Origin of the sequence: Acidovorax sp. Root70, from assembly GCF_001428225.1 — a bacterium.
In the GTDB taxonomy this organism is placed as follows: domain Bacteria; phylum Pseudomonadota; class Gammaproteobacteria; order Burkholderiales; family Burkholderiaceae_C; genus Acidovorax.
Genome location: NZ_LMHQ01000023.1, coordinates 56,225 through 281,519 on the forward strand (window position 1 = coordinate 56,225; position 225,295 = coordinate 281,519).

Consider the following 225,295-nt stretch of genomic DNA (forward strand, 5'->3'; position numbering starts at 1 on the left):
GATGGCGGTGGGCGTGGTCACCGTGCTGTTCTCGCGCGAGCCTGCGCCGGTGGCGCTGCCGCCGGCCAAGAACGCTGCCGAGTGGATTCAGGGCGCGCTGGTGGCCCCGTTTGCCGACTTTCTGCGCCGCTACGGCTGGCACGCGGCGCTGATCCTGGCGCTGATTGCCGTGTACCGCATCAGCGACGTGGTGATGGGCATCATGGCCAACCCGTTCTACGTGGACATGGGTTTCACCAAGGATGAAGTGGCCGCCGTGACCAAGATCTACGGCGTGATCATGACGCTGGCAGGCGCCTTCGTGGGCGGCGTGTTGTCCATGCGGTTTGGCGTGATGCGCATCCTGATGCTGGGCGCCATCCTGAGCGCCGCCAGCAACCTGCTGTTCGCCTGGCTGGCGGGCCACGGGCACGACGTGACGGCGCTGATTGCCGTGGTGTCTGCCGACAACCTGGCCAGCGGCATCGCCTCGGCCGCGTTCATCGCCTACCTGTCGAGCCTGACCAACGTGAGCTATTCGGCCACGCAGTACGCGCTGTTCAGCTCGATGATGTTGCTGCTGCCGAAGTTTGTGGCGGGCTTCTCGGGCGACTACGTGGATGCGTTTGGCTACGCCCAGTTCTTCACCTCCACGGCGCTGCTGGGGCTGCCGGTACTGGTACTGGTGTGGCTGGCGTCACGCATCCAGAAGGACGGAGGCGCCTGATGCATTTGCCTCGAATGCTATTGAATTAGCAGCAAACATTGAAGCCTTTCGCCACCCGGTTTACCGGAACTTTACGGGGGCTTCAACACGGGGAGACGGCTCGGTCGGACCATGGGGGCAGTTTTCGAGAGCCTGTTCACAGTCTCTCAGCCCACTACTACACTGCCCCCATGAGTTCCCAACTGCTGATGATCGAAGACGACGCCCGCCTCGCGCAGATGGTGGGCGAGTACCTGGGCCAGTCGGGCCTGCAGGTCACGCACCGTGCCGACGGCAAAAGCGGCCTGGCGCAGCTGCAAGGCCCCGATGCCGGGCCACTGCCCGATCTGGTGATCCTGGACCTGATGCTGCCCGACATGGATGGGCTGGAAGTGTGCCGCCGCATCCGTTCGCTGCAGGGCAACGCGGCACAGGTGCCAGTGCTCATGCTCACCGCCAAGGGCGACCCCATGGACCGCATCATCGGGCTGGAGCTGGGCGCCGACGACTACCTGCCCAAGCCTTTTGAGCCCCGCGAGCTGCTGGCCCGCATCCGCGCCATCCTGCGCCGGCGCACAGATGGCGGAGGCGCCGCAGCCGCCACCCAGGTGCTGCGCTTTGGCACGCTCGAGATTGACCGCGACGCGCGCACCGTGACCGTTGCCGGGCAGGCGGCGGACCTCACCTCGTACCAGTTCGACCTGCTGGTGGCGCTGGCCGAGCGCGCGGGCCGGGTGCTCACCCGCGACCAGATCATGGAAGCCGTGCGCGGCCGCGAGCTGGAGGCGTTTGACCGCTCCATCGACGTGCACATGGGCCGCATTCGCGCGGCCATCGAAGCCGACGCCAAGAACCCGCGCCGCATCCTCACGGTGCGTGGTGTCGGGTATGTGTTTGCCAAGCAGCAAGATTGATCGCTGACGCAGGCCCCCGCTGCCTGCGCTGACGCCCCACGCATGTCCCTGTCCAACCCCTTCTCCCGCCGCCTCTATCTGCGCATCTGGCTCGCCGTGGTCGGCGGCATGGCCGTTCTGACACTCACCGTGGGCTGGGCCTGGCGCATGGCCGAGGAGCAAAAGGCCCAGACCAACCAACCGTTTGTGCCGCCCTCGCGCGAGATGGCGGTGCGCGACCCTGGGGGCAACCTGGTGCTGCGCGGCATGGCCACGCGCCAGCCATCCGATCCGGGCGAGGTGGTGGAATTCCACATCGAGGCGGAAAACGGCCAGATCTTCACCCTGCAGATGGCCCCCCGCCAGCCCCGCATGGGCCGCAACGGCGGGCGGCCCGGTGGCCCGGGCCAGGACGAGGCTGCTTTCTGGACCCGGCCGCCCTTCGGCTTCCTGTGGCTGCTGGGCATCGTGGGCCTGGCGGTGGCGGTGGGCGTGTACCCCATCATCCGCCGCCTTACGCAGCGGCTGGAGGCCTTGCAGCGCAGCGTGAAGAAGTTTGGAGAGGGTGACCTGTCGGTGCGCGTGCCCGAGCAAGGCCAGGACGAGGTCGCCGACCTGGCGCGGCAATTCAACGCAGCGGCCGAGCGTGTGGAAACCCTGGTCAAGTCGCACAAGTCGCTGCTGGCCAATGCCTCGCACGAGCTGCGCTCGCCCCTGACCCGCATCCGCATGGGGCTGGAGTTGATGGGCGGCCAGCAGCCCTCGCCCGCTTTCCGCGAAGAGATCCTGCGCAACATCGCCGAGCTGGACCAGCTGGTGGACGAGATCCTGCTGGCCAGTCGTCTGGATGCACGCGAAGCCGACGTGGGCACGGTGGAACTGGTGGACCTGATTGGCCTGGCTGCCGAGGAATGTGCGCGAGTGGACGCCGACCTGGACGTGAGCGCCAGCCCTGATTCGCTGGAAGTTCGCGGCGTGGCCAAGCTGCTGCGCCGGGCCATCCGCAACCTGTTGGAAAATGCGCGCCGCTACAGCACGGGCGAGATCACCGTGGTGGTGCACCGCCGTCAGGGCCGCGCCGAGGTGCATGTGTGCGACCACGGCCCGGGCGTGCCGCCCAGCCAGCGCGAGCGCATCTTCGAGCCCTTCTACCGCCTGCCGGGCGCGAGCGAACGTGCGGGTGGCGTGGGGCTGGGGCTGGCGCTGGTGCGATCGATTGCCGGGCGCCATAACGGCACCGTGCACTGCCAAGACCGCTCCGATGGCGACAGCGGCGCATGTTTTGTGCTGGCGCTGCCGCTGGCACCGTCCACGCACTGATCGAGACGGGAACCGGCGTGCGAATCAGCGCGCCGCCGGGCGAGGGGCCAGGGGCCAGCGCCAGGCCATGGCGGCAAACAGCACCGCCCCTACCCCTAGCGCTGCGGCGGCCACGGCCAGCCCGTAGACAAAGCCTTGGCCCTGGGTGGCCGCGTGGTGCAGCATCCACGCCACCATGGGTGGGCCCACGATCTGGCCAATGCCGTAAGCAGCCGTGAGCAGCCCCGGAAAACTGTCACCCGCCGCAGGCCACACCCGCCGCGCCTCCTGCAGCGCATAGAAGGTGATGGCGGTGAACGGCAAGCCCAGCAGCAGGCTGCCCAGCGCAAACCCCGCAGGCCCCGGCCACACCAGACTGAGCGCAATGGCCCCGGCCTGCACCACGTAGGCCGCCATCAGCAGCCAGCGCCGGTCCCACGCGGCCGGGGTGCGGGTGGACAACGCTGCGCCCAACGCCACCCCGGCACCAAACAGCGGCCAGAACAGGTCAGGCCAGGGCGACCCGGCGGGCAAGGCAGCGCGCGCAATCACGGGCAAAAAGGTGGCGGTGACGATGTAGCCCAGCCCCGCAAGCCCATAGGCCAGCGCGAGCCCTGTGCGCGCCCAGAATCCGTGGCCGGGGGTGGAGCCGTCCACCACAGGCCCGGCGGCTGCGGCCGACGCCGGCATGGCCACCCCCTGCAGCACGGGCCAGATGGCGGCGCACAGCCCCACACTCAGCAGCCCAAACACCGCCCAGCCCGCTGCGGCGGGCCACTGCAGCGCCACCATTGCACTGGCCGACAGCCCCGTGAGCACGATGCCCAGCCCAGGGCCGCAAAAGATCAGGCCGCCCAATGCGGCCTGGCCCAGAGCCACCAGCCGCACCATGCACCACACCGAGACATTCAAGAACACCAGCGCACTGGCGACCCCAGCCGCAAACCGCAGTGCGGGCCAGGTGCCCGGCAGCGGCAGCGCCATGCCCAGCGTGAGCAGCACCGTGGCCGCCAGTCCCCAGCGCGCCAGCCGCGCTGCATGCCACCGCTGCCGCGCACGGGGCGCCACCCACGGCAGCGCCATGCAGGCCAGCGCTCCGATGAGATAGCCCAGGTAGTTGGCCGTGGCCAGCCAGCTGCCGCCCGCCAGCGTGACCACGCCGTCGTGCAGCATCATGGGCAGCAGCGGCGTGAAGGCAAACCGCCCGATGCCCATGGCCACGGCCAGCGCCGCCATGCCCGCCAGCGCCACGGCCAGCGGGCGTTCGGACAGGGGTGGGGCGGTGGGAGATTCCAGGGTATCGGGCTTGCGCATATGATTCTTTTTTGAGATATATTTTCTTTAAATCATCTCACAAAGAGAACAATCATGGACCTCACTGCTCTGGAGATCTTCCGCGCCGTAGCGCAGGAAGGCAGCGTGACCCGTGCCGCTGAGCGGCTGGGACGGGTGCAGTCCAACGTGACCACGCGCGTGCAGCAACTGGAGGAGCAGCTGGGCGCGACGCTGTTCCTGCGCGAGGGCAAGCGCATGGTGCCAACGCCTGCGGGCGAATCGCTGCGCGGCTATGCCGACCGCCTGCTGGCGCTGGCCGAAGAAGCACGCCAGTCCGTGCACCCCGGCGAGCCCGGTGGCCGGCTGCGTCTGGGCGCCATGGAAAGCACAGCCGCAGCGCGCCTGCCCCAGCCGCTGGCGCAGCTGCATGCGCAGTGGCCGGGGCTGGTGCTGGAGCTGTCCACCGCCCCCTCGCGCCAGTTGGTGGAGCAGGTGCTGGCCCACACCATCGACTGCGCACTGGTGGCCTGGCCGCCACCCGGCGTGGATGCCGATGCTCCGGTGGAGCGCACGCCCGTGTTTACCGAAACCCTGATGCTGGCGCTGCCCGCCAACCATCCTCCAGTGGCCGCACCGGCCGACCTGCAATTGGACACCCTGGCCGCCTTTGGCGGCGGCTGCACCTACCGCCGCATGGGCGAAGCTTTCATGCAGCAAAAAAGCGGCACACCGCCCCAGGTGCTGGAATTGGCGTCCTACCACGCCATCCTGGCCTGCGTGGCCGCCGGTCGCTGTGCCGGCGTGGTGCCCCAGGCCGTGATCGACCTCATGCGCGAGCCGCCCGCGCTGCGTCTGGTGCCCCTGGCCACCTGCGACACGGTGCTGGTGCACCGGCGCGGCTACCAGTCGCCCGCGCTGGACGCGCTGCGCGCCGCGCTGACCGCAGGCAAAGCGCCCCGTCCCGCTACATCGACCTGACCCCTTTCCCACAGATCGCACAAGGAGCCCGCCATGCCCGCCTTCACCACCCACCTGGGCCTTGCGTTGCCCATCATCCAGGGCCCGATGACCGGGTCGGACACGCCCGCGCTGGCCGCAGCCGTCTCCGAGGCTGGCGGCTTGGGCATGCTGGGCTGCGGCATGCGCTCGCCCGCCGCCATGGCCGAGGCCGCCGCCGAAGTGCGCCGCCGCACCCACCGGCCCTTCGGCATGAACCTGTTTGTGCAGGCCACGCCCACACCCGACGACGCCACGGTGCAAGCTGCGCTGCAGCGGCTGGCGCCGTTCTATGCCGAGTTCGGCCTCGTGCCCGAGCGGCCCGCGCAGTGGTGCGAGGACTTTGCCGCGCAGTTCGACGCCCTGGTGGCCGCACGCCCCGCGGTGGCCAGCTTCACCTTCGGCATCCTCACGGCGGCGCAGGTGGCCAGGCTGCAGGCCGTAGGCAGTTACGTGATCGGTACTGCCACCACGCTGGCCGAGGCGCAGGCCTGGGCCGCCGTGGGCGCGGATGCCGTGTGCGCCTCTGGCATGGAAGCCGGGGGGCACCGGGGCACCTTCCTCACCCCCACGCAGCCCGGCGCCACCGGGGCAGCGCCGTCATTGGCCGACTTTGCGGCCAGCATGGTGGGCACGCTGCCGCTGGTGGCGCAGTGCGTGCAGGCGCTGTCCATCCCGGTGATTGCTGCGGGCGGCATCATGGACGGGCGTGGCATTGCGGGCGCCCTGGCACTGGGCGCCCAGGCGGTGCAGATGGGCACGGCATTCCTCACCTGCCCCGAGTCGGCCATTGGCACCGCTTACCGCGAGGCCCTGACACGCGCCCAGGCCACCGACACGCGCACCACCCGCATCTTCTCGGGCCGGCCGGCGCGCGGCATCGTCAACCGCATGATGCAAGCCCTGCAATCCGACGAAGCGACCGTGCCGCCCTACCCCGTGCAGAACGCGCTGACCGGTGCGCTGCGCCGCGCGGCCGCCCAGGCGGGACAGGCGGAGTGCCTCTCGCTGTGGGCAGGCCAGGGGGTGGCCCAGGTGCGGCCCATGCCTGCGGCACAGTTGATGGCGTTGCTGGTCCAGGAGTGGCGGCAGGCCACCGCGCCGCGCGGCAACTCCACAGTCGGCCACTAACTACTATTATTTTTATAGCTGCAGAGGCACATTGAACTAGCGCTTGCGGCCAAAAACGCCCCAAAACCCGCGCAGTAGTCTCCCCGATATGAGCAGGGCGCTAAAAACTGGCGCGCTGTGAAACCCGTGCCACCTTGGAGCTGGCTTTGCCAGGCCACGGGTGGCGTCCCCTGGGGGGAAGGCGCCGAAGGCGACTCAGGGGGGCTTCACTGCCTCCAGGGCAGTTCGCGCGCGGGGCCCTGGATCATGGGCGGCTGGGCGTTGAGGGTTTCGCCCGCCAGCAACCGTTCGTACATGCGCAGGTAGTTGCGTGCCATGCGCTCGGCACCAAAGTGCTCCACCACATGCTGGTGGCAGGCGCGCGGGTCAAAGCGGTTGCCACGCACTGCCTCGGCCAGCACCGAGGCCTGGTCCGACAGCACGCCACAGTGCACAGGCACCAGCTCGGGCAAGGCGCCGTAGGGCGTAGAAAACACGGGGCAGCCGAAGTACAGGCTCTCGATCACGGCCAGCCCGAACGGCTCATGCCAGCGCACCGGAAAGATCAGCCCGCGCGAGGCGTTGAGCAGACCCGTCTTCTGCGAGCCGCCCACCATGCCGTGGAAGTGGATCTTGCGCGACAGCGTCCAGCGAAAGCCACGCTTGAAGTTGATGCGGTTGCCGCCCAGCACGTCCAGCTCCACCCCGGCCATCTTGGCCACCTTGATGGCGCCGCGCACGTTCTTCACCCCCCAGGCCGCCTTGCCCAGGAAGTGGTAGTGCGAGCGCGGGCGGTCAAAGTCCACCGGGCCATAACCGGCCCAGTCCAGCCCGTTGTAGACGAACTCGCTGGAGCCATAGCGCGCCGCGTGGTCGCGCGACAGGAACACCGTGTTGCGCGGCAGTGGCTTGGGCTTGCGGGCGTTGCCGTGCTCGGTCACCAGGTAGGGCTTGGACAGCTCGGAGCGCGGGTTGAACTGGAAATGCGTGATGTCCACGTCGGCCGGGATCTGGCCCTCCCACGGCTCGTCCGGCCGGATGGGTAGCACCTGGCCAAAGTCGCAGGTCGAGCCCTCGGGCACCAAGTAGCTCACGCGGTGGCCCTGCTGCACCAGCGTCTTGCCCAGGTCCCAGATCACGCGCTCGGTACCGCCGTAGCCATACACCGGGATGGGGGAGTTGTTGACCAGCAGGATGTGCATGGCAGAGGTCCTTCAGGAAAGGGAGGCGGCTTGTCCGGGCGTTTGCAGCCGCAGGCGCTCGCGGCCTTGCAGGATGGCCAGCACCAGCATGCCCATGAACAGGTAGAACATGGTGCCGCTGTTGTGCCCCAAAAACACCTGGGTGGTGCCAAAGCCCATATAGGACACGGGCAGCAGCACCCCGATCATGCGCAGGCACAGGCCCTCGGTATCCAGCGCACCCGCACCGCCCGGAAACACGCGCCGCCGCGTGGGCCAGAACAGCACCAGGGGCACGCCATAAAAAATCAGCAAAACCACGACACCGGGGATGCCACGCTTGGCAAAGATGTCCAGCAACTCGTTGTGGGCGTGGCTGAACTGCAAAACAATCGGGTGCGCCTCGCCGGCGGCCACCCTGCGCTGCTTCTCGGCCTCATAGCCATAGCGGCCCCAGCCGCTCCAGGGGCGGTCCAGGCCCATGCGCCAGGCCAGGCCCCAGTGCGCCAGGCGCTGGCCGACCGAACTGGCCGCGTCGCCCCGCGACTCGTACTGCGTGATCTCCTGCCGCGCCTCGTCCACCCGCAGGCGCACCTCGTTGGCCTTGAAGGCCATCAGGCCCACAGCCCCCACCACGACCAGCACGGCGCCGATGATTGCCCTGCGGGGTTGGCCAGAGCGCCCCTGGAGCCAGACGCACAACAGCAACGCCATGGGCAACACCACCCAGCCCCCGCGCGACTCGGACAGCAGCGACCCCTCCAGGCCCAGCAGAATGCCCACCGCCCAACCCGCGCGCTGCCAGGGCGTCCAGCGGTCCCACAGCACCAGCAGCGCCACCGAGCACATCAGCCCCAGCAACAGGCTGAGCCCGCCATACTGGATGGCGTTGGTAAACCCATTGGCACGCGGCAAGTGCTGCACCAGGGCCTGGTACATGCCGATCAGGCCCGCCCCGCAGGCGCCCACCGCGATACCGGCCCAAAGCCAGCGCACCCGCGGGGGATAGGCCAGCACGTACAGCAGGCACGGCAGCGCCAGCAGGTACTTGGCAGGCCGGTCCAGGTTGGACCAGCTGCCCTGGGCCGGGTCAAAGTCCAGCGCCCAGACCGTGCCCATCGCCACGATGGAGGCGAAAAGCAGCCAGGCATCGCGCCCCGGCCGGCGCCGCAGCCACACCCCGGCAGTGGCCAGGCTGCACAACAGCAACACCACCGCGCCCCACGAATAGCCCGAGCGCACCCACAGTGCCAGACCCGGCACCATGAAGGCCGCCACGCCCGACAAGCGCACAAAAATTTCGTCAATTTTGGTCAACGGCGCACGCTCTCACTCAGTTGCTGGTGGTCGTACTCCAGGGCGGCATACCGGAAGAACGCCTCCAGCGCCACAAACAGGCAATACAGAAAACCGGCCCCGCCACACAGAAAGCCCAGGCGGAACACATACAGGCGCAGAAACATGCTGGTGCCCGAGGCCACGCCTCGCACCACGCCACCCTTCTTGCCCGCCGCTGCCCGCTTGGCAGCCCCCAGCATCGCGTACTGCGTGAGCTTCTCCAGGCTGCCGCGCACGGTGGTGCGCGAGTAGTGCAGCAGCCGCGCCTCGATCAGGCGGCGTGGCACGGCGCCACCGCCCGGTGGTGGCAACAGCTCGGCCTGCTCGTGCACCACGCCCGTGAACTCCCGGACCATGGCGCGCACGAACAGGCGCTCGATCTGCGATTGCGAGCGGAAGTACTTGAGTTCGTGCCCGTAGGCCACCATGCGCCAGCGGATGGTCCACACGGCCTGCGCGCCAGAGCGCACGATGGCCTGAAGCTCCTGGGCGAACGCCGGTGTCATCACCTCGTCGGCATCCAGGAAGAAGATGTAGTCACCCCGCGCATGGGCCAGTAGCCGGTTGCGCTGCACGGCAAAACCCTTCCAGTCGGGGTAGCTGTGGACTTCCGCGCCCAGGCGCTGGGCGATGGCCACGGTGTCGTCCGTGCTGCCGCTGTCCACCACCAGCAACTGGTCGGCAAACGCGGCGCTCTGCAGGCAGGCTTCAATGCGGTGCGCCTCGTTGAGGGTCAGCACCGCCACGGTCAACGTGGGCGCCGCCGATGCGCCGCCGGTTGCAGCTGGCATCAATCAGTGGCCAGCGTGTACGTGCTCACCGGCCTTCAGGCGGTACACCGTGCCGCAGTACGGGCACTTGGCTTCACCCGTGCGGGCCACGTCCAGGTACACCTTGGGGTGGCTGTTCCACAGCTTCATGTCGGCTTTGGGGCTGGGGCAAAAAACACCGCCTTGGGCGTTCAGGTCTTTGGCCAGGAGTTCAACGGTAGCTTGGGACATGTTCTTCAGACCTTGCTAAGCCAGTGGGCGTATTGGGGATTGCGGCCGTTCACGATGTCGAAGAAGGCGCTCTGGATTTTTTCGGTGATCGGGCCGCGCGAACCGGCACCGATTTCGATGCGGTCAAGTTCGCGGATGGGCGTCACTTCAGCGGCCGTGCCGGTGAAGAAGGCCTCGTCGGCGATGTACACCTCGTCACGGGTGATGCGCTTTTGCACGATTTCCAGGCCCAAGTCCTTGGCGATATGGAACACCGTGTTGCGGGTGATGCCGTTCAGGGCACCGGCTGACAAGTCGGGCGTGTAGATCACGCCGTTTTTGATGACAAAGATGTTCTCGCCCGCGCCTTCGGACACGAAGCCGGAGCTGTCGAGCAGCAGGGCTTCGTCATACCCGTCGTCCAGCGCTTCCATGTTGGCCAGGATGGAGTTGGTGTAGTTGCTCACCGCCTTGGCCTGCGTCATGGTGATGTTGACGTGGTGGCGCGTGTAGCTGCTGGTTTTGACGCGGATGCCGCGCTTCATACCCTCTTCGCCCAGGTAGGCGCCCCAGGCCCAGGCTGCCACCATCAGGTGGATCTGGTTGCCCTTGGGAGACACGCCCAGCTTTTGCGATCCGATCCAGGTCAATGGGCGCAGATAGCACGATTCGAGCTTGTTTTCGCGCACCACAGCCTTCTGGGCCTCGTTCACTTCTTCCTTGGTGAACGGGATCTTCATGCGCAGGATCTTGGCGCTGTTGAACAGGCGGTCGGTGTGCTCTTCCAGGCGGAAGATCGCCGTGCCGTTGGCCGTGTTGTAAGCGCGCACGCCTTCAAAGGCGCCGCAGCCGTAATGCAGGGTGTGCGTCAGCACGTGGATCTTGGCGTCACGCCAATCGACCATCTGGCCGTCCATCCAGATCTTGCCGTCACGGTCGGCCATCGAGGGAACTACGGGGCTCATGGGTGTCCTTTGGTTGCTGTGGGTCGCAAAACCGGGATTTTACGGGGCCCCAGCCCACCGGGAACCGCCGCCCGAGGGTGCCGTGCAGCAAACCCGCCAGATCCAGGCGGGGTCTATGCCTCCTGAGCCGGGGTATCAGCGTCCGCCTGCGGCCGCACCAGCGCCCACTTCACGAGCTTGCCGTGGCGGAACTCGCAGGTCACGTGCGACTGGGTGCCATCGGTCCAGCGGTAGATCTCGGGGTCCTCGCCCTCGGGAGACAGCCGTTCACCCAGCGCCTGCGTCATGGCCACCACGTGCATCAGGTTCACGCCCTCGGCCAGTCGTGCGTTGAGCATCACGGCGCTGCCCACATAGCCGATGGGCCGTTTGGCGGCCTTCTTCATCACGTTCACCAGCCGCGTGAAGTGCAGCAGGGTCCACATGACCAACCCGCCGACGACCGCCGCCACACCGGCCCAGCCATAGGCATAAAACCCAAAGCCGACCAAGGCCAAGCCGCCCAGCGGCACCAAGATATTGCGCAAATTCATGGCTCGATTGTCTTACGGCGCCGCATTCGCAGCGCTGTGGGCATTGCGTAGATGGGGTTTACAAGCCCCGGACCACGTCCATCGCTTCTTCCACCCGCTCCACCGCGTGGATGGTGAGGCCCTCGATGGGCTTCTTCGGCGCGTTGGCCTTGGGCACCACGGCCACACTGAAACCGAGCTTGGCAGCTTCCTTCAGGCGCTCCTGGCCGCGAGGCGCGGGCCGCACCTCGCCCGCCAGGCCCACCTCGCCAAACGCCAAAAAGCCCCTGGGCAGCGCCTTGCCGCGCAAGCTGGACGTGATGGACAACATCACGGCCAAATCGGCCGCAGGCTCGCTGATGCGCACGCCGCCCACCGCGTTCACAAACACGTCCTGGTCCATGCAGGCCACACCCGCGTGGCGATGCAGCACGGCCAGCAGCATGGCCAAACGGTCCTTGTCCAGGCCCACACTCAGGCGCCGGGGGCTGGGGCCGCCGCTGTCCACCAGCGCCTGGATCTCGACCAGCAGGGGGCGCGTGCCCTCCAGCGTCACCATCACGCAGCTGCCGGGCACCGGCTCGCTGTGCTGGCTCAAAAAGATGGCGCTCGGGTTGCTCACGCCCTTGAGGCCCTTTTCGGTCATGGCGAACACGCCGATCTCGTTCACGGCGCCAAAGCGGTTCTTGATGGCGCGCACCAGGCGGAACTGGCTGTGGGTGTCGCCTTCGAAGTACAGCACCGTGTCCACCATGTGCTCCAGCACGCGCGGCCCCGCCAGCGCGCCTTCCTTGGTCACGTGCCCTACCAGAATCACGGCGATGCCCGTGCCCTTGGCCATGCGCGTGAGGTGCGCCGCGCATTCGCGCACCTGGGCGACCGAGCCCGGCGCGCTGGTGAGCTGGTCGGAATAGGTGGTCTGAATGGAGTCGATGACGACCACGGCGGGCTGCGTGGCGTCCACCGTCGCCAGGATCTTTTCGAGCTGAATTTCGGCCAGCAGCTGCACCTGGCTGCCCTCGATGCCCAGGCGGCGTGACCGAAGCGCCACCTGCGCGCCGCTTTCCTCACCCGTCACATACAGGGTGGGCAGACCCGCGCGCTGCAGCGCATCCATGGCCTGCAGCAACAGGGTGGATTTGCCAATGCCCGGGTCCCCGCCGATCAGCACCACGCCGCCCTCCACAATGCCGCCGCCCAGCACGCGGTCCAGCTCGTCGATGCCGCTGGGGGTGCGGGCCACATCCTGCGCTTCGATGGCCGCCAGCGGAAGGACGGGTTGCGCATTAGCCAGGCCCGCGTAGCCCTGCGGCGCGCTCAGGCGGTTCTTGCCCGGCCCGGCCTCGGCCACCTGCTCGATCAGCGTGTTCCAGGCGCCGCAGGACGGGCATTTGCCCAGCCAGCGCGGGCTGGTGCCGCCGCACTCGGTGCAGGTGAACGTGGTTTTTTCTTTGGCCATGGCAGGTAACGGGTGGGAGCCCCAAGGGGGGCAGCCGACTATAGCGGCCATGCCGACACCGATCCGCCACAGCCCGTACGATGGCGGGCTTGGCACCGCACGGAGTTGACATTGCAGACACCCACCAACCGCTTCAAACAAGCCATGGCCCAGGGCCAGGCGCAAATCGGCCTCTGGCTCGGGCTGGCCAACGGCTACAGCGCCGAAATCCTTGCGGGCACCGGCTACGACTGGCTGCTGGTCGATGGCGAACACGCACCCAACGACCTGCGCTCCATCCTGCACCAGCTGCAGGCCATCGCCAGCGCCACCAGCGCCCTTCCCCCCGGCGCGCAGGCGCCCCACCCCATCGCCCGGGTGCCGGTGGGTGACACGGCCCTCATCAAACAGTACCTGGACATCGGCGCACAAACCCTGCTAGTGCCCATGGTGGATACGCCCGAGCAGGCCCAGCAACTGGTGCGCGCCACGCGCTATGCGCCAGAAGGCGTGCGCGGCATGGGCAGCGCGCTGGCCCGCTCGTCGCGCTGGCAGGCTTACCCGCAATACGTGCACGAGGCCAACCAGCAGATCTGCCTGCTAGTGCAGGCCGAGACCGTGGAAGCCATGGCCAACCTCGATGCCATCGCCGCCACGCCAGGGGTGGACGGCGTGTTCATCGGCCCGGCCGACCTGTCGGCATCCATGGGCCACCCCGGCAATCCGGGGCACCCGGATGTGCAGGCCGCTATCCACGACGGCATTGCGCGCATCCTGCGCGCGGGCAAGGCGCCGGGCATCCTGGCCACCACCGAATCGCAGGCGCGCCAGTGGCTGGCGGCCGGTGCGCTGTTTGTGGCCGTGGGCGTAGACACCATGTTGCTGGTGAGTGCTGCGCAGGATCTGCTCGCACGCTACCGCAGCGCGGCCGACGCCGCCCCCTCCCGGCCCGCAGGCTACTGAACTTTTCTTCTTTCAGACCCAAGGACAGACATCCATGAAAGCATGTATTTACGGCGCGGGCGCCATCGGCGGCTGGCTGGGCGTGGCCCTGGCGCAGGCAGGCCACACCCTCAGCATGGTGGCGCGGGGCGACACACTGCGCGCGCTGCAGGCCGAAGGGCTGCGCATGCGGCGCGCCGACGGCACGCTGGTGCAGGTGGCCGTCACGGCCCACAACGACCCGGCAGCCCTGGGCGTACAAGACCTGGTGGTGGTCGCCGTCAAGGCGCCGGGCCTGCCTGACGTGGCGCGTGCCATGGCCCCGCTGATCGGCCCCAACACCATCGTGCTCACCGCCATGAACGGCGTGCCGTGGTGGTTCCTCGACGGCTTTGGCGGCGCGGCACAGGGGCGTGCCCTTGAATCCGTGGACGCAGGCGGCGTGATCGCCAGCGCTATCCCGACGAACCATGTGGTGGGCAGCGTGGTGCACACCAGCTGCTCACTGGAGGCGCCTGGCCTCGTCAAACAACATTTCGGCAACCGCCTCATCGTGGGCGAGCCCGATGGCAGCCGCAGCGAGCGCTTGCAAGCACTGGCCGACACGCTGCAACGCGGTGGCATCGATGTAGAGGTGAGCACCACCATCCAGAAAGACATCTGGTTCAAGCTGTGGGGCAACCTCACGGTCAACCCCATCAGTGCCCTCACCGGTGCCACCACCGACCGCATCCTGGACGACGACCTGGTGCGCGGCTTTGTTAGCGCGGTGATGCTGGAAGCCAAGGCCATTGGCGAAAAGCTGGGCCTGCCGATCGACCAGCAGCCCGAGGACCGCCACGCCGTCACGCGCAAGCTGGGCGCGTTCAAGACCTCGATGCTGCAGGACGTGGAAGCGAACAAGCCCCTGGAGATCGACGCCCTGGTGGGCGCCGTGCGCGAGCTGGGGCAGATCACCCACACCCCCACGCCCCACACCGACGCCTTGCTGGGCCTGGTGCGGCTGATGGCGCGCACACGCGGCCTGTACTGAGTCATTTCAAGAAATATCGGCTGCAGGCGCCTGTGGAATATGCGCAAGCAGCTATTTAATTCATAGCAAACCTACCATGACCCAACTCACGCTGTACTACACCCCCGGCACCTGCGCGCAGGCCGTTCGCATCGCTCTGGAAGAAGCGGGCGCCCCCTACGACCTGGTGCGCGTGGACTTCTCGGCCGGCCAGCAACGCACGCCCGAATACCTGGCAGTGAACCCCAAGGGCCGCGTGCCCGCGCTGGCCACACCGCACGGCATGCTGACCGAAACGACCGCGCTGCTGGCCTATGTGGCGCAGAGTTTTCCCGAAGCGCGCCTGGCGCCCGCCGACGCGCATGGCTTTGCGCGCCTGCAAGAGTTCCACAGCTACCTCGCGTCCACCGTGCACATCGCCCACGCCCACCGCCCCCGCGCCAGCCGCTGGGCCGACGAGCCCGAGGCGCAAGCGGCCATGCAGCGCAAGGTGCCGCAGAACATGACGGAGTGTTTCAACCTCATCGAAGGCCACTACCTGCCGAACGCGGACCAGGGCCCGTGGGTGATGGGCGAGCAATACACAGTGGCCGACGGCTACTTGTTCACCATCGGCACCTGGCTGCACAGCGACGGCGTGGACATTGCCCAGTTTCCGAAGGTGTTTGCACACACGCAGCGCATGCTGCAGCGCCCGGCGGTGCAGCGCGCAATGGCCTGATACGCCCCGTCAGCAGACGCTAAAAAGCCCCGGTGCTTCGAGTCAGAAGCACCGGGGCTTTTTGCTGGCAACGGGGATCAGTTCACCTTCAGGTACCGCCAGTCAATGCGGTTGTCCGCGCGGTGGATGATCTCCACCTTCTTCGTACCCGCCCACGGAATCACCTGGTTGTACAGCGGAATGTGCGACACCAGCTCGTGCTCCTTGATCAGCGCCTGCTCGATCAGCTGGTTGCGCGTGGTGGCATCGGTTTCCTTCTTCACGCGCTCGATCAGTGCGTCCATTTGCGGGTCGGAGAAGCGGCCCAGGTTGAAGTTGCCGTCCCCGCCCGCGCCGGGCGAGCGCACCAGCGACTGCAGACTGTAGAACGCATCGAACGTGGGCACGCCCCAGCCCAACAGGTAGATGCTGGCCTCGTTGCGCTGGATCATCGGGAAATACGTGGCAAACGGCAGCGAGCGCAGTTTGGCCTTGACGCCCACCTTGGCCCAGTGCGAGGTGATGGCCTGGCACAGCTGCTCGTCGTTGATGTAGCGGCCCGCGCTGCACGCAAAGTCCACTTCAAACCCATTGGGGTAGCCCGCATCGGCCAGTAGCTTTTGCGCGGCCTTGGCGTCGTAGGGGTAGCGCACGTCGGCCTTCTTGGTCCAGCCGTTCACCTGATTGGCGATCAGCGTGCCCGTGGGCTGGGCCAGGCCGCGCAGCACCACGCGCTGGATGGACTGGATGTCGATGGCCTGGTACAGCGCCTTGCGCACGCGCAGGTCCTTCAGCGGGTTCTTGCCCTTCACGTCCGAGCCGGGCAGCTCGTCGCGGAACTGGTCCAGCCCCAGGAAGATGGTGCGGTACTCCGGCCCCTCCAGCACCTGCAGGTTGGGCGTCTGTTTGATGCGCGCCAGGTCCTGCAGGCTGGGGTCGATCACAAAATCCACCTCACCCGACAGCAGCGCCGCTGTGCGCGTGGCGTCGGCCTTGATGGGGGTGTAGACGATCTCGGTCAGGTTGGTGGGGTACTTGCCCTTGCCCCACCAGTGGGGGTTGGGCTCCAGCACCACGCGCTGGTCAGGCGTCCACTGCTTGAGCTGGTAGGGGCCAGTGCCCAGCGCATTGCGGTGGGCAAAGTTTTCGTCCTTGGTCTTGATGTCCTTGGGCTCGACCGACTTGTTCTTCTCGGCCCAGGCCTTGCTCATGATGCGCAGCTCGGTCAGCTGGTTCACCAGCACCGGGTTGGGCAGGTCGGAGTGGATGTCGATGGTGTATGCATCGACTTTTTCCACACGGTCAATGCCCTGGGTGTAGACGGCGAAGTTGGAGCTTTTGGCCTTGGCGCGCTCCAGCGAGAACTTGGCGTCGTCGGCCGTGAACTCGCTGCCGTCGCTGAACTTCACGCCCTTGCGCAAGGTCAGGCGCAGCTGGGTGGGCTTGATCAGCTTCCACTCGGTGGCGAGCGAGGGCTCGGGCTTGAAGGTCTTGCTGTTGTATTCCACCAGCGTGTCGTACACCGCGCCGTGCATGGTGTTGTTCACGCCCACGTTCTGGGTGTGGATGTCCCAGGTGGAAATGTCCACCGAGCGGGACCAGCGGAATGTGGCGGACTGTGCGGCCAGGGGCAGGGCCGCAACAACGGCGGCGGCCAGGAGAAGGTGTTTGAAGCGCATGGACGGGAGGATAGGCAAAAAAGCCAAAAAATGCTGAATGGCCAGACTATCCCCCAAGCGGCGCTTTTAGAAAACGAACTTATTCTTCTTAGCTTAGAGCCATCACCCCTGCCAGCACCAGCATGGTGGTGGCCGTCACCCCGTCCAGCACCCGCCACGCCGCCGGGGTGGCAAACAATGGCGCCAGCCAGCGGGCGCCCAGGCCGATCAACAAGAACCACAGCGCGCTGGCCAGCGAGCCACCCGCCGCAAACAGCGCACGCCCCCAGGCCGGGTACGGCGTGGCCATGGTGCCCAGCAGCACCACGGTGTCCAGGTAGACATGCGGGTTGAGCCAGGTGAGCGCCACCACCGTGGCCAGCGTGGTGCGCAGGCTGGTGCCGGGGCCGCTGGTGGCCACCAGCAACTGGCCGGGGCGCAAGGCGCGCGCGGCGGTCTGTGCGGCGTAGACCAGCAAAAACAACGCGCCCGCCCAGCGCATGAGCTGCGCCCATTCGGGCCGGGCCAGTAGCACGCCGCCCATGCCCCACACGCCCACCTGCAGCAGTAGCGCGTCCGACAGCGCACACACCATCACCACGGGCATCACATGCTCGCGCCGCAGACCCTGGCGCAGCACAAATGCGTTTTGCGCGCCAATGGCCATGATGAGCATGGCAGTGGAAGTGAAACCGTGAACGAAGGCAGTGGAGACCATGGGCAGGGATTCTGGCCAAGGGCCTGCGTTGACGCCAGCTATACTTTTTAACGATCCGTCAGAATGGCTAACCACCCATGCAACTCGACTCCGCCCAGCTCAACGCCTTTGCCACGGTGATCGATGAAGGCAGCTTCGAGCGGGCGGCGGCCGTGCTGCATGTCACGCGCTCGGCGGTGTCGCAGCGCATCAAGCTGCTGGAAGAGCGCGTGGGCCAGGTGCTGGTACGCCGCGCCACGCCCTGCACGCCCACCGAGGCCGGGCAGGCGCTGTACCGCCATGCGCGCGAGGTGGCATTGAGCGAGGCCGATGCGCTGGCCACCATTGGCGGCGGGCAGCACAGCACCACGCGGCTGGCGATTGGTGTGAATGCCGACTCGCTCGCCACCTGGTTCCCCCACGCCATGGCGCAGGCGGCCGAGGGGCAGGCCATCACCTTCGACATCCATGTGGAAGACCAGGACCATTCGGCCAACCTGCTGCGCGAGGGCCGCGTGATGGCCGCCGTGACGGCCGACCCGCAGCCCGTGCAGGGCTGCCAGGTGCTGCCGCTGGGCACGCTGCGCTACCGCGCGCTCGCAAGCCCTGCGTTCATGGAGCGCCACTTTGCGCAGGGCGTGAACGCCACCACCCTGGCGCAGGCACCCATGCTGGTGTTCAACCGCAAGGATGCGCTGCAGGCGCGTTTTGTGGGCCGCATCACGCGCCGCAAGCTCGCACCGCCCGTGCACTGGCTGCCCGAGGCACATGCGTTCGTCAAAGCCACCCGCGCCAGCCTGGGCTGGGGCATGACGCCTGACCCGCTGGTGGAGGACGACCTGAAGACCGGCGCCCTGGTTGAACTGATTGCAAACAAGCCGGTGGACGTGCCGCTGTACTGGCAGTGCTGGCGCCTGAATGTGCAGGCGCTGCAGCACATGACGCAGGCGGTGCAGAAGGCGGCGGCGCTGACGCTGCTTCGCTGAAAGAAAGGCGGCGAGTGCCGACTACGCAGCGCTCACCAGGTCTTCGTGGTGGTCCGCCGCCCCGCGCTTCCAGTAGGCGGAGATGCGCAGCCGTTTCGGGTCCACACCCGGCTTGGCCAGCACGGCGCGCCGTACGGCGGCCATGTCGCTGTGTTCGCCTGCAGCCCAGACAAAGCCCGCACCGGGCGGCAACGCCAACGCCTCCACAGCGGCAGGCAGCGCGCTCACCCATTGCAGATCCACCTGCGCCGCGCTGGTCAACACCCGCTGGTCGGCCGGGTTGCCCAGCTGGATGCGCACGGTGGCCACCGCGCAGGCGGGCAGCTCGGCCAAGCGGCGGGCAATGGCGGGCAGCGCGGTTTCGTCGCCCAGCAGCCAGTGCCAGTCAAACGCTGTGGGCACCACCATGCTGCCGCGCGGCCCGGCAATGCCCACCCATTGGCCCACGGTGGCGCTGGCGGCCCAGTCGGTGGCGGGGCCTGCGTCGTGCAGGGCCACTTCGATGTCCAGCTCGCCCGCAGTGGCGTCAAAACGCGCGGGGGTGTAGTCGCGCAGCGTGGGGCGGGGGCCGTCGAACACGGGGCGGCCGTCCTGCAGCGTGGGCAAGGTGGGGCGGTCTTGCCCGGGCGAGGGAAGGGTGAGCTTGAGGTGGTCGTCGAACCCGGCGCTCACAAACCCCGCCAGCTCGGGGCCGGCCAGGGTCAGTCGCACAAAGCCGGGGCTGACCTGGGTGCGGCGCACCACCTGGAGATGGCGGCCCTGCAGGGGATGGCGAATGCGCTCGATAGCGAGGGAGGGGGCCGCGGCGGCCAGGGGCAAGGAAGCGTTCATGGCGTAAAATGTTGATTTAATCAACCAAATCATCCGCCATTCAGTTGACTTTGTCAACCGATAGCCACGCCATGCCCCCACGCGCCCGCCCCGATGTGTTTGAAGCCCTGCACGACCTGATGCACGCCTACCGGGCGCGCATGGTGCGCGCGATGACCTCCGTGCATCCGGACCTGACCTTCAATGAAGTGCGCGCGCTGAACTTCATTGGCCGCCACCCCGGCGCCACGCAGAAAGAGCTGGTGCGCCACAGCGGCGCCGACAAGGCCCAGGTGGCGCGCATGCTGGGCCTGTTGCAGGACAAGGGGTGGCTGGAACGCCAGCCGCACGCCGAAGACCGGCGCAGCCTGTGCCTCACGCTGAGCGCCGAGGGCCAGGCGCTGTACCAGGCGCTGCAGGCCGCGCGGAAAACCCTGTCGGCCCAGGTGCTGGCGGGCTGCGACGACGCCACCCAGGCACAGCTGCTGGCCCTGCTGGCGCGGGTGCGGACCAACCTGGACGCGCTGCCACCCCTGGAGACTGGCGAGGACTGCAGCCACGGCAAGGGCCGGTCCTCCCGGTAGGAGCCCCTCGGAGGCGCTTCCGACGATTTTTGAAGGGATTTTTGCCCCAAGCGCTAGTGCAATATGCCCTGACAGCTATCAAATAGAGAGCAAATCAGCGCCCCTGGATCACGCGCAGCGCCTCGGGCAACGACTGCACATGGGGCAGGAAGTGGTCGATGGTGGCGCCCAGCAGCACGGCGCAGACCAGCGCGCCCAGCAGCGGCTTCCAGGTCAGGCGCACGGCGGCGCTGAGCCAGCCCTCGCGCTCCACCCCCACGGCGGCGCGGGCCGTGGCCACCGAGAAGGCAATCTCCACCGCCACCGTGAGCAGCACATCCCAGCCAAAAAACAGCATGGCCAGCGAGCCCGCCCCCAGGATCAGTGCCGCGCCAATGAGAAAGATGGCCACCACGGGCACGACCACCACAGCGCCCTCGTCGGCGCTGCCCAGCGCATCGGCCGCGCCCCCGGCAATATCGCCCAGCACGCCGGAGTCGCTGCCGGAGCCCCCGCTGGACAGGCCCTGCGTCCACCCGCCCCCAAAGTCCCCCGATGCGCCGCCGCCGCCAAAGTTGCCACCGCCAGTGCGGGGCAAGGGCACCTGGCCTCCCCCGGAGGGGCCATTGCCACTGGGCCAGGAGATGTCGGGCAATTCCACACTGCTGCCGTCGCCCGCCGACCCGTCCCGACGCACCAGCCGTGCCGCCCAGGCGCGCAGCACCAGCAGATAACCGACATAGCCCACCGACAGCGTGACCAGGTACCGCAGCGCCAGCGAATCCACGCCCAGCACCATTTGCACGTGCGAGGTGGCCCACATCAGCAGCAGCGTGAAGCTGCCGATCAGCAGCCCATGCCAGCGCAGGCTGTAGCGCTGCTGCAGGCTGCGCGCCACCGCGCCGTGGTGCGGCATGCGCACCGAGCGCCAGGTGGAACTGCTTTTTTTCTTGGGGCTGGAGGAGTTGCTGCGGGGTGTGGCCATGGAAGGAGCGCGCTGCGCGGTGGCAAACAGACGGCGCCATTTCACACCAGTTTCAGGCCACCCCTCGCTCAGCCCGCACCCCGCAGCGTGAACTTCTGCGCGAACCGCAAGGGCACAGAGGGAGGACGTCAGGCCACGCCGTCCACCACCACCGGCACGCGCTGGGCCAGTGCACACATCAGCTCGTAGCCCACGGTGCCTGCCGCCTGCGCCACCTCGTCGATGGGCAACACCACGCCATTGCTGGCGCGGCCCCAGAGCGTGACCTCGCTGCCAAAGCCCACCTCCACACCCGCCTGCTGCAGGGGCGTGAGGTCCACAGTCACCATGTCCATGCTCACCCGCCCCACCAGGCGCGTGCGCACGCCGTTCACCAGCACCGGCGTGCCGGTGTCGCAGTGGCGGGGGTAGCCGTCGGCGTAGCCACAGGCGGCGATGCCAATGGTGAGCGGGCCGTCGGCCGTGAAGCCCGAGCCATAGCCCACCGTGTCGCCCGCCTGCAGTTGCTGGGTGGCGATGAGGCGCGTGGACAGCGTCATGGTGGGTTGCAACCCCCAGTGGCCGGCATGGTGCTCGGGGAAGTCCGGCGCGCTGCCATAGACCACGATGCCAGCGCGCACCCAGTCGGCGCGCACACCCGCATCCTGCGCGTGGCGCAGCGTGGCGGCACTGTTGCTCAGACTGCGCTCGCCAGGCAGGTCCTGCGCGGCGGCGTTGAAGGCCGCCATCTGGTGCGCAATGCCGCGCGGGCCATCGGCGTCGCTGAAGTGGGTCATGAACGAAATCTCGTCCACCTGCGGCAGCGCATTGAGCCGGGCCCACGCCGCGCGGTAGCGCTCGGGGGTGAAGCCCAGGCGGTTCATGCCCGAATTCATCTTGAGGAACACCCGGTGCGGCACCTGCGTCTTGTGCGCAGCCAGCATGTCGATCTGCTCGTCGCAGTGCACCGCATGCCACAGGCCCAGGCGAGAGCACAGCTCCAGGTCGCGCGGCTCGAACACGCCTTCGAGCAGCAGGATGGGCCCGCGCCAGCCCAGGTGGCGCACGCGCTCGGCCTCGGCCAGGTCCAGCAGCGCAAAACCGTCGGCGCCGCGCAGGCCCTCGTACACCCGCTCGATGCCGTGGCCATAGGCATTGGCCTTGACCACCGCCCACACCTTGGCGTCAGGCACCGACTGGCGCACGCGCGCGAGGTTGTGGTGCAGGGCCGTGGTGTGGATGGTGGCAGCAATGGGACGGGGCATGGGACAGACCTGATGGAGCGAGGGATTTACCGGGGGACCAGCGCCGGATTCTGGCACTGTGGCCGTTTATCCGCGTGATATAACCGCCTGTCCCTCGCTACGATTCTTCACATTTACCAGGGCATCAGCCCAACTGATGCTCTCACCAGCCATTCGATGAAGCGCGGTTTTTACACCATCATGTCGGCGCAGTTTTTCAGCTCGCTGGCCGACAACGCACTCTTCGTAGCCGCTGTGGAACTCCTGCGCACCGGAGGCGCCCCCGAGTGGCAGCGCGCAGCCCTGGTGCCCATGTTCGCATTGTTCTATGTGGTGCTGGCGCCCTTCGTCGGCGCCTTTGCCGATGCGCTGCCCAAGGGCAAGGTCATGTTTGTCAGCAACGCCATCAAGGTGGCGGGCTGCCTGATGATGCTGTTTGGCTCGCACCCGCTCATGGCCTACGCCGTGGTGGGGCTGGGTGCTGCGGCCTACTCGCCCGCCAAGTACGGCATCCTGACCGAACTGCTGCCCGCGTCCCAGCTCGTCAAGGCCAACGGCTGGATCGAGGGCCTGACCATTGCATCGATCATCCTGGGCGTGCTGCTGGGCGGCCAGCTGGTGGGGCAGCAGCTGTCGGGCATGCTGCTGGGCTTTGACTTCCCCGTGATCGACACCGGCGTGGACACCCCCGCCGAGGCCGCCATCGCAGCGCTGATCGCTGTCTATGCGCTGGCTGCCTGGTTCAACACCCGCATCCCGCACACCGGGGTGGAGATGCGCCCCCTGCGCGCCGACCCGTCGCGCAGCGTGGTGGCCAACGCGCTCAACCTGCTGCCTGACTTCTGGGCCTGCAACAGCCGCCTGTGGCGCGACAAGCTGGGCCAGATCTCGCTGGCTACCACCACCCTGTTCTGGGGCGCCGGTGGCAACCTCAAGTTCATCGTGCTGGCCTGGGCCGCCGTGGCCCTGGGCTACAACACCACCCAGGCCTCGGCCCTGACCGGCGTGGTGGCCATCGGCACCGCCGTGGGTGCCGTGGTGGCATCGATGCGCATGCGCCTGGACATGGCCACCCGCGTGATCCCGCTGGGCATTGCGATGGGCTTGCTGCTGATCCTGATGGTGTTCATCAGCAACATCTGGCTGGCCATTCCGTTCCTCATCGTGCTGGGTGGCCTGGGCGGCTACCTGGTGGTGCCCATGAACGCCCTGCTGCAGCACCGGGGCCACAACCTCATGGGCGCAGGCCGGTCGATTGCCGTGCAGAACTTCAACGAGCAGGCCTGCATCCTGGGCCTGGGGGCGTTCTACAGCCTGTCGCTCAAGCTGGGCCTGTCGGTGTTTGGTGCCATCACCACCTTCGGGCTGGTGGTGGCGGGCATCATGTGGGTCATCCGCCGCTGGCACCAGCGCAACTGCGTGAACCACCGCGACGAAGTGAACCACCTGCTGGACATCGCGCGGCACGATACGCACCATTGACTCCTGATTGCGAAGCCCCCCTGTGCGGCTTCGCCGCTTCCCCCGAGGGGGACGCACCCGGTGGCCTGGAGCTATTGAAGGCTCCCCCTGAGCCGCTGCGCGTCTTCCCCCTCTCTCGCTGCGCGGGAGGGGGACGCACCCAGTGGCCTGGCAAAGCCAGCTCCACGGGTGCACGGGCCTTGAAGCGTTCCAGTTTTAACGGCTGTGCAGCATGGAACTATTTGCTACATAATTTATAGCTATTGGCGCATATTCCACTAGCGCTACCGCCTGTTTTTGCCTTCAATGCACTCTCCACTGCCCTTCGCCGCCCTGCTGTTCAACGCCTTTGTCTGGGGCCTGGCGTGGTGGCCGTTCCAGCACATGCACCAGGCGGGGTTGCACCCTTTGTGGGCCACGGCGTCGATGTACGCCGTGGTGCTGCTGGCACTGCTGGCGTGGCGCCCCGGCATCCTGCAGCAGGTGCGCGCGCATCCCCAGTTGTGGCTGCTGGCGCTGGCCTCGGGGCTGAACAACGTGGCTTTCAACTGGGCCGTGACCATTGGCGACGTGGTGCGCGTGATCCTGCTTTTCTACCTGATGCCCGCCTGGGCCGTGTTGCTGGCCTGGCGCATTCTGGGAGAACGCCCCACACCGGCGGCGCTGCTGCGCCTGGCGCTGGCCTTTGCGGGCGTGGTGCTGGTGCTGCTGCCGGTGGGTGCCCCGGCGTCGCGCCTGCTGCAGAACCTGTCGCTGGCCGACGCTTTGGCACTACTGGGCGGCTTCATGTTCGCACTGACCAACGTCACGCTGCGCCGCCTGCACACCGTGCCGGGCCCTGCCCGCATGTTCTCGATGTTTGGCGGCTGCATGCTCATGGCGCTGACCGTGGCCAGCATCGGCTTGCAAGTGGGCGTGGTGGAGCCCTTCCCCGCCGTCAACAGCACCTGGGTCGTCACCGGCCTGCTGCTGGCGGGCGTGCTGATGCTGGGCAACTGGGCACTGCAATTTGGCGCGGCCCGACTGGCGGCCGGCACCACCGCGCTGGTGATGCTGTCGGAGGTGATGTTTGCCAGCGTGTCATCGGCCCTGCTGGGCGCGGCCACGCTGAACACGCGCACCGTGCTGGGCGGCGCGCTGATCCTGCTGGCATCGCTGCTGGCGGCGCTGCAGTTCCGCCGACCGGGCGCCGCGGGCCCTCATTGATGGATTGACCCGCAGGCGCACAGGCCTCTGCAGCTGGGGCTACGATGGCCCGTCATCCACACCCGGAGTACCCGCATGCCCACCAGCATCTACGACTTTGAAGCCCAGCAGATGAACGGCCAGACCGTGCCCTTGTCGCAATACAAGGACAAAGTGCTGCTCATCGTGAACACCGCCAGCGCCTGCGGCTTCACGCCCCAGTTCGGCGGGCTCGAAGAGCTGCACAAGGAATATGCCGACCAAGGCCTGGTGGTGCTGGGCTTCCCCTGCAACCAGTTCGGCGCCCAGGACCCCGGCAGCAACGACGAGATCGCCAGCTTCTGCCAGCTCAACTACGGCGTGAGCTTTCCCATGATGGCCAAGATCGACGTGAACGGCGCCAACGCATCGCCCCTGTACCAGTGGCTCACCGCCGAGGCCCCGGGCCTGCTGGGCAGCAAGGCCATCAAGTGGAACTTCACCAAGTTCCTGGTCGGCAAGGACGGCCGCGTGATCCGCCGCTACGCGCCGCAGGACGCGCCGAAGAAGCTGGCGGGGGATATTGAGGCGGCGCTGGCAAGTTGAGAGGGCACACCCTGTAGCGCCGCGTCACCACCAGAATGATGCGGCCCCGGGGATCTGCGGCATTTCTACCCCTCTGGGCTCAACGGCCGTTTTCGGCCAGTAGCAGCCTGTGGAAGCGAATGGAAGCAGGCGCTCAACGTTCGAGGTAAGGGACCTGCCGCAGGCAGGTCCCCTTGACCGAGGGGTTAGGCCTCAGTCTTCGCGCGCACGTAAGCTATAAACTTCTCACGCTGCGGCGCGTCGGCGAAGGCGCGACTTGGAATTATGCAGGCCGCGTGCGCGGCAGTGTAGACAGCCACGAAGCCTGGGCAACTGACGGTGGAGACAATGCCAGGCCACTTGTAATGCGATACACAGAACGCAGTAGCGTCTGAAAACGTGTCGTCCGACACCTCTACGACGTGCTCGGTGAGCAGCGCGCGATTCTTCTTGGAGTGGAGAACCACAAAGTTGTACACGAGTTGAAGCGCCCACATTGCCGAGTATGCAATGACCCAAGCGAGGACTCCTCGGCGGACATCGCTTCCGATCGACTCGGATACCGCGATGAGGGCGGCCACAGCAACGAAGAACAGCTGGTTCGGGATCAGTAGGAACTGATGAACTGCGTTGAAGGCAAAGTAGTCTCGAAAGCGCAGTGAGTACTGGATTCGCATGAGCATGTTCTCTGAGGCCTAACGTGATGTATCCCGCAAAACCTGCGGATAAACTGGACTGTGCGGGATATTCTGGACACTGATTTCTCCTGAGAGTGGCTTGCAGCATAGGTTTGCAAGGGACGACCTGCTCAAACGTCCAAGTATAAAAATTCCGTGAAACCCCGCATGCGTCAACTCGGCAAACTATAGACTGCCGCAGGCAGACAACGAAATTTCCAACAGCCGCGTGCAGTAAGTCAAAGGCAGCTTCCGGGCGGTGCTCTGAACGGCCGCTCAGGGCCCATTGCCGTCTTCGGCCCCCCACTCCTTGCACTCCATCTCTTCAGGAATTCCCATCTGCCCCCGGCGCAGTCCCCCACTCCACCGGCCGCCCCTCCATCTCCCCCTCCACTTTGCGCAGCAAGTCCGCCAGGGTCTTGCCGGGCTCTTGGCGGAACTGTTCTTCCAGCACGGTGATGGCCGCAATGCGGTCGATGCGAAAGCCGCGAAAGTCGTTGCGCAGTTCGCACCAGGCGGACAGCGTCCAGACCTTGCCCCAGTAGAAGCAGCCCAGCGGGCGCAGGCGGCGCAGGCTGGGGCGGCCGTTGACGTCGGCGTAGTCCACCTGCACCACGTGGCGGCTGTGCACGGCCTCGCGCAGGGCCTGCAGATGGGACTGCACACGGGGGTCCAGCCCCACCGAGGGCGCATAGAGCGCCTGGGCCTCCGCCGCCACGCGCGCGGCGGGGGGCAGCACGGACAGGATCTTGCCCAGGGCGCCTTCCACCTCGCGGGCAAGCCCCGCATCAAGCCATGCCTGGGCCAGGCGGGCGGCGGCGACCAGAGCATTGGCCTCGCCCTGGCTGAACATCAGCGGCGGCAGGTCAAAGCCTGCGCCCAGACGGTAGCCCACACCGGCCTCGCCCTCAATGGGCACGCCCTGGTGCTGGAGGTCCGCCACGTCGCGGTAGATGGTGCGGGCCGAGACTTCGAGCCGCTCGGCCAGGAAAGCAGCGGTGGACAGGCGCCGCCCCCGGATGAGCTGGACGATCTGGAACAGGCGGTCGGCGCGGCGCATGGGCTGGGAATATGAATGTTTTTAGGCTTTTGCGCCTGTTCATCAAGCGTTAATAGCTACATTATTTATAGCACAACACCCACATGGATAGCCACCTTGTCAGGCCCTTCATAGGCCTCGAAGTCGGTACCAAAGCGGCGCTGCACCTGCGGATTGTCGGCAAAGTAATGCCAGATACGCATCCAGGTGTCGATCACCATCTGCGGCATCTCGCCCTCGCCGGTGAACACCAGGTAGTCGCACGCTTCGATGTCCACGCGGTGCGCGCCCGGCACGGCCTGCGCGAGATTCGGTTCGGCCACGGCCACACCGGCCGTGACGTCGAAGGCGCCGTGTTCGTCGGACTCGTAGGCGCTGTACACGCCAAAGATGCGGCCGTCGTCGCCCCGGCTGGGCAGCAGGCGCTCCCAGCTCTGGCTGAAAAAGCGGTTCCACAGCCCCCCAAGGCGCGCGATGGCAGGGTTCATTTCTTCGCTGTTGCGTGTGCGCACGCTGATGCCCGCGACGCTGAAAGCAGGGATCTGGATGCAGGTGGGCGCGGGAAAGGTGATGGTGGCGGTCATGGCAGGTCCTCTCTCTGGGTCGGTCGATGGAATCGGTGCGCCGGCCCGTGGGCGCAACGCGAGAGAGGCATGGTGCGTGCCTACTGCTGACAGCATGATGTCAGTAGCCTGCGCGCAACCCCGGTGACCCGGGGGTGCGCGCAGTGGCGGGATGGGCACGGGATACACCGACAGCCGGTGGTACAGGTCGGCGCGAAACGCGCCGTCGCGCACCTGCTCGCGCAGGTTCAGTGTGGGGAAGGCCACGACCCAGGACAGCGCCCAGGCACTCAGCCACAGGCGCAGGAAGTCCAGCGAGAAGCCGGCCACGCGCACCGTGCTGATCAGCGACACGATGAAGGTCATGAGCAGCGACAGCAGCAGCGGCATCACCCAGGCCGCCGAGCGTGCGGGCAGCTTGGGCAGCCCGAAAAAGGTCTTGCGGGAAGACGGGGCGAGCGAAGAAGGTTGGTTCATTGAAGTTCCAGAAAGCACACCGGTCAAGCAAGGTGCCGCCCCCTCCCTGCAACATCTGCGGGCTGGGGGCCACCACCCCGGCAGGGCCGGCGTTGGTAGGCACGTTGATTGACGTAAACGCTTACGGCAACCCATGAACCGGGTCGCAAGGGGATTCTATCCAGGCCGAGCCGGCCTTAGCCCCCCTGGTCTGAAGGCGCTGCGGCCGCCGTGGACTGAGCCCGCGCGGCTGCCAGGCGGCGTGCACGCTCCAGCTGCTGGCCCACGGTGCGGGGCACCAGGCCGTACATGTCGGCAAAGGCCTCCAGCGTCTGGCCGCTGGCTTCAAAAGCACGCAGCAGGGCCTCGTCCTTGGCGTTGCGGGCCGACCATTCGGCAAAGGCTTCTTCCAGGATGGCATTGGCGGCGTCGTCGCGGCTCAACACCCGCTCAGTGTAGGCCTCGCGCGTGAAGCCCGAGGCCTCGAACGCGGCCATCATGCGGTTGCGCAGCTTGGGCAGCAGGTCTTCGGTGGCGCGCGCCTTCTTGCGGCGATACACCTCCAGCAGCGCGTGGTGCACATGCTCGGGGGCCATGTCTTCCACGGGCTGGCATTGCAGGTCGTGGCGCTTGTCGCCCGCCGCCACGCTTTGCAGATAGCGCGTGGAGCGGGTGTGGATGCCCAGCGCCACCTTGAGTGCTTCGCGCTCGAACAATTCTGGGTGGGCCGCCAGGAGGTCCTGGAAGATGCCGCGCTTGAGCGGGCGGAACACGGCGCCAAACAGAGAGGGGTAGAGCCCGGCCAGCTGCTCCAGCGCGGGGTGCACGCGTTGTGGTGCGCGCGGTGCGCCGGCAGCAGGCGCAGCAGCGTCTGCCGCACCTTCGGCGTTTGCACGGCCCTGCGGCGCCTGGCGCCCATCAGGTTTGCGGCGGCCGCGGCCGCCCCGGCGCGAGCCGTCCTGGCGCCGCTGGGGCGCACCGGCTTCGGCCGACGCAGCAGGTTCAGAGGCCGCCACGGCGACCGCAGCAGCCTCGGTCGGCACGGGCGCGGCCTGGGGTGCTGCAGGCACGACAGGTGCGGTATGGGGTTGTTCTTGTGCGGACACGGAGTCGGTCATGGCAGTGCGGTTCGGGGGCGAATAGGAGACGACAAAACCCTCGATCATGCCAGCGTTGGGTCGGCGGGCACCAAACAGGCCTGATTCTGGCGCGCGCCGGGAGGGTCCGGCGCCTCGCCCAGCGCGCCATCAACCCACGCGCAGCGCCTCGTCCAGCACCTCCACCCAATGTCGCACGGGCGTACCCGTGCCGCTTTGCAGGTGGGTGATGCAGCCGATGTTGGCCGACAGGATCATGTCGGGCGGCTGGTTGCCAAACGCCTCGCCAAGCACGCCGAGCTTGCGGTCGCGCAGCTGGTAGGACAGGTCCGGGTTGAGCACCGAGTACGTACCGGCCGAGCCGCAGCACAGGTGCGCATCGTTGCGCGCGGTGTGCAGCTTGAAGCCCAGCTGATTCAGGTGCGCCTCCACACCGCCACGCAGCTTTTGCCCATGCTGCAGGGTGCAAGGAGGGTGGTAGGCGTACAGGGTGTCCGGCTGGTTCACACGGCCCTGCAGCTTGTCGGCCAGCTCGGGCAGCACGGCAGGCAGCAGCTCCGACAGGTCGCGCGTGAGGGCGCTGATGCGTTCGGCCTTGGCTGCGTACTGCGGGTCGTCCTTCAGGATGTGGCCGTATTCCTTGACGGTGACGCCGCAGCCCGAGGCGTTCATGACGATGGCCTCGACACCCCCCGCCTCCACCAGCGGCCACCAGGCGTCGATGTTGGCGCGCATCTCGGCCATGCCGCCTGCCTGGTCGTTGAGGTGAAACTTGACGGCGCCACAGCAGCCGGCCTTGGATGCGATCACGGTCTGGATGCCCACCGCGTCGAGCACGCGCGCGGTGGCGGTGTTGATGTTGGGCATCATGGCCGGCTGCACGCAGCCCGCCAGCATGAGCACCTTGCGCGCATGCTGGCGCGTGGGCCATGCACCGGCATCCCGGGGCGCGGGCACCTTGGCCCTCAGCGCCTCGGGCAGCAGGCCGCGCACCATTTGCCCGGTCTTCATGGCGGGGGCAAACAGCGACGATGGCAGGCCCTCCTTCAGGGCCCAGCGCAGGGCCTTTTCGCCCACGGGGCGCGGCACTTTTTCATCGACGATCTTGCGGCCGATGTCCACCAGGTGGCCGTACTGCACGCCGCTGGGGCAGGTGCTTTCGCAGTTGCGGCAGGTGAGGCACCGGTCCAGGTGCATCTGGGTCTTGCGGGTGGGTGCCTCCCCTTCGAGCACCTGCTTGATGAGGTAGATGCGGCCGCGCGGGCCGTCCAGCTCGTCGCCCAGCAGTTGGTAGGTGGGGCAGGTGGCGGTGCAGAAGCCGCAGTGCACACATTTGCGCAGGATGGATTCGGCCTCCAGGCCATCGGCGCGGGCGCGGTATTCAGGAGAGAGCTGGGTTTGCATGGAGAGCAGCCTGGGCGAAGAGACAGAAATTTCGGCGTGGGTTCGTCAGCGCGCGGCCGGTGGGTCCGCTGGCGGGCCCAGGCTGGGGTCGCCCGGCGCGGCAGGCGCCGAGGGCTTGCGCAACGGGTGGCGCAGCCGCGCGCGGTCGGCCCACAGTGGGGGCAGCGACAGGGCCAGTAGCACCAGCGCCAGCGGCACCACAAACACAAACCCCACGTGCTTGAAGCCCGCCGCACCCGCGATGCCACCTACCAGAAACATGGCGACCAGCCCGGCAAACATACGCAGCCGGGCCTGGTTGGCGCGCACCTGCGACTCGGGTGCGGTGCCGGTGCGGTTCCAGTACAGCATCTTGCCCATCTCGATGCCCAGGTCGGTCACCACGCCGGTCATGTGGGTGGTGCGGATCTGGGACGAAGACATCTTGGTCACCGTGGCGTTTTGCAGCCCCATGATGAAGGACAGCAGCAGCACCGTGAGGGGCACCGCAAACGGCGTGGGCCAGCTGAGGGTGATGGCGCCCACCAAGCCGAACAGCAGCATGAGCACAGATTCCAGCAGCAGCGGCAGGGCGTAGGTGCTGCGCAGCTTGCGCTGGCGCGCCCAGTTGACCATGATGGCCGTGGTGCCCGCCCCCGACATAAAGGCCCACAGCGCGCCCACGGCGCCCAGCACCAGCTTCATCTGCCCCAGCACCAGGTTGTCGGCCAGCGAGGACAAAAAGCCCGTCATGTGCGAGGTGTAGAGGTGCACCACCAGAAAGCCCCCCGCATTGACCGCCCCGGCGTTGAACGCCAGCAGCAAGCCCAGCACCTGGTTGCTCGCAACCGTGCGGTGGTGTCCGGTGAGGTGAAAAAGGCGTCGCATGGGGAGGGAAGCGTGGATGGCAATGATGGCTGTCGCCTTGCCTACCAGGCCTGCGCCATGCGGCCGGGGTTGAAGATGCCCGCCGGGTCAAAGCTGTGCTTGAGGCGGGCATGGATTTGCTCCAGCGCCTTGGATTGCAATTCAAAAGTGCCGCTAGTGCCCGATTTATTTGCCTCTGCAGCTACAAAAACAGAAGCATTCCCACCCACTGCCCGGGCGGCTTCGCGCAGGGCGTCGCCTGCAGCTTCGGGCGCCTGCACCCAGCGCAGAGCGCCATGCCATTCCACTAGCGGCTGCGCGCCGCCGGGCAGGGCCAGCACCGGGGCCGTGGCGGGCACCGACAAGCGCCACAGCGCATGGCCGGGCAGCGCGGCGCGGGCTGCGAACCAAGGCAAGGTCTGCTCGCGGCAGGCGGTCCAGTCGGCGGCGACGGTGGCGTTGTCCATGCGGGTGCCACCCATGGTTTTGCACGCGGCCTCCACCGCTGCCACGGCGCCGCGCAGGCGCACATACAGGGTGCCTGCGCCTTGGTCGTGCACCCAGCAGCTGGCGTTGAGGGGCAGCGGCTGGCCGCCCCAGGCGTGCAGCTTGCGCAACGCATCGGCCTGGTTGATGCCTTCAAACCGGAGCGTGGCCTCGCCGGGCGCCACGGGCAGCACCTTGAGGCTCACCTCCGTCAACAGCCCCAGCGTGCCCCAGGCACCGGCCATGAGGCGCGACACGTCGTACCCCGCCACGTTCTTCATGACCTGGCCGCCAAACGTCAGCAGCTCGGCCTTGCCGTTGAGCAGCGTCACGCCCAGCAGGTAGTCACGCACGGCCCCCACGCTGGCGCGGGCCGGGCCCGACAGGCCAGCGGCCACCATGCCGCCCACGGTGGCGGCATCTGCAGGGGTCTTGGCGAAATGCGGGGGTTCAAACGGCAGGCACTGGCCTTGTTCGGCCAGCGTGGCCTCCAGCTCGGCCAGCGGGGTGCCGGCCCGCACGGTGACGACCAGCTCGCTGGGCTCGTAGCTCACGATGCCGCGCAGCACCCGGGTGTCCAGCACCTCGCCGTGCAGCGCCAGGCCATGGAAGTCCTTGGTGCCCCCGCCACGGATGCGCAATGGGGTCTGGTCAGCGGCGGCGGCGCGCACGCGCTCAGTGATCGGGGCGAGGGAAAAGTCCATCCGTGCATCGTAGCGGCAGCGGTCGGCCACACGGCTTGGGAGGTGCGTGAATTTTTTGAACAGCGGGTGTGCAAAGGACTGGCGCACGCCCCAGGCGGCCTCTGCACCACCGCTCACACCTGTAGCCGCCCCGGCAGCACGCCGCCCACCGGTACGAAAAAAGCCCGCCGGTGGTCGGCGGGCTGAAATAACCAGAGGAGTAACGCGCTTGTTCTTATGGCAACGCTGCGGTGCCACCAGACACCGCAGCGCGTAGGGCGCAGAGCGATCAGCGGTTGTACGCCGTTTCGCCGTGCGAGGTGATGTCCAGGCCTTCGCGTTCGTCTTCTTCCGAGACACGCAGGCCCACCGTCAGGTCAACCACCTTGTAAGCCACGAAGGACACCACGCCCGACCACACGATGGTCAGCAGCACGGCCTTGGCCTGTGTCCACACCTGGGCAGCGATGGAGTAGTCAGCAGCCGTCACACCGGTCGCCGTCACCCAGTCCGCCACGAAGCCGGGGCCACCCAGGCTGGGGGAGTTGAACACGCCGGTCAGCAGCGCACCCACGATACCGCCGATGCCGTGCACGCCGAACACGTCGAGCGAGTCGTCTGCACCCAGCAGCTTCTTGAGGCCGTTGACACCCCACAGGCAGGCAAAACCACCCACCAGACCGATGACCAGCGCACCGCCGATACCGACGTTGCCGGCAGCCGGCGTAATGGCCACCAGGCCCGCCACAGCACCCGACGCTGCACCCAGCATCGAAGCCTTGCCGCGCATCAGCGCTTCACCCATGCACCATGCCAGCACGGCAGCAGCGGTAGCCACCAGCGTGTTGATGAAGGCCAGGGCTGCAAAACCGTTGGCTTCCAGGGCAGAGCCGGCGTTGAAGCCGAACCAGCCCACCCACAGCAGCGAGGCACCGACCATGGTCAGCGTCAGGCTGTGAGGCGCCATGGCTTCCTTGCCGTAACCAATGCGCTTGCCCACCATGAACGCACCCACCAGGCCCGCCACAGCGGCGTTGATGTGCACCACGGTACCGCCAGCGAAGTCCAGAGCACCCCACTGCCAGATCTGGCCGGCCTTGCTGGTCATGGCGTCGGCCACTTCCTTGGAGGCGTAGGCATCAGGACCCATCCAGAACCACACCATGTGGGCGATCGGCAGGTAGCTGAACGTGAACCACAGGACCATGAACAGCATGACGGCGCTGAACTTGATGCGCTCTGCGAACGCACCGACGATCAGGGCGCAGGTGATGCCCGCGAACGTGGCCTGGAAGGCGGCAAACACCACTTCCGGAATCACGACACCCTTGCTGAACGTGGCAGCGTTGGCAAACGTACCTGCGGCGTTGTCCCAGATGCCCTTCATGAACAGCCGGTCGAAACCACCGATGAAGGCACCGCCTTCGGTGAAGGCCAGGCTGTAGCCGTAGATGAACCACAGGACCACGATCAGCGAGAACGTGACCATCACCTGCATCAGCACGGACAGCATGTTCTTGCTGCGCACCAGGCCGCCGTAGAACAGCGCCAGGCCGGGCAGGACCATCAGGATCACGAGGATGGTGGAGGTCATCATCCACGCGGTGTCACCCTTGTTGGGGACAGGAGCAGGCGCTTCTGCGGCGGGCGCTGCAGGCGCAGCGGCGGCAGCAGCAGCCGGTGCAGCCGCAGCGGCAGCAGGGGCTTCAGCCGCTGGTGCAGTCGCAGCGGGTGCCGAGGCCTCTGCCGTGGCGGGCGCCTGGGCGAGGACAGCCGATCCGCCGGATAGCAGACTCAGCCCCAGAATGAAGGAAGCAAGCAGTTTTTTCATGGCGTTTCTCTTCTTGGATGGGATGCGGCCTCGCCCTTACAGGGCTTCCTTGCCGGTTTCGCCAGTGCGGATGCGCACCACCTGCTCCAGGTGGGTCACGAAAATCTTGCCGTCACCGATCTTGCCGGTGCGCGCTGCGGTCTCGATGGACTCGATCACGCGGTCCACCAGGTCGTCGGCCACGGCGGCCTCGATCTTGACCTTGGGAAGAAAGTCCACCACGTACTCTGCACCGCGGTACAGCTCGGTGTGGCCCTTTTGGCGGCCAAAGCCCTTGACTTCGGTCACCGTGATGCCTTGCACGCCGATGTCGGAGAGCGCTTCGCGCACTTCGTCGAGCTTGAAGGGCTTGATGATGGCTGTCACCATTTTCATTTTCAGTTCCTCCGGAATGGGCGCCGCCGGCGCCCATTGAGACTTACAGGGTTTTGGTGAGCGTGACGATCACGCGCGACTTGTTGACCGAGCCGTAGAAGGCCTTCTTGGTGGCACCAACCACGGCAGCGCCGAGGGACACGCCGCCGCCGAAGTCGTACGAACCGCCCAGGCTGTAGTCCATGAAGTTGGGGGCCGTGATGTCACCACCAAAGCGGGTGAAGCCGACCGACGCCTTCAGCGTGGTGCTGGGGGCCACTTCCTGGGCAAACGCCAGGTTCAGGTAGCCGGTGTTGCGGCCCTTCATGCCAGGACCTGCGTAGGCAAAGTAGTCCTTGGACAGGGTGTGCGAGTACTTGGCCGTCACGGGGCCGAAGGTGGCAGCGCCATAGACTTCGGTGGTGTTGCCCGCGCTGTTGCCGGGGTAGATGTAGGTCAGCAGGCCCACGTCCAGGTCCACGTCACCGGCCTTGAACTTGTAGCCGCCGTAGATGTCGGATTCGAGCGAGTTGCCGGACAGCCAGTTGACGCTGGAGTTCCAGTTGCCCACGTAGAAGCCGGTTTCGCCGAAGGTGTAGTCAAAGCCGCCTTGCAGTGCGGGCTTGACGGCCTTGACCTTGGACGTGTCCTGGTCCTGGCCACGGAACTTGTAGTTCGTGGTCAGGCTGACGTTGGCGGTGAGCTGGGCGCTGGCCAGCATGGGAAGGGTTGCAACAAGGGCAACGCCCAGGGTCTTGATGATGGCGCGGGTCATGTTTCCTCCGGTTGGACAAAGTAGGGACAAGCGCTTTAAGCACGGACCGTGCCACACCAAGGTGCACGGCGCGCTGCACGGTTGCGTTGCGTTACAACAATTCCCAGTACAGTGGCGGTGACCGCGTCCGGCATGTTGCACCCAACTGGTGCAGACACCCAACGGGCCGCGCTAAAAAACCACAAAACGCACCCATCTGGGGAGAAATCGCTTCATGAGTCTTGCTTTGGTGCAAAGCCGCGCCCTTCTGGGGCTGCAGGCGCCTGCAGTCACCGTCGAAGTGCATCTGGCCAACGGTTTGCCCAGCTTCACGCTGGTCGGGCTGGCCGAGGTGGAGGTGAAAGAAGCCCGCGAGCGCGTGCGCTCCGCGCTGCAGAACGCGGGCCTGGAGTTCCCGTCGAACAAGCGCATCACCGTCAACCTTGCCCCCGCCGACCTGCCCAAGGATTCGGGCCGCTTCGATCTGCCGATTGCGCTGGGCATCCTCGCCGCCAGCGGTCAGGTGGACGCCAGCCGCCTGGCAGGCTACGAGTTTGCAGGCGAGCTGTCGCTGTCCGGCGAGCTGCGCCCCGTGCGCGGCGCGCTGGCCACCAGCCTGGCGCTGCAGACGCAGCAGATCGACGCCCAGCTGGTGCTGCCGCCCGGCAGCGCCGAAGAGGCCGCCCTGGTGCCCGCCGCGCGCGTGGTGCGTGCGCGCCACCTGCTGGATGTGGTGCGGGCCTTGTTGCCACCCGGCAGCACGGCCGGTGGCGATGCCGATGTGGCCAACGACGGCTGGACCCGCCTGCAGGCCACCGCGCTCACCGCCAGCACTACCGGGCCCGACATGGCCGACGTGAAGGGCCAGGCGGGCGCCAAGCGCGCGCTGGAGATTGCAGCGGCTGGCGGCCACAGCGTGCTGATGGCCGGGCCACCCGGCTCGGGCAAGTCGATGCTGGCGCAGCGTTTTGCCGGGCTGCTGCCCGCGATGACGGTGGACGAAGCGCTGGAGAGCGCCGCCATTGCCAGTCTGGCGGGGCGCTTTCGGCCCGAGGCTTTCGGCGTGCGCCCCACCGGCCAGCCCCACCACACGGCCAGCGCGGTGGCGCTGGTGGGCGGTGGCTCGCCACCCCGGCCGGGCGAGATCTCGCTGGCCCACCAGGGCGTGCTCTTCCTCGACGAGCTGCCGGAATTCCCGCGCGCCGCATTGGAGGCTCTGCGCGAGCCGCTGGAGACCGGCCACATCACCATCGCCCGGGCGGCGCAACGCGCGGAGTTTCCGGCCCGGTTCCAGATGATCGCGGCGATGAATCCGTGCCCCTGCGGCTTTCTGGGCTCCACGCAGCGCGCCTGCCGCTGCACGCCTGACCAGGTGCACCGTTACCAGGCCAAGCTCAGCGGCCCGCTGCTGGACCGCATCGACCTGCATGTGGAGGTGCCCGCCCTGCCCGCCGAGCAGCTGGTGCAAGCGGCTGCGGGCGAGTCCACTGCCAGCATCCGCGCCCGGGTGGAGCAGGCCCGCGCCAAGGCGCTGGCGCGCCAGGGCAGCACCAACCAGGCGCTGCAGGGGCAGGCCATCGACGCCCACCTGCACCTGGACGATGCGGCCGCCAAGTTCCTCAACACCGCTGCCGCGCGCCTGGGCTGGTCGGCACGCAGCACGCACCGGGCGCTGAAGGTGGCGCGCACCATCGCCGACCTGGCGGGCGCGCCCACCACCGAGGTCAGCCATGTCGCCGAGGCCGTGCAATACCGCCGCGTACTGCGCAGCCCGGTGTGAGTAGCGCTGGCGGCCCTTGAGGCACATCAGCACCTTGACGGAGACAGATATCAAATTGATAGCGCCTGGCGCATGTATCACTAGCGCCTGCGGCTGATTTTGATCAAAAAGAGGGTGCGCAGCACCCAGCGGGCGCTGCGCACCGGCCGCAGGGGCCCGGGCGCCCGGCACAATCTCCCCCCATGTCCAGCGTCCGCTCCCCCAAGAAATCCCCGTCGGTCCCCGCCCCCACAGACACCGCAGCCCCCGCCAACGAGCCCGTGGACACCGGCTTTTTGCGCACGCTGGTGGGCTACAACACGCGGCGCGCGGCGCTGTCCATCATTGCCGTGTTCATGGAACGCATGGCCGTGTACGACCTGAAGGTGGTGGATTTCTCGGTGCTGTCACTGGTGGCGCACAACCCGGGCATCACCTCGCGCCAGCTGTGCGCCACGCTCAGCGTGCTGCCGCCCAACATGGTGGGCTTGATTGCGGCGCTGGAACGGCGCGGCCTGATCGAGCGGCGCCCACACCCGAGCGATGGGCGCGCCATGGGCGTGCACCTGACGCCCGCCGGGGTGGAACTGACGGCGCAGGCCGAGCAGACGGCCGCGCAACTGGAAGAAGACGCCACCAACCGCCTGACGGCGGCCGAGCGCAAGACGCTGATCCGGCTGCTGCAAAAAGTCTACGACTGATCCAGCGGCCGCTCAGCCGGCCACAAGAGGCCTGGATGCGTATCAGGCGGCCGGCGCTGCCGGGGCCTTGTCCAGCCCCAGCAAGCGCACGGCGTTGCCTTTCAGGATGCCGGGCATCACCTCGGGCTTGAAGCCCGCTTCCTGGAAGTCCTTCATCCAGCGCTCGGGGGTGATCAGCGGGTAGTCGCTGCCAAACAGCACGCGGTCCTTCAGCAGCGTGTTGGCGTACTGCACCAGCTGCTTCGGAAAATACTTGGGACTCCAGCCCGACAGGTCGATCCACACATTGGGCTTGTGCGTGGCGACCGACAGCGCCTCGTCCTGCCACGGAAAGCTGGGGTGGGCCATCACGATCTGCATGTCGGGGAAGTCAATCGCCACGTCGTCCAGGTGCATGGGGTTGCTGTACTCCAGCCGCAGGCCGCCGCCGCAGCGCATGCCGCTGCCAATGCCGCTATGGCCGGTATGGAAGATGGCGGGCATGCCGTACTCGGCGATCACCTCATAGATAGGCCAGGCCATCTTGTCGTAGGGGTGGTAGGCCTGCACCGTGGGGTGGAACTTGAAGCCCTTGATGCCGAACTCCTCGATCAGGCGGCGGGCTTCGCGCGCGCCCATCTTGCCCTTGTGGGGGTCGATGCTGGCGAAGGCCGTCATCATGTCGCTGTTGGCCTTGGCGGCCTCGGCGATCTCTTCATTGGGGATGCGGCGGCGGCCCATCTTGGACTCGGCGTCCACGGTGAACATCACCAGGCCAATCTTCTGCTCGCGGTAGTAGGCCACCGTCTCGGCAATGGTGGGGCGGCGGCCGTTCTTGAAGTACTTGTCGGCGGCGCGGTCGTACTCCTCGCCGTAGTTGTCAAACGGGTTCCAGCAGCTCACCTCGGCGTGGGTGTGGATGTCGATGGCGATCAGATTGGCGTGGTCCATGCGTGTCTCCTGGGTTGGCGCCCGCCGGTGCAGCGTCAAACCCCCAGCATGCGCCACGGCGCGTGACGCAGATCAAGGGTAAACACCAATAAAAAACGGGCTTGGCTTGCTTGAATTGGTTATGAACTATAACCACAATTCAACCAACACGAAAGCCTCTATGACCCATCCAGACATCCATTTCGAGCTGCGCGGCGACCACCAGGAAGTGGCCGTGATCCGCCTGACCCGTGCGGCCAAGCGCAACGCGCTGAACGACGGCCTGATCCTCGCGCTGCGCGACCTGTTCGAGAAAATGCCCAGCACCGTGCGCGCGGCCGTCATCGATGGCGACGGCCCCCATTTCTGCGCCGGTCTGGACCTGTCGGAGCTGAAAGAACGCGACGCCGGCCAGGGCCTGCACCACTCGCGCATGTGGCACGCCGCGCTGGAGCGTGTGCAGTACGGCCCCGTGCCGGTCATCGCTGCGCTGCATGGCGCCGTGGTGGGCGGCGGGTTGGAGCTGGCCAGCGCCTGCCATATCCGCGTGGCCGACGAGTCCACCTTCTACGCGCTGCCCGAAGGCTCGCGCGGCATCTTCGTGGGCGGCGGCGGCGCTGTGCGCATCCCCAAGCTCATCGGCGCTGCGCGCATGACGGACATGATGCTCACCGGCCGCGTCTACAGCGCGCAGGACGGCGAGAAGGTCGGCTTTGCCCAGTACCTCGTGCCCGAAGGCCAGGCCTTTGACAAGGCCTTCGAACTGGCCGTGCGCGTGGCGCAGAACGCGCCGCTGACCAACTACGCGCTGATGCACGCCCTGCCCCGCATTGCCGAGCAGCCCGCCGACCAGGGCTTCTTCACCGAAGCCATGATGGCCGCCATCGCCCAGAGCGCCCCTGAAGCCAAGTCCCGCCTCGCCGACTTCCTGGAAGGCCGCGCCGCCAAGGTCCGCAAGGACTGAGCCCGCCCCCAGTCACCCCTTGCCCCTGCTGGAACCCCCTATGAGCGACCTCTCCACCCCCCTCGCCCCGGCCCGCTACCGCCCCGTGACCTTCGGCGTGACCCGCGTCAGCCTGCGTGACGGTGCACCGGGCGTGCGTTACCTGCAGGCGGACCTGCCCCTGGGCGCCTTTGCCCGCCGCGTGACGGACTACCTGGTGCACTGGGCGGAGACCACGCCCGACCACAGCTTTCTGGCACGCCGCGAGCAGCTGCCCGGTGGCAAGACGGGTGACTGGCAGCATGTGAGCTACGCCCAGGCGCTGGATGCCGCGCGCAGCATCGGCCAGGCCCTACTGGATCGGGGCCTGAACGCAGAGCGCCCGGTGGTGGTGCTGAGCGAGAACACTGTCGAGCACGCCCTGCTGGCACTGGGCTGCATCTACGCCGGTGTGCCATACTGCCCCGTGTCGCCCGCCTACGCCACCGTGAGCCAGGACTACGACAAGCTGCGCCACGTCATCGACACCCTCACCCCCGGCTTGGTGTTTGCCGCCGACGGCGCACGCTACGGCAAGGCCATCGCAGCCACCGTGGCGGCCGATGTCGAAGTGATCCTGGCCCAGGGCGCGCTGGAGGGCCGCAAGGCGGGCACCTTCCAGAGCCTGCGCCACACCACCGCCACCCCGGCGGTGGACGCGGCCATGCACGCCACCGGCCCCGGCACCATCGTGAAGTTCCTGTTCACCAGCGGCTCCACCAAGATGCCCAAACCGGTCATCAACACCCAGCGCATGTGGTGCGCCAACCTGCAGCAGATCTCGCTGTCGCTGCCGGTGCTGGCCGAGGCATCGCCCGTGCTGGTGGACTGGCTGCCGTGGAACCACACCTTCGGCAGCAACCACAACTTCGGCCTCACGATGATGCATGGCGGCACGCTGTACATCGACGACGGCAAACCGACGGCCGCACTGATTGGCGAGACCCTGCGCAACCTGCGCGAGATCGCACCCACGGTGTACTTCAACGTGCCCACCGGCTTTGAAATGATTGCCGAGGCCATGAAGACCGACGCCCAGCTGCGCGCCAACCTGCTGTCGCGCGTGCGCCTGTTCTTCTACTCGGGCGCCGGCCTGGCCCAGCCCGTGTGGGACAGCCTGCACGCCACGCAAGAGGCCGCCATTGGCGAGCGCATCGTGATGTGCACGGGCCTGGGGATGACGGAATCCGCCCCCTCGGCCATGTTCTGCAATAGCCCCGACGTGCGCTCCGGCCACATCGGCGCGCCCGTGCCCGGCATGGTGCTCAAGCTGGTGGAGGTGGACGGCAAGACCGAGGTGCGCTACCGCGGCCCCAACGTCACGCCCGGCTACTGGCGCTCCGACGCCGCCACGCGCGACGCGTTTGACGACGAAGGCTACCTGTGCACCGGCGACGCCGTGAAGTGGATCGACGAGAACAACATCCACCGTGGCCTGGCGTTTGACGGCCGCATTGCCGAGGACTTCAAGCTCTCCACCGGCACCTTCGTGAGCGTGGGCCCCATGCGCGCCAAGATCATCGTGGCGGGCGCCCCCTACATCCAGGACGTGGTGCTCACCGGCCTGAACATGAAGGAAGTCGGCGCCCTGCTGTTCCCCTCCCCCGCCTGCCGCGAAGTCGCCGGCCTGGGCCCGGACGCCCCCGGGGCCGATGTGGTGGCCCACCCCGCCGTGCGCCAGCGCATCGAAGCCGTGCTGGACGGGCTGGCCCGCGAAGCCACGGGCAGCGCCAGCCGCGTGGCCCGTGCGCTGCTGATGGCCGAGCCGCCTTCCATCGACCTGGGCGAGATCACCGACAAGGGCTCCGTCAACCAGCGCGCCGTGCTCAAGCACCGCGATGCGCTGGTCACGGCCTTGCACGACGACACGGCACCGGGCATCCTCAAGCCCGGCGCCTGAAACCCCACCCCGAACAGGACAGACCCACCATGCAGATTCAAGGACAAGCCGCCCTCGTGACCGGCGGCGCATCGGGCCTTGGCGAGGCCACCGCACGCGAACTGGCCCGCCTGGGCGCCAAGGTGGCCGTGCTCGACCGCAATGCCGAGCTGGCCGAAAAAGTTGCCGCTGAAATTGGCGGCGTAGCCTGCCCCTGCGACATCACCGACGCCGCCAGCGTGACCGCTGCGCTGGAGAAGGCTGCCGCCGCTCATGGCCCCGCCCGCATCCTCATGAACGTGGCCGGCATCGGCAGCGCCAAGCGCGTGGTGCAGCGCGACGGCAGCGCAGCACCGCTCGAAGACTTCGTGCGCGTGATCAACATCAACCTCATCGGCAGCTACAACGTGAGCCGCCTGTTTGCCGCCGCCTGCAGCAAGCTGCCCACGCTGGACAACGGCGAGCGCGGCGTGATGATGTTCACCGCATCGGTGGCCGCCTTTGACGGCCAGGTGGGCCAGCAAGCCTACAGCGCCTCCAAGGCGGGCCTGGCCGGCATGACGCTGCCCATGGCGCGCGACCTGGCGCAGCACGCCATCCGCGTGTGCACCGTGGCGCCCGGCCTGTTTGCCACGCCGCTGATGAAGGAGCTGCCCGAGGCCGTGCAACAGTCGCTGGCGGCCAGCATCCCCTTCCCGCCACGCCTGGGCAAACCCGAAGAGTTTGCCGAGCTGGCTTGCCATATCGTGACCAACGGCCACCTGAACGGCGAAGTCATTCGCCTGGACGGAGCCCTGCGCATGGCGCCCCGGTAAACAACGAGCGCACCACTTCAACCAACAAATAACAAGAGGGCGCGCAAGCGCCCCAGCTTGACCCCCGAGATTTCCGTCAGACACACACCAGGAGACATCAGCATGACCACCACCCGCCGTCAATTTGTTCAGGCCCTTGGCGCCAGCGCCGCGCTGGGCGCCTTCCACCCCTTTGCCGCCCATGCCCAGGTGGACCAGGTGAAGGTGTACTTCGGCTTCCCCGCCGGCAGCTCGGGCGACACCGTGGCCCGCCGCGTGGCCGAGAAGTGGGCCGGCAGCGCGTTCAGCAAGAACCCTGGCGTGGTGGAAAACAAGCCCGGCGCGGGCGGCCGCATTGCGCTGGAGACGCTCAAGGCAGCGCCCGCTGACGGCTCGGTGCTGGCCGTGGCGCAGGTGTCGGCCCTGGCCAACTACCCGCACATCTACAGCAAGATGAACTACACCGACAAGGACTTCGCGCCTGTGTCGATCGCGGCCATCATGCACCACGGCCTGGCCGTGGGCCCCATGGTGCCCGCCAGCGTCAAGACGGTGAAGGACTTCCTGGCCTGGGCCAAGGCCAACCCCAAGGACGCCAGCTACGGCTCGCCCGGTGCAGGCTCCACGCCCCACTTCCTGGGCGCGCTGCTGGGCATCAACAGCGGTGTGGACCTGCGCCACGTGCCCTACCGTGGTTCCATCCCCGGCGTGACGGACGTGGTGGGCGGCCAGGTGGCGGCCATGGTCACGCCACACGGTGACTTCATCGCCAACTACAAGGCGGGCAAGCTGCGCATCCTGGCCACCTCGGGCCCCAAGCGTTCGCAGTACGTGCCCGATGTGCCCACGTTTGCCGAACAAGGCTTCCCTGAGCTGACCACCGAAGAATGGTTCGGCTTCTACGCCCCGGCCGCCACGCCCAAGCCGGTGATCGCTGCTGCCAACGCGGCCATCAACGCTGCGCTGAAGGAAAAGTCGGTCATCGACAGCCTGGCCATCGTGGGCCTGATGCCCCACGGCTCCACCCCTGAAGAACAGGCCCGCTGGCAAAAGGCCGAGTACGACAGCTGGGGTCCGCTGATCAAGAAGATCGGCTTCACCGCAGAGTCCTGATCCCTCCTGCGCCGCAGCTCCGGACCGACCCCAGTCCGGGCTGCCGCATGGCAAAAAATACAAGAAATCAGCCGCTAGCGCCCATCCAAAAAGCGCAGACAGCTACCAATAAGAGAGCAACTCATGCAAGCCCGCCAGACCCTTGCCGACATCCAGCACCTGCTGACCACCGTGCTGAAGGCGCCCACGCGCTGGCAGGGCCTGGCGCCGTTTGCGGATACCGATGGCGACCTGGCGGCCCAGGTGCTCGACGAGGCGGCCAAGTTTGTGGACAGCGCCATCGCCCCGCTGCAGCGCAGCGGCGATGAAGAAGGCTGCCGCTTTGACAGCGGGCAGGTGCACACCCCCGCAGGTTTTCGCGATGCGTACCAGGCCTTCTGGCAAGCAGGCTGGCCGTCGCTGTCTTGCGCGCCCGACGATGGCGGCCAGGGCCTGCCAGCAGTGCTGGAATGTGTGCTGTTTGAATGGCTGGCCGGTGCCAACCACGGCTGGACCATGGCCCCCGGCCTGCTGCACGGCGCGTACGAATGCATCAAGCACCACGCCAGCGACGAACTCAAGGCGCAGTACCTGGAGAAGGTCGCCACCGGCGAATGGCTGGCCACCATGTGCCTGACCGAAGCCCACGCAGGCAGCGACCTGGGAATGGTGCGCACACGCGGCGTACCCCAGCCCGACGGCAGCGCGCGGGTGAACGGCAGCAAGATTTTTATTTCTGGCGGCGAACACGACCTGACGGACAACATCGTGCACCTGGTGCTGGCGCGCCTACCCGATGCACCGGCGGGGCCCAAGGGCCTGTCGCTGTTCCTGGTGCCCAAAGTGCTTCAGGATGGAACACGCAACGCCGTGGTCTGCGAACGCATCGAAGAAAAAATGGGCCTGCACGGCAGCCCCACCTGCGTGATGCGCTTTGACGACGCCACCGGCTGGCTGGTGGGCGAGCCGAACAAGGGCCTGAACGCCATGTTCGTGATGATGAACGCCGCACGCCTGCACGTGGGCCTGCAAGGCATCGGCCTGCTGGAGGCCGCGTGGCAAAAGGCCAGCGCCTACGCCGCCGAGCGCCGCCAGATGCGCGCCCCCGGCGCCAAGGACACCAGCCTCATTCAAGACCACCCCGCCATCCGCCGCATCCTGCACACGCAGCGCGCGTGGATCGACGGCGGCCGCGTGCTGGCCTACCACACGGCCCTGCAGCTCGATGGGGCCAAACACAGCACCGACGCGGGCGAACGCGCCGCCGCGCAGCGCTGGTGCGCGCTGGTCACGCCCGTGCTCAAGGCCGCGCTCACCGACCAGGCCTTCCACGGCGCCAGCGCCTGCCTGCAGGTGTTTGGCGGCCACGGCTATGTGCGTGAATGGGGCATCGAGCAGATCGTGCGCGACGCGCGTGTGGCCATGATCTACGAGGGCACCAACGAGATCCAGGCCATCGACCTGCTGGTGCGCAAGGTGCTGGCCGATGGCGGCCAGGGCCTGGCAACGCTGCTGACCACACTGCCCGGCGCAGCCCCCAGCGCCGCCGCCAGCGCACGCCGCCATGCCCTGGTGGAGATCACCCAGACCCTGGCGATTGCCGCCCAGTCTGACCCCGAACTGCCCTACTGGGTGGCCGACGACTACCTGCGCGCCGTGGCGCTGGTGCTACTGGAATGGGCCTGGGCCCAGATCGGCGCCGCCCGCCCCCACCGCGCGGAGCAGCAATCTACGGCCGCCACAGACCGCTGGACCCCACCCGCCCAGGCCTTCGCCCAGTGGGTGCTGCCCGAATTCGACCTGCGCACCACCATCCTGCGCCAGCGCATTGCCCAGGCGTTTGAATTCAGGCCCCAGGAGGCTACAAGCGCATGATTTACATGCGCCTGCAGCTCCTGATTCAGTAGCAAAACACCTTCCATCGATCTCCCTCCCACAGCGTGTTGAGGCCGCGCTGAGGGCTTTCCTGCGCCTCGAAAAACCACTGGAGACAACACCATGCGCTTGAAGATGAGAAGAAACCGGATGCGTGCCCACCAACCCCTGGCGCTCTCGGCCGCAGCCGCTGCCTTGCTCATGGGCTGTGGCGGCTCGTCCGATGCCGCCCTGCCCCAGCTCTCCGCCGCCACACCGGCCACCCTGCAGTCCTGCGCCACGCTGGCCAGCAGCCTGGCGTTGCCCGACACGCGCATCACCTCGGCCGAACAAGTGCCCGCGGGCCCCATCACCGTGCAGGGCGTGACCACCCAGGCGCCCGCGCACTGCCTCGTCAAAGGCAAGATGAAAGAGCGCACCGGCCCCGTGGACGGCGCCAGCTACGCCATCGGTTTTGAAATGCGCCTGCCCGTGGCGTGGAACGGCCGCTTTCTGCACCAGGCCAACGGCGGCCTGGACGGTAGCGTGGTCACCGCGCTGGGCTCGGTCAGCGGTGGCGCCCCCGTGGCACCAGCCCTGGTGCAAGGCTTTGCGGTGCTCAGCTCTGACGCAGGCCACAGCGCACCCACGCCCTTCTTTGGCGTGGACCCGCAGGCCCGGCTGGACTACGGCTACCAGGCCGTGGGCACCCTCACCCCCATGGCCAAGAACCTCATCAAGAGCGCCTACGGCAAGGCGCCCGACCGCTCGTACCTGGCCGGCTGCTCCAACGGCGGCCGCCACGCCATGGTGGGCGCGTCGCGCTATGCCGAGCAGTACGACGGCATCCTGGCAGGCAACCCCGGCTTTCACCTGCCCAAGGCCGCCACCACGCAGCTGTGGAAGGCCCAGCAATACGCCAAGGTATCCACCAAGGACGCCAGCGGCCTGCCCGACCTGACCACCGCCGTGAGCCCGGCCGAGTTCAAGCTCATCAGCAGCAAGATCGTCGCCAAGTGCGACGCGCTGGACGGCGCCACCGACGGCCAGGTCAACGACGTGGCCGCCTGCCAGGCCGCCTTCAACCTGCAGACCGACGTGCCCACCTGCACCGGCGCCCGCGACGGCAGCTGCATCACCAGCGAGCAAAAGGGCGTGCTGGCCAGCATCTTTGCGGGCCCCAAGAACAGCAAGGGCGAAGCGCTGTACACCGGCACCTGGTTTGACCCCGGCATCGCGGGCGCCAACTTCGCGTCCTGGCACTTCGGCTCGCCCGCCACGCGTGACGCAGGTGCAGTGGCCTTCATCTTCACCTCGCCCCCATCCACCGTGGCCGCTTTTGGCGCCACCACGGGCCTGCAGTACGCGCTGAACTTCAGCATGGAGACGGACTACCCCAAGATGTTCGCCACCAACACCACGTACACCGAGTCGCCCTGGTCTTACATGACCCCGCCCAATGAGACGGACATGAGCGCGCTCAAGAACCGGGGCGCCAAGATGATCGTCTTCCACGGCGTGGCCGACGGCGTGTTCTCGCCCATGGACACCGCCAACTGGATGGACCGCCTGCAGGCCAACCACAGCGGCAAGGCCGATGCGTTTGCGCGCCTGTTCCTGGTGCCGGGCATGAACCACTGCTCCGGCGGCCAGGCCACCGACCAGTTCGACATGCTGGCCCCGCTGGTGGCCTGGGTGGAACAAGGCAAGGCGCCAGAGAGCGTGACGGCCAAGGCACGCGGCGCGGGGGCCAACCTAGTGAATGCCGAGTTGCCTGCCAGCTGGTCGGCCAACCGCACGCGGCCGCTGTGTGTGTACCCGAAGGTGGCGCGCTACAACGGGACGGGGGATGTGGAGAGTGCGAGCAGTTTTAGCTGCAAGTGATGTTTGCTTGAAACAGCAAAGCCCGGCATTTGCCGGGCTTTTTCTTTGCATGAGGGTTTGACCGGAAGACCTGTTTGTTGAGGTCGTAGGCGTTCATCGTTACCGGCACGCGTTGCTTACCAGTGATAAGCAGTCCGGTTGATTCACTGACAACTGTGCAGTGATCTCGAACATTCGGCGCTCGCCTTCGCTTCGGATGAACGCTGTGAGGCTCATTGCAGTCATCCGTTGATCAATTGGCACGTCACAGACAGGCAATGCTCGACGCAGAAAGCCCGGGCGACCAGCCGTCGTCAGCTCAATGCAAACTCTTCGATGCTGGCGTCGTTGTGTTCTCCCACTGGCGTCACACCCTCAGCTTCCAGTTCGAGACAGATCTCGGTGAACGCGGTGAAGCGCTTGACATCGCTTTCAGGAGGACCGGCTACGGCAAAAAGCACGTTGGTCGGTAGCAAGCCGTGCACTCTCAGACGCCGGAGCTTCTGCAACCATGTGCCACCGTGGTCATAGATTCCCATCGGCTCGTCTTGAGCCAAGTTGAATGGCTTGATCACCTTAGCGACTTGACCACCTCGCAGCTGAATCAAAGGGAATCGAGCATAAATATCCTCGTCGCCTACCTTGCCTGCCTTGAAGGGTTCCGGTAGATCGAGCCCATCGAGTAGCGTCCTGACACGCCGCTCAATTGTCTGTTCCACGTATTCTTGGGTCACGAATGCTCGATCCACGTGGTGATCAAATTGGCGCTTGAGCTCGGCCTCAGGGTCTTCAGTGATTACGGCTCGTGCGGCGCTGAAGCGCATGAGCGACTCACGAGGATGAATCAGGCTATCAAAAACCTTCCTCACATAGTCTGCGCGGTTGTTCTCGGGCGCTGCTTGGACAACGCCCGCAATGCGCATCAACTCAAGGCGCATGACCTGGATCGCGTTGAGATAAACATGCCTGGGTAAGGCATCGAAGAAGTCGGTGACACGCTTGTACTTGCGCGTTTGAAGCTGGAACCCAAAATACCCTGTGTTCGGACAAACAATCACCACTCCCACGTTGGCAAACTCACCCGTTTCTCGGTGGGGCACGAGTTGGAGCACGGCATAGCGGCAAGCGAACTTGTTCATTCCGTCCTCCAAAAGTCAAGGGTTGTACAACGCGATAGCGTTCGAAGCGACGCGTCGAGATCGAAACGCGTAGGTAAGTCGAATTCTGGATTTTCCCACATCCACTCCGGCGGCGCGGTTAGACGAGCTTTCTCCGCATAATGGAGTACGTCCGCTAAGCGTTGCATGAACGCGTCTCGTGTCACCAGATCCTCCACAACGGCAGGCCACTGCTCTGCGAAGACATGATCTTGCAGGAATTGCTGGGTATCGAAGTCCCGAGAAAACGCTTGGTTGTGGTCGATAACGACGACGCTGAGCTGGTCCGCATCCCACAACAAGTTCGGGTTGCCTGTCGCACGATCCGGGTTTTTAACCCACCAGTCGAACACTAGGATGTCCTGTTTGGCTTGGAGGCTCACGTCCTTGGCCTTGCTCAGTTCGAGCCAAGACGCGTGAGGGTGTTGACGGGAGCCGAAGGCGGGAAGACAGCCAATGTTGCGCAGCTCAGGCGGCAACTCATCGACCAGCATTTCGTCCACCTGTACCAGACTGAATGGCGGAATGGCCAAGCCGAATGCCGAGGCTATATGAGCGCTGATCCACTCTGCCCACAAGCTAGAGCGGTTGGTCTGCAGCCCTTTAACGTAGTAAAGATTGCCGTCCTCAGCCCGGCAGAGGTAGGGCAACGACATACCCTGTTCTGCTTGGCCAATCACTTCGACAATTTGTAGTATGGGTGCCAGTGACGGCTGCATATCGCGCTCCCCCGGATCTTGGGTACTGGCATTCTTCGTTGCCCAGGGGCGCTGCTCTGCCTCGACGCTATCGTGATGATTTCATCGTTGCCCGTGTCCCGCTTTCCATGCTCAAGCACCGTCTTTTTATGTTCGGAGACACAAGTTTAGACGAGGTCAATCCATCTCCGGTCATAAACGCTGATGGGTGGCGACGAAATGGCTTCGCGGACAATGGGGCGAGCGCCACGAGCAGCAGCACAGCGCTGACGAACGCACAAAATGATGCAGGTACACCGCATCGACTACTACCTCTGGAAGGCGGATCTGCGGAGCTCTGGAGTCCAGACCGTTCTGCGCCTGACGGGCTTGCTCAAGCAGGCCCAGCAGGATAGCGGCGGCGTGTGCGGCTAACCGTCACAGCGGTCGCACAGGTTGCATGACGTGGGTAACTCAGATCAGCCTGAAGCCGCCACCCCCTCCAAATACCTGCTTTGCAGCATCTCTCAGTTTACATCCGCATGTGTCTCAACTCACTCTGTCGGTGTGCGTTCAACCGGCCCTTGCGCTCTGCTAGCTTCGCTTTTCGCCTTCTTCCCTTCGTCGTAATGCCACTTGATGGCAAAGAACATGCCGGTGCCAAACACGGCCACTTTGAACACAATGAAGACTATCGGGACCCAATCCATTTTTGAGATTTTCCTGGCTGTTGATTGCCACTATCTGTCGTAAAGCGCGCGGCCTCAAAACGCTGCGTCAGCAGCTTCATCGTGTTCAAGCCATCGCCGAATCTCACACCGGCACACTGGGCAAATGATCTGAAAACTTGGTGCGATGCTATCGGGCCTGCTGTGCTGGCGTAAGCATCAGTTCTGCTTAAATTTGCCGTAGCAGATGAGGATTGCCGTGCAAGGCATCTGCATGGAAAACGGCTTTTCGTGCGGCTGTATTTGGTCGCAGTGCGCAGGCCGCAGGGCGCGCCGCGTGAGCAGACGGATCGCCACTTGCACACAGTGCCGACCGGGTACATTCAAGAAGGCCTGCATGAGGGAACCCCATGCAGGCCTTTGATTGGGTGGCGTGCTGCTACCGGATGCTCAGAACGGCAACCCCACATAGTTCTCCGCCAGCGACCCCAGCGCCTTCTCCGACGAGAACAGGTACGCCAGGTCCGTGTCCTGCAACTTCTGGTCGTAGGCCAGCGACTCGGGGAAGGTGTGCAGCATGGTCGTCATCCACCACGAGAAGCGCTGGGCCTTCCACACGCGGGCCAGGGCCTTTTCGGAGTATTTGTCGAGGCCGGTGCTGTCGCCATCCTTGTAGTGCGCGACCATGGCGTGGTACAGGTAGTAGATGTCGGATGCAGCACTGTTCAGGCCCCGTGCGCCGGTGGGCGGCACGATGTGGGCGGCGTCGCCCGCGAGGAACAGGTTGCCATAGCGCATGGGCTCGGCCACGAAGGAGCGTAGGGGGGCGATGGACTTTTCGATGGAGGGGCCGGTGATCAGGCGCTCGGCCACTTCGGCGGGCAAGCGGCGTTTGAGCTCGGCCCAGAAGGCTTCGTCGGACCAGTCTTCCACGGTGTCCGTCAGCGGCACCTGGATGTAGTAGCGGCTCAGCACCTGCGAGCGCAGCGAGCACAGCGCAAAGCCGCGTTCGTGCTTGGCGTAGATCAGCTCGGGCGATACGGGCTTGGTGCGCGAGAGCACGCCCAGCCAGCCGAAGGGATACACCTTCTCGTATTCCTTGAGCACGTCGCGCGGAATGGACTTGCGGCTTACGCCGTGGAAACCGTCGGCGCCGATGACAAAGTCGCAGTCGATGCGCACCACCTCGTCGCCGTTGCGGTAGGTCACATACGGGTTGGCGCTTTTCAGGTCGTGTGGCTGCACGTCTTCGGCGTTGTGGATGACGACGCCCTTCATGCGGTCGCGCGCTTCGTACAGGTCGCGCGTCAGCTCGGTCTGGCCGTAGACCACGACGGAGCTGCCGCCGCTGTACTTGTGCAAATCGACCCGGTCCATTTGGCCGTCGTGGGCGATGATGAAGCCGTCGTGGATCTCGCCTTCACGGTCCATGCGCTCGCCGCACTGGGCCTCGCGCATGAGTGCGGCAAAGCCGTGTTCCAGCACGCCTGCTCGGATGCGGCCCAGCACGTATTCGCGGCTTTGGCGCTCCAGCACGATGGTGTCGATGCCCTTGAGGTGCAAGAGCTGCGAGAGCATGAGGCCCGAGGGGCCTCCGCCGATGATGCAAACCTGGGTTTTCATGGTGTCTCCTTTGTGGCGAGCGGCTCACAAAACTCCCCTGGCGTTGTTGTCCTGCCTTGCCGTACTGCTTGTACTGTTTGCGGCAGAACGCCTAGCCAGGGCCGCTGCGCTGAGTTGTGTGAGCCGCTCTGTGGGGTTGATGACATGGGTCAAAACGACCGCCCAAAGATACGTGGCACAGTCGCCGCGTTGAATGGACGGATGGAGCCAGAACATGCACTTTTCGAACATCGATGGCATCCGCTCTTACAGCCTGTTTGGCGAGTCGCAGCACCTGCCCGATGTGCTGCACTGCGAGACGATTGCCGAGCGGTCGGCGCTGCACGACTGGGAGCTGGCACCGCACCGGCACACGCGGCTGCACCAGGTGCTGCTGATCACGTCGGGCGGGGGCGTGGCGCACCTGGATGGCGAGCGGATTGGGCTGTTTGCCGGTGCGCTCATCAACGTGCCGCAGGGGCATGTGCACGCATTCCGCTTTACGCAGCACACACAAGGCTGGGTGGCCACGCTGGCCGATGAATTGATGGACGAGATTTTTGTGCGCGTGGGCGATGTGCGGCGCGACCTGGCGCGGCCCGCCGTGGCGCCTGCGCCGCCGGAGCTGCACCAGGCCATGGGCCAGGTCTGGCAGGAGTTCTCGGGCCGCGCCAAGGCGCGTGCGCTGGTGCTGCGGGGCCTGAGCGCCACGCTGCTGGGCTGGGTGGCCCGCGCGATGGAAGAGCACAGCCCGGGCGACGCGGCAGCGCCAGAGTCCAGCCTGGTGCAGCGGCTGGAGGTGCTGATCGAGGCGCATTTTCTGGAGCACTGGCAGGTGGCGGACTACGCGCGCGCGCTGGCCGTATCGCCCACGCACCTGAGCCGTGTGGCGCGGGCCACCACGGGTGTGTCGGCCCAGCGGCTGATTGAGGCGCGGCTGATGCGCGAGGCGCGGCGCAACCTGGCCTACACGCACCTGGGCGTGGCCACCATTGCCTACACGCTTGGGTATGCCGACCCGGCGTACTTCACCCGCGCCTTCACGCGCGACGCGGGGCTGTCGCCACGTGCGTTTCGGGCGCAGGTGGCGGCGTCTCGCCCTCGGCCTGCTGACTGACCGCCTGGCTTAAGGTGATGCGTTGCAGTCACCCCTTTTTCCCCGCACCGTAGCGAACAAGGCCGCTGATGCCTCTGGCAGCGCCGGTTTTTCGCTTACTCGGGTTTACTTTAATTTACTTGTATTTACAAAACGGTACATTTGCGAAACTTTTGCTTCTGTAGCCGGATATGGCCCACCTCACCCTTGCGCAACCCCTGCATCGCGCTTGGCGGCACGCCACCGCCCCCTCTCCCTATTGGCCCGGCATGGAAGAGGTTCTGGGTGCGCAACGCGCCGAGCGCCCCGGCGAAGGTTTGAAATATGGCCTGCGGATGTGGTTTTCCAAACAAAGCCGCCGGCGGTTTGCACGCCAGCTGGCCACCCTGCCCGAGTGGGCGACCATGTTCCGCGCCGAACCCACGCTGTACTTCATTCCATGGCGTGCATTCCTGGACGAGCGCTGGGGCGTGGGAAAGCGCCTCACCGCTTGTGGAACCGATCTGGCTGCGGCCCATGCCGTCTTCGGGCCCGATCGCTGCGAACGCTTGCGCCATGGTGAGCGCATTGCGCTGTGCCAGACTAACGACTTTGCCATTCACCTGGGCAGAAACCGCATCTGTTGCCACGAAGGCCTTTGGGCGCTCACGCTGGTGGACGCGCAGGGCGTTGCGCTGTTCAACCTGAGCTTCGGGTTTCTGGCAAACCGCCATGTGCTGGTCGCATCGCTCCAAGGGCTGCAAAAATCCCACGAGGACACACAGGATCGGATTCGTATGCTGACCAAGCGCACCCATGGCTTGCGGCCGGCCACGCTGCTGCTCCATGTTTTCGTGATGCTGTGCCAGCTTTGGGGCATAGAACACATACAGGGCATCGACCCCGACTACCAGATCAAGCAACGCAACCGAGCCCCTGGCAAGGGGTTCACGTTTGACTACCGCGCCTTATGGCAAGAAGCAGGCGGTCTGCGCCAGGGGCATGGCTACTGGGACCTGCCCCGCACACTGCCCGAGCGCGCAGCCGCGGATATTCCCACCCAAAAGCGGGCCATGTATGCGCGGCGCTATGCCCAGCGCCAGCAGTTGGCTGAGCAGCTTGCGCGGCAGTGGGCGATGACCGGCTCCCCGCCTGCGGTGTATTGACAACCCGCTCCGCGCCGCCAAAACGCTGAGGGCAACGCACAGGACGGCAGCACCTCAACACCGCCTCGGCAAAGCATCGCTACAGGCCATGCTGCGCAAAGGCTCTGCCGCCTGAGCTTCTGTCTGATGTCGTGCTGCCCGGCGTGCGCCTGTTCGCAAGGGGCCGGCGGCCCTCCTGACATTCGCGCCACTGCGCGCTGCTGACACGCCGCTGTCAGTAGCCCCTGCGCACCATCGAGGCTTCTTTCTTCCCCACACAAGGAGCCCCCATGAAAAACGCCATCGCCTGGTTTGAGATCCCCACCACCCAGCTGGACCGCGCCCAGGCCTTTTACGAAGCCGTGCTGGGCCAGCCCATGCGCCGCGAGAACATGGGCCCGAGCGAGGGCGCCGTGTTTGCCTACGACCCCGAAGCCGATGGCGCGGGCGGCGCGCTGATGATGGGCCCCACGGCGCCGAGGGTATCGGACAGCGGCACACTGGTGTACTTGGACGCCTCGCCCTCGCTCGACGCCGCGCTGGAGCGCGCGGTGGCCCAGGGCGGCCGCGTAGCGCTGCCGCGCCAGGCGCTGCCGCCGGGCATGGGGTTCTTTGCGCACATCCATGACCTGGATGGCAACCGTGTCGGGCTGCATGCGCCCGATTGAGTCCTGGCACCGATTCCTCTCACCGAAAGGAGACCCCATGGAAGCACAGGAACTGCACCGAGGCCGGCTGATCGACCACATCCAGCTCGTGGTGCGCGACCTCGCCGCCAGCCGCAGGTTCTACGCGGCCGTGTTCGACGCACTGAACGTGCCCATGGGCGGCACGGCCGAGGACTACTTCTGGGCGGATGAGCTGTTTGTCTCCACAGCCAACAGCGTGGCCGCGCAAGGGCACCTGACAGGCCGCACGCACCTGGCGTTCCAGGGGCAGGACCGGGCGATGGTGGATGCGTTCTACCGCGCTGCGCTGGCCCACGGCGGCACCGACAACGGGGCGCCGGGCGAGCGCGCCTACCACCCCGGCTACTACGCGGCCTTTGTGCTGGACCCGGATGGGAACAACATCGAAGCCGTGTTCCATGGCGACGCGCAGCGCAGTGCGGCGTCGGTGAAGATCACGTTCTGAGGGGTGGGTCAGCCCGCCTCCGGCCGGGCCAGGCCGCGCAGCGGGATGGGCGTGGAGAACACGATGGATGTGCGCGTTTCGCCATAGCCATTGATGTCGCCCAAGAAGCGCTCCAGATCGGGCAGGTCGCGCGCCACGACCTGCATCACATACGAGTCGTTGCCGCTGACATGGTGGCACTCAAGCACCTGGGGCGACTGGCGCAGCTTGTCGATCAGCGCCTTCTTGCCGGGCTGCGGCACGTTGATGCCCACCACCGCGCGCACGCCGTAGCCGACCTTGGCGGGGTCGATATCGGCATGCACGCCGCGCACCACGCCCGCCTCTTGCAGGCGGCGCAGACGCTCGAGCGTGGCGGGCACCGACAGGCCCACGGCCTCGGCCAGTTCCTTGAGCGAAGCGCGGCCATCGGCCTGCAGCGCGCTGATCAGGCGCCAGGCTTTGTCATCGACTTCCATAAAAGCCTTTATCAATTGGCACAGAAAAAAACGAAACCCAATGCGGGATCCGCCGAACTTTCTGCATTCTCCACCGCCCGCCGCCGCCCTAGCATCGGTGCATGGACTTCACTTCAATCACCGTGTTTCTGCAAGCCGCCGTCATCGGCATGCTCATCGCGGCCCCTGTGGGCCCCATTGGCCTGCTGACCATGCAACGCACCCTGGAGCGGGGCCTTGCGGCCGGGCTGGCCACCGGCCTGGGCGCCGCCGCGGCCGATGCGGTGTATGGCGCCGTGGGCGCCTTCAGCGTGCGCTGGCTCATCGACGGGCTGACGCAGGCCAAAACGCCGCTGGCACTGGGCGGCGGCGCACTGCTGCTGGTGCTGGCGTGGCGCACCTGGCACGCGCCCGTGGCCCACACCGCCGCCCCGGCGCGCGACGCACGGGGCCTGCTGGGCCTGGCGGCGGGCACGTTTGCGCTGACGCTGGCCAACCCGGCCACCATCGTGTCGTTCATTGCGGTGTTTGGCTCGCTGGGCGGCGGCCGGCCCAGCCTGCCGTCGCCGCTGTGGATGGTGGCGGGCGTGCTGGTGGGCTCTGCCGCTTGGTGGCTGCTGCTGACCAGTGCGATCGCCTACCAGCGCCAGCGTTTTACACCCGCCTGGCGCCTGCGCATCAACCGGGCGTCGGCCCTGCTGCTGGGCGGGTTTGCGCTGTGGCAGTGGGGGCAGCTGGTCTGAGGCGTTGCGCTGCGCTGCGCACAGGGATGCTGCAAAGGTACTGACACTGCGGTGTCAGCAGCAGGCCCGCACCATCGGTGGCTTCTTTGACCAGGAGCTTTTCTCATGACCGACGCCCTGCTGCAACACCCCCTTTGGCCGGATGCCGAGCCTGCGCGCAGCGACATGCCACTGCCGGCAGCGACCCCTGCAGCCGCCCCGCGCCGCAACTGGATCGCGGTGGCCTGCGCCCAGCACGCCCGCCGGGGCTGCGCCACGCCAGGCGCGGGCTACATGCAGGTATGCCACGGCAAGGTGGCGCCCCTGCAGCGCATACGCCCCGGCGACCGTGTTGCGTACTACGCGCCCACCGTCACGATGGGCGGCAAGGACCGGCTGCAGGCGTTTGTTTCCATCGGCATCGTGTTGCCGGGCGCCCCCTATGCGTTTGACATGGGCGGCGGGTTTGTGCCCTCGCGGCGGGATGTGGCCTATGTGCCTGCGCGTGAGGCAGCGATTGCACCGCTGCTGGACGACTTCGAGTTTGTGGACGACCGCCACCGCTGGGGCAGCAAGTTCCGCTTTGGGCTGTTTGCCGTCAGCGACCACGACATGCGCCTGATTGCGCAGGCGATGCAGGCCGAGCTGCAATCACTACATTTTTAATAGCGCCTCAGGCAATGGGCACTAGCGCATCCGGCCCAAAAGACTTCAAACGGATCGCGAACAGCCCCGTGGGGCCTTCGAACAGCCCGCAGGCCGGCGTCAGCACACCGCCATCAGCGTGTCCACCACCCGGCGTTGGGCGGCGGTCAGGGCGGTATAGCCTTCACGCAGCAGTCGCAGCACGATCGCGTGGATTTCAATTTCGCTAGCGGGCATGGTCTTCTCCTTGAACGGCAACAGTGGGCGGCCTGCCGCGCAGGCTGGCCGATGACATGGGCGCCTGCCACTACAAAAAGAGGCGGGCACCCGGGCCTGCCCCGCCATGGACCAAGCCCCGATGCAACTGTGCCGAGGTGGCAGCGCAGGCGGTAGCGCGATAAACGGGGAAGTTCGCGGCTTTTTTCGCGCGCCGCTCTGCAACCAAGGGGCTTATGGAGAGGTGGCCCCGGGCACGTAGGCGTCGATGACCGGCGGCTCGCTGTCCCCCGCAGCGGTGCGGGCCAGCTTGAACCAGGTCCAGGTCTCCACATCGGGCGCGTCGTAGCTGCCGTAGGACTGCCCACCCCACGAAAAGTACGAGCCCTTGTTGCCGGTAGTGAGGGTGCGCTTGCCCACAGCCAGGCCGCCGTCCTTGAGCAGCGCCAGCCTGAAGCCCTGCAGCACGCCAGAGGCCCCCGGCTCGTTGCCGGACGGCGCGGTCTGCGGAGCCAGGTCGAGCATGCCGGAGCTGCAGCGGGCCTGCGCGCCGCTGTAGGTGACCAGGCTCCACTGCCGGGTGAGCGAAGTGCGCACGTTGCGCGCGCGGTTGATGGTGCGCGTGCGCAGCGTGGTTTCGCCGCGCTGCTGCTGCACCCAGACCTGCATCTCGGCCGAGCCGGTAAAAAACGGCAGGCTGCCCCGCACGCCCGCGGGCGCCACCGGCGGCCAGGCGTACACCCCCTGCAGGGACGGGCAGCCGAACCAGCTGCTCTGTACGGGGCCAAACGCCGCAGGCGGCTTGGGCGACCCCTGCACGTCCGGCCCGCAGGCCGTGAGGGCCAGGCAACACAGGACCAGCGTTGCGGCCCCGCCAATGCGCTGCACGCGCCGGTGTGGGGTGCGCAGGGCGCTGTGCGATGGCAAGGGAGCGGCAGCGGTCATGGTGTCTGGGCGGTGGTGCAGCCTGATTGTCGGGCTGAACACGGGGCCTACGGATGATCCATTTGCTCCACTTTTGATAGCTGCTTGCGCATATTCCACTAGCGCATCAGCACCAAAAAGCTTCAAAACGTGCTGACGATCCCCCAGATATGGCCTGGAGGGTCGTCGGCACCGTCTAAGAGCGGCTAACAAAACTCAGCGAAGCGGTTCTGGCTAGGCGCTGTGTCGGAGGCAGTACGAGCAGTACGACAAGACACAGCAACAACGCCAGAAGAGTTTTGTTAGCCGCTCTAAGGATGCGCAGGCCCCGCCCGCACGCGGGCCAATGCCCCGGGCACATCGCGCCACGCCGGGCGGTCGGGGGCGTAGCGCTGGCGCATGTAGCCCGCCAGCTCGGTGATCTGCGCGTCGCTGAGCACGTGGCCGAAGCCGGGCATGAAGCCGATGTCCCGCGCGGCGGGCTCGCGGATGCCGTGCACGATGACCTGCAGCAGGTTGTCGGGCCGGTCGCTGTGCAGGTTGCTGTTGAGCGCCAGGGGCACGTTCACGCCCAGCAGCTTCGGGCCGTCGCCATCGTGGTGGCAGGCGGCGCAGGCACCCTCGAACAGACGCTGGGCCTGGCCGGGCTGCGGCGCGAGCGCTGCGGCCTGGGCCACGGCGGTCTGGGCGCGCTGCTGCGGGTCAGACACAGGCTGGGCGGCTGGCTGGGTAGCAGCGTCTGTCGCGGTGAACGAGGCCAGGTAGCCCGCCATGGCGCGAATGTCGTCATCGGGCAAGTGGGCGAGCTCGCGCACCACGGGCGCCATGGGGCCGGAGGCGCTGCCGTGCTGCGGGCTGTGGCCGTGGCGCAGGTAGCCATACAGCGCATCGGCCGTCCAGGGCACGGGCGCCTTCGACAGGCCGGTGAGCGCAGGCGCCTCCCAGCCATCAATCATGGCGCCCGAGAGGAACGCAGCGCCACCCAACTCGGCCCCCAGCGCATTGCGCGGCGTGTGGCAGGCACCGCAGTGGCCCACGCCCTGCACCAGGTAGGCGCCCCGGTTCCATTCGGGGGGGCGGTTTGGGTCCGGCTTGAACGGCGTGGCGTCGTGGAACAGCGCGTTCCAGCCCGCCATGAGGGGGCGCACGCTGAACGGGAAGGTCAACTGGGTCTTGGGCACCTCGGCCCGCACGGCGGGCTGCGCCATCAGGTAGGCGTACAGCGCGGTCAGGTCGTCGTCGCTCATCTTGGCGAACGAGGTGTAGGGGAACGCGGGGTACAGGTGCTTGCCGCCCTGCGAGATGCCCTCGCGCATGGCGCGCTGGAAAGCGCTGAAGGACCACTGGCCGATGCCGGTTTCCGCGTCGGGCGTGAGGTTGGTGGTGTAGACCTTGCCAAAGGGCGTTTCCATGGCGCGGCCGCCCGTGTTGGGCGTGCCGCCCGGGGCGGTGTGGCACACCGCGCAGTCACCGGCAGCGGCCAGCAGGCGGCCGCGCTCGATGGTGGCGGCGTTGTAGACCGACGCACCCGCCGTCTGCACCACGGGCGCGATGGAGGGGCGCCAGCCCAGCAGCGCGGCACCCATGGCGATGCCACCAGCGACCAAAGCCAAGGCACGTGCCCAGGGGCTGCGTTTTGCGGGCCAGGTGGCGCTGGCGGGCACGGTGGGTGCGGGCAGCTCCAGCGTGGGCAAAACCTCGGCCTGCTCGGTGGGTGGGGGGCTGCCTGCAGCCGCCTCGCCTGCGCCACCGGGCAAGGGGTTGAGCCCTGCGCGCACCACCTCGGGCGTGAACGGCGGTGCGCGGAAACGCACGCCGGTCGCATCAAAAATCGCGTTGGCAATCGCTGCTGTGCCCGGCACGGACGACGACTCGCCCGAGCCCAGCGGCGCCTCGTCCTGCCGGGGCATGTGCATGACCTCGATGACCGGCACTTCGCGGAAGCTCAGGATGGGGTAGCTGCCCCATTCGCGGTTGTCCACGGCCTGCTTGACGGGCTCAAAAGTCACCTGCTCCTTGAGCGCGCGGCTGGTGGTCTGCAGCACGTTGCCGTGCACCTGCTGCTCCACGCCGGCGGGGTTCACCATCAGGCCCGCGTCGTGCCCCACGACCACGCGGCGCACATGCACCTCGCCGGTCTTCTTGTTGACCTCCACATCGGCCACCCAGGCGGCCCAGGCCGCGCCAAAGCCGGGCCATTTGCTGTGGATGTAGCGGGCGTAGGCAAAGCCTTGGCCCTGCACCCAATCGCCATCCAACGGGCGTTGCTGCGGGCCGGTGCGGCGAATCCAGCCCGCCCTTTCGGCCGTGGCCTGCACCAGTTCGGCGGCGCGCGGGTCGTTCAGCAGTTGCAGCCGGAACTGCACCGGGTCCACACCCGCTGCCGTGGCCAGTTCGTCCACATACGACTCGTGCGCAAACGAGTTGGGCAGTGCCGACACGCCGCGCAGCCACGATGCACGCACGATGGGCGGCATGTCGTTGACGGCCACGCGCAGGTTGTCGTACTGGTAGGGCGGGCGCGCGGTGCGGTCGCCCATCTCGTAGGCCTGGGCCACGGGTTCGATGGTGCGCGTGAGCAGCAGGGCCAGCGTGGGCGCGCCGTTGGAGGGGTAGGACGTTTCAAAGTCGTACGCCGCCACGGTGCCATCGGCCTTGAGCCCGCCGCGCACCTGCATGAGCTGCGCCGTGCCCTTGGGCTCCCACAAATGCTCCTGCTCGCGCGTGAGCTGCACGCGCACCGGGGCGCCCACGGCGCGTGACAGCAGCGCGGCATCGGCCGCCACATCGTCGGCCCCGTTGCGGCCATAGCAGCCTGCGGCCTCCATGCGGATGAGGTCAATGTCCACATCGGGCAGGCCCATCAGGCGGGCCAGGTCGGCGCGCAGCACGTGCGGGTTCTGAGAGCCCGCCCACACGGTCATGCGCGGGCGGCCCGTGCTGTCATCACTGCGCCATTCGGCCACCGCACACGACGGGCCGATGGAGCCGTGCATCTGATACGGCCACACATAGGTGCGTGGCATGGGCTGGCCGTCGACAGACAGCGCGGCCAGGGCGCCCTCGACATCGCCCTCGTCCACCAGGCGGCGCTGGGTGGCGGGGTTGGCGCGGATGGCCTGCTCCAGCGCCTCGGCGCTGTCCTGGCGCGGAAAGCCGGGCCAGTCCTTCCAGCGTACTTTCAGCTCGCGCAGGGCTTGCTCGGCCTGTTCCTCGCGCTCGGCCACGATGCCTACAAAGTCGCGGATCACCACCACGGCACGGATGCCGGGGATGTGAGCGATGGACTGCTGGTCCACCGATTCGAGAGTGTTGCCGATGAAGTCTCCATGGTCGGCCCCCGCATACGGCGGGCGGACCACGCGGCCGTGCAGCATGCCTGGCACGCGCATGTCGTGCACAAACACCAGCTCGCCGCTGACCTTGGCGGGGATGTCCACGCGCGGCACGGACTGGCCGACCACGGTGTAGTCGGCCGCCGTCTTGGTGGGTGTGGCGTCGGCCAGCTCCAGCGTGGTGTGTGCGCCTGCCAGCAGCGCGCCGTAGGCGAGTTGGCGCGACGGGTCTGCCGTGACCTGCACCACACCGGCACGCACCTGCAATTGATCCACCGGCACGCCCAGCCGCTCTGCGGCCTGCGCCACCAGCCAGTGGCGGGCCTGTGCGGCGGCAATGCGCAGGGGCTTGGCGTGGATCTGGATAGATGCACTCGCGATGGTGGCGCCCTGGTTGGGCGCGCGCGTGGTGTCGCCCAGCACCATGTTCACCTGCGCCAGCGGCACATCGAGTTCTTCGGCCACGATCTGCGCGAGTGCGGTGCGGATGCCGGTGCCCAGGTCCACATGGCCGTTGAGTGCGGTCACGCTGCCGTCGTCCCACACGGCGATCAGGATCTCCACCCCTTCGGCCGGGTTGCCCGCCACCAACGCGGGCTGGCCCTTGACGGGTGGCGGGGCAGGCGGCGGGTTGCGCACCACCAGCAGCACGCCCTGGGCGGCATGGAAGTCGGCGCGGGTGAGCGGGCTGTGGGCGCGCAGGGGCGCTGCGTTGTGAGGTGTGGCGCTCATGCCTGGGCCTCGCGCATCAGCACCGCCGCGCTCAGTACGGCGCGGATGATTTCGACATGCGTGCCGCAGCGGCACAGGTTGCCCGACAGTTCGCGGCGCACTGCCGCTTCATCGGGGTCAGGGTTTCGCTCCAGCAGGGCCACAGCCATCATCACCATGCCATTGAGGCAGTAACCGCACTGCGCGGCCTGCTCATCCACAAAGGCTTGCTGCACCGGGTGAAGTCCTTCGGTGCTGCGGCAGCGCCCGGGCAGCCCCTCCAGCGTGGTCACCTCGCGGCCTGCCACGCCCTGCGCCGGGATCACGCAGGCCCGCGCGGCAATGCCATCCACCAGCACCGTGCAGGCACCACACTGCCCCAGGCCGCAGCCGTACTTGGGGCCGTTGAGGGCCAAGTCGTTGCGCAGCACGTGCAGCAGCGTGGCGCTGGCCAAGGTGCTCTGCGGCAGGACCAACGGCTGGCCGTTGACAACGACCGGGGAGGGTGAAGCGTGCGCGTGCATGTCTCGGTGGGTTGTTCTCAGTCAGCGTCGCAGCGACCCGCTGCGCGTGTACATCTCCAGGTCCACAAAGTTGGAGCCATTGTGGTTGTTAGGGCCATACACCAGCGGAAAGTCCCCGATTTTGGTAGTGCCCATGTCTTCCATGGCCTTGATGAAGCCTTCGCGCGTGAGCGCTTTGCCTGCGCGTTTGACACCTTCCACAAACACGCGTGCGACGATGTAGCCCTCCAGCATGGTGTAGCTGTCGATCTTCTCGCCCGCGTCCGCGCGGTCCTTGCGGTAGTCGGCCACGATGGCCAGACGGCTGGCCTGCGGCGAGGGCACGATGCTGGCCGTGACCAGCCCTTCGATGCCGCCGTTCAGGCGCTGGGCAGACCCCGGTGCGTCGGTGATGCCCACCGAGATGGTGTACAGCGGCGACGCGGCGCCCGCAGCCCGGTAGTCGCGCAAGAACACCTCCACCATCTTGCCCGCCATGATCATCACCACCGCGCCCGGCTGGGCCTTGGTGAGCTGCGCGACCTGGGGCTTGGCGTCGGTGGCGGCGATCTCCATGGGCACGGAATCCACCACCTTCACCTTCAGGCCCTGGGCGATCTGCAGGCAGGTGTCGAGGTTGGATTTGCCGAACGCGCTGTTCTGATAGATGACGGCGATGTTGTTGATGCCCAGCGTGGCCAGATGGCCCACGATCTTGCGCAGCTCGGTCTCGTAGCTGGCACGCACATGGAACAGGTAGCGGTTGTGCGTGGTACGGAACGACGTGGTGCCCACCAGCGGCGCGAACATGGGCACGCCCGCCTTTTCGGCCAGGGGCATGGCGGCGATGAGATTGCCGGTGGCCACGTAGCCGATCAGGGCAAAGACCTTGTCTTCGTCAATGAGCTTGGCGGTGTTTTCGGCCGTCTTCTTGGGCTCGTACGCATCGTCGTGCGACACCAGCTCCAGCGTGCGCCCCTGCACGCCGCCAGTCTTGTTCACCTTGTCAAATGCCAGCGCAATGCCGGCCTTGTAGTCCACCCCGAAATCCTTGGCCGGGCCGGTGAACACGGCCGACTGGCCTACCTTGATGCGGGTGTCTGTCACCCCGGTCTCGGCGGCTGCCGTGCCTGCGGCCCCCAGAGCAGCGGCGGCCAGTGTTGTCAGCACCGCACGGCGGTCGATGCCCCCCTCCTCCATCCCACGACATTTCATGAAACGCTCCTTACATCAAGTGCGCAAGTTTCCCTGCAAGCGGAGCGGCAGCGCAACCATTTCTGCGGGGTGTTGTGAATCCGTCAAACCCCGGCGCCGAAGCACCGGGGCAGTGCGCCATCAGGCGACTTCGATATCGCTGGACTGGATGCGTTTGACGCCCTTGGCCTTCATGTTTTTCCAGGCCGCATCGAGCGACCCGTTGAGGTCAATGGCGCGGGTGGCGTCTTCGACCACATAGGTTTCGAAGCCCAGGCGTTTGGCGTCGAGCGCCGTCCAGGCTACACAGAAGTCGGTGGCGAGGCCCGTGACAAACACGGTCTTGATGCCACGCTGCTTGAGGTAACCCGCCAGGCCAGTGGAGGTCTTGCGGTCGGCCTCTTCAAAGGCCGAGTAGCTGTCCACATGCTGGTGAAAGCCCTTGCGCAGGATCACCTGGGCCTTGGGCACCTGGAGGTCCTTGTGCAGGGCGGCGTCGTCGGTGCCCTGCACGCAATGATCGGGCCACAGCACCTGCTGGCCGTAACTGAGTTGGGTGGTTTCAAACGGCTTCTTGCCTGCATGGGTGCTGGCGAACGAGGCGTGACCCTGGGTATGCCAGTCCTGCGTGACCACCACGTTTTCAAACGCTGCGGCGATGCGGTTGATGACGGGCACCACCTCATCCCCCTTGGCCACGGGCAGCGTCCCGCCGGGGACAAAACAGTTCTGCACATCCACCACGATGAGCGCCGCTCGCTCACCGGGTTTGATCTTGCCTGCCGCCCAGCTGGCAGGGAGGCCGGCCCCGACTACGGTGAGCGCGGCCGATTGAAGAAGAAAGCGACGACGTTGCGCAGTTTGCATGGTGAACACTCCGGTTGGGAACGCACTGACACATCGGCCACGGCCCGGTAGGGCCAGGGCCGGGGAACTTCTGCTTCACACGCTGAGGTAGGCGCGCCGCACCTCTTCGTTGGCGGCCAGCTCTTCCATGCTGGCTTGGTAGCGGATCTGGCCCTTTTCGAGCACATAGGCGCGGTCGGACACCAGCTCGGCAAAGTGCATGTTCTGCTCGGACAGCAGGATGCTCACGCCCTGCTCCTTCAGCTCCAGGATCATGTGCGCCATCTGCTCCACGATGACAGGGGCCACACCTTCAGAGGGCTCGTCCAGCAGCACCAAGTAGGGGTTGCCCATGAGCGTGCGGGCCACCGTGAGCATCTGCTGCTCGCCACCGCTCATGCGGCCGCCGGGGCGCTGGGGCATCTCGCCCAGGTTGGGGAAGAGCTTGAACAGGCGCTCGGGCGTCCACACCGGGGCAGCCGTGCCGTCGGGCCAGGTGCGGGCGGGCTGGCGGCCCACTTCCAGGTTCTCCATCACCGTGAGGTCGGTGAACACGCGGCGGTCTTCGGGCACAAAGCCCAGGCCCAGGCGCGCGGCGTCGTGCGGGTCGGTTTTGGAGAGGTCGCGGCCCATGAACTGGATGCTGCCCTTGCGCTTGGCCAGCATGCCCATCAGCGTCTTGAGCGTGGTGGACTTGCCTGCGCCGTTGCGGCCCATCAGGGCCACGACTTCGCCACGGCGCACGTCCAGGTCCACGTCGTACAGGATTTGCGCGGCGCCGTACCAGGCCTGCAGGCCCTTGGCCTGGAGCAGCAGTTCTTTGGGGTTGTGGGTCGTCATGGTCATGCGGCCTCTACAGCAGCGGCTGCCGCTTTCTTCTCGAAGGTCTTACCAGTGCCGAAGTACACCTCCTGCACCTTGGGGTGGTCGCGCAGCTCCAGCGGCTTGCCCTCGGCAATCAAACGTCCGCGCGCCAGCACGATCATGCGGTCGGCATAGGCAAACACCACGTCCATGCTGTGCTCGGTGAAGAGCACGGCCATATGGCGGTCGATCACCAGTTGTTTGGTCAGCGCCATGAGTTCGTTGCGCTCCTTGGGCGCCATGCCGGCGGTGGGCTCGTCCATGAGCAGCAGCTTGGGCGAGTTGGCCATGGCAATCGCCAGCTCCACACGCTTCACATCGCCATAGGCCAGCACGCTGCAGGGCCGGTCGGCCTGCGACTTCATGCCCACCTGGTCCAGCAGCGCCAGGGCTTCGTCGCGTTTGTGGTCGGCAGCCCTGCGCCACATCGAGAACAGCAGACCGTCGTTGGAGATCAGTGCCATCTGCACGTTCTCCACCACCGTCAGCGATGCAAAGGTTTCGGCGATCTGGAAGGTGCGGCCCACTCCCATGCGCCAGATGTCGCGCGGCTTGCGGCCCACCAGCTCCTGACCGTTGAGCTGGATGGAGCCTGCATCGGCGGGCAGCTGGCCGTTGACCATGTTGAAGGTGGTGGACTTGCCGGCGCCATTGGGGCCGATGAGTGCCAGCAGCTCACCCGCAGCGAGTTCGAAGTGGATGCCATCCACCGCCTTCACGCCGCCGAACGATTTGCCCAAACCGGAGACTTTGAGGAGGCTCATGCCGTGCCCTCCTTGGTGTTCTTGGCGTTGCGCATGTTGTCAAAAATCTGCTTGATGGTGCCCGCGATGCCCTGCGGAAACAGCAGCACCAGGATGAGGATGATGGCGCCCAGCATGGCGCGCCAGTAGTCGGTGTTACGCGCCACGGTGTCGTGCAGCCAGGTGAAGGTGACCGCGCCCACCACGGGGCCCGCCAACGTCTGGATACCGCCCAGCAGCACCATCACCAACCCATCCACCGATTTGCCCACGGCCAGCGACTCTGGCGAAATACTGCCCTTGGAGAACGCATACAGCGCCCCTGCCAGCCCTGCCGCCGTGCCCGCCACCACAAACGCCACCCACTGCATGCGCTTGACGTCGATGCCGATGGCGTCGGCCCGCAGCACAGAGTCGCGCCCCGCGCGCAGCGCATAGCCAAACGGCGAGAACAGCACGCGACGCAGCCACCACACCCCTGCCCCCACCAGCACCAACGTGAGCCAGTAATACATGCGCTTGTCTGCCAGCCAGGCCGCAGGCCACACGCCTGTGAGGCCGTTGCTGCCCCCCGTGAAACTGTCCCACTGGTAGGTGATGGCCCAGGTGATCTGGGCGAAGGCCAGCGTCAGCATGGCGAGGTACACACCCGACAGCCGCACCGCAAACCAGCCATAGACAAACGCCCCGGCGGCGGCCACCAGCGGCGCCACCACCAGTGCGATCTCCATGGGTAGCCCGAGCGAGCGCACCAGCAGGGCCGCACCATAGGCGCCCAGCCCGAAGTAGGCGGCATGGCCGAAGGAGTGCATGCCCGCAGGCCCCATGATGAAGTGAAGGCTGGCCGCAAACAGCGCTGCGATGAGCAGGTCGATCAGCAGCACCGTGGTGTACGGCGACTGCGCGGTGAGCACCGGGGCTGCTGCCAGCAGCAGGCCCAGCACCGCGGCCGCCACCAGATAGGCCTTGCCAGGCCGACGCAGCGGCTCCTCCTGCATGCCCACATAGCGGCTGGGTGCCTGCGGCCGGCCGAACAGGCCCCACGGGCGCCAGACCAGCACCACCGCCATCACCAGAAAATCCACCACCAGGGTCAGCTTGGAAAATGAAACACTCAGGCCGAACACGTCGACCACACCCAGCCAGATGCAGATGGCCTTGATCTCGGAGATCAGCAGGGCCGCGGCGTACGCGCCCGGGATGGAGCCCATGCCCCCCACCACCACCACCACGAAGGCGGCACCGATGGTGTGCAGGTCCATCTCCAGCGTGGCGGGCTCGCGCGGCAGCTGCAGTGCGCCACCCAGCCCGGCCAGCATCGCGCCCAGCGCGAACACGGCCGTGAACAACCAGGCCTGGTTGACGCCCAGGGCGCTCACCATCTCGCGGTCTTGCGTGGCGGCACGCACCAGCGTACCAAACCGGGTGCGCGTGAGCAGCAGCCAGACGGCGCCCAGCACCAGCGGACCGACCACGATGAGGAACAGGTCATAGCTGGGGAACTGCCGCCCCAGCAAGCTGACGGAACCCGAAAGGCCCGGCGCGCGCGGGCCCAGCAGTTCGTCAGGGCCCCAAAGCCACAGCACGGCGTCCTTGATGACCAGCACCAGGGCAAACGTGGCCAGCAGCTGGAACAGCTCGGGCGCCTTGTAGATGCGGCGCAGCAGCACCACCTCGATCAGCGCTCCGAGCACGCCGACGATCAGCGCGGCCAGCGGCAGGGCCACCCAGAAGCCCAGGGCACCGCTCAGGCGCTCGACCAGCGAGTACGCGACGTAAATGCCCACCATGAAGAACGAGCCATGGGCAAAGTTCACGATGCGGGTCACGCCAAAGATCAGCGACAGACCCGCCGCCACGAGGAACAGCGACGACGCACTCGCCAGCCCGTTGATGAGCTGGACGATGAAACCCGAAAAACTCATGTTCGATACACCCTGTAGGGCCTGGTCACACTGTTTTTGCCAGCGCGAAGGCCATGAAAGAAGCCGGCCGTGCTCCAGCCAACACCAGCCAGCACCCGCAGAACCGGGCGGTGCCGGACTGCAGGTAGCGTCTGCAGGGACCGAGGCGCGGCAGGCGCCTCAGACCTCAGAGGGAATCAATCAGCGCTTCGCGACTTCTTCACGTCGGCTGCGGACGGCTGGTACTTGGCATCGGCGCCATCCAGGTAGACGTAATCCACCATCACGCCCTTGCCGCCTTCGTTCTTGGTGCGACCGACAAACGCGCCCATGGTGGCCTGGTGGTCTTCAGGACGGTAGGTGATCTTGCCGAACGGGGTGTCTACCTGCAGCCCCTTGAAGGCTGCGACCAGCTTGTCGGTGTCGGTGCTCTTGGCTTTGGCAATACCAGCCGCAGCCGACTTGATCATGCTGTAGCCCACCACCGAGCCCAGACGCGGGTAGTCCTTGAACTTGGCCTGGTACGCCTGCTCGAACGCCTTGTGTGCGGGGGTGCTGATGCCGTACCAGGGATAGCCGGTCACCAGCCAGCCGTTGGGAGCCTCGTCTTTCAAGGGGTCCATGTATTCGGGCTCGCCCGTCAACACGCTGACCACCTCAATGCCCTTGAAGAGGCCGCGCGTGTTGCCTTCGCGCACGAATTTCGACAGGTCCGCGCCAAACAGCACGTTGAAGACGGCGTCGGGCTTGGCATCCGACAGCGCTTGCACCACGCTGCCAGCATCCACCCGGCCCAGTGGCGTGGCTTGTTCGGCCACAAACTCCACGTCGGGCTGGGCGGCCTTGAGCAGTTGCTTGAACGCCGCCACCGCAGACTGCCCGTATTCGTAGTTGGGGTAGACCACAGCCCAGCGCTTTTTCTTCATCTTGGCGGCCTCGGGCACCAGCATGGCGGCCTGCATGTAGGTACCAGGACGCAGGCGGAAGGTGTACTGGTTGCCTCCTTGCCAGGTCATCTTGTCGGTCAGCGGCTCGCCAGCCAGGAAGAAAAACTTCTTCTGCTTGGCGAAGTCGGCCACCGCCAAGCCGGTGTTCGACAGGAAGGTGCCCGCCAGCACATCGACCTTCTCGCGCGACACCAGCTCTTCAGCCACGCGAACGGCGTCGCCGGGGTTGGCGTTGTCGTCGCGCGTAATCAGTTCGATCTTCTTGCCATTGACGCCGCCCGCAGCGTTGATCTCATCGACCGCCAGCTCCATGCCTTTCTTGTAGGGCTCCAGGAAAGCAGGTTGTGCCTTGTAGCTGTTGACCTCGCCAATCTTGATCACGCCTTGGGCAAAAACAGGGGCCAGGGTGAGGGCCAATGCAGCCGCAGCCGTGGCACGCATGAGGTTTCGTCGCATCGTCATGGGGAGACTCCTGAAGGATGGTTGGAGAGAGATCGAACGGGGGTAAGACAGGACAGGTGAGTGTTGTGCGCGCGCCGGACTCAGCGCAGGCCGTCAACGCCTTTTATTTCAGAGGCCGTGAGGCCACCGACACGTGGCAACGGCCGCCCGCTGTCCGTCACGACAACGGCCACCACGATTTCATTGGCCCGCGGGGCATCGGCCACACGGGCTTCCATGGCGTCGAAATGGCTGCGCACGTAGGCGGCGTCCTTGTGGCCCAGGGGAACGTCGATGGCCGTGCCCAGGCCTCCCATCTTCTTGCTGGATGGGACCAGAGCGGCGCCCTTCTCGACCGCCACACGCAGGGGTGCGCCCAGCTTGGGGTGCAGGATGGCAGCGGCATGTTCCAGCTCGCCCGCCTCGCCCACGATGGCGGCCTTGCCGTAGCTCTGGGCTTGGCTGGGTTCAATGCCCAGGGCCTGCACGCAGCGAGCGCCCAGAAGACCGCCCAGCTCCTCGCCGATGGCGATGAGTTCGTCGAGGTTTTCCACATAACGTCCGGCAAAGGGGTTCTCGATCACGGCCATGGCCAGCGCCTTGCGCACCGGGGGCTGAACGTCACGCCCCATTTCCACGCGGACTTCGTCGGTCTGGACGATGATCTTTCGAATCTTGGCTGGCATTTTTGGCTCCTTGGGGTCTTGTCTTGTTCGATGGTGTGCTTGTGGGCGTACCGCTCAGCGCAGGCCGTTCCACTGGCTGATGTCTGCCGCCTTGAGCCCACCGACACGGGCATGGATGCGCGGTCCCGTGGACATGGCAAGTATGAACACGATCTCATCGGCGGAGGGCGCGCCCGGAACACGCACTTCGATCGCGTCGAAATGGCTGCGCACATAACTGGCGTTGATATGGGTCAGCGGCACATCCAGCGCCGCGCCTGGGCCTCCCACTTTCTTGGTGGAGGGCACGATGGACAACGCGTTGGCGGGCTGCCCCGTCTTCTCTTCGGCTTGGCCCTTGGCGTAGGCGTTGCGGTCGCCCTTCCAGCCCAGCAGTTCGCGCATGGCGTAGCCACCGGGCACATGCCACAGCGCGCCATGCTCCAGCTCGCCGGCCGCGCCCACGATGGCACCCTTGCCATAGGTCTCGATGCGCTCGGCAGGCACCGCCATGGCCTTCAGGAGGCGCTGGGCCATGTCCAGCCCCACGTCCTGCAGCGCGTCCATCATGGGGAGGATGTCGGGCTCGTACCGGCCCGCAAACGGGTTGGTCAGCACCGCTCCGATGGCGCCGCGCAGCAGCGGCACGTCGGCCACCGGCCCGAATTCGTGCCGGATTTCCTCAAGATGGGTGAAAACGCGTCGTATCTGGATCATTCTGGAGACCTGTGCAATTCGTTAAGCAAATACTGAACCAACTTCCGATTCCATCACTACACCCCGCGGCAACGCCGCTCCCGTCAGGGCTTGGGGCACCGAGGTCGCCATAAACTGGCCCTGGCATGCCAGCAGTGCAAACCACAGCAGGCCGCTGGACTGCAATTCTTGCGCTTTTTGCAGCCCCTGGTGCAAGGCCCGGCTCACCAGCTCTTTGGGCAAGGCGGGGACATCCACGGTGACAGGGATGACACCCAGGTCACTGTCGTCCCGCACCTGGTATGCGGGCCTGCGCACAATCCGCACATCGGCCACATTCACCGCGTTCGCCACGATGGTTGCCGCCGCATCGGCCTGCGCCGCCGTGCGCGCCAGCACCGTCACGCTGTCCGCAATGCCGAGCGACTGGCTGCGCCCGCGCCAGCCACTGGTGGCCACACCGCGCACCGGCATGGCGCTGTCGATGCGGATCTGTCCATCCAGCACCAAACCGTTGCGCAACTGCGCAGCATTCAGTGCGGCGATGTCAGCGTACACCCCCACCGTGACCGACTGGCCCGGCGCCAGGTGCAGCGCAATGTCGCCGCCGTTGTTAACCCAGGCGCGGTCTATGCCCGGCTGTTCGTAGCAGGCCAGGATCTCCTGCGCCACCGCGCCCGCCACCGCCGCCATCGATGTGACGAAACCTGCGCGATAAGGGCTACAGGCGGCCCACATGCGGCGCGCCACCACGCCCTGCAACGCGCAACGCTCGCTCACCGGTGCCCGCAGGCCGGAGAGTTCGTTCACCAACTCCTGCAGCAGCCCTTCAAAGCGCTGCCAGGCGCGCTCGTGCGTCAGGGCCACGGCGTCGCGCGCCCCTTCGGCTTGGAGGACGAGGTCCATCGGGCCATGCTGGAAATGCCAGCGGCCGTCGGACAGGAGCTTGCGGCAGGCGTTCACGGTGCGACCCACTCAACCCAGTAGAGGCGGGCGACCCAGCGGCCACGGATTGGCAGCGGGCAAGGTTTGCCACACGCGCGCCTGCGGTGCACCGTCGTTGTGCCACGCGCCGCGCTCCAGCACGTCACGCAGGCTGCGGATCTGTTCGGTGTGCCCGCCCAGCGCTTCGTAGTCCGCGCGGCGCATGCTGAACTCGATGGGCGCCACGATGGCGGGCGTGGGCACGGTGCCAAAGCTGTTGTCGGGCATGCGCAGCACGTCGGCCATCACGGTGATACCGCCGCCCGGCCACACATAGGCCGGGGCACCGCCACAGGTCACATTGACCAGCGCGTTCTTGATGGAGCGCGTGAGCAGCACCGGGTTCTCGGTGACGCCTGCGCGCAGGCTGCCGCCTGCACCGCCGAGGAACAGCACGGACGCGAGCGAGGGCTCGCAGTTTTCGCCGATGCGGTCCACGATGCGGCGCACTTCGGCGGGCATCTCGGCCTCGACCGGATGGAGTTGCGCGTCCAGCACGTACCAGGAGGCATGCTCCCCGGTGGTGGAGGTCATCAACAGGCGCAGCCCCGGCCATGCCACGGATTCGTCCCAGCCCTCGATGATGGACAGCGGGTCGGCAATGTCGGTGCCGCCCCAGCCCGTGCCCGGGTTGGCCACCTGAAAGTAGCGGCCCGGCGTGGACTTGCGCCCGCGCATCTGGATGCCCGATGGCTTCATGTCCAGGCAGCGGCCCGCCTGGTGTTCGGTGAGCACGCCGGTGATGTGGTCATCCACCACCACCACTTCGTCCGCATGGCCAAAGAACTGGCGTGCAAAGATGCCAATGGCCGCAGAGCCGCAGCCCACGCGCATGCGCTGCTCGGCCACGCCATTGACGATGGGCGCACGCCCGGCCTGGATGATGAGCTGCGAGCCGCCATCGATGGTGAACTCCACCGCCTGCTTGTTGCCCAAGGCCTGCATCATCTCGGCGGTGATGCGGCCTTCTTTCTTGGTACCTCCCGTGAGGTGGTGCACACCACCCAGCGACAGCATCTGCGAGCCGTATTCGGCCGTGGTCACATGCCCCACCACCTCGCCCTTGCAGCGCACGTTGGCCTGTTCGGAGCCGAGGAAGCGGTCGGTGTCGATCTTCACCTTGAAGCTGCAGTAGCTGAAGATGCCCTCGGTGACCACGGTGACCATGTCCACGCCATCGGTTTGGGAGCCCACGATGAAGGGCGCAGGTTTGTAGTCAGGGTAGGTGGTGGACGATCCCACGCCTGTCACAAACACTTCTTCCGACAGCAATAGATCGCCGTTCCATGCGGGTTCAGGAGCCACTGCGGTCCCAGCATCTTCTGCAGCCTCGGCGCGGCCCGCAAACGGCACCAGCGTGGCCTCGCCGGATTCCAGCGTCTTGCGCAGCAACACCACCGGGTCCAGCCGCACCAGCACGCCCGCATGGTTGGCATAGCGGTCGCATGCACCGGCCCGGCCCTCGGAAATCTGGCACAGCACCGGGCACGCATTGCACTCGACCTTGGCAGCATTCATGCGGTCGTTGCGCGGTCGGGCGCGCTCCAGCACCTGCGGCAGATCTGGCGCATCCATGCCCGGCAGCCCATCGGTCTTGGTGTGTTCAGTCATCTTGACGGCCCATTCATTGCTCTTGTCGCAAGTGCTTGTATGCGCATTGCATTTTGTGTAGCATTCACTTAACTTAAATGTTGTGAACGCTACATTTGATGTCAATGTAGCGGAATCAATAAGACTCTGCAATGGTGTTTTCGCACCCCCAAAAACGGTGCATGAGGAGCCCCAAAATGACGCACGCAAAGACGAATGTCCGCATTTGGTGCCGACACCCAAACCAGGCTGTCCGGCGGCCTTCAACCACGCCGAGAAAGGTGTGTTTGCGAGATGCGGAACAATGGAGGGTTGCGAGCCACAAGCCATCCGGCCCGGAAACCTTGTTCTAAGGCGTTTCCAGGCCAGCACTTCAGCTGCTTTTTCGTATTTGCTTCCAACTTTTCCATCTAACGCACCATGAGCGCCTTTCTTGACGAACGCGTCCTGACGGTCCACCACTGGACCGACCGCCTTTTCTCCTTCACCACCACGCGCGACACCGCGCTGCGCTTTTCCAACGGGCATTTCACGATGATTGGCCTGCGCGGCGAGAACGGCAAACCCCTGCTGCGCGCCTACAGCATCGTGAGCCCCAACTACGAAGAGCACCTGGAGTTCCTGTCCATCAAGGTGCCCGACGGCCCGCTGACCTCGCGCCTGCAGCACATCAAGGTGGGCGACACCATCGTGGTGGGCAAGAAGCCCACGGGAACCCTGCTGATCGACTACCTGCTGCCTGCCAAACGCCTGTACATGCTCTCCACCGGCACGGGCGTGGCCCCGTTCCTGAGCCTGATCCGCGACCCCGAGACCTACGAGAAGTTCGAGGAAGTCATCCTGGTGCACGGTGTGCGCGAGGTGAAGGAACTGGCCTACCACGACTACATCACCCAGGAACTGCCGCAGCACGAGTTTCTGGGCGAGATGGTCACCAAGCAACTCAAGTACTACCCCACGGTGACGCGCGAGGAGTTCAAACACCAGGGCCGTGTGACCACCGTGATCGAAAACGGCCAGCTCGCCCGCGACCTGGGCCTGCCCGCACTCAACCCCGCCGAAGACCGCGTGATGATCTGCGGCAGCCCCGAGATGCTGCGCGACCTCAAGCACATGATGGAAGCGCGCGGTTTCAATGAGGGCAACACCACGAAGCCCGGTGACTTCGTGATCGAGCGCGCGTTCGCAGAGCAGTGATCCCCCGGCAGGCCCCTCCCCCGGGGCCCGCGTCATCCACCAGGACCCGCCATGTCTGCCACTCCCACCAAGACCCGGACCGCGTCCCCCCGCTCCGCATCAACCCGCAAGACGGGCGTGCGTGAACAGGCCGCACAGACCACGCGCGACAACATCCTGAAAGCGGCGACCAAGGTGTTCGCCCGCTACGGCTACGAAGGCGGCAGCGTGGAGAAGATCTCCAAGGCAGCCAAGTCCTTCGACCGGATGATCTATTACTACTTCGGCAGCAAGGAAGGCCTGTTCATCGAGGTGCTGGAAGAAACCTACCGGCGCATGAACGATGCGGAATCCAAACTGGATCTGGACACCGCCAAACCGGTCGAGGCACTGCAGGCCGTGATCCGCTTTGTGGTGGGCTACTACCGCAAGAACCCCGAGTTCATCACGCTGCTCAACACCGAGAACCTGCACAAGGGCAAGCACATCTCCAAGTCGATGCGCGCCCGCGAATACTCGTCGCCCGCCATCGAGGTGATCCGCCGCGTGCTCGAAAGCGGCCAGGCGCAGGGACTGTTCCGCAAAGACGTGTCGGCGCGCGACGTATACCTGCTGATCGCCGCCACGGGCTACTTCTACATGTCCAACAGGCACACGCTGTCGGCCTTTCTGGGCGAAGACCTGGAGACGCCCGATGCATTGGCGCACTGGGAATCCTTCGTCATCGACAGCGTGCTGCGCACCGTGGCGCCCGGCCCCAGCCTGCCCAAGGGCAAGGCAACAGCAACGGCCTGAATCGACAAGAGATTTTTCCCTGCGGAGCGCCGCATGGCGCCCCGCTCACCACCCCACGAGGAGAATCCATGGCAGAAGCAGCAGCCGGCGGCAAGTCAGGCAAGGTCGTCATCCAGAACATCGGTCTTTTGTTGTCGGGCGACCTGGACCGCCCCATCCTCGATGCCGACACCATCGTCGTCAACGACGGACTCATCGTGGCCGTGGGCCGCTACAAGGACTGCGACACCGACCACGCCAACACCGTGATTGACGCGCGCCAGACCTGCGTGGCGCCCGGCCTGATCGACAGCCACGTGCACCCGGTGTTTGGCGACTGGACGCCGCGCCAGAACCAGATCGGGTGGATCGACTCGACCATGAACGGCGGCGTGACCACCATGGTCTCGGCCGGCGAGGTACACCTGCCCGGCCGCCCCAAGGACATCGTGGGCCTCAAGGCGCTGGCCATCACGGCGCAGCGCTCGTTCGACAATTTCCGCCCCGGTGGTGTGAAGGTGATCGCCGGCGCCCCGGTTATCGAAAAAGGCATGACCGAGCAGGATTTCAAGGACCTGGCCGATGCCGGTGTGACCCTGCTGGGCGAAGTGGGCCTGGGCTCCGTCAAGGCGGGCTACGAAGCCCAGCAAATGGTGGCCTGGGCACGCAAGCACGGCATCCAGAGCACCATACACACGGGCGGCCCGTCCATCCCAGGCTCTGGCCTGATCGACAAGGACGTGGTGCTGGAGGCCGATGCCGACGTGATCGGCCACATCAACGGCGGCCACACCTCGCTGCCCTGGAAGCATGTGTGCGAGCTGTGCGAGAAGTCGTCCCGCGCGATCGAGCTGGTGCACAACGGCAACGAGAAGATCGCCATCCAGGCCGCCCGCGCGGCCATCGAACTCAAGTGCCCGCACCGCGTGATTCTGGGCACCGACGGCCCCGCCGGCTCGGGCGTGCAGCCGCTGGGCATGCTGCGCATGATTGCGCTGATCTCGAGCTTTGCCGACATCCCGGCCGAGCTGGTGTTCTGCTTTGCCACCGGCAACACGGCGCGCATCCGTAACCTGAACTGCGGCCTGATCGAGGTGGGCCGCGCAGCGGACTTTGTGTTCATGGACCGTGCCCAGCACACCGCCGGTGCCACGCTGCTGGAGAGCGTGCAGCTGGGCGACATCCCGGGCATTGGCATGGTGATGATCGATGGCCTGGTGCGCTGTGGACGCAGCCGCAACACGCCGCCTGCGACCGAGATTCCGGTGGTTCTCTAACCAGGCTCAGGCAAGAAAGACAAAAGCCCGCATCTGCGGGCTTTTGTCTTTCTGGAAGCAGTTGACTCAGTAAGTGTCAGACACCCGCGCCGCGCCCGGCTGAGGCTGCGGCTGGCCATAGGGGTCTGCAGCGCGCGCCTGGCCCCCCTGGTCCACACGGAAGCCCTTGCCTTGCAGCACGACGGGCGTGCCCACCGCCGTGGGCTCGGCGCGCTGGAAATGGCGCAGCGAACCGTCTTCCATGCGCACGGCGATCTGGTACACCGTGTGGGTGCGGCTGCGCTCCTCGACCTTGTGGCCCACGTAACCGCCGCCCACGGCACCCAGCACGGTGGCGGCGGTGCGGCCGCTGCCCTTGCCGATCTGGTTGCCCACCACCGCGCCCAGCACGCCACCGGCTACAGCACCCACGCCTGTGGCAGGGGCAGCCTGTTGAACGGCCTGCACCGACTCGACACGGCCGCAGCTTTGGCACAGGGGCGCCGCTGCACGCACGGGCTGCGCCACACCTCCGGGGGCCATGCTGCCCGCCATGTCACCGGATCGGCCTGCGCTGCCACCCGCCTGCGGACGGTAGTTTGCTCCGCTATTCATAGCACCCTGACCAGATGCAACCGGCACTTGCGCCCGTTTTTCATCAATGATCTGGGATTCGGGCGTGCGGGGGGTGGCGGCCAGAGTGGCGGGAGATGCCGCATCGGCCGCCGAGGGCGTGCGGTTTTGCATCACCAGAGTGGCGCCCAGGGCCAGCACGCTCACGCCCAGCACGCCAATGGCCGCCCACATCCATTTCATGGCCGAACCGGCAGGGGCTGCGGCGGTTGCGGGCGGGGTGGGAGTAGAAACCGTCAGGTTCATGGTCATTTCCTTGTGCAATGTGGTAGGAGGTGTCCGCAGGGCGGCGGGTGCGCGAGGAGGCTCGATGCGCCTGCCGGGGCGGGGGGCCGTGGTCGTTCAACGGGCCGGATGGTGCAAAGGTACACAGCCACAGGCACTGCGGTGCGGCCGCTTTGTAAGCGACCGTAAGCAGCGGTAAGCCGCCTATGGCTAACTTTGGCTCGCAGGGCCCCGAGCAATGGGCCCACTTGCATCGCAGGCCAGCGCCCGGGACACGGCCCGCGCCGCCAGCGGGGCCACGGCAATGCCCTGTGTTCCATGCAAAACCCACTGTTGCCAACATTTACAGCCCCTGCGCCCGCGCACGGGCCAATGCCGCCCACCGCGCCAGCGCCGCCGGGCGGCGGGGGCCCGAGTGCAGGGCATCCTCCAGGGCCTGGGCGCAACTGGCAGAAAACAGCAGGATGGCCGACGAAAAGTAGATCCACATCAGCAGCACCACCAGCGAGCCCGCCGCGCCGTAGGCCGACACCACGGCGGCGGTGGACAGGTACCAGGCCAGCAGCTGCTTGCCCACCGTGAACAGCGTGGCGCCCACCACGGCGCCCATCACCAGGTAGCGCAGCGACGGCTTGGGGCCCGCGCCGATGCGCATGAGCCCCACAAACAGCGCCACGGCCAGCCCGAAGGCAATGGCTTCGTTGACCAGCTGCAGCAGCGGCGCCAGGGGTGCCAATGCGGGCAGATGGGCTGTGGCCAAGCGCTGCCCGGCCCAGCCCGCCAGCAGGTGGATCAAGGTGGACAGCGCCAGCGACACCAGCAGCAAGAACCCCAACGCCAGCACATAAGCCAGCCCCCGCAGCCGCAGCGACGCCATGCGCCACCACGCGGCGCGCAGGGGCGGCGTGTAGCCCTCCTTGCGCCACAGCCGCTCCAGCGCGGACTGCAGCTCCACAAACACCCCGGTGGCCCCCGAGACCAGGACCCCAAAACCGATGATCGATGCCAGCCGCCCCTCTGAAGGCGCCCGGGCGCTGGTCAGGGCCTGGCGCACCACATCGGCCACCTGCTGGCCCATCACCGACTGCACCTGGGCGACCAGGCTGCTCTCCAGGTAGCTACGGTCCACCCACCAGCCCAGCACGCCCACCAGCAAGAGCAGCAGGGGCGCCAGGCTCAGCATGCCGTAGAACGACATGGCCGCGCTCATGCGCAGCCCGTCGGCGTCCAACCACATCTGCGCGGCGCGCCAGAACGGCTGCACCAAGCGCCACAGCGGCTGCAAGGGCTGGGCCATGCGGGCAAGCCAGGGGGTTGTCGCTAGGGGCGGGGAAGACTCGTTCATCCCCGCGAGCCTAGGGCCATGGCGCTCATCCGTCCATCCGCCGTGGCCGCAAGCGGGGGTAGGCGCCATCCCACACCCGGCGAGAAAAGCGGCAGCGCCCAGAGTTTCAAAGGTGACAGCGCCGGTTTTACACCGGGCGGGTGCGGGGCTAGCATGAAGCGCTGACCAATCGACCTGCACGGCGGCCACCGCCGCCTTCCCCGCCCCCCTTCACCCCACCCGGCGCGCCACGAGCCACCGGGACCCGGGATCGGGCATTCATTCACCTTCACCCTCTCTCTGCACGAAAGCGTTTTCTCCATGAGCGTCAAGCAACTCTTCGATCTCACCGGCCAGGTCGCCCTGGTCACCGGCGGCTCGCGCGGCCTGGGCCTGCAGATGGCCGAAGCCCTGGGCGAAATGGGCGCCAAACTCGCCATCACCGCGCGCAAGGCCGATGAGCTGGCCGAGGCCAAAAAGCACCTGGAAGGCATGGGCTACGAGGTGCTGACCGTGGTGAACGACCTGCAAAAGACCGAGGACATCCCCGGCCTGGTGGACCAGGTGGTCGAACGCTTTGGCACCATCGACATTTTGGTCAACAACGCGGGCGCCACCTGGGGCGCCAAGGCCGAGGACTACCCCGACGCAGCCTGGCACAAGGTGATGGACTTGAACGTGAGCGCGCCGTTCTTCCTGTCGCGCGAAGTGGGCAAGCGCTGCATGATCCCGCGCGGCAAGGGCTCGATCATCGTCACGGCCTCGGTGGCCGCGCTCAAGGGCACGCCCCCCGGCATGAACACCATTGCCTACAACACCTCCAAGGCCGCCGCGCTGCACTTTGCGCGCACGCTGGCGTCCGAATGGGGGCACTACGGCGTTCGCGTCAATGCGATCTGCCCCGGCTTCTTCCCCAGCAAGATGGCCAGCGGCCTCATCGAAAAGCTGGGCCCCGCCATGATCGAGCGCACGCCCCTGCGCCGCATTGGCGGCGAAGAGGACCTCAAGGGCGCGGTGGTGTTTCTGGCGTCCAACGCCTCGCGACACATCACGGGGGAAAGCATCGTGGTGGATGGTGGCGCCAGCTTGATTTGAGCCCCCTGAGGCGCTGCGCGCCTTCCCCCTCAGGGGGACGACGGCCTTGGCTGCGGGGCGGCCCTTGCTGGCCGTCCCTCGCCTGAGTTGCGCCCTGTTTTGCCGACCTGTACCCCGCACGAATCAACCCAGAGTTCCGTATCCCATGTCCGACCGCCACCTCGCCCACTGGCCGCCCGGCCTGTCGCGCCACCTCACGCTGCCGCAGACGCACCTGTTCCACAACGCCGAGGTGTCGGCCGCGCGCTACCCGGACAAGCCTTTTCTGGTGTTCTACGACACGCTGGTGACCTTCCGCCAGTTCCAGCAGCAGGCCGAGCACATCGCAGGCTTCTTGCAGCAGGTGTGTGGCGTGAAGGCGGGCGACCGGGTGCTGCTGTACATGCAGAACAGCCCGCAGTGGATTCTGGCGTTCTACGGCATCCTGCGCGCCAATGCGGTGGTGGTGCCGGTGAACCCCATGAACCGCACCGACGAGCTTCGCCACTACGTGCACGACAGCGGCGCCACCGTGGCCTTTGTGCCGCAGGACCTGCACGCGCAGGCGCAGCCGCTGGTGGATGCTGCTGGGAGCGAAGGCAAGCTGAAGCACCTGATCGTGGCCGCCTACAGCGACTACCTGCAGGTGCCCACCGACCTGCCCGTGCCTGCTTTCGTCAGCGCACCGCGCCAGGCGATTGATGCCCCCGGCGTCACGCTGTGGAGCGACATGCTGGCGCAGCAGCGCTCCCCCGGCCCCATCACCACCGGACCCGACGACCTGTGCGTGATGCCCTACACCTCGGGCACCACGGGCCACCCCAAGGGCTGCATGCACACGCACCGCAGCGCCATGAGCACGCTGGTGGGCGGAGTGCAGTGGTTTGCGCGCACGCAGGATTCGACCTACCTCACGGTGCTGCCGCTGTTCCACGTCACCGGCCTGTCGGGCAGCATGAACGGGCCGCTGTTTGTGGGCGCCACCGTGGTCGTGCTGCCGCGCTGGGACCGTGACGCGGCTGCCCAGCTCATCCAGCGCTACCAGGTCACGATCTGGCAGGCCATCTCGACCATGGTGGTGGACTTTCTGGCCAACCCGCGCATCGCCGACTACGACATCAGCAGCATCCAGGCCATACGCGGCGGCGGCGCGGCCATGCCCAAGGCCGTGGCGCAGCAGCTGAAGGACCTGACCGGGCTCGACTATGTGGAGGGCTACGGCATGTCTGAAACCATGGCCGCTACCCACATCAACCCGCCGCACCGCCCTAAGCCGCAGTGCCTGGGCATCCCGGTGTTCGACGTGGATGCGCGCGTGGTGGACCCGGCCACGTTCGCCGAACTGCCCCCGGGCGAGATTGGCGAGATCGTGGTGCACGGCCCGCAGGTCATGCGGGGCTACTGGAACAACCCGCAGGCCTCGGCCGACAGCTTTGTGACGCTGGATGGCAAGCGCTTTCTGCGCACCGGCGACCTGGCGCAGGTGGATGAGGACGGCTACTTCTTCATGGTGGACCGGCTCAAGCGCATGATCAATGCGTCGGGCTTCAAAGTCTGGCCCGCCGAGGTGGAGGCCATGATGTACGCCCACCCCTCGATCCAGGAGGTGTGTGTGATCGCCGCGCACGACGAGCGCCGGGGCGAGACGGTGAAGGCGCTGGTCGTGCTGCGCGACGCCTTCAAGGGCCAGGTGAGCGAGCAGTCCATCATCGACTGGAGCCACGAACACATGGCCGCCTACAAAAGCCCGCGCATCGTGCAGCTGGTGGACAGCCTGCCCAAGTCCGGCACGGGCAAGGTGCAATGGCGCGAGCTGCAAGAGCAGGAACGCAGCCGCGCGGCCAATGCGACGCCCTGAAACCCGCATTCAAGGTCTGCCAGATTTGCTCTGTTTTTGATAGCTGCCAGCGTAATTTGCACTAGCGCTACCGGCCAAAATTACCTCAAAACCCACTTCCACCCGCCATGAACCCCACCGCCCTCGCCCGCCTGCGCTCCGTGCTGCAAACCCATGTGGACCAGGGCCTGCTGCCCGGTGCCGTGGCCCTCATCCACCACCGGGGCCACACGGTGCTGCACACGGCGGTGGGCCACCAGCGCCCGCCCAGCGCCGAATCGGCGGTGCCCGCCATGGCGCCCGACACGGTGTTCCGCATCTATTCCATGACCAAGCCCATCGCCTCGCTGGTGGCGATGATGCTCATGGAAGAAGGCCGCCTGCTGCTGTCGCACCCCGTGGCGCACTACCTGCCCGCCTTTGCCGGCCAGCGCGTATACGACGAAGCCACCGGCACCACCGCCCCCGTGCAGCGCGAGGCCACGGTGCACGACCTGCTGCGCCACACCGCCGGCCTGAGCTACGCATGGGAGGCCGGCACCGTGCCCGACGCCTACCGCGCCGCCCGCATTGGCTCGCGCCGCCACAGCAACGCCGATCTGGTCGCGGCGCTGGGGCCCTTGCCCCTGGTCCACCCGCCCGGCACCTGCTGGGAATACAGCCGCGCCACCGACGTGCTGGGTGCGGTGCTGGAGGTGATCGAGGGCGAAAGCCTGGGCGCCCTCCTGCAGCGCCGTGTGTTTGGCCCACTGGGTATGCACGACACGGGCTTTTCGGTACCGGCCGCGCAGCAGCACCGCCTGGCCGAAGCCTTTGAGCGCGACCCGCAAACCGGCCTTGGCATGCCGCTGATTGAGGTGACCGCGCCGCCCGTGTTCGAGTCGGCCGGTGGCGGGCTGGTGTCCACCGCCAGCGACTACGCGCGCTTCTTGCAGCTCATGCTGGGCCGGGGCACCGCCCCCGGGCCCGACGGCCCCAACGGCCTTGGCGCCCCTGTTCGCCTGCTGGGCCGCGCCACGGTGGACTTCATGACCGCCGACCACCTGGGCAGCCTGCCCGTGGCGGGCGACATCCTGCCCACCGGCTACGGCTTTGGCCTGGGCGTGGCCGTGCGCACCGCCACGGGCCAGGCCACCCGCCCCGGATCGGCCGGGCACTACAGCTGGAGCGGCCTGGGCGGCACCTTCTTTTTTGTGGACCCGGCAGAAGACCTGTTCGCCATCCTGCTCACGCAGGCGCCCGGCCAGCTGCGGTATCTGTGCGAGCTGTATCCGGCGTTGGTGTACGCAGCACTGTGATTCGGACACCGCCCTGAGGAGCTTCGCGCCACGGGGCTGCCCCCAGAGGCGGCAGCTCTTCAGGCCGTCCAAGCCTGCGCAGGCAGGCTCGGAGCCGCGGCCCTCAGCCCCCGCTCTCGCGCTGCGCGCGGGCAGGGGGACGACGCCCTCGCTGCGGTGCGGCCCTTGCTCGGCGTCCACTGGTCTGGGTCGCGCCAGTTGCGAAGGGCGTGCCGGACATGCGGTGCGCGGGGGCAGGCTTACACTCGGCCTCCAGTCACGGCACGCGACACAGCTCCACCCGCAGTGCGCAAGCCCGTCCCCCAGACCTCTTTCTTGAACCTATGCAGATTCGCTGCGCACTGGTCGGCATGCCCGGCTCGGGCAAATCCACCGTCGGCCGGCAACTAGCCCACCGGGCGGGCGTGCCCTTCATCGACCTGGACCACCGGCTGGAACAGACCCTGGGCACCACCATCCGCAGCTTCTTCGAGGCCGAAGGCGAAGCCCGCTTCCGCGACATCGAGGCCCAGGTGCTGGCCGACGTGGCCCGCCAGCCCGGCGGCATGGTTCTGTCCACCGGCGGCGGCGCTGTGCTGCGCCCCGAGAACCGCGAGGTGCTGCGCCAGTTCGGCAACGTGCTGTACCTGCGCGCATCGCCCGAAGAAATCTACAAACGCGTCAAACACGACAAGACCCGCCCCCTGCTGCAAGGCGGCAACCCCATGGACAAGCTGCGCGACCTTTACGCCCAGCGCGACCACCTGTACCGCGAGACGGCCCACTACGTGATCGAGACCGGGCGGCCGTCCGTGCACACGCTGGTCAACATGGTGATGATGCAGTTGGAAATGGCGGAGAGTGCGGGTGGGGCGGGGTCGCACTGAAGGACAAGGCAGTGCGGGGTCCGGGCGCGGTAAAAGGCTTATTGATTCAGACAACCAACGGCAGATAACGGCCAGAAGCAGTCCTTACTGGCTTTTCACAGCGGACGCTCAACGTTTGAGTGAGGCCGATTGACTGGCGGAACTGCCAGGGACTTCTGTGCGCTAACCGGCTAGACCGAATTCGCGTGCCCAAACTGGCTGCTTGCTCGCCGACCGCTATACAGCATCACGTTCCCTGCTTCGAGTGAAACGAAAAATTCTGCTTGCCGAAAGGTAAAACGTTTCCACGGCACAACCACACCCGCTTCAGGGTTCTCAAAGTACGAGTCCGAAAGCGCTTCGAGCACGCAGCGTCCGGTGATACCGCATGGGAGCCCGTGCATGGAATCATCCTCTTCGCTCCTCGTCAACAAACCTTCAACCCGCAAGCACCGCACATCCGAAAACTCAAACACGACATCTGCCCTAACCTTTCCAGCTGAACCCCAGCTTTCGGGGAGCTTGGTAGGCAACTGCATGAACTGGCCTGCAATTGCCACATGATTGAAGTGCGCGCGCCACGCATTAGGAGCAAACGAATCCAAGGAAGGCGCCTCGCCTCCGTATGGACCCAGGATTGCCTTTGGCTCAACAAGAAGCGATACCCAAGCGCCAGAACTCATGCTTTGCACATCCAACGGTTTAGCGCGATACACCACGCAGAATCTGCGGGGCAAAGTGAATCTTGCGGGATACTCTGGACACTTATTTCTCCTAGTGGTGACTTGCTGTCTGGGTTTCAGGCTTAGGGCGTTTTAGATGACCAAGTACAAAAATTCCGAGAAACTTAGCTAGCGTTGTCCGAATAAGCTACAGCTTAGCTGCCGGTAAGTACAGCGCTCCCGAACCATACAGCGCCTTATCCTATCAACTTGTTTTTGGATCAATGACCGCTTTGGGGAACTGGATTGATCAGCCACTTCGGGCACATTCCAGCAGAATCACAAAGGTTCAAGCGGCACCGCACAAACTGCCTGAGTCACGGCTCCACCCTGCTCGACCCCAGCATCCTCCGACCCTCAACAGGAGTACCTCATGCCCCCCAAAGCCACCCTCTGCCTCTGGTTCAACGGCACGGCGCTAGAGGCGGCGACGTTCTACGCGGCCACCTTTCCCGACAGCGCCGTGGGGCGGGTGATGCATGCGCCCGGCGACTACCCCGCAGGGCACCAGGGCGATGTGCTGACGGTGGAGTTCACGGTGCTGGGGATCCCGTGCCTGGGGCTGAACGGCGGTCCGGCCTTTACGCACAGCGAGGCGTTCTCGTTTCAGGTGGCGACAGAGGACCAAGCCGAGACCGACCGGCTGTGGAACGCGATTGTGGGCAACGGCGGGCAGGAGAGCGCTTGCGGCTGGTGCAAGGACCGGTGGGGCTTGTCGTGGCAGATCACGCCACGGGTGTTGACCCAGGCCATCAACGACCCCGACCGCGCAGCGGCCAAGCGGGCCTTTGACGCGATGATGGGCATGCGCAAGATTGATGTGGCGGCGATTGAGGCGGCGTGGCGCGGATGAGGGGGTCGCAGGTTTTTGCACTTTGCCCAGTGCATTTTTCTGACTCAAAACACTGCCTTGCGCCTGTCCAGTAATCTTTGTCTGCTATCTATTCAATAGCATTTACCTGCCGCGCCCCACCACCGGCGCATGCCGCGCCATCAGCTCCGCCACCCAATCGATGAACACCCGCACCTTGGCGCTCACATGCCGTTGGGGTGGGTAGGCCACGTACAGCGGCATGGGCGCAAGCGCCCAGTCCTGCAGCAGGGGCACCAGCTCGCCGGTGGCCACGTGGGGGCGGGCCATGTAGTCAGGCAGCCAGAGCACGCCCAGGCCCGCGAGGCCTGCGGCCAGGTAGGCGTTGCCGTCGTCCACGGCGCAGATGTCGTGGCCCTGGGCGCGCACGTGTTCGGTGCCACGGCGCATCTCGAACGGCAGGGGCTGGCCAGTGCGTGCCCATAGAAAACCCACGGTGCGGTGGTGCGGGCCTTCCAGCGCCTGCGGGTGCTCGGGCGCGCCCGCGCGCTGCAGGTAGCTGGGGGCGGCGTACACGCGCAGTTGCAGGTCACCCACATGGCGCGCGACGAGCGCGGGGTTGGTGAGGGGGCCGCCACGCACCACGCAGTCCACGTTGTCGCCCACCATGTCCACGGGGCGGTCGCTCACGCCCATGTGCAGGAGGATGTCGGGGTACTGCGCGTGGAACGCGGGCAGCGCGGGGATGAGGACCAGGCGCGCCAGGGGGCTGGGCACATCCACCCGCAGGCGGCCCCGGGGCGCAGCGGCGGCGGTGGAAACGCTGGCGTCGGCGTCGTCCAGGTCGGCCAGCAGGCGCACCACGCGCTCGTAGTACGCGGCACCATCGGGCGTGACCTGCACGCGCCGGGTGGTGCGGTGCAGGAGCTTCACGCGCAGGCGGGCTTCGAGCTGCTGCACCAGCTGCGTGACGGTGGTGCGGCTCAGGTGCAGGGTGAGGGCGGCCTTGGTGAAGCTGCCGGATTCCACAACGCGGGCGAAGGCCTGCAGGGCGTCAAAACGGTCCATGGCATGTAGGTCGTTGGGGCATGTTGAAGCAGCGACACGCCCACCATTGTTTGGCGATCAGGAACAGTGGTGCGCAGATTAGCCTGTTTATCAGAACAACGCACGCTTCTACAGTGCCTGCATCGCAACCCTCTGCCCTGCAGAACGAAAGGATTTCCATGCCCCAACGTGATGTTGTCTTCCCTGCAGGCCGCCAGGCGCTGTACGAGCGCAACCGCTATTCGCCCGCCGTACGTGCCAACGGTTTCTTGTTTGTCTCCGGCCAGGTGGGCAGCCGCGAAGACGGCTCGCCCGAGCCCGACCTGGCCGCGCAGGTGCGCCTGGCGTTCAGCAACCTCAATGCCGTGCTGCACGCTGCGGGCTGCACGTTTGATGACGTGGTGGATGTGACGATGTTTGTGGTCAACCCCGAGGCGAACTTTGCAACCGTCTGGGGCGTCGTGCCCGAGTTCTGGGGCGAGGCGCCCTACCCCACGCTGACGGGCATCGGGGTGACCTGGCTGTATGGGTTTCAGTTCGAGATCAAGGTGATCGCAAAGCTGCCGGACAGCGAGGGCTGATGGCCCCGAGAAATTTGAATCAAATAGGCTGCTGGTGCTTTCACGACAAGCCCCAACAGCTATTTATTTCATAGCATCATAAGTTGGGTGCCAGCAACCGCTCCAGCACCTTCTCGTCCATGCCCCGGCGTTTTGCCATGTCGTGCAGCTGGTCTTCGCCGATCTTGCCAACGTTGAAATACACCGCATCGGGGTGGCCGATGTAGAAACCGCTCACGCTGGCCGCAGGCATCATGGCCAGGCTCTCCGTCAGGGTCATGCCGATCTCTGCGGCGTTGAGCACGCGGAACAGGTCGGTCTTGGCGCTGTGGTCCGGGCAGGCCGGGTAGCCAGGCGCGGGGCGGATGCCCTGGTACTTCTCGGCAATCATGTCGTCGTTACTCAGCGCTTCACCGGCAGCGTAGCCCCACAGGTCGGTGCGCACGCGGTGGTGCAGGCATTCGGCAAAGGCTTCGGCCAAGCGATCGGCCAGGCTCTTGAACATGATGGCGGAGTAGTCGTCCAGCGCGTCGATGAAGGCTTTTTCCTTCTTCTCCACACCTAGGCCCGCCGTCACCGCGAACAGGCCCGCGTAGTCGGCAATGCCGCTCTCCTTGGGCGCCACAAAGTCGGCGAGACACCGGCTGGGGCGGGTCACACCGTCGATGGTGTGCTTCTCGGCCTGCTGGCGCATGCCGTACCAGGTCATGGCGACTTCGGTGCGGGTGTCGTCGGTGTAGAACTCGATGTCGTCTTCGTTCACGCTGTTGGCGGGCAGCAGCGCCATCACGCCGCTGGCCGTGAGCCACCGGCCTTCGATAATCTTTTTCAGCATGGCCTGGCCGTCGGCAAACACGCGCGTGGCTTCCACGCCCACCACCTCGTCGGTCAGGATGGCAGGGTACGGGCCGGCCAGATCCCAGGTCTGGAAGAACGGGCCCCAGTCGATGTACTTGGCCAGCTCGGCCAGATCGAAGTTCTTGAACACGCGGCGGCCCAGCGCGCGCGGCACGGCGGGCTGGTAGGCCGACCAGTCCACGGGCGTCTTGTTGGCGCGGATCTTGGCCAAGGGCCACAGGGGCGTGGCTTTTTTGTTGGCGTGCTGGGTGCGCACCTTGTCGTAGTCGGCGTTCAGCTCGTCCACATAGTTCTGCACGCCATCGCCCAGCAGGCTTTGCGCCACGCTCACGCTGCGCGAGGCGTCGGGCACGTAGACCACGGGGCCTTCATAGTGCGGTGCGATCTTGACGGCGGTATGCACACGGCTGGTGGTGGCGCCGCCGATGAGCAGCGGGATCTTCTTGACGCGGAAGTGGTCGTCCTTCTGCATCTCGCCGGCCACGTACTGCATTTCTTCGAGGCTGGGCGTGATCAGGCCCGACAGGCCCACGATGTCCGCCCCCTCAACCTTGGCGCGCGCCAGAATCTCGTGACAGGGCACCATCACGCCCATGTTCACCACCTCGAAGTTGTTGCACTGGAGCACGACGGTGACGATGTTCTTGCCGATGTCGTGCACGTCGCCCTTGACGGTGGCAATGATGATCTTGCCCTTGGTCTTCACGTCACCGCCCGCGGCTTCGAGCTGGCGCTTTTCTTCTTCGATGTAGGGCAGCAGGTGGGCCACGGCGCTCTTCATCACGCGAGCGCTTTTCACCACCTGGGGCAAAAACATCTTGCCCGCGCCAAACAGGTCGCCCACCACGTTCATGCCGTCCATGAGCGGGCCTTCGATCACGTGCAGCGGGCGGCCGCCCTTGGCAACGATGGCTTGGTAAGCCTCTTCGGTGTCTTCGACGATGAAGTCGGTGATGCCGTGCACCAGCGCGTGGGAAAGGCGCTCGCCCACGGTCTTGGGGTGCTCGGGCGTGCCGCGCCATTCGAGCTTCTTGCTCTCGTCCTTGGCGCCGCTCTTGGCGGTTTCGGCGATTTCGACCAAGCGCTCACCCGCGTCGGGGCGGCGGTTGAGCACCACGTCTTCCACACGCTCGCGCAGCACGGGCTCCAGGTCGTCGTACACACCCACCATGCCGGCGTTGACGATGCCCATGTCCATGCCCGCCTGGATGGCGTGGTACAAAAACACGGTGTGGATGGCCTCGCGCACGGGGTCGTTGCCACGGAAGCTGAACGACACGTTGGACACACCGCCCGAGACCTTGGCGCCCGGCAGGTTCTGCTTGATCCAGCGCGTGGCCTCGATGAAATCGACCGCGTAGTTGTTGTGCTCCTCGATGCCGGTGGCCACCGCGAAGATGTTGGGGTCGAAGATGATGTCTTCGGGCGGGAAGCCCACCTCATCGACCAGCACGCGGTAGGCGCGCTCACAGATCTCGATCTTGCGGGCGTAGGTGTCGGCCTGGCCCACTTCGTCAAACGCCATCACCACGGCGGCAGCGCCGTAGCGCTTGACGAGCCGCGCCTCGTGCTTAAACTTCTCCACGCCCTCTTTCATGCTGATGGAGTTGACGATGCCCTTGCCCTGGATGCAGCGCAGTCCGGCCTCGATCACCTCCCACTTGGAGCTGTCCACCATGATGGGCACACGGGCGATGTCGGGCTCGGACGCGATGAGCTGCAGAAACCGCACCATGGCGGCCTTGCTGTCCAGCATGGCCTCGTCCATGTTGATGTCGATGACCTGCGCACCGTTTTCCACCTGCTGGCGCGCCACGGCCAGGGCCTCTTCGTACTGGCCGTTCAAGATCATGCGCGCAAACGCCTTGGAGCCGGTGACGTTGGTGCGCTCGCCGATGTTGACGAACAGCGTGCCCTCGCCAATGGAGACGGGCTCCAGGCCGGACAGCTTCATGGGGGGCAGGGACGGGGCAGACGCGGACATAGGACTCACCTGTGCAGGGGCAGCAGAAAAACAGGTGAGCGTCGTTGCGGTGGGGCTTGAATAGCTTTTGGAGTGCCCAAGCCTGACGGCTTCACCATGGCGGTGGGGCCGCTGCAACGCTCCTTGGGCAAGGGGCGGATTTTACCGGGTCAGCGCACAGGCAGGAACTGCAGGAAGGTGCCGCCCACAATGCCCTGCACATAGCTGATGGCCGCACGGCGGTACTTTTCGGTGGTGAAGGCGGCCAGCAGGTCGAGCCGCGCGATGATCTTGCCGAACTCGCGCTCGAAGCTCAGGTTGCGGCCCTGGGCGCCGATCTCGTCGGCCAGCAGCAGCGGCTGGCCCTGGGCATTGCGGCGCTGCGCGAGCAGCCACACGGCGGTCTCGACGTTGCGCGCGGCGTTGTAGAGGTGCTGGGCATCCATGCCGTCGAGCAAGAAGAACTCCGTCTTGCCGCCATGGGCGGTGATGATCATGTCGGCCGTGGCGTCAATGAAGGCCGCCACGCGGTCGCCCGCGAACTCGGGCGCCAGGGCCAGCGCCATGGCCGCGATGTCGCGGCGGCCCTGCAGCGGGGCCCAGGGCTGGCGCTGCAACACGGCGGCGCGCAGCTGCTCCAGCGCTTGCTCGCGGCTGGTGGCAGTGCCCTTGCGCCATTCGGCGGGGTTGCGGCGGTAGAGCTTGTCGGCCAGGCGCAGCAGGCCTTCCAGGTTCTCTTGCATGGCCAGGGTGGCCATGCGGTTGGCGTCGGACTGGGCCAGCTCGGCCGCATGGGTGGGCGCGCCCTTCACCTCGCCGCGCGGCGTGGGGGCGTTGCTGGCACAACCGGCCAGCACGCAGCAAGACACCGCCACACCAGCCCACCGGCCCGGCAATCCCCGCAGCAGCAATAAAAACGGCCCTCTCATGGGGCCGATTATGGGTGGCGGCTGAGCGCCCCTGCCCGTCGCCGAACGGCGGTTGACATTGTTTGAAGAAGCGTGGCCTAGGCTGTTGTTACGACGCCGCCATGGCCGATGCGGGCAGGCCGAACAGGTGGTCAAACACCCAGTTGAAGACAAAGGTGTAGCCAAGGAAGAACACGATGAGCCCCAGGTCCATCACGAACGCGTGCCACAGGCTCACGCCGAACCACCAGGCAAACAGCGGCACCAGCGTGAAGACCAGGCCGCCCTCGAACCCGATGGCGTGCGCCACGCGCCGCGCCACGCTGCGCCCGCGCACGGGCTGGCGCGCCTCCCAGCGCTCGAACGCCCAGTTGAAGACGATGTTCCAGACGATGGCAATTGCCGAGGCCGCCACCGCCACCACGCTCGAATGCCCCGCACCCTGGCCCGTGAGCAGCGCCAGACCCACCGTGGCGGCGCCAATGGCGATCAGCTCGTACAAGGTCACATAGATCAGGCGGCGCTTGACGCCTTGCAGGCCAAAAAGAGTCGGTGTCTTGTCCATGGCCGGTACTTTATATTCGCTGCACTGACACATAAAGTCAGCTTATTTCAGTTTTATTGATAGATCAAACCGCCATGGCCTTCAACTCCGACAGCGTGCAGGTGTTTCTGACGGTGCTCGACCACGGCTCGTTCTCGGCCGCCGCGCGGGCGTTGTCGCGTGTGCCGTCGGCCGTGAGCATGACCATGGCCCATCTGGAGGCCGAACTGGATGTGCAGCTGTTTGACCGCAGCGGGCGCGAGCCCCGCCCCACCGCCGCCGCCCGCGCGCTGGAGCCCCAGGCCCGGCTGCTGGCGGGGCAGCTGCAGCAGCTCAACGCCCAGGCCTTGGCGCTGACCCAGGGGCTGGAGGAGCGGCTCACGCTGGCCATTGCGCCCGAGCTGCTGGCCGCGCGCTGGACGGAGGCGCTGGCGGCACTGGCACAAGAGCACCCGCTGCTGCAGATCGAGGTGCTGGCCGCGCCGCAGGTGGATGCGCTGGCACTGCTGCACAGCGGCCGCGCGCAGCTGGCGCTGGTGTTTGAGCGGCCCAGCATCGACGGGCGCGAGGGCTTTCAGGAAGTGGGCACCGAAACCCTGGTGGCGGTGATGGCGCCACAGCACCCGGTGCTGGTGGCCGCCCGCACTGCGGCCCAGGCGCGCGGCGCCCCGCCTGAAGACGCCATGCTGCGCGAGGAACACCTGACCACCACACGCCAGATCGTGGTCGCAAGCCGCGACCTGGCACAGACCGACCCGCGCTTTGTGTTTGCCCGCCACCACTGGCGCACCGACAACCACCTGGCCGCGCTGGGCCTCATCGAAGCCGGGATGGGCTGGGGCTGGCAGCCGCGCGCGCTGGTGCAGTCGCGCATCGAGGCGGGGCGGCTGGTGGAGATGCCGTTCGAGAATCTGAGCAACGGCGCCGCGCTGTGGGTGGACGTGGTGTGGTCCAAGGAGCGGCCGCTGGGCCTGGGCGCTGCGCGGTTTGTGGCGCTGATGCGGGACCAGCGCGCGTTGGAGGTCGAGCTGGCGTGAGTTACGGCCTTTTTGGGCGGTAGCGCCAGTCGATCATGCCTCTGCAGCTACTGAATTCATAGCATTGCTTTTGACGGTGGGCCAGGGGTAGTGCCGACTCTCGCCGTCCTCGGGCACCCACAGGCGGTGCGCCCACCCGCCGCGCTGCGCCAGGGCGCGCACCTGGGCGCGGGTGGTGGGGCAGTGGTCCAGGGCCTCCAGGTGGTTGACCACCACCGCGCCGGTCGTCAGCGCGGCGGCCTGCGCGACCTCCGCAGCATCCATCAAGATATCCGCGCCCAGGTCGAACTGGGCGCCACCGGCGGGCAGCACGGCCACATCGGGCCGCAGGTGCTGCAGGCAGTCGCGCACTGGGGGCGTCAGCACGGTATCGCCTGCCAGGTACACGCTGGGCTCGCCCGGCAGCTCCAGCAGGTAGCCGTGGCCATGCTCCATGAAGCGCGCCACCCAGCCCCGGCCGTGGGTGCAGGCCACGGGCGTGACCTGCCCGCCCAGCGCAAAAGGCTGGCGGCCCTCGCCCGCCAGCGGCAGCACCTGCAGGCCACGCTGCGCCAGGTAGGCGGCGTCGTGCGGCATGCAGAGGACGGGAATCTGGCGCTCGCGCAGAAACTGCTTGCCCGCGCGGTCCAGGTGGTCAAAGTGCCCACGCTGGCAATGGGTGATGAGCGCATGGGTCACGCGCTGCAGCGCCGCGTCGGCCTCGGGGGGCAAGTCCACCAGCGGGTTGCGCTGGCGCCGGGTGCCCAGGTAGCGCAGCGCAGGCAGGCTGCCCCGGGGCGCGAGCATGGGGTCCACCAGCAGGCCGACAGGGCGGCCCGCGTGCGGGAACTCCAGCAGAACGGTGGCGTTGCGCAATTGGGTGATGAGCATGGGGTGCTTTCAGTGGGAGGAGGTGCTGCCATTGTTGAAAAGCAGGCCTTCCGCGAAAATGGCGCAGATTGACAATTTCTTGCGCCTTTGTGCCACTCATGGTTTCTCCAACATCCGTACCCCAGCCGCCCCTGCGCGTGGCACTGCTGCTCTACCCGGGCTGCATGCCCGCCGGCCTGTTTGCGGCGGCAGACATGGCACGCGCCGCCAACCTGCGTGCGCAGGCCAGCGTGATGGACATCTGCTGGGCGGGGGTGGACCTGTTGCCCGTGCCCACCTGGCAGGGCCCCCCGCTGGCCCCCACCGTGGCGCTGCAGCAGGCAGAGGCCGATGTGGTGCTGGCGCCGGGCCTGTGGCTCTCGTCGGCCGACCAGCTGCAAGGGCCGCTGCAGCAGCTGGCCCCGGTGGTGCAGGCCTTGCGCGCGCTGCCCCGGCGCACGCAGGTGTGGAGCTACTGCGCGGGCGTGGTGCTGGCGGCCGCCAGCGGGCGGCTGCGCGGCCAGGGGGCTACGGCCACCTGGTGGTTGCGTGCCGCGCTGGAGCAGCAGTTCGCGCAGGTGGACTGGCGCTTTGACGAGCCGCTGGTGGCCGGCCCCACCGCCACCACGGCCGCCGGGGCCAATGGCTACCTGCCGCTGATGCTGCACGCGCTGGCCGCTCGCCTGTCACCCCAGGCGCTGACCGACCTGCAGGAGCTGCTGATGCTGCCCCGCCCCCGCACGGCGCACCCGGCATTTGCCGGGCATGACCTGATGACGCTGGCAGACGCCGACCTGCGCCGCGCCATGCTGTGGGTGCAGCGCAGCCCCGCCGCCGATCTGCGGCTGCCCGCGCTGGCCCAGGCGCTGGGCCTCTCGCCCCGCACACTGGCGCGGCGAGTGCAGGCCCACACGGGCCTGACGGCGGCCCTGTGGATGCGCCGCATCAAGCTGCGCCAGGCCAGCGAGGCGCTGTGCGACACGCCGCTGCCGCTCAAGCGCATTGCCGAAGACCTGGGCTTTGCCAGCGAAGCCGGACTGCACCGCGCGTTCCGCCAGGCCACAGGGCAGACGCCGCTGGCCTACCGCATGGCGCATGGCGCGCGCTGAGCGGCCCGTGCGGCCAGTTTCAAGCCCAATCAGCCTCAAGCGCTAGTGAATCATGCGCAAATAGCTATCACTTTAGTAGCATCCCATTTTCGCAAGAAAGGAAAACCACGCCCACGCTGCTGGCGTACGATGGCCCATCGAGGAGCCCGCATGAACCACCCGTTTCACAGCAGCAACAAAGACGTGGCCCAGCGCTGGTCGCAATGGCAGCCGGACGCCCTGCAGCATGACGACGACCCGCAGCCCGATGGCCGGCCCGAGCGGCGCAAGGCGGGCAAGCACAGTCGCACGGTGTCGCTGAAGGACTTTGATCCGTCGGCCAAACCGTTTTCGCTGGGCGACAAGCTCAAGGACAAGACCGTCACCGAGTCACTCGCGCAGGAGCTGGACACGCTGCAGAACCTGTTTTACGCCGACAAACGCTACAAGCTGCTGGTGGTGCTGCAAGGCACCGACACAGCCGGCAAGGACGGCACGATCCGGGGCGTGTTTGGCCGCATGAGCGCGCTGGGCGTGCACACCGTGGGCTGGAAGGCGCCCACCGAGGCCGAGCTGGCGCACGACTACCTTTGGCGCATTCACCAGCAAGTGCCGCAGGCGGGTGAGATCACGGTATTCAACCGCAGCCACTACGAGGACGTGCTGGTGCCCGTGGTGAATGGCTGGATCACGCCCGAGCAGCACCAGCAGCGCCTGGCGCACATCAACGACTTCGAGCGCATGCTCAGCGAGACTGGCACCGTCGTGCTCAAGTTCATGCTGCACATCAGCGCCGACGAGCAGCGCGAACGCCTGCAGGAGCGCCTGGACGACCCGACCAAGCACTGGAAGTTTTCGATGGGCGACATCGAGGCCCGCAAGCAGTGGAGCCAGTACCAGAAGGCCTATGAGATGCTGCTGGCCGCCACGCACACGCCCTGGGCGCCGTGGACCATCGTGCCCGCCAACTCCAAGACCCACCGCAACCTGATGATCGCCACGCTGGTGCGCGAGGTGCTCACCGGCCTGGACCTGCGCTACCCGCCGGGCGACCCGGCGCTGCAGCAGATACGCATCGAATAGCCCAGCCCCGCACGCTGCCCGCGCGGGGGATCGGCGGGCCGGGCAGGCCGGGCGCTGGGCTTACTGCAGCTTGTGGCCGCAGTGCTCGCAAAAACGGTCGTCCGCGTGCACCACGCCCGCGCATTGGGGGCAACGGTTGCCCGGGTGCGCGGCCACGGCGGCGCTGGTGGCGCCAGCAGCAGCGGCGGCGACCACGGGTGCAGCAGCGGGGGCCACCGGAGTCTGCGCCTTGTCCTTGAGCTCGGCCACACGGGCGTTGACGTCGTTCAGCGCGGAGTCGGTGGACGAGCGGATGGTGCTCCGGTCCACCTTGTCCGAGAACTCGCACCAGGTGAGCACGCCCACCATCAGCGGCAGCAAGAACACGAAGGCCGACGCGGTGACAAACACCAGCACGTACCCGATGCCCGCGCCCACCCAGTGGCTGCTGCCGTAGCCCCCCACCAGTGCATCCCAGTCCAGCCCCATGCCCGTTCCGATGATGGGTGCCGCCATGCCCCCCACGATGGCGCTGGAGACGCCGACCAGGCCGAACACCAGGGCCGCAAAAATGCCCGACAGCAGCAGGCCGCCGATGATCTTGCCGATGGCCGCAAACGGGTGGTTGCGGGTGATGCCCCAGGTGATGGACAACGCGTGCATCACCCGCTCGCCATCCCAGATCGCAGGGCCCACGATGGACACGGCCACGTAGTACCCCAGCAGCGCCAGCGCCACCGTGAGCACCAGCAGCGGCACCGCCACCACCAGCAGCACGGGGCCGATGCCTGGCAGCTTGCACACCAGCAGCACCAGCGCCACGCCCAGCAGCACTGCGCCGTACAGCAGCAGCATCAACAGCCCGGCGCCCAGCAGCTTGGGCAGGCTGAACAGGCCCGCCACGCAGTAGCTCAGCACGCCCCGGTAGGGGCGGCCGCGCGCCAGGTCGGTGAGGCACACCCCGGCACCGCTGGTGCCCGCAATCACGAGCACCAGGGCCAGCAACCCCAGCAGCACGGGGAAGACGATGGACACATGGCCCACCATGCTGCCCAGAGCGGCCAGCAGCGCTGCGGCGAGGTAGGACGCGCCCATCACAGCCACGGCCTGCCAGCAGGTCAGCGCCTCGGGCAGGCGGAAGATCGAATACGGGTGGTCATCGCTGGGCAGAAATCGCTGGGGGTGGTTCATGTGGGGATCCCTCTCTGGGTGTCGTTATGTATGTCGTCCGCATGGGCGGTCATTGGCCCGGCGGGCACTCGGGGATGCGGCCCCAGGCGTCGCCGCAGAAGTTCTGCCGCGTGCGCGCCAGGCAGGTCGCACGCGACAGCTCGTTGCCCATGGCGGCGCACTGGGCCAGCGCGCCGCGCAGGCGCGCCAGACTGTCGGCGGGCGACGCCGCGGGCCGGGCCGCTGAGGGCCAGGGCGCGTCGTCGTTGGGTGCTGCGGGGCGCGGTTTGGCGGAGCCAGGTGGCGGGGCGGCATCGGCCACGCGGGGCACAGTGACCGGGGTGAACGCGGGTTCGGCCGCCGCTGGCGCAGGCACCGGCCCCGATGCCGGTGCAGCGATGGCGCCGACCGGCGCCGGTGCAGCGGCTGCAGCGCGCGCACGCTCGGACTCGATGATTTCTTCCACCGGCTCGGCGCGGGCGGGTGCAGACTCCGCCACGCCCGGGGTGTCCGGCACGCCTGCCGGCGCCACCACGGCAGGGGCCGGGGGCGTGGCCGGCGCGGCATCGGGCCGACCCAGCAGATACCAGCCCGCAGCGCCCGCCACGGCCAGCAGCGCCACCGCCGCCAACGCATAGGCCCCGGCGGGCCGCTGGCGGGCGCGGGGTGCATGGGGGTGCTCATCGTCATCGAACACAAAGTCCATCGGCGCTGCGGCTGCGGGTGTCGACAGGGACGCCCCTGCAGGGAGGGCGCCGGTGGCGAGGGGCTCGGTGTGCTGTCGGGGTACGGGGTCGGAAGCGGCCGCGATCACGGGGGCCATAACGGACTCGGTCATCGACGCGGCAATGGGCTCCACCGTGGGGTGGAAAGTCGGCTCGACCAGCGGATCCGCAACGGCGTCGGCCGCAGGCACGGCGGCCGGTGCGGGCGCTGCCACGGCCACAGGCTCGGGCGCCACCTCCGTCGGCACGGTCGACGGCACCAGCGAGTGCCCGCACTGCGCACAAAAACGCGCTGCTGGCTTGTTGCGGGCCTGGCATTGCGGGCAGGCGGTGGTCAGCTCGGCGCCACAGGTGGTGCAGCAGCGCGCGCTGTCACGGTTGTCGCCATGGCAGGCAGGACATGTCACGCTCATTCAGATCCCTCTCTTTTCAAAAACCTGGGTGTCCGGCTCTGCGTCCGGTCGGCTGAGTCTAGGGGCAATGGATGGCCCGGAGATGACCGTGCCGTTCTGCAGCGTTTTACCCCGCGCGGATTGCCGCACTGCAGCATCGGAAGCATGTCGGCAATGTATGCATTAAACGCATAACCCACAAACACACCGGCCTTGGACAGTGCCCCGGGCCAGGCATAAGCTTCGCAGCCTGAACTGATCCCACAAGGAAATTCACCATGTCAAACCCTGTCGGCGCCCCCGCCGCACAATCCCACCCCCTGCCCTCGTACCTGCAGGCCGACCACCTCGGCCCCTGGGGCAACTACCTGCAGCAGGTGGACCGCGTCACCCCTTACCTGGGCAGCCTGGCGCGCTGGGTGGAAACGCTCAAGCGCCCCAAGCGCATCCTGATCGTGGACGTGCCGATCGAGCTGGACAACGGCACCATCGCCCACTACGAAGGCTACCGCGTGCAGCACAACCTGAGCCGGGGCCCCGGCAAGGGTGGCGTGCGTTTTCACCAGGACGTGACGCTGTCGGAAGTGATGGCCCTGTCGGCCTGGATGTCGGTGAAAAACGCGGCGGTGAACGTGCCTTACGGCGGCGCCAAGGGCGGCATCCGTGTGGACCCCAAGAAGCTGTCGATGGGTGAACTGGAGCGCCTGACGCGCCGCTACACCAGCGAGATCGGCCTGCTGATCGGCCCGTCCAAGGACATCCCTGCACCCGACGTGAACACCAACGGGCAGATCATGGCCTGGATGATGGACACCTACTCGATGAACGTGGGCGCCACCGCCACCGGCGTGGTCACCGGCAAGCCTGTGGACCTGGGCGGCTCGCTGGGCCGTGTGGAAGCCACCGGCCGCGGCGTGTTCACCGTGGGCGTGGAAGCCGCCAAGCTGACCGGCCTGGCGCTGGACGGCGCCCGCGTGGCCGTGCAGGGCTTTGGCAACGTGGGCGGCATTGCCGCCAAGCTGTTTGCAGAAGCGGGCGCCAAGGTGGTGGCGGTGCAAGACCACACCGGCACCATCTTCAACAGCAAGGGCGTGGATGTGCCCGCGCTGCTGGCGCATGTGAAGGCCCGGGGCGGCGTGGGCGGCTTTGCCGGCGCCGATGTGATGAAGGCCGAAGAGTTCTGGGGTGTGGATTGCGAGATCCTGATCCCCGCCGCGCTGGAAGGCCAGATCACCAAAGACAACGCGGGCCAGATCAAGGCCAAGCTCGTGATCGAAGGCGCCAACGGCCCCACGACCACCGAGGCCGACGACATCCTGCACGACAAGGGCGTGCTGGTGCTGCCCGACGTGATCGCCAATGCGGGCGGCGTGACGGTGAGCTACTTTGAATGGGTGCAGGACTTCTCCAGCTTCTTCTGGAGCGAGGACGAGATCAACGCCCGCCTGGTGCGCATCATGCAAGAGGCCTTTGCGGGCATCTGGCAAGTGGCGCAAGAGCACAAGGTGAGCCTGCGCACCGCCACCTTCATCGTGGCCTGCCAGCGCATCCTGCACGCGCGCGAAATGCGCGGTCTGTATCCATAAGCTCTGCGCAACACGCTGTGCAAGCCTGAGCAAGCACCGGCGCATCACGCCGTTGGCTTGCCCCAAGACCGCCAGATGCCGTGACCCGGCCCTGGCGGTTTTTTGTTCGCGCTTTCGCCAGAGATGCCCTGTACGTATCGAGCGGAAAGTGTGCGCTACGCATCGGGACGGCTGCAAGGCGCAAAGTACAGCCACAGCCGGTAGCTACCCCGAGCCTTCGCAACGCCACAGGCAGCCCCAGGCCACAGAGGCACAGGGCGCGGTGATTCTTGCGGGGGACCCCTACGGGTTTCCTGCCAGCGGCACGGGCCCCACGGGCTCGGGCGGCAGCACGCCGCGCATCGCCATGCAAAACGGCTGCACGCATGCGGCCCGCGCTGCGTAAGGGCAGCCTGCGGTGTCGCACAGGCCCGATGCGCCATTGCGTGCACGCTCGTCCTCGCGCGGCACCTGGCCGCTGGCTTGCAGCACGGCCATCTGGGTCCAAGGGTCCAGGCGGCCGGTGGCCTGCTGCAGCATGTCGCGGCCGTAGACGGTGGCGGCCAGTTGCGGTTGCAGGTCCAGCACCAGCAGCGCGCTGGTGCGCGGCGCGGCAGCATCCATGCCCTGCAACACCAGGGCCATCACCCCCGATTGCAACGCCTGGCCGCCGCCCGCAAAAGGCACCTGCAGCGCGCCGCCTGCAGCGTTGGCTCCCGCGCCCAGGCTGGCGCCAACTTGCACCGCGCCCGCAGCGGCGGGCGACGCCTGGGCCGCCAGCCAGGGCACCGGGGCACGCAAGGTGAGCGCCAGCCCGCGCGGCCCTTCAGGGGTCGCCACCACGCCCTGGCGCACCAGCCAGGTCTGCAGCGGCGGCTGGTCGGCATCCAGCGCCCCGCTCTCCAGCGCCTGCGCCATGCCAATGGGCCAGGGCTGTGCGGCCACCACGCGCTGCGGCACCCCGGCCTCCGCCGTCACCTGCGCCACCAGCGCGCTGACCATGCGCAGCAACGGCGTGCCAAGGCCCGACGCAGGCCAGGTTGCCGCGCCCGTGGCAGAGGCCGCCGGTGCAGCCGCATTGCCTGGTGCCGCTGCGGTCGCGCCACGGGGCTGCGCCGGTGACAAACCAGCCTGCGCAGCGCCGTCGCCCCTGGTGCCCGGTACACCGCCATCGGCCCCGCCAGGCCGGCGCGGGTCGAAGCCCGCCGCCAACTGTTCACGTGCCTGGGGCGAGATGCTGGCCTGGTCCGCCGGTGCGGGCAACGGTCCGCCGGGCGGACTGGGCGATGTGACGGAGGGAGGCGGCGCGCTGGGGTCTGCGATAGGCAACGGTGCGGGGGCCGCGGGTTTGGGTTTGTCCAGCCCCAGCAACGCCGTCTGCCGCTGCAGCGCCGCCTCGGCCAAGAACTGGGCCACGGGCGGCAGGGCGCTGCGGGTAGGGTCGATGGGGAGGGACATGCCGGACACTCAGGGGGGACGAATGCCCGATTCTGTAGTGATTCACACGACATGAACAGCGCCCGCCAGCGCTTTGGCCCCCGGCACTTTGCGCAGTGTCCTTCCCTCATCCGGGCGGGCGCTGGGGGACCAGCGGGCTGGCAATCGCTACCAAATTCATAGCTACATCGCCAATATTCACTGGCGCTGCAGCCCATTTACTTCCAAATGCCGTCTGTAGAAGGGGGATGAACCGCTTCGGCGCGCCCGAGCCCTTTCTAGGGCAGCGCCTTCACCCCCTCAAACGCCGCGTTCAAAGCCGCCTCGGCGGCCAGCAGGCGCTGCCGCGCCTCACCCGACCAGACGCGGTCTTTGGCAAGAACATCCTTGGCGACGGCCACCATGCGGGTGACCTCCTGGGGCTGCGGGCCGCCTGTGCCGGTGCGGGTGGCCACCATTTCTGCGGGAGACAAAGCGCGGCGGAATTCCTTTTCCGTGAGCGGCAGGCGCTGGTCCTTGATGTCGTACTTCTTGCCCGCTTCGCGGTAGATGCGCACGGCTTCGGCGTACGGGAAGTCCTTGGGCCGGATGTTGCGTTCCTTGGCATACACCACCACGTCCGACGCAAAGTGGTGGCCCACCCGGAACGGAATGGCATGGGTGCGCTGCAGGGTTTCGGCCAGCTCCATCGACGTGGTCCATTCGGATTCCAGTTCGTCCAGCGCGCGGGCCGGGTCGATGCGCAGCGAGTCCAGCACATCGGCCAACTGCTGAAGCATCTCCACGCCCTGGACAAAAGTCTTGGCGCTACCGGGGCTCCAGGTGTTCTTGTAGTCGATCATGCCGGGCGTGACGTTATGGGCGCGCCACAGCGATGCCTGGGCCGACGCCACCACGTCGCTGGCCTTGGCGCGGGTGTTCTGGATGATGCCCGGGTTCGCCTTTTGCGGCATGGCGCTGCTGGTGTACGTCTTGCCGCTGGCCAGCAGCAGCCATGGCCGGGTCTGGTGGTACTGGGTGTGTACATCCTGCATGAAGGCGCCCACGCGGATGGCGGTGGAGCTGGCGATGGACGTGGCCTCGATGGGAATGTCGTAGGTGCTGATCTGCCCCGCATCCAGCGAGTTGACGATGAGCCCGTCAAACCCCAGCAGTTGCGCCAGGCGCTCCCGGTTGATGCTCCAGCTGGAGTTGGCCAGCACGGCCGTACCCATGGGGCTGAGGTTGATGCGCGCGTAGGCCTCGCGGATGCGGGCCGAGTCGCGCGCAAACGAATCCGCAAACGCCATGAGGTAGTGCCCATAGCTGATGGGCATGGCTTGCACGCCGTTGGTGTACGCGGGCACATAGGTGGCGGTGTGTGCCTGTGCGATGGTGATGAGCCGTGCGCGCACCTGGTCCAGAGCATCGGCAAAGTCCAGCATCTCCAGGCGCAACTGCGCTGCGTTCAGGGTGGAGTGGATGTCCTGGCGGCTACGCCCGGTGTGGATCAGCGTGGCCTCGGGGCCCACGGCATCCGTGATGATCTTCTCGACCTGCAGCACATCGGTGGGGCGCTTGCCGCCCGGGGCGGCCGCCTGTGTGATCGACAACTCCACGCCACGCGCAATGCGGCCCGCCTGGGCCTTGGGGATGATGCCCTGCTCCACGTTGACCACGGTCGATGCCATGTTGATGCGGCCAAACCAGTAGAAGGTGTCCTGCGACTTGGACAGGGCGCCGGTGGCATCGCCTTTGACCAGGCCCTGGATCTTGGCGACCTGCGCCTGGCACTCGGCTGTGGTTTTGCACGCGGTGTCCAGCGTGTCTGCGGCTTGCGCCTGGCCCATGGCAAGGATGGCGCCCACGACCGGGGCGAGCAGGAAGCGGGTGGGGCGCAAGATGATCGTGCGCGCGGGGCGGCGCTGAGGCGATGGCATGGGGTTTTGTCTCCTGAGCTCCCGCTCAGCCAGCGGTGGGCTGGTGCGGGGAATAAGATTCGTTAATTGAATGAACTCAGCAGGGCTCGCACCCTACTGGCCCCGGAATCGTTCCACAACGGTCCCAGCAAGGCCAATGCTTCTTTTTCAATTGAATTCATTTTTTGAATAGCCCATGCCAGACTTGACGCCCTCGGTCCTGTTCAACCGCATCCTGGGGCGCGTGCGCCTCAAGCACCTGCAGCTGGCCATTGCGATTGCCGACCTGCAAAGCCTGCACCGCGCGGCCTCTTCCATTGGCCTGAGCCAGCCCGCAGCGACCCACGCACTGGTCGAGCTGGAAAGTTCTCTGGGCGGCCCACTGTTCGAGAGGCACTCCAAGGGCATGCGGTTGACCCGCCTGGGAGAAGCGATCTTGCCGCTGCTGCGGGCCTCGCTGGTTCCGCTTCAGGCGGTTGCAGGCAATGCGGCGCTGATGCAGCAAGGGGCGGGGTCCGCATTGATCCGCATCGGCAGCATCGCGGCGGGTATCAATGGGCTGCTGACGGCGGCCATCCCGGCTTACTTCGCCAAGCACCCTGACGCCGCCATCGATGTCCACGAAGTCACGATCGACAATTTGCTGGAGAGCATCCAGGAAGGCACGCTGGACCTGGCGATCTGCCGCGAACCGGCCCCGCTGCCGCAGGGGTTCGAGTTTCGCGCCGCGCTGCGGGATGAGTTCGTGGTGGCCTGTCGCCCCCGGCACCCGCTGGCCCGGCAGGCCGCCGTCACGGCCGCTGAGCTGCTGGCGCAGCGCTGGCTGGCCCCACCGCTCACGGGGCTGGGGCCCCAGCAGGTCGAGAATCTTTTCGACGATCTGGGCGGCGTGCCCGAACTGTGCAGGGTGTCGAGCCGCTCGACAGAAATCATCTACGCCATGCTGACCGAGAGCGACATGCTCGTTTGCGCACCAGCAAGCCTTCTGCGGCCGTTGGTACAGCGCAAGGAACTGGTCGTTCTATCGTGGAGACCCCAGGGTGTGGGGCCTCTTGGCGTGCTGGTCAAAACGGATGTGCTCGCCAACCCGGCCCATTCTTGCCACGCATTCATCGAGCACGTGCTCTCCCTGTCGGCTTGACCGAGACGCGCCGCGGCGCGTCTGCTCACGCGGTCAGTGCAGGCTCTGCCTTCGCATCGCCCGCTTGGGCCTCCACCACCCGGGCCAGCAGCGCGCCGCTGTAGCGTGCGGGCAGCGCAACCCACACGCGCACGGGACTGCCCTGGGCGACCTGCACGGGCTGGCCTTCCACGTTGCGCATTTCCTGCAGCCGCACGGTAATGTTGCCGCTGGGGTGCACCACCTCGATCAGGTCGCCCACGGCAAAGTGGTTCTTGGTTTCGACCTGCACCCAGTCTCCTGACAGCCCTACGTCGGCAATGCCTTCGGCTCCCAGCACTTCGCCCACGTACTGGCTGCGCTGGGTGGCCGAATGGCCGCTGAGGTAGTTCTGGTAGTCGTTGCTGGGGCGGCGCTCCAGCAGGCCGCCGGTGTAGCCGCGGTTGGACAGGCCTTCCAGCTCAATCAGCAGCTCAGGGTTGAAGGGGCGGCCCGCCACGGCGTCGTCGATGGCGCGGCGATAGACCTGGGCGGTGCGGGCCACGTAGTACAGGCTCTTGGTGCGGCCTTCGATCTTGAGCGAATCGACGCCGATCTGCGCCAGGCGCGCCACATGCTCCACCGCACGCAGGTCCTTGCTGTTCATGATGTAGGTGCCGTGCTCGTCTTCCATGATGGGCATCATCTGCCCGGGCCGTCCGGCTTCTTCGATCAGGTAGACCTTGTCGGCCTTGGGGTGGCGCTGGCCGTTGCCGGTGGTCGATGCAAAAGCCTGTTCGGCCTTTTGCTGCGCAGCCTCGAAGTTGAAGTCGCCTTCCATCTTCTGCGCGATGGCTTCGCCCGTGGTGGGGTCGATGTCGGCGTCGTGTGTGGCGTAGTTCCAGCGGCAGGCGTTGGTGCAGGTGCCCTGGTTGGGGTCGCGGTGGTTGAAGTAGCCGCTGAGCAAGCACCGGCCCGAGTACGCAATGCACAGCGCGCCGTGCACGAACACTTCCAGCTCCATGTCGGGGCATTCCTGGCGGATCTTTTCGATCTCGTCCAGGCTGAGTTCGCGCGAGAGGATGACGCGCTCCACGCCCATCTTCTGCCAGAACTTCACCGCCGCCCAGTTGGTGGTGTTGGCCTGCACCGAGAGGTGCACCACCTGCTCGGGCCACTTTTCCTTGACCATCATGATCAGGCCCGCGTCGGCCATGATCAATGCGTCGGGTTGGCAGTCGATCACGGGCTCGATGTCGCGCAGGTAGGTGCGGATCTTGTCGTTGTGCGCAATCAGGTTGCTGGTGACAAAGAACTTCTTGCCGCGCGCGTGGGCCTCGTCAATGCCTTGCTTGATCTGCTCCAAGCGGAACTCGTTGTTGCGCGCGCGCAGGCTGTAGCGCGGCTGGCCGGCGTACACCGCGTCGGCACCAAAGTCGTAGGCGGCGCGCATCTTGTCGAGCGAGCCGGCGGGCAGGAGGAGTTCGGGGGCTTTGAGCGTGGTCATGGGGTGGCCCAATCTAAAAATCGTCAGGGGTCGGGTTCAGCGGGGCATCAGGGGCAGGCCGCCGATCATGCCCACGGCCTGGGCTGGAAACTCTTCGGCATCAAACGCCTTGTCGCCATCGGCGTCCTGCACGCCGTTGGGCACCAGGCCCTTGAAGTCGAACTGGCGCGGGTCCATGAAGTGCGAAGGCACCAGGTTGCGCAGCGCCACGGCCATGTTCTCGATGCGGCCGGGGTAGAGCTGCTGCCAGTCGCGCAGCATCTGGCCGATCTGCTTGCGCTGCAGGTTCTCCTGGCTGCCGCACAGGGTGCAGGGAATGATGGGGAACTGGCGGTGTTCGGCCCAGCGGGTGAGGTCGTCTTCAGCCACGTAAGCCAGCGGGCGGATGATGAGGTGGTCGCCCCGGTCGCTCTGCACCTTGGGCGGCATGCCCTTGAGCTTGCCGCCAAAGAACATGTTCAAAAAGAACGTCTGCAGCATGTCGTCGCGGTGGTGGCCGAGCGCAATCTTTGTGCAGCCCAGCTCGTCGGCCACGCGGTACAGAATGCCCCGGCGCAGGCGGCTGCACAGGCTGCACATGGTCTTGCCTTCGGGGATGTGCTCCTTCACAACGCTGTAGGTGTCCTGCGTTTCGATGTGGAAGGGCACGCCCACCTGGGTCAGATATTCGGGCAGCACATGGGCAGGAAAGCCCGGCTGCTTCTGGTCGAGGTTGACGGCGATCAGCTCAAACTTGTTGCCGTTGCGCTGCTGCAGCATGCGCAGCACGTCCAGCAGGCCGTAGCTGTCCTTGCCACCCGAGACGCACACCATGACCTTGTCGCCGTCTTCGATGAGGCCGAAGTCGCCAATGGCCTGGGCGACCTGGCGCACCAGGCGCTTTTCGAGCTTGAGCGCGGCGTGCGCGGCAGCCTTGGCGGCCGCTGCGGCTGCGTCGTCGCCCTCCACAAAGGACGAGGCGGGCGGGGTGGCGGTATCAAGCATGGGGTGAACGGACCAGACGGCGAAACGGGAAGGCGCAATGAAGGGGGATTGCAAGGTTGCCGCACCCGGCGGCGCCTTGCAATGGGCTGCCGCACTGCGCTGGTACGGCATTGACTACTATTTTTATAGCTACCAGCGCATATGGAACAAGCGCTAGCAGCCAATTCGACTCAAATTCAGGCTTCTGCGGGGTAGAACATCTTGCGCGTGGGCACATCGGCCACCGCCTTGGCAATGGCGCCGATGTGGTCTGGCGTGGTACCGCAGCAGCCGCCCAGGATGTTGACCAGCCCCTCGGCCGCGAACTCGTGCACCAGGCGGCTGGTGATCTCGGGCGTTTCGTCAAAGCCGGTGTCGCTCATCGGGTTGGGCAGGCCAGCGTTGGGGTAGCAGCTGATGAAGGTGTCCTCGGCCACGCGGTTCAGCTCCTGGATGTAGGGACGCATCAGCGTGGCGCCCAGCGCGCAGTTCAGGCCAATGGCCAGGGGGCGCGAGTGGCGCACGCTGTGCCAGAAGGCGGTCACCGTTTGGCCCGACAGGATGCGGCCCGAGGCGTCGGTCACGGTGCCGCTGATGATGAGCGGCAGGCGCTCGCCGCTCTTTTCAAAGAACTCATCAATCGCAAACAGCGCGGCCTTGGCGTTCAGGGTGTCGAAGATGGTCTCGACCAGCAGCACATCGGCGCCGCCTTCGACCAGCGCCTCGGTCTGCTCGTAGTACGCGGCCCGCAGCGTTTCAAAGTCGACATTGCGCGCGCCGGGGTCGTTCACGTCTGGGCTGATGCTGGCCGTCTTGGGCGTGGGGCCCAGGGCGCCGGCCACAAAGCGGGGCTTGTCGGGCGTCGAATACTTGTCGCAAGCCGCGCGCGCCAATTGGGCGGAGCGCAGGTTCATCTCGCGCGCCAGGTGGGCCATGTGGTAGTCCTCCTGCGCCACGGTGGTCGCGCCAAAGGTGTTGGTCTCGATGAGGTCGGCCCCGGCCGCCAGGTAGCGCTCGTGGATGTCGCGGATCACGTCGGGGCGGGTGATGCTGAGCAGCTCGTTGTTGCCCTTCACGTCGTACGCAAAGTCCTTGAACCGATCGCCCGCGCCATCCGGCCCGGTGTAGCCCTCGCCCCGGTACTGCGCCTCGCCCAGCTTGAAGCGCTGGATCATGGTGCCCATGGCACCGTCGAGGATGACGATGCGTTGGGCGAGGATGTCGGGCAGTTGCGCGGCGCGGGTGTAGTGGAGGGCTTGCATAGGGCGCTATTGTAGAAAGCGTCGCTGACGCCCCCCAAGAACGGGGCCTTCCCTGAATTGAGTCCTATATGATGCCGCGCGTCGCCACATTCCACGCGCCGACAAATCCAAATTTTCAATGAGAGGGAGGCTATTTAATGGCATCGAAACGCCCAATTTTTCTTGCACTGCCGCTGGCCGCTTTGGCCTGCATTTTTTTGGTCGGTTGCGCTGGACCTGCGCCCAACTACACACCGTCGGTAGACAACGTAGAGCGACTGAAGAAAACTTCATCCTCTGAGGTGAAGGTTGGCACGTTCGCCACCAAGCCAGGAATGCAAAGCGCGGACGCCATATCCCTGAGAGCCTCTTCCATGGTGTCGCCTGTGGGCAAAAACTATGGCGACTATCTTGCAGCGGCTCTGCGTTCCGAGCTCGAATTGGCAAAGCTGCACGCCCCCAACTCCCCTGTCGAAGTGTCAGGCACCCTGCTGCACAACAACATCAATGCGGGTGGAATCCAAACCAATGATGGGCAGTTGGAGGCGCAATTTGTCGTGAAGAAGGGGGCGGAAGTTCGGTACGACAAGGTCAAGAAGATCACACGACAGTGGGAAGGTGCATTCGCTGGCGCTGTCGCTATCCCTCAGGCCGCAAACAACTATCCGCTGATGGTGCAAGACCTCTTGGGGGCTCTGTTTGCTGATCCGGACTTCGTTGCCTCTCTCAAGCAACGATAAGGAGACAACATGTACCAGCGCATTGTTTTCTTGTCGCTCAGCGTAGTGTTGGCCCTCACCCTGGGGGGCTGCGCGCATCCCATCTCCATGGCACCCAACTTGGCCACTGTCCAACCTGCGGCGGACAAGCCGATGCTGGACAAAAAAGCGGGTTATCACATTTCGGCGGCGTCCAAAGCCCTGGAAGTCACTACACCGGGCGGAGGCGGCGACAAGGTGCGTTACTTTCCCTATCGGGATCTAGAGCCTGGCCTGTACAAGGCTCTGGGGGTAGTGTTTCGCGATGTCGCCAAAATCAACAATCCAACCGATGCAGCGGAGTTGAGTGCCAGTGGCATTCAGCTGCTGATTACTCCAGAGATCACCACCAACTCCTCGTCAGAAAGCGCGTTGACGTGGCCGCCCACGGTTTTCACAGTGACGCTGTCCTGCCAAATCAAGGACATGCAAGGTAAGACGCTGGATTCGCTGCGGGTGGAAGGACGCGGTCAAGCGGAATTCTCCGAGTTCAAATCTAACTTCTCGTTGGCAGCCGTCAGAGCGAGCGATGACGCATTGGCGAAACTTATCGTAGCGCTGCGTCAGTCAACGGCACTTGCAAAATAACCTGACCTTGTAACCTCGGCCCTATGGGGGCCGAGGTGGAGAGCCAAGGATTCGCTCCGCCACCGGCAGCGCGGATATCGGAATCCCAACACGTTCTCAAAGTGCCAGGAGATGGCAGCGGCGCACAATAAGCCTTGTCAGCAGTAGTCACTGCTTACCGAAGAATCAGACAGATCGCCCCTAGCTCACTATCAAAGCGCGCTAGTAGCTATCAATTTCAGAGTATCCGCTTGTCCTCTCGCCTGTCCCCCGCACTGTCCCCTGCCCATTCCGTTTTGCAGGACGTTTTTGGCTACGAACAGTTTCGCGGCCCCCAGCAGGCCATCGTCGAGCATGTAATCGCAGGCAGCGACGCGCTGGTGCTCATGCCCACGGGTGGCGGCAAGTCGCTGTGCTACCAGGTGCCGGCCATCGTGCGCCAGCAGCAGGGGCGCGGGGTGACCATCGTGATCTCGCCGCTGATCGCGTTGATGCACGACCAGGTGGGCGCGCTGCACGAGGCGGGGGTTTCCGCCGCGTTTCTCAACTCCACCCTGAGTTTTGACGAGGCGCAGGATGTGGAGTTGCGTTTGCAGACGGGCGACATCACCCTGCTGTACGCCGCGCCCGAGCGGCTGAACACACCGCGCTTCCTGGGGCTGCTGGACAGCCTGTACCAGGGTGGGCACCTCTCGCTGTTTGCCATCGACGAGGCGCATTGCGTGAGCCAGTGGGGCCACGACTTTCGCCCCGAGTACCGCGCACTCACCGTGCTGCACGAGCGTTATGCGGGTGTGCCACGCATCGCGCTCACAGCCACAGCCGATGCACTTACGCGCGCCGACATCATCGAGCGGCTGCAGCTCGAAGACGCACGGCTTTTCATCAGCAGCTTTGACCGGCCCAACATCCGCTACACCATCGTCGAAAAGAAGGACGCGACCACGCAGCTGCTGCGCTTCATCGAACGCGAGCACGCGGGCGAGGCCGGCGTGGTGTATTGCCAGTCGCGCAAGCGCGTGGAAGAGCTGGCCGCTACGCTGAGCGACGCGGGCATCACTGCCCTGCCCTACCACGCGGGGCTGGACACCAAGGTGCGCCAGAAGAACCAGGACCGCTTTCTGCGCGAAGAGGGCATCGTGATGGTGGCCACCATCGCCTTCGGTATGGGCATCGACAAGCCCGATGTGCGCTTTGTGGCCCATGTGGACATGCCCAAGAACATCGAAGGCTACTATCAGGAGACCGGCCGCGCGGGCCGCGACGGGCTGAACGCCGACGCCTGGATGGCCTACGGCCTGAACGACGTGGTCAACCAGCGCCGCATGATCGACGAGAGCCCGGCGGGCGAGGAGTTCAAGCAGGCGCTGCGCGGCAAGCTCGACGCCCTGCTGGCGCTGGCCGAGGCCACCGACTGCCGCCGCGTACGGCTGCTGGCCTACTTTGGCGAGCAGTCCACGCCCTGCGGCAATTGCGACAACTGCCTGAATCCGCCCGCGGTGTGGGATGCCACCGATGCAGCGCGCAAGCTCCTGTCCACCATTTACCGCGTGAACCAGGCCAGCGGCATCAGTTTTGGCACGGGGCACATCATGGACATCCTGCGCGGCAAGAAGACCGAGAAGGTCGCGCAGTTCGGGCACGAGAAGATCTCCACCTTCGGCATTGGCGCCGATTTATCGGAGCCCCAGCTGCGCGGCGTGCTGCGCCAGCTGATCGCCACCGGCGCCCTGGGCCTGCAGAAGGTGATGCTGGACAGCGGCCACAGCTTCGACACGCTGTGCCTCACCGAGGGCTCACGCGCGGTGCTCAAGGGCGAGGTGCCGGTGCAGTTGCGCGAATCGGTATCGTCCGCACCGGCCAAGCGTACCCGCAAGGGCAGCGCCCCCCCAGCGGCCGCCGCCAACCTGGGCCCCGACGCGCAAGTGCGCTTCATCAACCTGAAGGCCTGGCGCGCCGAGGTGGCGCGCGAGCACAACCTGCCGGCGTATGTGATTTTTCATGACGCCACCCTGACTGCCATTGCAGAGCGCAACCCCGGGTCGCTGGACGACCTGCAGGGCATCAGCGGGATGGGGGCGAAGAAGCTGGAGGCGTATGGGACGGAGGTGCTGAGGGTTTGCACAGGCACCTAGAAGGCCGTGGGGCAAGAGGAGCATCGGCCAAACGTAAACGCACGCAGGACAGCGTGCATGCCTCGCCGTGAAGGTCAACAAAACACCAGCGCAACAGGCACCCACCGTGGTTGATATGCATCAAGCATTGAACACAATATCAACACCAATGGCGCACCAGTGTGTTCTGCACCGCCTGATTTATCAACAAATCTGCTACCAATACACTGACTTCACCTTCTGGATGAACGGGGTTGCCAGGCAAGGCCCAAAAGGTCTCGCCGCCTCGCACGTGGAAGGAGTACCGTTGTCGAGGTCATCATGTCATTGCTCCCACTCACTGCTTCCTCGATCGCCTCCCGCGAGGCGAACGATCCCCTGATGCGCGTCCTGCGCATGCTCGTGGGCTTTTTCTACTTGCCCCATGTGCTGTCCAAGATCATCGGCTTTGCAGGCACCGTGGTGTTCTTCGGCAAGGCCGGGTTCCAGCCGCCGGAGGTGTTTGTGGTGTTGTCCGGCTGCATGGAACTGGCGGTAGGGGTGGCGCTGCTGCTGGGCGTGTTCACCAAGTACGCGGCACTGATGTCCGCCGGCCTGATGGTGGTGGCGGCAGGCGCGATCATGATCGTCAACGGTGTGGGCTGGTACTGGAACAAGTCCGGGGTGGAATACCTGGTGTTCTGGGCCGTGGCCTCTCTGGTGGTTTTCGCCGACGCATGGCGCAAGGAACCGGGCCTGCTCGGCTGGGTGCCTGGCCGCAGCTGAAGCCAGCGCTTGCCCCCGCGCGACCGGGACGGCTTACGACACGACGTAGCTGCCCTGGTCGCTTTTTTATGGGGGCGCCGCCGTGGGATCGGCCGCAAGGTTGCAGGGCTGCGCCTTCCACAGCTTGGCCCCTGCTCTGGCCAGCGTATTGCCCAGCACCTACAGTCCCTCGGTCGGGAACAGCCCGGCATGCCAGATGGTGCGGCACTCGTGCGCCACACCGCTGGCGACCAGAAGACCTCACACGTGCCGACATCATCGAGCGGCTGCAGCTCGAAGACGCGCGGCTGTTCATCTGCAGCTTTTACCGGCCCAACATCCGCTTCCGCATCGAGGAAAAGAAAGACGCCACCACCCAGCTGCTGCGCTTCATCGAGCGCGAACACGCGGACAAGGCCGGCGTGGTGTATTGCCAGTCGCGCAAACGTGTGGAAGAACTGGCCGCCACACTGTGCGATTCAGGCCCGCAGAAGGTGATGCCGGACAGCGACCACAGCTTTGACACCATGTACCTCACCGAAGGCTCGCGCGCCGTACTGCGCGGAGAGGTGCCGGTGCAGTTGCGCGAATCGGTGTCGTCGGCCCCCGCCAAACGCAGCCGCAAAAGCAGCGCGCCACCAGCCGCGCCGCCAACCTGGGGCCCAACGCGCAGATGAGTTTCATCAACCTGAAGGCCTGGCGCGCCGAAGTGGCGCGCGAGCACAACCTGCCGGCGTATGTGGTCTCTCATGACGCCACCCTGGCTGCTATTGCAGAGCGCAACCCCGGGTCGCTAGACGACCTGCAGGGCATCAGCGGGATGGCGGCGAAGAAGCTGGAAGCGTATGGGACGGAGGTGCTGGGGGTTGTGGTGAAGAGCTAGACCCACGCGAATATGACCGGGGGCAAAAGTTATCTTGTTACATACCCCGCATTTCCGATACATTCGCCTCGCTACTTCAGCAATTACTTCACGCTTCAAGACAAGAGAGAGGGACCTCCATGTTTTTCAAGAAATTGGCCGCGACAGCGTTGCTCATGGGCGCTGGCTTAGTGCATGCCTTCTCACCCCAGGCTGGCACGTGGGTTGTCACTTCCGAAGTGGACGGCAAACCCGGGCGTGGCTTTGGTATCGATGTGCAAAACACCACCTTGGTGATGCAGATGTATGCCTACGAAAACAGTGGCCAGTCGACGTTCTATCTGGTTGTCGGAGATGTCGTTGATAACAAGGTGACCGCACCTTTGACCAAATACACCGGTGGTCGCTATTTTGGTAGCGGTGCACGGTCAGGCGCGGCGGCAGGAAGCCCTGGCAACGTGAGCATCCGTTTTACGTCTGGGACTACCGGGTTCATCACTTTCCCCAATGAGGGAGAGGTTGCCATTTCACGCTTCAATTTCGGTTACCCATTCGCGCCCTCCAGCCTCAAAGGCATCTGGAACTTCACTTCCATGGGGTCATTGGGTCTGACGACCGAGGCCGTCAATTTGACTGTGAGCGGCTCATCGACCAGCACCGGAAATGGTGTCGTGGCGTCCTCTGATGGCCTGTTCGGTTGCGAGCACCAAGTGAGCGGTAGCATGGCCGGCACCGTGCTATGCGCGAAGATAAACGCACAGGGCCAACTGCAACGTGGATACTGGTTCGCTTACAGCGTCAATGAGGGCGAGGGTCGAATGTTGAACTCGAGCGCCGCTCTGACCGATCAGTTGGTTTCAATCCGACGTTTGACGACACCTTCGGGTATCGGTACGGGCATAGTGTTCAAGGACTCAGAGCAAACCGCTCCCACCTTGACGGAGCTGGAGCGCCAGCTGAGCCAATTGGCAGCGCAGGGCGCACCGGACTAAGTCCATCATCCATTGCGCCTGTACAGGTGTCTCGATCGGAGGCACCTGCACAGGCCAAGGTAAGTGCAATATCGGTATCGCGCCAGCGTCAGGTCTTGCGAGTTCGTAACGTCACCGGGTAAAAAGCTACGCCGTCCACTGTACGAGCTGATGCTCAAAAAGAGCGAACTGTCAGGGAGACAAAGTCCCGGTTGATCCGGGTGCTTCGCAAAAACGCTAAATCAGCCGATCCCGCCTCCGGGGTACGACATTCCTGCACGGCCCAATGTTTCACACCTTGGCCAGCCAGAAATGCGGCCAATTCCAGCAGTTCATCCTGGCTAAAAAGACCTGCGTGCCAAGTCGTACGGCATTCGTGGGCCACGCCGCTGGCGAGGAGGCGACGCAACGACTCATAGGCCTTCACACCGCTACCCGTTGCGCGTGTGATGGCGTCATAACAATGCAGGGGCCCCTTGATATCCAGCCCCACCCAGTCCAGCAACGGCAGCAAACCGGCCAGTCGCTCAGGGTACATGCCCCCGGTGTGCAGGCCGGTGGCAAAGCCCATGGCGCGCACCTCGGCCAGCGCTGCGGGCAACGCAGCCTGCAAAGTGGGCTCGCCGCCCGAGAACACCACGCCGTCGAGCAGGCCCCGGCGGCTTTCCAGAAAGGCCAGCGCGCGCTCCCACGGCAGCGCGGGCGGCGCGGTGGCGTCCAGCAGCTCGGGGTTGTGGCAATAGCCGCAGCGCCAGGGGCAACCCTGGCAATAGAAAACGGCCGCGAGGCGGCCAGGGAAGTCGATGGTGGTCAGCGGCGTGAAGCCGCCCAGGCGCAGCGCTGGCCCAGGCGCTGCGTCAGCAGGCGCTGATGCTGCAACCACGCGTGTGCTCGGAGAAGAAGCGGCGCTCGGCGTGCTCACCGCGTTTGCCGGTATTGAAGCTGGCCACCGGGCGGTGGTAGCCCATCACGCGGGTCCAGACTTCGCAGGGCTGGCGTTCGTCGTCGGTGAGCTGCACGGCGGACAGGGCGGTGTGTTCTGCGGGCGAAAAATGACTCATGAAATGCTCCTTGGTTGAAAGACTATGGTTTTGATAGCAATAGAGACCTGATCTAAAGGCGCCAGTGTCTCTGCCGCCCTGCTCTACTCCACTCATGCAGCCAGGCGCGCACGCTTGGCCGCCAGGCGCTCTTCGTCGCAGCGGGGGCAGAACGGGTGCTCGCCTGCCAAATAGCCATGCGTGGGACAAATGGAGAACGTAGGCGTGACCGTGATGTACGGCAGGCGAAAGCGGGTGAGCGCACGCTTGACGAGGTCGCGGCAGGCAGCCCCACTGGACAAGCGCTCGCCCATGTACAGGTGCAGCACGGTGCCGCCGGTGTACTTGGACTGCAGCGCCTCCTGGCGCATCAGCGCCTCGAACGGGTCGTCGGTAAAGCCCACGGGCAGCTGCGACGAGTTGGTGTAGTACGGCTGCTCGGCCGTGCCGGCCTGCAGGATGGCGGGCCAGCGCTTCTTGTCTTCCTTGGCAAAACGGTAGGTGGTGCCTTCGGCGGGTGTGGCTTCCAGGTTGTAGAGGTGGCCGGTTTCTTCCTGGAAGGCGGTCATGCGCTCGCGCACATGGTCGAGCAGGCGCACAGCAAACTGGTGGCCCCAGTCGCTGGTGATGTCGTGCTGGTCGTGCGTGAAGTTGCGCACCATCTCGTTGATGCCGTTCACGCCCAGTGTGCTGAAGTGGTTGCGCAGCGTGCCCAGGTAGCGCTTGGTGTAGGGGAACAGGCCCTGGTCCATCAGGCGCTGGATGAGCTTGCGCTTGGTTTCCAGGCTTTGCTTGCCCAGCTCCATGAGGCGGTCGAGCGCGGCGAACAGGCCTGCCTCGTCGCCCGCATGCAGGTAGCCCAGGCGAGCGCAGTTGATCGTCACCACGCCCAGGCTGCCCGTCTGCTCCGCACTGCCGAACAGGCCGTTGCCGCGCTTGAGCAATTCGCGCAAGTCGAGCTGCAAACGGCAGCACATGGACCGCACCATGTTCGGCTCCAGCTCCGAGTTGATGAAGTTCTGGAAGTACGGCAGGCCGTACTTGGCCGTCATGTCAAACAGCAGCTGTGCGTTCTCGCTCTCCCACGGAAAGTCCTTGGTGATGTTGTACGTGGGGATGGGGAAGGTGAACACCCGGCCTTTGGCGTCGCCGGTGGTCATCACGTCGATGTAGGCGCGGTTGATGAGGTCCATCTCGGCCTGCAGGTCGCCATAGGCAAACGGCATCTCCTGGCCTGCGATCACGGGCACCTGCTCGCGCAGGTCGTCGGGACAAGTCCAGTCGAAGGTGAGGTTGGTGAACGGTGTTTGCGTGCCCCAGCGCGAGGGCACGTTCAGGTTGTAGACCAGCTCCTGGATGCACTGGCGCACGGCCGCATAGTCCATGGCATCGATGCGCACGAAGGGCGCCATGTAGGTGTCGAACGACGAAAACGCCTGCGCACCCGCCCACTCGTTTTGCAGCGTGCCCAGAAAGTTCACGATCTGCCCCACAGCCGAGCTCATGTGCTTGGGCGGCCCGGCTTCGACCTTGCCCGGTACGCCATTGAGCCCTTCATTGAGCAAGGTGCGCAGCGACCAGCCTGCGCAGTAGCCGCTGAGCATGTCGAGATCATGGATGTGCATGTCGCCGCTGCGGTGCGCCTCGCCGATCTCGGGCGTGTACACATGCGAGAGCCAATAGTTGGCCGTGACCTTGCCCGCCACATTGAGGATGAGGCCGCCCAGCGAGTAGCCCTGGTTGGCGTTGGCGTTCACACGCCAGTCGGCACGCGTGAGGTATTCGTTGATGGAGCTTTCCACATCCACCAAGGTCTGCTTGTCGACCCGCAGCGTGGCGTGCTGCTCGCGGTAGACGATGTAGGCGCGGGCCGTAGCCAGGTGGTTGGCGGCGATCAGTGTCTGCTCGACCACGTCCTGGATTTGCTCGACCGTGGGCGCCTCGCCATGAAAGCGGTGGATCAGCACCTTGGTGACCTGGGCGGTGAGCAGCGCGGCTTCCTCATCGCCGTATTCCCCCGAGGCCTGCCCAGCGCTGACGAGCGCAGCGCGGATGCGTTCGGCGTCAAAAGGAACGCGCTGACCGCTGCGCAGCACAACATCGCGGGGCAGGGTGACAAGGGTGGACACCATGGGTTCGACCAATCAGTGGAATGGGTTAAAAACACTACCTATGGTGTCTACGATACCCACCAGACACTATAGGTAGTTTGACCCAACACAAACGCAGCGGTAAGCAGGGGTAAAAAAAAGCCGGCACAAAGGCCGGCAAAAGGGAGGTGCCGTCAGGCCCTACCGATGGATGGGGGAGCGTGCGGTGACACGCTGGCGCACGAGCAGTGGGTGGTCGCGGTGCGCGGTGAAAAGGCGGGTTGCTGTGATGGGGCTGCGGGGCTGCTGCGCTGTGGACGGGCCGCGCTTTCGCTCAATGGCAGCCGGCGGTTTCTTCCTCTTCGATGCGGGGATAAAAGTCATGGTCCTCGCGCTGCATGCGCTCGAACACGCGGCGCAACACCACGTTGGCCTCGTTGCGAAAGCCCTGGGCATCGCGCCGCACGTTCTCGGCCGTGTTCCAGCGCCGCGCAAAGGCGTCGTAGGCGCTGGCGATCGAGGCCATTTCGCTCTGGTACTGGCGGCCCAGACGGGCCAGTTCAGGGTTGCCACCGCGCTGCAGCGCGGGGTACAGCACCTGGTCTTCCACGGCCAGGTGCAGCTTGATGGTGCCGCTCATCGCCACGATGCCCTGCGCAATGGCGCTGGCATTGGCTTCCACGCCCGCCTGGGCCAGGGCGCGCAACGTGGCGATGTTGCGCAGGATGTCGGTGTGCTGGTGCTTGAATTTGTCGAGGTTCATGTTCACTCCTTGTGGGATGGATGGAGGGCCAGCGCTGCCGCGGGGGGTGGTGGCGGCAGTGCGGCGCGGATCAGCGGCGGGACTCCGCCAGATAAGCCCCTGCCGATGCAGCCGGGGCACGCGAACCAAACACGCCGCTGACCACCTGCCAGGCCATGGCCAGCGCACCAACGATAAAGACCACGTCGCCGAAGGTGCGCACCCAGCGCAACGTCTGGATGAAAGGCTGCTGCATGAATTCCTCGCCCCGGGCGTACCACAGGCCTTCGCTCACGCTGGCGTGGAACTGGAACAGCGCGATGGGCAGCAGGCTGGTGGCAATCATCAGCACCAGGCCAGCGTTGAGCCACCAGAAGCCCGTCTTCATGAGCCGCTCGCTGAACACCAGCTGCGGCCGGATGTAGCGCAGCACCAGCAGCGTGAAGCCCAGGGCCAGGAAGCCGTACACACCGAACAGCGCGGCATGGGCGTGCACCGGCGTGGTGTTCAGGCCCTGCACGTAGTACAGCGAGATGGGCGGGTTGATCATGAAGCCGAAGACGCCCGCGCCCAACATGTTCCAGAAGGCCACGGCCACGAAGCACATCAGCGGCCAGCGCAAGCGGGCCATCCAGGGCGCGCGGTGCTGCAGGCGCCAGTGTTCCCAGGCCTCGTGGCCCAGTACCACCAACGGCACGACTTCGAGCGCGCTGAAGGCCGCGCCCACCGCCATCACAGGCGTGGTGGTGCCTGCAAAGTACAGGTGGTGGAAGGTGCCAGGTACGCCGCCCAGCATGAACAGCGAGGCCGATGCCAGGCTGGCCGTGGTGGCCATGCGCACCGACACCAGACCCAGGGTCGAGAAGATGAAGGCCAGCGCCGTGGTGGCGAAGACTTCGAAGAAGCCCTCGACCCACAGGTGCACCACCCACCAGCGCCAGTACTCCATCACCGACAGGTGGGTGCGCTCGCCGTAGAAGAAGCCCGCGCCGTAAAACAGACCAATGGCCACCACCGACGCAGTCAGCAGCGCCAGCAGATTCTTGTCGCCGCCGGGTGTGCGCAGCGCCGGCACAATGCCGCGCAGCATCAGCACCAGCCAGAAGGCGATGCCGATGAACTTGCCGATCTGCCACAGGCGGCCCAGATCCACGTATTCATAGCCTTGGTGGCCCAGCCAGAAATTCCACTCGGGCGGCATGATCTGCGCGATGGCCAGGTAGTTGCCCACGAACGAGCCCACGACCACCACGACCAGCGCCCAGAAAAGGATGTCCACGCCCAGCTTCTGATAAGCCGGGTCCTTGCCGCCATTGATGAGGGGCGCGAGGAACAGGCCTGCGGCCAGAAAGCCCGTGGCGATCCAGAACAGCGCGCTCTGAATGTGCCAGGTACGCACCAGCGAATAGGGGAACCACTGCGACACGTTGATGCCATAGAACTGCTGGCCCTCCACCGTGTAGTGCGCGGTGAAACCGCCCAGCAGCACCTGGAAGCTGAACAGCGCGACGATGAGGAACAGGTACTTGCCCAAAGCGCGCTGCGAGGGCGTGAGCGGCACGCGCGCAAGCGGGTCATGCTGGGGTGGCGTGGGCTCCACTTCGTCGTGCTTGCGCAGGAAGGACCAGCCCCAGACGAGGAAGCCCACACCCGCCATCATCACGACCACGCTCATCACCGACCACACCATGTTCTCTGCGGTGGGCTTGTTGCCGATGAGTGGCTCGTGTGGCCAGTTGTTGGTGTAGGTGGCGACGCTGCCGGGGCGCTCTGTGGCGGCAGCCCAGGCCGTCCAGAAGAAGAAGCCCATCATCTGCGCGCGCCGCTCGGCGCTGGGCAGGGTGTTTTCCTTCATCGCGAAATGCTCACGCGACTTGTGCAGTGCGGGTGCGTCGCTGAAGAGCTGGTCGTAGTACAGCGCCGTCATGGCGATCGCGTCGGCCCGTGTCGAAGACACCGTGGCCACGCCCGTATCGGGGTTGAAGGTGTTGGTGCGGTACTCGGTCTTCATGCGGTCGCGCAGCACGGCCTGGGCAGCGGTGTCGATGTCTGCAAAAGGCTTGCCGTGCGCACGCTCTGCCGCAACGTCGAGCCAGTTGGTCAGCTCGCGGTGCAGCCAGTCGGCCGTCCAGTCGGGCGCCTGGTAGGCGCCATGGCCCCAGATGGAGCCCAGCTGCATGCCCCCCACCGACTGCCAGGCGGTCTGGCCGTCGAGAATGCTGTCGTGGGTATAGAGAACCTCGCCCCCCGCCGTGGCGATCTTGGCCGGGATGGGCGGCGCGGTGCGGTAGACCTCCGCGCCGTAGTAGCCCAGCAGGCTGAAGGTGACGATGAGCACGCCGATCAGCGTGAACCAGAGCTTGCGATAGTTACCCATGGCGGGCCTCCTGCTGGAACTGAACAACAACGGGACGGCGCCAGCGCACGCTGGCAGCATGGCGGGCCGCGCAGGGGGCCGCCGGGGGTCGAGGTCTTGTGGTCATGGCTTTTCTGAACGAGTGAGTCGGTGTCGCTACCCACATTGCAAGCGCCAGGCCAGGGCCACAAGCCCATCAAATCAACCACTTACGTCGGTCATGGTTTTTTTGACCATTTGCAATTAGGGTTTAATTCACCCATCGAAGGTAAATATCACCATGAACCATAGCCCGCTGCTGGCCGATCTGGCCACCGACCTCCCCCAGGCCGTGCGCCTGCAGCGGCTGGTTGCCCACCTGCGCAACCGGTTCCACTGCGGGGCCGTGGCGCTGCTGCAACTGGAAGAAGAGCACCTGCGCCCGCTGGCCGTGGACGGCCTGGTGCGCGAGGCGCTGGGCCGGCGCTTTGCGGTCAGCCAGCACCCCCGGCTAGCGGCCATCCTGGCGCGGCGCGAGGTGACTTGTTTTGACCACGACAGCAGCCTGCCCGACCCCTATGACGGCCTGCTCGACACCCTGGTGGGCGAGCCCCTGCCGGTGCACGACTGCATGGGCATGGGCCTGCAGGTGGATGGCCAGCCCTGGGGCGTGCTCACGCTCGACGCCCTGCAGACCGGCACCTTTGGCGAAGCCGCACGCGCCGCGCTGGCCGACTGCAAGATGCTGGTGGAGGCGGCCGTGCGCATCTCGCGGCTGGAGCGCGAAGTGCAGGCGCTGCGCAGCGCCCCCCACACGCGCAGCGCCGACGATGAGCGCGCCACCCGCGCGGGCGATGGCGACATGGAGATCGTCGGCCAGAGCGAGCCCCTGTTGCGCCTGCTGCACGAGCTGGAGGTGGTGGCCGGCTCGGACTTGCCCGTGTTGCTGCTGGGCGAAACCGGTGTGGGCAAGGAGCTGCTCGCGCGCCTGCTGCACCGCCAGTCCACGCGCCGCACCAAGCCGCTGGTGCACGTGAACTGCGCGGCGCTGCCCGAATCGCTGGCCGAGAGCGAACTCTTCGGCCATGTGCGTGGCGCGTTCTCCGGCGCGGTGACCGACCGGCCCGGGCGCTTCGAGGCTGCCGAGGGCGGCACACTGTTTCTCGACGAAGTGGGCGAGCTGCCGCTGGCCGTGCAGGCCAAGCTGCTGCGCACACTGCAAAACGGCGAGATCCAGCGCCTGGGCGCCGACCGCCCGCGCCGCGTGGACGTGCGCGTGATCGCCGCCACCAACCGCAACCTGCGCGAGCAGGTGCGCGACGGCGCGTTTCGCGCCGACCTGTACCACCGGCTGTCGGTGTATCCCGTGCCCATCCCGCCACTGCGTGAACGGGGCAACGACGTGCTGCTACTGGCGGGCCGTTTTCTGGAACTGAACCGCGCTCGCCTGGGCCTGCGCAGCCTGCGCCTGTCGGCCAGTGCGCAGGACGCACTGCGCCGCTACCCCTGGCCCGGCAACATCCGCGAGCTGGAGCACGTGATCAGCCGCGCCGCACTCAAGGCCCTGAGCCGGGGCGTGAACCGCGCCGACATCGTGACGCTGGAGCCCGCGCTGCTGGACCTGGACGCCCAAGCCGCCAGCGCGGCCCATGCGCCGCCGGACGCCAGCGCCCCCGCCATGGCTGCGGAGCTGCCCCCACCTGCCACCGCCGAGGGCCCCTTGCGCGATGCCGTGGATGCCTGCCAGCGGCTCGCCATCACCCAGGCCCTGGCCCGCCACCAGGGCAACTGGGCCCGGGCCGCGCGTGCACTCGAGGTGGACGCCAGCAACCTGCACAAGCTGGCGCGCAGGCTGGGCGTCAAATAGACGCTCAAAATTGATAGCAATAAGCGCATGAATCTCTTGCGCTTACGGCACTTTTCATTCAAATATTTGCCCCACACCCGCCGCAGCGCCCTACCCTTCCACGTTGCGCCACAATTGGCCCATGCTGACCCTCCAAGACATCCGCGACGCCGCCACCCGCCTGCAAGGCCAGGTGCTGGACACCCCCTGTGTGGAATCCAAGACGCTCTCGCAGATCGTGGGCGCGCAGGTATTCCTCAAGTTCGAGAATCTGCAGTTCACCGCGTCGTTCAAGGAGCGGGGCGCCTGCAACCGGCTCACGCTGCTGACCGACGCGGAGCGCGCGCGCGGCGTGGTCGCCATGAGCGCAGGCAACCATGCGCAGGGCGTGGCCTACCACGCGCAGCGCCTGGGCCTGCGCGCGGTGATCGTGATGCCGCGCTTCACGCCCGGTGTGAAGGTGGAGCGCACACGCGGGTTCGGTGCCGAGGTGGTGCTGCACGGCGACACGCTGGAAGAAGCCCGTGCCCACGCCTACGCCCTGGCCGACGCGCAGGGGCTGACCTTTGTGCACCCGTATGACGATGAAGGCGTGGCCGCCGGCCAGGGCACCCTGGGCCTGGAGATGCTGCAGGCCGTGCCCGACCTCGACACGCTGGTGATTGCCGTCGGCGGTGGCGGGCTGATCTCGGGCGTGGCGACGGCCGTCAAGGCGCTCAAGCCCGGCATCGAGATCATTGGTGTGCAGACCACTCGGTTCCCGGCCATGGTGAATGCGGTGAAGGGCACGCACCACCCGCAGGGCACATCGACCATCGCCGAGGGCATTGCCGTGGGCACGCCGGGCAAGATCACGCAGGAGATCGTCAAGCGCCTGGTCGACGACCTGGTGCTGGTGGACGAGGGCGACATCGAGCAGGCCGTGCTGATGCTGCTGGAGATCGAAAAGACCCTGGTCGAAGGCGCGGGCGCCGCCGGGCTGGCCGCGCTGGTGCGCTACCCCGAGCGCTTCAAGGGCAAGCGCGTGGGCCTGGTGCTGTGTGGCGGCAACATCGACCCGCTGTTGCTGGCGGCGATCATCGAGCGCGGCATGGTGCGTTCAGGACGCCTCGCGCGCATCAAGGTCAGCGCACGCGATGTACCCGGCGTGCTCGCGCGCATCACCGCCACCGTGGCCGACGCGGGCGCCAACATCGAGGAGGTGCACCACCAGCGCGCCTTCACCATGCTGGCGGCGCAAAACGTGGAGATCGAACTGGTGCTGCAAACCCGTGGCAAGGCGCATGTGGACGAGGTGCTGGCGCAGTTGCGCACGGCAGGCATGCAGGCCGACCTGATCTGAGACGACGTGGTGGGTCACCAGCGATATTGCTGACAGTTCGGGGCCATCACGGGGTTTTGCGCCCGGCCCAGGTTGTCGCGGCTAGAATTGCGCAAGTTTTAAGCATCTGGAGCCCACCATGTCTGACCACAACACCTCGCACGCCCCCGCAACGCCTTCGAACGACCCCGTGGAAAACGTCGTTCATCTGGTTCCCGTGGTGTTGCCGGTGGTGGGCGGCATCATGATGTTCCTGCTGGCGTTCATCGCCGTGATGATGGCCTGACCGCTTCGGCAAGCATCAACAGCAGCCCCGCAGTGCGGGGCTTTTTTTCGTCCTGCACCTATTCCCCATCCCCCTGACCTGGAGACCCCCCCATGCGACCCGGACACGCCCTCGTCCTTTTTTCCGGCGGCCAGGACTCCACCACCTGCCTGGCCTGGGCCCTGGAAAACTTTGCCCATGTCGAAACCATCGGCTTTGACTACGGCCAGCGCCACCACATCGAACTGCAGGCGCGGCAGACGGTGCTGTCGTCGCTGCGCGCGCAGTTTCCGCAGTGGAGCGCCCGGCTGGGCGACGACCACATGCTCGATCTCTCGGTGCTGGGCCGCATCAGTGACACCGCACTGACCAGCGACACCGAGATCCAGATGACCGCCGCCGGCCTGCCCAACACCTTTGTGCCGGGGCGCAACCTGCTGTTCTTCCAGCTGGCCGCCGCCGTGGGTTACCGGCGTGGCCTGCACACCCTGGTGGGGGGCATGTGCGAGACTGATTTTTCGGGCTACCCCGACTGCCGCGACGACACGCTCAAAGCCATGCAGGTGGCCGTGTCGCTGGGCATGGGCCAGCGGTTCACCATCGACACCCCGCTCATGTGGCTGGACAAGGCCGCTACCTGGGAGCTGGCTCGGACCCTGGGTGGGCGGGCACTGGTCGATCTGATCGTGAACGACTCGCACACCTGCTACCACGGCATTCGCGACACGCTGCACCCCTGGGGCTATGGCTGCGGTACCTGCCCGGCCTGCGCGCTGCGCAAGGCCGGCTTTGAACGCTGGAGCGGTTCAGCCACCGCCGTCTAGTCCCCAAGCCCAAAGGGTGCGAAATACCTTGCATAACCCTATGTTTTTTTTGCATGGTTTTCACCCCTGTCTGACAGACAAACGGGCGGCGGATTCATAAAATCGACATCCCAGCCGACCCGCGGAATCCGTGGAACTAGCCTCCACCCGTGGGGCTGACACACGCTCCCGCCCGCCGACTGAGCACGAAAGCCGTTTTTTCAAAGGCAGCGCTCAGCACCGCAATTGCGCCAGGCCTCGCCGTGACCCGTTCGGTCCGCTTCCTTTGAAAAAACTGTTTTTCAACTTAGGAAGCTCCCCGATGAACGCACCCACGATGCAGGGCCTGAATCTCAACGCCCCCGCTTACGTCAAAAACGCCCGGCTGCTCGCCTGGGTGGCCGACATGGCCGCCCTGTGCAAGCCCGACAGCATCTACTGGTGCGATGGCTCCCAGGAAGAATACGACCGCCTGTGCCAACAGCTGGTCGATGCCGGCACCTTCAAGAAGCTGAACCCCGCCAAGCGCCCCGGCAGCTTTTTGGCCTGGTCTGATCCATCGGACGTGGCCCGCGTGGAAGACCGCACCTACATCTGCTCGGCCGCCAAGGAAGACGCCGGCCCCACCAACAACTGGATGGCCCCCGCTGAAATGCGCGCCACGCTGCAGCCCCTGTTCGATGGCTGCATGAAGGGCCGCACCATGTACGTGGTGCCCTTCAGCATGGGCCCGCTGGGCAGTCACATTGCCCACATCGGCGTGGAGCTGACCGACAGCGCCTACGTGGCCGTGAACCAGAAGCTCATGACCCGCATGGGCAAGGCCGTGTACGACGTCCTGGGCGTGGAAGGCGAGTTCGTGCCCTGCATGCACACCGTGGGCGCGCCCCTGGCTGAAGGCGAGAAGGACACGACGAGCTGGCCTTGTAACCCCAAGGTCAAGTACATCGTTCACTACCCCGAAACGCGCGAGATCTGGTCGTACGGCTCGGGCTACGGCGGCAACGCGCTGCTGGGCAAGAAGTGCCTGGCCCTGCGCATCGCGTCCACCATGGGCCGCGACCAGGGCTGGCTGGCCGAACACATGCTCATCCTGGGCGTGACCAACCCCCAAGGCAAGAAGTACCACGTGGCAGCGGCCTTCCCCAGCGCCTGCGGCAAGACCAACTTCTCGATGCTGGTGCCGCCCGAAGCGGGCTTTGCCGGCTGGAAGGTCACCACCATCGGTGACGACATCGCCTGGATCAAGCCCCATGCCGACGGAAAGATGTACGCCATCAACCCCGAAGCCGGCTACTTCGGTGTGGCCCCTGGCACCAACATGCACACCAACCCCAACTGCATGCGCAGCCTGGACAAGGACGTGATCTTCACCAACGTGGCCCTGACGGACGACGGCGACGTGTGGTGGGAAGGCATGGAAAAGGACACCGGCAAGCTGCCCGACCACCTGATCGACTGGCAAGGCAAGGACTGGACGCCCCAGATCGCCAAGGAAACCGGCGCCAAGGCTGCCCACCCGAACTCGCGCTTCACCGTGGCTGCCACCAACAACCCCGCGCTCGACCCCCAGTGGGACGATGCCAACGGCGTGGCCATCGACGCCTTCATCTTCGGCGGCCGCCGCTCCACCACCGTGCCGCTGGTGACCGAAGCCCGCACCTGGACCGAAGGCGTGTACATGGCAGCGACCATGGGTTCCGAAACCACCGCCGCCGCCTTTGGCGCCCAGGGTGTGGTGCGCCGCGACCCGTTCGCCATGCTGCCCTTCTGCGGCTACAACATGAGCGACTACTTTCAGCACTGGCTCAACATGGAAGGCAAGATTGCCGCCACCGGCAAGACGCTGCCCAAGGTGTTCTGCGTGAACTGGTTCCGCAAGGACGAGGCAGGCAAGTTCGTCTGGCCCGGCTACGGCGACAACATGCGCGTGCTCAAGTGGATGATCGACCGTCTGGAAGGCACCGCCCAGGGCCAGGAAACCATGTTTGGCGTGGCCCCGCAGTACGCCGAGATCAACTGGACCGGTCTGGATTTCAGCGCCCAGAAGTTCGACGCCGTGACCAGCATCGACAAGGCCGCATGGACGGAAGAGTTCAAGCTGCACACGGCCCACTTTGAGCAACTGGCTTATCACCTGCCCAAGGCGTTGCTCGATACCAAGGCGCAACTGGAAAAGCGCTTGGCCGCCTGATACGCCCGTCTGATCCAGGAAGCTCCCCCATTCAAAGCCGTCCCGCGCTCGCGGGGCGGCTTTTTTTCGTAACCGCGCTGCAGCAACAGGAGCGGCCTGGGGTATCAGAACCGGGGCATGACGGACGAGGCCATAAAAAAAGCCGTGGCATCTGCCACGGCTTTGAATTGGCTTGGTTGCGCAGCGTGTGCTGCGCCAAACCTTTAGTCTTTAGTAGTACTTGCGAATGCTGTCCACGGTGGGAATGCCCATGGCATGGTTCAGCTCGGCCATGATGCGGGGGTCCTTCATGGCGACTTGCCAGGTGCGCTGATCTTCAGCAGCGCGGCGGCGGCTCTCGGCCCATGCCAGGGCAGTACTGCGCAGCGCGACACCGGCACGGCGGGCGGGGCTGGTCAGCAGGGCCAGCGCGGCAAAGGCCACAAGCCACAGCACCATCCAGGCTGCCAACAGGTGGCCCTCGGTCCAGGTGTCGATCACTTGGTTGGCAACCACCAGCAGTGCCGAGACCACGGCAGCCAGCAGCAGCGAGGCAGCGCCGCGTGCGCCGTCAAAATGGGCGGCAGCGCTCTTCAGGGCAGCGGCTGCGTTTTCGGCGCGGACAACGCCGGGGTGTTCGGTGGGGTACTCAACGTGTGCAAAGCTGGTCATTTCGGTTTCCCTTTTCTAACGCTTGTGGCGAGATTGCCGGGCGATGGGGTGATATTAGGGTTTACCCTTTGCATGTTCAAGTTTATATTTTGAATCATTGATATTCATGTCAGTGATGAATATGCTGTGGGGTCACCATGACCCCTTTGAACTTCCGCTCCCTGGACCTGAACCTGCTGCGCGTCTTCGACGAGGTGATGGCCGAGCGCAGCCTCACGCGGGCCGCGCACAAGCTCTCCATCACCCAGCCGGCCGTCAGCAACGCCATGCGGCGACTGCGCGACGTGGTGGGTGATGAACTGGTGGTGCGCTGCGGCCAGGGCGTGGAGCCCACGCCGCGCGCACTGGCCCTGTGGCCCCCCGTGCGCGAGGCCCTGGCGCATTTGCAGGAGTCGCTGGCGCCCGGGCACTTTGATCCGGCAACCGCCGAGTCCACCTTTGTGCTGGCCATGGCAGACGCCACGGCTGCGACGCTGGTGCCCGCCCTGGTCGAAATCATCGAACGCGAGGCCCCCGGCATCTCCATCCGGGTATTGCCACTCACCACCCGCGACCCCCGGCGCCTGCTGGAAGAGGAAGCCGCCGACATGGCCGTGGGTTACTTCCCGGCGGCTCTGGCGGACCTTACCGCGCGGGCACAGTCCGGCGGCGTCGTGGCCTTTGAAAGCCGCCGCCTGTACGACGGCGAATACGTGTGCGTGATGCGCCAGGGCCATCCATTGGCCGACGCGCCCCTGACGCTGGACACCTATTGCGCTGCACGGCACATGCTGGTGAGTTTTTCAGGCCGCCCTTTCGGCTTCATTGACGAAGCGTTGGCGTCACTGGGCCGCGAGCGCAAGGTGGTGATCACGGTCAACCAGTTTTTCACGGCGGGGCGGGTGGTGTCGGGCTCAGACCTGCTGACCGTGTTGCCACGCCACTTTGTGCCCGTGACCGGCATTGCCGATGCGCTGGTGCAGCGGGCCTTGCCGCTGGACGTACCCGCCGTGCACGTGGATGCGCTATGGCGCCGCCGCGGGCCCCAGCAGGCGGCGATGACCTGGCTGCTGCAGGCACTGGCGCGGTCCGCGCGACGCACGTTCCCGGGGCAGGATCCGCACGGTACCCCGTAAACTGTATGCGTCTGTCCCAAGTCTGATGAACATCCAGCTTCTCTCCGACCTCCATCTGGAGGCGCACCCGCACTTTGTGCCCGAACCTGCCCCTGGTGCCGATGTGCTGGTGCTGGCGGGGGATGTAGGCTCCTACCAGCAAGGCTCACAACTGGGCGACAACGACTTTGGCCTGGCGCGGTTTTCACCCCTGCCCCAGCATGCAGGCTGGCCGACGCCTGTGTTGTTTGTGCCTGGCAACCATGAATACGACGCCCAGGATTTCGATGCCGCTCACCAGCGGCTGCGCCAGACCTGTGACCGCCTGGGCATTGCGTGGCTGGAGCGCGAAACCCTAGTGCTGCAGGGCGTGCGTTTTGTGGGCACCACGCTCTGGAGCGACTTCGACGCACTGGCTGACCACGAAGGCACCACCGACCTCACACACCGGCTCAAGCTGCGCGACAAGGCTTTTCGCGCAGCCAATTTCTACCTGCGCAAGACCGGCGGCACGCGCCACGCAGAGCCGTTTCTGGCTGAACCCATGCGTGAACAGGCCTTGGTCTGCCAGCAATGGCTGCGCGATGCGTTGCAGCAGCCGTTTGACGGCCCCACCGTGGCGGTCACGCACTTTGCGCCCAGCCTGCGCAGCGCAGACCCCCGCTATGGCCTGGTGCCTGGCACGGCAGGGTTTTGCAACGCGCTGGACGACCTGCTGACGCACACACCGCTGTGGCTGCACGGCCACCTGCATGCCCCCAGCAACTACACGGTGGCAGGCGCGCGCAGCGACGGAACCGCCTGGCAGTGCCGGGTGGTGGCCAACCCGCTGGGTTACGCACGCAAGGGAGAGCAGGTGGCGTTTCAGCCGCGCTGCGTGGTCACCGTATGATCAGCGAGCGGTTCGCACGAATTCGCTACGCGCCGGACAAAACAACATGACCCAGGTCAAGACAACAGGCACCCGCGCAGAGTAGTCTGCCTCATCCCTTTTCGGAGAACACCATGAATATCCTGCTTGCTGTCGATGGCAGCGCCTACACCAAGAAAATGCTGGCCTACCTGGCCACCCACGAAGAGCTGCTGGGCGGCACCCACACCTACACCGTGCTGACGGTGCAGGCCCCGCTGCCTCCCCGCGCACGTGCCGCGCTGGGCAAGGAAGTGGTGGACAACTACCACGCCGAGGAATCGGAAAAAATCCTTGCCCCCGTGTGCAAGTTCCTGGGCCGCCACGGTGTCGATGCCAAGCGCAGCGTGAAGGTGGGTGCGGTGGGTGAGACCATCTCCAAGGTGGCAGACACTGGCAAGTTTGACCTGCTGGTCATGGGCTCGCACGGTCACGGCGCCATCGCCACGCTGGTGATGGGCTCGGTCACCACCCAGGTGCTGGCCCACAGCAAGGTGCCACTGCTGATCGTGCGCTGAGCACGCTGCTGCGCCGCGGCGCGGTACTACCAGGCCCTGCCATTGCAGGGCTTTTTTTCGCCCCATCAATACCAATTGGTCGCTGAATAACCAATTGGTTTACTTTGGAACTAAATGGTTATACATTCCCGCCACGCCCATCTTGGCGTGTCATTTCCATCGAAATCGAGAGGAACGACCCATGAAGAAGACCCTGATTGCACTCGCTCTGACCGCTGGCGCCACCTTCAGCGCCGTGGCGCAAGACATCGTCGATACCGCTGTGAAGGCGGGCAACTTCAAGACCCTGGTGGCCGCCGTGCAGGCCGCCGGTCTGGTGGACACCCTCAAGGGCCCCGGCCCGTTCACGGTGTTTGCTCCCACCGACGAAGCCTTCGCCAAGATTCCCAAAGCCACGCTGGACGGCCTGCTAGCCGACAAGGCCGCACTGGCCAAAGTGCTGACCTACCACGTGGTGCCTGGCAAGGTCATGGCCAAGGATGTGAAGGCCGGCAAGGTCAAGACCGTGCAAGGCCAGGAACTCACCGTGAGCACCAGCATGGGCGTGATGGTGGATCAGTCCAAGGTCATTGCCACCGACGTGGCCGCCAGCAACGGCGTGATCCATGCGATCGACACGGTGCTGATGCCCAAGTAAGCCACCGGCACCACCGCTCTTTTCACCCACCATCCATTCACGAGGAGAAGCCGCCATGAACACCGTATTCAATCGCCGCACCGTCCTGATGGCTGCCGCCCTGGGCGCCAGTACCACCCTGCTGCAAGCCTGTGGGGGCGGAGACGACGAGCCCCAGCGCAACATCGTCGAGCTGGCACAAAACACCCCGGAACTGAGCATCCTGGTCGAAGCCGTGGTCGCCGCCGGCCTCGCACCCACACTGAGCACGGGCATGCTCACCGTGTTCGCACCCACCAACGCAGCGTTTGCGGCTTTGCTGACCGAACTGGGCGTGACGAAGGAAGCGTTGCTGGCCAACAAGCCCCTGCTGACCGCCGTGCTGACCTACCACGTGCTGGGCAGCAAGGTGATGCGGGCCGAGGTGCCGCTGGGCAAGGCGATCACGCCGGTGTCGGGTGGCTTCTTCAAGATCGAATCCAACAACGGCCTCAAGATCACCGACGGCCGCAACCGCGTGAGCACCATCACCAGCACCGACATCCAGGCCAGCAACGGCGTGGTGCATCTGGTGGACAAGGTGCTGCTGCCCGCCGACAAGGACATCGTGGCCACCGCCTCGGCGCTGCCGGACTTCAGCATCCTCGTCGAGGCCGTAGTGGCTGCCGGCCTGGTGAGCACACTACAAGGCGCTGGCCCCTTCACCGTGTTTGCTCCTACCAACGCGGCGTTTGCGGCGCTGCTGACCGAGCTGGGCGTGACCAAGGACGCGCTGCTGGCCAACAAGGCTCTGCTGACCCAGGTGCTGACCTACCACGTGGTGCCAGCGCGCGTGCTCAAGGCCGAAGTGCCGGTCAACACCGCCATCACCACCGTGCAGGGCCAGACCTTCACTATCAGCGCCAGCCTCGTCATCACTGACCAGAACATGCGCACCAGCAACATCGTGGCCACCGATGTGTTCACCAGCAATGGCGTGATCCACGTGGTGGACAAGGTGATCCTGCCCAAGTGACAGGACCCCCAGTGCTGCCCGGCCACAGGCGCAGCACCCGCACAGCAAAAAGCCCGGCATGCCGGGCTTTTTTCATGGGTGCGACTTTATGCGGTCGCCGGAATCAACGCGCCGCCAGACCGTCGAAACAGGTACGCACCACCAGTTCCACGATTTCGGCGTCCGAATACTGGCCGCTTTCCTTGAGGAAGCTCACCACCGGGTCGCACGCCCGCGCATACAAGGTGTACAGCACCACCAGCGGCGGCAGCGTGGGGCTGATCACGCCCTGCGCCTGGGCCTGCGTGATCCACTCGCCGATCTGGTCACTCACCGCCAACAGACCATTGAGGTAGTCCTTGTTGGCCATGAGCACGGCGCGCAGTGTGGAGTTGCGGCTGGGCAGCAGCGGCATCTCGTTGGTCAGCAGACGCTCCAGTGACCAGCGCACCAGCGCATGCAGCTTTTCCAGGGGGGGCATATCGGCCGGCAACTCCGCCAGATAGGCCTGCACGCGCCCCAGGATCTGCACCATGGCGGCGCTGCACAGCTCTTCCTTGCTGCAGAAGTGCTTGTACAGGCTGGCCTTGGCAATACCCACGGCGTTGGCCACGTCGTCCATGGTCATGGCGTCGAAGGCTTTTTCACCCAGCAAGCGACAGGCCGACTGGAGGATGGCGTCCTCGCGGGCCTGGTGCATCTGCTCCTTGAACGAAACTTTGGGTTGCGGCGTTTGCATGGAGTTCATTTTATACATTGCAGTAAAAAAATAAATGACGAAGTTGCAATGCAACTACGTCGTTCACGTTTTTGCGAGCACAAAACGTGCCTTCATCGCGCCATCAAGGCGGCACGAAGACTGCGTCAGGACACCAGAGCCTGGGCGGCTGCGCCCGTCAACGCCCCCGACAACGCATCGAGCAGCTCGGACTCCAGATTCCAGCAATGCCAGTAGAGCTGGATCGGCAACGAGCGCCCGGGGGCCAGGTCCACCATGCTGCCGTCGGCCAGCGCCTGCCGCGCCATCAGCTCGGGCATCACCCCGACGGCCCAGCCAGCGGCCACCGCGCGCATCTGCGCCTCGGAGCCCGGCACAAACAGGTGGTTAAGCGCCACACGCTTGAGCCCGAACGCGCGCGCCACAAACTCGGCCGCCATGTCATCCTTGCGGTTGAACGACAAAAACGACACTTCGCGAAAGTTGTGCGGCGTCAGCCCCTGCGGCAGGTGCTGCTGTGCGTAGCTGGCCGACGCCACCGCCACATAGGGCATGGCACCCAGCGGCACCATCTTGCAGCCGCGCAGCGCCTGCTTGAGCGTGGTCACACAACCCAGCACCTGGCCGGAGCGCAGCCATTCCTGGGTGAAGTCCTGGTCGTCCACGATGATTTCCAGCGGCAGACGCTGGCGTACCAGGTCGTGCAGCGCGCCCATGGCCCAGGTGGCGATGCTGTCGGCGTTGATGGCGATCGAGATGCGCTCGTCGTCGCGCGATCCGCCCGGTGCGCTGGGTGCCAGTTCCTGCAGGTCGCGCTCCAGGTCGGCGCGCAGCAGGCGCATCTGCTTGGTGTGCTTGAGCAGCAGTTGCCCGGCCGAGGTGGGCCGCAGCGGGCGGCTGCGCACGATGAGCACCGAGCCCACCTGCGCCTCCAGCGCGCGCAGGCGCTGCGACACGGCCGACTGCGTGACATTGAGGCGCTGCGCGGCGCGCTCGAAACCGCCCTCTTCAACGATGGCGGCAAGGCATTCCAGGGCGGCGGGATCGTAGGTGCTCATGGTCTCAGGCTCGCACAAAAGGGGTTGTCTCTGCAGCGTTTTTCATTAGATACGCTGATGTTTTTGGAGTAAGTTTAATTTTGCTTTTAGTTGAATGCAATGTCGCGCACACTGCGCCCCATCGTGTCCCGCACTGGGGCGTGTGGCACGCAAAGGCTCGCAAGGCATTCCGCATATGAAAACCATTGTTCTCGGCGCCGGCATCATCGGCATCAGCACGGCGTGGCACCTGCTGGAACGCGGTCACGAAGTCATCGTGATCGACCGCCAGCCCGATGCAGCGCTCGAAACCAGCTTTGCCAATGCGGCGCAGATCTCGGTGAGCTATTGCGAGCCTTGGGCCAACCGCGAGGCGCCACTCAAGGCGCTCAAGTGGATGTTCGACAAGGAGGCTCCGCTGCTGTTTCGCCCGCAGATGGACTGGCAGCAATGGCGCTGGGGCCTGCAGTTCCTGGCGCAGTGCAACGACGCGGCGTTCGAGCGCAATGTGCAGCAGATTGTGGCGCTGGGCGCCTACAGCCATGCCGCGCTGAAGGACCTGGTGAAAACCACCGGCATCGAATACAACCGGCTCGAACGCGGCATTGCCCACTTTTACACCGACCAGAAATCGTTTGATGCCGCAGGCCATGCGGTGGAGTTGATGCGCAAGCACGGCGTGCAGCGCCGGCTGGTGAGCCGCGATGAGTTGCTGCAGATCGAACCAGCCTTCAAGGCCTACGGCGACAAGATCACCGGCGGCACTTACACCAGCACCGACGAGAGCGGCGATGCACGGGTCTTCACCCAAGAACTGGCCCGTCGCTGCGCGGCACGGGGCGTGCAGTTCCTGTACGGCCACGATGTGCTGCGGCTGAACAAGATTGGCAATGCTATTGATTCAGTAGCAGTCATGCCAAATTCCACTATCGCAAGCGGCAAAAAAGACTTCATATTGAAGGCGGACGCCATTGTGGTGGCCTGCGGCTCGTACAGTGCACCGCTGCTGCGCAGCGTGGGCGTGGACCTGCCGATCTACCCCGGCAAGGGCTACAGCGCGACCTTCCCGCTGCTCAAGCCCGAGGGCGCGCCCATGGTCTCCACCATCGACGACGGCAAGAAGATCGCCATGAGCCGCCTGGGCAACTTCCTGCGCGTGGCGGGCACCATCGAACTGAATGGCTGGGACCTGACCCTCGACAGCTCGCTGGCCCGCGCCCGCTGCCACATGCTCTCGCGCCGCATTGAGGCCATCCTTCCCGGCGTGTGCGACACCCGCACGCCCGAGGAAGGCGGCAACCCGCAGTACTGGACCGGCCTGCGCCCCGCCACGCCCACCAACATCCCGTTCATCGGCCGCACCCGCGTGGGCAAGCTCTGGGTGAACGCGGGCCACGGCACACTGGGCTGGACGCACGGTGCGGGCTCGGGCAAGGCCCTGGCCGAGCTGATCAGCGGCGAGCAGCCTGCGATGAACTTCGGCTTTCTGGGGGCCGAAGCCGTGCGCGCGCCGCGCACCGTAGTCGCGGCCTGATAGGCGGCGCCCACAGCGCGCCTGCAGACACGGGCCGGTGCCGCTACGATGCCGGCCATGTCTGCACCCCATTACCTCTTCCTCACCACCTCCACCCGCGAACCCGGCCACCTCGGCAACACCGAATGGCTGGCGCGGCAGGCCGCTGCCGCCCTGCCTGCGGGCACGGAGCAAACCTGGCACCACTTGGCGCGCATGCAGTTGCCGCCCTTTGTGGACCAGCGCCACACCACCGGCACCTACGCACCGCCTGAGGGCGACATGAAAACCCTGCTGGACGCCACGCTGGCCGCCAGCCACATCGTTTGGGTGGCGCCGGTGTACTGGTACAGCATCCCCTCGCCGCTCAAGACCTACCTTGACCACTGGAGCGCCTGGATGCGCGTGCCGGGCCTGGACTTCAAGGACGCCATGGGCCGCAAGACCCTGTCGCTCATCACCACCAGCGGCGACCGCACCAAGGCCCAGCCCATGATCGATTCGGTGGCGCTGTGTGCGCAGTTCCTGTCCATGACCTGGGGCGGTGCGCTGTGGGGCAAGGGCGGCCCCCCGGGCGCCGTGCAGGCCGACGCGCAGGCGGTGGAGGCGGCCAGCCGCTTCTTTGCTACGCCCGCTGCGAGCTGATCTCAGCGGTCCAGCGAAGCACGCTGGGCCACTATGCCCAGCCACTCATGCAGCGCCAGGCTGCTGTCGGACAGCGCCGAGGCGCGCGGCAGCACGCGATACAGCTTGCGCGCCTGCCCCCCTTTGAAGCCCATGGGCGCAGGCAGTACCTGCAGCCCGGCCTGCTCAAAGTCCCGGGCGGCACGCACCATGTGCCAGCCGTGGGTAACGAGCGCAATGCGCTCGATGCCCGCGGCCTTGAGCAGGACGGCCGACCTGGTGGCGTTGTTGCGGGTGTCGAGGGACTCCACTTCGGTCCAGCGCACCCGGCCTTTGAACTCCCGCTCCACCACATCCTTCATCACCAGGGCCTCGGCCCGTGTGCCGCCCGTGGAGCCCCCGGTGGCCAGAATGGGCAAACCCGTCTGCTGCTGCAGGTAGGCGGCATAGCGCACCCGTTCGCGCGCACCCCGGCTGAGCACGTCCACCCCGTATTCGGGCGCCACGGTGTCGGCGCCGCCACCCAGCACCACGATGGCCTGCACCTTCGCCTCGGGCAGCTGGCGCGGCGTGACGGCGGGGTAGCGCTCCAGGCTGCGCACCAGCGCGTCCGACACCGGCGGCCAGGACAGCACCAGCACTGATAGCAGCGACAGCACCACCAGCGTATTGCCCGTGCGACGGTGGTAGCGCGCCAGCCACAGGCCGAACAGCGCCAGCACGATGCTGGACACCGGCGGCAACAGCAGCGCAGACAGAATTTTCTTGAGGGCAAACAACATGGAGAAAAAAGGCAGCGTTCATGCCCCGGCGCGGTGGCTGGGCAAAGCGGGGTCCAAAGGGTCAGTGCAGCGTGCGCCGCTGGGCCAGAAAATCTAGCAGCGCTGCGTCAAAGCCTTCAGGGTCTTCCAGCTGGGGCCAATGTCCCACATGCGGCAGCAGCACCGTTTGCGCGTCGGGCAACACCTGGGCCAGCGCCTGCAGTGCTGCGGGCGGGGTGCAGCGGTCCTGATCGCCGCCCACCAGCAGCACCGGCATGGCCAGGTGCGAAAGCGCCGCAGCGCCCCGGTCAAACGTGGGCAGGGCCTCCAGGGCGCGGCGGTAAGCGCCCGGGAACACCTGGCCCAGCGCGTGGCCCGCCAGCCGCACGCCTTCGGGCAGGGCACCGGTGCCGATGCACTGCGGCACCAGGGTCTGGGCCAGTTGCTCCATGCTGCCGCCCGCGTCCAGGGCCTTGAGGGCCTGCTCGCGCGGTGCCACCCAGTCCTGCACGGCCTGGGCATCCAGCGCGGGGCCGCCCGCGCACAACACCATGCGACGCACCTTGGACGCGTCCCGCACGGCGGCCTCCAGCGCCACCATGGCGCCCATGCCATGGCCCACGAGCGTGACTGGACCACAGCGCAGGGCATCGATCAGCGCCAGGCAGCTCTGCGCCAGCGCCTTGAAGGTGTAGGGCTCCACGGGCGCGCTGTGGCCATAGCCGGGCATGTCCCAGGCCACGGCGCGGTACCCCATAGTGGCCAGGGTCTCCACCTGGGGCGCGAAGGTCAGGTGGTCGCCGTCGGCATCGTGCAGCATGAGCACGGTGGGGCCGGATCCCAGGGTGGTGAAGGTCGGAAGCGAAGCAGCCATGCGGTGACAAGCAGAAGTAAACCCCGCAACAGCGCGGCGGAAGGTGGCGCCTGATAATAGGTCCTGTCGCTTGCCCCCACGCCGCCACCGCTGGCGCCGCTTTTGTGAACCCTTCGCCCCCCCGCCCCGCCCTTGCCCTGCCACCCAGCTTTTCGTCCCGCGAATTCCGCGATGCGCTGGGCATGTTCGCCACGGGCGTGACCATCGTCACCGCCCGCAATGCGGGGGGAGAACTGGTGGGGCTCACGGCCAGTTCGTTCAACTCGGTATCGCTGGAGCCCCCGCTGGTGCTGTGGAGCCTGTCGCACGGCGCCAGCACCATGCCGGCGTTTGCCAACGGCTCGCACTACGCCATCCACGTGCTGGCGGCTGACCAGAAGGACCTGGCCGAACGGTTCGCCACCCGCGGCATTGACCGCTGGGCCGGCCTGGAGCACCGCCCCGGCATCAGCGGCGCGCCGCTGCTGGCCGGTGCCGCCGCCACGTTCGAGTGCTTCAACCGCAGCCAGTACAAGGAGGGTGACCACACCATCTTCGTGGGCGAGGTGGAGCACTGCGAGCACCGCGAGGGGGCGTCGCCCCTGCTGTACCACGGCGGCAAGTTCTACACCGAGCACCCGCTGTGACGGCGCCCGTCATAGTCGTGCGCCACGTGAACGTTGGCACCGCCCGGCGGCTGAAGGTGGGCGAGCGGTCGGTGCTCACCGCCATCGGCAAAACACCCGTCACCGGCCCCGTGGCCGTGGGCCCGCTGGGGCTGGCGGGGGACGAGCAGGCCGACCTGAGCGTGCACGGCGGCCTGACCAAGGCGGTGTATGCCTACCCCGCCGCGCACTATGCGTTTTGGCAGGCCCAGCGGCGCGACCGGGGCGTGAGTCTGTTCGACGAAACGCTGCCACCGGGCTTCATGGGCGAAAACCTCACCATCGACGGCCCGCTGGAGCATGAGGTGTTTGTGGGCGACGAGTGGCATTTCGCGGACTGCGTGCTGCGCGTGGCGGCGCCGCGCGAGCCCTGCTTCAAGTTCAATGCAGTAATGGGCTTTGCCCAGGCCGGCCGCGCCATGGCGGTGGCGGGCTGCTGCGGCTACTACCTGGCGGTAGATCGGCCCGGCACCATCGCCGCCGGGCAAACCGCCACGCTGGTCGCGGGGCAACGCGGGCTCAGCATTGCGCAGGCTTTTGCGGGCAAGTTCGCCAAGCACGCACGTTGACACCGCTGCGGCCGCCCTCGGGCGCCGCATGTTCCCCACCCTATTCCGTAGTCACCAGCTGGCGCGCCTGCGCCTGCAGCTGCGGAAACACCTTGCCCACCAGCTGCAGCTGCGCCGCCATGAGGCTGTGAGCGCTGGGCGCTGCCGGTACCGTGCCCCACTCGCGCAGCACCTGGGCCACTGCCGGGGCACTGTGGGCCTTGCGCACCCGGCCTGACTGCTGCGCGCGCTCCAGCTCCAGCGCTAGTTGCTGCAGGGATGCCAGCAGGGTTTGCGCCAGCTCGCGCGTGGCATCGTCCATGGGCTGGGCCGCCGCACCACCGCGCTGGGCGCCCAGCGCCGACAGGTAGTTGAGCTGGGTGTGCGACAGGCACAGAAAATTTCCCACCACCTCGGCATTGCCACGCACATGCAAGGGCTCCTTGAGCATGGCGCTGTACGAGTTGGACAGCGCTGCATCCGCGTTGTGGGCATTGCGCCGGGCCAGGCGGTAGGCCAGGTGGTCGCACTTGCCGCCCTGGTACTGCGCCAGGATCTCCCGCAGGTACAGCGCCTGGGTCTGCAGCACCTGGGCGGCCAGCCGGGGCCAGTGGCGCGACTGCCACGACGGCAGCACCAGCCACGAGGCCACGGCCGCGATCACGCAGCCCACCACGGTATCGAGCAGGCGCGCAGAGATCACGCCGCTGGCCGCACCCATCTGGTGAAAGCTGAGCAGCAGCAAGGTGGTGACCGCCGCCGTGGCCAGGGTATAGCGCGTGTGCCGCGCCCCAAAAAACACCGCGCCTCCCAGCACCAACAAAGCGGCCTGCACCAGCTCGCCCGGAAACAGCTGAATCACCGCCCACCCGAGCGCGAGCCCCATGGCCGTGCCCTTGGCGCGCTCCATCAGCCGCGTCTGCGTGGCCGCGTACTGCGGCTGGCTCACGAACACAATGGTCAGCAAGATCCAGTACCCGTGCGGGTCCGCCGTGGCTTGCATGAGGGCAAAGCCCACCATGAGGGACAGGCTCAGCCGCAGGCTGTGGCGCAGCCAGGGGGATTGCAGCTGCCAGTGCGAGCGCAGGCGCACCCAGGCATCGCGCAGGCTGCGCGGCTCGCGGTCAAACAGGGCGTGGTCCAGCGCCGCTCCGGCGGTGTGGGTGGGCAGCGCCAGCGCACCAGCAAATACCCCGGCCAGCGCGGTCAGGTTGTCGGCCAGCGCCTGCAACGACCGCAACGCCCGGGACTGGGCAGGTGGAGACGCAGCACCAACGGACTGCGGCTGGGACGCGAGGTGCGCCACGGCGGCCTGCATGTCCTCGATGGCGCGGGCCGTCACGCCCCAGTGCTGGGGCACCGTCTGCGCCTCGATGGCCACCGACAGCTTGAGCGCCTGTTCACCCAGCAGCGTGAGCACCCGCTGGCAGCGGTACAGCACGTCGCTGTGAAAGAACGACTGGGCGAGCAGGTCGTAATGCTCGTGGGACGAACTCACGCGCTCGTGCACGTCCTGCGCCGCCATGTACTGGTGCATGGCCGTTTGCAGCCACAGCGGGGGTGCGCCCGCACCCATGCGGCTGATCAGGCTCTCCTTGGTGGCGTTGAGGGCATCCACCACGCGGCCGTTGTGCAGCGCCAGCGCCATGCGGCGGCGTTCCAGATCCACATCCCGCACGGGTTCGAGCAGCAGCGCTTTCAGGCGCAGGTATTCGCCCAGCATGGCGTACAGCTTGGCCAAGCGGTAACGCACTGGCGCGCGCGGCAGCACGGCATGCCACAGCACCGACACCACGCCGTACCAGGCCGCGCCCGCCAGCATGCGGGGGATGGCATCGCCCGCGCCCGCACGGCTGCTGTGGGCGGCCAGCCCCGCATAGATGAACAGGATGAGCGACCCAAAGGCAATGGCGCGGTAGCGCTCACTCAGCGCCCCCAGCATGGTGATGCCAAAGGCCAGAAGCGCCATCACCCCCATCAGCACCCAGGGCCAGGACACCGCGGCCCAAACTGCCCCGGCCATGAGGCCAAAACACGCCAGTGCCAGGCACTGCGCCCGCAGGCGCCCGCGCCAGCTGTCGTCGGTTTCGGTGAGTGCGCTGGCGATCACGCCCAGCAGCACCGGCATCAGCTCAGCCCGCCAGTCGGCCCACCAGCCATAGGCCAACACCGCGACCAGGGCCACCAAGGCACGCGCGCCGCGCGTGACGCCTTCGTGGTTGCGTGCACGCTGCCAGCTGAGTTTCCAGGTTGTGTCCACAGGAGCCTTGTTGCCGAGAGATTAGGGATTACCCTAGTACATCTAGCAATTGTCAGGCCAAATCAGGTGCCGCCGGCCCAAAAAGAAACCCTGCCGCGCAAGGTTGCGGGGCAGGGTCTGGGGCGATACCGGGGCGCGATGGGAGTGCGTGACCCGGTGGCAGTAGCGGGCTATCGCACCGTATCGGGCAGCTCGATCTTGACCTCCAGCACTTCCAGGTTGTCCTGGCGCTCCAGGTGCACCTTGAGGTCGTCGGGGTTGATCTTCACGTACTTGGAGATCACCGCCACCAGCTCGCGCTGCAGCGCGGGCAGGTAGTCGGGCTCGGACGCATTGCGTCCATTACGCTCGTGCGCCAGGATGATCTGCAGCCGCTCCTTGGCAACGCTGGCGGTTTTTTTCTTCTCGCCGAGCAGGAAGGACAGGAAAGAAGCCATGGCTATTTGCTCCCGAACAGGCGTTTGAAGAAGCCGGGCTTTTCGGCGTCGATGAAACGCAGCGGCTTGTCCTGCCCCAGGAAGCGGTCAATCACGTCCTTGTATGCCTCGCTCACATCGCTGCCCTGCGCATGGATGGCGGGCGTGCCCTGGTTCGACGACTGCAGCACCACTTCCGACTCAGGGATCACGCCGATCAGCTTGATGCGCAGGATGTCCTGGATGTCTTCCAGGCTCAGCATCTGGCCGTCCTGCACGCGGCTGGGGTTGTAGCGCGTGATGAGCAGGTGTTCCTTGATCGGCTCTCCGCCGTCGATGGCTCGCTTGGTCTTGCTGCCCAGCATGCCCAGGATGCGGTCGGAGTCGCGCACCGAAGACACCTCGGGGTTAGTCACCAGCAGCGCCTCGTCAGCAAAGTGCATGGCCATCAGGGCGCCGCTTTCGATGCCGGCGGGCGAATCGCAGACGATGTACTCGAAGTCCATCGCGGCCAGGTCCTTGAGCACCTTTTCCACGCCATCTTGCGTCAGCGCGTCCTTGTCACGCGTCTGGCTGGCGGCCAGCACGAACAGGTTGTCGCACTGCTTGTCCTTGATGAGCGCCTGGTTCAGGTTGGCCTCGCCCTGGATCACGTTGATCAGGTCATACACCACGCGGCGTTCGCAGCCCATGATGAGGTCCAGGTTGCGCAGGCCGACGTCAAAGTCGATCACGGCGGTCTTGTGGCCGCGCAGGGCGAGGCCGGTGGCAAAGCTGGCGCTGGTGGTGGTCTTGCCCACGCCACCTTTGCCGGAGGTCACGACGACGATTTTGGCCATGTGTTGCTGATTCTCTGTGGGTTGGTACGAATGAAATGGGGGCTCAGGCGAGCGGCTCGATCAGGAGCTTCTCGCCTTCCAGGCGCACCTGGGCTGGCTTGCCGCGCACCTCGGCGGGCAGCTCGGTCTCGGTGGTGCGGTAGATGCCTGCGATGGAGACCAGTTGCGGCTCCAGGCAGGTCGAAAAAATACGGGCTTCGGTGTTGCCCCGTGCACCGGCAATCGCGCGGCCACGCAGCGGGGCATAAACGTGGATGTTGCCGTCGGCAATCACCTCGGCGCCAAAGCTCACCACGGCCATCACCACCAGGTCGGCGCCGCGCGCATAGACCTGCTGGCCGGAGCGCAAGGGCTTGTCCACCACGACCGTGCCGGGGCCGGGCATGGGCACTTCGCGCACCACTTCGACCTCGCGGATCACCTCGCGCACCACTTCCTGCACCGGCGCGGGCGCCTCGGCTCGCGCGGGGGGCGCATCGGGCGCTGCAGCCAAGCCCGCAGTGCGTGCCGCCTCCATCTGGTCGGGGCTGCCGCCGCGCACGGCCACGGGCAGGGTGTTGTGTTCGCGCAGCGCGGCTGCGATGGCGGCAAAGTCGATGGGCGCTTCGGCCTCACGCACGGGCGCCAGGTCAATCAATACCGGGTCGTTGTCAAAAAATCCCGGGGCATCGGCCACGCGCTCGGCCAGGTCGGCTACGAACTGGGCGGCGTCGGTGGTCTTGAGCAACACCGCCACCACCGGCAGCGAGGCGCTCTTGAGGTCAAAGCTGGAGCGGGACTGCGCCGCCGTCGTAAGGGCCATGAGGGGATAGGAAAAGGAGCGCGGGAACCTGTTTCAGAAGCCGCAAAGTGTACCGTGGGCCTGTGTAAGCGTTGGTTCGCACCTTTCCGGCATGAACACCGGCTTGCGTGGGGGCTTGGCAGCGCACACAGGCGACCGGCCGTGCGGCCCGGCCCTTTGATAATGCAGCGATGCCTTCTCCCCGCAAAACCCACCTCGACGCCCTCGCCATCTCTTTGTTGCTTGCCTGCTGCATGTTCTGGGGCTTCCAGCAGGTGCTGGTCAAGGCCACCGTGGCCGAGGTGGCGCCCGTATTCCAGGCGTTTGTGCGCTTTGCGCTGGCTGCGGTGGCCATTGCGGCCTGGTGCCTGTGGCGCGGGGTGCGGCTGTCCAGCGCGGGGGAACCGGCGGGCGCGGCACGCGCCGGCCTGCTGGCGGGGACCCTGTTTGCGGGCGAGTTTGCGTGCATCTATTTGGGCCTGCAGTACACCACCGCATCGCGGCTCACGGTGTTTTTGTATGCCTCGCCCTTCTGGGTGGCGCTGCTGCTGCCGCGCTTCATCCCCGGCGAGCGCCTGCAGGGCTGGCAGTGGCTGGGCCTGGCGGCGGCGTTTGTGGGGGTGGGGCTGGCGCTGGGCGATGGGCTGCTGGGCCATGCCAGCGCGGCACTGCCCCAAGGCTGGCTGGGGGACCTGCTGGGACTGGCAGCGGGCCTGATGTGGGCGCTGACCACCGTGGTCATCCGCACCACGCCGCTGGCGCGCGTGGCCCCCGCCAAGCAGCTTTTCTACCAAGTGGCTGTGAGCACGGCGGTGCTGCCGCTGCTGTCGCTGGGCCTGGGCGAGGCCTGGGTTTGGCAATTCAGTGGCTTTGCCTGGGGTTCGCTGCTGGTGCAGGCGCTGGTGGGCGCGTTTGTGAGCTACCTGGCTTGGATGTGGATGCTGGCGCACTACCCTGCCACCCGCATCTCCGTGTTTGTATTCCTCACGCCCGTGTTTGCGCTGCTGTTTGGCGCATGGTGGCTGGGCGAGCCCGTGACGCCCGGGCTGGTGGCAGCGCTGGTGCTGGTGGCAACGGGCATCGTGCTAGTGAACCGGCGGCCGGCGGCAGCCTGAGCCCTGGCACAGAAGAATGGGCGCCAAAACAGGCCGTAGCGCTTATTTTTCATACATTAAATGCTCTTATTTTTATAGCAATTCTCACCCCAACCACTCATTGACCTTCGGGCGGGGGGCAGCGGTGAAGGTCTGTGGCAAACGCGCACCGAGTACATGGCGCCTCTGTCTGCACGCGTGAGAAGATCCCTCGCATGTCACCCCGCCTGCCCCCGTTGAATGCGGTCCGCGCCTTTGCAGCGGCGGCGCGGCACCAGAGCTTTACCCACGCCGCGCTGGAGCTGCACGTCACCCACAGCGCCATCAGCCGCCAGATCAAGGCGCTGGAGGCCCACCTGGGCGTGGACCTGTTCGAACGCAAGACGCGGCAGGTGCTGCTCACGGCGGCGGGCCACCAGTTCCACGCGCAGGTGGGCCCTGCGCTCGCGCAGATCGGCGCCGCCGCCCAGGCACTGCGCGGCGATGCCGGGCTGCGCAGCGTCAAGATCAATGTGCGGCCCAGCTTTGCGGTGCGCTGGCTGATTCCGAGGCTGCCGGGCTTCGTGGCCCAGCACCCGGACATCGAGCCCCAGGTCATCACCAGCACGCTGGCGCCAGACCACGCCACCGAGGCCTTCGACCTGGCCCTGCGGCGCGGCCCGCGCGGGTGGCCGCCGGGCATGCAGGTGCAGCCGTTTCTGGAGGACGAGGCGCTGGTGGTGGGCGCGCCCGCCCTGTTCGCCCAGCGCCCGGTGGCGCAGCCCGAGGCGCTGTCGGCCCATGTGCTGCTGCTGTCCAAATCGCGCAGCAAGGACTGGGAAGGCTGGAAGAAGCAGGTGAACGCCCCCGGGCTGCAACCCGCCAGCTGCCTGCAGTTTGACCACCTGCATTTTGTGCTGCAGGCCGCCCTGGACGGGCTGGGTTTTGCCGTGGCCCCGGTGTCGCTGATCACCCACGACCTGGCCTCGGGGCGGCTGGTGTCGCCGCTGCCCACCCTGCGCCTGCCACTCACGCGGCACTACCTGGGCATGGCGCCGGACCCGTCACCGGAGACGCTGGTTTTTGTGCAGTGGCTGCAGGACGAGATCAGCGCTTGAGGGAGCGCCGGGCAGAGCGTACAGAGGCCCCAACGCGCCCGTTTGTCCCAACTTATGCACAAATCGGGCGGTAGTGCTAGTGCATCATGCGCCAGTAGCTATATTTTCAATAGCAAAAATCATTCGCCGTCGCCCATCCACCGTGCCGTGCCCAACACGCGGATGGAGCTGCCCGCCACCGGCCCGATCTCGGCCCGCAGGCGAGAGCGCATGCCCATGTCCTCGCCCTGCACCACGTCGATGGCGCCGCCGTGCGGCCAGCCCAGGTCACGCAGGTAGCCCGCCAACGCGGCGGTGGCAGCGCCCGTGGCCGGGTCTTCCAGCACGCCGCCGGAGGCAAAGGCGTTGCGGGTGTGCAGTAGGCGGTCGGACTCCACCCACACCAGCACGATGGTGACCAGCTTGGCGTTCACCATCAGCGTGCGGCCCGCATCCAGCGCGTAGTGCATGGCCGCCAGTGCCGCACGGCTGCGCAGCGCCAGCACCAAGTGGTCTGCGCCGCCGTGGATGAGCGCGGGCGGTATGCGCGGGTCCAGATCGGCCGCGCTGAGGCCAAACAGGGCCAGCGCATCGGCCAGCAGCGCGGCCGGCACAGGCCCGCTGCGCGTGGGGGGCGACTGCAGCGCTGCCTGCACCAGATCGCCCGCGCGGCGACCTTCGACCGTGATCTCGGCCTGGCTCAGCGACAGCGCAAACACGCCGTCGCCCTCGCGCTGCGCAAGCGCGGCGCCCAGGGCAATGGTGGCGTGGCCACAGAAGGGCACCTCGCTCTCGGGCGCAAAGTAGCGCACCCGCCAGCGGCCATCGCCCAGCGGCGCGGCAAACGCGGTTTCAGAAAAGCCGACGTCGGCAGCAATGCGCTGCATGTCGGCGGGGCTAGGCAGTGCGTCACCGATCCACACACCGGCGGGGTTGCCGCCCTGGGTGCCATCGGAGAACGCTGCAATTTTTTGAAGTGCCATGGGGTTCAACGTGCAGAAACAGGGGACGACCCCGCGCGTGACTCAGAGCTTCGGAATCCTGATCCGGCTGATCATCAGCGACCCCGACACCGCGAACAGCAGCACCAGCGGGTGCAGCGTGAAGCCGCCGATCAGCAGCTTGCCAAACCACAGGTTCTCGCGCACTGCGCCCAGCCAGGCGGCCAGGGCCAGCAGGCCCACCAGCACGATGGAGGTGGGGATGGGTGTGCCCTCGAAGTATTTGACCTTGCCGTCGTCGCCCGACAGCGTTTCGGCCGTGACGTTGTAGCGCGCCAGGCGCGACACGCCGCAGGCCACAAAGTAGGCCAGCACGATGCGGTCGTACAGGCCCTGCATGCCGCAGCCATAGGCAATGATGGCCGGGGCCACGCCGAACGAGATCACGTCGGCCAGCGAGTCCAGCTCGCGGCCCATGGCCGAACTTTTCTGGCGCCAGCGGGCGATGCGGCCGTCCAGCACATCAAAGATCAACGCGGCCAGCACCAGGGCACATGCAAAGTACACATGCACCACATTGCTGGTCTCCAGGTACGACATGACCGAGAACAGCGCGCCCACGCCGCAGACCGCATTGCCCAGCGTGAACCAGTCGGCAAGGTGGAACTCGCGGATCATCGAAAAACGTTTGGGCGGCTGCGGAGTGTTCATGAAGGGGTAGCGCGCGGCGGCGCGCGCAGTGACAAACAACAAGGTCCATTATGGGTGTGTGAAGCGTCACCGGCGCGTCAAGAGCGTGTTGGCCATCTCGCGGGGGATCATCCCCATAGGCCCTGAAAACCTGCTCTGACATCTGCGTGACTGCTTTTACGCTGGCACACGGACAGACTGTGGGCACGCGGCGGTCGCCGCCAGGTAGGACGACGCCGCATATGTGCTCCGTCGGTGACCGACCTGATTCCCCACAAGACCCGAGACAACCCCATGCGCCACCCGTCGCCGCCCCCGTTGCAGCCCCCTTTTGCCCCCGGTACCCCAGTGCGCAGCCTGCAGGATGTGGAACGGATCGAAGCCCGCCCCCTGGCCGAGGCGCTGCCGGTGCAGAGCACTTACGAAATCTTTGTGAACTCGGCGGCAGCGTTTGGCGACAAGACGGCGCTGACTTTTCTACCCACCGCCGACCCGGCGGCCGAGCCCGTCCGCTGGTCGTACGCGCAGCTGCTCACCGGCATCCACCAGACGGCCAACCTGCTGCACCGCCTGGGCGTGGGCCCGCAAGACGCGGTGGCCGTGCTGCTGCCCGGCTGCCTCGAATACCAACTGGCACTGTGGGGCGGCGAGGCGGCGGGCATCGTGCAGCCGCTCAACCCCATGCTCACCGACGAGAAGATCGCGGCCATGATGCAGCTCGCCCGCGCCAAGGTGCTGATTGCCTACGGCGGCGAGGGCGACCTGGGCTACTGGAGCAAGGCCCTGCGCCTGCGTGCCCTGGTGCCCAGCCTGACCACGGTGCTGCGCGTGGCACCGCACGATGAAGCGCCGGGAGCAGCGCCCGCCCTGCCCGCTGGCGTGCTGGACCTGGCCGCGCGCCACCAGCACCCCGGCGACCACCTGGTGAGCGGCCGCCGCATCGCAGCCTCAGACATCGCCGCGTACTTCCACACCGGCGGCACCACCGGCGCGCCCAAGCTGGCCCGCCACAGCCACGGCGCACAGGTGTTCACCGCCTGGGGCAGCGTGCAGATGCAGGGCATACGGCCCGAGGATGTGGGCATCAACGGCTACCCACTGTTCCATGTGGCGGGCGTGCTGCCGGGCTCGCTGGCGGCGCTGTCGGCGGGGGTGGAAACCATCATCCCCACCACCGGCCTGTTCCGCAACCGCGAGGTGATTGCCAACTACTGGCGGCTGGTGGAGCGCTACCGCTGCACCTACCTGTCGGCCGTGCCCACGGTGCTGGCAGCGCTGGCCAATGTGCCGCTGGACGGGGCCGACATCTCCACACTGCGCTACTGCCGCACAGGCGCAGCCATCCTGGCGCCCGAGCTGGCGGCGCGGTTTGAGCGGCTGTTCAACCTGCACATCCACGAAAGCCTGGGCATGACGGAGATGGCGGGCATCTCCACCATCACGCCCCCCGGCGTGAACGCGCCCGCAGGCTGCGTGGGCTGGCGGTTGCCCTACATGCAGCTGCGTGTGGTGGCGCTGGATGCGCAGGGCAATGCGTCGGACCAGGATATGTCGCCCGGCCAGCCGGGCATGGTGCTGTTCCAATCGCCCAACCTGTTCTCGGGTTTTCTGGACGCGGCCGACACCGCCAAGGCCTTCACCCACGACGGCTGGCTGGCCACGGGCGATCTGGGCTTTGTGGACGAGCAGGGCCGCCTGCACCTGAGCGGCCGCTCCAAGGACCTCATCATCCGCAGCGGCCACAACATCGACCCCAAGGTGATCGAAGACGCGCTAGGCGCCCACCCTGCCGTGCAGCTGTGCGCCGCCGTGGGCGCGCCCGATGCCTATGCGGGCGAACTGCCCGTGGTCTACGCCACGCTGCGGCCCGGCGAACAGGTGACCGAAGCCGAGCTGATGGCCTTTACCGCGGAACGCGTGGACGAGGCCGTGGCCCGCCCGCGCTGGGTGCAGGTGCTGGAGACCATGCCCGTGACCAATGTGGGCAAGATCTACAAGCCCGAGCTGCGCCAGCGCGCCGCCTGCCACACGGTGCAGGCGCTGGTGGATAGCGTGTGCGCAGAAGCCACGGGCAGCCCCCGCCCCCAGGTACAGCCCGAGGGCGACAACGCCGTGCGCGTGACCGTGGCTCCGGGCTCCGACGCAGACGCGCTGCAGGCCCGCCTGCGCGAAGTGCTCGCGCCTCTGCCCCTCACCGTGCGCATCACCACCGCCCCCGCCGCAGGGAGCCCCCAGACCGCATAAGCCCATGGCGTGACAGCCAGGCCCCGGCCCGCCACTATGCATCGCGGAGCCCGCTGAGTGATTTTTATAACCATGACAGGAGACAAACCCGTGCCCTTCCACGCCCTCAACCGCCGTTCCTGGCTCGGCGCTGCCGCGCTGGCCGCTGCCACCGCCTGCACCGGCACCGCCGCCTGGGCGCAGACCGCCTACCCCAACAAGCCCATCAAGGTGGTGGTGCCCTTCGCCCCCGGCGGCGCCACCGACGTGCTGGCGCGCGTGCTGGCTGAGAAGATGGCCGTGGGCCTGGGTCAGCCCATGGTCATCGACAACAAGCCCGGCGCGGCCGGCATCATCGGCACCGACGCGGTGGCCAAGGCCGCGCCGGACGGCTACACCCTGCTGCTGGGTCTGAGCAACTCCATGCTCACCAACCAGTTCCTGTACACCAAGCTGCCCTACAGCCCCGAGAAGGACATCGCGCCCATCTACCAGATCGCCATCGCGCCCCTGGTGCTGGTGGCCCACCCCAGCGTGCCGGTGGCCACGGGGCCCGAGCTGCTGAAATACATCGCCGCCAACAAGGGCAAGGTGGCCTATGGCTCGTACGGCACGGGTGCCTACCCGCACCTGGCCGGCGCGTACATGAGCCAGTCGCAGAACGCGGACATGAGCCACGTGGCCTACCGGGGCGAAGCGCCCATGGTGCAAGACCTGCTGGGTGGGCAGATCCAGATTGCTTTTGCCAGCGCACTGCAAGCCAAGGCGCACATCGATGCCGGCAAGCTCAGGGCCATTGGCGTGAGCGGCGAGCGCCGCATGGGCACGCTGCCCAACGTGCCCACACTGGCCGAGCAAGGCCTGAACGACGAGGCCTACCGCGTGGCGGGCTGGCTGGCCATGGGGGCCCCCGCAGGCACGCCGCCCGCCATCCTGGAGCGCATTGCCGCCGAGGTGCGCAAGGCCACCGAGCATCCCGATGTGGCCCAGCGCATCACCGCCATGGGCTTTGACGTGCAAAAGAGCTCACCGACGTTGTTCACCGCGGCCATGAACAAGGAGCGCCCGGTGTGGGAGCGGCTGATCAAGGCATCGGGGGCGAAGCTGGATTGACCCCCTGAGGCGCAGCACGTCTCGGTGCCGCACTCACTCTTGCATCCAAAAAAGGCTCTAGCGCTTATTCAAAAAGCGCTAGCAGCTATTATTTTTGCAGCACACTCGCGCGCTGTGCCGCAAACGCCACGTACCAGTCCAGGCAGCCCGGGTTGGCCATCGCGTCCTTGTTCACCACCTTCTCGATGGGCTGGCCCAGCAGCAGTTTCTTGATGGGCAGCTCCTGCTTCTTGCCGCTCAGGGTGCGCGGCACCTCGGCCACGGCAAAGATGTCGTCGGGCACAAAGCGTGGGCTCAGCGCCGTGCGCACGGCGCCGTTGATGCGCGCACGCAGTGCGTCGTCGAGCGCATAGCCAGGGCGCAGGACCACAAACAGCGGCATGTAGCTCTCGCGGCCCAGGTACTCCAGGTCCACCACCAGGCTGTCGAGCACTTCGGGCAGTGCCTCCACGGCGCTGTAGATCTCGCTCGTGCCCATGCGCAGGCCGTGGCGGTTGATGGTGGCGTCGCTGCGGCCATAGATCACGCAGCCGCCGTTGGCGCCGATCTTGAGCCAGTCGCCATGGCGCCAGACTGCGCCCATGCTGGCGGGGCCGTCGCCACCGCCCGGCTGGCGGCCATGGCCTGCGGGGTACATGTCGAAGTAGCTCGACAGGTAGCGGCTGCCATCCTGGTCGCCCCACAGGTAGAGCGGCATCGACGGAATCGGTTGCGCGCAGACCAGCTCGCCCACCGCGTCCTCCACGGGACGGCCCTCGGCGTCCCACGACTCCACGGCTGCGCCCAGCATGCGGCATTGCATCTCGCCGGGCACCTGCGGCATCTCGCGGTTGCCGCCGATGAAGGCGCCGCAAAAGTCGGTGCCCCCGGATATGTTGTTCCACCAGATGTCGTGCGTGCCGATGGCCTCGAACTGCGCCGTGCCCCATTGCTGCACCTCGGGCGACAACGGCGATCCCGTGGTGCCCAGCGCGCGGACGTGCGTAAGGTCGCCATAGTCGGTCAGTGTGATGCCCGCCTTCATGCAGTTGGCAAAGTACGCCGCGCCTGCGCCGAAGAAGGTCACGCCCGTCTCAGCCGCAAAGCGCCACAGCACGCCCCAGTCGGGGTGGTCCTTGCTGCCGCCCGGGTTGCCGTCGTAGATCACGCAGGTGGTGCCCGAGAGCAGGCCGCTGAGCTGCGCGTTCCACATCACCCAGCCGGTGGAGCTATACCAGTGGTAGCGCTCGCCGAAGCTGTTGGCCTCGTAGCTGCAGCCGATGTCGTTGTGCAGCACCTTGAGCTGCAGCGCCACCAGCACCGTGCCGCCGTGGCCGTGCACGATGGGCTTGGGCAGGCCGGTGGTGCCGCTGGAGTAAACGATCCACAGCGGATGGTCAAACGGCAGCCACATCGGCTCGAATGCTGCCGTTTCTGCATCATTTCGGGCGGTAGCGCTAGTCCAGCTTGCCCAGTCAGCTATCGAAACAGAAGCATCCAGATTGCCCAGCAGCACCGCGTGCTGCACGCTGGGCAGGGCCTCGCGCAGCTCGGCCAGCACGGGGCGGCGGTCGTGGTCGCGGCCGCCGTAGCTCACGCCGTCCACACCGATCAGCACCTTGGGCTCGATCTGGCGGAAGCGGTCGAGCACCGCATGCGTGCCCATGTCGGGCGCGCAGATGCTCCACACGCCGCCAATGCTCACCGTGGCCAGGAAGGCGATCATGGCCTCGGGCACATTGGGCAAGTAGGCGGCCACACGGTCGCCGGGCAACACGCCCTGGGCCTTGAGGTGCAGCGCCAGCGACGCGACCTGGCGGCGCAGCTCGGGCCAGCTCAGCTCGCGGTGCTGGCCCTTTTCGTTGCGGCTGATGATGGCGGGCAGACCCGCGGCGTGGGCGGCATCCACATGCCGCAGCGCCTGGCGCGCGTAGTTGACTTGGGCGCCAGGGAACCACAACGCGCCGGGCATGGTGTTCTTCGCCAGTACGGCGGTGTGGGGCGTGGGCGACTGCAAATCAAAGTAGTCCCACACGCTTTGCCAGAAGGCGTCGAGTTCGGTGGTGGACCAGCGCCACAGCGCGTCATAGCTGTCGAACTGCAGGCCGCGCGTATCGCGCAGCCAGTTCTGGTACAGGCGGATCTGGGGGATGTAAGGCGGGGTTGTGTGTGTTGTCTCCATGGCGACGCAGCGTACCAGCGGTGCCCGGCAGAGGCCAGCCGCACCCGTCACCCGGTTGACAGCGCAGGGGATTGCGCCATTTCGCACAATCGTGCTAAATTGCAGCCATGGACGCCAAAACCCAGAAAGCCGAACTCACCCGCGCCGCCATTGTCGGCGCGGCGCTGGACCTGGCTGCGGCCGAGGGGCTGGAGTCGATCACGCTGCAGGCCGTGGCCGACCGTGTGGGCCTGTCCAAGAGCGGCGTGTTCTCCCGCGCCGGCTCGCGCGAGGCACTGCAGAAGGCGGTGATCGAGGAGTTTGGCCGCCGCTTTCTGGCCGACGTGTTCGTCCCCGCCATGCAGCAACCCAAGGGCCTGCCGCGTCTGCAGGACATCATGCGCCGCTGGATTGCCCGCACGCGCGACGTAGAGGCCTTCACCGGCTGCATCTACACCGCCGGCGCGTTCGAGCTGGACGACCGCGAGGGCGAGCTGCGCGACCTGCTGCACTCTGAAATCACCCGCTGGCGCGCCGCCTTGCGGCGCACGGTGCTGCAGGCCATCGAGGCCGGGCACCTGGCGGCTGACACCCCGCCTGACCAGCTGGTAGGCGAGATCTATTCCCTGATCATGGGTCTGTTACACGACGTTCGCTTCCTGCGCGATCCGCAGGCAGTGGCACGCACCGAAGCGTCCTGGGCGCGCCTCGTCAAGAGTTACCTCCCTCTCCCTGCCTGACACCCGGTGGTGCGCGCTGGAGGCCTCTTGTTTTTTATTGCCCCAATTTCGCACGATCGTGCGAAGAAAGGAACCACCATGTTGATCATCCTGGGCATTGCCGCCATCGCGGCCGCAGCGGGCGCCATCCGGTCTCTGCGCAGCACCCTCACCAGCCTTCCGCGCAGCAACCGGGACTGGATCTTTTACTGACCGTCCACCCGGTCCGCCTCCTCCCATCTCCCTTCTGGAGCCCCACCATGAACACCTCCCCCTCCACCGCGCTGCAGGCCACGTCCAGCTTCTATGGCGAGCACCCCGGCATGCGGCTGCTGCGTGCAGCGCTGGGCACAGCCGAACGCCTGTGGCCCACCTTGGCCGTGCGCGCGGCCTACCGCCTGTTTGGAACGCCCCTGCCCCTGCGCAAACGGGGGCGCAGCGCCGTCCCACCGGGCCGCTGGCGCACGGAGCGCCTGGCGTTTGAAGACGCCGAGATCACGCTCTACCTGCCCCAGGCGCAGCCGCACGGCCCCACGGTGCTGCTGCTGCACGGCTGGGGCGGGAATGCGCGCCAGATGTTGCCGCTGGCCGACGCCTTGACCGCGCGCGGCATGCGCCCGGTGCTGGTGGACCTGCCCGCACACGGTGGCAGCCGGGGCCGCGTGAGCAACCTGCCGCAGTTCGCCCGCGCCATCGAATACACCACCACCCGCCTGCACGCGCAGGATTCGGCACCCCACGCCGTGGTGGCCCATTCGCTGGCGGCCAACGCAGCGGCCCACGCGGCCAGCCGGGGTCTGGCCACCGGGCGGCTGGTGTTGCTGGCGCCGCCCGCCTCGCCGCATGAATACACACGCCTGTTCGCGCAGGTGTTCGGCCTGTCCGAGCGCACGCGCGCCGCCATGCAGCGGCGCATCGAGGCGCGCGAGGGCATCCTGATGCGCCAGTTCGAGCCCCCGGCCGTGGGCCCACGCATTGCCCTTCCCACGCTGGTGGTGCACGACCGGGGCGACCGCATCAACCGCTTTGCCGACGGCGAGGCCTACCGCGACCACATCCCCGGCGCCACGCTGGTTGCCACCGAAGGCCTGGGCCACCGCAAGATCCTGCAGCAGCCCGAGGTGCTGCAGGCGGTGGCGGACTTCGTGGCCGCCTGAGGCATCCGGGAGCGCGGCGGCCTCCGGCGCGGTTCGCCGCCGGCCCGAAACAGCCAGCCTCTATCATCCGCAGTCGCGCCCCTGGGCGCGTTGCCGATGAACCGCTGGTGCCTGCACCGGCGGCCCTGTTGCCTGTTGCTGTCTGTTGCCACTGCCGTTTCTCTGATGTCCAAACTTCTGTCCGCCTGGCCCGCCGTGGCCCTGTTGTTGCCCGTGCTGTGGCTGGTGTCGGTCATCGTGTTCCTGGCCAAGGGCAACCGGCGCGCGGTGGCGCAGCTGATGGCCCTGCTTGCGTGCTTTCTGATCGGCGCGCTGCTCATGGAGTTCTTCACCTTCATGGGCGCCCTCATGGCCCGCTCGGGCAGCCAGCACGCCACGCCCACGCTGGGCACCGGCACGCGCCAGTTGCTGGAGACCATTGCCAACCCCCGCTCCATCACCGCACCGCCACTGTCGCTGGCGGCCTGGGCGGCGTACAGCATCCCGGCGGGCTACCTGTGGCTGCTGGTGGCGTGGGTGCTGCACCTGCGCGGCAAGAAGGCGGGCCCGGCCAAAAAGAAGTCCGCCAAAGCCCCGCGCAAGGCCGCCAAAGACTGAGTTTTATGGGTTTTAGCCCCCAGGCGCTAGAACCACATGCCTGAGCAGCTATTGTTTAGATAGCATCTCCACACCATGGCTTGACGCAGGGCAAAGCGTGCCCCAACCCGCCCGCCCACAATGGCGCGCGGCCTCCCCGTCCCGGGGCGGGCACCTTGTCACCCTGCATTCCTCCCGCCATGACCACCCACCACAGCGACGTCCTCATCGTCGGCGCAGGCCCGGCGGGCCTGTCGCTGGCCACCTCCCTGGCGCAGGCCGGGTTCACCGCCACCGTGGTGGAGCAGCAGAGCGACAGCGCGCTGGCCGCCCCCGCACCCGACGGCCGCGAAATCGCCCTCACCCACCCCAGCCGAGCCACGCTGCAGCGGCTGGGCAGCTGGGCCCACTTAGCCAACCACGAAGTGGGCCAGATTGCCGAGGCGCAAGTGCACGACGGCCCGCTGGGCCGCCACAGCGCGCTGCAACTCAACGCGGCCAGCGGCACGCGCGGTGATGCATCAGCTCCCGGCGCCCTGGGCTTCATCGTGCCCAACCACGCGCTGCGCCGCACGGCCTACACGGTGGCGGCACACACCCCTGGCGTGCGCCTGCTCACCAGCACGCAGGTCACCCGCGTGGCCACGCTGACTGGTCATGCCGAGCTGGACTGCGTGCCCACGAACGCAGCGGCACCAGCGCCCCAGCGTCTGACGGCCCCACTGCTGGTGGCCGCCGACAGCCGCTTTTCGGCCACGCGCCGCCAGCTGGGCATTGGCGCACAGATGAGTGACTTTGGCCGCACCGTCATCGTCTGCCGCATGCGCCACGCCCTGCCCCACGGCAACGTGGCGCATGAGTGTTTTGGCTACGACCGCACGCTGGCCGTGCTGCCCCTGCCCGATGACCCGCAAGAGGGGCACGCGCTGTGCTCGGTGGTGGTCACAGCGGGCGCGGCCGATGCAGCGGCGCTGATGGCCCAGAGCCCCGAGGCCTTTGCCGCCCAGGTGCAGGCCCAGTTCAACGACCGGCTGGGGCCCATGGCGCTGGTGGGTGAGCGGCACGCTTACCCGCTGGTGGCCGTGTACGCGCAGCGCTTTGCGGGCCACCGCTGCGCGCTGCTGGGCGATGCCGCCGTGGGCATGCACCCGGTCACAGCCCATGGCTACAACCTGGGCCTGGCCGGGGTGGAGCGGCTCACAGCCGCGCTGGTCAGCGCGCGCCAGCGCGGGCAGGACATGGGCAGCACCGACGCACTGGCCCCCTACGCCCAGGGCCACCACCGCCATGCCTGGCCCATCTACCAGGGCACCAACGCCATCGTGCGGCTGTACACCGACGCCCGCCCGGTGCCGCGCCTGCTGCGCCAGCTGGTGCTGCAGGGCGCGCGGCGCCTGCCGCCGCTGCAGGCGGCCATCGTGGGGCAGCTCACGGGCAAGGCCCCCGCGTGGATGCGGGTGCTGGCACCTGGGCCAGCAGCAGAACTCACAAAACAATAGCTATCAGCGCTTGTCTTCATTGGACTTCAGGCGGTTTTGGCCTGAAATCCATGGCAACACCCACGGCACAACGGGCGCGCCCTGTGCCAGTGCCCTTCGGGTGGCCTCCGCAGCGGAGGAGATGGAGCCGCTCAGGGCGAGAGGTCTTTCAGGCCCAGCGTGGCCAGGCCATACAGTGGCGCGCCGAACCAGGGGCGCCATAGCAAATCCAGGGCAATGCCCGGCCAGCCATAGCCCTCTGCCACGCTCTGCTCGCGCAGCAGCCGCAGGCGCGGGTGCACGGCGGCCAGCTCTGCCATGCGGCCCACACCCCAGCGAAACTCGGCCCCCGTAGGCCCCACGCTGGCGTGGCGGGCCGCGCAGCCCACGGCCTGGCGCGTCATCACATCCAGCACCATGCGCGAGCCCGCCGGCGCGTGCTGCGCAAACTCGGCCAGCACGGCGTGCACCTGTGCGGGCGGCAGGTACATCAGCACGCCTTCGCACACCAGCAGCACCGGCGTTGCGTTGGGCTGTGCGGGCAGCCCCAGCCGCTGCCACCAGCCGGGTTGCGACAGGTCCAGATCGGCGTGGCGCATGCGCGGGCACTGCGGGGGCAACAGCGGCGCGCGCAGCGCCATCACCTCGGGCAGATCGGCATCGAGCCACTGGTTGGCGCCTGTGTCCAGCCACTGAAAGTGGTGCGTGAGCCCACACCCCAGGTTGACGCCCAGGGCCTGGGGATGCTCGGCGAAAAAGGCGCGCCCCGCCTCCTTGATGGCCCGGGTGCGCCACAGCACATGCAGCACCGTGTGCAGGTCATTCAGGGTGCCGTTCACGTCGGCGCCCAGCTCGGCCAGCAAGGCCGGGGCCACGGCGTCGTGGCAGTCGAGCCAGGGAAAGTAGCGGCCCCCGTGAGCGCGAGCGGCCAACGGGATGAGCAGGGTGCTGGGCACGGGCGGCAGCTGCAGGCTGGCGGTGCAGCCAGCCGCGCCCTCTGGTGGCGCAGGGTTGCGCGGCGGTCGGACACGGCGTCGGGCGGGGGACTGCGGCACGGGGCGCTCCTCCAGTGGCAGCGGGCGCCACGGTTGCGTGGGATGCGGGGGGCCCAAGGTCAGGACAAGGGCCCGCAACCATTCTGAACGGTCAGCCCCAGTCTGTCGTGAATGACCGCAGCGCATGCTGCGGTATGTCAATGCGCAGGCAGGGCCCTCAGCACGTGTTCACGTTCTCAGTCCTTCATCAGCGCCCACACCAGCGCCACCCCTGCCGCCAGCAGATCTCCGGTGAACGAGCTGTCGTCCCCATCGCTGCTGCTGGTGAACGCGCGCTTCTGGCGCTCGCGCTCTGCGCGTGTGCGGTCGCGCTCCAGGGCCACCAGGGCATCGCCAATGTCCACGGGCGACGCGGGTGCCGCCTGGGCCTTGGCACGGGCGCCCGCCTGGGCATAGCCCTCCATGGCGCGCACCACGGCCTGTGGGTCGATGAGGGAGAACGCGGCGCGGCAGTAGGGGCAGGCGTGGTCCTTGCGGATGTCCACGGGCGCGCCGCAGCTGGTGCAGTAGATGGCGCCCACGCGTTGGGCCAGGTCGTCGATCTCGGGGCGCGTCATGTGGCGCACAAAGCCCTTTTCGACCATGAAGGACGAAAAACTGCTGAAGCGGCCATGCTGGCGCCCGCAGCGGTAGATCATGTAGCGGCCGCTGCGCACCACGTCGAAGCCTTTGGTCAGGCTGGTGTTGCAGCGCGGGCAGGCCATGCTCTCGGCCAGGGGATGGTGCTGGTCGATGCGGTGCTCGTGCAGCAGGCGGAACAGTTCCACCACGGCGGCGGGCGTGAGCTTGAGGTTCTCGTGCCGGTCAAACCACAGGCCCTGGCAGGCAAAGCAGATGTCCAGCTCCAGCGAATCACCCAGGTTGCTGGCAAAGCGGTGGGCCTGCATGGGCTGGCGGCACGACGGGCAGGTGGGTGCAGTGAACATGGCAGTCTGGGTCTGGGCAACGGTGCGAGGGGCGCCTTGCGGGGGCGGGCGCATCGTAACCCGCCAGGCGCCTTCGTCCCCCACCCTCGCCGCATCCACTAGCATTCGCGCCTCAACCACAAGGAACAACAACATGGGATTCATGAACTGGCGCGTGAAAAGCGCTGAGGTGTTGCAACAAGGCGGCGTGATCGCACCCGACGAGCGGCTGCCCTGGCCGCAGACGGCGGTGATGGGCGTGCAGCACGTGATTGCGATGTTTGGCGCCACGGTGCTGGCGCCCATCCTGATGGGCTTTGACCCGAACGTGGCCATCCTGATGAGCGGCATCGGCACGCTGATCTTCTTCCTCGTCACCGGCGGCAAGGTACCCAGCTACCTGGGGTCGAGCTTTGCGTTCATCGGCGTGGTGATTGCGGCCACGGGCTATGCGGGCCAGGGCCCCAACGCCAATATCGGCGTGGCGCTGGGCGGCATCATTGCTTGTGGCCTGGTCTACACGCTCATCGGCGCGCTGGTGCAGGCCATTGGCACGGACTGGATCGAGCGCTTCATGCCGCCCGTGGTCACGGGCTCGGTGGTGGCGGTGATCGGCCTGAACCTGGCGGGCATCCCCATCAAGAACATGGCGGCCAGCAACTTTGACAGCTGGATGCAGGTGGTGACCTTTGTGAGCGTGGGCCTGGTGGCCGTGCTCACGCGCGGCATGGTGCAGCGCCTCTTGATCCTGGTGGGGCTGATTGTGGCGAGCATCATCTACGCGGTACTGACCAACGGCCTGGGCCTGGGCAAGCCCATGGACCTGACCGCACTGGCCAACGCCGCGTGGTTTGGTTTGCCCAACTTTGCCGCGCCGGTGTTCAGCGGCAATGCCATGCTGCTGATCGCGCCCGTGGCCATCATCCTGGTGGCCGAGAACCTGGGCCACGTGAAGGCCGTGACGGCCATGACCGGCCAGAATCTGGACCGCTACATGGGCCGCGCGTTCATCGGCGACGGCATTGCCACCATGGTCAGCGGCAGCGCGGGCGGCACGGGCGTGACCACCTATGCCGAGAACATCGGCGTGATGGCGGCGACCAAGATCTACTCCACCGCCGTGTTCCTGGTGGCGGGCGTGTTCGCGCTGGTGCTGGGCTTTTCCCCCAAGTTCGGCGCGCTGATCCAGACGATTCCGCTGCCGGTGATGGGCGGTGTGTCCATCGTGGTGTTTGGCTTGATCGCCGTGGCCGGCGCCAAGATCTGGGTGGACAACAAGGTGGACTTCTCGCAGAACAAGAACCTCATCGTGGCGGCCATCACACTCATCCTGGGCACGGGCGACTTCACGCTGAAGTTCGGCCAGTTTGCGCTGGGCGGCATCGGCACCGCCACCTTCGGTGCGATCCTGCTGTACGCACTGCTCAACCGCAAAGCGGCGTAATCTGCGGGTGCGTGACCGTCAACACGTTCTGAGCCGACCGGACTGCATTTGTAAGGGTTAACCCCTAATTTGTAAGGAACGAAGGCTAGCATCCTGGGTTTTGTCCACGGGGCCATCCGCTCACCGGGCGGGTGGCCTCTTTTCTTTTTGCGGAGTTTGTTCATGTCCCTGGCCGATCGGGTGCTGTACCCCGACTTTCTCTCCCGCACCATGACCGCCGACGAGGCGGCCGCCCTGATCCCTGCCGGTGCCCATGTGGGCATGAGCGGCTTTACCGGCGCGGGCTACCCCAAGGCCGTGCCCGGTGCCCTGGCGCGCCGCATCGAAAGCCTGAACGCACAGGGCCATGGTTTCAAGATCGGGCTGTGGACCGGGGCCAGCACTGCGCCTGAGCTGGACGGTGCGCTGGCCCAGGTGGACGGCATCGAGATGCGCCTGCCCTACCAGTCCGACCCCACGGTGCGCCGCCAGATCAATGCGGGGCAGATGCAGTATGTGGACATCCATCTGTCGCACGTGGCGCAGTTTGTGTGGTTCGGCTTTCTGGGCAAGCTGGATGTGGCCGTGGTCGAGGTGGCGGGCGTGCTGCCCGACGGGCGGCTGATTCCGTCGTCTTCGGTGGGCAACAACAAGACCTGGCTGGACCAGGCCGACAAGGTCATCCTGGAAGTGAACACGTGGCACAACCCGCAGCTGGAGGGCATGCACGACATCTACTACGGCACCGACCTGCCGCCGCACCGCAAGCCCATCCCCATGACGCGGCCCGACGAGCGCATTGGCGAGCCCTACCTGCGCTGCGACCCGAGCAAGGTGATCGCGGTGGTGATGACCAACCAGCCCGACCGCAACAGCGTGTATGCCGCGCCCGATGACACCTCCAACCGCATCGCGGGCCACATCATCGAGTTCCTGCAGCACGAGGTGAAAAAAGGCCGCTTGCCCAAAGACCTGCTGCCGCTGCAGTCGGGCGTGGGCAACATCGCCAACGCGGTGCTGGCGGGGCTGAACAACGGCCCGTTCGAGAACCTCACGGCCTACACCGAGGTGCTGCAGGACGGCATGCTGGACATGCTGCGCTCGGGCAAGCTGGCCAGCGCCTCGGCCACGGCGCTGTCGCTGAGCCCAGCGGCCATGCAGGACTTCAACGAGCGCATCGAGTACTACAAAGAGCGCATCGTGCTGCGCCCGCAGGAGATCAGCAACCACCCCGAGCTGATCCGCCGCATGGGCCTGATTGCGATGAACGGGATGATCGAGGCCGACATCTACGGCAACGTGAACTCCACCCACGTGATGGGCTCGGCCATCATGAACGGCATCGGCGGCTCGGGCGACTTTGCGCGCAATGCCTACTTGTCGATCTTCATGACGCCGTCGCTGGCCAAGAACGGCAGCATCTCGTGCATCGTGCCCATGGCCTCGCACGTGGACCACACCGAGCACGATGTGCAGATCCTCGTCACCGAGCAAGGCCTGGCCGACCTGCGCGGCCACTCGCCCTCGCAGCGCGCCGAGATCATCATCGACCGCTGCGCACACCCGGACTTCCGGCCCGCTCTGCACGACTATGTGGCCCGCGCCAAGCGCGGCGCCGTGGGCCAGCACACGCCGCACCTGCTGAACGAGGCGCTGTCGTGGCACCAGCGGTACGTGGAGACGGGCAGCATGCGGCTGAACCCGCCCCCCGCCAGCGCGGCCTAAGGGCAGGAACCCGGCCCCATCAAAGGCCCCCCGGGGCCTATGGGCGTGCGAGCCATTGACAGCCAATTGCCAGCGGAGCCGGATAACATTCAGGGTTTACCCTGGGTTCACCCCCTCCCCCTGTCCACCCCCACCAGCCCCCATCCGGGGCTGGTGGCATTTTTGTCTGCGAGTTTTCGTCACCATGCAACGCCGTCAGTTCACCCAATCCCTCGTGGCCGCCAGCGCCGGCCTGCTGCTTGCCACCTCATCGCGCGCCGTGGGCGTGCAAGACCCCATGGACGCCAAGAGCGTGACCATTGGCTGCTCGCTGGGCACCACCGGCGCGCTGGCCAGCCTGGGCAAGGAACTCAAGCAGGGGCTGGATGCGGGCATTGCCCAAGCCAACGCCAAGGGCATCCACGGCCGCGAAATCAAGCTGCTGGCCCTGGACGACGGCTATGACGCCACGCGCTCCGAAGACAACGTGCGCAAGCTGATTGCCGATGCCAACGTGGTGTCGCTGATCTCCTGCATGGGCACGGCCAACAACCAGCGCATCCTGCCGCTGGTGGACGAGGCGCAGATCCCCTACGTGGCCCCCCAGAGCGGCGCCACCTCGCTGCGCAAGGCCGAGTACCGCTCGGTGTTCCACGTGCGCGCCAGCTACACCGACGAGGCCCAGCGCCTGGCGCAGAAGCTGGTGTCCATGGGCATCACCGAGCTGGCCGTCGTGTACCAGGACACCGCCTTTGGCCGCGAGTTTCTGGCCGACGTGACCAAGGCCATGGCCGCCGCCAAGCAGCCCGCGCCCAAGGCCTTCAAGCTCGACGCCCAAGGCGCCCAGGTGGCCGATGTAGTGGGCAAGGCCGTGGCCGCCAAGCCCAATGCGGTGCTGCTGGGCACGGCGGGCGACATCACCGCCACGCTGGTCAACGAGTTCAAGAAAGTCTCGCCCAGCACGCCGCTGGCTGCCACCAGCGTGGCGCTGTCGGGCGACAACCTACGCCAGCTGGGCGGCAAGGCCTCGGGCATTGCGCTGTCCATGGTGCTGCCCGATGCGGCCCGCACCAGCTATGCCGTGGTGCGCGACTACCAGAAGGCCATGCGCGCACTGGGCTACCAGGAGTTCTCGGCCCGCAGCTTTGAAGGCTATGTGAACGCCCGCGTGCTGGCCGAGGGCCTGGAGCGCGCCGGCCGCGACCTGACCCGTGCCAAGCTGCGCAACGCCCTCGCAGGCATCCGCAGCAATGACCTCGGCGGCCTGTCCATCGACTATGCCAGCGGCGCGCCGTATGTGGGCTCGCGCTTTCTGGACCTGGGGGTGATGGGCGCCAACGGGAAGTTTGTGGGCTGAGGCCAGGCGCGTGCGGCACAGGGCGGCGCCACGGGCATTGGCACAATCAGCGGCTTGCACTGACTTGGCCCTGCCCCGTGAACACCATGCCCATCTGGAAGAAACCCATCGACCTGGCCCTGCTGAAGGCCGCCAACCGCAACACCGCCGTAGAGCACCTGGGCATTGAATTTGTCGAGGTGGGTGACGACTTTCTGCGCGCTCGGGTGCCGGTAGACCACCGCACCATCCAGCCTTTTGGCCTGCTGCACGGCGGCGTCAGCGTGGTACTGGCCGAGTCCATGGGCTCCACCGGCGCTTACTACGCCCTGCCCGAGGGCTACCGCGCCGTGGGCCTGGACATCAACGCCAACCACCTGCGCTCTGCCACCAGCGGCTGGGTGACCGGCACGGCCAAGCCGGTGCACATCGGCCGCACCACGCATGTGTGGCACATCGATCTGCACAACGAAGCGGGTGAGCTGACCTGTGTGTCGCGGCTGACGATGGCGATTCTTGCACCGAGGTAGAGGACTTCCCCCTGAGCGGCTGCGCCGCTTCCCCCTTCTCTCGAATCGCTGACGCGATTCGGGAAGGGGGACGATGCCCTCGCTGCGGGGCCGCCCTTGCTTGGCATCCCTGGCACGGGGCACGCCCATGGCACAGGCTGGAAATTTGATTGAACTCGGCCCCTAGCGCTTACCAGACAAGCGTTAACAGCTATTTATTTAGTAGCATTTTGCTGTGCCAGGCGCTCGCTTTTCCAGTACACGTCATCCCCGCCATCCATGCGGTTGAGCACGCGGGCCAGCACGAACATCAGGTCGGAGAGGCGGTTGAGGTACTGGCGTGGGGCGTCGTTCAGTGCCTCTTCGTTGCCCAGGGCGACGACGGCGCGTTCGGCGCGGCGGGCCACGGTGCGGCAGATGTGGGCTTGCGATGCGGCGCGCGTGCCTGCGGGCAAGATGAACTCCTGCAGGCGCGGCAGCGCGGCATTGTGGTGGGCCAGGGCATCGTCCAGTGCCAGCACGGCTTCGGCCTTGAGCAATTCAAAGCCCGGGATCGACAGCTCACCGCCCAGGTTGAACAACTGGTGCTGCACCTCGACCAGCAGGGCGCGGACTTCGTCGGGCATGGGCTCGCACAGCAGCAGGCCGATGTGGGAATTGAGCTCATCCACATCCCCCATCGCGTGGATGCGCAAGCTGTTCTTGGAGACGCGCTGGTTGTTGCCCAGGCCGGTGGTGCCGGCGTCGCCCGTGCGCGTGGCGATCTGTGAAAGTCGGTTGGCCATGTGTGGATGCAGTCAGCGAAGGAGGGATAGGCCCGATTGTCCCCGAGCGCACATTCCCCCTTCCGACCGCGCGGTCGAGATGCAAAAACGCCCCCTGCGCAAAGGCGCAAGGGGCGAATGACTCACGCTGAAGACGGCTGGCCGGACCGGTGAGCAGGGCACCGCCGCATGGATCGGTATCAGTGCGTGGCGGAAGTGCGGTTCAGCTTGTCAATGTCTGCCGTGGACACGCCCGTGTTGCCAGGCTGCATCTGGTTCCAGGCCTGCGCGTGGTAGGTGTCCCATTCGGCGCGCGACACCATGCCATCGCCATTGGTGTCCATCAGCCGCGCATTCACGCGCATGTCGGCCTTGGCCGCCGCCTTGCCGCCCGCAGCGCTGGGGTTGATCTCTGCCACGGGGGCCGCGCGGCCATCACCGGCGGCAGGGTTGGCGGGCGCTGCCGTGCTGCGGCTGGCGCGCTGGTCCACCTTGTTCTGGGCCGCCGACGCGGCAGCGCCTCCCGATGCCGCAGGGTTCACCTCGGCCGGAGGACGCGCGGTGTTGTTGGCGGGCGCCTGGGCCAATGCCGCTGTGCAGGCGAAGGCAGCGAGTGCGGCGAGAACAGTTTGCTTGTGCATGGAATAGCTCCTTGAAGTTGAACAACAGCATCCGCAGGGAATGCATGAAGGTCATTGTTGGAAGGAGCGTGGGCAAGGGCTGTAGGACACACGCTGGCATGCCGGTCAGCCCCTGCGAGCCCCGGGGCGTAGGGCCAGGCTCTGCCCGTAACCAGGGCGCAGGCCTACGTTTGGCTACATCCGGCGCGGGCTCAGACACAAAACACGGCCGGGGCGTTACACAGCGCAGGCAAATGTAGAGTGAGGCAACAGCAGGCAAGAATGCTGGCGCCGGAAGCTGTGCTGCGGTGCAATGCAAGCCTGTTCAACTTCAAAGGAGCCAGGCTCAACATGAAAGCACTGCAACGACGCAACTACTCGTTCGACACGCGCAGCGTGATGCTCTTCGCAGCCCTCTCTTTGGGTGGTGTGGGTGCCTTGCAGGCACAGACCTCATCACCGTCCTCCCCTCCCCAATTCGGTCCCCAGAGCAAGAGCTCCGCACAGGCAGGCTCGGGCTTTTCGGTGGGGCCCAACAGTGGTGGCATTTCCTCCGCAGCCACTGCCGCCTTTGACAAGGCCGACGTGAACAAGGACGGCCAGCTGAGCGTGCAAGAGGCCGCCACGCTGCCAGCCATCAGCCAACGTTTCAAGGAACTCGACACCGACAAGAACGGATCGCTGTCCCGCACAGAATTCGACAAGGGGGTGCAGTCCTGACCCTGCCCACCGCTTACCCGCTCTGAGCCAGAGGCCGGGGTAGGCGCAACTACCAAACTGCAAAGCCTGCCCGCGCTGGAACTCCAGGGCGTGGGCAGGCCTTTGTGCGTACGAGCAGTGGCAAATGAATTTCAGTCGTGCAACGACGACAAAAACTGCTGCAGTTCAGGCGTCTGCGGGTTTCCAAACAGCTGGGCGGGCGTACCCTGTTCATGCACCCGCCCCTGGTGCATGAAGATCACGCGGTCGCTCACCTTGCGGGCAAACGCCATCTCGTGCGTGACCATCATCAGCGTCATGCCTTCCTGCGCCAGCGACTCCACCACGCGCAGCACTTCGCCCACGAGTTCAGGATCCAGCGCCGAGGTGATCTCGTCGCACAGTAGCACCTGCGGCTCCATGGCCAGCGCGCGGGCTATGGCCACGCGCTGCTGCTGGCCGCCCGAGAGCTGATCGGGCATGGCGTCAAACTTTTCGGCCAGACCCACGCGTGCCAGCAGCTGGCGCGCCTGCGCCTCGGCGGCCTTGGCGTCGCGGGCCTTCACCAGCGTGGGCGCGAGCATGATGTTTCGGCCCACACTGAGGTGCGGAAACAGGTTGAAGCTCTGGAAGATCATGCCCACCTGCTGGCGCAGCGCGCGCATGGCCGCGGGGCTGTCGTGCAGCAGCTTTTGGCCGCTGACGCTGAGCGCGCCCTCCTGGAACTCTTCCAGCCCGTTCACACAGCGCAGCAAGGTGCTTTTGCCCGAGCCGCTCTTGCCGATGATGGCAATCACCTCGCCGCGTTGCACCTTGAGGTCAATGCCCTTGAGCACCTCGTTGCTGCCGTAGGACTTGCGCAGGGCCGTGATTTCCACGATAGGGGGATCGCCCACCACAATGCCGTCGTGCGCGGGGACCGGGGTGGTTTCAACGGCGGTTGCCATGGAGTTTCCTTTCAAGCGATTGCGCCACCAGGCTCACCGGGAAGCACAAAACAAAATACAGCAGCGCTACGCACGCGTAGACGAGGAAGGGCTGGTAGGTGGCGTTGGAGATCATGCTGCCCGCCTTGGTCAGCTCCACAAAGCCGATGACCGAAGCCAGCGCCGTGCCCTTGATCACCTGCACCAGAAAGCCCACCGTGGGCGGCACCGCGATGCGCAGCGCCTGCGGCAACACCACATGGCGCAGCTGCTCGCCGAAGTTGAGCGCCAGGCTCTGCGCCGCCTCCCACTGCCCCTTGGGGATGGAGGCCACACAGCCGCGCCAGATCTCGGTGAGGTAGGCGCTGGTGTAGAGCGTGAGCGCCACCGCAGCGGCCGTCCACGGCGAGGTCTTGATACCGAACAGCGCAATGCCGAAGTACGCGAGGAACAGCTGCATCAGCAGCGGCGTGCCCTGGAACACCTGCACGTAGACGCCCACGGCGCGATCCACGCCACGCACTTTAGACAGGCGCAACACCAGCAGCACCAGGCCCACCAGGCCACCACCGACGAAGGCGATGAGGGACAGGGACACCGTCCAGCGCGCTGCAAGCAGCAGGTTGCGCAGGATGTCCCAAAGGGAGAATTCCACCATGGCTTATCTCCCCACCAAAAATCGGGCGCCCATCCACATGAGCAGGCGGCGGGTCAACATGGACAGCACCAGATACACAGCCGTGGCCAGGATGAAGGCCTCGAACGCGCGGAAGGTGTTGCTGGAGATGAGGTTGGCGGCGTAGCTCAGCTCGGGCGTGGAGATCTGCCCGCACACGGCCGAGCCCAGCATCACGATGATGATCTGGCTGACCATGGCGGGCCACACCTTTTGCAGCGCGGGCGGCAGCACCACACGGCGGAAGGTCTGGCCCGGCGTGAGCGCCAGGCTGTGAGCAGCTTCGATCTGGCCACGGGGCGTGGCCTCGATGCCAGCGCGGATGATCTCGGCCGAATACGCGCCCAGGTTGATCACCATGGCCAGCACGGATGCGAACTCGGGCGAGAGCTTGAGCCCCATCGCGGGCAGCCCGAAGAACAGAAAGAACAGCTGCACGATGAAGGGCGTGTTGCGCACCAGTTCCACATAGCTGGCCACGGCCCAGCGCAACGCAGTGGGCCGGTGGCCCAGGTTGCGCGCCCGTGCCCAGGCACAGGCACAGGCCGTACCCAGCATAAGGCCCAGCACGGTGCCCACGATGGTGAGGCCAATGGTCCAGACCACGCCGCGCACCAGCAGCGGCCACGACGCAAGGACGGCAGAAAAATCGAGCGCAATCAGCATGCTTGTGCCCTGCGGCGCTTGTCGCGCCACAGGCCCTTGGGTTTCAGCAGTTCATCCGGTGCGCAGCATCACAGGGGCAGGTCGCCCGCGGGGCGGCCCAGCCACTTGTTGGATAGCTTGTCGATGTCACCCGATTTGCGCGCCTCGGCAATGATCTCGTTCACGCGCAGGCGCAGCTTGTCTTCGCCCTTGGCCACGCCAATGAAGTTGGGGCTGTCCTTGAGCAGCAGCTTGTATTCGGTGGCCAGGTTGGGGTTCTTGACCATGATGGTGCCCGCCGTCGATGCGCTGGTCGCAATGGCCTGCGTCTGGCCCGACACAAAGGCCGCAATGCTGGCGGCGTGGTCTTCAAAGCGCTTCACGTCGACGCCGGGAGGCGCGACCTTGGCCAGCTCCTGGTCTTCCATCGCGCCGCGCGTCACGGCCACGGTCTTGCCCGCCAGGTCGGCAAAACTCTTGATGTTCAGGCTCTTGCTCGCAAACACGGCCTGGAAGAACGGTGCGTAGGCGGCGGTGAAGTCGATCACCTTCTCGCGTTCGGGGTTCTTGCCCAGCGTGGAGATCACCAGGTCGGCCTTCTGCGTCTGCAGGTACGGGATGCGGTTGGCGCTGGTCACGGGGATCAGTTCGACCTTCACACCCAGCTTGGTGCCGATGTAGTTGGCCATCTCCACGTCCAGGCCCTGGGGCTTGAGATCGGTGCCGACAAAGCCGTAGGGCGGGTAGTCGGTGGGGATGGCGATCTTGATTTCCTTGGCCTTGAGGATGTTGTCCAGCGCGTTCTGCGCGTAGGCGGCGGGCGCCATCAGGGCCGCTGCAAGGCCGGTGGCGGCAAGCACGCCCAGGGTCAGGCGGCGGGTGGACGAGGTGACGGTGCGGACGGTGGTCATAGCAGGGCTCCTAGGTAGGTGGATGCGTCGGCAGGTGCGTCTGGGTCAGACGCTGGGGGGATGGAACTCTTGGCTGCGCGGGGCTTGCGCGCGCGGGCTGGTGGGGTGGCTGATGCTGGGCTCTTGCTCACCGGTGCCAGCGCGTCGCGCAGCCCAGCCAGCGGATCGCTGCTGGCCTGCAGGCGCAAGGCCGACTGCACGGTGCCGATGTGCTCGGACATGAGTGCCTCGGCGCCGGCAATGTCGCCCGCCTCCAGCGCCTCGACGATGCGTACATGGTCGGCGCAGCTCTGCGCCGCATCGTGCGACGACTGGTAGAGCATGGCGATGAGCGTGGTGCGCGCCGTGAAATCGCGCAGCGTGTCGGCCAGCAGGCTGTTGCCCAGGCATTCGGCCAGGCACACGTGGAAGTCTCCCAGCAAGAAGCTGCGTATTCCCACGTCGGTGCCCGCCAGTGCGGCTTTTTCGCGCTGCAGGTGGCTCTTGAGCTGGCGCAGCGCCGTCTTGTCCACCACCTTGAGCTGGTGCAGCAAACCCAGTTCAATCACGCGGCGCGCCTCGAAGGCCTCGCGCGCCTCGTCCTGCGAGGGCTCGATCACATACCAGCCGCGCCGGGCACTGACGGTGACGATGCCGCGTGTGGCGAGCCGGGTGAGCGCCTCGCGCACGATGGTGCGGCTGCAGTCGAACAACATGGCCAATTGCTGCTCGCCCAGGCGGGAGCCGGGCGCGAGCTTTTGCGCCATCACGGCTTCGATGATGCGGTTGCTGATCTCGGTGGCGGTGGTCATTGCCTGCGGTATCGCAGGTTCCGTGCCAACTGGTATACAAGCTGAATGCACCAGCCTGGCGCACGGCGGCTGTGCACCATGGGGGCAGCCTGCCCCGCAACGAGGCGCAGGGCTGCGCTAGACCGAACCAAAAGGATGCTGGCGCATGGATGTGGTGCAGCCCCCCGGCGCTGGCGGGCCACTCACTACGCACGGCGCCCTAACGGCCGCAGAAAGCTATCGCTTTTGCCCGTAGGGAAGCAACAAAGCCCCTCCGGGCCCAGCAAGCCGTTATACGAGCCCCGCCAGGCGCGAGACCCAGGACAGCACCAGCCCGCTACCCACCATGGTTAACACTGCCGGGTGCCACCACGGCCAGCGCGCCACGCGGCGGCGGCCCTGGGCGCCTTCGACCAACGCCTGGCCCGCCAGCAGCACCAGCCACACCAGCAACAGCACTGCGCCCGGGTTGGCGGCCCAGGCGGCTGACCAATCGCCCTGGATCAGGGCTGCACAGGCATGGGTGCCGCCGCACAGCGGGCAGGGCATCCCCGTCAGCGCGCGAAACCCGCAGCCCAGGCCCAGCCCACCCTGCCCTAGCCACGACGGCGTGGCAGCCATGGCTAGGGGCCAGCCCAGGCCGAACGCCATCCGCAGCCGCCGCGCGCTGCCATCCAGCGGCTGCCAGGCGGGCATGCCGCCCACCGGCACCACGACGGGTCCGGGGTCAGAGGGGAGGCAACGCGACCGGTTCATCGCCCACCAATTGGCGTGCCATGTAGTACGACCCGATGGTGGACAGCGGCAACGTCAGCAGCGCGCCCACCCAGCACAGCAGAAAGCCCAGCGAGCCCACAATGCCCAGCACCAGCGAGCAGAAGAAGGCCGAGCCGAGGTTCTTGGTCACGATAGTCCAGGCCTGGCTGAAGGCGGCCACACCGTCGCGCTCTCCGCGCGCCACCAGGAACAGCGCCACCGGGGGCAGAGCCATGACCAGCAGGCCAGGGATGAAGCACAGCATGAAGCCCAGCGACACCACCAGCGAGCTGATGAGCCCCGCCACAAACGCGGGCACAAAGTCGTCAAAGCCCCGAAAGACATCGCCGATCTGCACCGCTTCGCCGCGCGTCTCGCGCTCGATCATGCGCATGTAGCCCACCATCATGGGCCCGGCCAACAGGCCCGCGCTGATGCCGGCGACCACCATCACCAGCAAGGTGCAAACCACATGGGTGAGCACGTTTTTCTTGAAGGTGCCCCAGGCACCCGACAGGCAATCTCCCACACTGGCTGAAGCCATGGCAATCCCTCTCTCTGTAGTTGGTTGGTCGCGCACAAGCGCCAGCCCAGTGTAGCGAGCCAGCTGCTGCTGCGGTACCCCCTGGCGAGAGATCCCAGAGAGCGGATCGCTACAGCACGCCCTCCCACAGCGCGAACCGCTCAGGCTGCGTGTGGGGCGCACAGAACAGTGTCTCCCCCACATGCTGGACCGGCGGCTGTGCGCCGGTATACGGCGCCCATCCAGGGTTGCCATCCCGCGCAAACGCCACCCAACGCTGCTGAAGCGCCTCGGACAACGCAACGGGCGGCGCGGGCCCTGCAAGTTCCTCCCCCGTGGGCGTGTGGAGATTGCCGAACACAAATGGCAACTCCACCCCGTGCGCAGCGCCCAGGCGCCCGCGCCACTGCGGCGAGGACCAGGTGAATTCATAGCCATGGGCGCTGCGGGCCCAGCGGCTGGCCAGCGCGGCAATGCGTTGCGCGGGCACGCGGTAGTAGTAGTCGGACTGCAGCGCGCACAGCCACTCCCCGGGCGTTTGCAGCGCGGGCGGCAGCATGCTGCGCAGGGCCTCGGCAGCATCTGTGGGCAAGCCTACATCCTGCGCAAAGGCATGGCCCTGCGCCTCCGTCACCCGGTCGATGGCACCGCCGGGCACGTGGTAGAGGCGCATCTCCTGCGCGTTGCTGCCCACCAGCACCTGCAGGTCGGGCGGCTGTGCCCCCCACTGCTGCGTCAGCGCCTTCAGCGGCGGTGCAGTGAGTACTTGACCATCGACCACGGGCCGCAGGGGAAAGAAGTTGCGCCCGCCCAGCCCGTGCTGTTGCCGCAGGGCCGGCTCGGACGCGAGCCGGTGCACAGCGTGCAGCACGGCGGTCTGCGGCGCTCCTCCCAATGCAGTCAGGGTGGGCTCCACCCCGGCCAGCGTGGCTACGGCGCGGCGCGCGGCGGCGGCTTCCTCCAAAGTTTGGCAGGCCACGCTGGGGCTTTGCAGAATGACACGCTGGAACAGCCCGCGCGACACGGGCATGCCCATCAAGCAGGCCACGGCCCCGGCGCCGGCCGACTGGCCGAACACGGTGGTGCGCGCTGCATCGCCGCCCCAGGCGTGGATATGGTCCCGCACCCACTGCAGTGCCAACATCAAGTCCAGCAGGCCGCGATTGGCAGGCGCAGCCTGCTCCTCGCCCTCGAAGTGCAAAAAACCGTCTATGCCCAGCCGGTACTGCACCGACACCAGCACCACGCCCCGCCGCGCGAGCACCGCGCCGTCGTACAGCGGCTCGCTGGCCGCGCCGCGAAAGAAGCCGCCGCCATGCACCCACACCATCACGGGCAGATGCGCGCCAGGTTCAGCGGGCGGCGCCCACACGTTGATGGCCAGGCAGTCGTCGCCCCCCAGCATGGGCGCATCGGCACGCGCGGTGCGGGGCAGCTGGGGTGCCATGGGCGCGAACGCCGTGGCATCGCGCACACCGATCCACGGCGAAGCTGGCACCGGCGCCGCAAACCGCAGCGCGCCGCGTGGCGCCTGTGCGTAGGGCATGCCACAGAAGACACGCACGCCCTCCTCCCACAGGCCGCGCAGCTGCCCACCATGGGCCAGCGTGACCCGGGGCTCCGCAGTGCCCACCGTCATTCGGTGGCCAGGCCCAGCTTGTCGATCAGTGGGCGCCACACGGCCGCATCGCGTGCCGCCCAGGCGCGTGCGTCGGCCGGCGCGGTGGCAGTGAGCGTGACGTTCATGGCTTCGAGGCGGGACTTGTACTGCGCATCGCCGCCCCGGCATTTCTCTGTGGCGGCATTGAGCCGGTTCAGCAGCTCGGGCGGGGTGCCGGCCTTGGCCACCACGGCAATCCACGCGGGCCGCGCCAGGTCGCTGGCGGCGGGCAGGGCCTCGGCGATGGTGGGCACATCGGGCAGCAAGGGCGAGCGCTGCGTACCAAACAGCGCCAGAGGCACCAGCTTGCCCGCCTTGACCTGCGCGGCCGCCGTGCCAATCACCAGCGTCATCGCGTGGATCTGCTGGCCCATGAGCGCGGTGAGGCCCGCGCCCTCGCCCACAAAGGGCACATGGGTGCCGGGCACGCCCAGCTTTTCGACGAGCGCAGAGGTCAGCAGGTGCGCCGGGCTGCCCTTGCCCGGCGAACCGAAGTTGATACCGCCCGGGGTGGCGCGCGCCAGCTTCTGCAGATCCGCCAAGCTGGCAATGCCCTGCCCCGCTGGCACAGCCAGCACCAGCGGCGATGTGCCCAGCACAGCCACGCCGTCAAAGTCGCGCAGCGGGTCATAAGGCTGCTGCTTGTAGACGTAGGGCGTGATGGTCATCTGCGACATGCCGATGCTCAGCAGGTTGTAGCCATCTGCAGGCTGGGCCTTGAGGTAGTTGACGGCCAGGATGCCGTTGGCCCCGGGCTTGTTCTGCACCACCACGGGCTGGCCCAGCTCGCGCGCGGCGCAATCAGCCCACACGCGGGTCATCGCGTCCGAGCCGCTGCCCGGCGGCTGCTGGGCGATGAGCTGGATGGGTTTCGCCGGGTAGGCTGCGGGCTGCTGTGCCAGGGCGCCACCGGCCAGGCAGGCGAGTGCGGCCAGCGCGACCGTGCGTGGAACGCGCGTGAATGCTGAGGTCATGGTGTGTCTCCTAGTGATTTTTTCGATGGATGTACGCGTTGCGTGGTGTGCAGGCGGGAGATGCCGCACACCACAACAAGCAGACAAATGGGGGATCAGCGGCGGCGTGTGCGCGCCTTTGGAGGCACAGCAGCGGCTTCGCACCGGGCGGCAATCCAGTCGGCCAGGCAGGACAGTTGCGCCTGCTGGGCAGCATCGGGCACGGTGGGCGGTGCAGACTGTGGTGCGGGTGCAAACAACTGCAGCAGCCCCAGCCCGCGCAGCGACGACAGCACCAGGCCCAGCAGGCCATCGCGGTCGGGCTCTGCCGCCAGTTCGGGGAAGGCGCCGAAGAAGCCTTCGTGCATGCGCGCCTGCACGATCTGGCGCAGCTCGGCAATGTGGCCCAACACTTCGGGCTGGTTGCGACAGCCCAGGTAAATGTTCCAGGCCACGATAAAGCGCGGCTGCGCATAGACCAGGATCCACACCGCCTGCACAAACTTCGCCGCCCGCTCGCGCGCTGGCAGCGCCGGGCTGGGCCAAAGCTCGCCCGAGCGCATGGTGGACTCGATCAGCTCACTGAGCACATTCATCATCAGCACCGCTTTCGATTCGAAGTGGTGCTGCACCGCGCCCGAGGTCATGCCCGCTGACTTGGCCAGCTCGTGGATGGACATCTCCTCCAGGCTGCGGTGCTGGATCACGTCGATGGCCGTGGCAATCAGGTGCTGGCGGGTGGCGGCGCTGCGCTCGGCATGGGTGCGGCGCGCTCCTGTCTTGGGGGAAACACGGTGGTTCATGGTGCTTTCACAATATACATTTCGAACGTAATGTATTTATGCAGACGCGGACCCACAAGTCCGTGAATACCCGCATCCCGAAGCGGGCCCAAGGTGGATCACCAGAGGCCACACACGGGGCCGAACCTAGAATGCTTCTCACTGACCGCACCCACCGGAGACACACACCATGAACGCCCCCACCGCTGCCGCCCACCTGCTGCCCGAAATCCAACTGCGCGACGTGCCCCAGGCCCTCATCGATGCGCTGCAAGCCCGCTTCGGCGCGCAGTGCTCACTGGCCCAAGCCGTGCGCGAACAACACGGGCGCGACGAAGGTTCGTTGCAGGCCCCGCCGCCCAGCGCCGTGGTGTTTGCCGAAAGCACGCAGGACGTGGCCGACGCGGTGAAGCTGGCCAGCCAGTACGACGTGCCCGTGATCCCCTACGGCGCGGGCTCATCGCTCGAAGGCCATCTGCTGGCCGTGCAGGGCGGCATCAGCATCGACGTGAGCCGCATGAACCAGGTGCTCAGCATCAACGCCGAAGACCTCACCGTGACGGTGCAGCCCGGCATCACGCGCAAGCAGCTCAACGAAGCCATTAAGGACACGGGCCTGTTCTTCCCGATCGACCCCGGCGCCGACGCCAGCATCGGCGGCATGAGCGCCACGCGCGCCAGCGGCACCAACGCCGTGCGCTACGGCACCATGCGTGAAAACGTGCTGGCGCTGGAGGTGGTGACCGCCAGCGGCGAGATCATCCACACCGGCACGCGTGCCAAGAAGAGCAGCGCGGGCTACGACCTCACGCGCCTGATGGTGGGCAGCGAAGGCACGCTGGGCATCATGACCGAGATCACCGTGCGCCTGTACCCGCTGCCCGAAGCAGTGAGCGCCGCCATCTGCTCCTTCCCGAGCATCGAAGCGGCCGTGCGCACCACCATCCAGATCATCCAGATCGGCGTGCCGATTGCGCGTGTGGAACTCATCGACCACCACACTGTGCGCATGGTGAACGCGCACAGCAAGCTGACCCTGCGCGAGGAACCCATGCTGCTGATGGAGTTCCACGGCTCGCCCGCCAGCGTGAAGGAGCAGGCCGAGTTGGTGCAGGACATCGCCAATGAATTTGGCGGCCAGGCCTTTGAATGGGCCAGCACGCCCGAAGAGCGCACCCGCCTGTGGACCGCACGGCACAACGCCTACTTCGCCGCCGTGCAAAGCCGCCCCGGCTGCCGCGCCATCAGCACCGACACCTGCGTGCCCATCAGTCGCCTGGCAGACTGCCTGCTCGAATCGGTGGACGAGGTGGAAGCCAGCGGCATCCCCTACTTCCTCGTCGGCCACGTGGGCGACGGCAACTTCCACTTCGGCTACCTCATCGACCCGAACAGCGCCGAAGAACGCACCAAGGCCGAAGCCATGAACCACACCCTGGTGGCCCGGGCCCTGAGCATGGGCGGCACCTGCACGGGTGAGCACGGCGTGGGCATCCACAAAATGGGCTTTTTGCTGGACGAAACCGGCACCGGCGCGGTGGACATGATGCGCGCCATCAAACGCGCGCTGGACCCGAAGAACATTCTGAATCCGGGGAAGATTTTCATCCTGTGATTGCTACTCTATTGATAGCTTAAAATACAATACCGGCAGGCGGAATCGGCTATTTTCTTGCATTCTTGTAGCACGCTGCGTACAGCTGGGCGCTCAGGCCCACCTCGCCTGTCCCCATGGGCCGTGCCCATGCAGGGGTGCACACTATGACCACTCCCGAAGCCGTGATTGCTTCGTACCTGGACCACATCCAGGACGAAGCCTATATCGAGGCAGCCCTGGCGCGCCACGGCGCGGCTGCGCTGGTGGATGCCGCCGTGCGCCTCGTACGCAGCCTGGAGACAGAGCGCTTCGATGACGCTGTCCTGTTCATCCGTGATGTCTCCATCGGACTTTTTCAGCAAGAGATCACGCTCGCATTTCGCGCACTGCTGCCAGGCTCGGGCCTGTTCGACGCGCTCGACCGGTGCCTGCGCGCGCCCGCTTTTCATATCCGCAGCCAGGCGGCCTACACGTTCGGAAAACTGAGCTACCCCGACAGCGCAGACCGCCTCATCCGCGTTCTGGAGGAGCGGCGCGACACAGACCCGCTGCTGGCACCCCAGCTCCTGTTCGAGATCCGCTGGTTGAGGTGGGACGACGAGGCCCATTGGCGGCGCATCCAGTGGCTCGCCGAAGCGCCCGAGGACGTCTGCCGCTGGGCGGCGCTGCAAGCGATTGAGGACACGGCCTCATGCCCGCCCGGAACCCCCATTGACGCGCTGTTGGCCGCTCTGCAGAACGACCGCTTTGACTACATCCGGGCTGAGGCCACCGGCCTGCGAAACAGGTCGAACCGGCAAACCCTCACACCTCAAGAGCCAATGGCCGCTGCCAAGCACACGCCCATGGCGTTTCGCGACCTGTCCATCCGCTTCTGGCACCACCACACCGCAGCCGACTACACCCCCGCCGACCTGCGGGCCTTTCTGGCACAGCAGGCGCCACCGCAGGGCAGGATCACAGCCTGACCACCGATGCCAAGATCCTGGAGAGCACCGCCCGATTCAGGACCGGATTGTCTCCTCTGCTGCCACCCCGTTGTCAGCAACATCGCCTACGCTGCGCACTGTCCGCAGCTCTCACTCGCACACCGTGGCCACACGCTCTGCCCCCGCATTGCTTGAAGACATCCGCTTCCTTGGCGAAACCCAGTACGCCATGGTGCAGGCCGTGCGCGCCCTGGTGCTGCAGCCGCCTTTTGAGGCGCCCACGGAAGAGGTGAAATACGGTGGCATTCTGTTTGCCGCGCAGGGGGTGTCGTTCTGCGGCGTGTTCGCCTACCAGGGGCATGTGTCGGTGGAGTTCGGGCGGGGCGCGCACATCAGCGACCCCTTCGCCCACCTGGAGGGGGCGGGCAAGGAGCGCAGGCACCTGAAGCTGCGCTCTATCGACGACCTGGTGAACAAGCAACTGGCGCAGTACCTGCCCCTGGCGCTGGAAGCCGCGCGGGCAAACACATAGCATGGGGATGCATGCTGCATGCTGCATGCTGCATGCTTGCAGCGGTACAGGCGCCGACGTATCGCCGTGCTGACCCACCCACCAACCACAACACGGTTTTCCCATGCGCATTGCTTTTGTCTCGGACATCCACGGCAACCTCGCGGCCCTTGAAGCCGTAGCGGCCGACATCACGCGCCGGGGCGCCGACCGTGTGGTCAACCTGGGCGACAACCTCTCGGGCCCGCTGCTGCCGCGCGAGACGGCGCAGTGGCTCATGGCCTCGGACTGGCTCTCGCTAGCGGGCAACCACGAGCGCCAGGTGCTGCAGCTGCGCCCAGGCCACGGTGGTGCATCGGACCAGTACGCGCACGCGCAGCTCACCGAGGCGGAATTTGCCTGGATGCGCAGCCTGACCCAAACCCTGCGCCTGGAAGAAGACATGCTGCTGTGCCACGGCTCGCCGCGCAGCGACCATGAATACCTGCTCGAAACGCTGGACGGCTCCACGGTACGCGCCGCCACCCCGACCGAGATCGACGAGCGCCTGTCGGGCCAATACGCCCCGCTGGTGGCCTGCGGCCACACCCATGTGCCGCGCCAGGTGCGGCTGGGAGCGGGCGTTTTGCTGGTTAACCCCGGCAGCGTGGGCCTGCAGGCCTATGGCGACGACCACCCTGTGGCCCACAAAGTCGAGAACGGCACGCCGGATGCGTGTTACGCCATCGCGGACCGCACAGCACAAGGCTGGCAAGTGGCGCACCACCGGGTGCCTTATAACCACGAGCCCATGGCGCTGCTGGCACAAAGGAATGGCAGACCGGAGTGGGCCCACGCGCTGCGCACGGGCTACATGCCGGTGTGAGCGCCTGTTTGCGCTCTCGCAGGGGATCGCAAACCGGCTCCAGCGACGTGCGCGCAGTCAGCCGTGCACCGCGCGGGAATCGGCAGGCGCCTGTGCCCGGTCGTCCATGCCATAGTCACGCACCACCGCCGCCACGCGCAGCCGGTAGTCGGCAAACACATGGTCGCGCCCGGCCGCCTGGCTGCTGCGGTGCGCCTCTTGCTGGCGCCAGAAGGCCAAGGCCTCGTCGTCGCGCCAGAAGGACAGGGACAGCAGCTTGCCGGGCGCGCTCAGGCTTTCAAAGCGCTCGATAGAAATGAAGCCGTCGATCTGCGCCAGCAGCGGCCTGAGCGCTGCGGCTGCATCCAGATAGGCGCTGCGCTGGCCGGGCGCAGGTGTGACCTCGAAGATCACAGCCATCATGTGACGGCCCCCTGTGGGTGGGCAGGCAGGCCCAGTGTGCCTTCCACCCCCTGCGTGAACGTGCGCTCCTCGCGCAGGATGAAGCGCTTGTCCTGCGCCAGAGCAAAGTTGGCGCGGCCTTCGGGGTCGGCGCGCAGGCGGGCACGGTAGGCCTCATAGGCGGCCAGGGAGTCAAAACCGATCAAACCCCAGGCCTCGTAGTTGCTGCCTTCGTGCGGCAGAAAGTAGCCCAGCAAATGGCCGCCGCAGCGGGGAATGATCTGGCCCCAGCGGCGCGCGTATTCGGCAAACGCCTCGCGCTGGAAGGGGTCGATCTCGTAGCGGATAAAGCAGGTGATCATGAAGCTCTGGATAGGTTGGTGGACAAGGGATTCACGATAGACGGTTGACGGCACTCGATGGTTCGCCCAAGATCGAACCATGAAAGACGGCCCCCACATCGCGCGCATTGCCGCGCTCATCGGCGACAGCGCACGCGCCGAAGTCCTCACCGCCCTGATGGCGGACCGCGCGCTCACGGCCACCGAGCTGGCCGACATTGCAGGCGTGACCAAGCAGACCATCAGCGCCCACCTCGGCAAGCTTCTCGATGCGGGCCTGATCGCCGTGGAGAGCCAAGGCCGGCACCGCTACTTCCGGCTGGCGGATCGGGATGTGGCGCACTTGCTGGAGTCGCTGATGAACGTGGCGTTTCGCGCCGGTGCCGTGCGGCTGCGCGCCAGCCCCCGCGAGCCAGCGCTGCGCCGCGCGCGCATGTGCTACGACCACTTGGCGGGCGAGGTGGGCGTGCAGTTTTATGAAGCACTGGTACGCCAGGGCATGCTGCAGGCCACACCCCAAGGGGCGGCCATCACACCCGCTGGCGCGCAGTGGTTTGCGCACGTGGGTATCGACACGTCCGCGCTGGGGCAGCAACGGCGCATGGTGTGCCGCCCCTGCCTGGACTGGAGCGAGCGCCGCCACCACCTGGGCGGCGCCCTGGGCGCGGCGCTGCTGCAGCGCCTCTTCGACGGGGGATGGGCCCAACGCGCTCAGGACTCGCGCGTGGTGCACTTCACCCCCAAGGGCGAGCTGGCGCTGCGCCAGTGGCTGGCCACCCATCCGGATGCCCCAAACCTCAGTGCCCCACAAGGCCCCGCAACATGCTGAACACATTGCTGCTTTTCATCGCCACGGCCCTCGCCGAAATCGTGGGCTGTTACCTGCCTTGGCTCTGGCTCAGCCAAGGCAAGCCCGCGTGGCTCCTGTTGCCTGCGGCCGCGAGCTTGGCGCTGTTCGTATGGCTCTTGACGCTGCACGACACCACTGGCGCAGGCCGCGTGTATGCGGCCTACGGCGGGGTCTACATCGGGGTGGCACTGGTATGGCTGTGGGCGGTAGATGGCATCCGCCCCACGCCATGGGATGTGGCGGGCGTGCTGGTGGCGCTGGCGGGCATGGCGATCATCATGCTGCAACCTGCGCGCTGACGCAGACTTGCGCCGTAGGCAGGGCGCAGGCCAGCACCTCAGGAAGCGACTCAGTTCACCTTGATCAACCGCCAGTCAATGCGGTTGTCCGGCCGCTGCACCAGCTCCACGTTTTTCTTCATGGCCCAGGCCAGCATCTGGTTGTGCAGCGGGATGTGGGCCACGGTGTCGTTCTGCAGCTGCAGGCCTTCGGTCAGCAGGCGGTTGCGCACGGGCAGGTCGGTCTCGGTCTTCACGCGGTCCACGATGTAGTCCATGCGCTCATTGCTGTAGCGGCCCAGGTTGTAGTTGCCGTCGCCGCCCGTGGTCTTGGTGCGGGTGAGCGACTGCAGTGTGTACAGCGCATCGAACGTGGGCACGCCCCAGCTCAGCAGCGCGATGCTGGCCTCGTGCCGCTGGGCCATGGGGTAGTAGCTCACGGCGGGCATGGTGCGCAGCTTGGCCTTCACGCCGATGCGCGACCACATGGCGGTGATCGCCTGGCACAGTTGCTCGTCCTGCACGATGGCGTTGTTGCTGCAGGCAAAGTCCACCTCAAAGCCATCGCTGTAGCCGGCCTGTGCCAGCAGCTCTTTGGCGGCATTGGGGTCGTAGGGCAGACGCTTGTCCACCGCGTCGGTCCACCCGTTGACCAGGGGCGACACCATGGCGCCGGTGGGTTTGGACATGCCGCGCATGGTCACGCGCTGCAGGGTCGCGCCATCGATGGCCTGGTACAGCGCCTTGCGCACGCGCAGGTCCTTCAGCGGGTTCTTGCCCTTGATGTTGCCGCCGGGCAGCTCGTCGCGGAACTGGTCCATGGCCAGGTACACGGTGCGGTTCTCCACCATCTCCATGACCTTGAGGTTCGGGTTGGCCTTGATGCGGCCCAGGTCCTGGATGCTGGTGTCGCGCACCATGTCCACCTCGCCGGACAGCAACGCGGCAATGCGCGTGGCCTCGGACTTGATGGGCAGGTAGGTGATCTCGGTCACGTTGCCTTCCGCCTTGCCCGCGTTCCACCAGCCCGGGTTGGCAGCGAACACGATCTTCTGGTCGGGCACCCATTCCTTGAGCACGAACGGGCCGGTGCCCATGGCATTGCGGTGCGAATAGGTTTCGTCCTTCGCCTTGATGTCCTTAGGCTCCACCGCGTTGTTCTTCTCGGCCCAGGCTTTGCTCATCACGCGCAGCTCGGTCAGCTGGTTGAGCAGCACCGGGTTGGGGTTCTTCAGAAAGATGTCGATGGTCTCGCCATCCACCTTGGCAATGCGGTCCATGCCCTGGGTGTAGATGGCATAGGTGGAGGTCTTGCTCATCGCGCGCTGCAGCGAATAGACCACATCGTCCGCCGTCATGGGCGATCCGTCGCTGAACTTCACACCCTGGCGCAGCTTGAAGCGCATCTGCATGGGGCTGACTGGCTGCCACGACGTGGCCAGCAGCGGCTCCACCCTGAGCGTGCGGCTGTTGAACATCACCAGCGACTCATACACCGCCGCATGGATGCCGTTGCCCAGGGCGCTGTTCTGCGAATGGATGTCCATGGTCTGGATGTCGCTGGAGCCGGACCACTTGAAGGGTTTGGCCAATACGGCGGGGGAGGCAACAACTGCCAGGGCCAGGGTGGCTACCGCCGGCAATGAGAACTTGAATGGCATGGAAACTCCCTCATCAATGAAGCGTGACGAACCTGCAATATGCAGCAGGACGCGCGCCAGCCCAAGCGCTTAGCAAGCGGTGTGGTGCCAGTGATTCATCGCTGGCGCTAGGACCGTTGCGCAATCACTGCGCCTGGGATACGCGCCGCCAACTGGCCGTGCATGTCACGGCTTTTTCGGCGCAGCCAGCGGGTACCGCGCCGCCGCCGCATCCGTCCCCACCTGCAGCAGGTTGATCACCCCCATCACATCGTCCACCAGCCACACGGCTTTCTCCAGCGCGTCGGACTGCGCCTGCGACTGCACGCAACCCTTGAGCGTCACCAGCCGCCGCTCGCCCAGCACCCACACGCTGGTGTCGTCAAAGCGGCCGTCCTGCTGGATGTAGCGCTGCACGCGCGGGATGATCTCGGCGTCGTACAGGTAGGAGTTGGGCAGGCGACAGCGCCCCACGCGGTGACAACTGCCGCCATGTTGGGAACGCACATGCGCCAGCTCGCGCACCTCGGCCTCGGTGTACAGCGGGCCCTCAGGCACGGGGCATTGCGGGATGGCGCTGGTGACTTGGACGAAAGGGTCGTTGAAGGCGTTGGTGCGCGGGGGGCCGTCGGCAGAAGCCTGGGCGGCTCCCCCTGCAGCGCACAGGGCCATGGCCGAGCCGCCCAGCAGGGCACAAAGCGACCGATACGACGGATACAAGCGCATGGATGAATCCCCGGCTGCGGGCCAGCGCCGCAGGCGACGCCATCCTACGGGCGTGGTGTTTTGCAGTAAAGACAGGCGCCGGTACGCAGAACGCGGCGCAGTCCTGCAGACGGCCCAATCCACAACGGGATGATGGAGGGCATGCTCCGGCAGCGGGACGACCCCGCAGACCAAACGCTTCATTATTGATAGCGAACAAGGCATATAACACCGGCGCATGCAGCAGATTGAATGCCCAAAAGGCCTGCAACACCCCGCCGCGCAAACCCGGGCGGCCCCACCGACTTTGCCTTGCCGCCTACGATGCCACACGCATGCTCCGCAATGACTTGATCGTCCACCGCCCCGAAGGCCTGTACTGCCCGCATGGCGACTTCTACATCGACCCCTGGCGGCCGGTGGAGCGGGCCGTGATCACACACGCCCATTCAGACCACGCACGCATGGGCTCGGCCCACTACCTGGCACACGAGGACAGCGCGGGCACGCTGCGCAACCGGCTGGGGGCAGACATCGCACTACAGACACTGGCCTACGGCAAGGTCATCGACCACCATGGCGTGCGCGTTTCGCTGCACCCAGCGGGCCATGTGCTGGGCTCGGCCCAGGTGCGCGTCGAACACGGCGGCCAAGTATGGGTGGCCTCGGGCGACTACAAGCTCGAAGACGATGGCACCTGCCCACCGTTCGAGCCGATGCGCTGCCACACCTTCATCACCGAATCCACCTTTGGCCTGCCCATCTACCGCTGGCCCTCGCAGCCCGTGCTGTTTGCCGACATCAATGCCTGGTGGACGGCCAACGCTGCGGCGGGCAAGGCCAGCGTGCTGTATGCGTATGCCTTCGGCAAGGCGCAGCGGCTGCTGCATGGCGTGGATGCCAGCATCGGGCCCATCGTGGTGCATGGCGCGGTGGAGCCGCTCAATGCCGTGTATCGCGCGGCCGGTGTAGACCTACCACCTACGCTGCGTGTGACGGACCCAGGCCTGACCAAGGCGGACCTGAAACGCGCACTGGTGCTGGCCCCGCCCTCGGCAGCGGGCACACCGTGGCTCAGCCGGTTTGGCGAACACTCCGACGCGTTTGCCAGCGGCTGGATGCTGGTGCGCGGCGCACGCCGACGCCGGGGCGTAGACCGGGGCTTTGTGATGAGCGACCACGCCGACTGGCCGAGCCTGCAGAAAGCCATTGGCGCCACGGGCGCGGAGCGCATCATCGTGACGCATGGCAGCACGGCCGTGATGGTGCGCTGGCTGTGCGAGCAAGGGCTGGACGCCCAGGTGTTCGCCACCGAATACGGCGCCGATGACAACGAGGACGATGCAGGGGCGGCGCCTGAGGTGCCAGGCAGCACACCTACACCCGAGGCAGCCGCATGAAGGCCTTTGCCCAGCTGTTCCAGGCGCTCGACGCCACCACCGCACAGTCGGCCAAACTCGCGGCACTGGTGGCTTACCTGCGCGTGGCACCGCCCGCCGATGCAGCCTGGGCCACGTACTTTCTCGCAGGCGGCAAACCCCGCCAGATAGTGCCCACCAAGCGCCTCAAGGTGCTGGCTCAAGAGGCTGCGGGCCTGCCCGAGTGGCTGTTCGAGGAAAGCTACCAGGCCGTGGGCGACCTGGCCGAAACGCTGGCGCTGCTGCTGCCGCTGCCCACCCAGCCCACCGAACTGACACTGGCCGAATGGATGGCCCAGCTGCTGCCCCTGCGCACCCTGCCGCCCGATGAGGTCGATACCCGTCTGCGCACGCAATGGGACATGCTGGCATCTGAGCAGCGCTTTGTGTACTTCAAGCTCATCACCGGCAACTTCCGCGTGGGGGTGTCGCGCCTGCAGGTGACGCAGGCGCTGGCCACGGTGAGTGCGCTGGACCCCAAGCGCATCGCCCATCGGCTGATGGGCTACACGCAGATCGGCAGGCAGCCGCAGGCCAGCGACTACCAGGCACTGATCGCGCCGGTGGACGACGATGCCAATACGCAGGATGCCGCCGATGCAGGCCAGCCCTACCCCTTCTTTCTGGCCCACCCGTTCAACCAGCCTGTGGCCGACATGCCCGCACTGCTGGGCACGCCCGGCGACTGGCTGGTGGAATGGAAGTGGGACGGCATCCGCGCGCAGATCGTGCGGCGCGCAGGCGCAGTCTGGGTCTGGTCGCGCGGCGAGGAACTGGTGACCGACCGCTTTCCCGAACTGGCCGAGGCCGCCCTGGCGGCCCTGCCCGATGGCACGGTGGTCGATGGCGAGATCCTGGTCTGGCTGCCCGATGAGCCCCAGCCCCGCCCCTTTGCCGACCTGCAAAAGCGCCTGGGCCGCAAGAGCCTGACCCCCAAGCTGCTGCGCGAGCTGCCCGTGGTGCTGGTGGCCTACGACCTGCTCGAACACGCCGGGCAAGACCTGCGCCAAGAGCCGCAACAAGCCCGCCGCGCGCTGCTGGAGACCACGCTGCAGCCGCCTGATGACACCGCCATCGCCCCCCCACCCCATAAGGCCCTGCGCCTGAGCGCACTGCTGCATGGCACCGACTGGCAAGACCTCGCACGCCAGCGCGAGGCCGCGCGCAGCATGGGCACCGAGGGTTTCATGCTCAAGCACCGCAGCGCGCAGTACGGCGTGGGCCGCACCAAGGATGTGGGCGTGTGGTGGAAGTGGAAGATCGACCCGATGAGCGTGGACGCGGTGCTCATCTACGCCCAGCGCGGCCACGGCCGCCGCGCAAGCCTGTACACCGACTACACCTTTGCCGTGTGGACCGGGCCGCAGGACGACCCGGAGCGCCAGCTCGTGCCGTTTGCCAAGGCCTATTCGGGCCTGACCGATGCCGAGATTGCACAGGTGGACGCCATCATCCGCAAGACCACGCGCGAGAGCTTTGGGCCGGTGCGCAGCGTGGACGCAACGCTGGTGTTTGAGCTGGGCTTTGAAGGCATCGCAAAGAGCCCGCGCCACAAGAGCGGCATTGCCGTGCGCTTTCCGCGCATGCTGCGCTGGCGGCAAGACAAACCCGTTGCGGAAGCGGATACCTTGCAAACGCTGATGGCACTGCTACCCGGGCAGGACGTTGCGGCATGAGCACCACCCACCGCCCGCGCAAGCCCCTGCCCCCGATGGCACTGAGTGCCGCAGCCGCCTGGATGGCGGCGCGGGGCTGGCAGCCGTTTGGCTTCCAGCAAGACGTGTGGCGCGCGATGGGCGAGGGTCGCTCGGGTCTGCTGCATGCCACCACGGGCGCGGGCAAGACCTATGCAGTGTGGCTGGGCGCGCTGCAGCACTTGGCGCAGGCCGATGCTGCACCTGCGCCTGCAGAAGCACCCAACGCCCGCACCGCCCTGCGCACGCGCCGCGTTGCGGCACCGCCCCTCACCGTGCTGTGGATCACGCCCATGCGCGCCTTGGCTGCCGATTCGCTGCGCGCCCTGCAGGCCCCACTGCCCGACCTGGCCCCCACATGGACCAGCGGGCTGCGCACGGGCGACACCGCCAGCGGAGAACGCGCTGCGCAAGACCGCCGCCTGCCCACGCTGCTGGTGACCACGCCCGAAAGCGTCTCGCTGCTGCTGGCCCGCGCCGATGCGCGTGAGCGCTTGGCCAGCGTGCGCCTGGTGGTGGTGGATGAGTGGCACGAGCTGGTGGGCAACAAGCGCGGCGTGCAGGTGCAGCTGGCGTTGGCGCGCCTGTCGGGGTGGAACCCGGCGCTGCAGGTGTGGGGCATGTCGGCCACGCTGGGGAACCTGGACGAGGCCCTGCACACCTTGCTGCCCCAACCTATGCCCAGTGCACCCGGCGCGCCGCAGCCACCGCCCGCCGTGCTGGTGCAGGGCCGCATCGACAAGCGTCTGGAGGTGCAGGTGATGCTGCCCGCGCGGGCCGACCGCTTTGCATGGGCGGGCCACATGGGGCTGAGCCTGTTGCCGCAGGTGGTGCAGTCGATCGAAGCGGCGGCGTCCACCTTGGTGTTCACCAACACCCGGTCGCAGGCCGAGCGCTGGTACCAGGCGCTGCTGGAGGCGCGGCCCGACTGGGCGGGCACCCTTGCGCTGCACCATGGGTCGCTGGGGCATGAGGTGCGCGACTGGGTGGAACAAGGCCTCAAGGCCGGGCAGCTCAAGGCCGTGGTGTGTACGTCCAGCCTGGACCTGGGCGTGGACTTTTTGCCCGTGGAGCAGGTCCTGCAGATCGGCTCGGCCAAGGGCGTGGCGCGGCTGGTGCAGCGCGCGGGCCGCTCGGGCCATGCGCCGGGGCGCAGCTCCAGCATCACACTGGTGCCCACGCACAGCCTGGAGCTGGTGGAGGCCGCCGCCGCGCGCCACGCGCTGGCACAGGGCCGTATGGAAGACCGGCACACGCCACGTGCGCCGCTGGATGTGCTGGTACAGCACCTGGTTACCGTGGGGCTGGGCGGCGGCTTTGTGCCTGATGTGCTGCTGGCCGAAGTGCGCCGCGCACCGGCCTACGCTGCCTTGACTGACAACGACTGGCAATGGGCGCTGCAATTCGTGCGCCAGGGTGGCGCATCGCTGGCCACCTACCCGGACTTTCACCGCGTGGTGCCGGACGACGAGGGTGTGTGGCGCGTGCCCGATGCGCGCCTGGCGCGCCGCCACCGCAGCAACATCGGCACCATCGTGAGCGACGCCGCCATGCAGGTGCAGTTTGTGAGCGGCGGGCGCCTGGGGTCGGTGGAAGAGAGCTTTATCGCGCGGCTGCGCAAGGGCGATGTGTTTATGTTTGCAGGCCGCCTGCTGGAGCTGGTGCGCACCCAGCAGATGACGGCCTATGTGCGCATCGCCCCCAAGGGCAGCGCCGCCCTGCCGCGCTGGAGCGGGGGGCGCATGCCGCTGTCGAACACGCTGGCCGATGCGATGCTGGAGCAGCTGGCGCAGGCCGAGCGCGGCGAATTCACCACGCCCGAGATGCGCTGCGCCCAGCCGCTGCTGGAGCTGCAGCAGGCCTGGTCGGCCCTGCCCACACCCGGCCGCCTGGTGGCCGAGACGCTGCACACCCGCGAGGGCTGGCACCTGTACCTGTACCCGCTGGCGGGGCGCCTGGTGCACCTGGGGCTGGCCGGGCTGCTGGGCTGGCGCGCGTCGCAGCAGGTGCCCAACACCTTCTCCATTGCGGTCAACGACTACGGGCTGGAGCTGCTGTCGGCCAAGCCGGTGGACTGGGCCACGCTGCTGCCGCAGCTAATTGGCGAAGGCACGCACACCACCATCGGTAGCGGGCTCGAAGACGAAGTGCTGGCCAGCCTGAACGCCACCGAGATGGCGCGCAGGCGCTTCCGCGAGATCGCGCGCATTGCGGGGCTCATCTTTCAAAGCCACCCGGGCGAGCAGCGCAGCAGCCGCCAGCTGCAGGCCTCTTCGTCGCTCTACTACGACGTGTTTGCGCAGTACGACCCCGGCAACCTGCTGCTGGCGCAGGCCCGTGCCGAGCTGCTGACGAACGAGCTGGACATGGAGCGCCTGGCGCACACACTGCGCGGCATGCAGGCGCAGACCCTGTCTATCCACGCGCTGGAACGCCCCACCCCATTCGCCCTGCCGCTGATGGTGGAGCGCTTTCGCGAACGCCTGAGCACCGAGACCCTGGCCGACCGCCTGGCGCGCATGGTGCAGGCGCTGGAGCAGGCGGCCGACGCCACCACGGGCACGCACCTTGCACAGCACTCCGCGCCATCCACGGACATGGCGTGGGACCTGCCCGACAGCTCTGGGCCCCGCACACCACGCGCGCGCCAGGCTGCGGCTGGGGACGCCCCCCGCCGCGCCCGCAGACGCCACGGATTCTGAGCACGATGACCACGCTTCCCTTTCACACATCCGCCCCCGAGACGCAGGCCGTCCCTGCGCTCCCCATGGGTGCGCACGCCATCACCCTGCACTGTGGCACGGGCCTGCAGCTACTGCCCCAACGCGCGCTGTGGTGGCCCGCCGCGCGCATGGTGATGGTGGCGGATGTGCATTTCGGCAAGGCGGCCACCTTCCGCCGCGCGGGGCAGCCGGTGCCCCATGGCACCACGGCCGACAACCTAGAGCGGCTGGATGCGGTGCTGGCTGCCACTGGTGCCGACCACCTGGTGTTCTTGGGGGACTTTCTGCACGCGCGCAGCGGCGCGGCCGATGCGCTGTGGCAGCAGTTGCTGCCCTGGCGCCAGCGCCATGCGCATGTGGCAATGACCCTGGTGCGCGGCAACCACGACCTGCATGCAGGCGACCCACCGGCGGCGCTGGCGGTGGCGCTGGTCAACGAGCCCTGGCAGCCCTGTGCCGATGCGCCGGTGCTGGCCTGCCACCACCCGCAGGCGGTGGCGGGCCACACGGTGATTGCCGGGCACCTGCACCCCACGCTGCGGCTGCGCGGCCCGGCACGCGATGCGCTGCGGACGCCCTGCTTTGGCTGGGGCAACGGGCAGTTGGTCCTGCCCGCCTTCGGGGCCTTCACCGGCACGGCGCCCGACACCCTGCCTGCGCACTGGGCGCAGTTTGCGGTGCTGCCTGGCCGGGTGGTGGCTGTTCCAGGGACTTTTTCGTAGGGTCTGCAGGGGGTGGCGCGCGGGCGCCAAGACGATCAAACTGCAGGGGGCCGCAGGGTGATTACCACCTATTTGGTGAAAAAAAGTGCCCTGGGCTTATGATAATTTTGCATTGTGAGATTCGATTGCAAAAACAGCGGGCTGTGACAGCCCCGAGCAAGGAGAATCAGAGAGCATCCGCGTTTGGCCCCGCTGCGACGCAGCCGGGGGCATCTACCTACTCTGTTTCGTGAGACAAGCCATGACGACCCAGCAACCTTCCATCATCTACACCCTGACCGACGAGGCACCCCGTCTGGCCACGGCTTCCTTCCTGCCCATCATTCGCACGTTTGCGGCACCGGCAGGCATCAACGTGCTGGAGAGCGACATCTCGGTGGCAGCACGCATCCTGGGTGAGTTCTCCGACTACCTGACCGAAGAACAGCGCGTGCCCAACAACCTGGCCGACCTGGGCAAGAAGACGCTGCAGCCCGATGCCAACATCATCAAGCTGCCCAACATCTCCGCATCCGTTTCGCAGCTCAAGGCGGCCATCGCCGAACTGCAGACCAAGGGCTACGCGCTGCCCGACTACCCGGACCAGCCCAAGGACGACAAGGAAAAGGAACTCAAGGCCCGCTACAGCAAGTGCACCGGCTCGGCCGTGAACCCCGTGCTGCGCGAAGGCAACTCCGACCGCCGCGCGCCCAAGGCCGTGAAGGAATACGCGCGCAAGAACCCGCACAGCATGGCCGAGTGGAGCCAGGCTTCGCGCTCGCATGTGTCGCACATGCACGCCGGCGACTTCTACCACGGCGAAAAGTCCATCACACTGGACCGCGCCCGTGACGTGAAGATGGAGCTGATCACCAAGAGCGGCAAGGCCATCGTCTTGAAGCCCAAGGTCAGCCTGCTCGACCGCGAAGTGATCGACAGCATGTTCATGAGCAAGAAGGCGCTGCTGGAGTTCTACGAGAAGGAAATCGAAGACGCGCGCAAGACGGGCGTGATGTTCTCGCTGCACGTGAAGGCCACGATGATGAAGGTGTCCCACCCCATCGTGTTCGGCCACTGCGTGCGCATCTTCTACAAGGACGCGTTCGCCAAACACGCCAAGACCTTTGAAGAACTGGGCGTGAACGTGAACAACGGCATGGTGGACCTGTACACCAAGATCGAAACCCTGCCGCAAAGCCAGCGCGACGAGATCAAGCGCGACCTGCACGCCTGCCACGAGCACCGCCCCGAGCTGGCCATGGTCGATTCCGCCAAGGGCATCACCAACTTCCACTCGCCCAACGACATCATCGTGGACGCCTCCATGCCCGCCATGATCCGCAACGGCGGCAAGATGTGGGACGCCAACGGCCGCCTGAAGGACGTGAAGGCCGTGATGCCCGAATCGACCTTCGCCCGCATCTACCAGGAGATCATCAACTTCTGCAAGTGGCACGGCGCGTTCGACCCCAAGACCATGGGCACGGTGCCCAACGTGGGCCTGATGGCGCAGCAGGCCGAAGAGTACGGCTCGCACGACAAGACCTTCGAAATCCCTGAAGACGGCGTGGCCAACATCACCGACCTGGCCACGGGCGAAGTGCTGCTGTCGCAGAACGTGGAGCAAGGCGACATCTGGCGCATGTGCCAGGTCAAGGACGCCGCGATCCGCGACTGGGTGAAGCTGGCCGTGAACCGCGCCCGCAACTCCGGCATGCCCGTGGTGTTCTGGCTCGACTCGTACCGTCCGCACGAAGCGCAGCTGATCACCAAGGTCAAGATGTACCTGCACGAGCACAACACCACCGGCCTGGACATCCAGATCATGAGCCAGGTGCGTGCGATGCGCTACACGCTGGAGCGCGTGATCCGCGGCCTGGACACCATCAGCGCCACCGGCAACATCCTGCGTGACTACCTGACCGACCTGTTCCCCATCATGGAACTGGGCACCTCGGCCAAGATGCTGTCCATCGTGCCCCTGATGGCCGGTGGCGGCATGTACGAAACCGGCGCGGGCGGCTCGGCCCCCAAGCACGTGCAGCAGCTGGTGGAAGAAAACCACCTGCGCTGGGACTCGCTGGGTGAGTTCCTCGCGCTGGCGGTGTCGCTGGAAGACCTGGGACTGAAGACCGGCAACGGCAAGGCCAAGGTGCTGGCCCAGACGCTGGACGCCGCCACGGGCAAGCTGCTGGACAACAACAAGAACCCCTCGCCCAAGACCGGCCAGCTGGACAACCGTGGCAGCCAGTTCTACCTGGCCCTGTACTGGGCGCAAGAGCTGGCCGCACAGACGGCCGACGCCGAACTGGCCAAACTGTTCGCTCCACTGGCCAAGCAACTGGCCGACAACGAGCAGACCATCGTGGCCGAGCTGGCCGCCGTGCAGGGCGCGCCCGCCGACATCGGTGGCTACTACCTGCCCGACGTGGCCAAGCTGGACGCCGTGATGCGCCCCAGCAAGACGCTGAACGAAGCCCTCAAGGCCGTGGCGGTCTGATGCAGGCCCCCGCTGCTGCGGCCCTGCGTCGCAGCAGCACAAAAAAAGGCCCCGCTCTGCGGGGCCTTTTTTTATGGGGCAGCGGGAACCGCCACAGAAAACAACCTACGGCCGTTCGCGGTCGGCCACGCGGGTGTTCAGCGCAGCCGGTGCATAGCCGGGCAGAAAGGCGCAGCCCTTGCCAAACACGGCCTCCATGCCAGCGCACTGCCGCGCAATGCCCTCGGGCGTGGGCTTGTCGCCCTTGCCCACCCAGCGCAGCAGCGCGGTCATCAGCGTGGGATAGGTGGGGTCGCTCAGGTAGCTGTGGGTGTTGTGCTGGGTGAAGGTCTGTAACAGGCGGTCCGCGCTGCCGCCTTGTGCCATGGTGGCCCGGAAGGCCGCGTCCAGCTCGACAAAGGCCGTGGGGTCATCTACGCCCTTGACGGTGAGCACGGGCACGGGGATGCTGCCAGTCAGGTCCGTGTCCTGCGCAAAGCGGGCCACGGCAGCGGGGTCGGCACGGTAGCGCAGCACGGCGGCGTTGAGGGCGGCGTCGTCGGGCGAGCCCCGGTACTGCACACCCCGGTTGCCAAACGGACTGGCGCCGCCCGTACGGTGCTGCACCACGTCGCGGAAGTGGAAGGTGGCCCAGTTCATGTGGCCCTGGATGGAGCTGACTGGGATGCGGATCACATCCACGATGGTTTTGATTTTGCGCTGCTGCTCGGGCGTGCGCTCGGCAGCGGGCTTATTCAGCGCCAGGCATTCGTTCACGCGCGCGGCCAGGTCCGCCTGCGTCATCGCCGCATCGGCAGGCAGGCCGATGTTCAGCGGGTACTGCGCCTCATTAGGCCGGGGGTGGTTGTTGCACAGGTACTGGTAGACCACGCGCAGGTCGGTGCGGAAGTCGTACGAGCGTGTGCCGCCCGCCAGCACGCCGCTGGTGAGCAGCACGGCGTCGTAGGGGCGCTTGCCGTCGGCCGTGGTCTGGAACATCTCGGCCCCCTTGGCCGCCACGCTGGCGCCCCAGGACTGGCCGTGCAGGATGGTGCGCTGCGGCTGGGCCACATGGCGCACGAAGATCTGGCGTAGACGCTCGGTGTCCTCGGCCGCAGCACGCACCTCCACACCGCCCTGGCGGAAGGTGCTGCCCGCCCAGGCGTACCCCGCGCGGACCATGATGGCCCAGCGCTCCAGGTCTTCCACCGACCGCTCCATCTTCGGCGCGCCGAGTGCCGGGCCTCCGTGGGCGTGCAGCACCAGGTGGCCGTTCCACTGCTGCGGCAGGGCGATCAGGTAGTAGGCGCCAGCACTGTCCCGGCCCGCCAGGCAGCGCGCCAAGTCCGCGAGCTCCGCGGGGCATGTGCTGGCATGGGGCGCCGCCTCGGGCGTTGCGGGTCCTTGCACCGGCGCAGGCGGCGCAGCACCCGCGCAGCCCCAAAGGCTGACACATAAGGGCAGGGCCAGCGCCAAGGCAAGCCCCCGGGCAACCAGGCGGGCGCGGAGCGGGCTGCCGGAGGGATATCGCAGGGTGTGAGGCATGGTACGGGCGAGTAAAAAAGAAAAGGCAAAGTGCGTACCGGCACATCGTAGGGGCGCCGGAGATATGCCGGCTTCGGGCCAACCCGCAGACGATGCCCAGGGGGCGATCTTTTCGATGCTGGACCTTCTGTCGGCAGCACGCGGGGAAGATGCTACTGAGAGACATTGCAGATGTATATCGCGCTGCGCCGCCGCGTGCGCTGTGTAAGCCCTCTTTCCTGGGGCTACGCAGAAGAAGCCGCCTTCGCCACGGCGTGGCGGAACTGCGCTACCCAGGGCCGGGGGTCATCCGCGCGCCACACCAGATGCACGCTCACGCGCAAGTCTAGCCACGGCAGCTCGCGCAGGAGCACGTCCCGTGGTGCATGGGCGGTACCCAGGCTGGCCTGCACTACGGCCAGTCCCAGGCCGGCCCCCACCAGTTGCAGCGCGGACTGCGGGTCTGAGGTTTCGTACACGATGTCGGGTGTGAACCCGGCGCGCTGGCAGCCCGCCAGCAGCGCGGGACGGATGGTATCCACCGGCTGGCGGGCCACGGCAATCCAGGGGCGCTCGTGCAGCTGCGCGGGCTGCAGGTGCCGCACCTTGCGCAGCGGGTCGTCCGGAGGCAGGGCCAGAACCAGGGGTTCATCCACCACCTGGGCGCTGTGCAGCCCGGATGCCTCGGGCGGGGCCCGGTAGGTCAACCCGAGGTCCAGCGTGTGCTGGTGCAGGCGCTCGAACTGCACGCCCGAGCCCAGCCCCTGCAGAGACAGCGCCACCCCAGGGTGCGCGCGCCGGAACCTGCGCAGCGCAGGGCCCAGCACGTTGGCCTGCATCGCCCCTTCCACGTAGCCCACCGCCAGATGCCCGGCCCCCCCGGCGCCGAGGCGGCGTCCGAATGCCTCCACGCGCTGGGCGTTGGCCATCAGCACACGCGCCTCGGCCAGAAAGTCGCGTCCCTCCTGCGTGAGGTGGAGGCGCTTCTTGCTGCGTTCGAACAGCTGCACACCCAGCTGCGCTTCCAGCTGCTGAATCTGCCGGCTCAGCGGCGACTGCGAGATGTGCAGCAGCTCAGCCGCACGGCCCACGTTTTCGGTTTCGGCGACGGCAATGAAGTAACGCAGCTGGCGCAGTTCAAACATGGCGGGTTCAGTCCTTTCAGGTCTGAACTGTCTCACATTCCGTCTTGGACAGGCGCGGCGCGTTTGCGGATCCTTGGGGCCTGGACACCGCGCTCACGCTGCCGGCCGTTCCGGGCCCCGCGCCACCGCTTTTCAACAATCTCTTCCCAACCAGGCATTCCATGCAGATTCTCCATCTCGACTCCAGCATCCTCGCCGACAGCTCAGCGTCGCGCGCACTCAGCCAGGCCATCTTGGCCGGGCTGCTGCGTCAGCACCCCACAGCGACCGTGAACTACCGCGATCTCGTCGCGGAAGCTATTCCACACCTGGACGGCGCCATCGCTGCGAGCTTTCGGCCCATCACGCCACCCGCCCAGGCGGCCACGGCCGTCGAGCACGCGCGTTCGCAAACGCTCGTGGCCGAACTGCTGGCCAGCGACATCCTCGTCATCGGCGCACCGATGTACAACTTCTCGGTGGCCAGCCAGCTGAAGGCGTGGATCGACCGTGTGGTGCAGCCGGGTCGCACGTTCCAGTACACCGGGCAGGGTCCGGTGGGCTTGGCCACAGGCAAACGGGTGTTCATTGCATCAAGCCGCGGCGGCCTGTATTCGAGCGGCGCGCTGGCGCCCCTGGATTTCCAGGAAAGCTACCTGCGCGCCGTCCTGGCGTTCATCGGCATCACCGACGTGCACGTAGTCCGGGCCGAGAACCTCTCCCGCGGCCCCGAGGCGCGGGAGATGTCCATGCGAGGGGCCTACGCCGCCGTGGCCGATCTGTCGCCAGATTCCGCCCCAGCGCACTGAACGCAGCACCGCTACAGCCATTTTCGATCCACAGGAGAACCCCATGCTTTACCTTGTCACCTTGCGCTACATCCGCCCCGTTGAAGAAGTCCACGTGCACCTGGACACCCACCGCGACTGGCTGGTGGAACACACTGGCGCTGGCCGCATCCTGGTGGCGGGTCCGCTGGAGGACCGCACAGGGGGCCTGGTGCTGGCGCGCTGCGAGAACCGCGAGGCACTGGACCAGATGCTTGCGCAGGATTCCTTTGCCCAGCACCGCCTGGTGGAGCACGCTGTGCTCGGCTTTGGCGCTGCCCTGCGCGCCGGGGTTTTTCCGGCAGACTGGGCCCCCGAGGCCAAGGTGGTGGCGTGATGCGCGCATCACCCGTGCCGGGGGCATCCTGGCTCAAACGCTGGCCTGCATCGCTGCTGGTCATGCTGGCGACCAGTTGTGTGGTGCCGCAGACAGCCGCCGGGGCCGGTCCCGCTGCGCCTGGCGTGCGCAACATCGTGCTGGTGCATGGCGCTTTTGCCGACGGATCGAGCTGGGGGGCGGTGATAGAGCGTCTGCAGCGCAAGGGCTATCACGTCACGGCGGTGCAGAACCCGCTGACCTCGCTCGCGGAGGATGTGGCGGCCACACGCCGCGTGCTGGCTCGGCAGACGGGCGACACCCTTCTCGTCGGCCACTCATGGGCTGGCGCCGTCATTACCGAAGCCGGCATGGCCGACAACGTCCGCGGCCTGGTGTATCTCTCTGCACTGGTACCCGACGCAGGTGAATCGGTCGCCGACCTGCTCGCCAGGCTGCAAGCCCCCATGGACGGGCTCGCGCCCGACGCGCAGGGGCTGGTCTGGCTGGACGATCCGGAGGTCTACCGGCATGTCATGGCCGCCGACGTGCCAGCAGCCCGGGCCGCACAGCTGGCGGCTGTGCAGCAGCCGATCTCGGCCCGCGCATTTGGCGACAAGCTGGGTGCCGCAGCCTGGCGTCACAAGCCCAGTTGGTACCTCGTCACGGAGAACGACCAGGCCTTGCCGCCCGGGGCACAGCGCGCCATGGCGCAAGGCATCGGCGCCACGGTGGCCACCGTGCGGTCCAGCCACATGTCGCTGGTGAGCCACCCGCAGGCCGTGGTGGCACTCATCGAGCGGGCGGCGTCGGGCAGGCGATAGAAAGCGCTGACGGGCCATGCCTGCGGAGCAGGGTGTGGGTCTCTTTGGGCGTGAGCGGTTCCGGTGGATGGATGCCGAACCACGATGGTTCAGCAACCACGAAGCCGCTCCGGCGGCATCAAATCTTGCCCATGTAGTCGCGCTTGCCCAGTTCCACGCCGTTGTGGCGGGCGATGGCGTAGGTCGCGTTCACGTGGAAGAAGAACTGGGGCAGGCCGTAGTGCAGCAGGTAGTGTTCGCCCACAAACTGCTTTTCGCGCGGCGTGCCGGGCTGGATGGTGATCTGGCGCGTGGCGGCCTCGGAAAACGCGGCCTGAGGCAGACCTTCGATGAACGTCAGCACGGTGCTGATGCGCTCGTTCAGGTCGGCAAAACCGGGGCGCTCGGCGTCGGGCAGCGAAGGCACCTCCACACCGGCCAGGCGCGCGGCCACGCCTTTGGCAAAGTCGCAGGCGATCAGCACTTGGCGGGCCATGGGGAACATGTCGGGGAACAGGCGGGCCTGCAGCAGCGCGTCCGGCTCGATCTTGCGGGCCGTGGCATGGGCCTCGGTCTTGGCCAGGATGTCCTGAAGCGAGCCCAGCATCTGGCGAAAGACGGGGATGCTGGCGTTGTACATGGGGGTCGTCATGGGCGGTGTCCTGGAAGTGTGTTGAAAACAAAGCGCGCGGCTCTGGGCCCTGCCAACCCGGGCCCCAGCGCCACCGATCGCGATTGCAACACAGGCCCGCGCGGCGTGCTGGGCGCCGTACAGAGCCCCCCGCGCCGTGGGCCCTTCAGGCCGCCGCAGGCACGGGCCGCGCCGCCCGTGCGGCCACGCCCACCCCCACCAGCGCCGCCGACACCACGCTCAGGCCCAGAGTCAGGGCCGAGCCGTAGAAGATGCCCGCCGTCATGCCGTGGTCCAGCATGGCGCCGAACACCGGGGCCGCCAGGCAAAAGCCCAGGTCCAGGCCCGAATACACCGTGCCATACACGCGGCCCGTGGCACCGGGGGGCGCGGCGCGTTTGATCAGCATGTCGCGCGAGGGGCCGGCCAGGCCTGTGCCCAGCCCTGCCACCGAGGCCACCACCAGCGCCACCATGCCCGGCAGCAGCCCGGAGGCCACCACCACCAGCAGCGCGGCCGAGCCCAGCAGGCACACGGAGATGATCTTCTCCAGCCGCTGCACACGGCCCACCAAAAAGCCGCCCACCAGCATGCCCGCCGCACCGCACAGCATGTAACCCGTGACCACCATGGCCGTCACGCTCAGCGGCAGGCCGTACATGGACTGCAGCGCCGGGCTGGCAAAGCTCTGGATGGCGCTCAGTGCGCAGGTGCTCCAGAAGAAGAACGAGAAACACAGCCACACCGAGGGCAGCTTGAGGAAGGCCATGGGGTGCTCGGGCTGGGCCGCCGCTGCGCCGCCCTTGGCCTGGTGCGCCCAGGCGCCCTTACGGTCGTCAATCGCATCGCGGTTCCAGACCATGATGGCCAGCACCGTGAGGGCCAGCAGGCCGCCGCACAGGCAGGCCGTGCGCCATGAGCCTGTGGCCGTGGCAATGCCCGCCATGAACACCGGCGCCGTCGCCCAGCCCAGGTTACCGCTGATGCCGTGCACCGAAAAACCATGCCCCAGGCGCTGTGGCGACACGCGTTTGTTCAGAATCGTGAAGTCCACCGGGTGGAACGGCGCATTGCCCAGCCCGGCCAAAGCCGCCGCCAGCAGCAGGCCCGTGTAGCCCTGCGCCGTGCCCGCCGCCAGGCCCGCGGCCGCAAAACTCGACAGCGCAAAAAACATCACCGGCCGCGCGCCCACGCGATCCACCAGGAAGCCCGACAGCGCCTGCCCCACGCCCGAGATCACGAAGAACACCGACACCAGCAGACCCAGCTCGGAATAGCTGAAGCCGAACTCCCCGATCAGCCACGGAAACAGCGGCGGCAGCAGCATGTGAAAGAAGTGCGAGCTGCCGTGGGCCAGGCCGATGAGGCCGATGGTGCGGGCGTCCTGCCGCAAGGGGACGGGGTTGGCAGTGGTGGCGGTAGCGCCGGAGGTGGAAGCAGTCATGGTCTCGATCTTAGGCAGCATGGCCTCGGCAGGTTTACGATAGGCAGACAACTTCTATCGCAAACATGCCAAACCCGCCCACTGAACTCGCCGCGCCCGCCGAACCGGGGGGGGAACACTTTGCGGCCCAGGCCGTGTCCCGTGCGCCCGGTGGCAAGCCGCGCGGCATGTCGTACGTGGACTCGCTCACGCCCGAGCTGTTTGTGCCCACAGCCGCCCGGCCGGTGCGCGCCAAGCTGCGCTGGCTGGCCGCCGACACGCAGGTCATGCCCCACAGCCACCCGTGGGCGCAGGTGGCGATCTCGACCACGGGCGTGATCCGCCTCACGGTGAACCACGGCACCTACATCGTGCCGCCATCGCGCGCGCTGTGGATTCCGCCCGGCGTGGAACATGCCGTGACCATGGTCGAAGACGCCGACCTGCGCACGCTGTACTTCCACCAGCCCCGGAGCCGCTGTGGCCCCGGCGTGCCACGCGACCAGGAAGACGCCTGGCGCCAGTGCCGCGTGCTGGAGGTGTCCGACCTGCTGCGCGCCCTAGTGCGCGAGATGCCCACCGCGCCCGACGGCGGCCCCGCGATCAGCCCCACAGACCTGCGGCGCGAGCAGCATTTGAGCGCCCTGGTGCACGACGAACTGGCCCGCGCCGCCGCCGTGAAGCTGGGCGTGGACCTGCCGCAGGACAAGCGCCTGCGCCACCTGTGCGAGGCCGTGCTGGCCGACCCCACGCGCCACGACACCCTGGCCGACTGGGCGCAGGACACAGGTGCCAGCCCCCGCACCGTGGCGCGCCTGTTCCGCTCCGAACTGGGCAGCACCTTCACCCAGTGGCGCCAGCAGGTCATCCTGGCCAAGGCCGTGTCGCTGGCCGCCGGGCGCATGCCCATGGGCCAGATCGCCGCCGAGCTGGGCTACAGCGCGAGCGCCTTCAGCGCCATGGTGCGCAAGTCGGTGGGGCAGCCGCCGGGGCGGTTTCTGGGGCAGCAGCAGCCAGCGGCCGTGGTCCCGTAACCCCCGTGCGGTGCGTGCAGCCGAGGCTGCCGGGCGTTACGGCATGGCCTCGCCGCACAGGGCCTTAGCCAGGGTATACAGGCGCTCCATGAGCCCTATTTGCCTGCTATTGCCCCTGTGCGCCAGAAACATATGCCCAAGCAGCTATTAAAAAGTGAGCATACAGATACCCCGATGACTGCAGCGTACCGCGTCCGCCGCTAAGGTGTCAGCTTGTTCGCCCCACCCTGCCGAGCCCCATGACCAGTCCACAGTCCCCACGCACCTTCCACAGCTACGAACCCCGCCAGGGCCACGGCCTGCCGCACGACCCGTTCAACGCCATCGTGGGGCCGCGCCCCATCGGCTGGATCTCCACGCAAAGCGCCACAGGCGCCACCAACCTGGCGCCGTACAGCTTCTTCAACGCGTTCAACTACGTGCCGCCCATCGTGGGCTTTGCGAGCATTGGCTACAAAGACACGGTGCGCAACGTGCAGGCCACTGGCGAGTTCGTGTGGAACCTGGCGACACGCGACCTGGCCGAGGTGATGAACCAGAGCTGCGCCGCCGTGCCGCCCGAGGTCAGCGAGTTCGACCTGACCGGCCTCAACCCCCTAACCTCCACCCGCGTGCGCCCGCCGCGCGTGGCAGAAAGCCCGGTCACCTTTGAATGCCGCAGCACGCAGATCCTGCAGCTGCAGGGGGTGGACGGAGCACAGGTGGACACCTGGCTGGTGCTGGGCGAGGTGGTGGCCGTGCACATCGACACCGCCCTGCTGAAAGGCGGTGTGTACGACACCGCGAACGCAGGGCACATCCTGCGCGGCGGCGGCCCGGCGGACTATTTCACGGTGGGGCCGGAGCAGTTGTTCAGGATGTACCGGCCGCGGCCCTAACTGCAGCCAGCAAGTAACAGGCTGTCACGCGATGGCCCTGGCATCCCATGGGGCTTTGCGCTATACCCACCTGTCGGGAGGCCGTTGCCCTCCCCCCGTCCGGAGACCCCATGAAGTTCGCACGCGCAACCCTTGCCTGCCTGTCGGCCGCCCTGGTGCCACTGGCCATGGCCGGACCACCGCTCATCGGCAACTGCCCGGTACTGCCGCCAGACCATCTCTTCAACACGCCCATCGACACCTTGCCGGTGCACCCGCAGTCGGCGGCGTTCCTGCAAACCATCAGCAGCACCCCCCGGCGTCTGCACCTGGACCTGGGCCAGACCGAAGACATGCGCAGCCCCGAGTACTGGGGTATCCCGTACAACGTGGTGCAAGGCCGCAGCTTTACATGGCCCTCGGTGCACTTTGACGGCGACGGCGCGCCCGACGAAAGTGACTGCGCACGCAGCGACAGCAGCCTGGCACGGCCCTGTACCGGTCTGCGCGAGCCAGCCCGGCTGCCAATTCCACTCCAACCGCTGGTAGAGGGCGGCATCAGCGGGAACAAGGCGGTTTACAACGACCACCACATCCTGGCCGTGGACACCGACACCTGCATGTTGTGGGAAAGCTACCTGAGCTACACACGGCCCGACGGCGGCTGGGACATCTACAGCAGCGCCGCCTTTGACCTGCGCTCCAACGCCCTGCGACCCGTAGGCTGGACCTCGGCCGATGCAGCCGGGTTTCCGATGCTGCCGCTCTTGTTGAAGGCCGATGAAGCCAGCGCGGGCGACATCCGCCATGCGCTTCGCTTCACCATCCAGAGCCACAAGATTCGCACCAGCTACGCCTGGCCCGCCCGGCATCTCACACGCAACGGGGACGCATCCGCCACCAAGCCCCCCATGGGCCAGCTGTTTCGGCTGCGGGCAGACTACCCCGTTCCCGAGACCTACACGGTGCAAGCCCGGGCCATCCTGCGGGCGCTCAAAACCTACGGCATGTACATCGCCGATGGTGGTTCGGACATGTACATCACCGGCGACCCCAGCCGCCTGTGGAGCGATGCCACCATCTCGCAGGTCCAGTCCGTGCCGCACACGGCTTTCGAGGCGGTGGACCTCAGTCCGGTCATGGCCCAACCCGGCTTTGACAGCGACAGTGCGCGGGTACCGTACACAGGCGCCAGCCCCGTGTTTTCAGCCTCCGTATCGGGTCCGCTGCAGCAGCTGAACCTGTGGGCGGCGATCCAGGTTTCGGCCCCCGACGCCGGGCGCGCCGGAGGCCTGTACGTGGCTGCCCTGGTACCTGGCACGGGACTGTTTGCGCTGTCGCCCGGAGGTTGGGTGCCTGTGGCGGATGTCAACCTGCCCGCAGCCAGCCGCGCCATGCTGGGCAGCCAAATGGTGCCCATCCTGGCGGCAGCCGATGTGTCTGACTTGCGCGGCACGCAGGTGTTTGCGGGCTATGGCATATCACCCAGCGAGATGCTGGAGCGCGGGACGTTTGGGCAGATCTACACCGTGCCGTGAGAGACCGCCGACAGGGTCGGTCCGGAGTCCGTTCAGGGCACGGTGGCCTGGCTGGCCGAGGCGGGCGTCACTGCGCAGGCGCGGGTACGCCCTGAGCGCCCAGCAGCGGCGCACACAGACCTGCTGTGGGGGCCCGCGCCCACTGCTCCATCCAGGCCCACACCTGCTGCACACCGTCCTCCGCGCCCTCGCTGGCATCGCGGCGTTGCAGGCCATGGTCGGCGCCGTCGATACGCCGCGCGCAGTAGGGCTCGGTGCGGGCGGATGCCAGCACCGCAAAGCGCTCGTACGCTGCCTGCGGCACCAGTGCGTCATCCCCGCCCCACACCTGCATCAGCGGCCAGGGGCTTTGCACCAGCGGCAAGGCCAGCGGCCAGTGCCACAGGTCACTCCAGTAGCCCAGGCTGCGGCCTTGCAGCACGGTGCTGTCGGGCATGCGCGCCCTCAGGGAACGACCTAGCGCGTCCCAATCAGCCTGGGCACCCAGGCGTTGTGCCTGCAGCGCGCCCGCCTCCTGTGGGTCCAGGCCGCTGGATGCGAGCACCACCAGGCCCGCGAGTCGCGGCACCTCTGGCGCAAGGGCCACCAAGAGCTCCGCACCTTCCGAAATGCCCACCAGCAGTTGCGGCAGCGCAGGGGCACCATCGCGTTCGCGCTGCAGAGCATCAGCCTGTAGCGCGGCGCGGGCGTGCGCAACCCAGGCCGACAACCGGTCTTGCTGCACAAAGTCGGGCCCGCAGTCTGCAGATTCTGTGCGGGCTTGAGGGTCTACACCGGGCTTGTGCAGCACCAGCACCTGGGCATGCAGCAACCCGGCAAAGTAGCGGTCAGCGATGGAACCCATGCCGGCACAACCTGAGCCGGGAATCACGATCACCCGATAGCGCAGCGGCGGCGTGCGTTCTTTGCGCTGCAGGGCCTGCAGCGTGGCCCCTTGCGCACCCGGCAAAGGCCAGAATGTGAAGGGCGACAAGACATCAGGCACCGGCGCTGCGGTTCGCGCTGCACCAGCACCGGTGCTGGACGGATCGGTGCCATACACCTGGGCCAGCGATTCAGAGACCGCAGCCGCAAAGAAGGTCTGGGGCGGTTGGGTGCACCCCGCCACCACGCCCGCCAGACCCACCAGGAGAGGCGCAAAAAAAGCCAGCACATGGCTGGCGTTGGTGAATCGACGCGCCCTAGGTGCCGCCGCAGTGTGCGGCGCAGGGGCAAGGCAGTGCATCGTCCTCAAGAGACTGTCAAAAAAATCTTGGCTACTTGAGGATCAGCACCTGCTCGGGCTGCTGGGGCTGCGGCACGGGCATGGGTTGGCCGCCCTGCTGGTACACCACGGGCGGGCGCACGCCGCGCGCCAGGTTAGCGTCGGTGTAGCCCAGCTGCATGGCGAGCTGCTGGTACACGTCCTGCGCCAGCGACAGCGAGGTTTCACGCATCACCTTGGCCCGGTTGGGGGGTGCAATGTCGCCACGGATCGACAGGATCTTGGTGTCGTTGCCTTCGCCCTGGGCGGAGAACGCGGCCTTGATCTCGTAGGTCTTGGTGTTGATGAGCGAGAAGTCCGCCAGCAGCTGCAGGCCGTACTGGCGCGTGGCGCTGGTGGTGCCCTGCAGGGGCGAGAGCGCATCGGTGAACTCGATGCTGGACACCACGCCAAACAGCACGTAGTCGGCGCCGTTGAACTCACCCTTCTTGATGCGGGTGATCACATCGTTGACCTGGGGCTGTGCTTGCGGGGTAGCCATCTTGCCGCCCTGCACCTGGTTGAGCACCTGCTCGGCCTTGCTGGGCTGGGGTTTGCCCGCGTCAAAGCCCTTGCCCTGCACCAGGCGGAAATACGTGCCCTGCAGGATGGCGCCCTTGATGTCGTTGGTGTAGCCGCCCAGCTCGCGCTGTTCGATGTAGCTGTAGCGCCCGGCCACATACGTGCCGCTGGCCTGCTCGGACGCCTGCATGGACTGCTGACCCGAGTACGAGCCCCCACCGCCGTACATGCCGTGGCTGTAGCCGCCGCCCTGGCTGCCCTGGGCGCTCATCTGGCTGCTGCGCTGGTAGGTGCCCGCCATGAAGTACTCGGACACGCGCTGGGCGTAGGCCAGGTCGGTCACGGCGATGCGGGGGGCGGCGCCGGGCTGCTGCGCCTGCGCGCCGGTGCCCCAGGCCAGCGTGGTGGCCGCGATCACGGCCAGGGCCGTGTGGAGGGTGATTCTGCGTTGCATGGTGTGCTCCTTGTGAGCTAACGGAAAGTCATGAATTCATCGAGCGATGTGGCTTCAGCACCGACATCCTTCGAAACTGGCGCGGCCCAGGCCAGCGGCCGCCGTGCAAGGGCCGCCCCGCCGCACTGGCGGCGTCCCCCTTCCCGGCGAAGCCGAGAGAAGGGGGAAGGCGCGCAGCGCCTCAGGGGGATGTCACCGCTTACTTGTCTTCCGGATTTCCTTTTCGTCCTGCCACTCGATCGTGCCTTCCTGCACATCAAACAGCTTGAGCGTGAACTTGTAGTAGACGTCCTTGGTGGCGTTGTTCTGCTTGACGATGCTGGTCAGCTCGCCTTCCATGCTGTACTTGGCGGCCGTCATCTGGCCCACCTTGGCAGTGGTGCCCTGCTTGTACAGGCCGCTCTGATTCTGGCGCTGCAGCTCGTCCACGCCCGCTTGCATCTCGTTGATGGAACGCACGAAGCGCACCTTGCCCGACTTGACCAGCGCGGTCTGGATCGAGTTCATCACGTTGGTGGTGTCGATGTATTCGCTGGTCTTGTTCTTCACGGTGGAGATCGTCACCGTGGGGCGGCCCTGGAAGATGCCGGTTTCGAGCAGACCGCCTGTCATCTTCTCGGCAATCATCTGCAGGTCGGTGGAGCCGAATTCGTTGGTCACCAGCTCGACAGCCTTGGCGTCACCGTAGTTGACCTGGCGGTCAAAACGCACGGTGGGCGAAGACAGGTTCTGGCAGGCCGACAGGGCCAGGGTGCTGGCCGCAAAGGCCAGGATCAGCGCGCTGCGCTGGATGCGGTTCTTGGTTGTCATGGTTTTACTCCTCACTCAAACAGGGATTGGTGCGGCGCGTCAGCGCGGCTCCACATTCATTTCCAGGCGCAGGTCCACGGCGGCGCTGGTGGGGGCCACGCTCTTGACGGTCTGCTGGCCCAGGCCGAGCACGCTCATCTGCTTCCAGGATTCGCCGTCGCCCACCTGGTTGCCCACGTTGTCCAGCCACTTGAAGCGGTAGAACACGGTGCGGTCGGTGCGGCCCATGTTGGCCATGTCGGCCTGCACGACCAGGATGTCGTTCTTGCGCACGATGCGCATCTCCCGCACGGCGATGCTGTTGGCTTCGCCGCGCAATGCGACCTTGGAGGCCACAGCCAGCGGTGTGGCGGGGTCATGCAGTTGGGCGCTGGCACTGCCAGCCAGGGCCATCAGGGCCGCGCACAGCGCTGCGGGGACAACAAAACGGTTTCTCATGCCGGAGGCTCCTTGAATGGGGTCAGAAACAGGGGTCAGTTCTTGGCGGCCGCGGCGGGCTGGGCGGCCGTGGGCTTGACGGTGGACGAGGGCACGGTGCGGGCGCGGTTGTTGTTGGTGGTGCGCACCGGGGCGGCAGGCGCCGCAGCAGCGGCTGCGGGGGCCGGCTGGGGTGCAGCCGCCAACGTAGGCAACTGGCCCAGCATGGCCACGTCGCCGGTCAGCACGCTGTTGTCATACATGCGCAGGGGCACCAGGGCGTACTGGCCGTCGATCTTGATCGGCTGAGGCAACTGGCGGCCATTGATGGTGACGGTGTGCTCACCAGGAGGCAGGTAGCCACGGGCCACATACACGCGGCCGGGCAGCATGCGCCACAGGCGGTCATCGGCCTGCTCGGTAGCCACCGAGGCAGCGGCACCAATCAGGCCGCCGATCAAGCCGCCACGCTTTTGCAGCTCGTTCTGCAGCACGCCCTTGGCCACGGCCCGGGTGAAGCCGCGCAGCACCATGCCGGGCATTTCGTCCTTGAGCGCACGGCGCGCCATCACGTTCACGTCCACCACCTTCTCCAGCTTGAGGTCGGTGCCGGCGGCCGAGACCACCGTCAGGGGCGCGTCCTTGGAGGGCTCGATGACGGGGTAGGAGATGCTGGCGGTGACCAGACCACGGCCCGTGGGCACGGGAATGGTGAAGGCCTTGGGCTTGCGTGCGGGCGCGTCACCGGCTTCGACGATAAAGAGCACATCGGTCATGCGCTGGCGGCGCTTCCAGGTAAAGCCCGTGCGGTTGTCCAGGCCGCGCAGGCCTTCTTCGAGCACGGGGGTGTCTGGCTTGAGCTCGATGGCCTTGCGGTAACCGGGCGCGGCCAGGCCGGGCTCGTTGAGCATTTCGTAAAGAAAGCCGGCCAGGTAGTGGCTCAGGGCGTTGGAGTAGCCGTTCTTGAGGGCCAGCACCTCGGGGTCGTTGAGGGTCTCCACGGGGTAGCCGTTCAGCTCTTTGCCGCCCGATGTGGCGCCCTTGGACTTGGCCTCTTCTTCGGCCGCCAGGGTCTCCTTGGAGCGGAACTCGGCAATGATAGCTTCGCGCTCGTGCGTGCGCTTGATGTCCACACGGGCGTTTTCAAAATCGCCCACGGCCATGCGGTTGAGTGCCAGGCGCGTGGTCAGCCACACCTTTTCATAGTCCTGGCCTTCGTAGACCTTCAGGCGCTCGCTCACCAGGGCTGCGCCCACGGTGCCCATCAGCTTGGAGGGGTTGGTCTTGGCGGTTTCTTCCCATTCCTTGACCTTGTTGTCGGCCAGCAGGAAGGCGTTGGTGCTGTCAGGGTAGCGGCGGTCCATGCGCAGCAGCTCGCCGCGCTCCATGTTGAAGAGCAGCGCCGTTTTTTCTTCTTCGGTCTTGGCCGTGCTCTCCAGGCTGGCCAGCGCGGCAGGGATGCCGCCACTGCGCCCGGCGGTCTGCATGTCAGTGGCCGTTTTGTCGTGGCTCTGCATGGTGGCGCAGCCGGTGAGGGCAGCGCTCAGCGCCAGCACCCACAGCAGGCGCGGACGGAAACGGGATGGGTGGGCGGTCATGGATGCTCCTTGCAGATCGGTCGGTTGCTCACCAGAAACACCCCGCGCTTCCCACGCGCAGCCGCGCAACAGCCCCGCCCAAAGGAGGGTGCAGCGAATACGGCGCGCATGGTGGAAGTCCGGTCAAGGCGGGTGCTGGCAGCGCGTGCGCCCCCTCCCGGTGCGAATACGTGCTGTGTGCGGCCCCCCTGTGGCTGTGAGTTTCTTGGTTGTTGTGTATGGGGTTGTAGCCAGCCGCGCAATGTAGCAAAAGGTTGTGTCTTTTCTGTAACGGTGTGTGGGGCCCGCAACACACATGAACACGCGGACCAGCGTCCTTGTTGCTCGCATCGCATGGTCAGTCCTCCCCACGCAAACGCGGCATGCGGTACAGCCACACCACCCGCCCGCCAGGGGCGCGCAGCTGGGCGCTGGGCAGCCAGCTAGGCACCGCAAACTCCAGGCTCACCAGCCAGGCACCGGGCGCCAGCTCGGCCTGGGCCTTGGCGGCCGCGCGGGCCATGCTCTCGGGCCGCTGGAACAGGTACACCATCTGGTAGGCGCTCCAGTCGGCCTTCCACATGTCGGCACGCTGCACCCGGGCCCAGGGGCAGCGCAAGGCGCACAGCAGGCGCAGCGGCCAGCTCCACTCCAGCCCGTCGAGCTGGGCGGCAGGGTAGGCATGGCGCAGCGCCTTGAGGCCATCGCCCAGGCCACAGCCCGCATCGAGCACGCGCGCCCCGACGGACAGCGGCGCCTGCACGGCCAGGGACTGCAGCGCGTGGCGCGGCGTGGGAAACAGGGGCGCATCGCGCCACGCATTGAGCGGGTAGACCAGCAGCAACAGCGACAACGGCACCAGCCACGCCCACGTGGGCAGGCTGGCTGCCCCGAGCAACGCCAGCGACAACGGGAACCCGGCGGCAATCAGCCCGCGCCGCCACCAGCTGTCGCCCAGCACACTGGCCGCCGTACCCAGCAGGCAGGCCACCAGCAAGGCGGCCACCGGTGGAACCGCACGCTGCAGCGCCACAAAGACCAGCCACGCACACCCCCACGCCGCCAGTGCGGGCAGGGGCCAGGGCATGCGCAGGGCGAGCATGGTTCCGTTCTCAGCGGCCAAAAATGCCGCGCAGCAGATTGACGGGGTTGACCACGTTGCCGGCGTCCGTGCCGCCGTCGCCCGCAGGCGACTGGCCTGCAGACGCACCGCCCATGCCGCTGGAATAGGCACCTGTGCCGCCCGACGGTGCGGCGGGTGCTGCGCCCATGCCGCTACGGCGCCCCTGCATCTCCTCGCCCAGCATGGCCATGGTGTGCGACTTCACACGCACGCGCACCGACCATTCAGGCTCCCACGCGGCCTTGGGGTCGGCCGGGCGGGGTGGGTACACGATGTGGCTTTCGCCGCCGTAGGCCATCATGCGCAGCATGGGCGTGGCATCGCGCCCGCCGCCCGCAAAGATGCCCTGGGGGATGGCGCACTGCGTGGTCTCGGGCTGCAGCAGCACGCGCTCCTTCAGCCAGCGGTCGATGGTGGCGGGCGAGAGGTAGTCGAACAGGCCCATGCCGGTGTCTGGCGTCTCGGCGCTGGACCACATGATGAGGTCGTCCCCGCTTTGCGACATGGCGTGCAGGTAATAGGCGCGCGCATTGCGCACGGGCTGCCAGCTGGTGCCCATGCTGTCCTGCGGCTTGCCGGTGGTGCGCAGGTCGATGGCGGGCATCAGGTCCTGTGCCGCGCCCAGCGTGAACTTCATCGAGGCAGGCACGCCATCGCCACGCACCTGGTGCTCGCCCACCACCGAGCTGTCCCGCGACAGGCTGACCTGGTTGCGTTCGTTGGGGTACAGCGCATAGGCCGGGCCCACGCGCGGGCCCCGGTCCGGCACGGCACGGCCCGCGAAGGCCTGGGCGTAGTCGGAGGGCTTGGCACGCGCCAGATCGATCACGCGGGGCTGGCCTGCACGCACCGCGCTACCGCAGCCCCAGTACAGCAGGATGCGGCCCTTGGGCTGCTGTTGCTGGTACTCACGCGGCACTTCGCCCGGCTCGGTCTGCGTGGGCTGGGCACGCGGCGGGATCAGCGGCAGGGACTCGCCCATGCGCATGCCCGGCGGGATGGACTGGCTGGCCTCGACGCCGGGGCGCAGGCTGTTGTGCAAGGCGATATCGATGACCCGCGGCGGCATGATGGACATGGCGCGTGCGTTGCCGTACGACGTGTTGCTGCCGCCCCCCATACCCGCCGCAGCGCCACCGCCCATGCCCCCCATGAGGCCGCCGAGCATGCCGCCGCCACCGGGCAGGCTGTCCATCTCGGGCATGCCGGCCATGGTGCCGGTGGACAGGTCCATCCACAGCTGCACCTTGGGGGCTTTGGTGTTTTGGGCCTGGGCGCCCAGGCTGGCGATGCATAGGCCAACGGCCAGGCTGGCGGGGGTCAGAAAGCGCAAAGGGGTCATGGGTCTGCTCCAGGAGATACGTGGATCACCCGGCAAACCATCGTGGGCCGCAAAGCGGCTTCGTCGCCGCCCTGTGAAGAGGCCTTGCGGTCAACCCGGGTGTGTTGAACGCAGCGCAGTGTAGGCCCCGCAAGGACGCATTTTGCCCCTGCAAGTTACTTGTGGAAACCGTTTATGTGCGCTATTTCACGCCATCTTGCGCGGCGACAGGCCGCGCCTGCGCAGAATGATCCGTCAGCCGCGCAGGCGGTCGATCAGCCCGTTCAAAGCCTCCAGCGACCCGAACTGGATCGCCAGCTCGCCCATGTCTTCCACCCGGCCGTGGCGCTTGACGCGTTTTTTCACGCGCACCTCGACCTCGGCCATGAGCAGGTCCGAAAGCTCTTCTTCCACGCGCTTCAAGTCGCGCGACTTTTCCTTCTGGGGCTTTTGCGGCACCAGGCTGAACTCGGCGCCGATCTTTTTGACCAAGGCCTCGGCCTCGCGCACCGACAACTTCTTGGCCGCGATCTGGTTGCCCGCCGTGATCTGTGCGGCGCGGTCCAGCGACAGCAGCGCACGCGCATGGCCCATGTCGATGTCGCCCGCCATCAGCATGGTCTGCACCGGCTCGGCCAGATTCAACAGGCGCAGCAGGTTGCTGGCGGCGCTGCGCGAGCGGCCCACGGCCTGCGCAGCCAGCTCGTGCGTGAGGCCAAACTCCTTGACCAGGCGCTGCAGGCCCTGGGCTTCTTCCAGCGGGTTGAGGTCTTCGCGCTGGATGTTTTCGATGAGCGCCATGGCGGCGGCCGACTCGTCGGGCACATCACGCACCAGCACCGGCACCTCGGCCAGGCCCGCCAAGCGCGAGGCGCGAAAGCGCCGCTCGCCCGCGATGATTTCGTACTTGCCCGCATGCTCCCCGCCCGTGAGGCGCCGCACCAGGATGGGCTGCATGATGCCCTGGGCCTTGATCGACTCGGCCAGCTCGTACAGCGCGCCCTCGTCCATGCGCGTGCGCGGCTGGTACACCCCCGGCACCAGTTCGGACAGCGGCAGGCTGCTGGGCAGACCCGCTTCGGCGGCCTGGGCCTGTTCCACTTTGTCTTCGACCTTGGGGCCCAGCAGGGCTTCCAGGCCTCGGCCGAGGCCCTTGGGTTTTTTGGTGACCATGAAATGCGTCTCGCGAAAGGAAAAAGTAAAGGGGAAGAATCAGCGGTCGATGATGACCAGCGTGCCGTGGCTGCCGGGCGCCACGGCGTGGGGCACGCCTGCGGGCACGATGAACACCTCGCCCGCGTTCACCTCGGTGACCTGCCCTTGCAGGGCGAGGCGCATGCAGCCGTCCAGCACCAGCAGCGCTTCGTCAAAGTCGTGCGACTCGTCGGGGTAGGCCGCGTCGTCCATGCGCAGCACCTTGAGGTTGGCGCCCGCAGCACGACCCACCACCGTGGAGTTCCAGGCGCGGGGCAGTTGATCGGCAATGGCGGCGAGAGAGATTTTGGACATGGCTCGGAAACAGGCCGTTGTGCGGCTTACGCCGTGGCGAGCTGCATCAGCCAGCCCCGCCCCTCGTCCCAGTCGCCCAGCCCGGATTCGGCATTGATGTGCCCGCGCTCGCCATAGTCCACCCACCGCGCACCCCAGGCCTGCGCCAGCCCTTCGGCGCGCTCGAAGCTGCAATACGGGTCGCTGCGGCTGCCCACCAGCACGGCGGGGAACGGCAGAGGCTGGCGTGCAATGGGCGCCCAGCCGTGGATCTGCGCTGCCAGGTCGGGCCGCTCCACATCGCCTGGCGCTACCAGCAGCGCGCCACGCACCTTGTCCGCGTGCCGGGTGTGCGCCGCCCACCAGGCGGTGAGTATGCAGCCCAGGCTGTGCGCCGCCAGCACCACGGGGCCGTCGGCGTCGGCCACGGTTTCTTCCAGGCGCGCGGACCAGTCGCCGCGCAGCGGGCGCATCCAGTCGTGCTGCTCCACGCGCTGGTATCCGTGCGCAGCCTCCCAGCGGCTTTGCCAGTGGTCGGGGCCGGAGTTCTGCCAGCCGGGCAGCAGCAGGATATTGGAGGCTTTCATTACTATCAATTTAATAGCTAGCAGCGCATATCATTCAAGCACCTGCGGCCATTTTGGCCATGGAAGAGGCTGCGGCAGGCATGCTTTGCACCCGCTCGACCATTTCCTGCGCAAACTCCACAAAGGCCTGGCTGCCCTTGGCCGCCGGGTCGAACACCACACCGGGCAGCCCATAGCTGGGCGCCTCGGCCAGGCGCACATTGCGCGGGATCACGCTGTTGAACACCTTGTCGCCAAAGTGGCCCTTGAGCTGGTCGCTCACCTGCTGCTGCAGCGTGATGCGCGGATCAAACATCACGCGCAGCAGGCCGATGATCTGCAGGTCGGCATTGAGGTTGGCGTGCACCTGCTTGATGGTGTTGACCAGATCGGTCAGGCCTTCGAGCGCGAAGTACTCGCACTGCATGGGCACGATCACGCCGTGGGCGCTGCACAGGCCGTTGAGGGTGAGCATGCTCAAGGACGGCGGGCAGTCGATGAGCACAAAGTCAAAGTCGGCATCCGCCTCGGCCAGCGCAGCCTTGAGGCGCTTTTCGCGGTGCTCCAGCGTCACCAGCTCCACCTCGGCGCCCGCCAGCTCGCGGTTGGCGCCCAGCACCCAGTAGCCACATTTGTCCGACAGCACGGCCGCCTCCTTGACCGAAGCGGATTCGAGCAGCACGTCGTACACCGTGAGGTCGAGGCTGCGCTTGTCCACGCCCGAGCCCATGGTGGCGTTGCCCTGCGGGTCCAGGTCCACCATCAGCACACGCTGGCCGATCTTGGCCAGGCCCGCAGCGAGGTTGACAGTGGTGGTGGTCTTGCCCACCCCACCCTTTTGATTGGCAACGCAAAAGATCTTGGCCATATGGGTGCTGCAGTTCGTGTGGTGTTATTTGGAGATGGCCAGCTTGATGCCAAAGCCGATCAGGAAGACGCCCGCGGTCTTTTCCAGCGCGCGGCCGATGCGCGGGTTGGCGCGCATGCGCTCGGCCAGGTGGTGCGTGAGCAGCACGGCCGTCAGGCCATACAGGAAAGTCAGCACCGCCACGGTGGCCGCCATCACGCCAAAGGTCAGCATGCCCTGGTGCCGGGCTGGGTCCACAAACAGCGGAAAGAACGCCATGTAGAACACGATGGCCTTGGGGTTGAGCAAGGTGATGAGCCCGGCCTGCTTGAAGTAGTGGCGCGGCTCGATGTTCAGCACGGGTGCATCGCCGGGCTTTGCGGTGAGCATCTTGAAGCCCAGCCACGCGAGGTAGGCCGCGCCCAGCCACTGCACCGCGTGGAAGGCCGTGGGGTACGTAGCCAGCAACGCGGCCACCCCAGCCACCGCCGCCCACATCAGCACCTGGTCGCCCGCAATCACGCCCATGGTGGCGGCCATGCCGCCCCGGATGCCACCCTTGCTGGTGGAAGTGATGAGCGCCAGATTGCCAGGGCCTGGGATGAGCAGAAACAACACAATGGCAGCGACAAAGGCGCCGTAGTCTGCGATGCCGAACATGGTTTCTCCTGGTGCGCGGGGAGGGTGCGATGGGAAGAAGCACCCGGGTGAGCAGCCGAGTTTACGCGAGCCCCCTGCCCTGGCTGTCGAAAAGTCGGCACCGCAGCGCAGAGGCCATCAGACCGGCTTCATCCAGACGATGCAGCGCTCGGCATCCAGGCCGGGCACCGTGAGCTGTTCCACGTGAAACACCGCCACATCCGCAGGCAGCGCGCCGATTTCGTCCTCCGGGTGTTTGCCCTTCATGGCCAACCAGACACCATGGGGCGCCGCCAGTGCGCTGCGCGACCAGGTCACGAAGTCTGGCAGCGAGGCAAACGCGCGGCAGCTGATGAGGTCGAACGGCGTGGTCAGCGTCTCGACCCGCGCATGCACGCCGTGCAGGTTGCGCAGCTTGAGCGCCACCGCCGCCTGCTGGATGAACGCTGCCTTCTTGCCCACGGTGTCCACGCAGCTCACATCCACGTCCGGGCAGCAGATGGCAAACACCACGCCAGGCAGGCCACCGCCCGACCCCACATCCAGCAGCTTCACCGCCGCCACCCCGCCCTGCTGCAGGTCTGCCACATGCCTGAGCAGCGGCGCGACAGCGGCCAGGCTGTCCAGCAGGTGGTGGGTCATCATCTCCTGCGGGTCACGCACGGCGGTCAGGTTGTAGACCTTGTTCCACTTCTGCAGCAGGGCCAGGAAGTCCATCAACAGCCCGACCTGCGCATCGCTCAAGTCCAGCGCCAGCGCGTCGGCCCCGGCTTGCAATTGCTGGCGCAGGCTGTCGTGGTTGCTGTTCACCGCCATCGTCATGCTGCCACTTCGCCTTCTGCCTTGGCGGGCGTTGCTGGGGCCACCGCAAACTCCTTGAACTCACCCTTCTTCAAATGCACCATCAGCAGCGAGATCGATGCCGGCGTGATACCCGTGATGCGCGAAGCATGGCCCAGCGTTTCCGGCCGGTGGCGGCTGAGTACCTGGCGTGCTTCGATGCTCAGGGCCGTGACCTGCATGTAGTCCAGGTCGGGCGGCAAGCGCAGCTTCTCGAAGTGTGCGGCGCGCTCCACTTCATCCTTCTGGCGGTTGATGTAGCCCGCGTACTTGGCGGCGATCTCCACCTGCTCGACCACCGGCTCGCTCAAGTCGCCCAGAGTTTCACGTGAAACATCGGTGGTTGCGTACTTGCCGCCGTCCATCGACATCAGGTTGGCGTAGCTCACATCGGGGCGGCGCAGCAGCTCGAACAGGTTGTACTCGTGCTCAATACTCTTGCCCAACACGCGCTCGGATTCGGCGGCAGGCAGGTTGCGCGGGTTCACCCAGGTGGCCTTCAGGCGCTCTGTTTCACGTGAAACCGCATCACGCTTGCGGCTGAAGGCATCCCAGCGGGCATCGTCCACCAGGCCCATCTGGCGCCCTATTTCGGTCAGGCGCATGTCCGCGTTGTCCTCGCGCAGCTGCAGGCGGAACTCGGCCCGGCTGGTGAACATGCGGTAAGGCTCGGTCACTCCCTTGGTAATCAGGTCATCCACCAGCACGCCCAGGTAGGCCTCGTCCCGGCCGGGCAGCCAAGGCGCATCGCCCCGGCACTGCAGCGCGGCATTGATGCCGGCGAACAGGCCCTGGGCCGCCGCCTCTTCATAGCCGGTGGTGCCGTTGATCTGGCCCGCAAAGAACAGGCCCTGGATCTGGCGCGTCTCGAAGCTGCTCTTGAGCGAGCGCGGGTCAAAGTAGTCGTATTCGATGGCGTAGCCGGGGCGCAGGATGTGCGCGTTCTCCAGCCCGGGCATGCTGCGCACCAGGTCGTACTGGATGTCGAACGGCAAGCTGGTGCTGATGCCGTTGGGGTAGAACTCGTGGGTGGTCAGGCCCTCGGGCTCCAGAAAGATCTGGTGGCTGTCCTTGTCGGCAAAGCGGTTGATCTTGTCTTCCACGCTCGGGCAGTAGCGCGGGCCCACGCCCTCGATCTTGCCGGTGAACATGGGGCTGCGGTCAAAGCCGCTGCGGATGATCTCGTGCGTGCGCTCGTTGGTGTGAGTGATCCAGCAGGGCACCTGCTTCGGGTGCATGGCCGCATTGCCCATGAAGCTAAACACGGGAACCGTGCCCTCGTTCACGCCGCCGGGCATGCCGTCGCCGGGTTGTTCAGTGCACTTCGAAAAGTCGATGCTGCGCCCGTCGATGCGCGGGGGTGTGCCGGTCTTCAGGCGTCCTTGCGGCAGCTTCAGCTCCTTCAGGCGTGCCGACAGCGACACCGCAGGCGGGTCCCCTGCCCGGCCTGCGGCGTAGTTGTTCAGACCCACATGGATCTTGCCGTCCAGGAAGGTACCCGCCGTGAGCACCACGGTGCGGCTACGGAAGCGAATGCCCACCTGCGTCACCGCGCCCACCACCCGGTCGCCTTCCACCATCAGATCGTCCACCGCCTGCTGGAACAGCCAGAGGTTGGGCTGGTTCTCCAGCATGCGGCGGATGGCGGCCTTGTACAGAATGCGGTCTGCCTGGGCCCGCGTGGCGCGCACGGCCGGGCCCTTGGAGCTGTTGAGGATGCGGAACTGGATGCCGCCCTCGTCCGTGGCCAGCGCCATCGCGCCGCCCAGCGCATCCACCTCTTTCACCAGGTGGCCCTTGCCGATGCCGCCAATGCTGGGGTTGCAGCTCATCTGGCCCAGCGTCTCGATGTTGTGGGTCAGCAGCAAGGTCTTGCTGCCCATGCGCGCAGCGGCCAGCGCGGCCTCGGTGCCTGCATGGCCACCGCCGACAACGATCACATCAAATTCCTGGGGGTACAACATGGGGAACACTCCGGGGCCACGGTGGGCCCGACATTCAAAACCGTCTGCCGACCTGCAACGGCCCCACAAGGGCGGGTCGCACAGCGGCGGGCTGCGCCACCGCCGTCCCATCAGGGTGGCAAGGGTGCAAGGGGAAACCCGCGATTTTCCCACCTTTGCATGCTTTTTGTGCAAAGCCCTGGGCACAGCGGCTGCGCCGTCCATCCGCAGCGCTGCTGGCGCCTGCTGCCCGGGGCAGATGTTCCACGTGAAACAAGCACCCACTCACGCCCGTTTTGGCGCGGCAGCTTGCAGTATTCCTGCCCCGGCTTTGTGCTCCAATGGTTCGCATGACCACCCAACTTCTCATCTTCGCGGGCAGCACCCGCCAACAGTCCTTCAACCGCAAACTGGCCCACGCCACTGCCGCCATCGCGCGCGATGCGGGGGCCAGCGTCACGCTGATGGAGCTGTCGGACTTCAACATCCCGCTGTACAACGCCGACCTCGAAGCCCAGGGCACGCCTGCCGACGTGATCCGGCTGAAGGAAATCCTCTGGCAACACCCGGCCTGGATCATCTGCTCGCCCGAGTACAACGGCAGCTACACCGCCCTGCTCAAGAACACGATCGACTGGGCCTCCAGCCCCGTCAAGGGCAACCCGGACTGGCAGGACGGCGGCAAGAGTTTTCGCGGCAAGGTCGTAGGCATGCTCAGCGCCTCGCCTGGCGCACTGGGCGGCCTGCGCTCGCAGAGCCACCTGGCCCCCCTGCTGATCAATGCCGAATGCTGGCTCGCGCCCAAGGCGTTTGCGCTGGGCTCGGCGGGCAGCGCGTTTGACGACAGCGGAGCCCTCATCCAGCCAGCCCACCGCGACCGCGTGCGTGCCGTGGTGGACCAGGTGCTGTGGGGCGCCAGCCGCCTCCAGCCCGCTGGCGACCAATAACGCGGCCCGCTCGTGGACTGCCGCCCCGGCTGCGGCGCCTGCTGCACCGCTCCTTCCATCAGCTCGCCCATCCCGGGCATGCCCCAGGGCAAGCCGGCGGGGGTACGCTGCATTCAGCTGGGGGACGACGCGCGCTGCCGCATCTTTGGCCAACCCGAGCGCCCGGCAGTGTGCGCGGGGCTGATGCCCTCGGCCGAGATGTGTGGCAGCAGCCAGGCGCAGGCCCTGCACTACCTGTCGCGGCTGGAATCGCTCACGCAACCGGCCCCGCGCCCGTAGCCGGTCTTGCGGGGCCCTCGCGGGACATTGCAGGCGGTTCAAGCCCCAAAGTGACCCAAGCGCCAGTGCCACATGCGCCAGCAGCTATCAAAATAGTAGTCTGCAAACTCGGCTGTCACAAACTGCAGGTATGCGCCGTCTGTGCTTCACTGAAGCACTCCACCGCCGCCATTGCCATGACTACCACCGACCCCTTCACCACCCTGCGCCCTCGCCTCTTTGGCATTGCCTACCGCATGCTGGGCGTGCGGGCCGATGCCGAGGATGTGCTGCAGGACGCCTGGCTGCGCTGGAGCCGCACTGACGCCAGCACCCTGCAGTCGGCCGAGGCCTGGCTGGTGACCATCGTCACGCGGCTGTCCATTGATCGGCTGCGCGCGGCCAAGGCCGAGCGCGAGGCCTATGTGGGCTGGTGGCTGCCCGAGCCGCTGGTGGAGCTGGACGCCCACACGCCCGAGTCGGCGGCCGAGCTGGCGGGCGAACTGTCGGTGGCGTTCATGTACGTGCTGGAACGCCTGGGGCCCGAGGAGCGCGCGGCCTTTTTGCTGCGCCAGGTGTTCGACTACGACTACCCCGAGATCGCTGCCCAGCTGGGCAAGACCGAGGCCAGCTGCCGCCAGATGGTGCACCGCGCCAGCGAGCGCGTGCAGCAGGCGCGCACCCGCTTCGAGGTGCCGCAGGCGGTGCACCACCAGTTGCTGCAACGCTTCATGAAAGCCGCCCAGAGTGGCGACCGCCAAGCCATCGAGGCGCTGCTGAGCGAAGACGCCCAGCTCATCGGCGATGGCGGCGGCGTGGTGCCCTCGTTCCCCAAGCCGCTGGTGGGGCCGTTCCGCATCACCAATCTGTACTGGGCACTGTTCCGGCGCCTGGGCGCGCAGGTGGTCTACCGCATGGCGCTCATCAACGGCGAGCCGGGCATGCTGCGCTATGTGGACGGGCGCATCGAGTCGGCCCAGGCGTTTGTGACCGATGGCGAGCGCATCGTGGCCATCTACGCGGTGCGCAACCCGGACAAGCTGGCGGGCATCCCCGCCACGCTGCCACTGTAAAGACACGGGCACAGCGCTGTTCGTGAGAACCGCTGCACAGGCGGCCCCGGCAAGCGCGCCAGGGCAGAAAAAAAGCAGGCCTCCTGTCACAACCCGGCACGGCGCAGCGTCTTGATGGGTATGGAAGACGGCAATGCAGCCACATGGCGACATCGCCACAAGGCCCCGCACCAGCGCCGTCTTTCACGACCGTCATCAACCCTTTGCCATCACCCAGGAGATTTCCATGTCGCAACACAGCGCCCGCCTCCCCTACCATCAACTGTCGTCCAAAGCCTTCATGGGCCTGGTCAACGTCTCTGAAACCATCAAGAAAGGCCCGCTGGGCACCCGGCTGGCCGAACTGGTGTTCCTGCGTGTGTCGCAGATCAACGGCTGCGCCTACTGCATGGACATGCACTGGAGCGCGCTCGTCAAGGACGGCGCCGACCCGCGCCACCTCAACGCCGTGGCCGGCTGGCGCGAAGCCCCGTTCTTCAGCGAACGCGAACGCGCCGCGTTTCGCTGGGCAGAGATCATCACCGCCACGCCCCACAGCGACGCAAGCGATGACGAATACGCCAAGCTGAGGGCCCTGTTCTCCGACGCCGAAATTTCCGACCTGGGCTTTGCCATCGCCATCATCAACGCCTGGAACCTGCTGAACGCGGGCATGCGCGCGCCGATCCCGCAGGCCGGCTGAGCGCTGGCCGACGAACGCTAGGGATGTCCTGCATAACCCTCGCGAGTCGGCGGTAGTGCGGATCGGGACAGGCCGCAAGGCGTCTTTTTGCAGCCAATAGCCGGGCTATTGGCAAAAAAAGCAACGCAGCGGATGGCCCGAGGCCGCGCTATCACAGACCGCAGGAAGTTATGCAGGACATCCCTAGGGGCCGGTGGAGTGCACATCGGACCCTGGAGCCTGCCAAAGGCGACAGACACCAAAAATCGGGTCAAACTGGCTGGTAGCGCCAGTGGATATTGCCTCTATTGCTATCAATAATAGAGCAAAGAACACCCGAAACATGGCCACGGGTGTAGCCTGCCTGACAGACCCGGTCACCGCCCCGCCCTACAGTGGTGTCTTCCCACCCACAACACCGGAGACACCCCCCATGCTCAACATCCCCTCGCTGCAAGGCAGCGTCAGCCCTGAAGAATGGCAGCTGCGCTGCGACCTGGCCGCGTGCTACCGGCTCGTGGCGCTGTACGGCTGGAGCGACCTGGTTTTCACCCACATCAGCGCCAAACTGCCCGAGTCGGTGTCGGGCCCGGGCGAGCACCACTTCCTCATCAACCCCTACGGCCTCATGTTCGACGAGATCACCGCGTCGAGCCTGATCAAGGTGGACATGCAGTGCAACAAGCTGCACGAATCGCCCTTCCCGGTGAACCCGGCAGGCTTCGTGATCCACAGCGCCGTGCACGAGGCCCGGCCCGAGGCGGGCTGCGTGTTGCACACCCACACCCGCGCCGGCGTGGCCGTCAGCGCGCAAAAGGGCGGCGTGCTGCCCATCAGCCAGCAAAGCACCTTTGTGCTGGGCTCGCTGGCGTACCACGAGTACGAAGGCGTGGCCTTCCGCGACGAAGAAAAGCCGCGCCTGCAGGCCGACCTGGGCGAGGCCAACTTCCTCATGCTGCGCAACCACGGCCTGCTGACCGTGGGCAAGACGATTGCCGACGCATTCTTGTCGATGTACACCTTCGAGAACACCTGCCGCATCCAGATCGATGCGCAGGCGGGTGGCGAACTGACGCAGGTGAACCCGCAAATCGTGAGCGGCGTGGCCCAGGCCATGCGCGTGCAGACCGGCGGCCTGGGCGGTGCCTTTGCCTGGCCCGCGCTGCTGCGCAAGGTGCAGCGCGACCTTCCAGGCTACGACACCTAACCCCCCTGTGTCGCCTTCGGCGCCCTCCCCCAGGGGGACGCCGCCCGTGCGGCAGGGCGGCCCTTGCACGGCGGCACTGACTTGGGCCGTGCCAGTTTCCGCCTCCGGGGCCTGTGCAGCGTAGGCGGCCAGCAAGAAAGCTGCGCAGCGCATAGGATCGGCGGTTTCCGACCGTTTTCAAGGACCGATCCATGAAGCTTTACTACTCCCCCGGCGCCTGCTCCCTGTCGCCCCACATCGCCCTGCACGAAGCCGGCCTAGCCCACACCCCCGTGCTGGCCAGCACCAAGAGCCACAAGCTCCAGGATGGCACCGACTACTACGGCATCAACCCCCTGGGCTACGTGCCCTTGCTGGAGCTGGACAACGGCGAGCGCCTGCGCGAAGGCCCCGCCATCGTGCAGTACATCGCGGATCAAGTGCCCGACAAGCAGCTGGCCCCCGCCAACGGCACTCTGGCGCGCTACCGCCTGCAAGAGTGGCTGACCTTCATCGGCACCGAACTGCACAAGGGTTTCAGCCCCCTGTTCAACCCCGCCACACCCGAAGACTACAAGCCCATGGTGCGTGAGCGCCTGCTGCAGCGCCTGCAGTGGGTGGACAGCCAGCTCGCCGGCAAGCAGTACCTGATGGGCGACCAGTTCACCGTGGCCGACGGCTACCTGTTCACCGTGACCAACTGGACGCAGCCCACCAAGCTCGACATCTCCGGCCTGGCGAACCTGGCGGCCTACCGTGAACGCGTGGGTGCCCGCCCTGCAGTGCAAGCCGCGATGAAGGCTGAAGGGCTGCTGAAGTAAGGCTGGGGCTACAAGGGGCGCTGCCGCCACGCCACCAGCGCCCCTACCCACAGCGCGCAGGCCGAGAACACCAGCCCGCGCGCGAGGCCTCCGGGCCCGTCGGCGATCCAGCCCACCACCGTGGGCCCCACGATCTGCCCGGCCGCAAACACGATGGTGAACGCGCTGATGCCGCTGGCCCAGAGCGCCTGCGGCAGGTTGTGCCGCACCAGCGCCGTGGTCGATGCCACCACCGACAAAAACACCCCGCCAAACAGCAGACCCGACGCCAGCACTACCGGCCAGGCCCCGGTGATGGCGGGCAGGATGGTGGCCATGCCCAGCAGCGCATTCAGGCGCGCCAGGGCCTCACCGCCCCGGCTGCGGTCCAGCAGCCCGGCCCAAATGCGCGACGACAGCACCACAGCCAGCCCCAGCAGGGCGTAGAACAGCGTCACCTCGCCCGCACCCCGGCCCTGCTCGCGCAGCAGCGCCACCACAAAGGTCATGTAGCCGATATAGCCCACGCCAAACAGGCCGTAACCCAGCAGCGCAGGGGCCAAGGCCCGCCAGCGCACGCGGTCGGGCACTGCAGCCGCCGGTGGGGTCCCGGAAGCCGCGGCCACGGGTGCAGCGAGCCCGTGCAACACCCGCGCCGGCCACAGCAGCGCCGCCGTGGCCGCCACACAGGCCAGCGCGAGCGCCCACCAGGCCCAGGTCCAGCTGTGCGGTGCGGGGGCCGCTGCCAGCACCGCGGGCACCAGCAGCGCCGACAGGCTGATGCCCCAACCCGTGCCACCGTAATACAGGCCCAGCAACAAACCGCTGCGCCCCGGCACCTGGGCACCCAGCCGCGCCGCGAGCAGGCCACCGGCAATGAACACCAGCGCACTGGCCCCACCGGCCAGCAGGCGCTGCACCAGGAGGGGTGCCGCCTGCGTGAAAAACCCGCTCAGGCCCATGAACACCGTGGCCATCACCGCACCCGCCAGCAGCACAGCCCCGGGCGCCACGCGCCGCAACAGCAAAGGCGTGGCCAGGGCGCCCAGCAGATAGCCCAGCGCATTCACCGTGTTCATGCCGCCCGCCAGCGTGTACGACCAGCCCAGGTCTTCGCGCATGGGCGGCAACAGCAAGGCATAGGCAAACCGCGTAATGCCCAGTGAAATGGCGGCGCCCATCGAGAGGGCCACAGCGAGCCACAGGCTGCGCAACGGGGAAACGGGGAACGGTGCGGGGGGCGGTGGCAGGGACATGGCTGTTCATTCTCATGCAACGGCCGCGACGCTGCAGGCACGACAGACCTGAGCGACCGGGCTAACACAAAACCGGAGCCCTTGTTGACGCCAGTGCGCTGCACGTTTTGCGCTGCAGCATTAAGCTGTCAGCCTGCTTTTTTGCACATCGTCTTTCTCAGGACTCTCACCATGACCTCTTTGTTTGAACCCACCCGCGCGGGCGACCTTCAGCTGGCCAACCGCATCGCCATGGCGCCGCTCACGCGCAACCGCTCGCCCGAGGCCATCCCCACCGACCTGGTCGCCACCTACTACGCACAGCGCGCCAGTGCCGGTCTCATCATTTCCGAGGCCACGGCCATCAGCCCGCAAGCCCAGGGCTATGCGGATGTGCCCGGCCTGTATGGCACCGAACAATTGGACGGCTGGAAGAAGGTGACCCGCGCCGTGCACGATGCCGGTGGCAAGATCGTGGTGCAGCTGTGGCATGTGGGCCGCGTCTCGCACACCGACCTGCAGCCCGGCAACGCCGCCCCCGTCGCACCCTCGGCCGTGCAGGCCAACACCAAGACCGTGCTCATCAAGGACGGCGTGCCCACCTTCACCCCCACCTCCATGCCCCGCGCGCTTGATGCCGAAGAGATCCCCGGCATCGTGCAGGACTACCGCCACGCCGCGCGCAACGCCATTGCGTCGGGCTTTGACGGTGTGGAAATCCACGCGGCCAACGGCTACCTGATCGACCAGTTCCTCAAGACGGGTGCCAACCAGCGCACCGACGACTACGGCGGCAGCATCAAAAACCGCGCCCGCCTGCTGCTGGAAGTGACGCGCGCCATCGTCGAGGAAATCGGCGGCGGCCGCACCGGCATCCGCCTGTCGCCCGTCACCCCCGCCAACGACATCGTGGACGCCGACCCCCAGCCGCTGTTCGACCATGTGGTGCGCCAGCTGGCGCCCCTGGGCCTGGCCTACATCCACGTCATCGAAGGCGCCACCGGCGGCCCGCGCGAGGTGGAAGGCCGCCCGTTTGACTACGCGTCCCTCAAGGCCGCCTACCACGCTGCAGGCGGCAAGGGTGCGTGGATGGTCAACAACGCCTACACCCGCGAACTGGCCGACGCCGCCCTGGCCAAAGGCGCCGACATCGTGGCGTTTGGCCGCCCCTTCATCGCCAACCCCGACCTGGTAGCGCGCCTGAAGGCCAACGCGCCACTCAACGAGGTGAACCGTGCCACGCTGTATGGCGGCGGGGCCGAGGGGTACACGGACTATCCAGTGCTCAGCGCCTGAGTTCGCACCGAGAAGAAGCGGCCTTCTTGGGCCGCGCTGGTTGCAACTGGCGCGGCGCAAGCCAGCGACCGTCGCGCTGGCGGCGCCCCCCTGGGGAAAGGCGACTCAGGAGGGGCTTCCCAATCCAATGGGGCTCGGCGCCCGCATCACGATGCGGGTGAACAACCGGTCATACGCCGCGTCGCGCGGCTTGCCCGGAGCCAGGGGGTTGGTGTTGCTGGCAAAGGCCGCGTCGATGGCGGCCCAGTCATCTGGCAGCAGGGTTGCCTGGGCGGCTGGCAGCACCACGGTTTCTTCCAGGCGCATGTGCTCCAGGTAAAAGCGGATATAGCTTTCCAGCGCCAGCACAAACGCCTCACGGCGCGCGTCGCCCATCAGCTCCCAGCCCAGCAGCAGGTGCTGCAACTCGCGCACCGCTGCCTCGCCACCCTCGTGGTCCCGGTCCAGTTGTGCAATGGCCTCTGCTGCCTGGGGTGAGCGCTCGGCCACCTTGGGGAACAGCAACTGCGTCTCCTTGGGGTGGTGCTGCCGCTCCGGAAACTCGTCGATGTAGAACAGCATGGCCCGCATCACGTCAAAGAACGCAGCGGGTTCGTCGCCCGGACCCTGGTCCAGCATCAGGCGCAGCGAGTGCAACACCGCCGCAAGCGACGCGTGCTCTTCGCGAATGGTTCGCAGACTGATCGACGGCATGGTGCACTCCCCAGGTTCAACAAGGCCCCAAGGGTGCCACGCACGCCCCGGCGCGCCCATGACCCAGGTCAATAAACGACCGGGCAAAGCACCGGGCCCATGCCCTGCAAGTCCCCAGCCACCGCCCACAAAAAAGCCCCGCAGGACAGGCCTGCGGGGCTCGTAGGGATGGGGACAGGAAGCGCGCTAAGGGCAGCTCAGGGGCGCGCGCGCCCCGCCACCATTCATTCAGTGCGCCAGGCGCGCCTGGGCGGGGCCCGCAGCCAGCGCCTGGGGCTGCTGATCGGCATATGCCGCAGCGACCAGGCCGCCATGGCCGTAGCCCGCCGCCGACTCGGCCAGCCGGAACTGCTGCACCACGTGCGACAGGCGTGCAGCCTGCTCGCGCAGCGACTCGGCCGCAGCGGCCGACTGCTCGACCAGCGCGGCGTTCTGCTGCGTCATGCGGTCGATCTCGCCCACTGAGCTGTTCACCTGGCCGATGCCGGCCGACTGCTCGGACGCCGCCGCCGTGATCTCGCCAATGATGTCGCCCACGCGCTGCACGCTGCTCACGATGTCCTTCATCGCCGTGCCCGCTTCTTCCACATGGCGCACGCCGCCGTCCACGGCCGTCACGCTGTTCTGGATCAGGCCCTTGATGTCGCTGGCCGCCGCTGCGCTGCGCTGGGCGAGGCTGCGCACCTCGCTGGCCACCACGGCAAAGCCCCGGCCTTGCTCGCCTGCCCGCGCGGCTTCCACGGCCGCGTTCAGCGCCAGGATGTTGGTCTGGAACGCAATCGAGTCGATCAGGCCGATGATGTCGCCGATCTTGCGGCTGGAGGTCGAGATCTCGTGCATGCTGGCCACGGCCTGCTGCACCACGCCACCGCCCTGGGTGGCCATCTGCGAGGCCGATGCGGCGAGCTGGTTCGCCATCTGCGAGGACGATGCAGTTTGCTGCACCGTGGACGTGAGCTGCGACAGCGAGGAGACAGCCTCCTGCGCGTTGCTGGCGGTCTGCTCGGTGCGCTGCGACAGGTCCTGGTTGCCCGTGGCGATCTCCTGGCTGGCCGTGGCGATGTTGCCGCTGGCATCGCGCACCTGCGCCACCAGCGCCCCCAGGCCCTGCTGCATCTCACGCAGCGCGCGCTGCAGGTCGGCCACTTCGTCCTTGCCCTCGGCGGTGATGTGCTGCGACAGGTCGCCCCCCGCAATCGCCTGTGCCATCTTGCGTGCGTCCTCCAGCGGACGGCAGATGGAGTTCATGTTCATCAGGGTGGTCGGCACCACCACGACCACCGTGATCAGCACCGCGAGCACAAACAGCCACTTGGTCTGGTTGGACACCTCGCCCTGCTGCGCCACGGATTTGCTGACCTCGCTGCGCAGCACGGTGTCCAGTTCGGCCATCAGCTTGTCGGCCTCGTCAAACTCGGCCACGGCCTTGCCGCTCATGCGGTTGGCAATGGTGGCGGTGTCGTAGCCACCGGCCTCCAGCTGGCGCGCCACATGGGCAAACAGGTCCTTGTAGCTGTCGAGCTTGGTGATGATTTTGCGCACCACCGCGTTGTCGGCGTCATCGGCGCCTTCCAGGAACTTGCTGGCGGTCTTCTTGGCCTTTTCGTGGCTGGCCAGCCACTTGGTGTGGGCCGCCTTCACGGCCTCCGTCTTTTCGTAGCCGATGATCATGTCCTTCTCGTACTGGCGGATGGCCCCCATCTCGCCCCGCAGCTCGGCCATGGTGCTCACCTTGGCAAAGGCGTTGTCCATGAAGTTCTGGCTCATGTCGTGGATGCGGAACATGCCCAGCATGCCCGCGCCGCCCAGCAGCCCCAACAGCCCCAGCACCACCCCAATGGCCCCCAGCATGCGCAAACGTATGGTGAACTGCCGCATGAGCGAGAAGAGATTCATGATCTGTCGTCCTTGATATAGCTTGGTCGATGCGCTCGCCGCACCTCCCCAGAGGCCGCAGACGGGCAACAAATCGTTGCAGTTTGCCAGACATCGATAACCGTTCTGTACGTATTTATCACATGCGCCACCGCTTGAGTAGGAGGGCATTCGCCATCACGCTGACCGAACTCAGCGCCATGGCGGCCCCGGCCACCACCGGGCTCAGAAAGCCTAGGGCCGCCAGCGGAATGCCCGCCACGTTGTACGCAAACGCCCAGAACAGGTTCTGGCGGATCTTCATCACCGTGCGGCGCGAGATATCCAGCGCCGCCGCCACCAGCATCGGGTCGCCGCGCATCAGCGTGATGCCCGCTGCATGCATGGCCACGTCCGTGCCATTGCCCATCGCCATGCCCACATCGGCCGCAGCGAGCGCCGGGGCATCGTTAACGCCGTCGCCCACCATCGCGACATGATGGCGCTTGCCATCACTGCCCTGTTGCAACGCAGCCACCTTGGCCGACTTGTCGCCCGGCAGCACCTCGGCCATCACCTCGCCCGCAGCCGGGTCCAGCCCCAGGCGGCGCGCCATGGCCTCGGCCGCGCCCCGGTTGTCGCCCGACACCATCACCGTGCGAATGCCCCGCGCCTTCAGCGCCGCCAGCGCCTCGCGCGCGCCGGGCTTGGGCTCGTCGCCAAAGGCCATGACCGCGCGCAATGCCAATCCCTCAGTCACACGCTGGGCCACGGCGGACACTGTGGCGCCTTCGCGTTGCAAAGCCTCCGCGCGGTCTGACAGCGGGCCCAGGCCCACCCCCAGCTCCTGCATCCAGCGCAGGCTGCCCACCAGGTAGCTCTGGCCCTCCACCTCGCCCTCGGTGCCGCGCCCGGGCACGGCGCGCACGTCCTGCGCGGTGGCCACGTGGATCTGCCGCTCGCCCGCAGCCGCCACCACCGCCCGCGCCAGCGGGTGTTCGCTGCCGCTTTGCACAGCGGCCACCGCCGCCATCACCACCGCATCGTCCAGACCCGGTACCACCTCAAACGCCGTGAGCCGGGGCTGGCCCACGGTCAGCGTGCCGGTCTTGTCAAAAGCCACCGTGTCCACCTTGTGGGCCAGCTCCAGCGCCTGCACGTCCTTGATGAGGATGCCGTGTTTGGCCGCCACGCCCGTGCCCGCCATGATGGCTGCAGGCGTGGCCAGCCCCAGCGCACAGGGGCAGGCAATCACCATCACGGCAACCGCGTGGATCAACGCGGCCTCCAGCCCCGCGCCTATGGCCAGCCAGCCCGCCAGGGTCACCAGTGCCACCACCAGCACCACCGGCACAAAGATGGCCGACACCTGGTCCACCAGCCGCTGGATGGGCGCCTTGGCGGCCTGGGCGTCTTCCACCAGCCGGATGATCTGGGCCAGCACCGTCTCGGCGCCCACAGCCGTCACCGCCATCACGATACGGCCATCGCCGTTGATCGCCCCCCCCGTCAGCGCCGCGCCCACATCGCGCGCCACTGGCAGGGGCTCCCCGGTCAGCATGGATTCATCCACCTGCGTGTGCCCCTCGTGCACCGTGCCATCTACGGGGATGCGCTCGCCGGGCCGCACGACCAATTGATCGCCCACCAGTACCTCGGCCACGGGCACATCTACCTCGCCAGATTTGGAGAGCAAATGCACCACATCGGGCCGCAGCGCATGCAGCGCGCGGATGGCCGCCGTGGTCTGGCGCTTGGCGCGCGCCTCCAGCCACTTGCCCAGCAGCACCAGCGTGACCACCACGGCCGAGGCCTCGAAGTACAGGTGCGGCACATGCCCCGGAT

At 66.7% G+C, this 225,295-nt stretch carries 210 protein-coding genes, 2 pseudogenes and 1 riboswitch (2 of these 213 cut by a window edge); of the genes and pseudogenes, 98 read left to right on the plus strand and 114 right to left on the minus strand.

Translation table 11 applies throughout. From position 1 onward, the window contains the following. The 3 genes from ASD94_RS11890 to ASD94_RS11900 form a co-directional block, all read left to right on the plus strand. Window positions 1–706 carry the 3' portion of an AmpG family muropeptide MFS transporter gene (locus ASD94_RS11890; protein ID WP_056643103.1) on the plus strand. 689 nt of this gene lie to the left of the window's left edge, so 706 of the gene's 1,395 nt are visible here — the last part of the coding sequence; its start codon lies off the left edge, out of view; its stop codon occupies window positions 704–706. Window positions 707–876: 170 nt separating this feature from the next. After that, a complete protein-coding gene (locus ASD94_RS11895) occupies window positions 877–1,599 on the plus strand; it encodes a response regulator (protein WP_056643106.1) in 723 nt (240 codons plus the stop codon). 42 nt (window positions 1,600–1,641) lie between these two features. Then, on the plus strand, window positions 1,642–2,898 hold the full coding sequence (locus ASD94_RS11900) for an ATP-binding protein (protein WP_056643110.1): 1,257 nt from the start codon (window positions 1,642–1,644) through the stop codon (window positions 2,896–2,898). A gap of 24 nt (window positions 2,899–2,922) precedes the next feature. On the opposite strand, the gene ASD94_RS11905 is transcribed toward ASD94_RS11900, so the two are convergent. Continuing rightward, window positions 2,923–4,191 (minus strand): YbfB/YjiJ family MFS transporter, encoded by a 1,269-nt coding sequence (locus ASD94_RS11905; RefSeq protein WP_056643113.1) that lies wholly within the window; start codon window positions 4,189–4,191, stop codon window positions 2,923–2,925. Window positions 4,192–4,245: 54 nt separating this feature from the next. Between ASD94_RS11905 and ASD94_RS11910 the strand changes: the two genes are divergently transcribed. Both ASD94_RS11910 and ASD94_RS11915 read left to right on the plus strand, forming a co-directional pair. Next, complete coding sequence (locus tag ASD94_RS11910) at window positions 4,246–5,130, plus strand: LysR family transcriptional regulator (RefSeq protein ID WP_056643115.1); 885 nt, start codon at window positions 4,246–4,248, stop codon at window positions 5,128–5,130. A gap of 33 nt (window positions 5,131–5,163) precedes the next feature. Beyond that, window positions 5,164–6,279: a nitronate monooxygenase family protein gene (locus ASD94_RS11915; RefSeq protein WP_056643117.1), complete on the plus strand. Its 1,116-nt coding sequence runs from the start codon at window positions 5,164–5,166 to the stop codon at window positions 6,277–6,279. A 206-nt stretch (window positions 6,280–6,485) separates the two neighbouring features. Here the strand turns inward: ASD94_RS11915 and ASD94_RS11920 are convergent, their stop codons facing one another. From ASD94_RS11920 to radA, 7 genes are all read right to left on the minus strand, one after another. Further along, complete coding sequence (locus ASD94_RS11920) at window positions 6,486–7,460, minus strand: glycosyltransferase (RefSeq protein WP_056643120.1); 975 nt, start codon at window positions 7,458–7,460, stop codon at window positions 6,486–6,488. A 12-nt stretch (window positions 7,461–7,472) separates the two neighbouring features. Continuing rightward, window positions 7,473–8,756: an O-antigen ligase gene (locus tag ASD94_RS11925; protein WP_082576862.1), complete on the minus strand. Its 1,284-nt coding sequence runs from the start codon at window positions 8,754–8,756 to the stop codon at window positions 7,473–7,475. After that, window positions 8,753–9,568, minus strand: coding sequence for a glycosyltransferase family 2 protein (locus ASD94_RS11930; protein ID WP_056643123.1), 816 nt, complete (start codon window positions 9,566–9,568; stop codon window positions 8,753–8,755). The genes ASD94_RS11925 and ASD94_RS11930 overlap by 4 nt, the downstream gene beginning before the upstream one ends. Window positions 9,569–9,571: 3 nt before the next feature. Then, window positions 9,572–9,778 (minus strand): zinc-finger domain-containing protein, encoded by a 207-nt coding sequence (locus ASD94_RS11935; RefSeq protein ID WP_056057299.1) that lies wholly within the window; start codon window positions 9,776–9,778, stop codon window positions 9,572–9,574. Window positions 9,779–9,783: 5 nt separating this feature from the next. Then, window positions 9,784–10,722 carry a branched-chain amino acid transaminase gene (locus ASD94_RS11940; RefSeq protein ID WP_056643128.1) on the minus strand — a complete coding sequence of 313 codons (939 nt, stop codon included), beginning with the start codon at window positions 10,720–10,722 and terminating at the stop codon, window positions 9,784–9,786. 113 nt (window positions 10,723–10,835) lie between these two features. Continuing rightward, window positions 10,836–11,255 (minus strand): hypothetical protein, encoded by a 420-nt coding sequence (locus ASD94_RS11945; RefSeq protein WP_056643131.1) that lies wholly within the window; start codon window positions 11,253–11,255, stop codon window positions 10,836–10,838. 58 nt (window positions 11,256–11,313) lie between these two features. Further along, entirely contained in the window at window positions 11,314–12,693 is a 1,380-nt protein-coding gene (gene radA, locus ASD94_RS11950; protein ID WP_015012120.1) for a DNA repair protein RadA, read from the minus strand. 111 nt (window positions 12,694–12,804) lie between these two features. Between radA and hpaI the strand changes: the two genes are divergently transcribed. The 3 genes from hpaI to ASD94_RS11965 all read left to right on the plus strand — a co-directional run bounded on the left by hpaI (window position 12,805) and on the right by ASD94_RS11965 (window position 15,347). After that, window positions 12,805–13,635: a 4-hydroxy-2-oxoheptanedioate aldolase gene (gene hpaI, locus ASD94_RS11955; protein WP_056643134.1), complete on the plus strand. Its 831-nt coding sequence runs from the start codon at window positions 12,805–12,807 to the stop codon at window positions 13,633–13,635. A gap of 34 nt (window positions 13,636–13,669) precedes the next feature. Beyond that, window positions 13,670–14,647: a 2-dehydropantoate 2-reductase gene (locus ASD94_RS11960; RefSeq protein WP_056643137.1), complete on the plus strand. Its 978-nt coding sequence runs from the start codon at window positions 13,670–13,672 to the stop codon at window positions 14,645–14,647. A gap of 76 nt (window positions 14,648–14,723) precedes the next feature. Then, a complete protein-coding gene (locus ASD94_RS11965) occupies window positions 14,724–15,347 on the plus strand; it encodes a glutathione S-transferase family protein (protein WP_056643140.1) in 624 nt (207 codons plus the stop codon). Between the two features lie 77 nt (window positions 15,348–15,424). Here the strand turns inward: ASD94_RS11965 and ASD94_RS11970 are convergent, their stop codons facing one another. Further along, window positions 15,425–17,005, minus strand: coding sequence for an ABC transporter substrate-binding protein (locus ASD94_RS11970; protein WP_056643143.1), 1,581 nt, complete (start codon window positions 17,003–17,005; stop codon window positions 15,425–15,427). Between the two features lie 88 nt (window positions 17,006–17,093). Then, entirely contained in the window at window positions 17,094–17,702 is a 609-nt protein-coding gene (locus tag ASD94_RS11975; protein ID WP_056643146.1) for a LysE/ArgO family amino acid transporter, read from the minus strand. A gap of 77 nt (window positions 17,703–17,779) precedes the next feature. On the opposite strand from ASD94_RS11975, the gene ASD94_RS11980 reads away from it, so the two are divergent. Further along, window positions 17,780–18,667, plus strand: coding sequence for a LysR family transcriptional regulator ArgP (locus tag ASD94_RS11980; protein WP_056643148.1), 888 nt, complete (start codon window positions 17,780–17,782; stop codon window positions 18,665–18,667). Between the two features lie 21 nt (window positions 18,668–18,688). On the opposite strand, the gene ASD94_RS11985 is transcribed toward ASD94_RS11980, so the two are convergent. Further along, a complete protein-coding gene (locus ASD94_RS11985; protein ID WP_056643150.1) occupies window positions 18,689–19,498 on the minus strand; it encodes a siderophore-interacting protein in 810 nt (269 codons plus the stop codon). Between the two features lie 71 nt (window positions 19,499–19,569). On the opposite strand from ASD94_RS11985, the gene ASD94_RS11990 reads away from it, so the two are divergent. Then, window positions 19,570–20,061 (plus strand): MarR family winged helix-turn-helix transcriptional regulator, encoded by a 492-nt coding sequence (locus ASD94_RS11990; RefSeq protein ID WP_056643154.1) that lies wholly within the window; start codon window positions 19,570–19,572, stop codon window positions 20,059–20,061. A gap of 94 nt (window positions 20,062–20,155) precedes the next feature. Here the strand turns inward: ASD94_RS11990 and ASD94_RS11995 are convergent, their stop codons facing one another. Both ASD94_RS11995 and alr read right to left on the minus strand, forming a co-directional pair. Further along, a complete protein-coding gene (locus ASD94_RS11995) occupies window positions 20,156–21,025 on the minus strand; it encodes a hypothetical protein (protein WP_056643617.1) in 870 nt (289 codons plus the stop codon). Window positions 21,026–21,153: 128 nt separating this feature from the next. Continuing rightward, a complete protein-coding gene (gene alr / locus ASD94_RS12000; RefSeq protein WP_056643157.1) occupies window positions 21,154–22,269 on the minus strand; it encodes an alanine racemase in 1,116 nt (371 codons plus the stop codon). 156 nt (window positions 22,270–22,425) lie between these two features. Between alr and lplT the strand changes: the two genes are divergently transcribed. The 3 genes from lplT (at window position 22,426) to ASD94_RS12015 (ending at window position 25,479) form a co-directional block, all read left to right on the plus strand. Next, entirely contained in the window at window positions 22,426–23,730 is a 1,305-nt protein-coding gene (gene lplT / locus ASD94_RS12005) for a lysophospholipid transporter LplT (protein WP_056057261.1), read from the plus strand. Between the two features lie 285 nt (window positions 23,731–24,015). Further along, window positions 24,016–24,915, plus strand: coding sequence for a DMT family transporter (locus tag ASD94_RS12010; protein ID WP_056643160.1), 900 nt, complete (start codon window positions 24,016–24,018; stop codon window positions 24,913–24,915). Window positions 24,916–24,990: 75 nt separating this feature from the next. Continuing rightward, on the plus strand, window positions 24,991–25,479 hold the full coding sequence (locus ASD94_RS12015) for a glutathione peroxidase (protein ID WP_056643163.1): 489 nt from the start codon (window positions 24,991–24,993) through the stop codon (window positions 25,477–25,479). Window positions 25,480–25,664: 185 nt separating this feature from the next. On the opposite strand, the gene ASD94_RS12020 is transcribed toward ASD94_RS12015, so the two are convergent. The 11 genes and pseudogenes from ASD94_RS12020 to ASD94_RS12065 all read right to left on the minus strand — a co-directional run bounded on the left by ASD94_RS12020 (window position 25,665) and on the right by ASD94_RS12065 (window position 35,669). Further along, on the minus strand, window positions 25,665–26,141 hold the full coding sequence (locus tag ASD94_RS12020; protein WP_056643166.1) for a YcxB family protein: 477 nt from the start codon (window positions 26,139–26,141) through the stop codon (window positions 25,665–25,667). Between the two features lie 319 nt (window positions 26,142–26,460). Next, complete coding sequence (locus ASD94_RS12025; protein ID WP_056643169.1) at window positions 26,461–27,195, minus strand: YafY family protein; 735 nt, start codon at window positions 27,193–27,195, stop codon at window positions 26,461–26,463. A gap of 65 nt (window positions 27,196–27,260) precedes the next feature. Next, window positions 27,261–27,758: a GyrI-like domain-containing protein gene (locus tag ASD94_RS12030; protein ID WP_056643619.1), complete on the minus strand. Its 498-nt coding sequence runs from the start codon at window positions 27,756–27,758 to the stop codon at window positions 27,261–27,263. A 138-nt stretch (window positions 27,759–27,896) separates the two neighbouring features. Beyond that, window positions 27,897–28,349: pseudogene (locus ASD94_RS24300) on the minus strand (DUF2798 domain-containing protein); the annotation flags it as partial. Between the two features lie 41 nt (window positions 28,350–28,390). Then, window positions 28,391–29,311 carry a ProQ/FINO family protein gene (locus ASD94_RS12035; protein WP_235510650.1) on the minus strand — a complete coding sequence of 307 codons (921 nt, stop codon included), beginning with the start codon at window positions 29,309–29,311 and terminating at the stop codon, window positions 28,391–28,393. Between the two features lie 129 nt (window positions 29,312–29,440). Further along, the gene (gene glcF, locus ASD94_RS12040; RefSeq protein ID WP_056643173.1) at window positions 29,441–30,694 is read right to left on the minus strand and encodes a glycolate oxidase subunit GlcF; all 1,254 of its coding nucleotides are present in this window, start codon (window positions 30,692–30,694) and stop codon (window positions 29,441–29,443) included. Window positions 30,695–30,739: 45 nt separating this feature from the next. Continuing rightward, the gene (locus ASD94_RS12045) at window positions 30,740–31,561 is read right to left on the minus strand and encodes a YoaK family protein (protein ID WP_056643176.1); all 822 of its coding nucleotides are present in this window, start codon (window positions 31,559–31,561) and stop codon (window positions 30,740–30,742) included. Window positions 31,562–31,602: 41 nt separating this feature from the next. Further along, window positions 31,603–32,730, minus strand: coding sequence for a glycolate oxidase subunit GlcE (gene glcE, locus ASD94_RS12050; RefSeq protein ID WP_056643621.1), 1,128 nt, complete (start codon window positions 32,728–32,730; stop codon window positions 31,603–31,605). Between the two features lie 268 nt (window positions 32,731–32,998). Next, the gene (amt, locus tag ASD94_RS12055) at window positions 32,999–34,540 is read right to left on the minus strand and encodes an ammonium transporter (RefSeq protein ID WP_056643179.1); all 1,542 of its coding nucleotides are present in this window, start codon (window positions 34,538–34,540) and stop codon (window positions 32,999–33,001) included. 36 nt (window positions 34,541–34,576) lie between these two features. Further along, complete coding sequence (gene glnK, locus ASD94_RS12060) at window positions 34,577–34,915, minus strand: P-II family nitrogen regulator (RefSeq protein WP_015012094.1); 339 nt, start codon at window positions 34,913–34,915, stop codon at window positions 34,577–34,579. Between the two features lie 43 nt (window positions 34,916–34,958). Beyond that, the gene (locus ASD94_RS12065) at window positions 34,959–35,669 is read right to left on the minus strand and encodes a TorF family putative porin (RefSeq protein ID WP_056643181.1); all 711 of its coding nucleotides are present in this window, start codon (window positions 35,667–35,669) and stop codon (window positions 34,959–34,961) included. Window positions 35,670–35,883: 214 nt separating this feature from the next. Here ASD94_RS12065 and ASD94_RS12070 point away from each other — a divergent pair, with 214 nt between their 5' ends. Together ASD94_RS12070 and ASD94_RS12075 are read left to right on the plus strand one after the other, a co-directional pair. Then, entirely contained in the window at window positions 35,884–37,428 is a 1,545-nt protein-coding gene (locus ASD94_RS12070; RefSeq protein ID WP_056643184.1) for a YifB family Mg chelatase-like AAA ATPase, read from the plus strand. A gap of 182 nt (window positions 37,429–37,610) precedes the next feature. Continuing rightward, window positions 37,611–38,108: a MarR family winged helix-turn-helix transcriptional regulator gene (locus ASD94_RS12075; protein WP_056057218.1), complete on the plus strand. Its 498-nt coding sequence runs from the start codon at window positions 37,611–37,613 to the stop codon at window positions 38,106–38,108. Between the two features lie 42 nt (window positions 38,109–38,150). Here the strand turns inward: ASD94_RS12075 and ASD94_RS12080 are convergent, their stop codons facing one another. Further along, window positions 38,151–39,038 carry an amidohydrolase family protein gene (locus ASD94_RS12080; protein ID WP_056057215.1) on the minus strand — a complete coding sequence of 296 codons (888 nt, stop codon included), beginning with the start codon at window positions 39,036–39,038 and terminating at the stop codon, window positions 38,151–38,153. A gap of 160 nt (window positions 39,039–39,198) precedes the next feature. Here ASD94_RS12080 and ASD94_RS12085 point away from each other — a divergent pair, with 160 nt between their 5' ends. From ASD94_RS12085 to ASD94_RS12110, 6 genes are all read left to right on the plus strand, one after another. Next, a complete protein-coding gene (locus tag ASD94_RS12085; protein ID WP_056643187.1) occupies window positions 39,199–39,981 on the plus strand; it encodes a crotonase/enoyl-CoA hydratase family protein in 783 nt (260 codons plus the stop codon). 40 nt (window positions 39,982–40,021) lie between these two features. Continuing rightward, window positions 40,022–41,899, plus strand: coding sequence for a feruloyl-CoA synthase (locus ASD94_RS12090; protein WP_056643190.1), 1,878 nt, complete (start codon window positions 40,022–40,024; stop codon window positions 41,897–41,899). A gap of 29 nt (window positions 41,900–41,928) precedes the next feature. Further along, window positions 41,929–42,693, plus strand: a complete 765-nt coding sequence (locus ASD94_RS12095) for an SDR family NAD(P)-dependent oxidoreductase (RefSeq protein WP_056643193.1) — start codon at window positions 41,929–41,931, stop codon at window positions 42,691–42,693. A 102-nt stretch (window positions 42,694–42,795) separates the two neighbouring features. Next, window positions 42,796–43,785 carry a Bug family tripartite tricarboxylate transporter substrate binding protein gene (locus ASD94_RS12100; RefSeq protein WP_056643196.1) on the plus strand — a complete coding sequence of 330 codons (990 nt, stop codon included), beginning with the start codon at window positions 42,796–42,798 and terminating at the stop codon, window positions 43,783–43,785. A 123-nt stretch (window positions 43,786–43,908) separates the two neighbouring features. After that, window positions 43,909–45,639, plus strand: a complete 1,731-nt coding sequence (locus ASD94_RS12105; RefSeq protein WP_056643201.1) for an acyl-CoA dehydrogenase family protein — start codon at window positions 43,909–43,911, stop codon at window positions 45,637–45,639. Window positions 45,640–45,789: 150 nt separating this feature from the next. Next, a complete protein-coding gene (locus ASD94_RS12110; protein WP_082576863.1) occupies window positions 45,790–47,502 on the plus strand; it encodes a tannase/feruloyl esterase family alpha/beta hydrolase in 1,713 nt (570 codons plus the stop codon). A 293-nt stretch (window positions 47,503–47,795) separates the two neighbouring features. Here the strand turns inward: ASD94_RS12110 and ASD94_RS12115 are convergent, their stop codons facing one another. The 3 genes from ASD94_RS12115 to pobA form a co-directional block, all read right to left on the minus strand. Further along, the gene (locus ASD94_RS12115; protein WP_056643204.1) at window positions 47,796–48,620 is read right to left on the minus strand and encodes a DUF3037 domain-containing protein; all 825 of its coding nucleotides are present in this window, start codon (window positions 48,618–48,620) and stop codon (window positions 47,796–47,798) included. Then, window positions 48,617–49,357, minus strand: coding sequence for a HipA family kinase (locus tag ASD94_RS12120; protein WP_369818060.1), 741 nt, complete (start codon window positions 49,355–49,357; stop codon window positions 48,617–48,619). The genes ASD94_RS12115 and ASD94_RS12120 overlap by 4 nt, the downstream gene beginning before the upstream one ends. Window positions 49,358–50,433: 1,076 nt before the next feature. After that, a complete protein-coding gene (pobA, locus tag ASD94_RS12130) occupies window positions 50,434–51,606 on the minus strand; it encodes a 4-hydroxybenzoate 3-monooxygenase (protein ID WP_056643211.1) in 1,173 nt (390 codons plus the stop codon). 214 nt (window positions 51,607–51,820) lie between these two features. On the opposite strand from pobA, the gene ASD94_RS12135 reads away from it, so the two are divergent. The 4 genes from ASD94_RS12135 (at window position 51,821) to ASD94_RS12150 (ending at window position 54,939) form a co-directional block, all read left to right on the plus strand. Beyond that, a complete protein-coding gene (locus ASD94_RS12135) occupies window positions 51,821–52,702 on the plus strand; it encodes a helix-turn-helix domain-containing protein (RefSeq protein ID WP_082576864.1) in 882 nt (293 codons plus the stop codon). 248 nt (window positions 52,703–52,950) lie between these two features. Further along, the gene (locus tag ASD94_RS12140) at window positions 52,951–53,826 is read left to right on the plus strand and encodes a DUF535 family protein (protein WP_162255824.1); all 876 of its coding nucleotides are present in this window, start codon (window positions 52,951–52,953) and stop codon (window positions 53,824–53,826) included. A 269-nt stretch (window positions 53,827–54,095) separates the two neighbouring features. Continuing rightward, entirely contained in the window at window positions 54,096–54,473 is a 378-nt protein-coding gene (locus ASD94_RS12145; protein WP_056643222.1) for a VOC family protein, read from the plus strand. A gap of 37 nt (window positions 54,474–54,510) precedes the next feature. Next, window positions 54,511–54,939: a VOC family protein gene (locus ASD94_RS12150; RefSeq protein WP_056643225.1), complete on the plus strand. Its 429-nt coding sequence runs from the start codon at window positions 54,511–54,513 to the stop codon at window positions 54,937–54,939. 8 nt (window positions 54,940–54,947) lie between these two features. On the opposite strand, the gene ASD94_RS12155 is transcribed toward ASD94_RS12150, so the two are convergent. Then, the gene (locus tag ASD94_RS12155) at window positions 54,948–55,397 is read right to left on the minus strand and encodes an Lrp/AsnC family transcriptional regulator (protein WP_015012065.1); all 450 of its coding nucleotides are present in this window, start codon (window positions 55,395–55,397) and stop codon (window positions 54,948–54,950) included. A 101-nt stretch (window positions 55,398–55,498) separates the two neighbouring features. Between ASD94_RS12155 and ASD94_RS12160 the strand changes: the two genes are divergently transcribed. Then, window positions 55,499–56,119: a LysE family transporter gene (locus ASD94_RS12160; protein WP_056643228.1), complete on the plus strand. Its 621-nt coding sequence runs from the start codon at window positions 55,499–55,501 to the stop codon at window positions 56,117–56,119. Between the two features lie 105 nt (window positions 56,120–56,224). After that, window positions 56,225–56,764 (plus strand): EVE domain-containing protein, encoded by a 540-nt coding sequence (locus tag ASD94_RS12165; RefSeq protein WP_235510652.1) that lies wholly within the window; start codon window positions 56,225–56,227, stop codon window positions 56,762–56,764. 429 nt (window positions 56,765–57,193) lie between these two features. Here the strand turns inward: ASD94_RS12165 and ASD94_RS12170 are convergent, their stop codons facing one another. From ASD94_RS12170 to ASD94_RS12230, 13 genes are all read right to left on the minus strand, one after another. Then, entirely contained in the window at window positions 57,194–57,904 is a 711-nt protein-coding gene (locus ASD94_RS12170) for a hypothetical protein (protein ID WP_235510654.1), read from the minus strand. Window positions 57,905–58,194: 290 nt separating this feature from the next. Next, window positions 58,195–61,950: a molybdopterin cofactor-binding domain-containing protein gene (locus ASD94_RS12175; RefSeq protein ID WP_056643234.1), complete on the minus strand. Its 3,756-nt coding sequence runs from the start codon at window positions 61,948–61,950 to the stop codon at window positions 58,195–58,197. Next, window positions 61,947–62,453 (minus strand): (2Fe-2S)-binding protein, encoded by a 507-nt coding sequence (locus ASD94_RS12180; RefSeq protein WP_056643237.1) that lies wholly within the window; start codon window positions 62,451–62,453, stop codon window positions 61,947–61,949. Before ASD94_RS12180 ends, ASD94_RS12175 begins: the two co-directional genes overlap by 4 nt. A 21-nt stretch (window positions 62,454–62,474) precedes the next feature. After that, window positions 62,475–63,647 carry an ABC transporter substrate-binding protein gene (locus tag ASD94_RS12185; RefSeq protein ID WP_082576865.1) on the minus strand — a complete coding sequence of 391 codons (1,173 nt, stop codon included), beginning with the start codon at window positions 63,645–63,647 and terminating at the stop codon, window positions 62,475–62,477. A 120-nt stretch (window positions 63,648–63,767) separates the two neighbouring features. Continuing rightward, complete coding sequence (gene pncA / locus ASD94_RS12190) at window positions 63,768–64,493, minus strand: bifunctional nicotinamidase/pyrazinamidase (protein WP_056643628.1); 726 nt, start codon at window positions 64,491–64,493, stop codon at window positions 63,768–63,770. 75 nt (window positions 64,494–64,568) lie between these two features. After that, window positions 64,569–65,312, minus strand: a complete 744-nt coding sequence (locus ASD94_RS12195) for an ABC transporter ATP-binding protein (protein ID WP_056643630.1) — start codon at window positions 65,310–65,312, stop codon at window positions 64,569–64,571. A 2-nt stretch (window positions 65,313–65,314) separates the two neighbouring features. Further along, complete coding sequence (locus ASD94_RS12200) at window positions 65,315–66,100, minus strand: ABC transporter ATP-binding protein (RefSeq protein ID WP_056643242.1); 786 nt, start codon at window positions 66,098–66,100, stop codon at window positions 65,315–65,317. Then, on the minus strand, window positions 66,097–68,004 hold the full coding sequence (locus ASD94_RS12205) for an ABC transporter permease (RefSeq protein WP_056643245.1): 1,908 nt from the start codon (window positions 68,002–68,004) through the stop codon (window positions 66,097–66,099). The genes ASD94_RS12200 and ASD94_RS12205 overlap by 4 nt, the downstream gene beginning before the upstream one ends. Window positions 68,005–68,180: 176 nt before the next feature. Further along, complete coding sequence (locus ASD94_RS12210) at window positions 68,181–69,392, minus strand: ABC transporter substrate-binding protein (RefSeq protein ID WP_056643249.1); 1,212 nt, start codon at window positions 69,390–69,392, stop codon at window positions 68,181–68,183. Between the two features lie 80 nt (window positions 69,393–69,472). After that, window positions 69,473–70,057: an amino acid synthesis family protein gene (locus ASD94_RS12215; RefSeq protein ID WP_056643252.1), complete on the minus strand. Its 585-nt coding sequence runs from the start codon at window positions 70,055–70,057 to the stop codon at window positions 69,473–69,475. Between the two features lie 54 nt (window positions 70,058–70,111). Then, complete coding sequence (locus ASD94_RS12220; protein ID WP_056643256.1) at window positions 70,112–70,753, minus strand: amino acid synthesis family protein; 642 nt, start codon at window positions 70,751–70,753, stop codon at window positions 70,112–70,114. Between the two features lie 21 nt (window positions 70,754–70,774). Continuing rightward, a complete protein-coding gene (locus ASD94_RS12225; protein ID WP_056643263.1) occupies window positions 70,775–71,695 on the minus strand; it encodes a UPF0280 family protein in 921 nt (306 codons plus the stop codon). Window positions 71,696–71,707: 12 nt separating this feature from the next. After that, on the minus strand, window positions 71,708–73,327 hold the full coding sequence (locus ASD94_RS12230) for a hypothetical protein (RefSeq protein WP_056643266.1): 1,620 nt from the start codon (window positions 73,325–73,327) through the stop codon (window positions 71,708–71,710). 399 nt (window positions 73,328–73,726) lie between these two features. Between ASD94_RS12230 and ASD94_RS12235 the strand changes: the two genes are divergently transcribed. The 3 genes from ASD94_RS12235 (at window position 73,727) to ASD94_RS12245 (ending at window position 76,533) form a co-directional block, all read left to right on the plus strand. Then, on the plus strand, window positions 73,727–74,503 hold the full coding sequence (locus ASD94_RS12235; protein ID WP_056643268.1) for a ferredoxin--NADP reductase: 777 nt from the start codon (window positions 73,727–73,729) through the stop codon (window positions 74,501–74,503). 51 nt (window positions 74,504–74,554) lie between these two features. Continuing rightward, window positions 74,555–75,277: a TetR/AcrR family transcriptional regulator gene (locus ASD94_RS12240; RefSeq protein ID WP_056643272.1), complete on the plus strand. Its 723-nt coding sequence runs from the start codon at window positions 74,555–74,557 to the stop codon at window positions 75,275–75,277. Between the two features lie 68 nt (window positions 75,278–75,345). Continuing rightward, window positions 75,346–76,533, plus strand: coding sequence for an amidohydrolase family protein (locus ASD94_RS12245; RefSeq protein ID WP_056643274.1), 1,188 nt, complete (start codon window positions 75,346–75,348; stop codon window positions 76,531–76,533). 66 nt (window positions 76,534–76,599) lie between these two features. On the opposite strand, the gene ASD94_RS12250 is transcribed toward ASD94_RS12245, so the two are convergent. Both ASD94_RS12250 and ASD94_RS12255 read right to left on the minus strand, forming a co-directional pair. Continuing rightward, window positions 76,600–77,391, minus strand: coding sequence for a glycine zipper 2TM domain-containing protein (locus tag ASD94_RS12250; RefSeq protein ID WP_056643276.1), 792 nt, complete (start codon window positions 77,389–77,391; stop codon window positions 76,600–76,602). Window positions 77,392–77,713: 322 nt separating this feature from the next. Further along, a complete protein-coding gene (locus ASD94_RS12255; protein ID WP_056643279.1) occupies window positions 77,714–78,715 on the minus strand; it encodes a YihY/virulence factor BrkB family protein in 1,002 nt (333 codons plus the stop codon). Between the two features lie 300 nt (window positions 78,716–79,015). Between ASD94_RS12255 and ASD94_RS12260 the strand changes: the two genes are divergently transcribed. The 4 genes from ASD94_RS12260 to ASD94_RS12275 all read left to right on the plus strand — a co-directional run bounded on the left by ASD94_RS12260 (window position 79,016) and on the right by ASD94_RS12275 (window position 83,769). Continuing rightward, window positions 79,016–79,789, plus strand: a complete 774-nt coding sequence (locus ASD94_RS12260) for an SDR family oxidoreductase (protein ID WP_056057149.1) — start codon at window positions 79,016–79,018, stop codon at window positions 79,787–79,789. 145 nt (window positions 79,790–79,934) lie between these two features. Beyond that, window positions 79,935–81,626: a long-chain fatty acid--CoA ligase gene (locus ASD94_RS12265; RefSeq protein ID WP_056643282.1), complete on the plus strand. Its 1,692-nt coding sequence runs from the start codon at window positions 79,935–79,937 to the stop codon at window positions 81,624–81,626. Window positions 81,627–81,733: 107 nt separating this feature from the next. Then, window positions 81,734–82,903, plus strand: a complete 1,170-nt coding sequence (locus ASD94_RS12270) for a serine hydrolase (RefSeq protein WP_056643285.1) — start codon at window positions 81,734–81,736, stop codon at window positions 82,901–82,903. Window positions 82,904–83,226: 323 nt separating this feature from the next. Continuing rightward, the gene (locus ASD94_RS12275) at window positions 83,227–83,769 is read left to right on the plus strand and encodes a shikimate kinase (RefSeq protein ID WP_056643290.1); all 543 of its coding nucleotides are present in this window, start codon (window positions 83,227–83,229) and stop codon (window positions 83,767–83,769) included. A gap of 170 nt (window positions 83,770–83,939) precedes the next feature. Here the strand turns inward: ASD94_RS12275 and ASD94_RS23615 are convergent, their stop codons facing one another. Further along, entirely contained in the window at window positions 83,940–84,431 is a 492-nt protein-coding gene (locus tag ASD94_RS23615) for a hypothetical protein (protein ID WP_156391416.1), read from the minus strand. Between the two features lie 412 nt (window positions 84,432–84,843). On the opposite strand from ASD94_RS23615, the gene ASD94_RS12280 reads away from it, so the two are divergent. Beyond that, window positions 84,844–85,323: a VOC family protein gene (locus ASD94_RS12280; protein ID WP_056643293.1), complete on the plus strand. Its 480-nt coding sequence runs from the start codon at window positions 84,844–84,846 to the stop codon at window positions 85,321–85,323. Between the two features lie 102 nt (window positions 85,324–85,425). Here the strand turns inward: ASD94_RS12280 and ASD94_RS12285 are convergent, their stop codons facing one another. Beyond that, window positions 85,426–86,349, minus strand: a complete 924-nt coding sequence (locus tag ASD94_RS12285) for a LysR family transcriptional regulator (protein ID WP_056643296.1) — start codon at window positions 86,347–86,349, stop codon at window positions 85,426–85,428. 158 nt (window positions 86,350–86,507) lie between these two features. Between ASD94_RS12285 and ASD94_RS12290 the strand changes: the two genes are divergently transcribed. After that, window positions 86,508–86,909 (plus strand): RidA family protein, encoded by a 402-nt coding sequence (locus ASD94_RS12290; protein WP_056643299.1) that lies wholly within the window; start codon window positions 86,508–86,510, stop codon window positions 86,907–86,909. 76 nt (window positions 86,910–86,985) lie between these two features. Here ASD94_RS12290 and metH read toward each other — a convergent pair whose 3' ends face one another. The 3 genes from metH to ASD94_RS12305 form a co-directional block, all read right to left on the minus strand. Beyond that, a complete protein-coding gene (gene metH / locus ASD94_RS12295) occupies window positions 86,986–89,739 on the minus strand; it encodes a methionine synthase (RefSeq protein WP_255357444.1) in 2,754 nt (917 codons plus the stop codon). Between the two features lie 20 nt (window positions 89,740–89,759). Further along, window positions 89,760–89,861: riboswitch (S-adenosyl-L-homocysteine riboswitch) on the minus strand. Between the two features lie 18 nt (window positions 89,862–89,879). Next, a complete protein-coding gene (locus ASD94_RS12300) occupies window positions 89,880–90,638 on the minus strand; it encodes a hypothetical protein (protein WP_056643302.1) in 759 nt (252 codons plus the stop codon). 88 nt (window positions 90,639–90,726) lie between these two features. Beyond that, window positions 90,727–91,182 carry a PACE efflux transporter gene (locus tag ASD94_RS12305; protein ID WP_056643304.1) on the minus strand — a complete coding sequence of 152 codons (456 nt, stop codon included), beginning with the start codon at window positions 91,180–91,182 and terminating at the stop codon, window positions 90,727–90,729. 74 nt (window positions 91,183–91,256) lie between these two features. Between ASD94_RS12305 and ASD94_RS12310 the strand changes: the two genes are divergently transcribed. Next, window positions 91,257–92,198 carry a LysR family transcriptional regulator gene (locus ASD94_RS12310; protein ID WP_056643307.1) on the plus strand — a complete coding sequence of 314 codons (942 nt, stop codon included), beginning with the start codon at window positions 91,257–91,259 and terminating at the stop codon, window positions 92,196–92,198. Window positions 92,199–92,231: 33 nt separating this feature from the next. Here ASD94_RS12310 and ASD94_RS12315 read toward each other — a convergent pair whose 3' ends face one another. Then, a complete protein-coding gene (locus ASD94_RS12315) occupies window positions 92,232–93,068 on the minus strand; it encodes an MBL fold metallo-hydrolase (RefSeq protein ID WP_056643310.1) in 837 nt (278 codons plus the stop codon). A 98-nt stretch (window positions 93,069–93,166) separates the two neighbouring features. On the opposite strand from ASD94_RS12315, the gene ASD94_RS12320 reads away from it, so the two are divergent. Next, entirely contained in the window at window positions 93,167–94,156 is a 990-nt protein-coding gene (locus ASD94_RS12320) for a GlxA family transcriptional regulator (protein WP_056643313.1), read from the plus strand. 150 nt (window positions 94,157–94,306) lie between these two features. Continuing rightward, window positions 94,307–95,218 carry a PPK2 family polyphosphate kinase gene (locus ASD94_RS12325; protein ID WP_056643316.1) on the plus strand — a complete coding sequence of 304 codons (912 nt, stop codon included), beginning with the start codon at window positions 94,307–94,309 and terminating at the stop codon, window positions 95,216–95,218. 60 nt (window positions 95,219–95,278) lie between these two features. Here ASD94_RS12325 and ASD94_RS12330 read toward each other — a convergent pair whose 3' ends face one another. Together ASD94_RS12330 and ASD94_RS12335 are read right to left on the minus strand one after the other, a co-directional pair. Further along, window positions 95,279–96,388 (minus strand): zinc ribbon domain-containing protein, encoded by a 1,110-nt coding sequence (locus ASD94_RS12330; protein WP_056643319.1) that lies wholly within the window; start codon window positions 96,386–96,388, stop codon window positions 95,279–95,281. Between the two features lie 49 nt (window positions 96,389–96,437). Then, entirely contained in the window at window positions 96,438–97,505 is a 1,068-nt protein-coding gene (locus ASD94_RS12335) for a zinc ribbon domain-containing protein (protein WP_056643322.1), read from the minus strand. A gap of 257 nt (window positions 97,506–97,762) precedes the next feature. On the opposite strand from ASD94_RS12335, the gene ASD94_RS12340 reads away from it, so the two are divergent. Continuing rightward, a complete protein-coding gene (locus ASD94_RS12340) occupies window positions 97,763–99,070 on the plus strand; it encodes a Glu/Leu/Phe/Val dehydrogenase (RefSeq protein ID WP_056643325.1) in 1,308 nt (435 codons plus the stop codon). A gap of 282 nt (window positions 99,071–99,352) precedes the next feature. On the opposite strand, the gene ASD94_RS12345 is transcribed toward ASD94_RS12340, so the two are convergent. Together ASD94_RS12345 and ASD94_RS12350 are read right to left on the minus strand one after the other, a co-directional pair. Further along, window positions 99,353–100,507 (minus strand): hypothetical protein, encoded by a 1,155-nt coding sequence (locus ASD94_RS12345; protein WP_056643329.1) that lies wholly within the window; start codon window positions 100,505–100,507, stop codon window positions 99,353–99,355. Between the two features lie 257 nt (window positions 100,508–100,764). Next, a complete protein-coding gene (locus ASD94_RS12350) occupies window positions 100,765–102,405 on the minus strand; it encodes an argininosuccinate lyase (RefSeq protein WP_056643331.1) in 1,641 nt (546 codons plus the stop codon). A 175-nt stretch (window positions 102,406–102,580) separates the two neighbouring features. On the opposite strand from ASD94_RS12350, the gene ASD94_RS12355 reads away from it, so the two are divergent. Beyond that, window positions 102,581–103,525: a LysR family transcriptional regulator gene (locus tag ASD94_RS12355; protein ID WP_056643334.1), complete on the plus strand. Its 945-nt coding sequence runs from the start codon at window positions 102,581–102,583 to the stop codon at window positions 103,523–103,525. Between the two features lie 25 nt (window positions 103,526–103,550). On the opposite strand, the gene yegQ is transcribed toward ASD94_RS12355, so the two are convergent. From yegQ to ASD94_RS12370, 3 genes are all read right to left on the minus strand, one after another. Then, window positions 103,551–104,990 (minus strand): tRNA 5-hydroxyuridine modification protein YegQ, encoded by a 1,440-nt coding sequence (gene yegQ, locus ASD94_RS12360; protein WP_056643337.1) that lies wholly within the window; start codon window positions 104,988–104,990, stop codon window positions 103,551–103,553. Window positions 104,991–105,026: 36 nt separating this feature from the next. Next, a complete protein-coding gene (ttcA, locus tag ASD94_RS12365) occupies window positions 105,027–105,974 on the minus strand; it encodes a tRNA 2-thiocytidine(32) synthetase TtcA (protein ID WP_056643340.1) in 948 nt (315 codons plus the stop codon). A gap of 176 nt (window positions 105,975–106,150) precedes the next feature. Then, window positions 106,151–107,215, minus strand: coding sequence for a homocysteine S-methyltransferase family protein (locus ASD94_RS12370; RefSeq protein ID WP_056643343.1), 1,065 nt, complete (start codon window positions 107,213–107,215; stop codon window positions 106,151–106,153). 137 nt (window positions 107,216–107,352) lie between these two features. Between ASD94_RS12370 and ASD94_RS12375 the strand changes: the two genes are divergently transcribed. The 6 genes and pseudogenes from ASD94_RS12375 to ASD94_RS12405 all read left to right on the plus strand — a co-directional run bounded on the left by ASD94_RS12375 (window position 107,353) and on the right by ASD94_RS12405 (window position 113,231). Continuing rightward, window positions 107,353–107,934, plus strand: a complete 582-nt coding sequence (locus tag ASD94_RS12375) for a hypothetical protein (RefSeq protein WP_056643345.1) — start codon at window positions 107,353–107,355, stop codon at window positions 107,932–107,934. Between the two features lie 9 nt (window positions 107,935–107,943). Then, window positions 107,944–108,540 carry a hypothetical protein gene (locus tag ASD94_RS12380; RefSeq protein ID WP_056643349.1) on the plus strand — a complete coding sequence of 199 codons (597 nt, stop codon included), beginning with the start codon at window positions 107,944–107,946 and terminating at the stop codon, window positions 108,538–108,540. A 254-nt stretch (window positions 108,541–108,794) separates the two neighbouring features. After that, a complete protein-coding gene (gene recQ / locus ASD94_RS12385; protein WP_056643631.1) occupies window positions 108,795–110,654 on the plus strand; it encodes a DNA helicase RecQ in 1,860 nt (619 codons plus the stop codon). 300 nt (window positions 110,655–110,954) lie between these two features. Next, window positions 110,955–111,398, plus strand: a complete 444-nt coding sequence (locus ASD94_RS12390) for a DoxX family protein (protein ID WP_056643351.1) — start codon at window positions 110,955–110,957, stop codon at window positions 111,396–111,398. Window positions 111,399–111,568: 170 nt separating this feature from the next. Further along, a pseudogene (locus ASD94_RS23280) lies at window positions 111,569–112,260 on the plus strand (HRDC domain-containing protein); the annotation flags it as partial. Window positions 112,261–112,379: 119 nt separating this feature from the next. Continuing rightward, window positions 112,380–113,231, plus strand: a complete 852-nt coding sequence (locus ASD94_RS12405; protein ID WP_056643359.1) for a hypothetical protein — start codon at window positions 112,380–112,382, stop codon at window positions 113,229–113,231. Window positions 113,232–113,385: 154 nt separating this feature from the next. Here the strand turns inward: ASD94_RS12405 and ASD94_RS12410 are convergent, their stop codons facing one another. The 5 genes from ASD94_RS12410 to ASD94_RS12430 form a co-directional block, all read right to left on the minus strand. Then, the gene (locus ASD94_RS12410) at window positions 113,386–114,093 is read right to left on the minus strand and encodes an anaerobic ribonucleoside-triphosphate reductase activating protein (RefSeq protein ID WP_056643361.1); all 708 of its coding nucleotides are present in this window, start codon (window positions 114,091–114,093) and stop codon (window positions 113,386–113,388) included. Beyond that, a complete protein-coding gene (nrdD, locus tag ASD94_RS12415; RefSeq protein ID WP_056643362.1) occupies window positions 114,068–114,271 on the minus strand; it encodes an anaerobic ribonucleoside-triphosphate reductase in 204 nt (67 codons plus the stop codon). The genes ASD94_RS12410 and nrdD overlap by 26 nt, the downstream gene beginning before the upstream one ends. 92 nt (window positions 114,272–114,363) lie before the next feature. Beyond that, a complete protein-coding gene (locus tag ASD94_RS12420) occupies window positions 114,364–116,382 on the minus strand; it encodes a ribonucleoside triphosphate reductase (protein ID WP_056643364.1) in 2,019 nt (672 codons plus the stop codon). Between the two features lie 292 nt (window positions 116,383–116,674). Beyond that, the gene (locus tag ASD94_RS12425) at window positions 116,675–117,103 is read right to left on the minus strand and encodes a hemerythrin domain-containing protein (protein ID WP_056643366.1); all 429 of its coding nucleotides are present in this window, start codon (window positions 117,101–117,103) and stop codon (window positions 116,675–116,677) included. A 70-nt stretch (window positions 117,104–117,173) separates the two neighbouring features. Then, window positions 117,174–119,459, minus strand: a complete 2,286-nt coding sequence (locus ASD94_RS12430; protein WP_056643369.1) for a nitric-oxide reductase large subunit — start codon at window positions 119,457–119,459, stop codon at window positions 117,174–117,176. 259 nt (window positions 119,460–119,718) lie between these two features. Between ASD94_RS12430 and norR the strand changes: the two genes are divergently transcribed. The 5 genes from norR to ASD94_RS12450 all read left to right on the plus strand — a co-directional run bounded on the left by norR (window position 119,719) and on the right by ASD94_RS12450 (window position 125,846). Beyond that, window positions 119,719–121,284, plus strand: a complete 1,566-nt coding sequence (gene norR / locus ASD94_RS12435) for a nitric oxide reductase transcriptional regulator NorR (protein WP_056643371.1) — start codon at window positions 119,719–119,721, stop codon at window positions 121,282–121,284. 121 nt (window positions 121,285–121,405) lie between these two features. Next, window positions 121,406–122,605, plus strand: coding sequence for a threonine ammonia-lyase (locus ASD94_RS12440; RefSeq protein WP_056643374.1), 1,200 nt, complete (start codon window positions 121,406–121,408; stop codon window positions 122,603–122,605). 118 nt (window positions 122,606–122,723) lie between these two features. Further along, on the plus strand, window positions 122,724–122,870 hold the full coding sequence (locus ASD94_RS23865; RefSeq protein ID WP_200954229.1) for a hypothetical protein: 147 nt from the start codon (window positions 122,724–122,726) through the stop codon (window positions 122,868–122,870). Between the two features lie 92 nt (window positions 122,871–122,962). Beyond that, window positions 122,963–123,673 (plus strand): 7-cyano-7-deazaguanine synthase QueC, encoded by a 711-nt coding sequence (gene queC / locus ASD94_RS12445; protein WP_056643380.1) that lies wholly within the window; start codon window positions 122,963–122,965, stop codon window positions 123,671–123,673. 301 nt (window positions 123,674–123,974) lie between these two features. Next, window positions 123,975–125,846: a phosphoenolpyruvate carboxykinase (GTP) gene (locus ASD94_RS12450; protein WP_056643383.1), complete on the plus strand. Its 1,872-nt coding sequence runs from the start codon at window positions 123,975–123,977 to the stop codon at window positions 125,844–125,846. A gap of 210 nt (window positions 125,847–126,056) precedes the next feature. Here the strand turns inward: ASD94_RS12450 and ASD94_RS12455 are convergent, their stop codons facing one another. After that, window positions 126,057–126,497, minus strand: a complete 441-nt coding sequence (locus ASD94_RS12455) for a hypothetical protein (RefSeq protein WP_056643385.1) — start codon at window positions 126,495–126,497, stop codon at window positions 126,057–126,059. Between the two features lie 137 nt (window positions 126,498–126,634). Between ASD94_RS12455 and ASD94_RS12460 the strand changes: the two genes are divergently transcribed. The 5 genes from ASD94_RS12460 (at window position 126,635) to ASD94_RS12480 (ending at window position 130,650) form a co-directional block, all read left to right on the plus strand. Next, complete coding sequence (locus tag ASD94_RS12460) at window positions 126,635–127,612, plus strand: LysR family transcriptional regulator (protein WP_056643386.1); 978 nt, start codon at window positions 126,635–126,637, stop codon at window positions 127,610–127,612. A gap of 25 nt (window positions 127,613–127,637) precedes the next feature. Continuing rightward, window positions 127,638–128,483 (plus strand): metallophosphoesterase, encoded by an 846-nt coding sequence (locus tag ASD94_RS12465; RefSeq protein WP_056643388.1) that lies wholly within the window; start codon window positions 127,638–127,640, stop codon window positions 128,481–128,483. Window positions 128,484–128,596: 113 nt separating this feature from the next. Next, the gene (locus ASD94_RS12470) at window positions 128,597–129,019 is read left to right on the plus strand and encodes a universal stress protein (protein ID WP_056643389.1); all 423 of its coding nucleotides are present in this window, start codon (window positions 128,597–128,599) and stop codon (window positions 129,017–129,019) included. Window positions 129,020–129,200: 181 nt separating this feature from the next. Continuing rightward, on the plus strand, window positions 129,201–129,656 hold the full coding sequence (locus ASD94_RS12475; RefSeq protein WP_056643390.1) for a fasciclin domain-containing protein: 456 nt from the start codon (window positions 129,201–129,203) through the stop codon (window positions 129,654–129,656). Window positions 129,657–129,711: 55 nt separating this feature from the next. Continuing rightward, window positions 129,712–130,650, plus strand: coding sequence for a fasciclin domain-containing protein (locus ASD94_RS12480; protein ID WP_056643392.1), 939 nt, complete (start codon window positions 129,712–129,714; stop codon window positions 130,648–130,650). A 103-nt stretch (window positions 130,651–130,753) separates the two neighbouring features. Here ASD94_RS12480 and ASD94_RS12485 read toward each other — a convergent pair whose 3' ends face one another. Both ASD94_RS12485 and ASD94_RS12490 read right to left on the minus strand, forming a co-directional pair. Then, the gene (locus ASD94_RS12485; protein ID WP_056643394.1) at window positions 130,754–131,377 is read right to left on the minus strand and encodes a TetR/AcrR family transcriptional regulator; all 624 of its coding nucleotides are present in this window, start codon (window positions 131,375–131,377) and stop codon (window positions 130,754–130,756) included. A gap of 116 nt (window positions 131,378–131,493) precedes the next feature. Then, complete coding sequence (locus ASD94_RS12490; RefSeq protein ID WP_056643397.1) at window positions 131,494–132,405, minus strand: LysR family transcriptional regulator ArgP; 912 nt, start codon at window positions 132,403–132,405, stop codon at window positions 131,494–131,496. 175 nt (window positions 132,406–132,580) lie between these two features. Between ASD94_RS12490 and ASD94_RS12495 the strand changes: the two genes are divergently transcribed. Then, on the plus strand, window positions 132,581–133,918 hold the full coding sequence (locus ASD94_RS12495; protein WP_056643400.1) for a D-amino acid dehydrogenase: 1,338 nt from the start codon (window positions 132,581–132,583) through the stop codon (window positions 133,916–133,918). Window positions 133,919–133,966: 48 nt separating this feature from the next. Then, window positions 133,967–134,542, plus strand: coding sequence for a flavodoxin family protein (locus ASD94_RS12500; RefSeq protein WP_056643403.1), 576 nt, complete (start codon window positions 133,967–133,969; stop codon window positions 134,540–134,542). Between the two features lie 2 nt (window positions 134,543–134,544). Here the strand turns inward: ASD94_RS12500 and ASD94_RS12505 are convergent, their stop codons facing one another. Then, entirely contained in the window at window positions 134,545–135,303 is a 759-nt protein-coding gene (locus ASD94_RS12505) for a YdcF family protein (RefSeq protein ID WP_056643407.1), read from the minus strand. A gap of 61 nt (window positions 135,304–135,364) precedes the next feature. Continuing rightward, on the minus strand, window positions 135,365–136,156 hold the full coding sequence (locus ASD94_RS12510; protein ID WP_056643409.1) for an alpha/beta fold hydrolase: 792 nt from the start codon (window positions 136,154–136,156) through the stop codon (window positions 135,365–135,367). Window positions 136,157–136,260: 104 nt separating this feature from the next. Here ASD94_RS12510 and ASD94_RS12515 point away from each other — a divergent pair, with 104 nt between their 5' ends. Then, window positions 136,261–136,782: a flavin reductase family protein gene (locus ASD94_RS12515; RefSeq protein ID WP_056643413.1), complete on the plus strand. Its 522-nt coding sequence runs from the start codon at window positions 136,261–136,263 to the stop codon at window positions 136,780–136,782. Further along, the gene (locus tag ASD94_RS12520; RefSeq protein ID WP_056643416.1) at window positions 136,779–137,369 is read left to right on the plus strand and encodes an MOSC domain-containing protein; all 591 of its coding nucleotides are present in this window, start codon (window positions 136,779–136,781) and stop codon (window positions 137,367–137,369) included. The genes ASD94_RS12515 and ASD94_RS12520 overlap by 4 nt, the downstream gene beginning before the upstream one ends. 40 nt (window positions 137,370–137,409) lie before the next feature. On the opposite strand, the gene yccS is transcribed toward ASD94_RS12520, so the two are convergent. From yccS to minC, 4 genes are all read right to left on the minus strand, one after another. Further along, entirely contained in the window at window positions 137,410–139,608 is a 2,199-nt protein-coding gene (gene yccS / locus ASD94_RS12525) for a YccS family putative transporter (protein WP_056643419.1), read from the minus strand. A gap of 170 nt (window positions 139,609–139,778) precedes the next feature. Continuing rightward, window positions 139,779–140,045: a cell division topological specificity factor MinE gene (minE, locus tag ASD94_RS12530; RefSeq protein WP_015011987.1), complete on the minus strand. Its 267-nt coding sequence runs from the start codon at window positions 140,043–140,045 to the stop codon at window positions 139,779–139,781. 2 nt (window positions 140,046–140,047) lie between these two features. Further along, a complete protein-coding gene (gene minD / locus ASD94_RS12535) occupies window positions 140,048–140,863 on the minus strand; it encodes a septum site-determining protein MinD (protein WP_056643423.1) in 816 nt (271 codons plus the stop codon). 43 nt (window positions 140,864–140,906) lie between these two features. Then, on the minus strand, window positions 140,907–141,665 hold the full coding sequence (gene minC, locus ASD94_RS12540; protein WP_056643428.1) for a septum site-determining protein MinC: 759 nt from the start codon (window positions 141,663–141,665) through the stop codon (window positions 140,907–140,909). 170 nt (window positions 141,666–141,835) lie between these two features. On the opposite strand from minC, the gene ASD94_RS12545 reads away from it, so the two are divergent. Then, window positions 141,836–142,759: a DMT family transporter gene (locus ASD94_RS12545; RefSeq protein WP_056643430.1), complete on the plus strand. Its 924-nt coding sequence runs from the start codon at window positions 141,836–141,838 to the stop codon at window positions 142,757–142,759. Window positions 142,760–142,953: 194 nt separating this feature from the next. Continuing rightward, entirely contained in the window at window positions 142,954–143,835 is an 882-nt protein-coding gene (locus ASD94_RS12550) for a LysR substrate-binding domain-containing protein (protein WP_056643432.1), read from the plus strand. 119 nt (window positions 143,836–143,954) lie between these two features. Here the strand turns inward: ASD94_RS12550 and ASD94_RS12555 are convergent, their stop codons facing one another. Then, window positions 143,955–144,797, minus strand: coding sequence for a PhzF family phenazine biosynthesis protein (locus tag ASD94_RS12555; protein WP_056643433.1), 843 nt, complete (start codon window positions 144,795–144,797; stop codon window positions 143,955–143,957). A gap of 42 nt (window positions 144,798–144,839) precedes the next feature. Further along, a complete protein-coding gene (pssA, locus tag ASD94_RS12560; RefSeq protein WP_056057700.1) occupies window positions 144,840–145,466 on the minus strand; it encodes a CDP-diacylglycerol--serine O-phosphatidyltransferase in 627 nt (208 codons plus the stop codon). Between the two features lie 273 nt (window positions 145,467–145,739). On the opposite strand from pssA, the gene ASD94_RS12565 reads away from it, so the two are divergent. Together ASD94_RS12565 and ASD94_RS12570 are read left to right on the plus strand one after the other, a co-directional pair. After that, entirely contained in the window at window positions 145,740–147,689 is a 1,950-nt protein-coding gene (locus ASD94_RS12565) for an acyl-CoA synthetase (RefSeq protein ID WP_056643633.1), read from the plus strand. 72 nt (window positions 147,690–147,761) lie between these two features. Further along, window positions 147,762–148,781 carry a tripartite tricarboxylate transporter substrate binding protein gene (locus tag ASD94_RS12570; protein ID WP_056643434.1) on the plus strand — a complete coding sequence of 340 codons (1,020 nt, stop codon included), beginning with the start codon at window positions 147,762–147,764 and terminating at the stop codon, window positions 148,779–148,781. An 88-nt stretch (window positions 148,782–148,869) separates the two neighbouring features. Here ASD94_RS12570 and ASD94_RS12575 read toward each other — a convergent pair whose 3' ends face one another. Then, on the minus strand, window positions 148,870–150,942 hold the full coding sequence (locus ASD94_RS12575; RefSeq protein WP_056643435.1) for an acetoacetate--CoA ligase: 2,073 nt from the start codon (window positions 150,940–150,942) through the stop codon (window positions 148,870–148,872). Window positions 150,943–151,049: 107 nt separating this feature from the next. Here ASD94_RS12575 and ASD94_RS12580 point away from each other — a divergent pair, with 107 nt between their 5' ends. From ASD94_RS12580 to ubiM, 4 genes are all read left to right on the plus strand, one after another. Continuing rightward, window positions 151,050–151,661, plus strand: a complete 612-nt coding sequence (locus tag ASD94_RS12580) for a TetR/AcrR family transcriptional regulator (protein WP_056643436.1) — start codon at window positions 151,050–151,052, stop codon at window positions 151,659–151,661. Window positions 151,662–151,900: 239 nt separating this feature from the next. Next, window positions 151,901–152,797 carry an alpha/beta fold hydrolase gene (locus ASD94_RS12585; RefSeq protein ID WP_056643438.1) on the plus strand — a complete coding sequence of 299 codons (897 nt, stop codon included), beginning with the start codon at window positions 151,901–151,903 and terminating at the stop codon, window positions 152,795–152,797. 165 nt (window positions 152,798–152,962) lie between these two features. Next, entirely contained in the window at window positions 152,963–153,394 is a 432-nt protein-coding gene (locus tag ASD94_RS12590) for a hypothetical protein (protein WP_056643440.1), read from the plus strand. A 179-nt stretch (window positions 153,395–153,573) separates the two neighbouring features. After that, window positions 153,574–154,872, plus strand: coding sequence for a 5-demethoxyubiquinol-8 5-hydroxylase UbiM (gene ubiM / locus ASD94_RS12595; RefSeq protein WP_056643441.1), 1,299 nt, complete (start codon window positions 153,574–153,576; stop codon window positions 154,870–154,872). A 131-nt stretch (window positions 154,873–155,003) separates the two neighbouring features. Here the strand turns inward: ubiM and ASD94_RS12600 are convergent, their stop codons facing one another. Next, window positions 155,004–155,906, minus strand: a complete 903-nt coding sequence (locus ASD94_RS12600) for a class I SAM-dependent methyltransferase (protein ID WP_056643635.1) — start codon at window positions 155,904–155,906, stop codon at window positions 155,004–155,006. A gap of 176 nt (window positions 155,907–156,082) precedes the next feature. Then, complete coding sequence (locus tag ASD94_RS12605) at window positions 156,083–156,832, minus strand: zf-TFIIB domain-containing protein (protein ID WP_056643636.1); 750 nt, start codon at window positions 156,830–156,832, stop codon at window positions 156,083–156,085. A 133-nt stretch (window positions 156,833–156,965) separates the two neighbouring features. On the opposite strand from ASD94_RS12605, the gene ASD94_RS12610 reads away from it, so the two are divergent. The 4 genes from ASD94_RS12610 to ASD94_RS12625 all read left to right on the plus strand — a co-directional run bounded on the left by ASD94_RS12610 (window position 156,966) and on the right by ASD94_RS12625 (window position 161,804). Further along, window positions 156,966–158,255: a solute carrier family 23 protein gene (locus tag ASD94_RS12610; protein ID WP_056643442.1), complete on the plus strand. Its 1,290-nt coding sequence runs from the start codon at window positions 156,966–156,968 to the stop codon at window positions 158,253–158,255. 162 nt (window positions 158,256–158,417) lie between these two features. After that, window positions 158,418–159,959 carry an acetyl-CoA hydrolase/transferase family protein gene (locus ASD94_RS12615; protein ID WP_056643444.1) on the plus strand — a complete coding sequence of 514 codons (1,542 nt, stop codon included), beginning with the start codon at window positions 158,418–158,420 and terminating at the stop codon, window positions 159,957–159,959. Window positions 159,960–160,143: 184 nt separating this feature from the next. Beyond that, window positions 160,144–161,295: an ABC transporter substrate-binding protein gene (locus ASD94_RS12620; RefSeq protein WP_056643446.1), complete on the plus strand. Its 1,152-nt coding sequence runs from the start codon at window positions 160,144–160,146 to the stop codon at window positions 161,293–161,295. A gap of 86 nt (window positions 161,296–161,381) precedes the next feature. Continuing rightward, window positions 161,382–161,804: a hotdog fold thioesterase gene (locus ASD94_RS12625; RefSeq protein ID WP_015011965.1), complete on the plus strand. Its 423-nt coding sequence runs from the start codon at window positions 161,382–161,384 to the stop codon at window positions 161,802–161,804. 194 nt (window positions 161,805–161,998) lie between these two features. Here ASD94_RS12625 and ASD94_RS12630 read toward each other — a convergent pair whose 3' ends face one another. Together ASD94_RS12630 and ASD94_RS12635 are read right to left on the minus strand one after the other, a co-directional pair. Next, window positions 161,999–162,568, minus strand: coding sequence for a cob(I)yrinic acid a,c-diamide adenosyltransferase (locus ASD94_RS12630; protein WP_056643448.1), 570 nt, complete (start codon window positions 162,566–162,568; stop codon window positions 161,999–162,001). A gap of 179 nt (window positions 162,569–162,747) precedes the next feature. After that, complete coding sequence (locus tag ASD94_RS12635; protein WP_056643449.1) at window positions 162,748–163,188, minus strand: hypothetical protein; 441 nt, start codon at window positions 163,186–163,188, stop codon at window positions 162,748–162,750. 330 nt (window positions 163,189–163,518) lie between these two features. Here ASD94_RS12635 and ASD94_RS12640 point away from each other — a divergent pair, with 330 nt between their 5' ends. Continuing rightward, window positions 163,519–163,887 (plus strand): EF-hand domain-containing protein, encoded by a 369-nt coding sequence (locus ASD94_RS12640; RefSeq protein ID WP_056643638.1) that lies wholly within the window; start codon window positions 163,519–163,521, stop codon window positions 163,885–163,887. Between the two features lie 131 nt (window positions 163,888–164,018). On the opposite strand, the gene ASD94_RS12645 is transcribed toward ASD94_RS12640, so the two are convergent. The 10 genes from ASD94_RS12645 to ASD94_RS12690 all read right to left on the minus strand — a co-directional run bounded on the left by ASD94_RS12645 (window position 164,019) and on the right by ASD94_RS12690 (window position 172,489). Then, window positions 164,019–164,813 (minus strand): amino acid ABC transporter ATP-binding protein, encoded by a 795-nt coding sequence (locus ASD94_RS12645; RefSeq protein WP_056643451.1) that lies wholly within the window; start codon window positions 164,811–164,813, stop codon window positions 164,019–164,021. Then, window positions 164,797–165,450, minus strand: coding sequence for an amino acid ABC transporter permease (locus ASD94_RS12650; RefSeq protein WP_056643452.1), 654 nt, complete (start codon window positions 165,448–165,450; stop codon window positions 164,797–164,799). The genes ASD94_RS12645 and ASD94_RS12650 overlap by 17 nt, the downstream gene beginning before the upstream one ends. Window positions 165,451–165,453: 3 nt before the next feature. Continuing rightward, window positions 165,454–166,134 (minus strand): amino acid ABC transporter permease, encoded by a 681-nt coding sequence (locus ASD94_RS12655; protein WP_056643453.1) that lies wholly within the window; start codon window positions 166,132–166,134, stop codon window positions 165,454–165,456. 68 nt (window positions 166,135–166,202) lie between these two features. Continuing rightward, on the minus strand, window positions 166,203–167,024 hold the full coding sequence (locus ASD94_RS12660; protein WP_056643454.1) for a transporter substrate-binding domain-containing protein: 822 nt from the start codon (window positions 167,022–167,024) through the stop codon (window positions 166,203–166,205). Next, complete coding sequence (locus tag ASD94_RS12665; RefSeq protein WP_056643455.1) at window positions 167,021–167,815, minus strand: GntR family transcriptional regulator; 795 nt, start codon at window positions 167,813–167,815, stop codon at window positions 167,021–167,023. The genes ASD94_RS12660 and ASD94_RS12665 overlap by 4 nt, the downstream gene beginning before the upstream one ends. Before the next feature lie 270 nt (window positions 167,816–168,085). Then, entirely contained in the window at window positions 168,086–168,490 is a 405-nt protein-coding gene (locus tag ASD94_RS12670; protein WP_235510660.1) for a DUF2752 domain-containing protein, read from the minus strand. 31 nt (window positions 168,491–168,521) lie between these two features. After that, window positions 168,522–169,094 carry a hypothetical protein gene (locus tag ASD94_RS12675; protein ID WP_056643459.1) on the minus strand — a complete coding sequence of 191 codons (573 nt, stop codon included), beginning with the start codon at window positions 169,092–169,094 and terminating at the stop codon, window positions 168,522–168,524. A 109-nt stretch (window positions 169,095–169,203) separates the two neighbouring features. Further along, window positions 169,204–170,712 (minus strand): carboxylesterase/lipase family protein, encoded by a 1,509-nt coding sequence (locus tag ASD94_RS12680; RefSeq protein ID WP_056643460.1) that lies wholly within the window; start codon window positions 170,710–170,712, stop codon window positions 169,204–169,206. Continuing rightward, complete coding sequence (locus tag ASD94_RS12685) at window positions 170,709–171,707, minus strand: tripartite tricarboxylate transporter substrate binding protein (protein WP_056643461.1); 999 nt, start codon at window positions 171,705–171,707, stop codon at window positions 170,709–170,711. The genes ASD94_RS12680 and ASD94_RS12685 overlap by 4 nt, the downstream gene beginning before the upstream one ends. Window positions 171,708–171,802: 95 nt before the next feature. Beyond that, the gene (locus tag ASD94_RS12690) at window positions 171,803–172,489 is read right to left on the minus strand and encodes a TetR family transcriptional regulator (protein ID WP_056643462.1); all 687 of its coding nucleotides are present in this window, start codon (window positions 172,487–172,489) and stop codon (window positions 171,803–171,805) included. Between the two features lie 169 nt (window positions 172,490–172,658). Between ASD94_RS12690 and ASD94_RS12695 the strand changes: the two genes are divergently transcribed. The 4 genes from ASD94_RS12695 to ASD94_RS12710 all read left to right on the plus strand — a co-directional run bounded on the left by ASD94_RS12695 (window position 172,659) and on the right by ASD94_RS12710 (window position 176,370). Further along, entirely contained in the window at window positions 172,659–174,083 is a 1,425-nt protein-coding gene (locus ASD94_RS12695) for an FAD-binding oxidoreductase (protein WP_056643464.1), read from the plus strand. Between the two features lie 146 nt (window positions 174,084–174,229). Then, a complete protein-coding gene (locus ASD94_RS12700) occupies window positions 174,230–175,033 on the plus strand; it encodes a hypothetical protein (RefSeq protein ID WP_056643465.1) in 804 nt (267 codons plus the stop codon). A gap of 124 nt (window positions 175,034–175,157) precedes the next feature. Then, window positions 175,158–175,526, plus strand: coding sequence for a DUF1801 domain-containing protein (locus tag ASD94_RS12705; RefSeq protein WP_056643470.1), 369 nt, complete (start codon window positions 175,158–175,160; stop codon window positions 175,524–175,526). A gap of 103 nt (window positions 175,527–175,629) precedes the next feature. Next, window positions 175,630–176,370: a metallophosphoesterase gene (locus ASD94_RS12710; protein ID WP_056643472.1), complete on the plus strand. Its 741-nt coding sequence runs from the start codon at window positions 175,630–175,632 to the stop codon at window positions 176,368–176,370. Between the two features lie 57 nt (window positions 176,371–176,427). Here ASD94_RS12710 and ASD94_RS12715 read toward each other — a convergent pair whose 3' ends face one another. Further along, window positions 176,428–176,772, minus strand: a complete 345-nt coding sequence (locus tag ASD94_RS12715) for an antibiotic biosynthesis monooxygenase (protein WP_056643474.1) — start codon at window positions 176,770–176,772, stop codon at window positions 176,428–176,430. Beyond that, the gene (locus ASD94_RS12720; protein WP_056643475.1) at window positions 176,769–177,113 is read right to left on the minus strand and encodes an NIPSNAP family protein; all 345 of its coding nucleotides are present in this window, start codon (window positions 177,111–177,113) and stop codon (window positions 176,769–176,771) included. Before ASD94_RS12720 ends, ASD94_RS12715 begins: the two co-directional genes overlap by 4 nt. Window positions 177,114–177,192: 79 nt before the next feature. Between ASD94_RS12720 and ASD94_RS12725 the strand changes: the two genes are divergently transcribed. After that, entirely contained in the window at window positions 177,193–177,921 is a 729-nt protein-coding gene (locus ASD94_RS12725; protein ID WP_056643476.1) for a helix-turn-helix transcriptional regulator, read from the plus strand. Continuing rightward, window positions 177,915–178,241, plus strand: coding sequence for a YnfA family protein (locus ASD94_RS12730; protein ID WP_199226424.1), 327 nt, complete (start codon window positions 177,915–177,917; stop codon window positions 178,239–178,241). The genes ASD94_RS12725 and ASD94_RS12730 overlap by 7 nt, the downstream gene beginning before the upstream one ends. Before the next feature lie 50 nt (window positions 178,242–178,291). On the opposite strand, the gene ASD94_RS12735 is transcribed toward ASD94_RS12730, so the two are convergent. Next, window positions 178,292–179,881: an ABC transporter substrate-binding protein gene (locus tag ASD94_RS12735; RefSeq protein WP_056643478.1), complete on the minus strand. Its 1,590-nt coding sequence runs from the start codon at window positions 179,879–179,881 to the stop codon at window positions 178,292–178,294. Between the two features lie 165 nt (window positions 179,882–180,046). Then, complete coding sequence (locus ASD94_RS12740) at window positions 180,047–180,532, minus strand: BON domain-containing protein (protein ID WP_056643642.1); 486 nt, start codon at window positions 180,530–180,532, stop codon at window positions 180,047–180,049. A gap of 368 nt (window positions 180,533–180,900) precedes the next feature. Here ASD94_RS12740 and ASD94_RS12745 point away from each other — a divergent pair, with 368 nt between their 5' ends. The 5 genes from ASD94_RS12745 to ASD94_RS12765 all read left to right on the plus strand — a co-directional run bounded on the left by ASD94_RS12745 (window position 180,901) and on the right by ASD94_RS12765 (window position 189,601). Then, window positions 180,901–181,965 carry a ligase-associated DNA damage response exonuclease gene (locus ASD94_RS12745; protein ID WP_056643480.1) on the plus strand — a complete coding sequence of 355 codons (1,065 nt, stop codon included), beginning with the start codon at window positions 180,901–180,903 and terminating at the stop codon, window positions 181,963–181,965. After that, on the plus strand, window positions 181,962–183,659 hold the full coding sequence (locus ASD94_RS12750; protein ID WP_056643482.1) for an ATP-dependent DNA ligase: 1,698 nt from the start codon (window positions 181,962–181,964) through the stop codon (window positions 183,657–183,659). The genes ASD94_RS12745 and ASD94_RS12750 overlap by 4 nt, the downstream gene beginning before the upstream one ends. After that, window positions 183,656–186,379 (plus strand): ligase-associated DNA damage response DEXH box helicase, encoded by a 2,724-nt coding sequence (locus ASD94_RS12755; protein WP_056643484.1) that lies wholly within the window; start codon window positions 183,656–183,658, stop codon window positions 186,377–186,379. The genes ASD94_RS12750 and ASD94_RS12755 overlap by 4 nt, the downstream gene beginning before the upstream one ends. 5 nt (window positions 186,380–186,384) lie before the next feature. Continuing rightward, window positions 186,385–187,122, plus strand: coding sequence for a ligase-associated DNA damage response endonuclease PdeM (gene pdeM, locus ASD94_RS12760; protein WP_156391417.1), 738 nt, complete (start codon window positions 186,385–186,387; stop codon window positions 187,120–187,122). Between the two features lie 241 nt (window positions 187,123–187,363). Next, window positions 187,364–189,601: an NADP-dependent isocitrate dehydrogenase gene (locus ASD94_RS12765; protein ID WP_056643486.1), complete on the plus strand. Its 2,238-nt coding sequence runs from the start codon at window positions 187,364–187,366 to the stop codon at window positions 189,599–189,601. A gap of 105 nt (window positions 189,602–189,706) precedes the next feature. On the opposite strand, the gene ASD94_RS12770 is transcribed toward ASD94_RS12765, so the two are convergent. Together ASD94_RS12770 and ASD94_RS12775 are read right to left on the minus strand one after the other, a co-directional pair. Next, window positions 189,707–191,125: a hypothetical protein gene (locus ASD94_RS12770; protein ID WP_056643490.1), complete on the minus strand. Its 1,419-nt coding sequence runs from the start codon at window positions 191,123–191,125 to the stop codon at window positions 189,707–189,709. Between the two features lie 224 nt (window positions 191,126–191,349). Continuing rightward, window positions 191,350–192,249: a LysR substrate-binding domain-containing protein gene (locus ASD94_RS12775; RefSeq protein ID WP_056643492.1), complete on the minus strand. Its 900-nt coding sequence runs from the start codon at window positions 192,247–192,249 to the stop codon at window positions 191,350–191,352. A gap of 161 nt (window positions 192,250–192,410) precedes the next feature. Between ASD94_RS12775 and ASD94_RS12780 the strand changes: the two genes are divergently transcribed. From ASD94_RS12780 to ASD94_RS12790, 3 genes are all read left to right on the plus strand, one after another. After that, a complete protein-coding gene (locus tag ASD94_RS12780; RefSeq protein WP_056643493.1) occupies window positions 192,411–193,037 on the plus strand; it encodes an FMN-dependent NADH-azoreductase in 627 nt (208 codons plus the stop codon). 43 nt (window positions 193,038–193,080) lie between these two features. Then, complete coding sequence (locus ASD94_RS12785) at window positions 193,081–193,392, plus strand: YciI family protein (RefSeq protein WP_056643494.1); 312 nt, start codon at window positions 193,081–193,083, stop codon at window positions 193,390–193,392. A 62-nt stretch (window positions 193,393–193,454) separates the two neighbouring features. After that, window positions 193,455–194,195, plus strand: a complete 741-nt coding sequence (locus tag ASD94_RS12790; RefSeq protein ID WP_156391426.1) for an alpha/beta fold hydrolase — start codon at window positions 193,455–193,457, stop codon at window positions 194,193–194,195. 118 nt (window positions 194,196–194,313) lie between these two features. Here the strand turns inward: ASD94_RS12790 and ASD94_RS12795 are convergent, their stop codons facing one another. Both ASD94_RS12795 and ASD94_RS12800 read right to left on the minus strand, forming a co-directional pair. After that, window positions 194,314–194,826, minus strand: a complete 513-nt coding sequence (locus tag ASD94_RS12795) for a DUF1993 family protein (RefSeq protein WP_056643496.1) — start codon at window positions 194,824–194,826, stop codon at window positions 194,314–194,316. A 145-nt stretch (window positions 194,827–194,971) separates the two neighbouring features. Beyond that, window positions 194,972–196,249, minus strand: coding sequence for an MFS transporter (locus ASD94_RS12800; RefSeq protein ID WP_056643645.1), 1,278 nt, complete (start codon window positions 196,247–196,249; stop codon window positions 194,972–194,974). A gap of 65 nt (window positions 196,250–196,314) precedes the next feature. On the opposite strand from ASD94_RS12800, the gene ASD94_RS12805 reads away from it, so the two are divergent. The 3 genes from ASD94_RS12805 to ASD94_RS12815 all read left to right on the plus strand — a co-directional run bounded on the left by ASD94_RS12805 (window position 196,315) and on the right by ASD94_RS12815 (window position 199,657). Beyond that, on the plus strand, window positions 196,315–197,262 hold the full coding sequence (locus ASD94_RS12805; RefSeq protein ID WP_056643498.1) for a helix-turn-helix domain-containing protein: 948 nt from the start codon (window positions 196,315–196,317) through the stop codon (window positions 197,260–197,262). A 239-nt stretch (window positions 197,263–197,501) separates the two neighbouring features. Next, window positions 197,502–198,140 carry a flavin reductase family protein gene (locus ASD94_RS12810; RefSeq protein WP_056643499.1) on the plus strand — a complete coding sequence of 213 codons (639 nt, stop codon included), beginning with the start codon at window positions 197,502–197,504 and terminating at the stop codon, window positions 198,138–198,140. 110 nt (window positions 198,141–198,250) lie between these two features. Continuing rightward, the gene (locus ASD94_RS12815) at window positions 198,251–199,657 is read left to right on the plus strand and encodes a hypothetical protein (protein WP_056643500.1); all 1,407 of its coding nucleotides are present in this window, start codon (window positions 198,251–198,253) and stop codon (window positions 199,655–199,657) included. Between the two features lie 67 nt (window positions 199,658–199,724). Here ASD94_RS12815 and ASD94_RS12820 read toward each other — a convergent pair whose 3' ends face one another. The 14 genes from ASD94_RS12820 to mnmG all read right to left on the minus strand — a co-directional run bounded on the left by ASD94_RS12820 (window position 199,725) and on the right by mnmG (window position 213,468). After that, window positions 199,725–200,810: an alpha/beta hydrolase gene (locus tag ASD94_RS12820; protein ID WP_156391418.1), complete on the minus strand. Its 1,086-nt coding sequence runs from the start codon at window positions 200,808–200,810 to the stop codon at window positions 199,725–199,727. Window positions 200,811–200,913: 103 nt separating this feature from the next. Continuing rightward, complete coding sequence (locus tag ASD94_RS12825) at window positions 200,914–201,876, minus strand: hypothetical protein (RefSeq protein ID WP_056643501.1); 963 nt, start codon at window positions 201,874–201,876, stop codon at window positions 200,914–200,916. A 192-nt stretch (window positions 201,877–202,068) separates the two neighbouring features. Next, entirely contained in the window at window positions 202,069–202,686 is a 618-nt protein-coding gene (gene lpoB, locus ASD94_RS12830; protein ID WP_056643504.1) for a penicillin-binding protein activator LpoB, read from the minus strand. Window positions 202,687–202,725: 39 nt separating this feature from the next. Then, window positions 202,726–203,124 carry a YcfL family protein gene (locus ASD94_RS12835; RefSeq protein WP_056643509.1) on the minus strand — a complete coding sequence of 133 codons (399 nt, stop codon included), beginning with the start codon at window positions 203,122–203,124 and terminating at the stop codon, window positions 202,726–202,728. Between the two features lie 35 nt (window positions 203,125–203,159). Then, complete coding sequence (locus ASD94_RS12840) at window positions 203,160–204,701, minus strand: COG3014 family protein (protein ID WP_056643510.1); 1,542 nt, start codon at window positions 204,699–204,701, stop codon at window positions 203,160–203,162. Between the two features lie 337 nt (window positions 204,702–205,038). After that, a complete protein-coding gene (locus ASD94_RS12845) occupies window positions 205,039–205,782 on the minus strand; it encodes a class I SAM-dependent methyltransferase (RefSeq protein ID WP_056643512.1) in 744 nt (247 codons plus the stop codon). A 10-nt stretch (window positions 205,783–205,792) separates the two neighbouring features. After that, window positions 205,793–207,145 (minus strand): hypothetical protein, encoded by a 1,353-nt coding sequence (locus tag ASD94_RS12850; protein ID WP_056643514.1) that lies wholly within the window; start codon window positions 207,143–207,145, stop codon window positions 205,793–205,795. Window positions 207,146–207,379: 234 nt separating this feature from the next. After that, entirely contained in the window at window positions 207,380–208,297 is a 918-nt protein-coding gene (locus tag ASD94_RS12855) for a ParB/RepB/Spo0J family partition protein (RefSeq protein ID WP_056643517.1), read from the minus strand. Window positions 208,298–208,336: 39 nt separating this feature from the next. Further along, window positions 208,337–208,633, minus strand: coding sequence for a cupin domain-containing protein (locus tag ASD94_RS12860; protein WP_056643519.1), 297 nt, complete (start codon window positions 208,631–208,633; stop codon window positions 208,337–208,339). A 26-nt stretch (window positions 208,634–208,659) separates the two neighbouring features. Further along, window positions 208,660–209,199, minus strand: coding sequence for an alpha/beta hydrolase (locus ASD94_RS12865; RefSeq protein ID WP_056643520.1), 540 nt, complete (start codon window positions 209,197–209,199; stop codon window positions 208,660–208,662). A gap of 34 nt (window positions 209,200–209,233) precedes the next feature. Next, on the minus strand, window positions 209,234–210,046 hold the full coding sequence (locus ASD94_RS12870) for a ParA family protein (protein ID WP_056643522.1): 813 nt from the start codon (window positions 210,044–210,046) through the stop codon (window positions 209,234–209,236). Between the two features lie 24 nt (window positions 210,047–210,070). Beyond that, complete coding sequence (locus tag ASD94_RS12875) at window positions 210,071–210,685, minus strand: LysE family transporter (RefSeq protein ID WP_056643524.1); 615 nt, start codon at window positions 210,683–210,685, stop codon at window positions 210,071–210,073. Window positions 210,686–210,802: 117 nt separating this feature from the next. Continuing rightward, on the minus strand, window positions 210,803–211,480 hold the full coding sequence (gene rsmG / locus ASD94_RS12880) for a 16S rRNA (guanine(527)-N(7))-methyltransferase RsmG (RefSeq protein WP_056643526.1): 678 nt from the start codon (window positions 211,478–211,480) through the stop codon (window positions 210,803–210,805). Window positions 211,481–211,482: 2 nt separating this feature from the next. After that, window positions 211,483–213,468, minus strand: coding sequence for a tRNA uridine-5-carboxymethylaminomethyl(34) synthesis enzyme MnmG (mnmG, locus tag ASD94_RS12885; RefSeq protein WP_056643528.1), 1,986 nt, complete (start codon window positions 213,466–213,468; stop codon window positions 211,483–211,485). A gap of 329 nt (window positions 213,469–213,797) precedes the next feature. Between mnmG and ASD94_RS12890 the strand changes: the two genes are divergently transcribed. The 6 genes from ASD94_RS12890 (at window position 213,798) to gstA (ending at window position 218,393) form a co-directional block, all read left to right on the plus strand. Then, the gene (locus tag ASD94_RS12890) at window positions 213,798–214,394 is read left to right on the plus strand and encodes an NADPH-dependent FMN reductase (protein WP_056643530.1); all 597 of its coding nucleotides are present in this window, start codon (window positions 213,798–213,800) and stop codon (window positions 214,392–214,394) included. A 12-nt stretch (window positions 214,395–214,406) separates the two neighbouring features. Then, window positions 214,407–214,673, plus strand: coding sequence for a YkgJ family cysteine cluster protein (locus ASD94_RS12895; RefSeq protein ID WP_056643532.1), 267 nt, complete (start codon window positions 214,407–214,409; stop codon window positions 214,671–214,673). A 176-nt stretch (window positions 214,674–214,849) separates the two neighbouring features. After that, on the plus strand, window positions 214,850–215,725 hold the full coding sequence (locus tag ASD94_RS12900; RefSeq protein ID WP_056643534.1) for an RNA polymerase sigma-70 factor: 876 nt from the start codon (window positions 214,850–214,852) through the stop codon (window positions 215,723–215,725). 226 nt (window positions 215,726–215,951) lie between these two features. After that, entirely contained in the window at window positions 215,952–216,407 is a 456-nt protein-coding gene (locus ASD94_RS12905; protein ID WP_056643649.1) for a carboxymuconolactone decarboxylase family protein, read from the plus strand. Window positions 216,408–216,819: 412 nt separating this feature from the next. Next, window positions 216,820–217,593 carry a class II aldolase/adducin family protein gene (locus ASD94_RS12910; RefSeq protein WP_056643536.1) on the plus strand — a complete coding sequence of 258 codons (774 nt, stop codon included), beginning with the start codon at window positions 216,820–216,822 and terminating at the stop codon, window positions 217,591–217,593. Window positions 217,594–217,784: 191 nt separating this feature from the next. Then, window positions 217,785–218,393, plus strand: coding sequence for a glutathione transferase GstA (gene gstA, locus ASD94_RS12915; RefSeq protein ID WP_056643538.1), 609 nt, complete (start codon window positions 217,785–217,787; stop codon window positions 218,391–218,393). A gap of 8 nt (window positions 218,394–218,401) precedes the next feature. Here the strand turns inward: gstA and ASD94_RS12920 are convergent, their stop codons facing one another. Continuing rightward, complete coding sequence (locus ASD94_RS12920; RefSeq protein WP_056643539.1) at window positions 218,402–219,628, minus strand: YbfB/YjiJ family MFS transporter; 1,227 nt, start codon at window positions 219,626–219,628, stop codon at window positions 218,402–218,404. 171 nt (window positions 219,629–219,799) lie between these two features. Here ASD94_RS12920 and ASD94_RS12925 point away from each other — a divergent pair, with 171 nt between their 5' ends. Continuing rightward, complete coding sequence (locus ASD94_RS12925) at window positions 219,800–220,903, plus strand: alkene reductase (protein ID WP_056643541.1); 1,104 nt, start codon at window positions 219,800–219,802, stop codon at window positions 220,901–220,903. Between the two features lie 105 nt (window positions 220,904–221,008). On the opposite strand, the gene ASD94_RS12930 is transcribed toward ASD94_RS12925, so the two are convergent. The 3 genes from ASD94_RS12930 to ASD94_RS12940 all read right to left on the minus strand — a co-directional run. Then, window positions 221,009–221,596 carry a hemerythrin domain-containing protein gene (locus ASD94_RS12930; protein ID WP_056643543.1) on the minus strand — a complete coding sequence of 196 codons (588 nt, stop codon included), beginning with the start codon at window positions 221,594–221,596 and terminating at the stop codon, window positions 221,009–221,011. A 228-nt stretch (window positions 221,597–221,824) separates the two neighbouring features. Next, on the minus strand, window positions 221,825–223,492 hold the full coding sequence (locus tag ASD94_RS12935; protein WP_056643545.1) for a methyl-accepting chemotaxis protein: 1,668 nt from the start codon (window positions 223,490–223,492) through the stop codon (window positions 221,825–221,827). Window positions 223,493–223,610: 118 nt separating this feature from the next. Then, window positions 223,611–225,295, minus strand: partial view of a cation-translocating P-type ATPase gene (locus ASD94_RS12940; RefSeq protein WP_056643546.1) — the 3' portion only. 577 nt of this gene lie beyond the right edge of the window; the window shows 1,685 of its 2,262 coding nt (coding positions 578–2,262); its start codon lies off the right edge, out of view — the gene reads right to left on this strand; the stop codon is at window positions 223,611–223,613.

Excerpts from the sequence above, each read along its gene's own strand:
- queC (WP_056643380.1), top strand. The coding sequence starts at position 122,963 with ATGCGACCCGGACACGCCCTCGTCCTTTTTTCCGGCGGCCAGGACTCC.
- ttcA (WP_056643340.1), bottom strand. The coding sequence starts at position 105,974 with ATGCTTGATACCGCCACCCCGCCCGCCTCGTCCTTTGTGGAGGGCGAC.
- ASD94_RS12080 (WP_056057215.1), bottom strand. The coding sequence starts at position 39,038 with ATGGACCACGCCAATCTGATCGCCATCGACATCCACACCCACGCCGAG.
- ASD94_RS12405 (WP_056643359.1), top strand. The coding sequence starts at position 112,380 with ATGTTTTTCAAGAAATTGGCCGCGACAGCGTTGCTCATGGGCGCTGGC.
- ASD94_RS12215 (WP_056643252.1), bottom strand. The coding sequence starts at position 70,057 with ATGCCAGCCAAGATTCGAAAGATCATCGTCCAGACCGACGAAGTCCGC.
- ASD94_RS12870 (WP_056643522.1), bottom strand. The coding sequence starts at position 210,046 with ATGGCCAAGATCTTTTGCGTTGCCAATCAAAAGGGTGGGGTGGGCAAG.
- ASD94_RS12905 (WP_056643649.1), top strand. The coding sequence starts at position 215,952 with ATGTCGCAACACAGCGCCCGCCTCCCCTACCATCAACTGTCGTCCAAA.
- ASD94_RS12610 (WP_056643442.1), top strand. The coding sequence starts at position 156,966 with ATGGGATTCATGAACTGGCGCGTGAAAAGCGCTGAGGTGTTGCAACAA.
- ASD94_RS11960 (WP_056643137.1), top strand. The coding sequence starts at position 13,670 with ATGAAAGCATGTATTTACGGCGCGGGCGCCATCGGCGGCTGGCTGGGC.
- minE (WP_015011987.1), bottom strand. The coding sequence starts at position 140,045 with ATGGCTTCTTTCCTGTCCTTCCTGCTCGGCGAGAAGAAAAAAACCGCC.
- ASD94_RS12170 (WP_235510654.1), bottom strand. The coding sequence starts at position 57,904 with ATGACCGCTGCCGCTCCCTTGCCATCGCACAGCGCCCTGCGCACCCCA.
- ASD94_RS12455 (WP_056643385.1), bottom strand. The coding sequence starts at position 126,497 with ATGACCAGCTTTGCACACGTTGAGTACCCCACCGAACACCCCGGCGTT.
- ASD94_RS12665 (WP_056643455.1), bottom strand. The coding sequence starts at position 167,815 with ATGACCACCGCCACCGAGATCAGCAACCGCATCATCGAAGCCGTGATG.
- pncA (WP_056643628.1), bottom strand. The coding sequence starts at position 64,493 with ATGCAAACTGCGCAACGTCGTCGCTTTCTTCTTCAATCGGCCGCGCTC.
- ASD94_RS12280 (WP_056643293.1), top strand. The coding sequence starts at position 84,844 with ATGCCCCCCAAAGCCACCCTCTGCCTCTGGTTCAACGGCACGGCGCTA.
- ASD94_RS12325 (WP_056643316.1), top strand. The coding sequence starts at position 94,307 with ATGAACCACCCGTTTCACAGCAGCAACAAAGACGTGGCCCAGCGCTGG.
- nrdD (WP_056643362.1), bottom strand. The coding sequence starts at position 114,271 with ATGAGTCATTTTTCGCCCGCAGAACACACCGCCCTGTCCGCCGTGCAG.
- ASD94_RS11995 (WP_056643617.1), bottom strand. The coding sequence starts at position 21,025 with ATGGCCACACCCCGCAGCAACTCCTCCAGCCCCAAGAAAAAAAGCAGT.
- ASD94_RS12380 (WP_056643349.1), top strand. The coding sequence starts at position 107,944 with ATGTACCAGCGCATTGTTTTCTTGTCGCTCAGCGTAGTGTTGGCCCTC.
- glnK (WP_015012094.1), bottom strand. The coding sequence starts at position 34,915 with ATGAAAATGGTGACAGCCATCATCAAGCCCTTCAAGCTCGACGAAGTG.
- ASD94_RS12035 (WP_235510650.1), bottom strand. The coding sequence starts at position 29,311 with ATGACCGACTCCGTGTCCGCACAAGAACAACCCCATACCGCACCTGTC.
- pobA (WP_056643211.1), bottom strand. The coding sequence starts at position 51,606 with ATGAAAACCCAGGTTTGCATCATCGGCGGAGGCCCCTCGGGCCTCATG.
- ASD94_RS12145 (WP_056643222.1), top strand. The coding sequence starts at position 54,096 with ATGAAAAACGCCATCGCCTGGTTTGAGATCCCCACCACCCAGCTGGAC.
- ASD94_RS12095 (WP_056643193.1), top strand. The coding sequence starts at position 41,929 with ATGCAGATTCAAGGACAAGCCGCCCTCGTGACCGGCGGCGCATCGGGC.
- ASD94_RS12780 (WP_056643493.1), top strand. The coding sequence starts at position 192,411 with ATGCAGATTCTCCATCTCGACTCCAGCATCCTCGCCGACAGCTCAGCG.
- ASD94_RS12110 (WP_082576863.1), top strand. The coding sequence starts at position 45,790 with ATGCGTGCCCACCAACCCCTGGCGCTCTCGGCCGCAGCCGCTGCCTTG.
- alr (WP_056643157.1), bottom strand. The coding sequence starts at position 22,269 with ATGCCCCGTCCCATTGCTGCCACCATCCACACCACGGCCCTGCACCAC.
- ASD94_RS12640 (WP_056643638.1), top strand. The coding sequence starts at position 163,519 with ATGAAAGCACTGCAACGACGCAACTACTCGTTCGACACGCGCAGCGTG.
- ASD94_RS12685 (WP_056643461.1), bottom strand. The coding sequence starts at position 171,707 with ATGACCTCAGCATTCACGCGCGTTCCACGCACGGTCGCGCTGGCCGCA.
- ASD94_RS12465 (WP_056643388.1), top strand. The coding sequence starts at position 127,638 with ATGAACATCCAGCTTCTCTCCGACCTCCATCTGGAGGCGCACCCGCAC.
- ASD94_RS12590 (WP_056643440.1), top strand. The coding sequence starts at position 152,963 with ATGTCCAAACTTCTGTCCGCCTGGCCCGCCGTGGCCCTGTTGTTGCCC.
- ASD94_RS12305 (WP_056643304.1), bottom strand. The coding sequence starts at position 91,182 with ATGGACAAGACACCGACTCTTTTTGGCCTGCAAGGCGTCAAGCGCCGC.
- ASD94_RS12890 (WP_056643530.1), top strand. The coding sequence starts at position 213,798 with ATGACCACCCAACTTCTCATCTTCGCGGGCAGCACCCGCCAACAGTCC.
- ASD94_RS12335 (WP_056643322.1), bottom strand. The coding sequence starts at position 97,505 with ATGAGCGTGACATGTCCTGCCTGCCATGGCGACAACCGTGACAGCGCG.
- ASD94_RS11970 (WP_056643143.1), bottom strand. The coding sequence starts at position 17,005 with ATGCGCTTCAAACACCTTCTCCTGGCCGCCGCCGTTGTTGCGGCCCTG.
- ASD94_RS12930 (WP_056643543.1), bottom strand. The coding sequence starts at position 221,596 with ATGCCGTCGATCAGTCTGCGAACCATTCGCGAAGAGCACGCGTCGCTT.
- ASD94_RS12485 (WP_056643394.1), bottom strand. The coding sequence starts at position 131,377 with ATGAACTCCATGCAAACGCCGCAACCCAAAGTTTCGTTCAAGGAGCAG.
- ASD94_RS12420 (WP_056643364.1), bottom strand. The coding sequence starts at position 116,382 with ATGGTGTCCACCCTTGTCACCCTGCCCCGCGATGTTGTGCTGCGCAGC.
- ASD94_RS12900 (WP_056643534.1), top strand. The coding sequence starts at position 214,850 with ATGACTACCACCGACCCCTTCACCACCCTGCGCCCTCGCCTCTTTGGC.
- ASD94_RS12585 (WP_056643438.1), top strand. The coding sequence starts at position 151,901 with ATGAACACCTCCCCCTCCACCGCGCTGCAGGCCACGTCCAGCTTCTAT.
- amt (WP_056643179.1), bottom strand. The coding sequence starts at position 34,540 with ATGAAAAAACTGCTTGCTTCCTTCATTCTGGGGCTGAGTCTGCTATCC.
- ASD94_RS12750 (WP_056643482.1), top strand. The coding sequence starts at position 181,962 with ATGAAGGCCTTTGCCCAGCTGTTCCAGGCGCTCGACGCCACCACCGCA.
- norR (WP_056643371.1), top strand. The coding sequence starts at position 119,719 with ATGAACCATAGCCCGCTGCTGGCCGATCTGGCCACCGACCTCCCCCAG.
- ASD94_RS12085 (WP_056643187.1), top strand. The coding sequence starts at position 39,199 with ATGACCCATCCAGACATCCATTTCGAGCTGCGCGGCGACCACCAGGAA.
- ASD94_RS12775 (WP_056643492.1), bottom strand. The coding sequence starts at position 192,249 with ATGTTTGAACTGCGCCAGCTGCGTTACTTCATTGCCGTCGCCGAAACC.
- ASD94_RS12875 (WP_056643524.1), bottom strand. The coding sequence starts at position 210,685 with ATGTTCGGCATCGCAGACTACGGCGCCTTTGTCGCTGCCATTGTGTTG.
- ASD94_RS12860 (WP_056643519.1), bottom strand. The coding sequence starts at position 208,633 with ATGTCCAAAATCTCTCTCGCCGCCATTGCCGATCAACTGCCCCGCGCC.
- ASD94_RS12475 (WP_056643390.1), top strand. The coding sequence starts at position 129,201 with ATGAAGAAGACCCTGATTGCACTCGCTCTGACCGCTGGCGCCACCTTC.
- ASD94_RS12570 (WP_056643434.1), top strand. The coding sequence starts at position 147,762 with ATGACAGGAGACAAACCCGTGCCCTTCCACGCCCTCAACCGCCGTTCC.
- ASD94_RS12275 (WP_056643290.1), top strand. The coding sequence starts at position 83,227 with ATGCAGATTCGCTGCGCACTGGTCGGCATGCCCGGCTCGGGCAAATCC.
- ASD94_RS12500 (WP_056643403.1), top strand. The coding sequence starts at position 133,967 with ATGCCGGCCATGTCTGCACCCCATTACCTCTTCCTCACCACCTCCACC.
- ASD94_RS12495 (WP_056643400.1), top strand. The coding sequence starts at position 132,581 with ATGAAAACCATTGTTCTCGGCGCCGGCATCATCGGCATCAGCACGGCG.
- ASD94_RS12010 (WP_056643160.1), top strand. The coding sequence starts at position 24,016 with ATGCACTCTCCACTGCCCTTCGCCGCCCTGCTGTTCAACGCCTTTGTC.
- ASD94_RS12245 (WP_056643274.1), top strand. The coding sequence starts at position 75,346 with ATGGCAGAAGCAGCAGCCGGCGGCAAGTCAGGCAAGGTCGTCATCCAG.
- ASD94_RS11900 (WP_056643110.1), top strand. The coding sequence starts at position 1,642 with ATGTCCCTGTCCAACCCCTTCTCCCGCCGCCTCTATCTGCGCATCTGG.
- rsmG (WP_056643526.1), bottom strand. The coding sequence starts at position 211,480 with ATGGCGGTGAACAGCAACCACGACAGCCTGCGCCAGCAATTGCAAGCC.
- glcE (WP_056643621.1), bottom strand. The coding sequence starts at position 32,730 with ATGGACTTTTCCCTCGCCCCGATCACTGAGCGCGTGCGCGCCGCCGCC.
- mnmG (WP_056643528.1), bottom strand. The coding sequence starts at position 213,468 with ATGTTGTACCCCCAGGAATTTGATGTGATCGTTGTCGGCGGTGGCCAT.
- ASD94_RS12150 (WP_056643225.1), top strand. The coding sequence starts at position 54,511 with ATGGAAGCACAGGAACTGCACCGAGGCCGGCTGATCGACCACATCCAG.
- ASD94_RS12030 (WP_056643619.1), bottom strand. The coding sequence starts at position 27,758 with ATGACCGCCACCATCACCTTTCCCGCGCCCACCTGCATCCAGATCCCT.
- ASD94_RS12205 (WP_056643245.1), bottom strand. The coding sequence starts at position 68,004 with ATGAGTTTTTCGGGTTTCATCGTCCAGCTCATCAACGGGCTGGCGAGT.
- ASD94_RS11910 (WP_056643115.1), top strand. The coding sequence starts at position 4,246 with ATGGACCTCACTGCTCTGGAGATCTTCCGCGCCGTAGCGCAGGAAGGC.
- ASD94_RS11980 (WP_056643148.1), top strand. The coding sequence starts at position 17,780 with ATGCAACTCGACTCCGCCCAGCTCAACGCCTTTGCCACGGTGATCGAT.
- yegQ (WP_056643337.1), bottom strand. The coding sequence starts at position 104,990 with ATGACCACGCTCAAAGCCCCCGAACTCCTCCTGCCCGCCGGCTCGCTC.
- ASD94_RS11985 (WP_056643150.1), bottom strand. The coding sequence starts at position 19,498 with ATGAACGCTTCCTTGCCCCTGGCCGCCGCGGCCCCCTCCCTCGCTATC.
- ASD94_RS12425 (WP_056643366.1), bottom strand. The coding sequence starts at position 117,103 with ATGAACCTCGACAAATTCAAGCACCAGCACACCGACATCCTGCGCAAC.
- ASD94_RS12715 (WP_056643474.1), bottom strand. The coding sequence starts at position 176,772 with ATGATGGCTGTGATCTTCGAGGTCACACCTGCGCCCGGCCAGCGCAGC.
- ASD94_RS12480 (WP_056643392.1), top strand. The coding sequence starts at position 129,712 with ATGAACACCGTATTCAATCGCCGCACCGTCCTGATGGCTGCCGCCCTG.
- ASD94_RS12650 (WP_056643452.1), bottom strand. The coding sequence starts at position 165,450 with ATGGTGGAATTCTCCCTTTGGGACATCCTGCGCAACCTGCTGCTTGCA.
- minC (WP_056643428.1), bottom strand. The coding sequence starts at position 141,665 with ATGGCCCTTACGACGGCGGCGCAGTCCCGCTCCAGCTTTGACCTCAAG.
- ASD94_RS12045 (WP_056643176.1), bottom strand. The coding sequence starts at position 31,561 with ATGCGACGCCTTTTTCACCTCACCGGACACCACCGCACGGTTGCGAGC.
- ASD94_RS12620 (WP_056643446.1), top strand. The coding sequence starts at position 160,144 with ATGCAACGCCGTCAGTTCACCCAATCCCTCGTGGCCGCCAGCGCCGGC.
- ubiM (WP_056643441.1), top strand. The coding sequence starts at position 153,574 with ATGACCACCCACCACAGCGACGTCCTCATCGTCGGCGCAGGCCCGGCG.
- minD (WP_056643423.1), bottom strand. The coding sequence starts at position 140,863 with ATGGCCAAAATCGTCGTCGTGACCTCCGGCAAAGGTGGCGTGGGCAAG.
- ASD94_RS11930 (WP_056643123.1), bottom strand. The coding sequence starts at position 9,568 with ATGCCAGCTGCAACCGGCGGCGCATCGGCGGCGCCCACGTTGACCGTG.
- ASD94_RS12075 (WP_056057218.1), top strand. The coding sequence starts at position 37,611 with ATGTCCAGCGTCCGCTCCCCCAAGAAATCCCCGTCGGTCCCCGCCCCC.
- ASD94_RS12390 (WP_056643351.1), top strand. The coding sequence starts at position 110,955 with ATGTCATTGCTCCCACTCACTGCTTCCTCGATCGCCTCCCGCGAGGCG.
- ASD94_RS12265 (WP_056643282.1), top strand. The coding sequence starts at position 79,935 with ATGTCCGACCGCCACCTCGCCCACTGGCCGCCCGGCCTGTCGCGCCAC.
- ASD94_RS12735 (WP_056643478.1), bottom strand. The coding sequence starts at position 179,881 with ATGCCATTCAAGTTCTCATTGCCGGCGGTAGCCACCCTGGCCCTGGCA.
- ASD94_RS12680 (WP_056643460.1), bottom strand. The coding sequence starts at position 170,712 with ATGACGGTGGGCACTGCGGAGCCCCGGGTCACGCTGGCCCATGGTGGG.
- ASD94_RS12165 (WP_235510652.1), top strand. The coding sequence starts at position 56,225 with ATGACCGACGCCCTGCTGCAACACCCCCTTTGGCCGGATGCCGAGCCT.
- ASD94_RS12770 (WP_056643490.1), bottom strand. The coding sequence starts at position 191,125 with ATGCCTCACACCCTGCGATATCCCTCCGGCAGCCCGCTCCGCGCCCGC.
- ASD94_RS12340 (WP_056643325.1), top strand. The coding sequence starts at position 97,763 with ATGTCAAACCCTGTCGGCGCCCCCGCCGCACAATCCCACCCCCTGCCC.
- ASD94_RS12430 (WP_056643369.1), bottom strand. The coding sequence starts at position 119,459 with ATGGGTAACTATCGCAAGCTCTGGTTCACGCTGATCGGCGTGCTCATC.
- ASD94_RS12555 (WP_056643433.1), bottom strand. The coding sequence starts at position 144,797 with ATGGCACTTCAAAAAATTGCAGCGTTCTCCGATGGCACCCAGGGCGGC.
- ASD94_RS11940 (WP_056643128.1), bottom strand. The coding sequence starts at position 10,722 with ATGAGCCCCGTAGTTCCCTCGATGGCCGACCGTGACGGCAAGATCTGG.
- ASD94_RS23865 (WP_200954229.1), top strand. The coding sequence starts at position 122,724 with ATGTCTGACCACAACACCTCGCACGCCCCCGCAACGCCTTCGAACGAC.
- ASD94_RS12795 (WP_056643496.1), bottom strand. The coding sequence starts at position 194,826 with ATGACGACCCCCATGTACAACGCCAGCATCCCCGTCTTTCGCCAGATG.
- ASD94_RS12180 (WP_056643237.1), bottom strand. The coding sequence starts at position 62,453 with ATGCACGCGCACGCTTCACCCTCCCCGGTCGTTGTCAACGGCCAGCCG.
- ASD94_RS12695 (WP_056643464.1), top strand. The coding sequence starts at position 172,659 with ATGAACGCCCCCACCGCTGCCGCCCACCTGCTGCCCGAAATCCAACTG.
- ASD94_RS12020 (WP_056643166.1), bottom strand. The coding sequence starts at position 26,141 with ATGCTCATGCGAATCCAGTACTCACTGCGCTTTCGAGACTACTTTGCC.
- ASD94_RS12825 (WP_056643501.1), bottom strand. The coding sequence starts at position 201,876 with ATGCAACGCAGAATCACCCTCCACACGGCCCTGGCCGTGATCGCGGCC.
- ASD94_RS12730 (WP_199226424.1), top strand. The coding sequence starts at position 177,915 with ATGCTGAACACATTGCTGCTTTTCATCGCCACGGCCCTCGCCGAAATC.
- ASD94_RS11990 (WP_056643154.1), top strand. The coding sequence starts at position 19,570 with ATGCCCCCACGCGCCCGCCCCGATGTGTTTGAAGCCCTGCACGACCTG.
- ASD94_RS12740 (WP_056643642.1), bottom strand. The coding sequence starts at position 180,532 with ATGGCCCTGTGCGCTGCAGGGGGAGCCGCCCAGGCTTCTGCCGACGGC.
- ASD94_RS11945 (WP_056643131.1), bottom strand. The coding sequence starts at position 11,255 with ATGAATTTGCGCAATATCTTGGTGCCGCTGGGCGGCTTGGCCTTGGTC.
- ASD94_RS12635 (WP_056643449.1), bottom strand. The coding sequence starts at position 163,188 with ATGCACAAGCAAACTGTTCTCGCCGCACTCGCTGCCTTCGCCTGCACA.
- ASD94_RS12240 (WP_056643272.1), top strand. The coding sequence starts at position 74,555 with ATGTCTGCCACTCCCACCAAGACCCGGACCGCGTCCCCCCGCTCCGCA.
- ASD94_RS12100 (WP_056643196.1), top strand. The coding sequence starts at position 42,796 with ATGACCACCACCCGCCGTCAATTTGTTCAGGCCCTTGGCGCCAGCGCC.
- ASD94_RS12255 (WP_056643279.1), bottom strand. The coding sequence starts at position 78,715 with ATGAACGAGTCTTCCCCGCCCCTAGCGACAACCCCCTGGCTTGCCCGC.
- ASD94_RS23615 (WP_156391416.1), bottom strand. The coding sequence starts at position 84,431 with ATGAGTTCTGGCGCTTGGGTATCGCTTCTTGTTGAGCCAAAGGCAATC.
- ASD94_RS12460 (WP_056643386.1), top strand. The coding sequence starts at position 126,635 with ATGACCCCTTTGAACTTCCGCTCCCTGGACCTGAACCTGCTGCGCGTC.
- ASD94_RS12220 (WP_056643256.1), bottom strand. The coding sequence starts at position 70,753 with ATGATCCAGATACGACGCGTTTTCACCCATCTTGAGGAAATCCGGCAC.
- ASD94_RS11935 (WP_056057299.1), bottom strand. The coding sequence starts at position 9,778 with ATGTCCCAAGCTACCGTTGAACTCCTGGCCAAAGACCTGAACGCCCAA.
- ASD94_RS12065 (WP_056643181.1), bottom strand. The coding sequence starts at position 35,669 with ATGACCCGCGCCATCATCAAGACCCTGGGCGTTGCCCTTGTTGCAACC.
- ASD94_RS12545 (WP_056643430.1), top strand. The coding sequence starts at position 141,836 with ATGCCTTCTCCCCGCAAAACCCACCTCGACGCCCTCGCCATCTCTTTG.
- ASD94_RS12765 (WP_056643486.1), top strand. The coding sequence starts at position 187,364 with ATGACGACCCAGCAACCTTCCATCATCTACACCCTGACCGACGAGGCA.
- ASD94_RS12605 (WP_056643636.1), bottom strand. The coding sequence starts at position 156,832 with ATGTTCACTGCACCCACCTGCCCGTCGTGCCGCCAGCCCATGCAGGCC.
- ASD94_RS12505 (WP_056643407.1), bottom strand. The coding sequence starts at position 135,303 with ATGTTGTTTGCCCTCAAGAAAATTCTGTCTGCGCTGCTGTTGCCGCCG.
- ASD94_RS12105 (WP_056643201.1), top strand. The coding sequence starts at position 43,909 with ATGCAAGCCCGCCAGACCCTTGCCGACATCCAGCACCTGCTGACCACC.
- ASD94_RS12565 (WP_056643633.1), top strand. The coding sequence starts at position 145,740 with ATGCGCCACCCGTCGCCGCCCCCGTTGCAGCCCCCTTTTGCCCCCGGT.
- lplT (WP_056057261.1), top strand. The coding sequence starts at position 22,426 with ATGAAGCGCGGTTTTTACACCATCATGTCGGCGCAGTTTTTCAGCTCG.
- ASD94_RS12315 (WP_056643310.1), bottom strand. The coding sequence starts at position 93,068 with ATGCTCATCACCCAATTGCGCAACGCCACCGTTCTGCTGGAGTTCCCG.
- ASD94_RS12195 (WP_056643630.1), bottom strand. The coding sequence starts at position 65,312 with ATGACGACCCACAACCCCAAAGAACTGCTGCTCCAGGCCAAGGGCCTG.
- ASD94_RS12155 (WP_015012065.1), bottom strand. The coding sequence starts at position 55,397 with ATGGAAGTCGATGACAAAGCCTGGCGCCTGATCAGCGCGCTGCAGGCC.
- ASD94_RS12230 (WP_056643266.1), bottom strand. The coding sequence starts at position 73,327 with ATGACTGAACACACCAAGACCGATGGGCTGCCGGGCATGGATGCGCCA.
- ASD94_RS12815 (WP_056643500.1), top strand. The coding sequence starts at position 198,251 with ATGAAGTTCGCACGCGCAACCCTTGCCTGCCTGTCGGCCGCCCTGGTG.
- ASD94_RS12235 (WP_056643268.1), top strand. The coding sequence starts at position 73,727 with ATGAGCGCCTTTCTTGACGAACGCGTCCTGACGGTCCACCACTGGACC.
- ASD94_RS11920 (WP_056643120.1), bottom strand. The coding sequence starts at position 7,460 with ATGCACATCCTGCTGGTCAACAACTCCCCCATCCCGGTGTATGGCTAC.
- ASD94_RS12655 (WP_056643453.1), bottom strand. The coding sequence starts at position 166,134 with ATGCTGATTGCGCTCGATTTTTCTGCCGTCCTTGCGTCGTGGCCGCTG.
- ASD94_RS12850 (WP_056643514.1), bottom strand. The coding sequence starts at position 207,145 with ATGACCCCTTTGCGCTTTCTGACCCCCGCCAGCCTGGCCGTTGGCCTA.
- ASD94_RS12330 (WP_056643319.1), bottom strand. The coding sequence starts at position 96,388 with ATGAACCACCCCCAGCGATTTCTGCCCAGCGATGACCACCCGTATTCG.
- ASD94_RS12785 (WP_056643494.1), top strand. The coding sequence starts at position 193,081 with ATGCTTTACCTTGTCACCTTGCGCTACATCCGCCCCGTTGAAGAAGTC.
- ASD94_RS12285 (WP_056643296.1), bottom strand. The coding sequence starts at position 86,349 with ATGGACCGTTTTGACGCCCTGCAGGCCTTCGCCCGCGTTGTGGAATCC.
- ASD94_RS12135 (WP_082576864.1), top strand. The coding sequence starts at position 51,821 with ATGCACTTTTCGAACATCGATGGCATCCGCTCTTACAGCCTGTTTGGC.
- ASD94_RS12270 (WP_056643285.1), top strand. The coding sequence starts at position 81,734 with ATGAACCCCACCGCCCTCGCCCGCCTGCGCTCCGTGCTGCAAACCCAT.
- ASD94_RS12015 (WP_056643163.1), top strand. The coding sequence starts at position 24,991 with ATGCCCACCAGCATCTACGACTTTGAAGCCCAGCAGATGAACGGCCAG.
- ASD94_RS12260 (WP_056057149.1), top strand. The coding sequence starts at position 79,016 with ATGAGCGTCAAGCAACTCTTCGATCTCACCGGCCAGGTCGCCCTGGTC.
- ASD94_RS12690 (WP_056643462.1), bottom strand. The coding sequence starts at position 172,489 with ATGAACCACCGTGTTTCCCCCAAGACAGGAGCGCGCCGCACCCATGCC.
- ASD94_RS12140 (WP_162255824.1), top strand. The coding sequence starts at position 52,951 with ATGGAAGAGGTTCTGGGTGCGCAACGCGCCGAGCGCCCCGGCGAAGGT.
- ASD94_RS12755 (WP_056643484.1), top strand. The coding sequence starts at position 183,656 with ATGAGCACCACCCACCGCCCGCGCAAGCCCCTGCCCCCGATGGCACTG.
- ASD94_RS12920 (WP_056643539.1), bottom strand. The coding sequence starts at position 219,628 with ATGTCCCTGCCACCGCCCCCCGCACCGTTCCCCGTTTCCCCGTTGCGC.
- ASD94_RS12840 (WP_056643510.1), bottom strand. The coding sequence starts at position 204,701 with ATGACCGCCCACCCATCCCGTTTCCGTCCGCGCCTGCTGTGGGTGCTG.
- ASD94_RS11965 (WP_056643140.1), top strand. The coding sequence starts at position 14,724 with ATGACCCAACTCACGCTGTACTACACCCCCGGCACCTGCGCGCAGGCC.
- ASD94_RS12120 (WP_369818060.1), bottom strand. The coding sequence starts at position 49,357 with ATGCAGCCGTCACTGGCACCCATACTACAAATTGTCGAAGTGATTGGC.
- ASD94_RS12810 (WP_056643499.1), top strand. The coding sequence starts at position 197,502 with ATGACCAGTCCACAGTCCCCACGCACCTTCCACAGCTACGAACCCCGC.
- ASD94_RS12510 (WP_056643409.1), bottom strand. The coding sequence starts at position 136,156 with ATGGCTGCTTCGCTTCCGACCTTCACCACCCTGGGATCCGGCCCCACC.
- ASD94_RS12700 (WP_056643465.1), top strand. The coding sequence starts at position 174,230 with ATGACCACTCCCGAAGCCGTGATTGCTTCGTACCTGGACCACATCCAG.
- ASD94_RS12625 (WP_015011965.1), top strand. The coding sequence starts at position 161,382 with ATGCCCATCTGGAAGAAACCCATCGACCTGGCCCTGCTGAAGGCCGCC.
- ASD94_RS12800 (WP_056643645.1), bottom strand. The coding sequence starts at position 196,249 with ATGACTGCTTCCACCTCCGGCGCTACCGCCACCACTGCCAACCCCGTC.
- ASD94_RS11975 (WP_056643146.1), bottom strand. The coding sequence starts at position 17,702 with ATGGTCTCCACTGCCTTCGTTCACGGTTTCACTTCCACTGCCATGCTC.
- glcF (WP_056643173.1), bottom strand. The coding sequence starts at position 30,694 with ATGCAAACCCAGCTCTCTCCTGAATACCGCGCCCGCGCCGATGGCCTG.
- radA (WP_015012120.1), bottom strand. The coding sequence starts at position 12,693 with ATGGCCAAAGAAAAAACCACGTTCACCTGCACCGAGTGCGGCGGCACC.
- pssA (WP_056057700.1), bottom strand. The coding sequence starts at position 145,466 with ATGAACACTCCGCAGCCGCCCAAACGTTTTTCGATGATCCGCGAGTTC.
- ASD94_RS12320 (WP_056643313.1), top strand. The coding sequence starts at position 93,167 with ATGGTTTCTCCAACATCCGTACCCCAGCCGCCCCTGCGCGTGGCACTG.
- ASD94_RS12710 (WP_056643472.1), top strand. The coding sequence starts at position 175,630 with ATGCGCATTGCTTTTGTCTCGGACATCCACGGCAACCTCGCGGCCCTT.
- ASD94_RS12450 (WP_056643383.1), top strand. The coding sequence starts at position 123,975 with ATGAACGCACCCACGATGCAGGGCCTGAATCTCAACGCCCCCGCTTAC.
- ASD94_RS12645 (WP_056643451.1), bottom strand. The coding sequence starts at position 164,813 with ATGGCAACCGCCGTTGAAACCACCCCGGTCCCCGCGCACGACGGCATT.
- ASD94_RS11895 (WP_056643106.1), top strand. The coding sequence starts at position 877 with ATGAGTTCCCAACTGCTGATGATCGAAGACGACGCCCGCCTCGCGCAG.
- ASD94_RS12575 (WP_056643435.1), bottom strand. The coding sequence starts at position 150,942 with ATGGAGACAACACACACAACCCCGCCTTACATCCCCCAGATCCGCCTG.
- ASD94_RS12855 (WP_056643517.1), bottom strand. The coding sequence starts at position 208,297 with ATGGTCACCAAAAAACCCAAGGGCCTCGGCCGAGGCCTGGAAGCCCTG.
- ASD94_RS12675 (WP_056643459.1), bottom strand. The coding sequence starts at position 169,094 with ATGGCTTCAGCCAGTGTGGGAGATTGCCTGTCGGGTGCCTGGGGCACC.
- ASD94_RS12660 (WP_056643454.1), bottom strand. The coding sequence starts at position 167,024 with ATGACCACCGTCCGCACCGTCACCTCGTCCACCCGCCGCCTGACCCTG.
- ASD94_RS12345 (WP_056643329.1), bottom strand. The coding sequence starts at position 100,507 with ATGTCCCTCCCCATCGACCCTACCCGCAGCGCCCTGCCGCCCGTGGCC.
- ASD94_RS12630 (WP_056643448.1), bottom strand. The coding sequence starts at position 162,568 with ATGGCCAACCGACTTTCACAGATCGCCACGCGCACGGGCGACGCCGGC.
- ASD94_RS12310 (WP_056643307.1), top strand. The coding sequence starts at position 91,257 with ATGGCCTTCAACTCCGACAGCGTGCAGGTGTTTCTGACGGTGCTCGAC.
- ASD94_RS12935 (WP_056643545.1), bottom strand. The coding sequence starts at position 223,492 with ATGAATCTCTTCTCGCTCATGCGGCAGTTCACCATACGTTTGCGCATG.
- ASD94_RS12350 (WP_056643331.1), bottom strand. The coding sequence starts at position 102,405 with ATGCCATCGCCTCAGCGCCGCCCCGCGCGCACGATCATCTTGCGCCCC.
- ASD94_RS12805 (WP_056643498.1), top strand. The coding sequence starts at position 196,315 with ATGCCAAACCCGCCCACTGAACTCGCCGCGCCCGCCGAACCGGGGGGG.
- ASD94_RS12925 (WP_056643541.1), top strand. The coding sequence starts at position 219,800 with ATGACCTCTTTGTTTGAACCCACCCGCGCGGGCGACCTTCAGCTGGCC.
- ASD94_RS12290 (WP_056643299.1), top strand. The coding sequence starts at position 86,508 with ATGCCCCAACGTGATGTTGTCTTCCCTGCAGGCCGCCAGGCGCTGTAC.
- ASD94_RS12580 (WP_056643436.1), top strand. The coding sequence starts at position 151,050 with ATGGACGCCAAAACCCAGAAAGCCGAACTCACCCGCGCCGCCATTGTC.
- ASD94_RS11905 (WP_056643113.1), bottom strand. The coding sequence starts at position 4,191 with ATGCGCAAGCCCGATACCCTGGAATCTCCCACCGCCCCACCCCTGTCC.
- lpoB (WP_056643504.1), bottom strand. The coding sequence starts at position 202,686 with ATGACAACCAAGAACCGCATCCAGCGCAGCGCGCTGATCCTGGCCTTT.
- gstA (WP_056643538.1), top strand. The coding sequence starts at position 217,785 with ATGAAGCTTTACTACTCCCCCGGCGCCTGCTCCCTGTCGCCCCACATC.
- ASD94_RS12725 (WP_056643476.1), top strand. The coding sequence starts at position 177,193 with ATGAAAGACGGCCCCCACATCGCGCGCATTGCCGCGCTCATCGGCGAC.
- ASD94_RS12200 (WP_056643242.1), bottom strand. The coding sequence starts at position 66,100 with ATGAGCCTCCTCAAAGTCTCCGGTTTGGGCAAATCGTTCGGCGGCGTG.
- ASD94_RS12070 (WP_056643184.1), top strand. The coding sequence starts at position 35,884 with ATGAGTCTTGCTTTGGTGCAAAGCCGCGCCCTTCTGGGGCTGCAGGCG.
- ASD94_RS12440 (WP_056643374.1), top strand. The coding sequence starts at position 121,406 with ATGCTGACCCTCCAAGACATCCGCGACGCCGCCACCCGCCTGCAAGGC.
- ASD94_RS12375 (WP_056643345.1), top strand. The coding sequence starts at position 107,353 with ATGGCATCGAAACGCCCAATTTTTCTTGCACTGCCGCTGGCCGCTTTG.
- ASD94_RS12160 (WP_056643228.1), top strand. The coding sequence starts at position 55,499 with ATGGACTTCACTTCAATCACCGTGTTTCTGCAAGCCGCCGTCATCGGC.
- ASD94_RS12175 (WP_056643234.1), bottom strand. The coding sequence starts at position 61,950 with ATGAGCGCCACACCTCACAACGCAGCGCCCCTGCGCGCCCACAGCCCG.
- ASD94_RS12835 (WP_056643509.1), bottom strand. The coding sequence starts at position 203,124 with ATGAGAAACCGTTTTGTTGTCCCCGCAGCGCTGTGCGCGGCCCTGATG.
- ASD94_RS12300 (WP_056643302.1), bottom strand. The coding sequence starts at position 90,638 with ATGAGAGGGCCGTTTTTATTGCTGCTGCGGGGATTGCCGGGCCGGTGG.
- ASD94_RS12720 (WP_056643475.1), bottom strand. The coding sequence starts at position 177,113 with ATGATCACCTGCTTTATCCGCTACGAGATCGACCCCTTCCAGCGCGAG.
- ASD94_RS12115 (WP_056643204.1), bottom strand. The coding sequence starts at position 48,620 with ATGAACAAGTTCGCTTGCCGCTATGCCGTGCTCCAACTCGTGCCCCAC.
- ASD94_RS12490 (WP_056643397.1), bottom strand. The coding sequence starts at position 132,405 with ATGAGCACCTACGATCCCGCCGCCCTGGAATGCCTTGCCGCCATCGTT.
- ASD94_RS12670 (WP_235510660.1), bottom strand. The coding sequence starts at position 168,490 with ATGCCCGCCTGGCAGCCGCTGGATGGCAGCGCGCGGCGGCTGCGGATG.
- ASD94_RS12090 (WP_056643190.1), top strand. The coding sequence starts at position 40,022 with ATGAGCGACCTCTCCACCCCCCTCGCCCCGGCCCGCTACCGCCCCGTG.
- ASD94_RS12250 (WP_056643276.1), bottom strand. The coding sequence starts at position 77,391 with ATGAACCTGACGGTTTCTACTCCCACCCCGCCCGCAACCGCCGCAGCC.
- ASD94_RS12550 (WP_056643432.1), top strand. The coding sequence starts at position 142,954 with ATGTCACCCCGCCTGCCCCCGTTGAATGCGGTCCGCGCCTTTGCAGCG.
- ASD94_RS12470 (WP_056643389.1), top strand. The coding sequence starts at position 128,597 with ATGAATATCCTGCTTGCTGTCGATGGCAGCGCCTACACCAAGAAAATG.
- ASD94_RS12185 (WP_082576865.1), bottom strand. The coding sequence starts at position 63,647 with ATGAAATGTCGTGGGATGGAGGAGGGGGGCATCGACCGCCGTGCGGTG.
- ASD94_RS12745 (WP_056643480.1), top strand. The coding sequence starts at position 180,901 with ATGCTCCGCAATGACTTGATCGTCCACCGCCCCGAAGGCCTGTACTGC.
- ASD94_RS12025 (WP_056643169.1), bottom strand. The coding sequence starts at position 27,195 with ATGCGCCGCGCCGACCGCCTGTTCCAGATCGTCCAGCTCATCCGGGGG.
- ASD94_RS12865 (WP_056643520.1), bottom strand. The coding sequence starts at position 209,199 with ATGAAAGCCTCCAATATCCTGCTGCTGCCCGGCTGGCAGAACTCCGGC.
- ASD94_RS12790 (WP_156391426.1), top strand. The coding sequence starts at position 193,455 with ATGCTGGCGACCAGTTGTGTGGTGCCGCAGACAGCCGCCGGGGCCGGT.
- ASD94_RS12910 (WP_056643536.1), top strand. The coding sequence starts at position 216,820 with ATGCTCAACATCCCCTCGCTGCAAGGCAGCGTCAGCCCTGAAGAATGG.
- ASD94_RS12355 (WP_056643334.1), top strand. The coding sequence starts at position 102,581 with ATGCCAGACTTGACGCCCTCGGTCCTGTTCAACCGCATCCTGGGGCGC.
- ASD94_RS12370 (WP_056643343.1), bottom strand. The coding sequence starts at position 107,215 with ATGCAAGCCCTCCACTACACCCGCGCCGCGCAACTGCCCGACATCCTC.
- pdeM (WP_156391417.1), top strand. The coding sequence starts at position 186,385 with ATGACCACGCTTCCCTTTCACACATCCGCCCCCGAGACGCAGGCCGTC.
- ASD94_RS12615 (WP_056643444.1), top strand. The coding sequence starts at position 158,418 with ATGTCCCTGGCCGATCGGGTGCTGTACCCCGACTTTCTCTCCCGCACC.
- ASD94_RS12210 (WP_056643249.1), bottom strand. The coding sequence starts at position 69,392 with ATGACGATGCGACGAAACCTCATGCGTGCCACGGCTGCGGCTGCATTG.
- ASD94_RS12845 (WP_056643512.1), bottom strand. The coding sequence starts at position 205,782 with ATGCTCGCCCTGCGCATGCCCTGGCCCCTGCCCGCACTGGCGGCGTGG.
- ASD94_RS11915 (WP_056643117.1), top strand. The coding sequence starts at position 5,164 with ATGCCCGCCTTCACCACCCACCTGGGCCTTGCGTTGCCCATCATCCAG.